General features: G+C 41.8%; 189 protein-coding genes, 19 tRNA genes, 9 rRNA genes, 2 pseudogenes and 1 riboswitch (2 of these 220 running past the window's edge). Of the genes and pseudogenes, 171 read left to right on the forward strand and 48 right to left on the reverse strand.

What is annotated here, in order from left to right; all coding sequences use genetic code 11:
• From I1A42_RS11510 to I1A42_RS11545, 8 genes are all read left to right on the forward strand, one after another.
• Positions 1 to 398, forward strand: partial view of a sugar transferase gene (locus I1A42_RS11510; protein ID WP_196123548.1) — the 3' portion only. The gene continues 151 nt to the left of window position 1, outside the view; the window shows 398 of its 549 coding nt (coding positions 152-549); the start codon falls outside the window, past its left edge; the stop codon is at positions 396 to 398.
• Positions 399 to 415: 17 nt separating this feature from the next.
• Positions 416 to 1,819, forward strand: coding sequence for an O-antigen polysaccharide polymerase Wzy (wzy, locus tag I1A42_RS11515; RefSeq protein ID WP_196123549.1), 1,404 nt, complete (start codon positions 416 to 418; stop codon positions 1,817 to 1,819).
• Between the two features lie 7 nt (positions 1,820 to 1,826).
• Positions 1,827 to 3,068 (forward strand): oligosaccharide flippase family protein, encoded by a 1,242-nt coding sequence (locus I1A42_RS11520; protein ID WP_196123550.1) that lies wholly within the window; start codon positions 1,827 to 1,829, stop codon positions 3,066 to 3,068.
• A 3-nt stretch (positions 3,069 to 3,071) separates the two neighbouring features.
• A complete protein-coding gene (locus I1A42_RS11525; protein WP_196123551.1) occupies positions 3,072 to 4,007 on the forward strand; it encodes a glycosyltransferase family 2 protein in 936 nt (311 codons plus the stop codon).
• A 10-nt stretch (positions 4,008 to 4,017) separates the two neighbouring features.
• Entirely contained in the window at positions 4,018 to 5,133 is a 1,116-nt protein-coding gene (locus tag I1A42_RS11530; RefSeq protein WP_196123552.1) for a glycosyltransferase, read from the forward strand.
• Positions 5,134 to 5,223: 90 nt separating this feature from the next.
• Positions 5,224 to 6,240, forward strand: a complete 1,017-nt coding sequence (locus tag I1A42_RS11535) for a glycosyltransferase (RefSeq protein ID WP_196123553.1) — start codon at positions 5,224 to 5,226, stop codon at positions 6,238 to 6,240.
• Between the two features lie 23 nt (positions 6,241 to 6,263).
• On the forward strand, positions 6,264 to 7,076 hold the full coding sequence (locus I1A42_RS11540; protein ID WP_196123554.1) for a glycosyltransferase family 2 protein: 813 nt from the start codon (positions 6,264 to 6,266) through the stop codon (positions 7,074 to 7,076).
• Positions 7,073 to 8,155, forward strand: a complete 1,083-nt coding sequence (locus I1A42_RS11545; protein ID WP_196123555.1) for a glycosyltransferase family 4 protein — start codon at positions 7,073 to 7,075, stop codon at positions 8,153 to 8,155. The genes I1A42_RS11540 and I1A42_RS11545 overlap by 4 nt, the downstream gene beginning before the upstream one ends.
• A gap of 1 nt (position 8,156) precedes the next feature.
• Here the strand turns inward: I1A42_RS11545 and wecA are convergent, their stop codons facing one another.
• Positions 8,157 to 9,224 carry a UDP-N-acetylglucosamine--undecaprenyl-phosphate N-acetylglucosaminephosphotransferase gene (gene wecA / locus I1A42_RS11550; protein ID WP_196123556.1) on the reverse strand — a complete coding sequence of 356 codons (1,068 nt, stop codon included), beginning with the start codon at positions 9,222 to 9,224 and terminating at the stop codon, positions 8,157 to 8,159.
• A gap of 900 nt (positions 9,225 to 10,124) precedes the next feature.
• Between wecA and I1A42_RS11555 the strand changes: the two genes are divergently transcribed.
• From I1A42_RS11555 to I1A42_RS25330, 42 genes and pseudogenes are all read left to right on the forward strand, one after another.
• The gene (locus I1A42_RS11555) at positions 10,125 to 11,273 is read left to right on the forward strand and encodes a polysaccharide export protein (protein ID WP_196123557.1); all 1,149 of its coding nucleotides are present in this window, start codon (positions 10,125 to 10,127) and stop codon (positions 11,271 to 11,273) included.
• A gap of 8 nt (positions 11,274 to 11,281) precedes the next feature.
• The gene (locus I1A42_RS11560) at positions 11,282 to 11,722 is read left to right on the forward strand and encodes an arsenate reductase/protein-tyrosine-phosphatase family protein (protein WP_196123558.1); all 441 of its coding nucleotides are present in this window, start codon (positions 11,282 to 11,284) and stop codon (positions 11,720 to 11,722) included.
• Positions 11,723 to 11,773: 51 nt separating this feature from the next.
• Positions 11,774 to 13,915 (forward strand): polysaccharide biosynthesis tyrosine autokinase, encoded by a 2,142-nt coding sequence (locus I1A42_RS11565; protein ID WP_196123559.1) that lies wholly within the window; start codon positions 11,774 to 11,776, stop codon positions 13,913 to 13,915.
• 73 nt (positions 13,916 to 13,988) lie between these two features.
• A complete protein-coding gene (locus tag I1A42_RS11570) occupies positions 13,989 to 15,248 on the forward strand; it encodes an oligosaccharide flippase family protein (protein ID WP_196123560.1) in 1,260 nt (419 codons plus the stop codon).
• Positions 15,249 to 15,265: 17 nt separating this feature from the next.
• The gene (locus tag I1A42_RS11575; RefSeq protein WP_196123561.1) at positions 15,266 to 16,138 is read left to right on the forward strand and encodes a glycosyltransferase family 2 protein; all 873 of its coding nucleotides are present in this window, start codon (positions 15,266 to 15,268) and stop codon (positions 16,136 to 16,138) included.
• A 218-nt stretch (positions 16,139 to 16,356) separates the two neighbouring features.
• On the forward strand, positions 16,357 to 17,250 hold the full coding sequence (locus tag I1A42_RS11580; RefSeq protein WP_196123562.1) for a hypothetical protein: 894 nt from the start codon (positions 16,357 to 16,359) through the stop codon (positions 17,248 to 17,250).
• Positions 17,238 to 18,413 (forward strand): capsular polysaccharide export protein, LipB/KpsS family, encoded by a 1,176-nt coding sequence (locus I1A42_RS11585; RefSeq protein WP_196123563.1) that lies wholly within the window; start codon positions 17,238 to 17,240, stop codon positions 18,411 to 18,413. Before I1A42_RS11580 ends, I1A42_RS11585 begins: the two co-directional genes overlap by 13 nt.
• Position 18,414: 1 nt before the next feature.
• The gene (locus I1A42_RS11590) at positions 18,415 to 19,191 is read left to right on the forward strand and encodes a glycosyltransferase (protein ID WP_196123564.1); all 777 of its coding nucleotides are present in this window, start codon (positions 18,415 to 18,417) and stop codon (positions 19,189 to 19,191) included.
• A 6-nt stretch (positions 19,192 to 19,197) separates the two neighbouring features.
• Complete coding sequence (locus tag I1A42_RS11595; protein ID WP_329604819.1) at positions 19,198 to 19,737, forward strand: acyltransferase; 540 nt, start codon at positions 19,198 to 19,200, stop codon at positions 19,735 to 19,737.
• 23 nt (positions 19,738 to 19,760) lie between these two features.
• The gene (locus tag I1A42_RS11600) at positions 19,761 to 20,807 is read left to right on the forward strand and encodes an acyltransferase family protein (RefSeq protein ID WP_196123565.1); all 1,047 of its coding nucleotides are present in this window, start codon (positions 19,761 to 19,763) and stop codon (positions 20,805 to 20,807) included.
• 8 nt (positions 20,808 to 20,815) lie between these two features.
• Positions 20,816 to 21,874, forward strand: coding sequence for a glycosyltransferase (locus tag I1A42_RS11605; RefSeq protein ID WP_161158444.1), 1,059 nt, complete (start codon positions 20,816 to 20,818; stop codon positions 21,872 to 21,874).
• 21 nt (positions 21,875 to 21,895) lie between these two features.
• The gene (kdsA, locus tag I1A42_RS11610; RefSeq protein WP_196123566.1) at positions 21,896 to 22,693 is read left to right on the forward strand and encodes a 3-deoxy-8-phosphooctulonate synthase; all 798 of its coding nucleotides are present in this window, start codon (positions 21,896 to 21,898) and stop codon (positions 22,691 to 22,693) included.
• 56 nt (positions 22,694 to 22,749) lie between these two features.
• The gene (gene kdsB, locus I1A42_RS11615) at positions 22,750 to 23,505 is read left to right on the forward strand and encodes a 3-deoxy-manno-octulosonate cytidylyltransferase (RefSeq protein WP_196123567.1); all 756 of its coding nucleotides are present in this window, start codon (positions 22,750 to 22,752) and stop codon (positions 23,503 to 23,505) included.
• Complete coding sequence (locus tag I1A42_RS11620) at positions 23,505 to 24,437, forward strand: KpsF/GutQ family sugar-phosphate isomerase (RefSeq protein WP_161158447.1); 933 nt, start codon at positions 23,505 to 23,507, stop codon at positions 24,435 to 24,437. Before kdsB ends, I1A42_RS11620 begins: the two co-directional genes overlap by 1 nt.
• A gap of 483 nt (positions 24,438 to 24,920) precedes the next feature.
• Entirely contained in the window at positions 24,921 to 26,387 is a 1,467-nt protein-coding gene (wbaP, locus tag I1A42_RS11625; RefSeq protein WP_161158448.1) for an undecaprenyl-phosphate galactose phosphotransferase WbaP, read from the forward strand.
• 79 nt (positions 26,388 to 26,466) lie between these two features.
• Positions 26,467 to 27,360 (forward strand): UTP--glucose-1-phosphate uridylyltransferase GalU, encoded by an 894-nt coding sequence (gene galU, locus I1A42_RS11630; RefSeq protein WP_196123568.1) that lies wholly within the window; start codon positions 26,467 to 26,469, stop codon positions 27,358 to 27,360.
• 901 nt (positions 27,361 to 28,261) lie between these two features.
• Positions 28,262 to 28,669, forward strand: coding sequence for a hypothetical protein (locus I1A42_RS11635; RefSeq protein WP_196123569.1), 408 nt, complete (start codon positions 28,262 to 28,264; stop codon positions 28,667 to 28,669).
• 7 nt (positions 28,670 to 28,676) lie between these two features.
• Positions 28,677 to 30,407 carry a polysaccharide biosynthesis/export family protein gene (locus I1A42_RS11640; RefSeq protein ID WP_196123570.1) on the forward strand — a complete coding sequence of 577 codons (1,731 nt, stop codon included), beginning with the start codon at positions 28,677 to 28,679 and terminating at the stop codon, positions 30,405 to 30,407.
• A 9-nt stretch (positions 30,408 to 30,416) separates the two neighbouring features.
• On the forward strand, positions 30,417 to 31,205 hold the full coding sequence (locus I1A42_RS11645) for an ABC transporter permease (protein WP_196123571.1): 789 nt from the start codon (positions 30,417 to 30,419) through the stop codon (positions 31,203 to 31,205).
• A 13-nt stretch (positions 31,206 to 31,218) separates the two neighbouring features.
• Positions 31,219 to 32,694 carry a lipopolysaccharide biosynthesis protein gene (locus tag I1A42_RS11650; protein WP_230389381.1) on the forward strand — a complete coding sequence of 492 codons (1,476 nt, stop codon included), beginning with the start codon at positions 31,219 to 31,221 and terminating at the stop codon, positions 32,692 to 32,694.
• A gap of 413 nt (positions 32,695 to 33,107) precedes the next feature.
• Positions 33,108 to 34,283, forward strand: coding sequence for a hypothetical protein (locus I1A42_RS11655; protein ID WP_196123572.1), 1,176 nt, complete (start codon positions 33,108 to 33,110; stop codon positions 34,281 to 34,283).
• Between the two features lie 83 nt (positions 34,284 to 34,366).
• Entirely contained in the window at positions 34,367 to 34,885 is a 519-nt protein-coding gene (locus I1A42_RS11660; RefSeq protein ID WP_196123573.1) for a hypothetical protein, read from the forward strand.
• 1 nt (position 34,886) lies between these two features.
• Entirely contained in the window at positions 34,887 to 35,843 is a 957-nt protein-coding gene (locus I1A42_RS11665) for a glycosyltransferase family 2 protein (protein ID WP_196123574.1), read from the forward strand.
• Between the two features lie 8 nt (positions 35,844 to 35,851).
• Positions 35,852 to 36,853, forward strand: coding sequence for a glycosyltransferase family 2 protein (locus tag I1A42_RS11670; protein WP_196123575.1), 1,002 nt, complete (start codon positions 35,852 to 35,854; stop codon positions 36,851 to 36,853).
• Positions 36,846 to 37,637 carry a hypothetical protein gene (locus I1A42_RS11675; protein ID WP_196123576.1) on the forward strand — a complete coding sequence of 264 codons (792 nt, stop codon included), beginning with the start codon at positions 36,846 to 36,848 and terminating at the stop codon, positions 37,635 to 37,637. The genes I1A42_RS11670 and I1A42_RS11675 overlap by 8 nt, the downstream gene beginning before the upstream one ends.
• Complete coding sequence (gene glf, locus I1A42_RS11680; RefSeq protein WP_196123577.1) at positions 37,637 to 38,782, forward strand: UDP-galactopyranose mutase; 1,146 nt, start codon at positions 37,637 to 37,639, stop codon at positions 38,780 to 38,782. Before I1A42_RS11675 ends, glf begins: the two co-directional genes overlap by 1 nt.
• 68 nt (positions 38,783 to 38,850) lie before the next feature.
• Positions 38,851 to 39,726 (forward strand): glycosyltransferase, encoded by an 876-nt coding sequence (locus I1A42_RS11685; protein WP_196123578.1) that lies wholly within the window; start codon positions 38,851 to 38,853, stop codon positions 39,724 to 39,726.
• 18 nt (positions 39,727 to 39,744) lie between these two features.
• Positions 39,745 to 41,085, forward strand: a complete 1,341-nt coding sequence (locus tag I1A42_RS11690; protein WP_196123579.1) for a sulfotransferase family 2 domain-containing protein — start codon at positions 39,745 to 39,747, stop codon at positions 41,083 to 41,085.
• 6 nt (positions 41,086 to 41,091) lie between these two features.
• Positions 41,092 to 42,135 carry a glycosyltransferase family 2 protein gene (locus tag I1A42_RS11695; protein WP_196123580.1) on the forward strand — a complete coding sequence of 348 codons (1,044 nt, stop codon included), beginning with the start codon at positions 41,092 to 41,094 and terminating at the stop codon, positions 42,133 to 42,135.
• A 59-nt stretch (positions 42,136 to 42,194) separates the two neighbouring features.
• On the forward strand, positions 42,195 to 43,334 hold the full coding sequence (locus I1A42_RS11700) for a glycosyltransferase family 4 protein (RefSeq protein ID WP_196123581.1): 1,140 nt from the start codon (positions 42,195 to 42,197) through the stop codon (positions 43,332 to 43,334).
• Complete coding sequence (locus tag I1A42_RS11705) at positions 43,331 to 43,981, forward strand: ABC transporter ATP-binding protein (RefSeq protein WP_196123582.1); 651 nt, start codon at positions 43,331 to 43,333, stop codon at positions 43,979 to 43,981. The genes I1A42_RS11700 and I1A42_RS11705 overlap by 4 nt, the downstream gene beginning before the upstream one ends.
• 17 nt (positions 43,982 to 43,998) lie before the next feature.
• Positions 43,999 to 45,733: pseudogene (locus I1A42_RS11710) on the forward strand (SLC13 family permease).
• 40 nt (positions 45,734 to 45,773) lie between these two features.
• Complete coding sequence (gene cysD, locus I1A42_RS11715) at positions 45,774 to 46,685, forward strand: sulfate adenylyltransferase subunit CysD (RefSeq protein WP_161158551.1); 912 nt, start codon at positions 45,774 to 45,776, stop codon at positions 46,683 to 46,685.
• Positions 46,686 to 47,324 carry an adenylyl-sulfate kinase gene (gene cysC, locus I1A42_RS11720; RefSeq protein WP_161158550.1) on the forward strand — a complete coding sequence of 213 codons (639 nt, stop codon included), beginning with the start codon at positions 46,686 to 46,688 and terminating at the stop codon, positions 47,322 to 47,324.
• Between the two features lie 2 nt (positions 47,325 to 47,326).
• On the forward strand, positions 47,327 to 48,295 hold the full coding sequence (locus tag I1A42_RS11725; RefSeq protein WP_161158549.1) for a DHH family phosphoesterase: 969 nt from the start codon (positions 47,327 to 47,329) through the stop codon (positions 48,293 to 48,295).
• 77 nt (positions 48,296 to 48,372) lie between these two features.
• On the forward strand, positions 48,373 to 49,782 hold the full coding sequence (gene cysN / locus I1A42_RS11730; RefSeq protein ID WP_196123583.1) for a sulfate adenylyltransferase subunit CysN: 1,410 nt from the start codon (positions 48,373 to 48,375) through the stop codon (positions 49,780 to 49,782).
• Between the two features lie 570 nt (positions 49,783 to 50,352).
• Complete coding sequence (locus tag I1A42_RS11735; RefSeq protein WP_196123584.1) at positions 50,353 to 50,721, forward strand: hypothetical protein; 369 nt, start codon at positions 50,353 to 50,355, stop codon at positions 50,719 to 50,721.
• Positions 50,722 to 50,796: 75 nt separating this feature from the next.
• On the forward strand, positions 50,797 to 51,486 hold the full coding sequence (locus tag I1A42_RS11740; protein WP_196123585.1) for a YjbF family lipoprotein: 690 nt from the start codon (positions 50,797 to 50,799) through the stop codon (positions 51,484 to 51,486).
• Complete coding sequence (locus I1A42_RS11745; protein ID WP_161158525.1) at positions 51,483 to 52,253, forward strand: capsule biosynthesis GfcC family protein; 771 nt, start codon at positions 51,483 to 51,485, stop codon at positions 52,251 to 52,253. The genes I1A42_RS11740 and I1A42_RS11745 overlap by 4 nt, the downstream gene beginning before the upstream one ends.
• Complete coding sequence (locus tag I1A42_RS11750) at positions 52,250 to 54,445, forward strand: YjbH domain-containing protein (protein ID WP_196123586.1); 2,196 nt, start codon at positions 52,250 to 52,252, stop codon at positions 54,443 to 54,445. The genes I1A42_RS11745 and I1A42_RS11750 overlap by 4 nt, the downstream gene beginning before the upstream one ends.
• A gap of 108 nt (positions 54,446 to 54,553) precedes the next feature.
• Positions 54,554 to 54,826 (forward strand): annotated as a pseudogene (locus tag I1A42_RS25325) (GDP-mannose 4,6-dehydratase); the annotation flags it as partial.
• Between the two features lie 75 nt (positions 54,827 to 54,901).
• On the forward strand, positions 54,902 to 55,111 hold the full coding sequence (locus tag I1A42_RS25330) for a dTDP-4-dehydrorhamnose 3,5-epimerase family protein (RefSeq protein ID WP_408063531.1): 210 nt from the start codon (positions 54,902 to 54,904) through the stop codon (positions 55,109 to 55,111).
• A 112-nt stretch (positions 55,112 to 55,223) separates the two neighbouring features.
• Here I1A42_RS25330 and I1A42_RS11765 read toward each other — a convergent pair whose 3' ends face one another.
• Positions 55,224 to 56,243: an acyltransferase family protein gene (locus I1A42_RS11765; protein ID WP_196123587.1), complete on the reverse strand. Its 1,020-nt coding sequence runs from the start codon at positions 56,241 to 56,243 to the stop codon at positions 55,224 to 55,226.
• 297 nt (positions 56,244 to 56,540) lie between these two features.
• Here I1A42_RS11765 and I1A42_RS11770 point away from each other — a divergent pair, with 297 nt between their 5' ends.
• From I1A42_RS11770 to I1A42_RS11785, 4 genes are all read left to right on the forward strand, one after another.
• Entirely contained in the window at positions 56,541 to 57,905 is a 1,365-nt protein-coding gene (locus tag I1A42_RS11770; RefSeq protein WP_196123588.1) for an MBL fold metallo-hydrolase RNA specificity domain-containing protein, read from the forward strand.
• Between the two features lie 614 nt (positions 57,906 to 58,519).
• Entirely contained in the window at positions 58,520 to 58,720 is a 201-nt protein-coding gene (locus tag I1A42_RS11775; RefSeq protein ID WP_161156484.1) for a DUF1656 domain-containing protein, read from the forward strand.
• A gap of 9 nt (positions 58,721 to 58,729) precedes the next feature.
• On the forward strand, positions 58,730 to 59,602 hold the full coding sequence (locus I1A42_RS11780; protein WP_161156483.1) for an efflux RND transporter periplasmic adaptor subunit: 873 nt from the start codon (positions 58,730 to 58,732) through the stop codon (positions 59,600 to 59,602).
• Position 59,603: 1 nt separating this feature from the next.
• Positions 59,604 to 61,676 carry an FUSC family protein gene (locus tag I1A42_RS11785; protein ID WP_196123589.1) on the forward strand — a complete coding sequence of 691 codons (2,073 nt, stop codon included), beginning with the start codon at positions 59,604 to 59,606 and terminating at the stop codon, positions 61,674 to 61,676.
• 51 nt (positions 61,677 to 61,727) lie between these two features.
• Here I1A42_RS11785 and I1A42_RS11790 read toward each other — a convergent pair whose 3' ends face one another.
• The 4 genes from I1A42_RS11790 to I1A42_RS11805 form a co-directional block, all read right to left on the reverse strand.
• Positions 61,728 to 62,768, reverse strand: coding sequence for a hypothetical protein (locus tag I1A42_RS11790; protein ID WP_196123590.1), 1,041 nt, complete (start codon positions 62,766 to 62,768; stop codon positions 61,728 to 61,730).
• Between the two features lie 175 nt (positions 62,769 to 62,943).
• Positions 62,944 to 63,129 carry a hypothetical protein gene (locus I1A42_RS11795; protein WP_196123591.1) on the reverse strand — a complete coding sequence of 62 codons (186 nt, stop codon included), beginning with the start codon at positions 63,127 to 63,129 and terminating at the stop codon, positions 62,944 to 62,946.
• 253 nt (positions 63,130 to 63,382) lie between these two features.
• Positions 63,383 to 63,928: a uracil-DNA glycosylase family protein gene (locus I1A42_RS11800; RefSeq protein WP_161156493.1), complete on the reverse strand. Its 546-nt coding sequence runs from the start codon at positions 63,926 to 63,928 to the stop codon at positions 63,383 to 63,385.
• A gap of 34 nt (positions 63,929 to 63,962) precedes the next feature.
• Positions 63,963 to 64,889, reverse strand: a complete 927-nt coding sequence (locus I1A42_RS11805; RefSeq protein ID WP_196123592.1) for a D-2-hydroxyacid dehydrogenase — start codon at positions 64,887 to 64,889, stop codon at positions 63,963 to 63,965.
• A 71-nt stretch (positions 64,890 to 64,960) separates the two neighbouring features.
• Between I1A42_RS11805 and I1A42_RS11810 the strand changes: the two genes are divergently transcribed.
• A complete protein-coding gene (locus tag I1A42_RS11810; protein WP_161156473.1) occupies positions 64,961 to 65,548 on the forward strand; it encodes a YjaG family protein in 588 nt (195 codons plus the stop codon).
• 69 nt (positions 65,549 to 65,617) lie between these two features.
• On the opposite strand, the gene I1A42_RS11815 is transcribed toward I1A42_RS11810, so the two are convergent.
• Together I1A42_RS11815 and licT are read right to left on the reverse strand one after the other, a co-directional pair.
• Positions 65,618 to 67,516, reverse strand: coding sequence for a beta-glucoside-specific PTS transporter subunit IIABC (locus tag I1A42_RS11815; protein ID WP_196123593.1), 1,899 nt, complete (start codon positions 67,514 to 67,516; stop codon positions 65,618 to 65,620).
• A 244-nt stretch (positions 67,517 to 67,760) separates the two neighbouring features.
• On the reverse strand, positions 67,761 to 68,603 hold the full coding sequence (gene licT / locus I1A42_RS11820) for a BglG family transcription antiterminator LicT (RefSeq protein WP_196123594.1): 843 nt from the start codon (positions 68,601 to 68,603) through the stop codon (positions 67,761 to 67,763).
• 618 nt (positions 68,604 to 69,221) lie between these two features.
• On the opposite strand from licT, the gene ascB reads away from it, so the two are divergent.
• From ascB to I1A42_RS11835, 3 genes are all read left to right on the forward strand, one after another.
• Positions 69,222 to 70,637, forward strand: coding sequence for a 6-phospho-beta-glucosidase (gene ascB, locus I1A42_RS11825; protein WP_196123595.1), 1,416 nt, complete (start codon positions 69,222 to 69,224; stop codon positions 70,635 to 70,637).
• 130 nt (positions 70,638 to 70,767) lie between these two features.
• A complete protein-coding gene (locus tag I1A42_RS11830; protein WP_196123596.1) occupies positions 70,768 to 70,998 on the forward strand; it encodes a hypothetical protein in 231 nt (76 codons plus the stop codon).
• An 82-nt stretch (positions 70,999 to 71,080) separates the two neighbouring features.
• Entirely contained in the window at positions 71,081 to 72,679 is a 1,599-nt protein-coding gene (locus I1A42_RS11835; RefSeq protein ID WP_230389382.1) for a carboxylesterase/lipase family protein, read from the forward strand.
• 183 nt (positions 72,680 to 72,862) lie between these two features.
• Here the strand turns inward: I1A42_RS11835 and I1A42_RS11840 are convergent, their stop codons facing one another.
• Positions 72,863 to 73,948, reverse strand: a complete 1,086-nt coding sequence (locus I1A42_RS11840; RefSeq protein WP_161156463.1) for a CNNM domain-containing protein — start codon at positions 73,946 to 73,948, stop codon at positions 72,863 to 72,865.
• A 339-nt stretch (positions 73,949 to 74,287) separates the two neighbouring features.
• Here I1A42_RS11840 and hupA point away from each other — a divergent pair, with 339 nt between their 5' ends.
• Both hupA and I1A42_RS11850 read left to right on the forward strand, forming a co-directional pair.
• Positions 74,288 to 74,560, forward strand: coding sequence for a nucleoid-associated protein HU-alpha (gene hupA, locus I1A42_RS11845; protein ID WP_161156461.1), 273 nt, complete (start codon positions 74,288 to 74,290; stop codon positions 74,558 to 74,560).
• Between the two features lie 71 nt (positions 74,561 to 74,631).
• Positions 74,632 to 75,330: a DUF1481 domain-containing protein gene (locus I1A42_RS11850; protein WP_196123597.1), complete on the forward strand. Its 699-nt coding sequence runs from the start codon at positions 74,632 to 74,634 to the stop codon at positions 75,328 to 75,330.
• 78 nt (positions 75,331 to 75,408) lie between these two features.
• On the opposite strand, the gene purD is transcribed toward I1A42_RS11850, so the two are convergent.
• Positions 75,409 to 76,698 (reverse strand): phosphoribosylamine--glycine ligase, encoded by a 1,290-nt coding sequence (purD, locus tag I1A42_RS11855; protein WP_196123598.1) that lies wholly within the window; start codon positions 76,696 to 76,698, stop codon positions 75,409 to 75,411.
• 121 nt (positions 76,699 to 76,819) lie between these two features.
• Positions 76,820 to 78,412: a bifunctional phosphoribosylaminoimidazolecarboxamide formyltransferase/IMP cyclohydrolase gene (gene purH / locus I1A42_RS11860; protein WP_196123599.1), complete on the reverse strand. Its 1,593-nt coding sequence runs from the start codon at positions 78,410 to 78,412 to the stop codon at positions 76,820 to 76,822.
• Between the two features lie 232 nt (positions 78,413 to 78,644).
• Between purH and zntR the strand changes: the two genes are divergently transcribed.
• The 3 genes from zntR (at position 78,645) to I1A42_RS11875 (ending at position 82,378) form a co-directional block, all read left to right on the forward strand.
• Positions 78,645 to 79,058: a Zn(2+)-responsive transcriptional regulator gene (gene zntR / locus I1A42_RS11865; protein WP_161156453.1), complete on the forward strand. Its 414-nt coding sequence runs from the start codon at positions 78,645 to 78,647 to the stop codon at positions 79,056 to 79,058.
• Between the two features lie 250 nt (positions 79,059 to 79,308).
• Positions 79,309 to 80,679: an ABC transporter substrate-binding protein gene (locus I1A42_RS11870; protein WP_196123832.1), complete on the forward strand. Its 1,371-nt coding sequence runs from the start codon at positions 79,309 to 79,311 to the stop codon at positions 80,677 to 80,679.
• Positions 80,680 to 80,959: 280 nt separating this feature from the next.
• Complete coding sequence (locus I1A42_RS11875) at positions 80,960 to 82,378, forward strand: sugar porter family MFS transporter (RefSeq protein ID WP_202436460.1); 1,419 nt, start codon at positions 80,960 to 80,962, stop codon at positions 82,376 to 82,378.
• A 145-nt stretch (positions 82,379 to 82,523) separates the two neighbouring features.
• On the opposite strand, the gene fis is transcribed toward I1A42_RS11875, so the two are convergent.
• The 11 genes from fis to I1A42_RS11930 all read right to left on the reverse strand — a co-directional run bounded on the left by fis (position 82,524) and on the right by I1A42_RS11930 (position 94,186).
• Positions 82,524 to 82,820, reverse strand: coding sequence for a DNA-binding transcriptional regulator Fis (gene fis / locus I1A42_RS11880; RefSeq protein WP_000462885.1), 297 nt, complete (start codon positions 82,818 to 82,820; stop codon positions 82,524 to 82,526).
• Positions 82,821 to 82,845: 25 nt separating this feature from the next.
• Positions 82,846 to 83,811 carry a tRNA dihydrouridine synthase DusB gene (gene dusB / locus I1A42_RS11885; RefSeq protein WP_196123600.1) on the reverse strand — a complete coding sequence of 322 codons (966 nt, stop codon included), beginning with the start codon at positions 83,809 to 83,811 and terminating at the stop codon, positions 82,846 to 82,848.
• Between the two features lie 139 nt (positions 83,812 to 83,950).
• The gene (gene prmA, locus I1A42_RS11890; protein ID WP_196123601.1) at positions 83,951 to 84,838 is read right to left on the reverse strand and encodes a 50S ribosomal protein L11 methyltransferase; all 888 of its coding nucleotides are present in this window, start codon (positions 84,836 to 84,838) and stop codon (positions 83,951 to 83,953) included.
• Positions 84,839 to 84,975: 137 nt separating this feature from the next.
• Entirely contained in the window at positions 84,976 to 86,433 is a 1,458-nt protein-coding gene (panF, locus tag I1A42_RS11895) for a sodium/pantothenate symporter (RefSeq protein WP_196123602.1), read from the reverse strand.
• Positions 86,426 to 86,710 (reverse strand): YhdT family protein, encoded by a 285-nt coding sequence (locus I1A42_RS11900; RefSeq protein ID WP_161156421.1) that lies wholly within the window; start codon positions 86,708 to 86,710, stop codon positions 86,426 to 86,428. The genes panF and I1A42_RS11900 overlap by 8 nt, the downstream gene beginning before the upstream one ends.
• A gap of 70 nt (positions 86,711 to 86,780) precedes the next feature.
• Positions 86,781 to 88,124 (reverse strand): acetyl-CoA carboxylase biotin carboxylase subunit, encoded by a 1,344-nt coding sequence (accC, locus tag I1A42_RS11905; protein ID WP_161156419.1) that lies wholly within the window; start codon positions 88,122 to 88,124, stop codon positions 86,781 to 86,783.
• Positions 88,125 to 88,138: 14 nt separating this feature from the next.
• Positions 88,139 to 88,597, reverse strand: a complete 459-nt coding sequence (accB, locus tag I1A42_RS11910) for an acetyl-CoA carboxylase biotin carboxyl carrier protein (RefSeq protein ID WP_161156417.1) — start codon at positions 88,595 to 88,597, stop codon at positions 88,139 to 88,141.
• A 62-nt stretch (positions 88,598 to 88,659) separates the two neighbouring features.
• A complete protein-coding gene (gene aroQ / locus I1A42_RS11915; protein WP_196123603.1) occupies positions 88,660 to 89,109 on the reverse strand; it encodes a type II 3-dehydroquinate dehydratase in 450 nt (149 codons plus the stop codon).
• Between the two features lie 499 nt (positions 89,110 to 89,608).
• Positions 89,609 to 91,564, reverse strand: coding sequence for an acetate--CoA ligase (gene acs, locus I1A42_RS11920; RefSeq protein WP_196123604.1), 1,956 nt, complete (start codon positions 91,562 to 91,564; stop codon positions 89,609 to 89,611).
• Positions 91,565 to 91,724: 160 nt separating this feature from the next.
• Positions 91,725 to 92,348, reverse strand: a complete 624-nt coding sequence (locus tag I1A42_RS11925; protein ID WP_196123605.1) for a 3'-5' exonuclease — start codon at positions 92,346 to 92,348, stop codon at positions 91,725 to 91,727.
• Positions 92,349 to 92,380: 32 nt separating this feature from the next.
• Positions 92,381 to 94,186, reverse strand: coding sequence for a DUF294 nucleotidyltransferase-like domain-containing protein (locus I1A42_RS11930; protein WP_196123606.1), 1,806 nt, complete (start codon positions 94,184 to 94,186; stop codon positions 92,381 to 92,383).
• A 308-nt stretch (positions 94,187 to 94,494) separates the two neighbouring features.
• Between I1A42_RS11930 and I1A42_RS11935 the strand changes: the two genes are divergently transcribed.
• Positions 94,495 to 95,658 (forward strand): 3-phenylpropionate MFS transporter, encoded by a 1,164-nt coding sequence (locus tag I1A42_RS11935; RefSeq protein WP_196123607.1) that lies wholly within the window; start codon positions 94,495 to 94,497, stop codon positions 95,656 to 95,658.
• A gap of 119 nt (positions 95,659 to 95,777) precedes the next feature.
• Positions 95,778 to 99,206, forward strand: coding sequence for a hybrid sensor histidine kinase/response regulator (locus tag I1A42_RS11940; protein ID WP_196123608.1), 3,429 nt, complete (start codon positions 95,778 to 95,780; stop codon positions 99,204 to 99,206).
• A gap of 43 nt (positions 99,207 to 99,249) precedes the next feature.
• Here the strand turns inward: I1A42_RS11940 and gppA are convergent, their stop codons facing one another.
• Together gppA and rhlB are read right to left on the reverse strand one after the other, a co-directional pair.
• The gene (gene gppA, locus I1A42_RS11945; protein ID WP_161156403.1) at positions 99,250 to 100,746 is read right to left on the reverse strand and encodes a guanosine-5'-triphosphate,3'-diphosphate diphosphatase; all 1,497 of its coding nucleotides are present in this window, start codon (positions 100,744 to 100,746) and stop codon (positions 99,250 to 99,252) included.
• A gap of 7 nt (positions 100,747 to 100,753) precedes the next feature.
• The gene (gene rhlB, locus I1A42_RS11950; protein ID WP_161156401.1) at positions 100,754 to 102,055 is read right to left on the reverse strand and encodes an ATP-dependent RNA helicase RhlB; all 1,302 of its coding nucleotides are present in this window, start codon (positions 102,053 to 102,055) and stop codon (positions 100,754 to 100,756) included.
• Between the two features lie 111 nt (positions 102,056 to 102,166).
• Between rhlB and trxA the strand changes: the two genes are divergently transcribed.
• The 15 genes from trxA to I1A42_RS12025 all read left to right on the forward strand — a co-directional run bounded on the left by trxA (position 102,167) and on the right by I1A42_RS12025 (position 120,355).
• On the forward strand, positions 102,167 to 102,493 hold the full coding sequence (trxA, locus tag I1A42_RS11955; protein ID WP_161156399.1) for a thioredoxin TrxA: 327 nt from the start codon (positions 102,167 to 102,169) through the stop codon (positions 102,491 to 102,493).
• Positions 102,494 to 102,694: 201 nt separating this feature from the next.
• Positions 102,695 to 103,954, forward strand: coding sequence for a transcription termination factor Rho (gene rho, locus I1A42_RS11960; RefSeq protein WP_161156487.1), 1,260 nt, complete (start codon positions 102,695 to 102,697; stop codon positions 103,952 to 103,954).
• 97 nt (positions 103,955 to 104,051) lie between these two features.
• Positions 104,052 to 105,038, forward strand: a complete 987-nt coding sequence (locus I1A42_RS11965) for a hypothetical protein (RefSeq protein WP_196123609.1) — start codon at positions 104,052 to 104,054, stop codon at positions 105,036 to 105,038.
• A gap of 101 nt (positions 105,039 to 105,139) precedes the next feature.
• A complete protein-coding gene (gene ubiD / locus I1A42_RS11970) occupies positions 105,140 to 106,993 on the forward strand; it encodes a 4-hydroxy-3-polyprenylbenzoate decarboxylase (RefSeq protein WP_196123610.1) in 1,854 nt (617 codons plus the stop codon).
• Positions 106,990 to 107,259, forward strand: coding sequence for a 2Fe-2S iron-sulfur cluster-binding protein (locus I1A42_RS11975; RefSeq protein ID WP_161156393.1), 270 nt, complete (start codon positions 106,990 to 106,992; stop codon positions 107,257 to 107,259). The genes ubiD and I1A42_RS11975 overlap by 4 nt, the downstream gene beginning before the upstream one ends.
• 14 nt (positions 107,260 to 107,273) lie before the next feature.
• Positions 107,274 to 107,984, forward strand: coding sequence for an NAD(P)H-flavin reductase (gene fre / locus I1A42_RS11980; protein WP_196123611.1), 711 nt, complete (start codon positions 107,274 to 107,276; stop codon positions 107,982 to 107,984).
• A 488-nt stretch (positions 107,985 to 108,472) separates the two neighbouring features.
• Positions 108,473 to 110,025: ribosomal RNA gene (locus tag I1A42_RS11985) — 16S ribosomal RNA — on the forward strand.
• A 110-nt stretch (positions 110,026 to 110,135) separates the two neighbouring features.
• Positions 110,136 to 110,211: transfer RNA gene (locus I1A42_RS11990), tRNA-Glu, on the forward strand.
• A 291-nt stretch (positions 110,212 to 110,502) separates the two neighbouring features.
• Positions 110,503 to 113,392: ribosomal RNA gene (locus I1A42_RS11995) — 23S ribosomal RNA — on the forward strand.
• 114 nt (positions 113,393 to 113,506) lie between these two features.
• Positions 113,507 to 113,622: ribosomal RNA gene (gene rrf / locus I1A42_RS12000) — 5S ribosomal RNA — on the forward strand.
• Between the two features lie 330 nt (positions 113,623 to 113,952).
• Positions 113,953 to 115,505, forward strand: a 16S ribosomal RNA gene (locus I1A42_RS12005).
• Positions 115,506 to 115,841: 336 nt separating this feature from the next.
• Positions 115,842 to 118,731, forward strand: a 23S ribosomal RNA gene (locus I1A42_RS12010).
• A gap of 113 nt (positions 118,732 to 118,844) precedes the next feature.
• Positions 118,845 to 118,960 (forward strand): 5S ribosomal RNA (gene rrf / locus I1A42_RS12015).
• The 16S, 23S and 5S rRNA genes sit together here with 2 tRNA genes alongside, the layout of an rRNA operon.
• Before the next feature lie 52 nt (positions 118,961 to 119,012).
• A tRNA-Asp gene (locus I1A42_RS12020) sits at positions 119,013 to 119,089 on the forward strand.
• 239 nt (positions 119,090 to 119,328) lie between these two features.
• Positions 119,329 to 120,355 (forward strand): IS630 family transposase gene (locus I1A42_RS12025; protein ID WP_196122387.1). Its coding sequence is split into 2 segments (ribosomal slippage): positions 119,329 to 119,778 and positions 119,780 to 120,355, totalling 1,026 coding nucleotides; the frame shifts between segments, so codons are not numbered across the junction.
• A 132-nt stretch (positions 120,356 to 120,487) separates the two neighbouring features.
• Here the strand turns inward: I1A42_RS12025 and pssA are convergent.
• Both pssA and I1A42_RS12035 read right to left on the reverse strand, forming a co-directional pair.
• Positions 120,488 to 121,828 carry a CDP-diacylglycerol--serine O-phosphatidyltransferase gene (gene pssA / locus I1A42_RS12030; RefSeq protein ID WP_196123612.1) on the reverse strand — a complete coding sequence of 447 codons (1,341 nt, stop codon included), beginning with the start codon at positions 121,826 to 121,828 and terminating at the stop codon, positions 120,488 to 120,490.
• Between the two features lie 90 nt (positions 121,829 to 121,918).
• Positions 121,919 to 122,350, reverse strand: coding sequence for a GNAT family N-acetyltransferase (locus I1A42_RS12035; RefSeq protein ID WP_196123833.1), 432 nt, complete (start codon positions 122,348 to 122,350; stop codon positions 121,919 to 121,921).
• A 65-nt stretch (positions 122,351 to 122,415) separates the two neighbouring features.
• On the opposite strand from I1A42_RS12035, the gene murB reads away from it, so the two are divergent.
• On the forward strand, positions 122,416 to 123,456 hold the full coding sequence (murB, locus tag I1A42_RS12040; protein ID WP_196123613.1) for a UDP-N-acetylmuramate dehydrogenase: 1,041 nt from the start codon (positions 122,416 to 122,418) through the stop codon (positions 123,454 to 123,456).
• 1 nt (position 123,457) lies between these two features.
• On the forward strand, positions 123,458 to 124,420 hold the full coding sequence (gene birA, locus I1A42_RS12045; RefSeq protein WP_161157170.1) for a bifunctional biotin--[acetyl-CoA-carboxylase] ligase/biotin operon repressor BirA: 963 nt from the start codon (positions 123,458 to 123,460) through the stop codon (positions 124,418 to 124,420).
• 63 nt (positions 124,421 to 124,483) lie between these two features.
• Here birA and coaA read toward each other — a convergent pair whose 3' ends face one another.
• The gene (gene coaA / locus I1A42_RS12050) at positions 124,484 to 125,407 is read right to left on the reverse strand and encodes a type I pantothenate kinase (RefSeq protein ID WP_161157169.1); all 924 of its coding nucleotides are present in this window, start codon (positions 125,405 to 125,407) and stop codon (positions 124,484 to 124,486) included.
• A 208-nt stretch (positions 125,408 to 125,615) separates the two neighbouring features.
• On the opposite strand from coaA, the gene I1A42_RS12055 reads away from it, so the two are divergent.
• The 13 genes from I1A42_RS12055 (at position 125,616) to rpoC (ending at position 139,519) form a co-directional block, all read left to right on the forward strand.
• Positions 125,616 to 125,691 (forward strand) — tRNA-Thr (locus I1A42_RS12055).
• A gap of 38 nt (positions 125,692 to 125,729) precedes the next feature.
• Positions 125,730 to 125,814, forward strand: a tRNA-Tyr gene (locus I1A42_RS12060).
• 35 nt (positions 125,815 to 125,849) lie between these two features.
• Positions 125,850 to 125,924: transfer RNA gene (locus I1A42_RS12065), tRNA-Gly, on the forward strand.
• Between the two features lie 13 nt (positions 125,925 to 125,937).
• Positions 125,938 to 126,013 (forward strand) — tRNA-Thr (locus tag I1A42_RS12070).
• Between the two features lie 105 nt (positions 126,014 to 126,118).
• Positions 126,119 to 127,303, forward strand: coding sequence for an elongation factor Tu (gene tuf / locus I1A42_RS12075; RefSeq protein WP_196123614.1), 1,185 nt, complete (start codon positions 126,119 to 126,121; stop codon positions 127,301 to 127,303).
• Between the two features lie 231 nt (positions 127,304 to 127,534).
• Complete coding sequence (secE, locus tag I1A42_RS12080) at positions 127,535 to 127,915, forward strand: preprotein translocase subunit SecE (protein ID WP_161157177.1); 381 nt, start codon at positions 127,535 to 127,537, stop codon at positions 127,913 to 127,915.
• Between the two features lie 19 nt (positions 127,916 to 127,934).
• Positions 127,935 to 128,483, forward strand: a complete 549-nt coding sequence (nusG, locus tag I1A42_RS12085) for a transcription termination/antitermination protein NusG (RefSeq protein WP_161157167.1) — start codon at positions 127,935 to 127,937, stop codon at positions 128,481 to 128,483.
• A 130-nt stretch (positions 128,484 to 128,613) separates the two neighbouring features.
• Complete coding sequence (gene rplK / locus I1A42_RS12090; protein WP_161157166.1) at positions 128,614 to 129,042, forward strand: 50S ribosomal protein L11; 429 nt, start codon at positions 128,614 to 128,616, stop codon at positions 129,040 to 129,042.
• A 4-nt stretch (positions 129,043 to 129,046) separates the two neighbouring features.
• The gene (gene rplA, locus I1A42_RS12095) at positions 129,047 to 129,748 is read left to right on the forward strand and encodes a 50S ribosomal protein L1 (protein WP_161157165.1); all 702 of its coding nucleotides are present in this window, start codon (positions 129,047 to 129,049) and stop codon (positions 129,746 to 129,748) included.
• 270 nt (positions 129,749 to 130,018) lie between these two features.
• A complete protein-coding gene (rplJ, locus tag I1A42_RS12100) occupies positions 130,019 to 130,510 on the forward strand; it encodes a 50S ribosomal protein L10 (RefSeq protein ID WP_161157164.1) in 492 nt (163 codons plus the stop codon).
• A gap of 63 nt (positions 130,511 to 130,573) precedes the next feature.
• The gene (gene rplL / locus I1A42_RS12105) at positions 130,574 to 130,942 is read left to right on the forward strand and encodes a 50S ribosomal protein L7/L12 (RefSeq protein ID WP_161157163.1); all 369 of its coding nucleotides are present in this window, start codon (positions 130,574 to 130,576) and stop codon (positions 130,940 to 130,942) included.
• 247 nt (positions 130,943 to 131,189) lie between these two features.
• Complete coding sequence (rpoB, locus tag I1A42_RS12110; protein WP_161157162.1) at positions 131,190 to 135,218, forward strand: DNA-directed RNA polymerase subunit beta; 4,029 nt, start codon at positions 131,190 to 131,192, stop codon at positions 135,216 to 135,218.
• A gap of 98 nt (positions 135,219 to 135,316) precedes the next feature.
• Positions 135,317 to 139,519, forward strand: coding sequence for a DNA-directed RNA polymerase subunit beta' (rpoC, locus tag I1A42_RS12115; RefSeq protein WP_161157161.1), 4,203 nt, complete (start codon positions 135,317 to 135,319; stop codon positions 139,517 to 139,519).
• A 136-nt stretch (positions 139,520 to 139,655) separates the two neighbouring features.
• Here the strand turns inward: rpoC and rsd are convergent, their stop codons facing one another.
• Positions 139,656 to 140,144: a sigma D regulator gene (gene rsd, locus I1A42_RS12120; RefSeq protein ID WP_161157176.1), complete on the reverse strand. Its 489-nt coding sequence runs from the start codon at positions 140,142 to 140,144 to the stop codon at positions 139,656 to 139,658.
• Between the two features lie 179 nt (positions 140,145 to 140,323).
• Here rsd and nudC point away from each other — a divergent pair, with 179 nt between their 5' ends.
• The 4 genes from nudC (at position 140,324) to I1A42_RS12140 (ending at position 144,262) form a co-directional block, all read left to right on the forward strand.
• Positions 140,324 to 141,103 (forward strand): NAD(+) diphosphatase, encoded by a 780-nt coding sequence (gene nudC, locus I1A42_RS12125; RefSeq protein ID WP_161157160.1) that lies wholly within the window; start codon positions 140,324 to 140,326, stop codon positions 141,101 to 141,103.
• Between the two features lie 237 nt (positions 141,104 to 141,340).
• A complete protein-coding gene (gene hemE / locus I1A42_RS12130; protein WP_161157159.1) occupies positions 141,341 to 142,414 on the forward strand; it encodes a uroporphyrinogen decarboxylase in 1,074 nt (357 codons plus the stop codon).
• Positions 142,415 to 142,532: 118 nt separating this feature from the next.
• Complete coding sequence (locus I1A42_RS12135; RefSeq protein WP_161157158.1) at positions 142,533 to 143,168, forward strand: TetR/AcrR family transcriptional regulator; 636 nt, start codon at positions 142,533 to 142,535, stop codon at positions 143,166 to 143,168.
• Between the two features lie 131 nt (positions 143,169 to 143,299).
• Complete coding sequence (locus I1A42_RS12140) at positions 143,300 to 144,262, forward strand: DHH family phosphoesterase (protein WP_196123615.1); 963 nt, start codon at positions 143,300 to 143,302, stop codon at positions 144,260 to 144,262.
• Here the strand turns inward: I1A42_RS12140 and I1A42_RS12145 are convergent.
• The 5 genes from I1A42_RS12145 to rsgA form a co-directional block, all read right to left on the reverse strand.
• Positions 144,259 to 145,395: a murein hydrolase activator EnvC family protein gene (locus I1A42_RS12145; protein WP_196123834.1), complete on the reverse strand. Its 1,137-nt coding sequence runs from the start codon at positions 145,393 to 145,395 to the stop codon at positions 144,259 to 144,261. The two genes, I1A42_RS12140 and I1A42_RS12145, sit on opposite strands and share 4 nt — an antisense overlap.
• Positions 145,396 to 145,600: 205 nt before the next feature.
• A complete protein-coding gene (gene gpmM / locus I1A42_RS12150; protein ID WP_196123616.1) occupies positions 145,601 to 147,133 on the reverse strand; it encodes a 2,3-bisphosphoglycerate-independent phosphoglycerate mutase in 1,533 nt (510 codons plus the stop codon).
• 173 nt (positions 147,134 to 147,306) lie between these two features.
• A complete protein-coding gene (locus I1A42_RS12155) occupies positions 147,307 to 148,185 on the reverse strand; it encodes a DMT family transporter (RefSeq protein WP_161157155.1) in 879 nt (292 codons plus the stop codon).
• Positions 148,186 to 148,463: 278 nt separating this feature from the next.
• Positions 148,464 to 149,324: an archaetidylserine decarboxylase gene (asd, locus tag I1A42_RS12160; RefSeq protein ID WP_196123617.1), complete on the reverse strand. Its 861-nt coding sequence runs from the start codon at positions 149,322 to 149,324 to the stop codon at positions 148,464 to 148,466.
• A 133-nt stretch (positions 149,325 to 149,457) separates the two neighbouring features.
• A complete protein-coding gene (gene rsgA, locus I1A42_RS12165; protein WP_161157153.1) occupies positions 149,458 to 150,519 on the reverse strand; it encodes a small ribosomal subunit biogenesis GTPase RsgA in 1,062 nt (353 codons plus the stop codon).
• Positions 150,520 to 150,666: 147 nt separating this feature from the next.
• Here rsgA and orn point away from each other — a divergent pair, with 147 nt between their 5' ends.
• The 11 genes from orn (at position 150,667) to I1A42_RS12220 (ending at position 152,592) form a co-directional block, all read left to right on the forward strand.
• Positions 150,667 to 151,212 (forward strand): oligoribonuclease, encoded by a 546-nt coding sequence (gene orn, locus I1A42_RS12170; RefSeq protein ID WP_161157152.1) that lies wholly within the window; start codon positions 150,667 to 150,669, stop codon positions 151,210 to 151,212.
• Positions 151,213 to 151,397: 185 nt separating this feature from the next.
• Positions 151,398 to 151,473, forward strand: a tRNA-Gly gene (locus I1A42_RS12175).
• Positions 151,474 to 151,528: 55 nt separating this feature from the next.
• A tRNA-Met gene (locus I1A42_RS12180) sits at positions 151,529 to 151,605 on the forward strand.
• Positions 151,606 to 151,640: 35 nt separating this feature from the next.
• Positions 151,641 to 151,716, forward strand: a tRNA-Gly gene (locus tag I1A42_RS12185).
• A 55-nt stretch (positions 151,717 to 151,771) separates the two neighbouring features.
• A tRNA-Met gene (locus I1A42_RS12190) sits at positions 151,772 to 151,848 on the forward strand.
• Positions 151,849 to 151,883: 35 nt separating this feature from the next.
• Positions 151,884 to 151,959: transfer RNA gene (locus I1A42_RS12195), tRNA-Gly, on the forward strand.
• A 60-nt stretch (positions 151,960 to 152,019) separates the two neighbouring features.
• Positions 152,020 to 152,096: transfer RNA gene (locus I1A42_RS12200), tRNA-Met, on the forward strand.
• Positions 152,097 to 152,131: 35 nt separating this feature from the next.
• A tRNA-Gly gene (locus I1A42_RS12205) sits at positions 152,132 to 152,207 on the forward strand.
• 60 nt (positions 152,208 to 152,267) lie between these two features.
• A tRNA-Met gene (locus I1A42_RS12210) sits at positions 152,268 to 152,344 on the forward strand.
• Between the two features lie 35 nt (positions 152,345 to 152,379).
• A tRNA-Gly gene (locus tag I1A42_RS12215) sits at positions 152,380 to 152,455 on the forward strand.
• Positions 152,456 to 152,515: 60 nt separating this feature from the next.
• Positions 152,516 to 152,592, forward strand: a tRNA-Met gene (locus I1A42_RS12220).
• Positions 152,593 to 153,142: 550 nt separating this feature from the next.
• Here I1A42_RS12220 and queG read toward each other — a convergent pair.
• Positions 153,143 to 154,255 carry a tRNA epoxyqueuosine(34) reductase QueG gene (queG, locus tag I1A42_RS12225; protein WP_196123618.1) on the reverse strand — a complete coding sequence of 371 codons (1,113 nt, stop codon included), beginning with the start codon at positions 154,253 to 154,255 and terminating at the stop codon, positions 153,143 to 153,145.
• Positions 154,256 to 154,471: 216 nt separating this feature from the next.
• Between queG and tsaE the strand changes: the two genes are divergently transcribed.
• The 9 genes from tsaE (at position 154,472) to I1A42_RS12270 (ending at position 163,923) form a co-directional block, all read left to right on the forward strand.
• Complete coding sequence (gene tsaE / locus I1A42_RS12230; RefSeq protein WP_161157150.1) at positions 154,472 to 154,936, forward strand: tRNA (adenosine(37)-N6)-threonylcarbamoyltransferase complex ATPase subunit type 1 TsaE; 465 nt, start codon at positions 154,472 to 154,474, stop codon at positions 154,934 to 154,936.
• The gene (locus I1A42_RS12235; RefSeq protein ID WP_196123619.1) at positions 154,930 to 156,651 is read left to right on the forward strand and encodes an N-acetylmuramoyl-L-alanine amidase; all 1,722 of its coding nucleotides are present in this window, start codon (positions 154,930 to 154,932) and stop codon (positions 156,649 to 156,651) included. Before tsaE ends, I1A42_RS12235 begins: the two co-directional genes overlap by 7 nt.
• Before the next feature lie 43 nt (positions 156,652 to 156,694).
• On the forward strand, positions 156,695 to 158,698 hold the full coding sequence (mutL, locus tag I1A42_RS12240; protein ID WP_196123620.1) for a DNA mismatch repair endonuclease MutL: 2,004 nt from the start codon (positions 156,695 to 156,697) through the stop codon (positions 158,696 to 158,698).
• Positions 158,695 to 159,627, forward strand: a complete 933-nt coding sequence (gene miaA, locus I1A42_RS12245; RefSeq protein ID WP_161157147.1) for a tRNA (adenosine(37)-N6)-dimethylallyltransferase MiaA — start codon at positions 158,695 to 158,697, stop codon at positions 159,625 to 159,627. Before mutL ends, miaA begins: the two co-directional genes overlap by 4 nt.
• 194 nt (positions 159,628 to 159,821) lie before the next feature.
• Positions 159,822 to 160,085, forward strand: coding sequence for an RNA chaperone Hfq (gene hfq, locus I1A42_RS12250; RefSeq protein WP_161157146.1), 264 nt, complete (start codon positions 159,822 to 159,824; stop codon positions 160,083 to 160,085).
• Positions 160,086 to 160,124: 39 nt separating this feature from the next.
• Positions 160,125 to 161,414, forward strand: coding sequence for a ribosome rescue GTPase HflX (gene hflX, locus I1A42_RS12255; protein ID WP_196123621.1), 1,290 nt, complete (start codon positions 160,125 to 160,127; stop codon positions 161,412 to 161,414).
• A gap of 45 nt (positions 161,415 to 161,459) precedes the next feature.
• The gene (hflK, locus tag I1A42_RS12260) at positions 161,460 to 162,671 is read left to right on the forward strand and encodes an FtsH protease activity modulator HflK (protein ID WP_196123622.1); all 1,212 of its coding nucleotides are present in this window, start codon (positions 161,460 to 161,462) and stop codon (positions 162,669 to 162,671) included.
• 2 nt (positions 162,672 to 162,673) lie between these two features.
• Positions 162,674 to 163,657 carry a protease modulator HflC gene (hflC, locus tag I1A42_RS12265; RefSeq protein WP_161157143.1) on the forward strand — a complete coding sequence of 328 codons (984 nt, stop codon included), beginning with the start codon at positions 162,674 to 162,676 and terminating at the stop codon, positions 163,655 to 163,657.
• An 80-nt stretch (positions 163,658 to 163,737) separates the two neighbouring features.
• On the forward strand, positions 163,738 to 163,923 hold the full coding sequence (locus I1A42_RS12270; protein WP_161157142.1) for a DUF2065 domain-containing protein: 186 nt from the start codon (positions 163,738 to 163,740) through the stop codon (positions 163,921 to 163,923).
• A 15-nt stretch (positions 163,924 to 163,938) separates the two neighbouring features.
• Here the strand turns inward: I1A42_RS12270 and I1A42_RS12275 are convergent, their stop codons facing one another.
• Together I1A42_RS12275 and I1A42_RS12280 are read right to left on the reverse strand one after the other, a co-directional pair.
• Positions 163,939 to 164,166 (reverse strand): SlyX family protein, encoded by a 228-nt coding sequence (locus I1A42_RS12275; RefSeq protein ID WP_161157141.1) that lies wholly within the window; start codon positions 164,164 to 164,166, stop codon positions 163,939 to 163,941.
• A 2-nt stretch (positions 164,167 to 164,168) separates the two neighbouring features.
• The gene (locus I1A42_RS12280; protein WP_161157140.1) at positions 164,169 to 165,152 is read right to left on the reverse strand and encodes a WD40 repeat domain-containing protein; all 984 of its coding nucleotides are present in this window, start codon (positions 165,150 to 165,152) and stop codon (positions 164,169 to 164,171) included.
• 134 nt (positions 165,153 to 165,286) lie between these two features.
• Between I1A42_RS12280 and fkpA the strand changes: the two genes are divergently transcribed.
• The 15 genes from fkpA to rplI all read left to right on the forward strand — a co-directional run bounded on the left by fkpA (position 165,287) and on the right by rplI (position 175,248).
• The gene (gene fkpA / locus I1A42_RS12285; protein WP_161157139.1) at positions 165,287 to 166,084 is read left to right on the forward strand and encodes an FKBP-type peptidyl-prolyl cis-trans isomerase; all 798 of its coding nucleotides are present in this window, start codon (positions 165,287 to 165,289) and stop codon (positions 166,082 to 166,084) included.
• 180 nt (positions 166,085 to 166,264) lie between these two features.
• Complete coding sequence (locus tag I1A42_RS12290; protein ID WP_161157138.1) at positions 166,265 to 166,987, forward strand: helix-turn-helix transcriptional regulator; 723 nt, start codon at positions 166,265 to 166,267, stop codon at positions 166,985 to 166,987.
• The gene (gene tusD, locus I1A42_RS12295) at positions 166,984 to 167,394 is read left to right on the forward strand and encodes a sulfurtransferase complex subunit TusD (protein ID WP_196123623.1); all 411 of its coding nucleotides are present in this window, start codon (positions 166,984 to 166,986) and stop codon (positions 167,392 to 167,394) included. Before I1A42_RS12290 ends, tusD begins: the two co-directional genes overlap by 4 nt.
• Positions 167,391 to 167,747 (forward strand): sulfurtransferase complex subunit TusC, encoded by a 357-nt coding sequence (tusC, locus tag I1A42_RS12300; RefSeq protein ID WP_161157137.1) that lies wholly within the window; start codon positions 167,391 to 167,393, stop codon positions 167,745 to 167,747. Before tusD ends, tusC begins: the two co-directional genes overlap by 4 nt.
• Before the next feature lie 9 nt (positions 167,748 to 167,756).
• Positions 167,757 to 168,032: a sulfurtransferase complex subunit TusB gene (gene tusB, locus I1A42_RS12305; RefSeq protein WP_161157136.1), complete on the forward strand. Its 276-nt coding sequence runs from the start codon at positions 167,757 to 167,759 to the stop codon at positions 168,030 to 168,032.
• 170 nt (positions 168,033 to 168,202) lie between these two features.
• Positions 168,203 to 168,577: a 30S ribosomal protein S12 gene (gene rpsL / locus I1A42_RS12310; protein ID WP_004399892.1), complete on the forward strand. Its 375-nt coding sequence runs from the start codon at positions 168,203 to 168,205 to the stop codon at positions 168,575 to 168,577.
• 98 nt (positions 168,578 to 168,675) lie between these two features.
• Positions 168,676 to 169,146 carry a 30S ribosomal protein S7 gene (gene rpsG, locus I1A42_RS12315; protein WP_161157135.1) on the forward strand — a complete coding sequence of 157 codons (471 nt, stop codon included), beginning with the start codon at positions 168,676 to 168,678 and terminating at the stop codon, positions 169,144 to 169,146.
• Between the two features lie 78 nt (positions 169,147 to 169,224).
• Positions 169,225 to 171,321, forward strand: coding sequence for an elongation factor G (fusA, locus tag I1A42_RS12320; RefSeq protein ID WP_196123624.1), 2,097 nt, complete (start codon positions 169,225 to 169,227; stop codon positions 171,319 to 171,321).
• A gap of 107 nt (positions 171,322 to 171,428) precedes the next feature.
• Complete coding sequence (gene tuf / locus I1A42_RS12325; RefSeq protein ID WP_196123614.1) at positions 171,429 to 172,613, forward strand: elongation factor Tu; 1,185 nt, start codon at positions 171,429 to 171,431, stop codon at positions 172,611 to 172,613.
• A gap of 198 nt (positions 172,614 to 172,811) precedes the next feature.
• Positions 172,812 to 173,000, forward strand: a complete 189-nt coding sequence (locus I1A42_RS12330) for a (2Fe-2S)-binding protein (protein ID WP_196123625.1) — start codon at positions 172,812 to 172,814, stop codon at positions 172,998 to 173,000.
• A 75-nt stretch (positions 173,001 to 173,075) separates the two neighbouring features.
• Positions 173,076 to 173,555, forward strand: a complete 480-nt coding sequence (gene bfr, locus I1A42_RS12335) for a bacterioferritin (protein ID WP_161158432.1) — start codon at positions 173,076 to 173,078, stop codon at positions 173,553 to 173,555.
• A gap of 286 nt (positions 173,556 to 173,841) precedes the next feature.
• Positions 173,842 to 174,210: a 30S ribosomal protein S6 gene (rpsF, locus tag I1A42_RS12340; RefSeq protein ID WP_161158431.1), complete on the forward strand. Its 369-nt coding sequence runs from the start codon at positions 173,842 to 173,844 to the stop codon at positions 174,208 to 174,210.
• 9 nt (positions 174,211 to 174,219) lie between these two features.
• Positions 174,220 to 174,522: a primosomal replication protein N gene (priB, locus tag I1A42_RS12345; protein WP_161158430.1), complete on the forward strand. Its 303-nt coding sequence runs from the start codon at positions 174,220 to 174,222 to the stop codon at positions 174,520 to 174,522.
• Between the two features lie 15 nt (positions 174,523 to 174,537).
• Positions 174,538 to 174,765 (forward strand): 30S ribosomal protein S18, encoded by a 228-nt coding sequence (gene rpsR, locus I1A42_RS12350; protein WP_000090472.1) that lies wholly within the window; start codon positions 174,538 to 174,540, stop codon positions 174,763 to 174,765.
• Between the two features lie 33 nt (positions 174,766 to 174,798).
• Positions 174,799 to 175,248 (forward strand): 50S ribosomal protein L9, encoded by a 450-nt coding sequence (gene rplI, locus I1A42_RS12355; RefSeq protein WP_161158429.1) that lies wholly within the window; start codon positions 174,799 to 174,801, stop codon positions 175,246 to 175,248.
• Positions 175,249 to 175,338: 90 nt separating this feature from the next.
• Here rplI and I1A42_RS12360 read toward each other — a convergent pair whose 3' ends face one another.
• Positions 175,339 to 176,124 (reverse strand): DUF481 domain-containing protein, encoded by a 786-nt coding sequence (locus tag I1A42_RS12360; RefSeq protein ID WP_196123626.1) that lies wholly within the window; start codon positions 176,122 to 176,124, stop codon positions 175,339 to 175,341.
• A gap of 172 nt (positions 176,125 to 176,296) precedes the next feature.
• Between I1A42_RS12360 and I1A42_RS12365 the strand changes: the two genes are divergently transcribed.
• Positions 176,297 to 177,706, forward strand: a complete 1,410-nt coding sequence (locus tag I1A42_RS12365; RefSeq protein WP_161158427.1) for a replicative DNA helicase — start codon at positions 176,297 to 176,299, stop codon at positions 177,704 to 177,706.
• Positions 177,678 to 178,793, forward strand: coding sequence for an alanine racemase (gene alr, locus I1A42_RS12370; protein WP_196123627.1), 1,116 nt, complete (start codon positions 177,678 to 177,680; stop codon positions 178,791 to 178,793). The genes I1A42_RS12365 and alr overlap by 29 nt, the downstream gene beginning before the upstream one ends.
• A 30-nt stretch (positions 178,794 to 178,823) precedes the next feature.
• On the opposite strand, the gene I1A42_RS12375 is transcribed toward alr, so the two are convergent.
• Entirely contained in the window at positions 178,824 to 179,243 is a 420-nt protein-coding gene (locus tag I1A42_RS12375; protein ID WP_161158425.1) for a secondary thiamine-phosphate synthase enzyme YjbQ, read from the reverse strand.
• Between the two features lie 301 nt (positions 179,244 to 179,544).
• On the opposite strand from I1A42_RS12375, the gene pgi reads away from it, so the two are divergent.
• On the forward strand, positions 179,545 to 181,197 hold the full coding sequence (pgi, locus tag I1A42_RS12380; protein ID WP_196123628.1) for a glucose-6-phosphate isomerase: 1,653 nt from the start codon (positions 179,545 to 179,547) through the stop codon (positions 181,195 to 181,197).
• A gap of 78 nt (positions 181,198 to 181,275) precedes the next feature.
• Here the strand turns inward: pgi and I1A42_RS12385 are convergent, their stop codons facing one another.
• Positions 181,276 to 181,737, reverse strand: a complete 462-nt coding sequence (locus I1A42_RS12385) for a chemotaxis protein CheX (RefSeq protein WP_161158423.1) — start codon at positions 181,735 to 181,737, stop codon at positions 181,276 to 181,278.
• 25 nt (positions 181,738 to 181,762) lie between these two features.
• Entirely contained in the window at positions 181,763 to 182,212 is a 450-nt protein-coding gene (zur, locus tag I1A42_RS12390; RefSeq protein WP_161158422.1) for a zinc uptake transcriptional repressor Zur, read from the reverse strand.
• Positions 182,213 to 182,646: 434 nt separating this feature from the next.
• On the opposite strand from zur, the gene dusA reads away from it, so the two are divergent.
• From dusA to I1A42_RS12460, 14 genes are all read left to right on the forward strand, one after another.
• Positions 182,647 to 183,621 carry a tRNA dihydrouridine(20/20a) synthase DusA gene (gene dusA / locus I1A42_RS12395; RefSeq protein ID WP_161158434.1) on the forward strand — a complete coding sequence of 325 codons (975 nt, stop codon included), beginning with the start codon at positions 182,647 to 182,649 and terminating at the stop codon, positions 183,619 to 183,621.
• A gap of 149 nt (positions 183,622 to 183,770) precedes the next feature.
• Entirely contained in the window at positions 183,771 to 183,974 is a 204-nt protein-coding gene (locus tag I1A42_RS12400) for an envelope stress response protein PspG (RefSeq protein WP_161158421.1), read from the forward strand.
• Between the two features lie 124 nt (positions 183,975 to 184,098).
• Positions 184,099 to 184,770, forward strand: a complete 672-nt coding sequence (locus I1A42_RS12405) for a TIGR04219 family outer membrane beta-barrel protein (protein ID WP_196123629.1) — start codon at positions 184,099 to 184,101, stop codon at positions 184,768 to 184,770.
• Positions 184,771 to 184,921: 151 nt separating this feature from the next.
• The gene (locus I1A42_RS12410; RefSeq protein ID WP_161158419.1) at positions 184,922 to 185,158 is read left to right on the forward strand and encodes a hypothetical protein; all 237 of its coding nucleotides are present in this window, start codon (positions 184,922 to 184,924) and stop codon (positions 185,156 to 185,158) included.
• Positions 185,159 to 185,247: 89 nt separating this feature from the next.
• A complete protein-coding gene (locus I1A42_RS12415; RefSeq protein WP_196123630.1) occupies positions 185,248 to 187,083 on the forward strand; it encodes an assimilatory sulfite reductase (NADPH) flavoprotein subunit in 1,836 nt (611 codons plus the stop codon).
• A complete protein-coding gene (gene cysI / locus I1A42_RS12420; protein WP_196123631.1) occupies positions 187,083 to 188,816 on the forward strand; it encodes an assimilatory sulfite reductase (NADPH) hemoprotein subunit in 1,734 nt (577 codons plus the stop codon). Before I1A42_RS12415 ends, cysI begins: the two co-directional genes overlap by 1 nt.
• The gene (locus I1A42_RS12425) at positions 188,809 to 189,585 is read left to right on the forward strand and encodes a phosphoadenylyl-sulfate reductase (RefSeq protein ID WP_196123632.1); all 777 of its coding nucleotides are present in this window, start codon (positions 188,809 to 188,811) and stop codon (positions 189,583 to 189,585) included. The genes cysI and I1A42_RS12425 overlap by 8 nt, the downstream gene beginning before the upstream one ends.
• A gap of 585 nt (positions 189,586 to 190,170) precedes the next feature.
• Positions 190,171 to 191,723: ribosomal RNA gene (locus I1A42_RS12430) — 16S ribosomal RNA — on the forward strand.
• 62 nt (positions 191,724 to 191,785) lie between these two features.
• Positions 191,786 to 191,862: transfer RNA gene (locus I1A42_RS12435), tRNA-Ile, on the forward strand.
• Positions 191,863 to 191,952: 90 nt separating this feature from the next.
• A tRNA-Ala gene (locus I1A42_RS12440) sits at positions 191,953 to 192,028 on the forward strand.
• A 296-nt stretch (positions 192,029 to 192,324) separates the two neighbouring features.
• Positions 192,325 to 195,214 (forward strand): 23S ribosomal RNA (locus I1A42_RS12445).
• Positions 195,215 to 195,327: 113 nt separating this feature from the next.
• Positions 195,328 to 195,443, forward strand: a 5S ribosomal RNA gene (gene rrf, locus I1A42_RS12450).
• Between the two features lie 52 nt (positions 195,444 to 195,495).
• A tRNA-Asp gene (locus tag I1A42_RS12455) sits at positions 195,496 to 195,572 on the forward strand.
• A gap of 321 nt (positions 195,573 to 195,893) precedes the next feature.
• Positions 195,894 to 196,793, forward strand: a complete 900-nt coding sequence (locus tag I1A42_RS12460; RefSeq protein ID WP_161158395.1) for a phospholipase A — start codon at positions 195,894 to 195,896, stop codon at positions 196,791 to 196,793.
• A 45-nt stretch (positions 196,794 to 196,838) separates the two neighbouring features.
• Here the strand turns inward: I1A42_RS12460 and I1A42_RS12465 are convergent, their stop codons facing one another.
• On the reverse strand, positions 196,839 to 198,155 hold the full coding sequence (locus tag I1A42_RS12465; protein ID WP_196123633.1) for a cation:proton antiporter: 1,317 nt from the start codon (positions 198,153 to 198,155) through the stop codon (positions 196,839 to 196,841).
• A 180-nt stretch (positions 198,156 to 198,335) separates the two neighbouring features.
• On the opposite strand from I1A42_RS12465, the gene metH reads away from it, so the two are divergent.
• Positions 198,336 to 202,016, forward strand: coding sequence for a methionine synthase (gene metH / locus I1A42_RS12470; RefSeq protein ID WP_196123835.1), 3,681 nt, complete (start codon positions 198,336 to 198,338; stop codon positions 202,014 to 202,016).
• Positions 202,017 to 202,111: 95 nt separating this feature from the next.
• On the opposite strand, the gene lysC is transcribed toward metH, so the two are convergent.
• Positions 202,112 to 203,458 carry a lysine-sensitive aspartokinase 3 gene (gene lysC, locus I1A42_RS12475; RefSeq protein WP_196123634.1) on the reverse strand — a complete coding sequence of 449 codons (1,347 nt, stop codon included), beginning with the start codon at positions 203,456 to 203,458 and terminating at the stop codon, positions 202,112 to 202,114.
• Positions 203,459 to 203,708: 250 nt separating this feature from the next.
• Positions 203,709 to 203,884, reverse strand: a riboswitch (Lysine riboswitch).
• Positions 203,885 to 204,072: 188 nt separating this feature from the next.
• Between lysC and I1A42_RS12480 the strand changes: the two genes are divergently transcribed.
• Positions 204,073 to 205,197: a pyridoxal-phosphate-dependent aminotransferase family protein gene (locus I1A42_RS12480; RefSeq protein WP_196123635.1), complete on the forward strand. Its 1,125-nt coding sequence runs from the start codon at positions 204,073 to 204,075 to the stop codon at positions 205,195 to 205,197.
• 51 nt (positions 205,198 to 205,248) lie between these two features.
• On the opposite strand, the gene I1A42_RS12485 is transcribed toward I1A42_RS12480, so the two are convergent.
• The 4 genes from I1A42_RS12485 to I1A42_RS25030 form a co-directional block, all read right to left on the reverse strand.
• Positions 205,249 to 207,027 (reverse strand): PglL family O-oligosaccharyltransferase, encoded by a 1,779-nt coding sequence (locus I1A42_RS12485; protein ID WP_196123636.1) that lies wholly within the window; start codon positions 207,025 to 207,027, stop codon positions 205,249 to 205,251.
• Positions 207,028 to 207,172: 145 nt separating this feature from the next.
• Complete coding sequence (gene uvrA / locus I1A42_RS12490; RefSeq protein ID WP_196123637.1) at positions 207,173 to 209,995, reverse strand: excinuclease ABC subunit UvrA; 2,823 nt, start codon at positions 209,993 to 209,995, stop codon at positions 207,173 to 207,175.
• A gap of 120 nt (positions 209,996 to 210,115) precedes the next feature.
• On the reverse strand, positions 210,116 to 210,985 hold the full coding sequence (galU, locus tag I1A42_RS12495) for a UTP--glucose-1-phosphate uridylyltransferase GalU (protein WP_196123638.1): 870 nt from the start codon (positions 210,983 to 210,985) through the stop codon (positions 210,116 to 210,118).
• Positions 210,986 to 211,091: 106 nt separating this feature from the next.
• Positions 211,092 to 211,736, reverse strand: a complete 645-nt coding sequence (locus I1A42_RS25030) for a helix-turn-helix transcriptional regulator (protein ID WP_329604820.1) — start codon at positions 211,734 to 211,736, stop codon at positions 211,092 to 211,094.
• A 315-nt stretch (positions 211,737 to 212,051) separates the two neighbouring features.
• Here I1A42_RS25030 and I1A42_RS12505 point away from each other — a divergent pair, with 315 nt between their 5' ends.
• Positions 212,052 to 212,591 (forward strand): single-stranded DNA-binding protein, encoded by a 540-nt coding sequence (locus I1A42_RS12505; RefSeq protein WP_161158388.1) that lies wholly within the window; start codon positions 212,052 to 212,054, stop codon positions 212,589 to 212,591.
• A 98-nt stretch (positions 212,592 to 212,689) separates the two neighbouring features.
• Here the strand turns inward: I1A42_RS12505 and I1A42_RS12510 are convergent, their stop codons facing one another.
• Together I1A42_RS12510 and I1A42_RS12515 are read right to left on the reverse strand one after the other, a co-directional pair.
• Positions 212,690 to 213,445, reverse strand: a complete 756-nt coding sequence (locus I1A42_RS12510; RefSeq protein ID WP_161158387.1) for a replication initiation protein — start codon at positions 213,443 to 213,445, stop codon at positions 212,690 to 212,692.
• Positions 213,446 to 213,723: 278 nt separating this feature from the next.
• Positions 213,724 to 214,194, reverse strand: a complete 471-nt coding sequence (locus tag I1A42_RS12515; RefSeq protein ID WP_161158386.1) for a YbaK/EbsC family protein — start codon at positions 214,192 to 214,194, stop codon at positions 213,724 to 213,726.
• Between the two features lie 525 nt (positions 214,195 to 214,719).
• Here I1A42_RS12515 and I1A42_RS12520 point away from each other — a divergent pair.
• The 17 genes from I1A42_RS12520 to I1A42_RS12600 form a co-directional block, all read left to right on the forward strand.
• On the forward strand, positions 214,720 to 215,955 hold the full coding sequence (locus I1A42_RS12520; RefSeq protein WP_196123639.1) for a DUF2075 domain-containing protein: 1,236 nt from the start codon (positions 214,720 to 214,722) through the stop codon (positions 215,953 to 215,955).
• 198 nt (positions 215,956 to 216,153) lie between these two features.
• Positions 216,154 to 218,154 (forward strand): RNase E specificity factor CsrD, encoded by a 2,001-nt coding sequence (csrD, locus tag I1A42_RS12525; RefSeq protein WP_161154034.1) that lies wholly within the window; start codon positions 216,154 to 216,156, stop codon positions 218,152 to 218,154.
• A complete protein-coding gene (locus I1A42_RS12530; RefSeq protein WP_329604821.1) occupies positions 218,139 to 219,608 on the forward strand; it encodes a PilN domain-containing protein in 1,470 nt (489 codons plus the stop codon). The genes csrD and I1A42_RS12530 overlap by 16 nt, the downstream gene beginning before the upstream one ends.
• A complete protein-coding gene (gene pilO, locus I1A42_RS12535) occupies positions 219,608 to 220,249 on the forward strand; it encodes a type 4a pilus biogenesis protein PilO (protein WP_196123838.1) in 642 nt (213 codons plus the stop codon). Before I1A42_RS12530 ends, pilO begins: the two co-directional genes overlap by 1 nt.
• Positions 220,242 to 220,559 (forward strand): MSHA biogenesis protein MshK, encoded by a 318-nt coding sequence (locus I1A42_RS12540; RefSeq protein ID WP_329604822.1) that lies wholly within the window; start codon positions 220,242 to 220,244, stop codon positions 220,557 to 220,559. Before pilO ends, I1A42_RS12540 begins: the two co-directional genes overlap by 8 nt.
• A 14-nt stretch (positions 220,560 to 220,573) precedes the next feature.
• Entirely contained in the window at positions 220,574 to 222,235 is a 1,662-nt protein-coding gene (mshL, locus tag I1A42_RS12545; protein WP_196123640.1) for a pilus (MSHA type) biogenesis protein MshL, read from the forward strand.
• A 5-nt stretch (positions 222,236 to 222,240) separates the two neighbouring features.
• Positions 222,241 to 223,083: an ExeA family protein gene (locus tag I1A42_RS12550; RefSeq protein WP_196123641.1), complete on the forward strand. Its 843-nt coding sequence runs from the start codon at positions 222,241 to 222,243 to the stop codon at positions 223,081 to 223,083.
• Entirely contained in the window at positions 223,083 to 224,153 is a 1,071-nt protein-coding gene (locus I1A42_RS12555) for a tetratricopeptide repeat protein (RefSeq protein WP_196123642.1), read from the forward strand. The genes I1A42_RS12550 and I1A42_RS12555 overlap by 1 nt, the downstream gene beginning before the upstream one ends.
• Positions 224,143 to 225,870, forward strand: a complete 1,728-nt coding sequence (locus tag I1A42_RS12560) for a GspE/PulE family protein (RefSeq protein ID WP_196123643.1) — start codon at positions 224,143 to 224,145, stop codon at positions 225,868 to 225,870. The genes I1A42_RS12555 and I1A42_RS12560 overlap by 11 nt, the downstream gene beginning before the upstream one ends.
• Before the next feature lie 9 nt (positions 225,871 to 225,879).
• Positions 225,880 to 227,112 carry a type II secretion system F family protein gene (locus I1A42_RS12565; protein WP_196123644.1) on the forward strand — a complete coding sequence of 411 codons (1,233 nt, stop codon included), beginning with the start codon at positions 225,880 to 225,882 and terminating at the stop codon, positions 227,110 to 227,112.
• A gap of 1 nt (position 227,113) precedes the next feature.
• Positions 227,114 to 227,557, forward strand: a complete 444-nt coding sequence (locus tag I1A42_RS12570) for a hypothetical protein (RefSeq protein ID WP_196123645.1) — start codon at positions 227,114 to 227,116, stop codon at positions 227,555 to 227,557.
• 64 nt (positions 227,558 to 227,621) lie between these two features.
• A complete protein-coding gene (locus I1A42_RS12575; protein WP_196123646.1) occupies positions 227,622 to 228,200 on the forward strand; it encodes a prepilin-type N-terminal cleavage/methylation domain-containing protein in 579 nt (192 codons plus the stop codon).
• 38 nt (positions 228,201 to 228,238) lie between these two features.
• Entirely contained in the window at positions 228,239 to 228,703 is a 465-nt protein-coding gene (locus I1A42_RS12580; RefSeq protein WP_196123647.1) for a type II secretion system protein, read from the forward strand.
• Positions 228,704 to 228,724: 21 nt separating this feature from the next.
• The gene (locus I1A42_RS12585) at positions 228,725 to 229,198 is read left to right on the forward strand and encodes a type II secretion system protein (protein ID WP_196123648.1); all 474 of its coding nucleotides are present in this window, start codon (positions 228,725 to 228,727) and stop codon (positions 229,196 to 229,198) included.
• Between the two features lies 1 nt (position 229,199).
• Positions 229,200 to 229,778 carry a type IV pilus modification PilV family protein gene (locus I1A42_RS12590; RefSeq protein WP_196123649.1) on the forward strand — a complete coding sequence of 193 codons (579 nt, stop codon included), beginning with the start codon at positions 229,200 to 229,202 and terminating at the stop codon, positions 229,776 to 229,778.
• Positions 229,778 to 230,470, forward strand: a complete 693-nt coding sequence (locus I1A42_RS12595; protein WP_196123650.1) for a PilW family protein — start codon at positions 229,778 to 229,780, stop codon at positions 230,468 to 230,470. The genes I1A42_RS12590 and I1A42_RS12595 overlap by 1 nt, the downstream gene beginning before the upstream one ends.
• Positions 230,460 to 230,686: the 5' portion of an MSHA biogenesis protein MshP gene (locus tag I1A42_RS12600; RefSeq protein WP_196123651.1), read on the forward strand. 205 nt of this gene lie beyond the right edge of the window; 227 of the gene's 432 nt are visible here — the first part of the coding sequence; it begins with the start codon at positions 230,460 to 230,462; its stop codon lies off the right edge, out of view. Before I1A42_RS12595 ends, I1A42_RS12600 begins: the two co-directional genes overlap by 11 nt.

The following is a 230,686-nucleotide window of genomic DNA, read 5'->3' on the forward strand; positions in this document are numbered from 1 at the left end:
TGATTAAGTTCCGTACTATGCCTTTGCATACTAAATCTGTAGCTACGCATTTAGTCGGATCTGGTTCGGTCACTAAGATTGGCCATATATTACGTCGAACTAAACTTGATGAGCTTCCTCAACTGATCAACGTAATAAAGGGAGACATGAGTTTAGTTGGCCCCCGTCCTTGTTTATATAACCAGGAAGATGTTATAAAAGAGAGGGAAGAGCGGTGTGTTTTCTCGGTTAGGCCCGGTATTACCGGTTTTGCACAAATAAAATCGATAGACATGTCTAATCCAAAGTTACTTGCTGAATTGGATAGTAAAATGATAGAAAGTCTGAATGTAAATAAATATTTCTATTATATTTTAAAAACCATTTTTGGAAATGGTCTGGGCGATAGGATTAATTAGTTTTCATGGTGATAGTTATGGGGTTAGGTTCTAGAGTAGCTTACATTAATAAGTTTCAAATTTTAATTAACCTGCTTATAATTTTATTTGCTTTAATTAATTATAATTATGATTTTGTTTCAAATATAGGTCTTATGCCCTACTTGATAGTTTTGTTGATTTTTTCGTTGTTTTTTTCAAATTATAAATCAGATATTAATATTACATCTGCGTACTCTTTCTTTATTTTTTCTGTTAGTATCTTTATTCTAGGACGTTTTTTTTCATACGTTTTTAGTCCTGATGAAAAATTGTACGAAATGTCATTTTTTGTTAAGTATAAATTGAATGACGAAGGAGCCTTAAAATTAACGACATATGTGGTTACAGCTATAGCTTTTTTAGATATTGGTTATCGGTTGGGTAAATTAAAAAATTATAATTTTAGAAAAATTGAAATTGATCATCTATGGATGAAAAAGCTATGTAAATTATGTTTAATTTCTTCACCAATTATTTTATATGACGTTATATCAAATGTATTTTTGGCATGTGAAAGTGATTATCTATCTACTAAATTGTGGCAGGTAGGGGATTATAGTATCCATATTGATAGTTTGATAAAAACTATTTTTTATATTTGTTTTTCTTACTCGGTCACCTTTGGGTATAAAAGAAAAACATTTATAGTAATTTTTATATTTATGACTTTTTCATCTTTATACATTGGTGCAAGAGGTCCAATAGCAACTGCTGCACTGTTTTTAATATGGATGCTTTTCGACTGCGGTAAATCAAAAATAAATTGTAAGAAATTATTTTTCACATCAGTGTTTTTTGTATTTATACTAATTTTCATAATTTTATTTATTAAGTATTTCTCAGCAAGAGCGATTTATAGTGATTCAACACAAAGTTTATTGACATTAGCATCAGGTTTTTTTTATCAACAAGGCTTATCTTTAATGGTATTTGATTTGTCGATGAAGATAGAACATTATCCAATCCTAGCATATATTCAATCTTTCATCCCCGGATCTAGTGCTATAATGTCATTATTTCATCCTGTGGAATATTATGAGACTAGTTTTTCTCATGCGCTTGCTCATCAATTAAACCCACAATTATTTAACTCGGGTTTTGGTACTGATTGGACACTATTCAGCGATTTTTATGTTTTTGGTGGAATGAATCTTGTTGGTTTTTGTGTAGTAGCATTAGGTTTTGGAGCTTTGTTTTCAATTTTACAAAACAGCTCTGAAAAATCATCTTTCTGGTACTTACTATTAGTTGCACTGTTTATGAGATTAATATTTTTACCTAGGTCAACTTTAACTAGTATTATTCCTTTTTCAATATATTTATATTTATTTGTTATAGTCTTTCCTAAGATATATTATTTTTTTAAACATAATATTGCGAATATTACTAACACGAAGTAGCTATATAATGAATTTATTAAGAAAAAATATATTTAGCCTGTTAATATTTCAAGGAGGGAACTATATAATCCCTCTTATGACTCTTCCTTATTTAACGAGAGTGCTAGATATTAATGGGTTTGGATTGTATTCAACTATTTTTTCTCTTTCTCAATATTTTATAATATTTATTGATTATGGTTTTAACTTATCAGCGACTAAATCTATAGCAAAGGCTAAAGATAACTCATCCATAAACAAGATATTCTGGAAAGTTATCCACACAAAAATTGTGTTATTTTTAGTTTCTGGTTTCGTGCTGACGTTTTTATGCATTTTAAATATCTTCAGTTTTGAAGTGCTAATACTTCTCATAATGTTTCTTGGCTCGGTATTCACTCCGCTCTGGTTTTTTCAAGGAATAGAGAACTTATCATCATTCACTAAAGTTATTTTATTGGCAAAGTTTCTTACACTTCCTCTTTATTTCTTGTTGGTTCATAATTCTGATGATGTTTGGTTAGCAATTGGTGTTATGTCAAGCGTTAACTTTTTATCTGCAATATTTTCTTTAATTATTATAAAAAGGAATTATCCATATATTCGTTATGAACATGTAAGTGTTATTGATATTACTTCTCAGCTGAAAAACTCAGCCCCTATATTTTGGGCAACACTTACAATTAGTCTCTATACGTCGAGTACTACATTAATCATGAGTAGTGTAAGCACTATAGAGCAAGTAAGCTTATTTTCTGCTGGAGATAGAATAAGAGGAGCTATTTTAGGTGTGTTTCTTGTTTTAGGTAATGCAATTTATCCTAGAGTGAATAAATTATTTTCTCAATCTGAAAAAGAAGCGTTTAATTTAGTTCGTATTGTATTGAGTATACAAACAGTTCTTTGTGGATTTATGCTGCTATTTTTCTTACTATTTTCCGGGGAATTGGCTAATGTTTTTTATGGAAAAAGTTTTTCTCAAGTAGGATCTATACTGATTATATTTGTACCTGCTTATTTCTTTATTCTTCAATCTACCGTTTTAGGTAATTATATATTACTACCGCTAGGTCATAATAAAGCATATGCGGTGTTACCAACGTTATGCGCAATTATACATATTCCGTTGTGCGCTGCTCTATCTCACTATTTTGGTGCAATTGGTGGAGCTGCGTCTATTACGATAGTGGAAGCAATTAGCTTTTTATTTCTTGTATTATATATGTACAGGAAGTCGCTATTAAAAAAATGTTTAGTTAATGGTGAGTAACTCATGTTGTTATCTGTCATAGTCGCAGCCTACAATGCAGAAAAGTATATTCAAGAATGCATGGAATCCATTCTCACTCAAATAGATACTAATGTTGAAGTAATTGTTATCAATGATGGTTCAAAAGACAGTACTTTAGATGTTTTAGAACAAATGAATAGAGAATATTCATTTGTTCTACTTAATCAAGAAAACCGCGGGGTTGCTTATACTCGTAATCGAGGTCTTAAAGTCGCAAGAGGAGATTATATTACTTTTTTGGACTCTGATGATGTGTGGGAAGATAATTCATATGCCCTTATAAAACAAGCAGCTAAAAACAATAGTGATTGTTTAGTGTTTAATTATAAAGAGTGGACTCAAAACGATCTAAAGATAAAGATAGCAACGCTACCAAATAATTTGAGTATAGAACAAAGTAAAATCACGTTGGCTGAACAATCTCTGTGGTATTTATGGCGCATGGTGTTCAAGCGGGAGATATATCAAGGTAGTTTTTTTGAAGAGGGAAGACGGTTTGAAGATCAGCTTATATTGCCTAAACTTATTAATAGGTGCCAAACTGTTTTAATATCTAACGATTCTTTGGTTAAATATAGATTTAATACTGATAGTATTACTAATTCTTTGAACAGTGATGACGTTATAGACAGCTTTTATTGCCTGGATAAGTATGTAGAAGAATACAGACATAAAACAAACAATTTGTATTATTCTAAAGTCATATCAAATATTTATATTTCACATATTTCAAAATGTGCGAGGGTTTATCATCAAGATAAAAAAATAGCGCTTAAATTTTTTAGAGATGGAAATAAGATATTTAGGTTTAAAGTCGCATATTATGCTGGGAACAAAAAAGCATTAGCATATTATATGTTTAGGTATCTTTTATTTTACAGATTAGTTGAATCTGTAAAAAAGGAAGTAAATTTTTAGGTGTATTAGTTTGAAAATATTATATGTTATTACTGGCTTAGATTATGGTGGTGCTGAAACTCAGCTGCTTTATTTAGCAACGGAAATTAGTAAGAATCATGAATGCTTGATTGTCTCTCTCACCGAGCCTAAAAATATTCATACCAAGTTTGAGGCTGCGGGCATTCCTATTGTTAGTTTGGGAATGTGCGCCGGAAAACCTAGCATACAAGCGATTTGGCGCTTGAAAAAGGTTATCTCTTCATTTGGTCCAGATGTCGTTCATAGCCATATGATCCACGCTAACTTGTTATGTCGCATGGTACGTGTATTCCACAAATTTAAATTAATCAACACGGCACATAATGTATATGAAGGTGGGCGGTTTCTAGAATTGTTGTTTTCTAAAACTGACTTTCTCTGTGATTTGGTTACTCAAGTTAGTCCGGAAGGTTTGAGTCGTTATAGGGAAAAGGGACTCGTGAAACCCCACAAGTCACTGTTTGTAAGAAATGCTGTAGAGTTAAACCAGCATTTAGAAAACAAAGCCCAAATCAGAAGTGATGTTCGTCAGGAATTGGGGATCGCTGATGATATTTTCGTATTTTCTATAGTGGGGCGGTTAGAACCAGTTAAGGACCACTTAAACTTGTTTCAGGCGATAAATAGCATAAAAGAAAAGACATTCATCGTTCTAGTGATAGGTAAAGGGTACTTGGAGGATGAACTTAAAAAAGCGGTTCAAAAATTTGGTATTGATACTCATGTCAAATTTCTCGGGTTAAGAACCGATGTAGATAAGGTCATCTTATCCAGCGATTGCTTCGTTTTAAGTTCTAAATATGAAGGGTTACCTATCGCTATTCTTGAAGCTATGGCTGCCGGTTTACCTATAGTATCCACCGAAGTAGGTGCAGTACCTGAGGTGGTTGAAAATAAACGCAATGGAATACTTGTTTCTAAAGAGAATAGTGAACGTCTTGGTCAAGCGCTATCTGATATGATGTGTTTTGATGATAAAACTCGTGCTGTGATGGGAGAATGTTCTAAAGAGAGAATAAAAGATCACTTTGCATCGGCAGTGATATCTAATGAGTGGATGTCGGTTTATCTTTCTGTTTGTACTCATTCTGATCTATTAATTTAATAAGAGGCGGTTGTGTCTAAGCGATTCACCATAGTTCAAAATTCATTGAAAACAGTATACTTGTTTCGTTATTCGTACATTAAAGAGCTAGTGAAGTTAGGGAAAGTAACGGTCGTTGCTCCAATAGATGATGTACATGCAAAGGATGAGTTGTTATCCCTTGGAGTGAATATTGCTCCTATCCCTCATTTTGAGGTATTAATTGGTAGGCTTATTTGTTACTTTTTAATGAATGTTTTTGTGTTAAAAGAGCGGTTTTTTGGGGCAGTAATAGTGTGCCACTTTATTGTAACGTTACTGATGTGCTTTTGCTCACTGGTACCTTTCAATAATAAGTTGCTTGTTTCTATTGAAGGCTTGGGGTCGTTATTTTCTCACCATTCAAAAATCCGCCGCGCTCTTGCTTTTCTATTGAGACAATCTTCTGCCCAAGTAATTTTTTGCAATCATGATGAAAGGAATGCGATTGGCAAAGAAAGTGATGTCGTGACCGGTGGGATAGGAGTGGATTTAGAACTCTTTCCAGCTAAAGAGAGTGTTGAGCTGAAAAAGGATAAATATCATCTCCTTTATGTGGGACGTCTTATCAAAGATAAAGGTGTGTTTGATGCCATTGAAGTTTTACGAAGATTGAAACAAGACAATGTACCAGTGGTATTAGATTTAGTGGGCGATATTTATCCTAACAACCCAACCTCTCTTTCAGATAGTGATATTAAACAGCTTGAAACTGAGTTTGGCAACGCTATCAACTTTGTGGGTTTTACACATAGTGTTCAACGTTGGTACACCGATGACCATATTTTGCTTCTTCCATCAAAACGCGAGGGTTTCCCTGTATGCGTAATGGAAGCATCTGCTTCGGGAATTCCTGTTGTCGGCTATTCCGTACCAGGAATGAGTGATGCAATTTCCCCTAAAGTGAATGGTTTGCTTGCTGAATATGGGGATGTTGATGAGTTAACCGAGTTAACTAAGAGCCTATTATCGTTAGATACCTTAGAGCAATATCGCGTATCCAGCTCTTTATACGCTCATCGTCATTTTTCGCGACAATGTAAATCAGAAAATATGATAGAGCTGATCAAAAAGCTTTGTAATGAATGATGTCTTCTTATTTAGGAACCTAAATGTTAACTATTTTTACGCCAACTTATAATCGTGGCTCCTACCTAAGGAAGTGTTACGATAGTTTGAAAAAACAGTCATTCACCGATTTTGAATGGTTGATTATTGATGATGGTTCTACAGATGATACCCAAAGTATCATTCAATCTTTTATTGAAGAAGGTAGAGTCAATATCAGATACATATATCAAAATAATTCAGGGAAGCAGGCTGCTTGGAATAATGCTGTTCTAAACGCAAAAGGTCAGTATTTTATTGGTGTCGACTCTGATGATGCATTAGTTGATGATTCATTAGCATTGTTTTTTAATCAGTATATACCTATATTGGAAGCTAATAATGACTGTGTTGGAATTAGAGCTCTATCAAAGAGTTCTAGCCAAGCAGAATCTTATGATAAAGGTTTTTTGAGCGATGAAAATTATGCCATATGTTCATGGTTTGATGAGTTTTCTAGCCGTATTGTTCAAGAGCGAATCGATATTTTAAAAACTGAATTATTAAAAGAATTTTTATATCCTGTTTCTAAACATATCAAATTTATTCCAGAAGTATGGTTTTATGTTCGTTTATCACAGCAATATAAATTTTTATATGTTAGTGAATGCTTGCGAGTCTTTTATGATGACCATAACCAAAATAGATTGAGCCGATCCAGTATTAAAAAAAATGTACATGGTCACTTCATTTCGAGGCTCGCCATGTTACGAGGTATACCTCTTTATTGTTATGCAAAAAACCCTATGGCTTTTATAAAAACCTTGGTAAGACTGGTCCAAAGTAAGATATATATACTATTAGAGAAAGATAAATGAAAAATATTGTATTTTTTTCTGGTTCAATGAATAACTCTGGTGGCACTGAAAGAGTCGCATCTCTGATAGCAAATGAACTAGACAAGTTAGGATATAATGTTAGTTTTTTAAGTCTATACAATGGAAATACTCCATTCTTCCCTCTGTCAGACAGCATTGCTATACACTCGTTGTATCCAAATAAGGTGAACTTTAAAAAACACTTTCCACAAGTTTGTTTTAAATTAAGACGTTTTATTCTAAAAAATAATACGGATGTTTTAATCAATATAGAATCCATGTTGGCGATTTATTCAATTCCAGCATTATTGAAAACAAATGTGAAAAATATATGTTGGGAACATTTTAACTTTAACGTTGATTTAGGTAATAAACTCAGACGTCTTGCGAGACGGTTAGCGGCTCGTTATTGCACTCAGGTCATTACGTTAACGGAGCGCGACAAGCAATTGTGGTTAGATCACCTTACTGTTAAAACTCGCATTGATGCAATTCCTAATCCTTCTCCCTTTGAGCCTATAATGCCGCTAAAAAAAATAAACAATAAAGTGGTGCTTGCTGCGGGAAGATTAACTTCTCAAAAAGGGTTTGATTTACTTATTGATAGTTGGCAATACGTCATTTTAAAAAGACAAGATTGGACATTACGTATTGTTGGTAGTGGAGAAGACAAAGCATGGCTTCATGATAAAGCAGAAGCTCTGGGCTTAACGGATTCTATTGAATGGGTCGAGAATGTGACTAATATGGCAGAGCAGTATTCACAAGCTGATATGTACGTAATGAGTTCTCGTTATGAAGGTCTGCCTATGGTTTTAATCGAAGCATTGTCCTTTGGTTTGCCTATTGTTAGCTTTGACTGTGAGACTGGCCCAAGTGAAATAGTAAACACAGAGTGTGGTTGGTTAACTCAAGATGGTGATACGCTTGAGCTTGGAAAATCTATACTATTAGCTCTAGAGCAACTTGAGGATCCTAACACATACAACGCGTATAGCACAGCTGCTATAGAGCAGTGCCGCGCTAAATTTTCGTTAACCCCAATTGTAAAAGAGTGGCTCAAAGTTTTAGAGTACTAAATTAGTTTGATTTTTTGAGTCGCAATTTTCTTATGAACGATGTGATTTGCCAAACATAGGTTACGACCAAAAAGTATATAGCGAAGCAGAGGATAAAACTATAAAACATCCATGCTTCACTCACATCAAACATCTCTCCAACAATTCCATATGCAGCAAGTGCTGCAGCTAACAAAGTAATTATTATAACGGTATGTGTTGATGAAAATCCAATTCGTTGGAAAATATGATGTAAGTGTTCTCTATCAGGTTTAAATGGGGAATGACCTTTACGCACACGACGAATCATCAATGAAACCATGTCCATTAGAGGAATTGCGATTAACCAAAGAGCGGTGACTGGTCTCAGTGGTGGGTTTGTACCATTTTGACTTGATAAAAGTAACAGCCAAATTAAACTAAACCCTATTAGCATACTCCCAGCGTCACCCATGAATACTTTGCGCTTACGACCAAAGACTCCTAGGTTTAGGAATAAGTATGGAAGAATGATGACAACCATGACTAGACATAAATAGGAGTAGTTGATTTGTCCATCATGAAACAACATAAAGCCTAAGCCACCAAAAGCAACTATCGATATTGCGCCTAAAAGGCCATCTATCCCATCAATCATATTAAAAGCATTAATTGCTCCAATAACCGCAAATATTGTTACTATATAACCTAAAGGTCCAAGTGTTACTTGTCCTAAGCCTGTCAAATTACCCAAGCCAAGCAACTCTATATGAGCATGTATCATCATAATTAAAGACAGAATGGCTTGGATTAGAAACCTTACTTTGTAGCTAATATCATATTTATCATCCAATGCTCCTACCAATACCAGTAAGACAATACATGAGATGAATATGTATGAGTTGGGGAGTATCGAGCCGTTACTCAGTAAAAAATACACGAGGGTAGAGCATATAGAAATTCCGCCGACCAGAGGAATATTACCCTTGTGACATTTTCTATCATTTGGCTTATCTACTAGGCCTATTTTTTTTGCAATTTTCCTTAGAACAAATAGTGAACTCAAGGAAATGAAAAACAACACAACGAGTTCTAATAGATGAAAGGCCACACAGCTACCTATGTTAAAGAGTTTGTTAGCAAGAGAAGAAGCGTTTCTAGTTCATCTGCACAATTGTGAGGATGTCTTCTTTTACACATGGATAATGAGCGAGCATTTTAAACTAGCTGTGATGATTTTTATAGTGAGAATTTCGATGTGATGTAAGGGTTTTTACCATATGTATATCGTTTTGATTCTAAGGAACATGTTCGATGTAGCCTATGGTTGTATCTGGAAACTGAGTTGTGAATCTACATTCAGTTTCGAAGCTGAGGCTTCAGTATGCCATACACATGGTTAACTTGAGACTATCGAACCCAAATGAGCATTGGTTATCATTAAAACTCTAACAGGATCTTATCGATAAAGTGATTCACCCATTGTCAATATATTATATGGACATAATTCTATTAATATTAAAAATCAAGTGATTTATTTTAATAGGTTTTATACATAAGAGCGTACAGTATAAACATAAAAACCGCTAAAAGTGTTCTTTTAGCGGTTTTTTTTACTTAAGCCCAACTACAGTTAAAAATATTATTCGATTGATTTTTATCATTACCGTTTATTTATGAAATTGCATTGTTTTTTAAATTAGTGACATTGGCTCAAATATAAGAATAACGATGATTGTACTTAGATTAAAATGGAATCGATCTCAAATCATAACTAATATAAAAATATTATTATATCCGATTAATAAATAATGACTTTTTAAAAAGTGATCTTGCCCCAATAAAATTGCTAACTGTTTGAAAGTTAATTTTTCGTCAGGATTATGATTATTGAGTGAAATTTTCATTTGATACTTGTTTTAATAAGAAAAAAAGAGTTAATTAAAAAAGTTATCAATATTTTTAATGACCCTCCCTTTCGCAGGGAATCGTAAAGTTCAGGAGAGAGCACTTGATAAACAAAGTTGTGCCGTTAGCTTTCCTGTCATTCTCTTTGGTTGGTTGTACCATTATTCCCGGTGGTGGACTGTCCACATACGACAAACATGTTGTTGAGGAGACTGACGGAGGCGGGCCGATTTCATCACGCGTAAGCGTCTACCGCTTAACCCCTAAACTGGTTAATCAACTTAAATACAGCCAAGTAGTCCCTGCTGGGAAGTCGAATGCTGAATTGGCAAACATGATATCTCAGTATCAGTATCGTATTGGTCCTGGCGATGTCCTCAATGTTACGATTTGGGATCACCCAGAGCTGACTATTCCTGCCGGTTCTTACCGCAGTTCTGCTGAAGCTGGTAACTGGGTTCATGCGGACGGAACTATCTTTTATCCGTATATCGGTAAGTTAAAAGTGGTAGGTAAAACGGTGAGTGAAGTTAGAGAGCTCATCACGCAGCGTATCAAAAAATATATTGAAGACCCGCAAGTCGATGTAAACATAGCAGCCTTTCGTTCTCAGCGGTGCTACATCACTGGTGAAGTCAATAGTCCTAGTGAACAATCCATTTCCAATATCCCTTTAACCTTGATTGATGCAATCAATAAAGCAGGTGGTATTACTGAGAATGCGGACTGGAAACACATCACATTAACACGTAACGGTGTGGAGCAACGGATTTCGCTTTATGCCTTAATGCAAAAAGGGGATTTAACCCAAAACCGGCTTTTACAGAACGGAGACATTGTCCATATTCCGCGTAACGATTCGCAGAAAGTCTTCATCATGGGTGAAGTTGGTGAATCCCAAGTTCTTAAGATTGATCGTACTGGCATGAGTTTAACGGAAGCGTTAGCTAAAGCGGGTGGTATCGATGAGAAAGAAGCGGATGCAACGGGTATTTTCGTTATTCGTAGTACCGGTATCCCTAAAGACTCCAAAGATAAGAACGCTCCTGTCGCGAACGTCTATCAGTTAAATATGCAAGATGCGACTGCATTGGTCATGGGCACTGAGTTTGAATTGAAGCCTTATGATGTTGTGTATGTGACAGCTGCACCAGTCGCGAAATGGAATCGTTTGATCGATCAATTAACACCTAGTATCACGAACTTCAACGACCTAACAGAAGGCACATTGCGCGTACGTAATTGGCCATAAGGATAGCTATGTTCGAGTCAATATTAGTTGTTTGTGTTGGCAATATATGTCGCTCCCCATTTGGGGAGCGGTATCTGCAACAGTTACTCCCTAACAAACATGTGTCATCTGCTGGGTTAGGGGTAAAAACAAGTCGACTAGAGAGTAAACCAGCGGATGCAACAGCAGTGAAGGTGGCAGATAGTTATCATGTTGATTTATCAAAGCATGAAGCCAGACAAGTTACCCCTGAAATATGCAAAGAAGTTGATTTGATTTTAGTGATGGAAAAAAAGCATATTTCCAAATTGTGTGAAATTGCACCAGAAGCAAGGGGGAAAGCAATGTTATTCAGTCATTGGATTGGCGGAAAGGATATTCCTGACCCTTATAAAAAAAGTGAAGAATTTTTTAATCTTTCATTTTCCATGATTGAACAATCATCTCAAGAATGGGCGAAAAAAATATAGTTTTTGCTAATTCAAAATAGTAATTCAAACTTAATGGCATGTGCGAAAGATATGGTTAGCAAACAGGAAAATTTAAATAACTCCTCTAGTGATGAAATCAATTTAAGTAAAATAATTGGTTTATTGCTTGATGAGAAGTGGCTGATTGTTATGGTCACTTCAGTATTCGTTGTCTTAGGCGTCGCTTATGCAATTTTGGCTACTCCAATTTATAAAGCCGATGCATTAATTCAAGTCGAAGAGAAAACCGATGGTGGCTTTTCTTCTCTTGTGGGGGATATGGGGGATATGTTTGCCTCTGAATCAACTGCCATGACTGAAATTGAGTTAATCACTTCTCGAATGATCCTCGGTCAAACTGTGGATAAGTTCCATTTAACCACTGTGGTTAAGCCAGATTACTTTCCTGTGGTAGGAAAGGGCTTAGCTCGTTTGATGGATGAAGAAGAGCATTTAGATGTTAGCCAGTTCGATATTCCCAAATATGCGAAAGATATGGCGCATCAAGTAGTGATTACTGATCCTGCTAAGCAAACGTACAAACTAGTGCGAGATGATGGGAAAGTCATTCTAGAAGGTAAAGTTGGTGAACGAGAAGAATCACAAGATGGGTATCAGATTCTTGTCTCTTCTATGGAAGCGACTAAAGGCTTTAAATTTGATATCTCCAAACGAACTGAACTAGACGCAATTAACTGGGTTAACCAGAACCTAAATGCTGCCGAAAAGGGCAAGCAAACAGGTGTTATCAAAATTACTTATCTCGATTCTGATCCCGATAAAGCGAAAGCTATTCTCAATGATATTGCGCAGAATTATTTCTTACAGAATGTAGAACGTGATTCAGCGGAAGCAGAACAAAGTATTAAGTTTTTGCAAAAGCAGTTGCCGCAAGTGAAAGGCAAACTGAATAAATCTGAAGATAAATTAAATGATTATCGTCAGAAGAAAGAATCGGTTGATCTAAGTCTTGAAGCGCAATCAGCCTTAAAAACAATGGTAGATATCGAGTCTCAACTGAACGAGCTGACGTTTAAAGAAGCCGATATCAGTAAGAAATATACCAAAGATCACCCAGCCTATAAGGCTTTGTTGGATAAACGTCAAACCTTGCTTGAAGAGAAAGCCAAGGTAAATAAAAAGGTTCAAAACTTACCAGAGACACAGCGTGAAGTTCTAAGAATGAAACGTGATGTTGAAGTTGACCAACAAATCTATATACAGCTTCTGAACAAGATTCAAGAGTTGAACATCGTTAAAGCCGGTACCGTAGGTAACGTGCGCATTATCGATAATGCAGAGACTTATCTCAGACCTGTTTCACCGAAGAAATTCATGATTGTCATCATCTTAACTCTGATGGGCGGCATGCTAAGTGTGGGGATAGTGTTACTTAAAGCCATCTTAAACAAAGGTGTTGAGAGTCCAGATGATATTGAGGCTATCGGTTTATCGGTATATGCCACTGTGCCTAAATCTAATCTACAAACAAGCTTATTAGATAGACGGTATGCCAAAGATAAGAAACTTAAGCTACTTAGTGAAATCGATCCAACAGACCTTTCAGTCGAAGCACTACGAGGCTTAAGAACCAGTTTGCACTTTGCCATGATGGAAGCTGAAAACAATATTGTGATGATTTCAGGTTCAACTCCAGGTATCGGTAAGTCATTTGTGTCTGCGAACTTCTCAGCTATCTGCGCTCATGCTGATAAGAGAGTGGTTTTGGTAGATGCTGATATGCGTAAAGGTACGGTTAACCGCTTCTTTGGTGTTCGAAATGGTGCTGGCCTATCAGATTACTTATCTGGTAAAGAACCCATGGACAACATCATTAATACGAGTGAAGTGGAAAATCTCGATGTGATTCATCATGGTCAAATCCCACCTAACCCATCGGAATTGCTCATGCATGCCCGATTTAAAGAGCTGATGGACCATTTATCGCAACAATACGATCTTGTGATTGTGGATACGCCTCCAGTTTTAGCTGTTACTGATGCAAGCATTGTCGGACGTCTTGCTGGCACCACACTCATGGTGACTCGATTCGGTGTGAATACGGTTAAAGATATCGACTTGGCATGGGGACGATTCAAACAAGCTGGTATTGATGTGAAAGGCGTGGTGTTTAATGGCGCCGAGAAGAAATCGGAGAACTATTACTACTACGAATATTCAAGTGATCACTAAGTATGTTAACGAATAATCATGGGCGACTTGGTGTTCATGTTGGTATTAATGGTTTGGAATGGTATGGCGATAAATGAATAAATTAACTTGGAACATTATTTGGTTAATTTTTGATAAGCTGATTACGCTTCTTGGGGGCTTTTTAATCACCGTATTAACGGCGCGTTATTTAGGCCCTGAAAAGATCGGTATTATCAACTATTTCCTCGCCATCTTAGCGTTTATCGTCCCTATTACCCAATTTGGGGGCGATATCCTAATTTTCTTAAAAAGTGCGAAGAATGAGCAATCAGGTAAGATGCTGATTAATCACACTAAGAACATGAGACGCTTGCTGTTCACCGTTTCATTTGCAGCCATCTATCTGTTTACTTATCAAGATTACAATCAGTATGACCGTTTAATTCTCGTGATATTAGGCGTTGCTTCTTTTTATCAATCGTATGATCTCTATAAGTTTTACTTTAATGGGGTGATGCGCTCGAAAGAAAACGTCATTTCTGGTCAGGCTGGTGTGCTTGCCAGTTTGTTATTACGGTCGATTTTCGTCTTTTTCAAACTGCCGTATTACTTTTTTGCTTTACCTTACGTTGCGTTGTACATCATCCCATTCTGGTACCGCAAATATCGTATAAAAGCGAAAGGAATTGAAACCGCAAAGTATGCGACTCAATTTAAGGGATATTTCTTAAAAAACGGCTTTCCTATTCTGATCAGCTCTCTATCTATTTTGGTCTACATCAAAGTGGGGCAGATCATGCTAGGGACGTTTTTAACTAATAAAGAAGTTGGGCTATACACTTCGGCGCTCACGTTGGCTCAGTGTTGGCAGTTTGTCCCACTGGCGTTGATCATGAGTTTTATCTCTAAATCAGTGTCGAGTACGACATTCAAAGATAAAGGCTTTCGTCTCTGCTTTTTAGCGTCGACGCTGTGCAGTGTGCCTTTCTTACTCGCCACTTATTTCCTTGCTCAACCGATCATCGAAGCAACATATGGTAAAGCGTTCTTAGAGGCGCAATCGCTGTTGTTCTTACTAACGCTCACAACGATGTTTTCCCTGTATGGCACCATTTCTTCTCGCATCATTATCGATGCAGGTGGTAACAAATACATGATGATGAAATCGCTGGTGGTTTCAATCATGAGTGTCGGGCTTAGCTATTGGTTTGTAAAAGAGTATGGGCTGATAGGAGCGGGTTATGCCGCGTTAATCTCTGAAGCAGTATCAGGGACGGTAGGTAACTACTTCTTTAAGAAATCCAATATTTTTAAACTGCAGTATTCGATGTTGATGTCGAAAAAAGACATTCTCTCTTTCGTGAAGGGTTAATGATTATGGAAAATACTATGGAAAAATATAAACAAGGTCTTGTCTCTGTCGTGATTCCAACATGTAACCGGGGAGAACTCTTCTATAAAGCGATAGAAAGCGTTTTAAATCAGACTTACCAAAATGTTGAAGTCATTATCATCGATGATAATTCTGACGGCCCATTACATTTAGAGCAGTACGACTCACATCCAATCAACATTATTTACCATAAAAATAGTGAAAACTTAGGTGGAGCGATTTCTAGGAATAAAGGTGCTTCTTTAGGAAGAGGCGAGTTCGTCTGTTTTCTCGATGACGACGACACTTATCTACCGAATAAGTTGTCACTTCTAGTCAGTGAATTAAACGCCGATAAAAGCCTTGATGCGATTTTTGGTCGAGTGATACGGGCAAGCAATCCCGAGCGTCCAACGGATATGAGTTTCACCGACGCAAATGGAATCATATCGGGTCGAAAAAGTATCAGCTATTTACACACGAATACTTCGCTTATTCGACATGAGTCTTTTGATCGAATCAAATTCGACGAAGAACTGGGTAAGTTTCAGGACACACAATTACATATCGAATTAGTGAATAAGTGTAAATGTAAATATATTGATGAAAATGTCGCTACTTGGTTTGATAATCATGGTAATGGACAAATTACTGATATGAAAGATATTGGCCAGTATTACCGTAGCATTGATAATTTTACCAAGCTGAAAAACAACCTAAGAAAACGTAACTCTATAAGCTATTTCGAATATAAAAAAATGGCCTTTGATCTTTCGAAAATGAAAGTGAAATGCTGCTTAAAATTTTACAACAACAATGTTGAACTCAACTTATTTGAGAAAAATGTTCTTTCTGTTCTGAAGCTTAGAAGGAGCTTATTTTGCAAATAATTATAAGCTTATCGCTTGTTTTATATTCTTTAGCAACATTCAACCCGATCATGATGCCTGTGGCATTGTTGCTCTTGGGTTTGTGCAGCGTAAGTAAATTAAACAAGGTAAGTTTGGTTCGTTTGCTTTTCTTCGTTATCGCACTAGCGTTTCCGATAATATTTAACTCATTTTATTCGATAGAGCATATATATATTAACTCTGTAGCTAAATATATTATGTTTTTGTTTTATATCTTCTTGCTGGTGCAATGGTCGAAAAGTGAGGATAAAGGAAAAATAGAGACAGCATTTAAACATTTGCTGTTTATCCATTTAGTGTTCTTCTATATCCAAGTTGTTGCTTATTTTGCGACAGGTGAATTCATTGAGTTCAGTAAATACGTTCGAGCAAAAGATGCCGTCGTTCTTTATGAATCAAAAGCGTTAATGAATAGTTTTATTTCAGCTCGATTTACGGGGCTATTCACTGAGCCTTCATACTACAGCATGATTGTGTTGCCTATCTCATCTATCTTCTTGATTTTAAACAAACACAAATTGATCTCTGTGTTTGGCATCATCAGTGTGGGATTGAGCCTATCGATTGCGGCAATCATTATCATGGCCCTGATGATCGGTATTTATATCTTTCTGAGTAAAGGCAACAAATTCCTCAAAATCTTATGTATTTCGGCCGCAATCTTTTTGGCTCCCGTGTTCTATGGGTTTTATGATGCGAGGATTAACGCAGATGCTGACTATGATGCGATCGCCAGTCGCTCGTTCGTTTTTACCGAACTACAAATCCGTAATACCTACCTCAACATGGTGGGAGAAGGCGTCTTTATAGATGAATCTAAGCCGTTGGGAATAGTAGGGTTAACCGGGGCAGAAATTCGTGATAGCTCATTCTACATTTACCTACTTTATTCCGTTGGCTTGTTTGGTTTCCTGACCTTTTTCGCCTTGATGTTTTACCTATTTGGTTTCAAAAGCATGGTGTATCTGATGCCACTTTTACTGTTCAAATATCACCTGCTGACGACCATGTTTTTCATGACTTTATTCCTGTTTTATTTCTACAAGGAAGAAGTTTCTCATTTCTCGGAGGTTAGAGAATGCGAAATATAGCGCTTGTCTGTGATTGCATTGAACGTTTTTGGTTCTTTAAGCGGTTTTATTCATCACAGCCAGAATACTCAATGACCCTAATTACTAATGATCTAGTGGTTCGTCTATTGTGCGCTTGGAATAAGATTCCGTGTATCCAATTATCGCAAACCTCGCCGATGCCTGAGTATGCGCAATATGCTGATAAGGTGGCAAATTCTTCTGAAATAACCGTAGGGGGATATCAGCAAGACTTTGCTTGTAAGGTGTACAGTTCTTATCTAAGCCAAGTGCCAGCTAAATTGGCCCATTTTGATACGTTTCTTATTTGGAATGGTCAGCAACTGCTGGATAAAAGCATCATTGATGTGTTCCCTGAGCAGTGTGTTTATATGGAACTGTCTAACCTACCTAGCAAAATTTTTGTTGATAAGCTCGGTGTGAACGCCATGTCATCGCTCTTTTTCCATCCTGAAGTTCTAGATAAAGAAGAGCCGGTATCCGATGAATTTCATCAACAGTGGGTAGTGGAATATGAGCAATATAAAATGGCGCCTCCTCCGCAGTCTAAAGTGACAAAATTTCAGCTCTACTGCAGAGCGATTAATATGTTGGTGACGTCTTGCTCAAGCATTGCTGGGATCAAAAACTTACGGCATCGAATGAAGAAAATTACGCCGGAACCGGTCGATTTTTCTCAGTTTCATCTAAAAAATGCAGATTTAGAACAACCATTTATTTTCTGCCCACTGCAGGTTTCCTCAGATACGCAGTTATTAATTCACTCAGATTTTAATAACAAAGACATTATTCGTGAGGCGATCAAAATTGCAGATGAGAAAGGATTATCTCTTTATGTGAAATTTCATCCTGCAGAGCGTAATTTGACCGAGGTAAAAGAGATTGTCGAAATGAGCCAGACTCAAGGGTTCACTTTGGTTGCCAACAACACTAACGATTTATTACGCCAATGTAATGAAGTTGTCGTGAACAACTCAACGGTTGGATTGGAGTCCATGATATATGGCAAGCCAACTCATGTGTTTGGTCGAGCACTGTATAAATCGTTCGATAATGAGCGACTCAAGAAATACATCCATCGTTACTTGATTAATGATGTTGATTACTTTGCTGACCATCCTGTTGATGTTGTTGCAATTTTGAACAAAGTTGAGGGGAAATAATATGGTTTGCTATCTCATTCCTTATTTCAACTGCTATGACGATTTGATTTTGACCTTACGCTCACTAGAGGATGACTCAGCTGACGTAGTGATCGTCGATGATGGCAGTACAGTTTCCTTAGCGTCTCAACTTGATGTCACTCAATTTAAGTCGAATATTCAGGTGCTTGAATTAGAAAAAAACCAAGGTATTGAAGGGGCTCTAAATCGAGGGCTGGAATTTATTTATCAGCAAGGTTATCGCTATATTGCTCGCATTGATTGTGGAGACTTATCACTTCCTGGCCGTATAGAAGCTCAGGTTGCGGTTATGGAATCGGATGACGAGATCGTTTTATGCGGCGGTTGGGCAGATTACGTGAATGAAGAATATGAATTTCTGTTTACCAATAAAGTGCCAACAGACGATAGCAGCATCAGAAAACATATGTTTTTAAATAATATGTTTATCCATCCTGCAGTCATGATGCGTGCAGATGCCATCAAGCAGATTGACGGCTATCCGACGAATCGTAAAGCCGCAGAAGACTACGCTGTTTTCTTTAAGTTAATGCAACTGGGTAAAGTGAAAAATCTTCCGCAATCCTTGATTCGTTATGTAGTGTCATCGACCAGTATTTCTTCGCAAAAGAGAAATTTGCAGGTCAAAAACCGAATTCTGGTGATTTGGGATAATAAAGCCTGCTCTCTGCATTTTGCTTATGGGTTGGTACGCTCATGCCTATTACTGGCATTTCCTCGTACAGTGACGATGAAACTGCGCTCGTTATTAAGGTAGGTGATAGTGGATAAATTATTAGTTGGTCTCTCAGTATTAATCGCTAACGTCAAAGCGAACTTGGTGAAAGTGGCTTACTTAGGGCAGGTTAAATCTGATGCCATTGTGCGAACGCCTTATTTTCCATCAGTTCGAGTTCGACGCGGTGGTGTCATTGTTTGTACTGGAGTCAAATTCCGTCGTCGCTGCACCATTTTTGCTGATGGCGGCGAAGTCAAAATTGGTCGTGGCGCGTTTCTCAATAATGATTGCTCGATAAATAGCAACCAATCGATTGTGATTGGTGAAAATACGTTATTTGGGGAAGGGGTGAAAATTTATGACCACAACCATCGTGTTGTTGATGGGGTTGTGAGTCATAACGAATTTGATTCTGCGCCAGTTCATATTGGTCGTGACTGTTGGATCGGCTCAAATGTAGTGATTTTACCTGGGGTAACGATTTGTGACCGAACCATTATCGGTGCTGGTTCAGTCATTGCTAAAAGCATTACCGAACCAGGAACGTACGTAACAGAGAACATTCGCTTAAGGAAACTGAGCTAAAAATTCAATTCAATGAGGTGCTTATGGTTAGGGATCCTAGAATTGATATATTTCGTGGTTTTTTGATTTTGCTCGTTGTATTGGGACATGTAAAACATATCCCAATAGCCTTACATCACGCTATATATGCTTTTCATATGCCAGCGTTTTTTATTCTGGCAGGCTACTTATTTAATTTACATAAAGGTGGCAGTGCTTATGAGACTATTGCCAAGAAATTTAACCGCTTAATTATACCTGCTTGGGTGTTTGGTCTTATTTGTGGTTTACCGTTTGTTGCTATCACTTTGTTGCACTTTAATACCGATGCGGTCATTAATTTCTTAACAAGACTTTATGGCACATTAACGGGTTATCCTTCTTGGGATACAACATTTAACTGTACGCCATTATGGTTCCTGTATGCGCTATTTATTATCGAAGTGATAGCCATTTTATGTAAAAAACTTAATGAAAATACATTTATTATTACCTTAATGGTATTAGGTGTTATCGGTGTATTGGTCAGTTATCAAACGGACGTGGTTACGCCATTTAACCTACTTATAGGATTATCTTGTTTAATCTATTTCACACTTGGTTTTTTCATTAAAAGAATCAGTCATTCAATATCTAAATCATGGTTGTTTATTACTCCGGTGGTGTATTGCATCACTTATTATGTTTTTGTTATTCATGCAAAAGGTGATGTCATTAGCTTGGCTGAAAATAATTTTGGTCCAGCGAACGATTTTGTCTGGAATATAGTGTTGTCCTTGAGTGGAACTGGGTTCGCATTAGTCATTTCTACACTATTTGCCAAGAATGAAATGTTATCCAGAGGGTTTTCTTGGCTAGGTGTTAATACCATTCCAATTATTGCCTTTGATTATTATGTAAACGATGTTTTTGTGAAAACTTTCGCTATAACAGGCATATCAATTCCTAACGCGTGGTTATTTATATTCCCGCTTAAATTGGCCATTTTGGTCGGCATTGTATGGGCTGTAACGCGTATTACTTGGTTAAACGATATTCAAAGTGGGAAAGTACAGATTTTTAATAAAAAGACTATGTCGGAGCAATTGTAGATAACGTTATGAAAATAGTACATGTCATTGAATCATCGGCGACTGGCACCTTATCTATAGTGACAATGGCCGCGCAATATCAAGCGGACAAACATGATGTCACGGTGATTTTTTCACGCCGTCCGGATACGCCGCCGAATATCGAAACGTTATTTCCAAGTAATGTCACTTTGGTTGAAGTGGGGATGAGTCCCAAACATTTCCCTTGGTCTCTTTTGGCGTTGCGTAGTGAGCTTAAAAAAATTCAGCCTGATGTCATCCACTGTCACTCTTCTTTCGGTGGGTTTGTGGGGCGTCTAAGCTCGGTGTTTATGCGCAGCAGAGTCTTTTATAGCCCTCACTGTATTTCATTCATGCGTAAAGACATCAGCCCACTTAAAAACTTTTTATTTAAAGCATTTGAATCGGTTGCGTGTTTGAGGCCTGCAACCTATATCGCTTGCTCAGAGAGCGAACGCTCAGCCATTAAAAATGCATTGTCCTTTGTTGATGTGGCATTGCTAGAAAATGCAGTGGATTTATCAGAGTTTAAAGCGTTGCCAAATCCACATAATGCTCCAGGCAAAAAGACTGTATTGACGGTCGGAGGTATTCGTCCGCAAAAGGGCTTTATGGAATTTGCCAAGATTGCTCGTGAGTGCGCGGAGCTTGATTTGCACTTTGTTTGGATTGGCGATGGTGCTGTGCAAGATAGGGAGGTACTTGAACAGGCAGGTGTCGAAGTGACGGGGTGGAAAAGTCGCCAAGAAGTGATCGCGTTATTAAATGATGCCGATCTTTACCTCTCTACATCGCTTTGGGAAGGCATGCCAGTCTCTGTGATTGAAGCAAGTGCAGCAGGCCTTCCGTTATTACTTCGAGACTGCGCAGGCAATAGCGATATTGTTGTCGATAAGCGCGGCGGATGTCTATTTACTCAAACCTCAGAGGCAATCGAGTTGTTGTCTCAGTTTATTGCAGATCCAGATAAGTTTCGTCAAGCGACTCTCCCAGATAGAAAAGCCGTATTTCAGCGATTTTCTGTGGAGCGCTTTGCTCGTCATCTGGAAGAAATTTATCAAATTTAAACATTATTCATCGAGGCTTATATGTTTTTAATCGCAGGACCTTGTGTCATTGAATCAGAGCAACTTGTCATGGATGTCGCAGGCAAGATGAAAGAAATTACCTCAGAGTTGGGGATCGATTACATTTTTAAATCAAGCTTTGATAAAGCAAACCGCAGTTCGACAGGCAGTTACCGTGGCCCTGGTATTGAAAAAGGCCTGGAAATTTTAGCCAACGTGAAAAAAGAGTTGGGCTTAAGAGTGCTGACTGATGTTCATGAAGATACACCAATCGATGAAGTGGCATCGGTAGTGGATGTGCTGCAAACCCCAGCGTTTTTGGTACGTCAAACTAACTTCATTCAAAAAGTCGCGGCGGCAGGTAAACCTGTCAATATTAAAAAGGGCCAGTTTCAAGCCCCATGGGATATGGAGCAGGTGGTGAAAAAATGCCATGAAGTAGGCAACAAAGATATTTGGCTTTGTGACCGTGGTACTTCATTTGGCTATAACACGCTTATCTCTGATATGCGTGGGTTGTCTGTGATGCGTCAAACCGGTTGTAAAGTGGTATTTGATGCCACTCACTCAGTGCAGCAGCCGGGTGGGTTAGGTGCAACCTCTGGTGGCCAACGTGAAATGGTGCCGGTATTGGCTCGCTCAGCGGTAGCTGCTGGGGTTGATGGCTTGTTTATGGAAACTCACCCAAATCCGGAAGTCGCGTTGAGTGATGGTCCTAATATGCTGCCTTTAGCGGTAATGAAAGAGATGTTGGAAACCCTAGTAGAGCTAGATCAGGTGGTACACAAACGCCCATACCTTGAAAGCAAACTTTCATAAGTGGGTTGGGCAAAGGATTGTGCCAGTTTGTAACGACAGAAAATTAGGTAGATAAAATGGCATTTGAAAACATCAAAATCGTGATCCCATCTCGTTATGGGTCGTCCCGTTTACCCGGGAAACCTTTGATGCCGTTGTGTGAAAAACCCATGTTTTGGCATGTAGTCAATCAGGCTGTTACTGCGGGTTTTTCAATACAAGACATTGTTGTCGCCACCGATGACCAACGTATTATGGATGCTGCTCAGCAGTATATTATTCCTGCGGTATTAACCGATAAAAATCACGCCAGTGGTACTGATAGGCTATACGAAGTGTGTGAAAAATTGGGTTGGGGCGACGATACTCTGGTCATTAACGTGCAAGGGGATGAGCCTATGATTCCTCCCGCGCTGATCACCACCTTGGCCAATTTTGCGACTCAGTCTCCCCAGTTTGATATTTGCACGGTTATGAGTCCTATTTTGTCCGTTGCTGATTTACATAACCCGAATGTGGTTAAAGTGGCGGAAGGGGAAGGGCAGCGAGCGGTCTATTTTTCACGTTCACCGATCCCTTTTGATCGCGAATCGAAAGACTCGCTAGCCAGTGTTTGTCGTCATATTGGTATCTATGCATACCGAGTTGAGCGCTTACGTCAATTCTGTTCATTTCCTGAATCATCACTAGAAAAAATCGAGAAGCTAGAGCAGCTTCGCGCGTTGAGTCATGGGATGTCTATTGGGGTTGTACGTTATAACGAAGCGCCTCCTCACGGTATTGATACCCAAGAGGATTATGACGATGTTAAACACATAATGGAAAACAGCTAATGTCAATTTTACAGCACGCGAAAAAAGTCATTGATATTGAAATTGCTGGTTTAACGCAGATTTCTAATCAATTAGACGACCATTTCGAACAGGCGATTCAAGCCATTCTGAAAACGCAGGGGCGTACCATTATTTGTGGTATGGGGAAGTCGGGCATTATTGGTAAAAAAATAGCCGCCTCATTTGCTAGTACCGGAACACCAAGCTTTTTCATGCACCCAGGAGAAGCGTTTCATGGTGATCTCGGCATGGTACAGCCGGAAGATGTGTTTATTGCGATATCAAATTCAGGTGAAACCGAAGAGGTGTTGAAGCTGCTACCGTTTTTACGCGATAACGGCAATTATGTCATCGCGATAACTGGGAAACCAAAATCAACACTTGCAACTGCTGCGCACTGTCATCTTAATATTGCTGTTCCTCAAGAGGCTTGCCCTTACCAATTAGCGCCAACGAGTTCAACGACGGCAACCTTAGTCATGGGCGATGCTTTAACGATTACCTTGATGGAATTGCGAGACTTTCAACCAGAAAATTTTGCTCGTTTCCACCCTGGAGGCAGTTTAGGGAGAAGGTTGTTGAGCAAAGTACGTGATGATATGGCAACCGACTCTCAGCCAATTGTACGAATGAGCAGTGAACTGCCGGAAATTATTAACGTGATTTCGCATGGTTGCTTAGGTTTGGCTGTGGTGGTCGATGATGCCAATAAGGTGAAAGGGATTGTCACTGATGGGGATTTACGTCGTTCCATGCAAAAGTATGGTCAAGATGCTTTCAGTGTGTGTGCCAAATCTATCTACAGTGAGAATCCTGTTTGTATTTCACCAGACGCATCGGTCGGTAAGGCTTATGAGTTAATGGAATCCAAGCGTATCAGCGCATTATTGGTGCTAGAAGATGATGAATTAGTCGGTGTGCTGAAAAAGTAATTATATAGTTTTCAATCACTCATGAATAAACTAAATATAATTCACATCATTATTTAATGATGTATTTCAATATGTTTTAGAAATTGTATTAACAGTAAGCCGACAATTTCTGACATAGGTTTTATCTATCAATATTGACAAAGTTATGTATGCGAGGGTTGTTATATATTTCTCTCGCATTTTTTTTGTCTTTTTCATATTAAAAAGATATTTATTAAATTATTGAGAAATACAGGAAATGTAACTTTTATTATGGGGTCAGGATCAAATCTGATTAAAGAATTGGATAGAATTGACACAAAATTGATATTTAAATAGTGAGAGCTTTTAATCTTTATATCGTGTTCAAGATTTTTACCCTCTTTGGATTTTATTTTGTAAACACTCGTCCTCTGCACAGTAGTGTTGGCAAGGATAATAGGCCTTTATTTAATCTGAATAAAGATCTCAAAACGCAATTTGTGACAATTAATAGGTTGTGCTATGGAACATGTAAATATTGAGAGTGGTAGCAGTGGAGTTAAATATTCGAGGTTTATTCCAGTTTTTAACTCTATGATTTTAATCTTATTTGATTTGTTTGCTTTTATTGTTTCTGAAAATATTGCTTATGCTCTTTCTGATTCAGGATCGTGGTCTGGATTTAATTCAGAAGGCAGTAGTTACTGGCAAGGAACTGTATTCTTCATTATCGCTTTTATGTCCATTTTCTGGTTTGGCGTTAACCGTCTGCACTACACCCGAAGAAAACCTTTTTGGGATGAATTGAAAGACGTGCTGAAAAACCTGTTCATTCTTTCAATTTTAGCGCTTGCGATGAATTTGCTGTTGGTTCCTAATTATTCTGTTGAAGTTTGGGCTATCTCTTGGGGAGTGTTGTTTGTTCTACTTCCTCTATGTCGTAATAGTGCCAAAATCATATTGAATAAATTGGGATTGTGGAGTGTGCCGTGTGTCATTATTGGTGAACAGCAAAACGCGTTAGAGGCTTATAAAGCAATCGGTAGCGATCTCTCTACGGGCTACACTATCAAAGCATTTGTAAATCCGTATAAAAAATCTGATTATCATACTGATAAAGCAAACCCAACAGATGTGCCATATATTAGTAAAAAAGAGTTTATTAATAATTTAGATAAGTATTATCGAGTATTTATTGCTTTGGAAAAAGAAGATAACCAAACAAGAGATTACTGGGTAAGAAAGCTCGCCTATCTGAACGTATCTAATATTTCTGTTGTACCGGCAATGCGTGGCATTCCATTATATGGTGCTGATGTATCGAACTTTTTCAGCTATGAATTAATGATGCTAAGCGTTAAAAATAACCTTTCAAAAATATCGGCGCGTATGTTAAAACGCGGCTTTGACATTGTTGTTTCGGCTCTTTTATTAACGCTATTGTCTCCGTTCTTTTTATTTGTTGCTTTAATGGTGAAACGTGATGGCGGTTCTGCGACTTTTGGTCATGAGCGCATCGGTTATAACGGAAAGCCGTTTAAATGTCTCAAATTTAGGACAATGGTAATGAATTCACAGGAAGTATTAAAAGATTTACTGGAGAATGATCCTCAAGCCCGTTTAGAATGGGAACGTGAATTCAAACTTAAAAATGACCCACGTATAACGAAAATTGGTCATTTCTTGCGTAAAACTAGTCTTGATGAATTGCCACAGCTGTGGAACGTCTTGAAAGGCGAAATGAGTCTCGTCGGTCCTCGTCCTGTGATTGATGAAGAATTAAAACGCTATGGGGATGATGTTTTGTACTACAACTTGGTTAAACCAGGTATGTCTGGATTATGGCAAGTTACCGGTCGTAGTGATACGGATTATACAACTCGAGTATATTTAGATAGTTGGTATGTAAAAAACTGGTCTCTTTGGTATGATATTGTGATCTTATTTAAGACCGTTGGCGTTGTTGTCAGAGGTGATGGTGCATATTAATTAACTCTAAATAAAGGAACGATTATTTAGTAATTAATATTGAATTTAGCTCCCTTAAATAAAAAATTCAGGAATTATTATGATTAAAAAATGTCTCTTCCCAGCAGCGGGTTACGGTACACGTTTTCTTCCAGCAACGAAATCGATGCCAAAAGAAATGATGCCTGTGGTAAATAAGCCACTTATTGAATATGGTGTGGATGAAGCGATTCATGCTGGCATGACTGATATGTGTGTCGTAACGGGCCGTGGTAAGCACTCTATTATGGATCACTTTGATACTAACTATGAGTTAGAACATCAAATTAATGGTTCACCAAAAGAGAAGCTATTGGGTGATATTCGTAGCTTGATGGACTCTGCAAACTTTACTTATATTCGTCAGCGTGAAATGAAAGGCTTAGGTCACGCGATATTGACAGGTAAACCATTGGTTGGTGATAACCCATTTGCTGTGGTATTGGCGGATGACTTGTGTGTTAATGAAGAAAAAGGCGTGTTGGCTCAAATGTCTGAGCTATACAACCAGTTCCGTTGCACGATTGTCGCTGTTCAAGAAGTGCCAGAAACAGAAACACACAAATATGGTGTGATTTCTGGTGAAATGATTAAAGACAATATCTTCCGTGTCGATGACATGGTAGAGAAACCTGAACCAGGCACTGCACCAAGTAATCTAGCGATCATCGGTCGTTACATTATGACTCCTGATATCTTTGATTTAATTGAAGAGACAGAACCTGGTAAAGGCGGTGAAATCCAGATCACTGATGCCTTGCTAAAACAAGCTAAAACAGGCTGCGTCCTTGCTTATAAATTTAAAGGTCAGCGTTTTGACTGCGGTAGCGTTGAAGGGTATATCGAAGCAACTAACTACTGCTACGAAAACCTTTACAACAAGAAACCAGCAGCATCAACTCCTGTAGAAAAAGTGATTGAAGATGTGAAAGAAGCAGTTACAGCAGAAGCGTAATTCATTCACCACATAGAGTTTTGATAAGAAGCCTGATGGAAACATCAGGCTTTTTTATAAATAAAAAACAAGAACCACGAATGGACTATAACCGTTAGGGCTGGGGGAGAATCAGATAGAGTAATGGTGTGATTTTCGTATTTAAGTCAGTTGGTTGATTGAATGCTGTCTTATCAGCGAGTGTTGAACAAGCTCCCTCCCTTTGGGGAGGGTTGGGGAGGGGGATCACAGCGAGTCCGTGGGTTAGGACACCGTTGAACGTGCAGAATATGTAGAAATGCGAATAACGATATAAATGACAAATAACCTAAGAGATCGTTGGTGTAACTCTCTAACTTCCCTCCCTGAAATTAGAATTAAATCGATATATTCTGTGACTTTGATTCAATAATTTATTTTTCTTCCTTTGTGTTTATATTAATAATAAAGCTTATAAATACCCCATAAGATTAAAATCCGCTCTTATAAATATTATAACTATCAATTAATGTAGCGATAAGCATGGTTAAAAATTATCCATTTTTATTTAACCTAATAATTATTTAGCTATTATTCATTTAGTTGCACATTGGTTTTTTTTATTATTTTATGAACAATAACTTTCCCATATGAACTTATTAACTTACTGATAATAAAAGATTTTATCTCTTGTTTTTATTTGTTTGAATTTTATTTAATTAATATTGAGTCAGAAAAATGTCAAATTAAGGTTGATTTTAAGTGATGGCATAAGGTATCTTCGTGCGCTATTAAAATAAAACTTATTAGTTGGCAACCTTATATCTATTAGATTTACATTAATTAGAAAAATGTAATTGATGACGTCTTATATTTATAGTTGTAATGGATTACTTGCGCGTGTTATGGAAAACGCCTAAACCGTAGGGCGGTAGCGTATCAAATGAAGAATTATCGTAATAAATTAGTACTATCAATTTTCTTATCCTGTCTGTTTTTATCTGGCTGTTCATCCCCTCCAAGGCATATTGAAGCAACTGTTCCTTTAGTCGAATCTTCTTATTCTGACGTTGATTCTTTAGGACAAGAATTGCCACTAATCTTTTGGAAACATTTCTCAGTTGCAGGCACGGCCCGTATTAGTGAAGTCAATTACAATGTGTTTGCCACTAAATCCTATATTTCTGCGTTAGGTCTACTGTGTCGAAATTTAACGATTAAAAATATCAATTCAAGTACACACACTCAGCGCATTGCATGTACTCATGCCTCTCAAGATGAACTCACCGCACTCACGCCATGGTATCTAACGCGTGATATCAAAAAACCAACGTCAGATCTGAAACTTTAAGTGACTTATGATTTTTAAACAAAAGACGGCCATTGCACTCTTTTCTGGTCTACTGTTCATTAACAGTGCGTTTGCTGCGGACAGTAGTTTTCTCCTTCTTAATCAATCCTCTTCAGCAACGCCTTCCAAAGTGGATGCCTCTACTAGCGCCCCAAATCAAACATTAGAAAGTGGTAGCTATGAGAAAACCCAACGCAAAGGGTTACTGTTGCCAAGCGAGGCCAATATTCGTGATTTGCTGCCTTCATCTGGTGAAGATATGCCGCCTCCTTACGGAGCGAACCTATTCGCTGGTGGCTATGAGACAGAGAGAACAGATGGTACCCGAGATAATTACCCTATCGCCGCTGGCGATAAGTTAAATATTTGGATTTGGGGGGCAACAAACTATTCGAGTGTGGTAACTGTTGATAATCAGGGAAACATCTTTATTCCAGATATTGGCCCCATTTATGTTAAAGATGTGATGGCAGGCTCAATAAACAGTTATGTCTCTAAAAAAATAAAGCAAGTCTACACCCGCAATGTGAATGTTTACGTTAACCTGCTTACTGCTACCCCTGTAAGTGTATATTTATCTGGTGCGATTATTCGCCCTGGGCAATATGCAGGTATGGCATCTGATAGCCTGCTTTATTATCTGCAAAGAGCTGGCGGTGTTGATTCTGAGCGAGGAAGCTACCGTGATATTGAGGTGATTCGCCAGGGTAAAATCATAGCGACTGCGGATCTCTACGATTTTATGCGCTCGGGTAAACTACCTCACGTAAGTTTTAAAGATGGTGATATCATTTTAGTGACACCACAAAAGGCAGCCATCACAGTAACAGGCAGTGCTCGTAATCCTTTCCGCTTTGAACTGAATCAAGACAATACAACTGGTGAACAGTTAATTAAATATGCTCGACCATTAGCGAAAGTAAGCCATGTGGGTATTGTTGGTAATCGAGACTCTGGCCCTATTTCCCTTTACATGACTTACGATGATTTCAAATCATTTTCCTTAAAAGATGGTGACAAAGTCATCTTTAATGATGATTTACGTTCAAAGGTATTAGATATTCAAGTATCGGGTAGCTACCAAGGACCATCTTATTTCGCTGTCGACCAATCTACCCACCTGCACGACATCCTGAATTATATTCCTGTTGATCCCAAACTTGCAGATACCAATTCTATCTACGTATTACGCAAAAGTGTGGCTGAGCGACAGAAGAAAATGTTGGATGATTCGCTAGAACGATTAGAGCGTAGTGTGCTTACAGCGCCCGCTTCTTCAGATGGTGAAGCCGGAATTCGAGCAGAAGAAGCAAAAATGGTGATGCAGTTTACTGCTCAAGCTCGAAAGGTTAAGCCGGATGGGCGCGTGGTTGTCTCTGATAATGGCAATATCGCCGATATCCAACTGGAAGAGGGCGACCAAATTGTAATCCCATACCAAACTGACTTGATTCAGGTTGGTGGTGAAGTGCTGATGCCTCAAGCAGTAGTCTATAACTCACAAGCAACCTTAGATGATTATATTGCTTGGGCCGGAGGTTTTAGCGATCGAGCTGATGATGAGCATATTGCGATTGTGCACGCGAATGGGTTAGTCGAATTTGATCCAGAATCTAAAATTCGCAAAGGTGATCAGATATTAGTATTACCTAAAGTTGAAACGAAAGGCATGCAGCTAACAAAAGATATCACGCAAATTATTTATCAGATTGCAGTCGCGGCAAAAGTTGCTTTATAAGGTTATGTTATGGCAGCAGTGAAATCGCGTTCAAAATTGCAAGTATGGGGCGATGTTATCATTGCTATTTTCTTACGAGAAATTAAAAGCAAATTTAATGATAAAGTGGGGATTTCTTGGGCTGTGATTTCCCCGGTTAGTTTTATTTTTGCTTTATCCATGATGAGGAATACACTCAGTGGTGGAAGAGATGTACATGGTATGTCGACCTTTTTATTTATGATGATCGGTATGACATTGATACAGTTTTTTTTGATCACCATGAACTCAACAGCTAACGCAGTAACAAAAAATAAACAGCTGTTCTCTTTTCGACAAGTTCAACCAATCAGTGCCATATTAGCAATTGCTGGTTTAGAGTTTTTAATAAAATTATTTGTAGTAATTATTCTTGGAATAATAAGCTATCTATTTAGTTTAGATATAGCAATTAACGACCCATTAGAGGTGATAGTAAATCTAGTAAAGTTATGGTTAATAGCGGTAAGTCTAGGTACTATTTTAGCAATGGCATATTGTTTTGTTCCTGAATTAAAAAAAGTAACAGAAATAATCACAAAACCTTTATTTTTTATATCAGGAACATTCATGAGTTTACAAGATATTCCTGAGAAATATTGGCATTACCTTACATGGAACCCAATCTTACATATTATAGAGCTAACTCGTTACGCCGCTGTCACTCAGTATGGAAACTCTGGGGTTAGTGATTTTTATGTGAATGTAATCACATTAACATTATTTTCTTTTGCCATATCGTGCTATCACATTAGTTGGAAGCAGGCAATAAGCCATTAAAGTCGATAAATATATGAATAGAATTATTGAAAAGAAATTTGAAGAATTTCGGGATAGTATTACGAAAGAAGAATTTAATAATATCGATTTTTTAAAAATAAAAGTAGATGAATTAGAATTTTTAGATCCTGAACTATCTAAAAGAATTAATATTAGAGTAAAAAACTTAAAAAACCATAAAGAGTTTAATTTTTTTAAAAATAACCTTTCAGAAGAGCAGTGGAATAACTTAGATTATCTAAAGTTAAAAAAAAATAATCAAAAAAACGAATTTATAATAAAAAAAATTGATGAAAGAATAGAACTACTAACTACTTTGTTGCCATCTAATAAACAAGAAGAGGCAATAAATGAAAGAATAGATTCAACAGAAATAACAAATTATCGATTAGTTCTGAAAAATTGTTTTAAATATCCCTTTATTATTTTAGTTATTATTCCTACAATTATTTTTTCTTTGTATCAATTAATTATAGCTTCAGATAGATATCAGAGTGAAGCTAAAGTAATAGTGCAGCAGCCAGATACGACTACAACACTCGATACTTCTATGGCTTTATTGAGTGGCCTTGGTGTTGGATCTGCGTCTGGAACTGATCCTGAAATATTAAAAACATATATTTATTCAACGGATATGTTGGAGTTTTTGGATGAAAAAATTCATTTACGAGATCATTATACTAATCAAAGTATTGATATCTTTAGCCGTCTGATTAAAGATGATAAAGAATCATTTTTAACATATTATCAAAAGCATATTAGTGTAGATATTGACAGTAATTCTGGAATACTGAGTATTTATGCTCAGGGCTTTTCTTCGATATTTTCTAATTTATTAGTAAAAACAATAGTAAAACGTTCTGAATGGTATATTAATTCGATTGGACATCAGTTAGCTGAAGCCCAACTGGATTTTGTAAAACAAGAACAAAAAAACATTGAAGAGAAATTAAAATTAGCACAAAGCCATTTATTAAAGTTCCAGCAAAAATATAATTTGCTCGATCCAACAGTAGAGGGTGTGGCACTCCAGAAGATTGCGTATACTTTGGAAGGACAGATCACCGCGAAAGAAGCTGAGCTGAAAACAGCTCGACATATCATGTCAGACAATGCACCGAAGGTATTAACTTTAAAGCAAGAAATTTCAGGCTTAAAAATGCAACTTGAAAATGAGCGCAATAAGTTAGCAACCAGAGGTAAAGAAGATAAGTATTCAGTTGGCGATATATTAGCTAAATATGCCGACTTAAAAGTTGATAATGAGCTTGCACTTAAGGCCTACACGTCTTCACAAGTCTCTTTAGAAAAATCTCGTATAGAAACTTATCGGCAATTGAAGTACCTTGTGATTGTTGAAAACCCAACCTTACCAGACAATAATAAATATCCTGAAATTCCTTATAATATAGTTCTATTTTTTATTATCCTAGCTATGGGATATGGAGTAGGACGTATTATATTTCTAACTATTAAAGAAATTAAATAAACAAGTTTAAATTTTATTATGAAGAATTTATATACATTTATATTATTTCTAATTGATTAGTATTGAAAATAGATTTTAATTATCACTTTAGATAACTAATATATTTATTTTTAGTATCTTAACCTAATGCCAGCAAACGACTAAAATTGCTAATAAATTGTTTCATATTATTTTCCTCAAAGTTTATTGGGTTTTATCAGGGTAAGGTAAGCGGTTCTGTTACTTTTTATAAAAGGGAAAAAGTGGCAAGCGTCTTCCTGAGTAAAAGAATATGTTATGAAATTAATGAATATTACTCAAGTAAAGTGATCGTCAGTCTTATATGACAGAAATATTTATTCGATTTTCTTATTTAGAATTTTTATAAGTTAACAATATATTTTTATTTGGATATAATATAAACGAAGGTTGAGATGATATTTGAAAATAATAAACACATTGAGGTTAGTCGTGGTGTTATTAAAATAAAAGGCATAAATGCTTTATTTCTTAGGCAGAAAAATAGTGGTCAAAATCAATTTGAATATATTAATGGGAATAAAAATATAAGCAGGGAAAGTATTGATAATTTTATATTTAACATTAAAGAGAATAATGATTTCTGCATAAAAAATAAAATAATTTACCAACACATAATTTTTCCATGTAAAGCTATTGCATATAAACAAAGGTTTGAGTCTCTGGGTATCAAAATAAAAAATATTGTAACAGAAGAACATACCAGTCAACACAATGTTTATTATCCTAGTTTAAAAAATATATCGGAAGAGTGGTTCATAATAAATGATACTCATTGCTCATATAAAGGATATATCAAAATTATTAATGAAGCGCTATCAAGGGCAGGTATAAACATTCCTATTTTACCTTTTCATTTGAAAAAGTCATTTTATAAAGGTGACGTTGGAAAAATGTTAGGGGAGAAACCTATCGAAGTTGATATTATTGATAGGTTTGATGTAGGTTCTGATATTCATAGTTTTACCACCAATCATGTTCTTCCTGGAAATAATGGAGAAATGCATTTAAAAATTAATACACAAGCCCCTATAAAAAAAAGAGTGCTTCTTTTTGGTGATAGTTTTTTTGTTGGTTGCTTAAATTATCTTTCTCATTTGTTTAGTGAAGTTTTATATTTAAGAGAGCCATATATAATTAAAGATGTCGCAAACTGCTTAGCACCTGATATTATTCTTAGTGGTAATGCTGAAAGATATCTTGTGAACGTACCAAATAGCCAGACTAATCCTCCATATTTTACTAAATTTTTAAATAAAAATATAAAAATGGAAAAGTTAGGTGTTATAAATCAAATAGCATTCGAAAGTTTTTTTAAACCTAGAAATTCTATAGATTATAAAAATTGGATTAAAGATCTTGAATTAGTACATGATATTATAATGAATCAAGAAAGAGACTATGTGAGTATTTTAAATGATAGCCAAATTGATTTTATAAGAGATTATGCTGTAAATATAGAGAACGCTGATATCAAATATATGCTAATGAATGTTGCAGCTAATAACAGGCCTGAAGGGCCATATATAAAAACAAAATTAAATGATTATTTGTTGAAATTAAATAAATAATAATGGTTATTTATTAAGATTATAGCATGGAATAAATTAAACAATTTTAGGTCTATATTTTTATATGATTTTTGGTTATTAACATGAAAAAATTTTTGAGAAAAATAAAACGTCTATTAAATGGTACAATAATTACGTCGGTTAGTAAAAGTTTGGATAAGCTTACAACTCTCACTCTTGATTATAAACCTGATGCCTATCAATACGTGCTACCTAATATTACATTCGGTTATGATAGAACGAAAACTATTGAAATTAAATCAATATCTAAAGGAGAACTGGAAGTATATAATCCAGAAAACTCTTGGTTTTCTTTAGAGTTAGATATAAATAAATTTTTCAAGTACGAAAAAATACTACTTTCAATAGATATATCAACAAAAAAAACATTACCAGTTAGAATAGGTATTAGGAGTGATGGATATTCCGATGCAATGTATTCGAAAGTATTAATTTTTTCTGAGTTTAAAAATAAGATAGATATTCCACTTGATGTTCAAGATTACCAGTCAAAAAAAGGAACAATCATTTTATTTTTTGAAAGTAAGTCTTTTAGGTTTAAATTTAATAAAATTAACATAATGTCAGCTAGGTGTTTATAATATGATCTCTTTTATTATACCGTCATATAATGATTTGGATAATATAAAAAGACAAGTCAGTTTTTTTAATAATTATTCTGCAAGTGATTTAAAGTTTGAAGTTATATTTGTTGATGATCATTCAACAGATGGTACTTACGAGTATTTAAAAAGTACTCAAATTCTATTTGAATTTAAATGTCATTTCAATGAAGTTAATTCTGGACCTGGTATATCAAGAAATATAGGTATGGGCTTGGCAACATATGAGACATTGGCTTTCATTGATTCTGATGATTCTCTTATTGAAGCATGGCCATTTTATTTTTCTAGAATGTTAAGTTGTGATGCTGATTGCCGTATTTTTCCATATCAACTTATCGTTAAAAATAGTGAAAATATATATAAAATGCATCCTCAGGATGAGAAAATATTCAGTAAGTGGGGTTCTACATATTCGTCTGATGAATACTTATGGAATGCAAATTGGGTTTTGGAATTAGCTAATTTCCCCTGGAATAAATTATATAAAAAGTCAATCATTGAGAAGTTCGATATAAAATACCCTGATTTAAGAATGCAAGAAGATATTGTTTTCCATTGGATGTATATGATTCATTGTAAATCAGTTAAGTTATTTTCAAACCTACCTGGTTTATATAAGCATAATCGTTCTGAAAATAATGCTGGTCGTGCAACAGAATATAAAGGTAAATATCGGCTAGATTTGTTCTCTGCTCTTGATATTGTGGAGGATAAGTTATCAGAAGATTGGTTGAATGGTTATGTTCCTGTTTTCTATGAGTTCAAATGCGACATAATCAATTGGGGAAAATGTAATATTAGTGTCGATTTATTAGATGAATACAGAAAATTAGCAGTTAAATCTTTAAATAAATTGGATGAAACAAAAAAAGAAATATTAATTAAATATAATCATCAAAATATCATAGACAAAATTAAACACTTGGAAATATAGGATATACAATGAAACTTTCAATTATTGTCTGTGGGTATAATGTTGAAAAATATATTGATAAGACTCTTCAGTCCTTATTTGAGATAAAAATAAACGATGTCGAAATCATCGTTATAAACGATGGTTCAAATGATGGTACAGAGCAAATTTTAGATCAATATAAAACCCATTTTCCTACTCCTAAGAACTTTTCACTAGAAATTGTCAATTTTGAAAATAATACTCAAGGAGGAGTAGCTACTGCTGCTAACTATGGTCTTAATATGGCTAAGGGCGATTTAATCGCGTTTATTGACGGTGATGACTGGATTGCCCCTGATGCTTTTACACGCGCTGTTAACAGGCTAGCTAATAGTGATGCTGATTTTATCTTCTCGGAGAATATCGATTTTTGGATGTCAACAGGTGAATATCTTCCTCATCCAGATCATGAGCAAATTCAATCACTAGAAGAACATAAACCGTATGAAGAGTTAAAGAAAGATTTGTTAAAAGTGGCCGCGATGCCTTGGCGGAAAATCTATCGAAAAGAATTCTTAGATATTCATAATATACGCTTCCCTGAAGGTGATTATTTCTTTGAGGACAATCCTTTTCATTGGATGGTCGTCACTAAGTCAGAGAGATGCTTAATTAATAAAGAGGCCACTCATTATTATCGAATGGGAAATCCTAACCAAACAGTTATTGGTAAAGGTGAAAAATTTTTGAAGATGTTCGAGCATTTTTTAACTATTGAAGGTTTTTTAGAAGAAAATAATTTAAGCTCTAGCTACGAAATTGAATTGCTTCAATGGTTTATAAATCATGTTCTTTACGTTAGCGAACGTACACATATTTATAACCAATATCGTTTTTATTGCCTGATTAGACCTCTTTTATCTCGTTGGGGAGAAGAAGAAATATATTCTATTTTAGAAAAAAACAAGCATAATAAATATGTTTTTATGCTATTTTCATATATCATCAGTGATAACTTCGAAAAATATTTGGAATTATGTAATGAGTAAAAAAATCAGCAAACTGTGTATTATATCAATAAATAGAAGCGGAACTAATTATTTTTGTGATAGCCTAAATGGATTTGAACAAGTATATAGTGCAAAGGAGATATTTGGAGAGCAAGGTTCATACGGCATTGAAGGTTTTTTTCCAGATGTTATCAATGAGATGATGGCAGAGCTTAATATTAAAGATGATAATCCTTTTTCTCTTAGAAATAGTCGCCCATTAATATTTACTCATAAAGTTACAGAAAAAGTTATCAACAATGGATTTGAATTATTTTCATTTAAGATATTTCCTAATCAGCTCGATAATAATATCATAATAGAAAGGTTTGTAAAAAACAGCGATTACTTGAAGTTTTTAATTGTAAGGAGCCGAGTGGATGTCTACCTTTCACTCCAAAAGGCCTTATTATCAGGTGCTTGGTTAAAAAAGAATACAACGGATATAGAATTAAAGTTAAGTGTTGATGATTTTCTAAAATGGTGCCGTGTGAATGATGAATGGTATAATTCTGTTATAGATTGCTTAATTAAAAATAATCAAAAATTTAAGATTATATCGTACAACAACCATATCAATATTAGTCAAGAACATCTAAATAATTGTATCTATTACAGCTTAAGAGAAAGCGGATTAGATATAAAAAAGAGTACTACGTATACATCTAATTTGGTCAAACAGGAAAAAATGTCTAAAGATGAAAGAGAAGAAAAATATCATGATTTTTTCCAAGAATTACGTGAAATAGGTATGTATGATTACGCTTATGAGGAGTTTCTTTGATGAACCATACTAAGATTGTACTTGTTGGTGCTGGTCTTTCATGTGCGATAATAGGTAATAAACTCGCACAAGCTGGTTACAAAGTAACTGTTTTTGAAAGTCGCAACCATATTGCTGGTAACTGTTATACTGAACGTGACTCTCAAACTGATGTACTAGTTCATACCTATGGCCCACATATTTTTCATACTGATGATAAGGAAGTATGGGATTTTGTTAATGATTTAACAGAATTTAAACCCTATACAAATAGAGTAAAGACGACTTCTCAGGGAGCAGTTTATTCTCTACCCATAAACTTACACACCATTAATCAATTTTTCGGCAAGTCTTTTACTCCGAATGAAGCACAGGATTTTATCGAATCTGTCGCTGATTCTTCAATCAAAGAACCACAAACTTTTGAAGAACAAGCGATGCGCTTTATTGGCAAAGATTTATACGAAGCCTTTTTTAAAGGGTATACGTTGAAACAATGGGGTATTCATCCATCGAACCTTCCAGCTAGTATTCTTAAACGTCTTCCTGTTCGTTTCAATTACGATGATAATTATTTTGCCCATAAATATCAGGGGATGCCTGCTAATGGTTATAACGAAATTGTTGAAAAGTTACTAGATCATGAAAATATCGAGGTAATTCTTAACAAAGAGTTTAAACGAGATATGGCCGATAACTTCGATCATGTTTTCTTTAGTGGACCACTAGATAGTTATTTTGATTACGAGCTGGGGCGCTTACGTTATCGAACTTTGGACTTTGTTAAAGAAATCCATCAAGGAGATTACCAAGGTACGGCCGTAATGAATTACGGTGATGAAAATGTTCCTTATACTCGGATTACGGAACATAAACATTTTTCACCTTGGGAAGAGCATGATAACAGTGTTGTCTATAAAGAGTATAGCCGACAGTGTGAAGATGGAGATATCCCATATTACCCAGTTAAATTCAATTCTGGTAATGAACTTTTTGAGAAATATGTCCAATTAGCTAATGCCCAAAATAAAGTAAGTTTTGTTGGTCGACTTGGTACTTACCAGTATTTGGATATGGATGTGACTATCCGTAAGGCTTTAAATGCTGCAGAGCATGCTTTAAAAGCGTTAAGTGCTGGTCTACCTCTCCCTGCTTTTTTTGAATAAAAATAATTATTTTAGTCTCTAAAACTATCAATTTGGAGGCTATTACTTATTTTCAGTGAAGATAATACGTGAATATTGCTGCTATTGTTGTTACTCATAATCGACCAGAAAAATTACATACATGTCTAGATTCGTTGTTATCTGGTTCAGTTGTTCCTAATGATATTTATGTTATTAATAATGCTTCCAGTGTAAAGACGAAACAAGTTATAGACAATTTTTCCGATAGATACCCTGCAATTAAACCATTTCATTTAGATAAAAATATTGGAGGGGCAGGTGGGTTCGAGTTGGGAATGAAGTCTGCTTATCGAAATGAGGCTGACATGTTTTGGCTTATGGATGATGACTGTTATGTTGAGAGGGATGCGCTTGAACAGCTTCTATTGGCATATCATTCGTTGTGTGAAAAAGGCAAGAATATCGGATTTATTGGTTCTAAAGTGAATTGGAGAGATGGATCAGTTTGTGAAATGAACCAACCTTCCGTCGATTGGGATTATTTGCGGGTATTTAACTCTGAAAGTTCTATTTTAAAGGTGATTGGTTCCTCATTTGTTTCCTGTTTAGTCACTAGGCATGCTGTTGATAAAGTAGGTTTTCCGATAGGAAAATTCTTTATTTGGTTCGATGATGCTGAATATACGCGTCGCATTTCTTCCGAATTAGAATGTTATTGTGCTTTAAATAGCCAAGTTATTCACGATACACAAAATAATGAAGGTGTCTGGTTCGGAAATATAAATGAATATAATATCGGTAAATTCTGTTATGGTGCAAGAAATGAAAGTTGGTATCGTTTTTATAAACAAAGCTTTACTGATTGGCTATTTTTTTTTGCGTTAAGATATAAAGAAATGAAAAGTGGTAACGTTAGTTGGCGATATAGATTAAAGATATTTTGTCGTATTTTAAGTGGTTTACTAGGAAACTTTGTTAAATAAATTCAAAAATAAAAAATTATGAAAAAATCTATTACATTGGTCGCGTTACGTTTTATATCAAAAAATAAGCAACAAGTTCTGGTTAGTCGTGCTCTAAATTATTTACTAGAAGATGCTGATATTGGTAGTTATGTATCAACTGTTGTTCAAATCAAAATTAGAGATACTAAGCATACTTGGTCTCTTCAATGTAATGGAAAAAAATTTGAGCCTTCAAATAATATCTCAGATGTAATTGTGACAATCTCCCTAGATGATGTGATTAATTTCCCTTCTCAAACTCAACTTAAAACAAAATTGAAGAATAGAGAGATTGATGTTCAAGGTGCGAAAGTATATCAAAACCTTGTGTCAGATCTGTTAGAAAACGTAGACCAAGTCAAGATTACAGCTTGTATTCGCCGCCTCAGAAAAATGATGGGACTGACAGACAGGCATATTCAGGATAAAGAGCCTGACGCTCTCACCATTCGTGATATTGGAAGTGAAAAGGATGTGGATTATATTCGTGATCTTGCTCTTCGATTGGAAACTACGACTCCTGAATTGTCTTATAAATTGATGGTGCTTGCTCATGGAGCGAGACCAAAGGGCCCTTTCATTAAGAGAAAGCTAGATGAGTATCGACAACGTGGATATGATCGAATAGCTCTCGTATCGGGTAAGGAGCAGCTTCAAGCAATAGAAATTAACAATTCCATCGGGTATTTTCCTATACCTAAGACAGCTTGCTCCTCGGTCAAAATGGCTCTTTATAAACTTAAAAATGAATGTGAATATAATAAAGATGATCATGATGGTATTCACGTACATGATTATTGGACACGACGACTTGTTCCATTAAATCACTTTCCGCAGAAGATAATTATCATTCGAGACCCGATTGAACGATTTTTATCAGCTTTTGGAAGTCGCGTTTATGATCATGGTGAACTTAATCGCGGGGCAATTGAACGTGATTGTCCATGGTTGTTGAAAAAGCTGCCATTTTTTAGGCCTAATATCAGTCAGTTTATAGAACACCTAGATAAATATATGTTAGTGCCAGTAATTGAGCACCACTGTAAGCCATTAAGTTGGCACGTGAAAAATGATTTAACCAAATTTACTCATGTTTTCCCTATGAATCGGATCGATGATTTTGAGCGTTTTCTACATGAAGCTACAGGAGAATACGTATCTATACCAAAATCACATGTGGGGAAGAATAAAGTTCCATTGGCTAGTTTGTCACGATCTGAGCTGAATAAACTATTTGATTTTTTTGAAGATGATTATCGTTTGTTATCTTCTTGGTATAGCAAAGAGATGCTGTTAAATAAGTGGTCTAAAAATAATCAAGACAAGGTACTATACTGAGTTCTTATGACTGCCATTACCGTTATTCTCCCAGCTTTTAATGCACAGGCATATATTTGTAGAGCTATAGATAGCGTTCTTGATCAGACTTTTACGGATTTTGAACTCCTCGTAATTAATGATGGCTCTACAGATTTGACGCAGAGCCTTGTTGAGGATTATGAAGATTCGCGTATTCGATTAGTGAATATGCCACATAATGTCGGTTTAATTGCCGTACTTAACTATGGTCTTTCTATAGCAAAAGGTAAGTATGTTGCTCGGATGGATGCCGATGACATTTGTTTACCCACGAGATTTGAAAAACAGATTACTTTCTTAGAAGAAAATGAGGATTATATTGCTTGTGGTACGAGTATTATAAATTTCAATACTACTACTGAGAGTTATATGCAGTACCCGGAAACTGATGAGCAGATTCGTGCGGCATTGTACTTCTTCGAACGCAATATTTGTCATCCTACGGTTATGATTAAAAGATGTGTATTGGAAGAAAACAATATTCGCTATAGAACTGAGTACCTTTATGCTGAAGATTATATTTTATGGTTTGAAATTTCTAAACATGGCAAGCTATATAATTTAAGAGAAGGTTTATTGCGTTATAATCGTCATAGCGACCAAGTCTCTTGTAAATATTATCCTCAGCAGATGGAAATCTCTAGAATGATTGTTAGGAAAATGATTAGATCTGTTTGGCCAGAGCTTTCTTCTGCTCAATTAGATGATATTATTCTTCTATGTGTTCATGAGCAAGGAATATTTCCGGATACACATTTTTCCATTCGTCAAGTAAATAAAACAATTCAATGGATTTTGAATTGGAATAAAAATACTGGTTTTTTTAGTCAAAATGCATTAAGAAAATTACTACATTTTAAGAAATTTCGCTGCTCTTTTTATTATATATATCCATTTAATTACACAACTAAGTTGTGGTTTTTTATCGACTATTTGAGTATTGAGCCTAGTCGAGCTTTAACTGAGATTTATGCTATGACTCAAGTGCTAGTATTGAAAGAGATGAAAAAGGATAATTTATTAAATTAGTTTTTATTTTCAACTAAGAATTTTTAAATTTTAAAATGCGTCAGTATATTGGTCTTTAAATGAAAAGAATAGTTATCGTTGCAAATACATCATGGTTTATATATAACTTTTTCAGATCATCTATATTAGAGCTTATAAAAACTCATAGTGAAGTATATATTTTAGCCCCTTGGGATGATACATCAGATAAATTGATTGATTTGGGTTGTGTTTACAAAGATTTATATATGGATCGCAATGGGGCCAATTTCAGTTCTGAAATTAGAAGTATTAGAGAAATATACTTTTACTTCAGAGAAGTTAAACCAGATTGTATTCTTAATTTTACGCCAAAGATTAATATTTATTCTTGTGTATGTTCTAAAATTTTGGGAATTAAAGTTATTAATACTGTTTCAGGGTTGGGATCTATTTTTATTGATAAAGGGTGGAAGAGTTATATAGGGAAAATACTTCTTAAAGTAAGTCAACCCTTTGCAGATCATGTGATTTTTCAAAATATAGATGATATGAATATCTATTTAGATAATCGATTGATTAACTCTGAGCGTTGTTCAAGAGTTAATGGTATTGGTATTGATCTCAAAAGATTTAGGCCTGTTCAGTCAAGAAATGATGGTAATGTTAAATTTATACTGACTGGTAGAATGTTGGAATCTAAAGGAGTACGTGTATTTGCTAAGTCTGCAAAAATAGTTAAACAGAAGATACTTGATGATGTCGACTTTTGTGATACCAATGTGCAGTTTTCTTTGCTCGGATTTATAGATAATACACACGCTCACTCTATTTCTGAATCGGAATTGTTGCAATTTTCAAAGGAATATAATGTTGATTACCTAGGTTCTACTGATAATGTATTTGATATTGTAAAGGACTACGACTGTGTTGTATTACCCTCTTTCTATCGAGAAGGTGTACCTCAGTCTCTTATTGAAGCTTGTGCAATGGGGAAACCAATTATTACAACTGATAATGTAGGATGCCGTGATACTGTGATTGATAAGGAATCAGGCTATATTATTCCTATAAAAGATCCCCACGCATTAGCTGATGCGATGTTAAAAATAATAAAGTTGGGACATGAAGGTAGGTTGGCTTTTGGTGTAAAAGGGCGTCAAAAAGCAGTTAGAGATTTCAACCATCTAAAAATTTCCAAACACTACATTGATATAATTAATAGTTTAATTTTAGAATGATTCAAATCAAAAAGCTTAGTAAATATTATACATCGGCACACGGAAAGCAGCATGTTTTTCAGAATTTAAACTTTTCTTTTCCTTCTCAAGGAAATATTGCCTTATTGGGTAGAAATGGTTCCGGTAAATCCACACTTTTTCGTATCATCGGTGGGAGCGAGTACCCTAATTCGGGGCATGTTTATACAGATAAAGCTATTTCTTGGCCAGTCGCTTTAGCTACGGGCATTCACCCTCAAATGACTGGTAGAGAAAACACTCGTTTTATAGGTAGAGTAAACGGCGTAGATAATCTAGAACTATATGAGGCAAAAGTTAAAAAGTTTGCGGAACTTGGTGACAAATATGATTTACCCGTCAAAAACTATTCGAGTGGTATGCGTTCACGCTTGGCCTTCGGTTGCTGTATCGCTATCGATTTCGATATTTACCTCATAGATGAGGTTACATCGGTTGGTGATCAGAAATTTCGAAAAAAAGCCAAACAAGCGTTGTTGGATAAAAAAGAGACATCGAGCATGATTATGGTGAGCCATGATATCGAAGAGATCAAACAATTTTGCGATAGTGCGGTGATTCTTCACCAAGGCGCATTGACTTATTTCGCTGATTTGAATGAAGGTCTAAGTGTTTATAAGCAACTTTAGGATATAACTATACCGTTATGGAATGGTACTTCTCTAGCTCATCTGCAGTCTTACTGTTGTTTGCATGTACAATCATCGGCCTTGTCCGGTTTCAAAATTACCCTGAACGTGTATTCGGTGTGCTGCTGCTGATATTAGTGGCCAGTGGCATTGTGACGGGGCAGCAAGTTATTAAAAGTTTTTCTAATCAAGGTGTTCTCACTCTAATGCTGCTAATGGTGTGTTCATTAGCTTTAGAAAAAACCAAACTACTACGCGTTGCGGCTACATTTATTGTTCGACCTAGTTATGCCAGTAGTTGGTTTAGGCTGTTTAGTTTTAGTGCGCTGTCTTCTGCGTTACTCAACAACACTGCTGTTGTTTCGACGTTATTAGCTCCAATTCGTAATAATCCTTATCATTCAGGTAGTCGTTTATTACTCCCGCTCTCTTACGCGGCAATTTTTGGCGGCACTCTTACCTTGATTGGAACCTCGACCAACTTAATCGTTAATAGCATGGCAATTAATGCGCATTTACCAGCGCTTGGCTTTTTCGATTTTACTCCTATTGGCAGTATTGTTGTGTTGGTGTGTGGCATTGCCTTGGTCTTTTTCTCTCGTTGGCTTCCCCAGCATAAAAAACATCAAGTTGTTGCTGCCGATTATTTTATCGATGCTAAAGTTCAATCGGGGTCATCGCTTATTGGTAAAACGATTGAAGCGAATGGTTTGCGTAATTTGGAATCGTTATTCTTGGTCGAAATTTTAAGAGAGGGGCGGCTGATTTCTCCGGTCACGCCTTTTGAAATCATTGAAGAAAACGATCGGCTGATTTTTAGTGGCGATATAAAAAAAATCACGTTATTAGCGCAGTTCGATGGGTTAAACAGTTATGCCCATAAAAATGGATTGCCATTAAACAATTTGAAAGAAGTGATTATCCGCCCTGATAGCGTTTTAATCGGTAAAAAACTGAAACTTTCTGGCTTTCGAGCGTTGTTTGATTCTGCGGTGATTGGTATTCGGAGGGATGGGGAAAAACTCTCAGGTAAGCTCGGCGATATTGTTCTTAAAGCGGGTGATTACTTAATTATTGCGGTAGGGGATGATTTTAAATCTCGTCGTAATATTAATAAAAACTTTTATCGGGTAAGTGATGTAGAAGCTGATCAATGCCTGAACGGATGGCGAGAGCACCTTTCTGTTTATGGTTTTTTTGTGGCCATTTTACTTGCAGCAGTCGGTTGCGTGCCGCTATTCACTTCGTTGTTAATTTTTCTTGGTGCTCTGCTGTTGTGCGGCTGTTTATCCTCTAATGAAATTATGCACCGCTTACCAAAAAAATATTTGGCTCATCGTCTCTTCTGCACTGGTGCTCTCTGAGGCGTTAACCAATACTGGCGCGTTAAATGGCTTAAAACAATGGGTCTCCTATCATCAGGCAGGTTTTTCCCCATTGCTAGGCATTATCGTAATTTATGTATTAACGTGGATACTCACCGAGTTGGTGACTAACAATGCCGCCGCAGCACTTATTTTTCCGTTAAGTATCAGTATGGCAGAAAGCCTGCACACTAGCCCTAAAGCCTATTTATTGGCGTTAGCGTTTGGTGCCAGTGCTAGCTTTATTAGCCCTTACGGTTACCAGACCAATTTAATGGTATATAGCGCTGGTAATTATCGTTTAAAAGATTTTATGAAAATCGGATTACCGATTAGTATTATTTATGGAACAGTGGTGGTGGGGATGTTGGGATACTTCTATTTGTAATCTCACCACCAAATAAATGAAAGTTAAGCTAGGAATGACAATGACATTAACTCCTGCGCGTATGACGCACCTTAAACAGCTTGAAGCTGAATCGATACACATTATTCGTGAAGTGGCGGCGGAATTTGATAATCCGGTCATGCTTTACTCAGTGGGGAAAGACTCTTCTGTGATGCTGCATTTAGCCAAAAAAGCGTTTGCTCCTGGTGTACCGCCATTTCCATTGATGCATGTGGATACTACTTGGAAATTTAAAGAGATGATTCAGTTCCGCGATTATATGGCGGAAAAAGTGGGGATGAAGTTAATTGTTCATCAAAACCCTGAAGGGTTAGCGATGAATATTAGCCCATTTGAAAATGGCTCTAAGCATACCGATGTGATGAAAACGCAGGGGTTAAAACAAGCCCTAGATAAGTATCAGTTTGATGCTGCTTTTGGTGGCGCGCGTCGTGATGAAGAAAAATCTCGTGCTAAAGAGCGGGTGTATTCTTTCCGCGATGAACACCATCGTTGGGATCCTAAAAATCAGCGCCCTGAATTGTGGAATATTTACAATGGTCGGGTGAATAAAGGTGAAAGTATCCGCGTATTCCCTTTATCAAACTGGACTGAATTAGATATTTGGCAATACATCTATCTGGAAGGTATTGAAATCCCTGACTTGTATTTCTCTAAAAAACGCCCAGTGGTAGAACGTGATGGTATGTTGATCATGGTCGATGATGAACGCATGGAATTACGTGAAGGCGAAAAGATCGAAGAGAAGATGGTGCGTTTCCGCACCTTAGGTTGCTACCCTCTAACTGGTGCTGTTGAATCACAAGCAACCACGTTGCCTGAAATTATTCAGGAAATGCTTTTGACCACGACATCAGAGCGTCAAGGACGTGCGATTGATCATGACAGTTCAGCATCGATGGAGAAAAAGAAACGCGAAGGGTATTTCTAAATGTCTCCTTACGAAAAAAAACAGCATGATAGTGCTGGAGGGGATGTTGTTTGGCATCACTCGACAGTGACCCATCAAGCACGTGTAAAACAAAAAGGTCAAACGCCAGTCGTCTTGTGGTTTACGGGCTTAAGTGGTTCTGGCAAATCAACTATTGCGAATGCGGTGGAAAGCCTTTTGATGGAACAAGGTAAGCACAGTTATCTTCTTGATGGTGATAATGTGCGCCATGGCTTGAACAAAGACTTGGGATTTAGCGATAGCGATCGTGTGGAAAATATCCGCCGTATTGGTGAAGTTGCTAAATTGTTTGTTGATTCTGGTTCTATTGTGCTAACGGCTTTTATCTCTCCATTTATTGCTGATCGTCAGCAAGTTCGTGATCTACTTGAACCTGGTCAGTTTCTTGAAGTGTTTATTGATACGCCTTTAGATGTGTGCGAAGCACGCGATCCAAAAGGGTTGTATAAAAAAGCCCGCGCTGGAGAAATTAAACATTTCACTGGGATTGATTCTGCATATGAAGCACCAATCCAACCTGAGATTCATGTAAAAACGGCTCAAGTTTCTATTGAACAATGTGCTGCACAGATTGTGGCGCAATTGGATGCGTTGGGTTATTTGCAAGGAGATAAATAACGATGCATTACGATGTATTTAATGGTGATGCCGACGGGATTATTGCTCTGTTACAGTTGCGCCTGCATGAGCCGAAAGAGAGTGTGTTAGTTACTGGGGTTAAACGCGATATTAAGTTACTTTCTCAAGTTGTGGCAGCGGATGATGTTACATCGGTGACGACGCTGGATATTTCTATGGAGAAAAATCAAACTGCGTTACACGCTTTACTTGAGAAGCAAGTGCCGGTGTTTTATTGCGATCACCACCGTACTGGGGATGTGCCTCAATCTGACCTGTTAGAAGTGTTAGTGAACTTGGACGCGGAAGTGTGTACCAGTTTACTGATTAACCAAAAGTTAAAAGGAAAATACAGCGATTGGGCTATTGCTGCTGCATTTGGCGATAATCTTAACCAACGCGCACAAGCGATGGGAGAGCAACAAGGATTAAACCAAGTTGATATCGACTTTTTGTGTGAATTAGGCACGCTGATTAACTACAACGGTTACGGCGCGACATTAGATGATTTGCATATTCCTCCTGCAACGCTATTTCAACAACTTCTCAACTATACGTCACCATTTGATCTTAGAGATGACCTATCTTCCCCTTACTACCTATTGAAGCAAGGGTATGAACAGGATTATGCGCACGTGGCTCAAATTAAGCCGCTGCACAGCGATACAGTGAGCCGCGTGTTTGAGTTGCCGTGTGAGTGCTGGGCACGCCGTATTAGTGGCGTGTATGGCAACGAGTTGGCGAATCAATCTCCCGCTCTGGCACATGCAGTGCTGACTCTGAACAATACGGGTGAAGATTATACGGTTAGCGTTCGAGCACCGCTAAATAATCGTGTTGGAGCGGATGATGTCTGCTCCCAGTTTGCTACAGGTGGCGGACGTAAAGCGGCCGCTGGCGTGAATGCTTTACCTCTTGCAGAAAAAGCGAAATTTATCCAAACACTAAATGATTATTACAGGGTTAATTGAGGCAATAGCTTCCCTAGGGCGTGGGACCGAGGCTCCCCCTAAGTATTTAACTCTTAACCCTGACAAGGAAATTGATTATGTCGCACTCATCTGATTTGATTGCAAAAGATATTGAAGCCTATTTGAAGGTGCATGAAAATAAAGACCTACTACGTTTTCTGACTTGCGGTAACGTGGATGATGGTAAATCAACGCTAATTGGACGTTTGCTTTATGATAGTAAGCTGATTTACGAAGATCAGATGGCCGCGATTGAGAAAGATTCGCAAAAATTTAATACCACAGATCAGGAATTTGATTTGGCGTTATTGGTTGATGGCCTTCAATCTGAACGTGAACAAGGTATTACTATTGATGTGGCTTACCGTTACTTCTCAACAGATAAGCGTAAGTTTATTATTGCTGATACTCCAGGGCATGAACAATACACTCGTAATATGGCGACAGGGGCATCTACCTGTGAGCTGGCGATTGTCATGGTCGATGCTCGTCATGGTATTCAAACGCAGACTCGTCGTCACAGCTATATTTGTAGTTTGCTTGGCATTAAACACGTGATTGTGGCCATTAATAAAATGGATTTAATGGATTTTAGCCAAGACGTGTATCAGAAGATTAAAGCGGACTATCGGGAGATGGCGGAGCACCTCAACATTGACGATATTCGCTTTGTGCCAATTTCGGCTCTACTGGGTGATAACGTGGTGACACCAAGTGAGAATATGGATTGGTATCCGGGTTCGACACTCATGAAGTTGTTGGAAACCGTGAAAGTGGGTAAAGACACACACTCACAACAAATGCGCTTCCCTGTGCAGTACGTGAATCGTCCAAACCTCAACTTCCGTGGCTTCTGCGGCACCCTTGCTTCTGGAATGATTCAAGTTGGTGATGAGGTGACCGCACTGCCATCAGGTAAAACATCCCGTGTGAAATCCATCTACACATTCGATGGCGATCTTGAACTTGCACAGGCAGGGCAAGCCATCACTCTTACCCTAGAAGATGAAATCGATGTTTCACGTGGGGATATGCTGGTTCATACTGGACACGAGCCACAAACGAGTCGCAAGTTTGATGCTCATGTTGTTTGGATGAGTGAGGCGCCTCTGCGTACACATAAAGAATACCTGTTTAAGTTTGCTACTAAGTCTTGCACTGGTCGTGTGAGTGCCATTCCACATAAAGTGGATGTGAATACGTTAGAACAGCATGCTGAAAACAGTGAGTCTTTGGAATTGAATGAAATTGGTTTAACCAGTGTTTCACTCACCGATGAAGTGGCGATTGATGCGTATCAGGAACTACCAAAAACCGGGGCATTTATTATTATCGATCGTCATACTAATGTGACAGTAGGTGCTGGAATGGTAGATAGAATTGCAGACGCAAATTCTATTGATGTTCGTGAATATTCTGCTGCAGAAAAAGATCTTAATGCTTATATCCGGAAACATTACCCTGAATGGGGTTGTGCTGAAATCTAACGTTTAAGAGCATTCTAAGGCTTTATGTTAGGGGGGGAAGACGTTTCATGGTCTTCCCCTTATTTCGTAAAACTGGATTTCTTCCCAGATCATAATATGGATGTTATACCCAATTAGCCTCTCTTTTTGCTCGTTGATGAATCTCTGAATCCTGCATTTTGAGGTCATTTGGGTATATATTGCTCAGTTTAATTTTAGTGACATGATTTTATTTATCTGATAAAAATTCATAGATATTTCTCTTATTATTTTTGCCTTATATAAGGAAATAGAAATCTAATTTATTCGGATAGATTAAATAATCGCCATTTTTTGATTCTTTCAATATAAAACTGCATTCATTAGAGAATTAATAAAATATTTATCTTGTAATTATGCTTTATTGATTAAACTGTAAATTATTCTTTTGGTTAGTTTTATTATTACATAATTTATTGTTTTAAAAGTTAAAGTGGTAATGTTTTTTGTTTACAGCAAGGTGACTATTTTTCTAGAATCGTAGGGAAAGTTTAATAGACTTTCACATCGATGTTTAATATTAAACTTAGTATATTAATTAAGGGTTAAATTATGAAAAAAATCGCGTTAGCTCTAATCTTTGCATTAGGCGCGGTTGCTCCTTCTTATGCAGCTGTTGGAGTAACTGGTAGCGCTAGTGGTTCTGGCGGTTCTGGTGCAAGCGCCGGTGCGGGTGCAGGCACTGGCACTGGCACTGGCACTGGCACTGGTGTTGGCACTGGCACTGGTGTTGGTGCTGGTGGTGCTGCTGGTGCAGCAGGCGCTGCGGCAGCGGTTGGTAGTGTTTCTGTTGTTTCACTTAGTGTTGCTGGTGTTGTTGCTGCAGGCGCTATTGTTGCTGCTAGCGATAATAACGATGACAACAACAATGATGGTGCAGCTACATCAACGTCAACATCAACGTCTGTTACTGCTTTATAATCGACAAAAAGTAATCACAAGCAACCACGAAAGTGGTTGCTTTTTTATACCTATTATTATTCAAAGTTAATATTTATGCTGAAGACAGCTATTACAGTAAGCTCACTTGCATCGCTTCTTTTTCTTTCTGGATGTTCAGAAAACACACAAGGTCTTAATAAGACTCTTTATTCAGCGATTATTGGCCCGGAAGAAACAAATATTACGCAAGAAATGGTCGATAATATTCCCTATGCGAGTATGTATACCCGGTTAGGTGATAATCCTCAGGCGTTGTTGGTGCTGGGATGGGTTGAAAACAATACTTATCCAGCGAGGTTAAAATGGATTGCTGCTAGCAAAGAAATGATAGTGACTGAGGCGGGAAGAATAGTTAAAACGGTCAATTTATCAAACGGCGGTAATCTTCTCTCTCTTCAATCGACTCAACGCGATCCTTTAACGCTTGGTATATTGCACAGTTCGACTCCGAAGCATTGGCAATTTACGTTGAGCTGGATGCCTGGGTATCATATGAACTATCAAGCGCACTCCACATTTATTGTAGGTAACCTTGAACGCGTGTCGTTGCCGAATCGTACTGAAAATCTTATTCATGTTACTGAAACAGTGGCTATTGATAAGCTCTCAGTGACATACACCAATAATTATTGGGTGAGTCCAACATCAGGGCAAGTGGTTACCTCTCAACAGTATTTATATCCTGGTTCATACCAAATCGGACTTTCCATTGGTAAAGCATTCCATGGAGAGAAAAAGCAATGAGAAGATTCTTTAAATTCATTCAATCTTCCCTTTTGATAATGTCGATGACTACGAGTGCGGTTATATTTGCAGCGCCTACTGAGTTTATTGTTAATTATCATCAACAAAACAGTTATGTGAACTTTTCCGCGGTACCTAGGCTAAATCAAGCCGTTTTGAGTATTTTGCACAAGGAAAAGATCGATTCTAAAAAGGTTAACTGGTTATCATCAAGTTTGTTCGATTTATCTGCACCTTATGCATTTCGTCATCGTGTTCTCAGTATGGTAACGGATCAGGCTAATATCGCAGATAATCATGATGACCGAACATATTGGAATCATTTATTAACTCAGTTAGAGCATTGGCAATACTCTAAACGGATTTTTTTACCTGTTGATCCTGATATGACGGGGTTAAATAAAGATGATAACCCTACGTTAGCGGGTAAGTGGTTCCTCCGCTTAAATGAGAATCCAAATACTGTTTGGGTGTTAGGTCAAGTTGATCGGCCGGGCAAATATGAATGGCGCAATAGAACCAGTGCTAGACAATATATAAAGAGCGCTCATTGGGAGAGCTATACAGAGTTTGTCTATGTTATTCAGCCAGATGGTCGAGTTGAAAAACAATCTGTCGCGTATTGGAAAGATAACTTTTTAGAAGTCGCTCCTGGGGCCATTATTTTTGTGCCAATGCCTTTTATTCAATCATCGCTACATCCTGAATACACCATTAATAATCCGAACGATATGATCGTTGAATTATTGAGAAATCGCATTCAATGAAGAAATTATTTTTTAATGCTACAAAGCCATTGAGCTTATGTACAGCAGCCGTACTGTCCGTTTTTTCTCCACAGAGTCTGTCAGATGAATTCAGTGGCCCAGTATTACAACACTCTCAATCAGATTTTGGTGGTGTAGGGTTAATGCAGATGCCATCGGCACGGATGATGGATGATGGCGAGCTAAGTTTAAATATCACTCGCAATGATGAATACATTAATTATGCAATTTCATTGCAGCTTTTTCCGTGGTTAGAGTCAACCATACGTTATACCCAAGTGTATGATTTACTTTATAGCGATGATGAGTCTTTTAGTGGTTCAACAAAATATACAGACAAATCTATTGATTTGAAGTTAAACCTTATCAAAGAAGGCTACCTGTTACCTGATGTGTCAATTGGTTTACGAGATATCGGTGGTACAGGGCTGTTTGATGGGGAGTATGTTGCGGCCAGTAAACAGTTTGGTCCTTTTGATATTACTCTTGGGTTGGGGTGGGGCTATATTGGTAACCGTGGCAATCTAAGTAATAAAACAGCCGATACTACCGATTGTGGTCGCGATTCTGCTTTTACCTCTACTGGGGGAAGTCTTGAGGCCGGTCGTATGTTTACCGGCTGTAAAGCATTGTTTGGCGGTATTGAATATCAAACGCCTTTTGAGCCACTTGTGCTTAAACTCGAATATGATGGTAATGACTATCAAAGCGATTTCCCTGTCACTAGGGGAAGTATTTCAATGCCAGATGATACTCCGTGGAACGTTGGCCTTGTGTACTCTTTAGCAGACTGGGCGAAACTTCGCCTTAGTTATGAACGAGGGAATACTCTTTCGGCAGGCATTTCTGTAGCAACCAATCTTGCAAACTTACGTCCTACCTGGCTAGAAGATAATAAGAAACCTAGTTATGCACCGAAACCAACGACATCGGATCTGACGCCAAAACAATGGAAAAAGCTGACTGAGGATTTGGGTAATATAGCCGGTTATCGTGAAGCATCGGTCTATCAAAGTCGTCATACCATTACTGTTGAAGGTGAACAGAAAAAGTATCGAGATCGGAAAATTGCTGAAGAAAGAGCTGCTCTTCTTATTGCGAATACGGGGATTAATGCCAAATCGTATCGCATTATTGAAACGAAGCAGCATTTACCGGTAACCCAGACTGAAATTAACGCCTATTCGTTCAAACGAGTCGCAGATAATGATTATCCAGAGGCAAAGTTTGACGATGCAAGACAATCTCAAGAAACTACGCCTGTAGAGGGGCAGCTCAAAGCGAATTCTGTTAATGATTTGTCGTATGGTTTATCTCCGTCACTGAAACAGTCGTTTGGCGCCTCTGAAGGTTTTTATCTGTATGCCTTGGGTGTTAATGCGGGGATAACATACAATGCGGGCCGGCATTTTGTTTTTTCTGGCGGGTTATACGGAGATATCAATAACAACTACGATAAGTTTAAATATACAGTGCCACCAGATGGAACCAGCTTGAAACGGGTTAGAACTCTGGCAAGACAATATTTAGATCAGCGTGTTTTGGTGAGTAATCTGCAATTAACCTATTTTGATCGCTGGTCTGATAATTTGTATGCACAAGCTTATGCAGGCTATCTCGAGACCATGTTTGCTGGTTATGGTTCAGAGCTTTTGTATCGTCCGAGAGATACTAATTGGGCGATTGGTATTAATGGTAACTATGTTATCCAGCGTGATCCCAATAGTCTATTCGGTCTCTTTAAGCAGGAAAGACATTACGATACGCAAACTAATCGTTATTACTATGTGCAAACTGGCGGTTACACGGGCCATGCCACATTATATTGGGAACCTCAGTTTACTTCTCTCTTAGACAATACTCGTCTTAAAGTGAGTGTCGGACAATATCTTACTGGGGATAAAGGCGTAACGGTCGATTATTCTAAACAGTTTGATAGTGGTGTGATTGCTGGTGTGTTTGCCACCAAAACTAACCTATCTGCCGCAGAATATGGTGAAGGTAGCTTTACCAAGGGCTTTTATATTTCGATTCCATTCGATGTCATGACGGTGAAACCAAGCGTTAATAGAGCTAACTTGTCTTGGCAGCCTCTGACCCGTGATGGAGGGCAGATGTTGGGTCGGAAATACGGTTTATACGATTTAACTGATGCTCGTTCTCCTTGGTTTACGCGAGCAATCGCAGAATAATGTAGAAAACACATCTTACATATGTACATCCGTATGCTTCATAGTGTACGGATGTAATCAATATAGTTTTTAAACGTCAATTGTTGAATGTAACTGGTTGTTTATAATGTGAAAATTTTAATCACGGGCGGGGCTGGTTTTATCGGTTATGCTGTTGTTCGCCAGATCATCAATCACACACAAGATTCAGTGATTAATGTGGATAAACTTACCTAGGCAGGTAACTTAGAATCTCTTTACTCTGTCGATAAGAGTGAGCGCTATGCATTTGAACATGCTTATATTTGCGACCGAGCTGCTATGGATCGCATTTTTGCTCAACATCAGCAAGATGCCGTGATGCATTTAGCTGTGGAATCTCATGTCGACCGTTCGATTGATATGCGCAAAGATTCGGCAACATTTGGTCAATGGGTTGGTGTTTATTTATCCGCTGAGAATAAACGTTAGTTCTGGATCCCTGCTGGTTTTGCGCACGGTTTTTATGTGACGAGTGACGAAGCTGAGTTTGTTTACAAGTGTACTGATTATTACAATCCAAAATCTGAAGTGAGTTTACTTTGGAACGATAAAACGGTTGCTGTGGAATGGCCATTAGATGGTGAACCTTTACTCTCTGCGAAAGATGTTGAAGGACTGGAATTTAGCCAAGCACCACGACTGTAGTTTTCTTCTCAAGAACCTTGTTATACATGCGAAAGCCACCTACTTAGTTAGGTGGCTTTTTTACATCTAACATCGGTGAAACCAAGTTAGCGTTATGGTTGCTAGCTTATAATTACCCTGTAAACACCATTCGAATGTTTTTTTTCATATCATTTGGCAGTGACTCTTTATTGATGATCAGGCTGACTATGCGGGTTTGGAGATACGTAATTATTCCTGCGGAAATATACGTGAGTAAGTATTTTTCAAGATAATGATTATCAGGCAATAGCGTAATGAAGAGAATGTGCCATAGGTAAACCCAGATAGAGTTTTGTGCCACAAAAAATACTACCCCCGATAGTTTTATTGATTCTACAAACGAAACGATTTTGTCGCTGATAGACCATAATATGGCAAAGACAAAAATAGAGTAAGAAAAATAATAAAACGAAGGGGGGTACTTGTAGTCTTGTGTTGAGATTGAGCTGTCCGTATAGCTACCTAGATACCAACGTGTGATAACAAAGGTCGCGATTGCCACAAGAAACGTTGCGATAAGTTCTGGTTTTTTGAACTGATAAATGCGCAGACCAAGCGCAAAGATCAATGAGTAAGCAAGCACGTAGTGACTAACTAAAGAGATTAAACGCAGTTTACCGCCGTGAATGTAGGGCAATGAATAATAACGGAATACCTCATAAGCAATAGCGAGGATTGCTAATGTTAGCAGATAACGAGTGTTGCTCTTCTCTTTTTGATTCCAGTGGTAAAGAAGCGGTGATACTAACGCGACGAGTAGGAATACTCGAATAATCCACACATAACCAATGCCATCGGTAAGAAAATACGATTTGGCCATTATTTTGAGATTAAGGTCAATGGTATGAGGGAATACGTGCGTCATCAGCAAGAAGAATATCGATAAAAATGCCCATACAGGAAGTACCAAACGTTTAAATCTTTTCCATACGTAAAGCGAAAATGTTTCTTTATTTTTGAAGCTAATGGAAAAGGAAATACCAGAGATGATGACCATGATAGGAACATCGAAGTTACGAATTTGCATGATGAGATCTGGTGGTTCGACGTGGGCGAGTATAATCATGGATAGGCCGATGAACCTTAAAAGATCGATTCTTTTGTCTCTCATTTTTCTAACCTTATAAGTGTTAATAATCGATTTAAGGCTATCATTCGAAATTAAGAGGCTATCGAGCTTAAGTGAGGTTTTTGTTAATAATTTTAGTCTGGAAATGGGATCGCAAAAGAGTGTTGTGATTGCATATTTTTTACAACGATTTGGTACGGGTATGTTTCGTCGGTGGTGCTTATTTTTGAGTATTGAGTGATTTCTCGAGTCATACCGAATTTTTTATTCGCTAACTTAAAGAGATGCGCAGAGATTTTTCCTATGGTTATACAGGAATGAATGATCTAGGGGGGAAGTATGTTGCAGCATACTGTTGTGCATCATGGTGGTCATCATACGGTCACTGGTTCATGTCATGAGCTGAAATGGGGATCAAGCAGTCTACTTATTGATTGCGGATTATTTCAAGGAAATGAACGAGCAGAGCAAAATTTAGAGATTGATTTCTCACTTGATTCAGTTTGTGGGTTAGTGCTTACTCACTCCCATATAGACCATGTGGGCAGACTTCCTTGGCTGATTGCTGCTGGGTTTCGTCAACCGATTTACTGTACACCAGCGACGGCTGAATTGGTCCCTTTAATGCTTGAAGATAGCCTCAAACTGCAAACCTCTTTGACAGCTAAACAGAGCAGTAAAGTTATCGATGTGATTAAGCAATTGATGGTTCCAATGGAATATGGTCATTGGTATTCCATTGACTGGTTTAATCATAACTCTGCTGATATCGCCTATTTTAACGAGTGGTCGGTCGATCTTCGTTTTAATCCTGCAGGCCATATTCTTGGTTCTGCGTTTATTGAATGTCGGTTGCCAAACCAAGACATCGTGGTTTTCTCTGGCGACTTAGGCCCAACACATACGCCTTTACTCCCTGACCCGATTTCTCCACCTCATGCTGATTATCTCTATATCGAAACAACTTATGGAAATAAATGCCACGAAAGTGTTGAGCAGCGCAGTATGCGCTTGGCAACGATTATTGATCGATCATTAGCTGATGGTGGGGTGATATTAATACCTGCTTTTAGTGTTGGGCGCACTCAGGAGTTGTTATTTGATATTGAACGATTGATACATGAACATGATTTACAACCGGATATCCCCATTATTTTGGATTCTCCAATGGCAAGTAAAGTCACTGAGTCTTATCGTCACTTTAAGATGTTGTGGGGCAAAGAAGCTAAAAAACGTCTTTCTCAGCATCGTCATCCTCTAGCATTCGAGCAATGTATTACGATTCCGGATTATGCCTCCCACTTGAAGTTGGTGAATCGCTTGGCGTCAACGGGAGAGCCTGCGATTGTTGTTGCTGCATCCGGTATGTGCGAAGGGGGAAGAATTATTGACTATCTGAAAGCTTTATTACCTGATTCACGTACTGATGTTATTTTCGCTGGCTATCAAGCAGTTGGAACCTTGGGCCATGAGCTGCAAAGTGGTCAAGGCCACGTTGATATTGATGGGGTGCAAGTTGAAGTGAACGCTCACATTCACTCTATGTCCGGTTACTCTGCTCATGCTGACAAAGAGGATCTATTACGCTTTATTCAAGGTATTAAAGAGAAACCGAAATCCATCCGCCTGATTCATGGGGTTAAGACTGTCCAAGAAGATTTCGCCCAAGAGTTAAAGATGCTTGGATATGACGTGGAATCCTGATGGGAAGAAAAGGTCGCTTTGATTGTTCTCAAGCTCGATCACTGCGAGTCCGTGGGTGAGGAAGACGAGTATCTCGCTACGAAAGGGTTTTTAATTACTGATTAAAATCACGCCTGTGTCAGAGTTATTTAAGATATTATTTCCTATTAAGAAATAGTCTGCATCCGAATAATTTATTGAACTACATCACATTTAAGGATAAAAATAGGGGTGTGATTAATAGAGATGACGATGACCTAAAGACAGACATTACTAACCATTCGGTGTTCTATCACTGCCTGTGTGTCTAAGTTATCGAGCAGTATTCTCTATCCTGTCTTATACTCCTTGGGATTAGTGGTTTATTAACAAATGCCACAGTAACCGTAAGATTCGAAGGATAATTCCTCAGGCAGCAACCAAACGAACTAATGATCTTATCATGCAACCACTGCTTCAGGCTGAGGTTAGGCGTGACGTTTATTATGGCTTGAAGCCAATGCTGGGGGTTTTGATCATGGTTTCCTCTCAATGCGTGTTCATTGAGAAGGGTTGGATTATCATATTTTATTCATACATTGTTGGGGATGGCATGTATACGCTTAATAAAGTACTGATGAGGGATATGTTCCGATATGTTTGAAGAATTAGCGCTGGGCGGGCTGTTATTTAGCCCCTTGGTCTTATTTGCGCCATTGGCATTTATCCTATCTTGGATTACGCGGGTGATTCTTTATAAGACTGGTGTATATGCCAAAATTTGGAGAGCGGCTTGGTTTGAAGTCGGTCTTTACGTCTGTTATCTCGCATTAGTCGTATATTTACTTGGGAGCTAATAAAAAATTATGTCAAAAACAGTACGTATCTCACTGACTCTAGCCGTCGTGGTGATTGCATTATTAGCAGGCCAATGGATTTGGTCTCACTATATGTATTCACCTTGGACTCGTGATGGCCGAGTTCGCGCTGATGTGATTACTATCGCTCCTGATGTTTCTGGCTGGGTAACCGAGTTGGATGTTAAAGATAACCAACACGTCAACAAAGGCGACGTTATCTTTACGGTCGATTCAACGCGTTATAAAGCGACCATTGCACAACTTGAAGCTCAGGTGGAAAGTGATCGTTACTCATTAGAATTAGCCAAGCATCAATACGAACGTCGTAAGAAGTTGAGTACTAACGGCAAATTAGTGAGTGATGAAACGGCAGAAAGTGCCCGTATCAAAACAAAGTTAGCAGAAGCTGCCTTAAAGCTGAGCGAAGCAAAACTTCAAGCTGCACAAATTGATTTGGAGCGTTCGGTTATTCGAGCGCCTGCTGACGGGACCATTATTAACCTGACATTGCGCCAAGGTAACTATGTCAGCAAAGGTAAGTCGGTATTGTCGTTGGTGAAAGATGGATCGCTTTACGTGACTGGGTATTTCGAAGAAACAAAAGTCCCTATGATTCATGTCGGTCAGACTGCAACGATTACTTTGATGAGTGGCGGTAAGCCATTGACTGGCAAGGTAACGAGTATTGGTAAAGCGATAGCAGACACTAACACCAACGGGAACTCTCAATTATTACCTCAAGTTCAACAAACCTTTAACTGGGTGCGCTTAGCGCAACGTATTCCGGTTGATATTCAGTTGGATTCCGTGGATAAAAATGTGAATTTAAGTGCGGGGATGACCGTTTCCATTCATATGAACCAAGAGCAAGAACAGTAATATGCGGATACTGTTTAATGCCATTTTCTTTCCCGATATCAAAGCGGTTAAGTTTGCGATAAAAGGGGTGATAGCCATGGCGCTGTCACTCTATATCGCGATGTTTTTTAACTTGGATCGTCCTTATTGGGCAATGATCGGGGCGATCTTCCTACAGATTCGTCCTGAAAGTGGCCTTGTGATCGAAAAAGGCTTGTGTCAGATCGTTGGCACACTGGTCGGGGGCATCTTCGCTATCTTTGTGTTGCAGTTATTCTCTGCTTATCCAGAGCTAGCGATTGGTTCGCTAGCTCTATGGTTGGGAATTAACTCGGCACTATCGGCATTAGTTCGTCGGCAAAACCTGGTGTATGCCTTCGCTATGGCTGGTATGACAGCCTGCTTGGTTGTTTTGCTCGTTATGATTCAGCCGTCTAAAACAAACAGCGCCTATATTTTTGCAATCGCTCAAGCTCGTATGAGTGAAATCATCATTGGGGTTATTTGTGCCGCCTTAGTCAGTACGATGATTTGGCCAGTTCGAGTCCGTGATGCGTTGCAGGTTCATGCTCGCAGTGTCATTAACCAAACTCTGCAGTACTTTACGCTAGAGTTAGATCCGGCCGGTTCTCACGATGATCGTCACCAATCCATTGATGGTATTTTGGAATCACTGACAGCGTTAAATGATGATTCTAGTGCGGTGGCATATGAAGGCCCTGATGGCCCCGGGCAAAGTAGAGCTGCGACGTTATTGTCGAATAAAACCTTATCCTTATTGGCATTGATTCAGATATTCGGTCGTCTGCAACGTAAGCACGATGAATTGGTTTCAGATAACTTGAAAAACCTTTTGGATGAAATGCGTGAGACCTTCAACGCCATGGAGAAATCTCAGGATTACCATGAGTGTTATGAGATGGCGCAAAAGTTGCGGCGTCGACAAATTTATTATGCCAACAATTCAGTCGCGAAAACCGCTTTTGAAGCGCGTATTCATAAAATAGCGCTGGAGTTGAGTGCTGAGTTAATCATGGTTTTGAAGGGATATAACTCCATTACTACTTCCAAACCCATTTTGCTTAACGCGATTCGTATTATGTCGCACCGCGATCCGCTGGTGGGCTTAACGACCGGAGTTCGCAGTGCCATTATGTTTTTGGTTGGTGCTGGGCTTTGGATTGGTACCGGCGCAACGGCGGTGCTTATGATCATGATATTGCCAGTGGTGTTTTCGGTCATGATGGCGCGGTTACCTATGATGATCTTAACCATTGTGATGAAACGTATTTTGGTTGGGATATTAATTGCGTTACCCATGGCCTTGTTCTTCGCTTTGCCACTGTTGGCCGAAAGCTCTGGTGATTTTGAGATTCTGATTTTGGTACTCGCTGGCCCTTATTTTATTAGCCTATTACCTCTGGCAAATCGTCCAACTTTACCTTACGCATTGGGGATGAGTATTCCATTTACTATTTTTGTTATGCCAAGTACGAATATGACTCGCTCTTTTTCCATTGATTATACAGTGAGTTATGCGATGGCCATATTTGTTGGGGTAACGATATTGCTGTGGCTTTTCAAGTTAATCACAGGGCCAAGCTTGAATTTGATGATGAATCGGTTAATGCGAGATACTTATAACGATTTGGTTCAGGTTCCACACCATAAGCTAGGCGAAACTTGGTTTAATGCGCGAATGGGTGATCGCTTATTACGTATTTCTACCTATGAAAAAGGAATGAGTAAAAATCGTGATATGACTGACCTAGGTTTAACCGCGTTAAACTTGGGCCATGTGTCTTTGCGTTTGCGTCAAGTTATTAAAAGCAGTTGTGATAGTCGAATGGATGGGGAATTAGAGCATTGGCAACAGGCTTTAGCCGATGCCTTTATGAGTTGTTATCGCGGTCAAGGTACGTCGTCGTTTAGTGATGCGTGCCACCGAATACTCGAACGGCTCTCAAAGGAAAACCTTCCTCACGATAAATATGATTTGATTCGCGGTAGTTTTGAGCGAATGTCGCTCACCTTTGAACGGACCTCTGCAACCATTGCTGAGAACCGGGCACTTGCGGTAGAACAATCTGTTTAGTGATACAAAAGAAGCCTTCCATTGGAAGGTTTCTTGCATTTTATTGAGCGATTAAAGCGCTGTCTCTTCCATCTGAGTCAGGTTCGTATAGCTTTCGAACATACACTCGGGCGCTAAGTTATTGGTACAAATATCGTAGATTGGTGCCGCCATATCTCCACGCTGTATATGCTGTGCGAGCTCTTTTTTCACGGTGACCCAAGCATAGTTAGGCTGGATGGCATCTGGATTATTAATGATATAGCCCACACCTAATTTATAAGCTTTGCCTTGCTTTAGCCGTGAAAACTCGATTTCCATTTTCGCCTTTACATTGTTACTGGTTCCTAAGGCTATTTTTACGAGATAAGAGTCACCATTGTCCGTTTTTCTGAGCTGTAGCACTGGGCCAACGGGTTTGATGTAGTTAGCCACATCATTTTTATGATAAAGCACGGCTTTACGCGCGGCATTCACGATCATTGCTTGTTGGTGGGCTTGGCTCATAGGACATCGGTGTGTCGGCACTTTTGGGGTGATGGTCGCAGTTTGCTTACCGATCATATCAACCGCTGCTATTTCTTTGTCTGCCTTCACATCGTAGATATGGGCGGTAACTTTGACGGTTTGAGCATAAAAGCATGTAGTAGGAACCGACTGAAGTTCACCTTTTCGGCCCTTATATTGATATCCCTGTTCGAACCGACTGGTTAACGGCTCAACGTTAATACGAGGGTAAATCATGTAATCCGACGAAGGGATAAGAGCGGTAAGATTCGGTGATACCTGTAATATTTCGCTTCTTATCATTTGGTCGGTTTGTGCTATGCCTGTTCTATCCGTTAGTTGATTGCCTGTTTCTAATACTAATGATTCGATTTGTTGTTGAATTGTTTGGACAAGAGGGGCCTTAGGCACTCGGAGCTTAATTTGTTCAAAGTCTGGCGAGGTAATCGGAATAGCCTCGGGTAAGACAAAAATCTGTTTGCTCTGCGACTTTTTTATCGGCTCTGCTGCATTGGTAATATAGACAGGAGAACTACTGAGCTCGGGAAAAACACAGCCAGAGAGTTGACTCGTTAAAATGAGAAATAAACATCCTTTTTTTATCATAATCCACTCTTTGGCCGCTTCTGTTAATGGGTGATCAGTCGATATTCAGATTTGGTTAGAATCGTATTTAATGTGCTTTACCTTAAATACTTTAGGTGTATAGAGCTTAGTATTAAAGGTTGTGAGCCATTAAGAAAGCTCTTTATGTTGAATGATAATAGACAATAGATTGTATCTATTCGTTATTGATTTCATCTAATGTATTTTTCATTGTCTCTTTACCATGTTCAATTGTATCGTTTACATGCTCTTGAATGGATTCGACTCGATCTTGTCCCACTTTTCCAGTGATATCATCTTTATACGTCACTCCAAGATATATACCGATTACAACAAGAATGATTACAATATATTTCAGCATAATAAACGTTCCTTTCGGTTTTATGTCTTATCTCGCGACAACCTTTTAATCAGTTTATAGTACATATGTTGCAAAGCATACTAGTAATAATTATTACTATGTATTTTAAGTTCATAGGGTGATCTGGATTAAATCTGGAATTTTTCATTTTTATGGATATACCTAAATCACATTAAAATACTGTTGCAGCGAAACCCCATTTTCTCTTAGTCAAGACACTGATTTTAAAGTATAAGAATTCTATGATTGGAAATCAGGATACAATATTTTTTAAATAAGGAAGGAGTTCCTTATCAAACCATGAATTGCGTCTAAGCCAAATATTATTTCTTGGAGATGGGTGAGGGAGTGGGATTTTTTCTGGAGCCCAGTGTTGCCAGTTTTTTACTGTTTCAGTCAATGTTTTGGGTTTGTCTTGCAGGTAATAGTTTTGTGCGTACTGACCAATTAATAATGTGGTTTTGATGTTAGGTAATAAGGTTAATAGCTTTTCATGCCATAGGGGGGCGCACTCTTTACGTGGTGGTAAATCGCCGCTATTGCCTTTGCCCGGATAGCAAAACCCCATAGGAATGATGGCGACTTTGGTTGGATCGTAAAACGTTTCTTTGTCGAGGTTTAACCATTGGCGTAAGCGATCGCCGCTGGGATCATTCCATGGAATGGAGGTCGCGTGCACTTTCGTACCAGGAGCCTGACCGATGATCAGCAATTGTGCATTATGATGAGCTTGGATGACTGGATTGGCTCCTAGCGGTAAATGAGGCTCACAGGTGCGGCATTGGCGCACCTGCTGCATTAAAATGGTCAGGTCATCACTTGACCTGAGTTGCTTAGTAACCTTTGTCAAAGCTTACCTCGTTATCTAAGCGGAACCCTGTACACCACAAATCGTAGTTATGAATGAATTGTTCGAGTACTTGGCTTGGAAAACTTAATGCCGCAATGTGCGGAGTAACAGTAATTGCGTGATTTTTCCAATATGGATGCTGCTCAGGGAGCGGCTCTTGCTCAAATACGTCAAGGAAAGCGTGTTCCACATAGCCCTTATCGATGGCGTTAAGTAAGTCTGACTCAACCACGGTTTTCCCTCGTCCGACATTAAAGACTAATGTGCGAAAACAATGGGAGAGAACCTCCTCATTGATGAGGCCTCGGGTTTGTTCCGTATCGGGTAAGGTATTTACGATAATATTGGCTTGTGAAAGCGCCGCACTGAGTTCATTAGCATGATAGGTGCGACTAAATTTCCCTGCTTTAGGGGGGATACCACTGCTGTTTATCCCAATAACATCAATGCCTAATCCTGATGCGGCATGACTGAGATGAGAGCCAATCGAGCCGGTGCCGAGTATCGCCATCACCTTGCCCGAGAGCGATTCATAGAGATGCGGAGTCCATTGCTCTGCGCTTTGCTGTTGACGATATAAAGGAAAGTGGCGGTAATGACTAATGATATAGCCGATTACGTATTCAGAAATAAGCTGGCCAAAAATACCTTTAATATTGGTCAGTAGGTAATCGGTGCGTTTTGGGTGGAGTGTTAGGGCATCGACACCAGCATATACTGACTGGACCCATTCTACGTTAGGAAAATCGTTGATACACGATGCGGCCATTGGTGGTGCGGCTAACAAGATAGTCGCTTCTGCACGGTTATCTGTGATTGTTAGGCCATCAAGGTGAGTGTTTTCTATCGCTTGGCGGTAAATATCGTCGTGTTCAGTTAAAATATACAAGTGATGGTTAAAATTGTTCATATTGGTGGCTTTTTTCCCTGCTGGTTATCCAGTACACTGCCGCTGTCTTTTTCTGCAACGATTGAGTGATTATGCTACAGAATCCTTTACAGCTTCGACTCGAAAAGTTTGAGCCTTGGCAACAGATTACCTTTATGGTCAGTCTATGTGAACGTATGTATCCAAACTATGCGGTTTTTTGTGAACATACTGAATTTGCTCCAGCACGTGTTTACCGAGAAATTCTAGATAGCGTGTGGGAAATTCTTACGGTAAAAAATGCCAAAGTGAATTTTGAGCGCCAGCTAGAGAAATTGGAAGAACTGATTCCAACTTCACAAGATTATGATTTTTACGCAGTTTACCCTGCAATTGATGCTTGTGAGGCACTGGCTACATTGCTGCATGGCTTGCTTGATCGTGATAATTTATTGGAATTTGTTTTAGATGTTAGCCAAGTATCGGTGCGTACGGTTGCTCAATTAGAAGAAGCACAAGGTAGTGAAGAAATCACTAACGAAAACCAAAAGAGTAATGAAGCGGTATGCGCAGAATGGGATGTGCAGTGGGCAATTTTCCGACCTTTGAAAGAAGCACAAGAGCGTGACATTCAATTAATAAAAGACTTACGTTTAGAGCTGCGCGAAGAAAACATCAGTAATATTGGTATGAGTGTGTAAGCTAACGCTTATCAATGCCGATATACAAAAAGAAGCCACTCATTTGAGTGGCTTCTTGCTTTGGGGTCATTACACCAAAGATAAGATAGGTGAACGAGCGTCTATATGCGGTTGGTTGGAGGAAGGTAAAACGTCGAGATACTCTTCGGTGTTTGTGATGATGACTGGTGTTGTCACGTCATAACCCTTCGCACGAATAGCTTCTATATCAAATTTCAGCAGTACGTCACCTTGGCTAACCCGTTGACCCTCTTTGACTTGAGGCGTGAAAAATTCACCATTGAGTTGAACGGTATCAAGGCCTACGTGAATTAATACTTCAGCGCCGTGATCGCTTTTTAAGCCAAAGGCATGATTGGTTTTGAAGATGGATTCGACGATGCCATCAACGGGTGAATATAGGGTGCCGTCATCGGGAATAATCGCGATGCCTTTGCCCATGAGTTCACTGGCGAACGTTTCATCCTCTACACCTTTTAAATCAATTACTTCACCAAAAAATGGGCTGCTTAATGTTTCTTTTTCAGGTTTCGATAGTGTATGAGCTTGTGCGGCTGGTGGTGTTTGTGGCACTGGTTCTTCATTCGTTTCTTCATGGTAGAAGGTCACCACTAAAACAGCAGGTACAATAATGCCAACGATAGCGGCAATAATGGCACCGTAAACACTCATATCAATCCCGGTATCTGGGATATATTGTGCGATACTGAAGATGGCTGGAATCCCCATCGAAAAGACTTTAGTACCAAAGAAACCAATGATACCGCCCCCGATAGCGCCACCAATACAACCAAATATAAACGGTTGTTTACGGGGTAGGTTCAAACCGTAGACTGCGGGTTCAGTGATACCGAAGAATCCACTTATACCGACTGAGCCTGCTAAAGCGCGTGTTTGTTTGTTCTTAGCAATAATAAAGATACCTAATGCCGCCCCCACTTGACCGAATACGGCTGGGAGAGTCATTGGACCAAATACATCGAAGCCATTGACAGTTAAGTTATTGATAAACACGGGCGCTAAGCCCCAATGTAAGCCAAAAATTACCAAAACTTGCCATAGAGCGCCCATGATCATACCGGCGATGACCGGGCTGGCTGAGTATACAAACATAAATGCAGCTGATAGACCTTCACCAATCATGGTGGCAATAGGGCCGATCACTAAGAAGGTGAGAGGTACAGTAATTAGCAAACATAAGAAAGGCGTGAACAAGTTTTTAATTGAATCAGGCAACCATTGATTAAAGCGTTTCTCGAGTATGACGTTAAACCAACAAGCAAGAATAATAGGGATAACAGAGGAGGCATAGTTCATGTAGCTGATTGGGATACCGAGGAAATATTCACTTGGAATCGTCTTTCCTGATAATTCTGCAGCAAAGATAGCATTAAAGTGTCCCATTACATCTGGGTGAACCAGAGCAGCACCTATTGCCATTCCAATAAACGGCTTACCACCAAATTTTTTCGCTGCGGTATAACCAAGGAAAATAGGCAGGAAGTAGAACATACCATCCGCGGCCGCGTTCATGACGCGGTGAGTTCCTCCGGATGCATCCATCCAGCTCATTGCGACACAGAGTGCAATTAAGCCTTTTAAAATACCGGCTCCTGCCATAATGCCAAGAATAGGGGCAAAGATGCTGGAGATAATATCAATAACGCGATTAAGGATCGTTTGATCAGAGGCGGCTGAGTCCGCATCTTCAGAAGGAGCACCGATATAGGGTTGAATGGCGTCGAAAACACTGGATACATGATTACCAATCACAACTTGAAATTGGCCACCGCTTTTTACCACGGTAATAACACCTGGGTTTTGTTTGAGTGCTTCTGCTTGACCCAGAGAGATATCTTTCAGTTGAAAACGTAGCCGAGTGGCGCAGTGAATCAAGCTGGCAACATTGTCTGCACCACCCACTTTTTCCACAATCTCTTGGGCTAATTCATCGTATTTGTTACTCATTTATATTGTCCTCTATCACTGCGCAAACAGGTGAACATTCTTTTAGAGGACATTTCGTTATGTATGGCAGTCCCCAGATAAGAATGTGGTTATGAAAATGCGCTTTCATAATCGTTTCCTTTGGTTTGGGTCTTGCCTGCTTAACCAGTAACAATCCGAATCAACAACTCATTATTTTGCCAAGAATATTTCCTTGGTAGGATGCCCATGAGTAGGGGCATTGGTTATTACCTCATTATGAGGTTTAAATAGAACGTCTCAGCCGTTCAATATGAATGGTGAGAAACATCATCTCTTCTTGAGTCATCGCGTGACGAAACTTCTCTTCGACGAACAAGTAAATTTTTTGTGTACAAGCAAAAGACTGCGGGTATTGCAATCGTACCGATTGAAAGAGTGCGTCATCATCGCTAGTTACAGATGCACGATGCATCAAACGGTGAGCAAAAAACTTTAAGTGTGTCACTAAGCGTTGATAATTTAGACTTTCTTCATCTATTTCAATTCGTAATTGATACTTAATGAGTTGGATAATATCGCGAATGAGGTTAGTTATCCCAATCGTGTTATGCATGTCTTCACTCAGTTGCGCGTTGACTAAATGCAGAGCAATGAATCCAGCTTCATCTTCAGGAAAAGAGATATTTGAGATGTTTTTGATGATCTCAAGTGCCTCCATCCCCATGGCAAATTCTTGTGGGTAGAGCTTTTTAATTTCCCACTGCATCGCGTTTTTAATTTCTTTTCCTTGAATACACCGTTCTAATGCGAAAGAAAGGTGATCAGCTAACGAAATACGAATACTTGGGTGTAATTCACCCGGCAGTTTTTTCTGTGCGGTTTCAACAATGGTTTCTGTTGCTAGTAGCAGATCGACGGGTATCTCCGCCAACAGTTTGTGATAGCGAAAGTCGATACTGCCATCATCGGTTTGTTCTAAACGGAATATCTTCTCTACCTTATCGAGAGCAACATCCATCCCCGGCTTCATTTGGAAACCAAGGCCTTTCCCCATAATAACGATCTCTTTGTTATCGTTATCTTTTGAGATAATGACGTTGTTATTTAACACTTTTTCAATTTGCATGTTCACGCACTTTTCCGGCTTGGATTAATAGAAGCTGGATACAAAAAAACCTAGCCCGTAAAAGCTTCTATGGCTTTTATCGTGTCTAGGTTTCGCCTGCTAGGAGCAGTAACAATCCAATTAAGTTCATATATAACGGCAACCGTTCCCATTATTCAACCAGTAAGTTAATTAATTGTGAGTTTGCTCTCTTTCGTCTTTTTACTTTGTGAGCCAAAGTAAGCAAATTAATAGTTAATATATAAATATCAGTAACATAGATTATTTTAACGATAAAGTGGAGTCGTCTTGGTGATAGCTATCACAGGTTTCAATCTTTTCCATTGCCACGTAAGACGATGGTGTTTTAGAGTTTCGGACAGGCAATAATGGATTGTCACTGCATAAGCAGGCAAGACCTTGTATCTATCCAGCAAAATACTGTTTGTATTTTTAGCTGGGCGTAGATATAGGGTTTTTTTTTGGTCTTTTTTTGCCTAATTACTTTTTTAGGGTTTTTCGGATTGTTACCGCAGTGACTCTGCGGGCAAAACCTGAAAGCGCACTCCACGTGTGGGGAGTGGTCGTGCTTTCAGGTTTTTTTTGTCTCAACACACCCATACGAGGAGCGTATTTATCATGAGTTTTCAATTTCCCGAATCTTTTTTATGGGGTGGTGCGATTGCTGCCAACCAAGTTGAAGGTGCTTACCTATCTGATGGTAAAGGGTTATCCACGTCCGATGTGCAACCTAAAGGGGCACATGGTGAATTAGTTGACCGCAAAGCTGGGGATTACAACATTAAAGATACGGCGATCGATTTTTATCACCGTTATCCAGAAGATATAGCGCTGTTTGCTGAGATGGGATTTACCTGTCTACGACTGTCAATTGCTTGGAGTCGGATTTACCCGAATGGTGATGATCTAGAGCCAAATGAAGCAGGATTAGCCTATTACGATCGCATATTTAATGAGTTAGAAAAGCACGATATCACGCCATTGGTTACTCTTTCTCATTATGAAATGCCATTGAACTTGGCAAAACAGTATCAAGGCTGGGCCAGTCGTGATGTGATTGAGTGTTTTACTCGCTATGCTAAAACCGTTTTTGAGCGTTACGGTCACAGAGTAAAACGTTGGCTTACCTTTAATGAAATTAACGTCACTCTTCACGAACCTTTCACCGGTTCTGGCCTACCAAGAGATTGTACCGAGCAGACGCGTTTTCAGGCGATTCACCATCAATTAGTGGCGAGTGCGAAAGCGGTGAAGCTATGTCATGACATCATTCCTGATGCCAAAATCGGTAACATGATTTTGGGGGCAATGCTTTACCCATTAACTTGTCATCCAAGCGATATGGTAAAAACCTTAATGCAAAATCGCGAATGGTTGATGTTTGGTGATATTCAAGCGCGTGGTTATTACCCAAGTTATATGACGCGCAAATTCCGTGATATGGGCGTTGAACTTAATATCACACCAGAAGATGAAGAAGCGCTGAAAGAAACTATTGATTTCATCTCTTTTAGCTATTACATGACAGGTTGTGCTAGCGCAGATCCTAAGCAAGCGGATAACGCTGATGCCAACATGCTGCAGATGATTGCAAACCCATATTTAACGGCCTCTGAGTGGGGATGGCAGATCGATCCGGTTGGTCTGCGTTACCTATTGAATTTCTTATACGATCGTTATCAAAAACCACTCTTTATTGTTGAAAACGGTTTAGGCGAGAAGGACGTACCGAATGAAAGCGGTGAAATCATTGATGATTACCGTATTACCTATCTTAATGACCATCTTTATCAAGTTGGTGAAGCCATTCAAGATGGTGTTGAAGTGATGGGATATACCTCTTGGGGCCCAATCGATTTAGTCAGTGCTTCTACTGCGCAACTCTCTAAACGCTACGGGTTTATTTATGTTGATCGCGATGATAATGGCGAAGGCTCTCTATCACGCAGTCGTAAGAAAAGTTTCTATTGGTATCAAGATATTATTCAATCTCGTGGCGCGACGTTAGCGGCACCAGACCAAGGTCAGTCATGATGGTTGGATAAGATATTTAGGCGAAATAACAAAGACTAAAACGCCTTACCTCGCACCCTAACCGAGTATCTCCACTGAGTTTTCCTGAGCTCAGTGCGAGTTTACTCGTCCTTAATAAAGGATAATAACGATGAAACGAGCAAATATTCTTACCAGTGGTAACACCGTTAGACCCTTGTCTCTTGCTGTATTGATGGCATTAAGTACTAGTGTGTCTGCTGAAGATTTAACTGTTCAACAGCAGATCACTCAGTTACAACAACAAATACAGAAAGCTCAGGTATTACTTAAACAGCTCTCTGCTAAAAAAACCAGTGCTCCAGACCCTACAACTGAGCACATTGAAATCTGGTGGTTATAAGTGTTTACATGATAAACAGAGGGAGCTGGTGCTCCCTTTGATGTTTCTAAAGGTATCGTTAGCTATGGCGTAGGAGAAGCCTATGAAAATGAGACAAACGATAGCGGCTGGCGTTTTGAGCATGGCTTGTTCGCTAGTGGGAGGTATGGTGCAGGCGCAACCTACAAAGGTCGTCACGTTAGATGCTGGGAAAATTCAAGGGGTATCACAAGACAACATCGATGTTTATAAAGGCATCCCTTTTGCGGCAGCTCCTATTGGTGAGTTGCGTTGGCGCGCTCCTCAACCAGTACCTGCGTGGGATGGCATACGCCAAGTGACGCAGTATGGTCATGACTGTATGCAGAAGCCTTTTCCTAGTGATGCGGCGCCATTGGGTACGGCGCCATCTGAAGATTGTTTAGTGCTTAACGTATGGGCACCTAAGCAAGATAAAAAGTCACTTAAACCCGTGATGGTATGGATTTATGGTGGCGGATTCGTCAATGGTGGGGCTTCTCCTGCTGTTTACGATGCCAGCCAGTTTGCTGAACAGGGGATAGTCGCGGTTAGCTTCAATTATCGATTGGGAAGATTTGGTTTTTTTGCCCACCCAGCATTAACCAAGCAGCAGCGTAAATACCCAGAGGAAGCGTTAGGTAATTACGGTTTTATGGATCAAATAGCTGCGTTGAAATGGGTAAAAAATAATATCAGTAAGTTTGGTGGCGATCCCAAGCAGGTCACTCTGGTAGGAGAGTCTGCTGGTGGTTTTTCTGAGCATGTATTACTGACCTCGCCTAAGGCGAAAGGGTTATTTAATCAAGCCATCATCCAATCTGGTTTAGGACGACAATGGGAACATGCAAAACGGTTTGGTGTGCCCCTCTCTGATCCTGATTCAGCCGAAGCGACAGGTGTTGCTTTTGCCAAACAATGGGGGATTGAGGGTAATAACGAGCAGGCATTGAAAAAGCTGCGTTCACTCTCTGCAGATCAAGTTGTGGATGATATGAATATGATGAATATGAATACTCCAACGTATGCAGGGCCAATGCTCGATGGACGAATCATGGTGAAGCAACCGCAAGAATACTACATGTCAGGTAAAGGGCTTGCTATGCCTATTATGGTCGGAGCAAATAGCTTTGATATCGGTTTTGCACCATCGGTGACGTCAACGCAGCAAGCCTTAGCGATATTTGGCAACGCCAACTACCACCAAGCGTTAGCCGCTTATAAACAAAGCGGGGTCACTCAGCCACAGGAGATAGCTCAGGCATTAGCCAGTGATAGGTTAATGGTTGAGCCTGCTCGTTTTGTCGCACAGCAAGTAGATAAACAAGGTGGAGACGCCTATTTTTATCGGTTTGGATACGTGGCTGATAGCTTGAAGTCTCAATGGCCAGGTGCTTACCACGCGACTGATATTCCATATACATTTAATACAGTAAAAGCAAAATATGGTGACCAGTTAACACACAATGATTCTGCTATGGCAGCGTTAATTCATCAGTATTGGGTTAACTTTATCAAACGTGGTGATCCTAATGGTGAGGGTATACCTGCTTGGGATTTGTATCAGGATGATGGCCATGAAATGATGATGTTTTCCAATCGAGGTGTCGCATATTCACACACAGTATCAGACCCCTGGACGGCACGTTTGGATATGGTTGCTCACTTGTATGATAAGCCATAGAAGCGGGCATTAAGGAAAGGGATGTACAGCTTGTTGAGCTTTAGATACATGATGATCTAAAAGCTCTGTAAGTTGTACATTTACAATTAAATCAATTTGTTATGTTTTTACTCTCGCGTGTCTATATTATTTGTACAGGCTTTGGGGTAATTGGAACCCTATGATCCAAAAGCTTGTCTATACTCACTTATTCTGCTCTTCATTAGATGCTTTATCTTCTTCGTCACGGCTTTCAATCACACCATATTTCCTTTTCCAAGCTTCCCAGCGTTCAAACGCCAATTTTTGCATATTCATAATATGATCGGCTTCGTCAATGATTTCCTCACCGAGTAGAAATTCGAAAATATCTTCTAAAGTCACAATGCCTTGGACGGTTCCATATTCATCGACAATCATCGCGATTTGCTGGCGTTGCTCGATCATCTGTTCGAATGCTTTAGGCAGTGTTTGAGTTTTGATTAAAGCGTGCAACGGGCGCATTACCGCACCAAGCTGCTTTTCTCCAAACCCAGATTGTTGGAGGCGATAGAGTTCTAGTCGGTGTACAAAGCCAATGATGTTGTCTTTGGTGTCGCTGAACACTAGAGGGCGAGAAAAAGGAGTGTCTTTATGGCTGGCGAGAAACTCATTAATCGTCAATAGGGCACTGACTCGAAATAAAACAATACGAGGTGTCATGACTTGAGTAATCGGAATGCGCTGTAGTGCGAGTAAGTTATTAAGAATACGTGATTCTCCCTCTTCAAATTCGCCATTCTCGTTTGCCAATAACGCCATCGCTGAAATCTCATCACGATATTTGGGCATGGTGTGGTGTCTCTGTAGACGTTTGGTGATCTGTTGTGAAAACCATACGAAGGGAGCGAGAATGATCACCATCCATTTCAATAGTCGACCTGTGAGAGGGGCCAATTGACGCCAGTAGGCTGCACCAATAGTCTTGGGAATAATTTCTGAGAGCACCAAAATACCAAAGGTGAGAACTGCCGAAAAAACGCCTAACCACTCGCTACCAAATACGACAGCTGCTTGTGCGCCTGCACTCGCCGCTCCAATCGTATGAGCAATCGTATTTAAGGTAAGGATAGAAGCGAGAGGCCGATCTATGTCGGATTTAAGGGCCATTAATGTGGGTGCTATGGGGTGTTCTTGCTGACGCAGTTGGGCGAGGTAACTTGGAGTCAGGCTCAGTAACACCGCTTCCAAGACCGAACAGATAAATGAGATACCGATCGCCACGCTAATGTAGATGGAAAGCAAAAACATTGTCGATCCTTATCATACCTTTTTATGATTTTAGTGTATTACGTCACCAGCGCAGAAAATTTCTTGCTATGGTTTACTATTACTAGTTGCATATGAAATGCCCGTTAAACGCAGGCCAAATCAGGCTTTGACGTGTTTTTATACTTATTAAATAAGGTGATAAGTACGTCAAAACAAGTCGTATAAATTGGTCAATGAGTAACAAATTGTGAGCTCTTACTCATATTATGGTTAAAAGTGCGTCAGAGTCACCAAACTTGCGCGACAAACCTTTGCCATACGGGCTATTTATGCTTTAGAGTGAAGTCAATTCGATAACCTATAAAGAAGGGAAACCTAATGAACAAGACCCAATTAATCGACTTTATCGCAGAAAAAGCTGATCTATCTAAAGCACAAGCTAAATCTGCTCTTGAAGCTACACTTGGTGCTGTTGAAGGTGCACTTAAAGATGGTGACCAAGTTCAACTAATTGGTTTTGGTACATTCAAAGTAAACCACCGTGCAGCTCGCACTGGTCGTAATCCAAAAACTGGCGAAGAAATCCAAATCGCAGCAGCAAATGTTCCAGCATTCGTAGCTGGTAAAGCGCTAAAAGAATCTGTGAAATAATATTTGATTAACGCCGAGGAAATCCTCGGCGTTTTTCTTTCCTTCCTGAACATCTCTATTTAGCTTCAAATATGAAATATAGAATTGCTTCCATACTGTTGCTTAGCGTTTTGGCTGGATGCAGTTCGACATCCCCAACTTTAAAAAAACCGCAAACAGAGTTGTATAGTGGTGGTGAGCGAGTGGGTGATGAAGCTCGTTATTATTGGTTCACAGAAAAAAACAAAGCACCAGTCAGTGCTTCCGATTATGTTATTTCTGGCGCTTATAATTGGTATAAAACCAGTTATCGTTGGGACAATAACTTAGTACGAGAAGTGGCCCGCGTTGGCGCTCAGCGTAAAGATGGCAAAGTAGTTTCTTTCGAAACGTTACTGCGTTTTGATGTTCGTGGTGAGCCTATTTATCAACGTTATCGGATTGATGGTAAAGTGTATCCATTAACGACAGAACAAATCGATAAATATATTCAGCAAGCCCGTTACGTTTCTAAAGTAACTCAAGAGCAAGACAAGCAAGGATTAGAATTAATCCAAGGTGTATGGAACGGAGAGAAGTTTGTAACGTGTCGGGCAAGACAATATGCTCGAGTTCAGTTCAATGATTCATTGCCGGATTTTGTGATTAATCGACTCGCATCGATTGATAGTTACATTGCGTTTCTTGGAAAGATTCGTAATAACACCATCTATATCGAAAAGTTACTGACTTTGGATGATAGTGAGCATCAATGTGTGACTCGTCCAGAGCTACTTGATGAAAAGAATTAATGCCTTCTATTATTGCTTGTTCTAAATAACATAAAAAAAGCGCAGACTCAGTCTGCGCTTTGCGATCAATAACCGTGATTACTTATCAGAGTGTTCGCGTGCAATCGCACGATAGCCAATATCGTTACGATAGAACATACCATCCCAGCTTACTGTCTTAGCAAGCTCGTAAGCACGTTGTTGAGCTTCTGAAACTGTATTGCCCAGCGCAGTAGCACAAAGAACGCGGCCGCCGTTAGTGACAACTTGACCCTCTTTATCTGTGGTACCTGCGTGGAAAATTTTCTCGCCTTCAATTTCACCACTTGGCAGAGTGATAACATCGCCTTTATTGTAGCAACCAGGGTAACCACCGGCTGCAAGTACGACACCGATTGACGCGCGAGGATCCCATTTCGATTCCATTTGATCTAGCTTGCCTGCGATAGCAGCTTGGCAGAGTTCAACCATGTCTGATTGCATACGCATCATAATAGGTTGAGTTTCTGGGTCACCGAAACGACAGTTATATTCAATCACTTTTGGTGTGCCTGATTGATCAATCATCAAGCCAGCATAGAGGAAACCAGTGTATGGGTAGCCTTCAGCAGCCATACCACGTACTGTTGGATAAATAACTTCATCCATAATGCGGTCATAGATTTCAGAGGTTACAACTGGAGCCGGTGAGTAAGCACCCATACCGCCAGTGTTAGGACCTGTATCTTTATCGCCTACGCGTTTGTGATCTTGGCTTGTTGCCATTGGCAGAACGTTTTCACCATCCACCATCACGATAAAGCTTGCTTCTTCACCATCGAGAAATTCTTCGATAACCACTCGGCTGCCTGCATCACCAAAGGCATTGCCGGCGAGCATGTCTTTGATCGCATCTTCAGCTTCTTCAAGTGTCATCGCAACGATAACGCCTTTACCTGCCGCAAGACCATCGGCTTTAACGACGATTGGAGCGCCTTGTTCACGAACATAAGCAAGAGCCGGTTCGATTTCAGTAAAGTTTGCGTATGCTGCAGTTGGGATATTGTGGCGAGCAAGAAAATCTTTCGTAAAGGCTTTTGAACCTTCAAGTTGCGCTGCACCTTTGGTTGGACCAAAAATTGGCAGATTTGCTTCATTGAATGCATCAACCACACCGATAACAAGTGGTGCTTCAGGGCCGACAATAGTCAGTTCAATCGCGTTATCTTTTGCAAAAGCCACTAAACCATCGATATCTTCAACGCCAATATTAACGTTTTGAAGCTTTGGCTCAAGAGCGGTGCCTGCATTACCTGGTGCAACATAAACAGTCGTTACGTCTGGATTTTGAGCGACTTTCCAGCCTAGAGCGTGTTCACGACCGCCGGAACCGATTACCAATACATTCATCTTTGAATCCTTGTACTGTGAGGACTTACTGAGAGTTTATATAACACCTAAACTATTACATTTTGCAGCTTGAGGTGTAAAAAAATGAGGCTGCCTACACAAGGTTGGCAGCCTGGGTGTCTTAGTGACGGAAGTGGCGCATACCAGTGAAGATCATCGCCATGTCGTGTTCATCTGCCGCAGCGATAACTTCGTCATCACGAATAGAACCGCCAGGTTGAATAACACATTTGATACCTGCTTCTGCCGCAGCATCAATGCCATCACGGAATGGGAAGAAAGCGTCAGACGCCATTACACTGCCTGCAACTTCTAGGTTTTCATCAGCCGCTTTAATACCTGCAATTTTAGCAGAGTAAACGCGGCTCATTTGGCCTGCGCCAACACCGATAGTGCCGTTGCCTTTCGCGTATACAATCGCGTTAGATTTCACGAATTTCGCTACTTTCCAGCAGAATAGCGCATCTTTCATTTCTTCTTCAGTCGGTTGACGTTTAGTCACGACTTTTAGATCGTCAAGGGCTACCATGCCGTGGTCACGGTCTTGAACCAATAGGCCGCCGTTAACACGTTTTACGTCGAAACCAGTGGATTGTGCAGTCCATTCGCCACACTCAAGTAGGCGTAGGTTTTTCTTCGCTGCAATGACTTCAACCGCTTCTGCCGTTACTTTCGGTGCGATGATCACTTCAGCAAATTGACGGTCGATGATCGACTTTGCTGTTTTAGCATCTAGCTCGCGGTTGAACGCGATGATGCCACCGAAGGATGATGTTGGGTCAGTTTTGAATGCGCGATCGTAAGCGTCAAGGATGTTATCCGCAATTGCAACGCCACAAGGGTTGGCGTGTTTTACGATAACACAAGCGGGTTCGTCGAATTCTTTCACACACTCAAGTGCTGCGTCAGTATCAGCGATGTTGTTGTAAGAAAGCGCTTTACCTTGTAGCTGTTTAGCGGAAGAAACAGAACCATTTTGTGCATCGCTTTCAACGTAGAAAGCGGCGTCTTGGTGGCTGTTTTCACCGTAACGCATGTCTTGTTTTTTCTCGAACTGCATGTTGAACGTACGAGGGAATTTAGACTCTTCGTCGCCTTCTTTGTTTTCGCCGTAAGAAGGAACCATAGTACCGAAGTAGTTCGCGATCATACCGTCGTAAGCCGCAGTGTGTTCAAATGCAGCGATAGCTAGATCGAAACGAGTATCTAGAGTGAGAGACTTATCGTTTGCGTCCATTTCAGTGATTACACGGTCGTAATCTGAAGCTTTTACTACGATAGTGACATCTTTATGGTTTTTCGCTGCAGAGCGAACCATAGTTGGACCACCGATATCGATGTTTTCTACTGCATCAGCAAGAGTACAACCTTCTTTTGCTACTGTTTCAGCAAATGGATAAAGGTTAACAACAACCATATCGATAGGCTTGATGCCGTGCTCTTCCATGATGGCATCATCCTGACCGCGACGGCCTAGTACACCACCGTGAACTTTAGGGTGAAGCGTTTTTACGCGTCCATCCATCATCTCTGGAAAACCGGTGTAATCAGAAACTTCTGTTACAGCAATGCCTTTTTCTGCAAGTAGGCGGGCAGTGCCACCGGTAGACAAAATGTCGACACCACGTTGTGCGAGTGCCTGTGCAAACTCAACAATGCCAGTTTTATCTGATACGCTGATGAGTGCGCGACGAATTGGACGAGCGTTATTCATGCTTCCCTTTTCCTCAAATGCTTGGAGTTAGTGACGAAAGATACTTGCCAAAACTGAGTATTACGCGGCAATGTTAGGGACGCGCTGGCGAGTTTTGGTAAAGACCTTTAATCCCAAATTTGATGGCGCACATTCTAACTAATCTCTTAAGAAAAAGCTCGCGCAATCGTTTGGCATGCGCAAAATAATCGCAAAAAGAGTGTTTTTCAAGAAAAATTTAAAGAGGCTTCAGATGTTTCAAATCGGTGAGTTTGCCAAACGTAGTGGGGTTTCTACAGATACACTGCGTTTTTACGAGAAAAATGGCTTAATCGTGCCTGCTGGTCGAAGTGAATCGGGTTATCGACTTTATAATGAAACGAACTTACAGCAGATTCACTTTATTCTTAAATCCAAAGAAGTGGGGTTAAGTTTAGAAGACATCAAAGAGTTGATGGAAATTCGACTTGAAGCAACCGAACATAGCTGTGCTGAAGTAAAGGCGATTACCTCGGCAAAGTTACGTTTAGTGGATGAGAAACTTGCGGAGTTAAAACGCATTCGCAGCGCATTGGAAAAAATGAATAATGCCTGCTGTGGTGATGTGGATGATGATGCCAGCCATTGCTCTATTTTGGCTGCGTTGAATGAAACGGAAAATAATTAACTCACTACTTTTCTAGTAGTCGGTAGCAGGTCTACTTACCATGATAGCGTATTGTTTCAGGGCATGATGAGCCCTGATTTGCATTAAATCTGTGTTTTTCTACGATAAACTGCGAGTTGTTTTTGGGCTAATTTCTCCCTCTGCCTATACTGATCTTACTGTACCAACAAATATAAATATCATGGGTATCAATTGATGATGAGATGCCATGGGTTAAGTCTGAGAGATCATGAAAAGGAATCATTGAGTGATGAGACATTTCAGCGATTATGTGCGTAAGTTATCGTTAATTATTATTTCATCCACCTTTTTGCTGACAGCAAGTATTCCAGCAAACGCCGCATTTGATTGGACTTCTGCAAAAGGTGAATCAATCAACGTTCAACTGAACAAGCACCCCTACGCTGATGCCATCATTCTACAAATTCCCCAATTTGAAAAACTCACGGGTATTAGTGTCACGTATTCAGTGACAACAGAAGATACCTACTTCGAAAATTTGACGGCAGGTTTAAATTCCGATCATTCTCCCGATGTATTTATGACGGGCTCATATCAATTATGGGATTATGCCTCGAAAGGTCATGTGCAGTATTTAGATGCACTTATCAACGAGCCAGATAGAACAGAAAGTCAGTTTGATATTGAAGATTTCTTTGAAGGGGTATTAAACGGCGATCGCTGGGATTTGACACCTGGGCATCCTGTTGGCACTGGAAAACTATGGGCAATCCCACTTGGTTTTGAAGCGAATGTGTTGATTTATAATAAGCGAGCATTGGAGAAAAAAGGACTAACAGTGCCCCAAACCTTTGATGAACTGTTAGAAATATCGAAAGAACTGAATGGCTGGAATGGTATTGATTCCTACGGGACTGCCATACGTGGCAGCTTATCTTGGGCGACCATTCATCCAGGGTACATGAGTGCTTTTTCTAATGCTGGGGCGAAAGATTTTACCATTCGCAATGGTCGTTTGGTGTCGCTGCTAGATTCGCCTGAATCGATTAAAGTCACCCAGACTTATGCTCAACTCATTAAAGAAAGCGGGCCTAAACAGTGGTCATTCTACACTTGGTACAATGTGATGAATGATATTGGTAATGGGCGAGCTGCGATGGCTCTAGACGCCGATATCCTAGGTTTTTTCATGAATAAAGATCCAGATTCTAGGGAAGGGCGTAACCTTGCTTTTGCGCCAATGCCAGTATTTGATAATGGCGTGCAGGGGGCAAATGAATGGATATGGTCGCTGGCTATGAGCAACTCATCTGCACATAAACAAGCCGCTTGGTTGTTTATGCAATACATGACAGGTAAAAAACAGATGCTTTGGGGGGCGACACATAATTACCTTGTTAATCCTGTTCGAAAATCTATTTGGGATTCAAAAGAGTGGCAGCTGGTTATCAAAGGAATTACGGGCTACGAAGAAACCTTCATGAAGATTATCGATAATGTCGGTATTAAGTTCACACCGCAACCGATGTTTTTTGAAACAACAACCGATTGGGCCGGGGCGCTGCAAGATATTGTGTTAAACAATGCTCCTGTTGCTCAAAGAATGAAAGAGTTAGCGAATTCGGTCGACCGTAAAGTTTCTACTATCCCTATTCAGTGAATCAATATCAGGAACCGTTTTGAATAAGAGATCTCGTTCACAAAATCATATGTAGTAAAAAGCCAGACTGTTTTAGTCTGGCTTTTTTCATTCTTTTTCAAAAACATATAGTTATCGATCTGTGTTCATCATATCGGTTATATACCCATCATTTACATGTATTTTTTTGCTAAAAAAATACATAAAAGCGCTCAGTTTGTAAGCGTGAGATTTCCTCAAATGTTTCTAAATCGGGGTTCCATATTATAGAGACACCCTACCAATGAGGAATAATAATCAAATGTTTAACTATAATACTCTCGTTTCAGTAGCCGCCTCTCTTGCGGGGCTACTTTTCGGTTTAGATATCGGACTCATTTCTGGAGCGCTACCATTTATCACATCGGAATGGAGTATTTCAATCCACCAACAAGAATGGATTGTAAGTACCATGATGCTCGGTGCTACGTTAGGCTCAATTTCAAATAACTGGTTATCTGCACGTCTTGGACGTAAACGTAGCTTACTATGGGGCGGTATCATCTTCGCCATTGGTACGCTAGGCTGTACCTTTGCATCGAACATCAATGTCATGTTGTTCTTCCGTGTTGTTCAAGGCTTCTCTATCGGTATCGCGTCTTTCGCTGCGCCACTTTACCTATCTGAAATGTCAGATAAAGAAGTTCGTGGTCGTCGTATTGCAACTTACCAATTAATGGTAACCGTTGGGATTTTGGTCGCGTTCCTCTCTGACACTTGGTTTGCTCAAACTGGTAACTGGCGCATGATGTTTGCTGTGCTGCTTGTTCCAACGGTAATTCTTATTCTTTCTGTATATTTCATGCCTCGTTCGCCACGTTGGTTGGCATCGCGTGGTTATATGCAAGAAGCTCAAAAAGTGCTGTTGTCTCTACGTATTGATGAACGTGCTGCTAGCTCAGAATTTCAAGAGATTGTGGCAAGCTTGAAAGTAAAACAATCAGGTTTTGCTCTTTTTAAAGCAAACAAAAACTTCCGCCGCAGTGTAGGCCTAGGTTTGGTTCTACAGTTCATGCAACAATTTACGGGTATGAACATCTTGATGTATTACGCACCAAAAATTTTCGAAATGGCTGGCTTTACCAGTAACATGGAGCAAATGTTTGGTACGGTGCTTGTTGGTGTCGCTTTTGTTGCTGCAACCTTTATTGCCATCGGTATGGCTGATAGCTGGGGCCGTAAACCTGCATTGAAAATTGGTTTTACTGTAATGGGTGTCGGTATGTTCTGTTTAGGCCTATTACTTAAATTTGTATTGGCTGGTGAAGCGCCAGTGTACTTCTCTTACTTAGCCGTTCTAACTTCAATCGTTTGTATTTGTGGTTATGCTATGAGTGCTGCACCAATGGTGTGGGTACTATGTTCAGAAGTACAACCTCTTAAAGGTCGTGATTTTGGTATCGCATGTTCAACAACAATGAACTGGATTTCAAACATGGTGTTAGGGGCAACGTTCTTAACTCTTCTAAATGGTATCGGTACTGCACAAACATTCTGGTTATACGCAGTATGTAACATTTTATTTGTAGCGGTAACTATCTTCTTCGTTCCTGAAACCAAAGGCGTTACTTTGGAATCTATTGAAGCGAATTTGATGTCAGGTAAGAAACTAAGAGATATTGGTATCCCTCATGACAGTGAACAACCTGTCCCTCTTAAATCTCACCATGCACACTCATAGTTATTCAGTCTGTTAAGACACATATACTTAATCACAAAGCCAACCTAGTTCAGGTTGGCTTTGTTTTTTGTTGTTACAGCTAAGCAAAAAAAAGACTTACCATGAATGGTAAGTCTTTTTAAAACAATTATTTATAAAATAATTTTTAGTTCATGCCGTATTTTTTTAGCTTCTTACGAAGAGTACCACGGTTGATACCCATCATCGTTGCTGCGCGTGTTTGGTTACCGCGAGTGTACTGCATGATAGTGTCTAGTAATGGTTGTTCAACTTCAGCTAGAACTAATTCGTAAAGTTCTGTTACTTCTTGACCGTTTAATTGAGCAAGGTAATTTTTAAGAGATGCTTTAACGGAATCACGTAATGGTTTTTGCGTGATTTGATCTTGTGAAGTTACTGTTGTTACTGTTAAAGCTTCTGAAGTCAGATTTTGTTCGAACATATTCGGTCTAGCTCTTCTCTTAATTTTATGCAACGTTATCAAAATAACCTTCGAGCGCCTCTAGTTGCAGCGGCGCTGACTCGATGGCGTTAAAGGTCCGGCGAAACTCACTTGCTTGTTCATGTTCTTTTAAGTACCACCCGACGTGCTTACGCACGATACGAGGGCCAAGATACTCACCATAAAACTGGTGCAGAGCTTGTACATGACCAAGCATGATGTCTTTCACTTCCGAATTCGGTAGTTGAGGCATCGTGGTGCCGGTTTCCAAAAAATGTTGGATTTCCTGAAAAATCCACGGGCGTCCTTGGGCAGGACGTCCAATCATTAAAGCGTCTGCACAGGTGTACTCCAGTACGTGCTTGGCCTTCTCCGGGCTATCGATATCACCGTTAGCGATAACCGGAATGTTGATGGCTGCCTTGACCGCTTTAATGCTGTCGTATTCCGCCTCCCCTTTGTACATGCAGGCTTTAGTGCGTCCATGGAGCGCTAAGGCTTGTATGCCGCAGTCTTCGGCTAATTTAGCGATATAGACACAGTTTTTGTTTTCTGTGTCCCAGCCAGTTCGCGTTTTCAATGTGACAGGCACATTGACTGCATTCACTACCGTTTTCAAGATGTCTTCGATGACATCGGGATAACGCAGCAGTGCAGAGCCAGCTAGCTTTTTATTCACCTTTTTTGCTGGGCAACCCATGTTGATATCGATGACTTGAGCACCGTTCTCGACACTAAATTGGGCTGCCTCGGCCATAAGCTGTGGGTCACTTCCAGCAATTTGCACAGAACGAATGCCCGATTCGCCCTCATGCACCATGCGATTTTTTGACTTCGATGTTTTCCATAGAGCCGGATTCGCAGACATCATTTCACTGACGGCCATTCCTGCTCCATACCGTAGACACAACTCACGAAATGGTCTGTCTGTAACTCCTGCCATAGGGGCAACGATTAGATTGTTCTTGAGTTGATAGTTTCCGATTTTCAAAACGTCTTCACAGTTCTGTACCAGCAAGGGCGCGCATTTTACGCATTTTTTTACTGCGTGAAAAGCCTAATATTTGAGCATTTACAAATTGTTTTTGTAAATTGTCTATTTTTCAAACAATTAGCGTACAAACCTTTATCTAGCTGTGTTTGCGACCTGTGATGCGACACCATTCTTGCATCTCGATAATTGGTTCAATATCCAATTCATCGCGGTAGTAATTCGCCACATCTTCAGCTTGCGTATCTAATACACCGGACATAGCCAGTTGACCATTTGGTTTGATTAAGCGTTTAATCTCTGGTGAAAGTTCACGCAATGGGCCAGCAAGAATATTAGCCACTACAACGTCTGCAACCAGCCCCTCAGGCTGATCTTTAGGAAGGTAGACCTCTATTTGGTCTTTTACGCCATTGCGCTCTGCGTTGTCTTGAGACGCTTGTAGCGCTTGTGGGTCGATATCGATACCGATGACTTTAGCCGCACCAAGTTTGATGGCAGCAATGGCTAAAATGCCTGAGCCACAACCAAAGTCGATCACAGTTTTACCGCTAAGATCTAAGCTATCTAACCATTGTAGGCATAGCGCTGTGGTTGGGTGAGTACCTGTACCGAAAGCAAGACCTGGGTCGAGCATCACGTTTACAGCCTCTGGTTCTGGGATATCACGCCAGCTAGGACATACCCATAAGCGCTCACCGAATTTCATTGGGTGGAAGTTGTCCATCCATTCACGTTCCCAGTCTTTATCTTCAATCTGTTCGATTTTGTAAGCGAAGTCTTCTGCCAATAAGTGGCTACCCTGGATCTGAGTTAATACTAGGTTGGTATCAATTTCAGCATCATACAGTGCAAGGATATCGGTATCCCCCCAAAGGCGGGTTTCACCAGGCATAGGTTCGAAAACTGGAGTATCCTTTGCGTCAAGAAACGTCACAGACAAAGCGCCTGTCTCTTCCATTAACATATCGCCGATTTTTTCAGCGTTTTCGTTGGTAGCGTTTAGCTTGATTTGAATCCAAGGCATCTTACAAGACTCTCATTAGGAATTAGGGGGCGAAGTTTATCAGATCCCTTTACTGATGGCATCTTATCCACACGATGATGAGTAGAATAAAAAACGGAGCTCGAGGCTCCGTTTAATAGTATCAATGAGTTATGTTATTAGGCTGCTTCAATCGCGACCCGTGCTGGCGCCGGCTTGAGTAAGCTTCCGACAACAAAGACGATTAAACTCACCACTTGAGTTGGCACGATGGCATGCACGCCACCCATATCGGGTTTTAACCAGCTCAATAAAATGAACACGGTTAGACCGACCACCATTGAACTTAGAGCGCCGGTGGCTGAGGCTTTTTTCCAATATAGACCGAGTACGAGTGGCCATAAGAATGCGGCTTGTAATCCACCAAAGGCCATTAAGTTTATCCAGATGATCATATCTGGGGGATTCGTGGCGGCAAAGAACACCAGTAGGGCAAAAATACCTGTTACCCATAGCGATAAACGATTCAGTTTTCGTTCGCCATTAGCACCTTCGACAACCTTCGGATTGATATAGTTGATGTATAGATCCTTTAACAGGGTTGCTGACGCTTGAATCAACTGCGAGTCGATGGTCGACATAATCGCAGCCATTGGGCCCGCAAGAAAAATTCCAGCTACAACAGGTGGTAAGACGGTCATCATCAGTGTGGGCATGATCTGATCCGGGCTACCAACATCTGGAACAATAGCCCGTCCCAGTGCGCCCGCGAGGGAAGTTCCAAACATTAACAGAGCCACCACAACAGTACCGATGATCATGCCTTTATGGACCGATTTACTATCACGATAGGACATACAGCGAACTGCTGCATGAGGTAGACCAATCACACCGAAGCAGACTAAGACCCAAAAGCTTAAAATAAAGGGCTGGCTGAGAAAGTCATGAGGACCATATGGTGTGACTAAAGAAGGATCGATATCGTGCAGTTTTTTTACTAAATCACCCACGCTGCCACCAGCATGAATCACGCCATAAAGTAGGGCAACTGTACCGATGAGCATCATAATGCCTTGCACAGTATCGGTAAGTACCACCGCTCTAAAGCCACCAATCGTGGTGTAAAGTCCTACGGTAAAGGCGAAGATGAACAGCCCTTCTTGGTAGGGAAGGCCAGTTACGGTTTGCAACAAGCGTGCACCGCCGACAAATTGCACGACCATGATGCCAAAGAAAGCGAGCAAGAGTGAAGCCGAAGCAAGAATCACGACAGCACGGCTTTTAAAGCGAGCGTAGAGGATGTCGTTAACGGTTACTGCATTATGGCGACGCGCTTCGATGGCGAACTTTTTACCCAAGACGCCAAGCGTTAACCAGGCTACGGGTAATTGGATCATGGTCAGCAAAACCCAACCGAGCCCCATTTTGTATGCAGCTCCTGGTCCACCGATAAAGCTACTGGCACTCGCATATGTTGCAGCTAACGTCATAGCTAAAACAAAGCCACCCATGCTGCGGCCACCAACAAAGTATTCATTTAAAAAGTGATTTTTGCTTTTGAAACGACGAGTAAACGCTGCCAAAGCAAATACCGCTATCAGGTAAATGATCAATGGAATAATCAGTTCACTATTCATGGTCGTCCTCTTCAGGGGCAATATCTAGTGGAACATCTTTATAAAATACTTTCACCATTAAATAACACAATACAGTAAATAGAATCGGTCCAATCAAGCATGAGAAGAAAAACCATACTGGCATACCCCATATAAGGGCAGGCATGGATGTATCTCCTAAAGCTGGGGCCAAACCATAGGCTGTGGTGTACCACCAAACAAAATAAAGCACAGCAAGGCCTAAGGCCATGGCTGCTTCTTTATGTGCTTGGCGATAAATGTCAGAGAGCTTTGACATCTTATCTTCCTTTTAATAAACGAAAAGGCCACCCTAAGGTGACCTTTTTATCTAGAGTATTATGAACGGCTTATTGAAGGCCGAGCTTTTTCTCTAAATAGTGAATGTTGGTACCACCATGTTGGAAGTTTTCATCCAACATGATTGATTGTTGTAGTGGCACGTTAGTTTTAATGCCTTCAACAATCATTTCATTCAATGCGTTACGCATACGTGCGATAGCAACATCACGGTTTTCACCGAAAGTAATCAGTTTGCCGATCATTGAGTCGTAGTATGCAGGAACGGTATAACCTGAGTAAATATGCGATTCCCAACGAACGCCCATACCACCTGGTGAATGGAACATATCGATTGTACCTGGACAAGGTAGGAAACGCTCAGGATCTTCTGCGTTGATACGACATTCAACGGCATGGCCACGAATCTTAATATCATCTTGAGTAAATGACAAAGGTTGGCCAGCAGCAATGCGAAGTTGCTCTTTGATGATGTCGACGCCGGTAACCATTTCAGTTACTGGGTGTTCAACCTGAACACGAGTGTTCATTTCAATGAAGTAGAACTCACCGTTCTCGTATAGGAATTCGAAAGTACCTGCACCGCGGTAACCGATTTCTATACAAGCACGAGTACAACGTTCACCGATGTATTTGCGCATTTCTTCAGTGATGCCAGGTGCTGGTGCTTCTTCCACAACTTTTTGGTGGCGACGTTGCATTGAGCAGTCACGTTCACCTAGGTGGATAGCATTACCTTGACCATCAGCAAGCACTTGAACTTCAACGTGACGAGGGTTTTCTAGGTATTTCTCCATGTAAACCATATCGTTGTTGAACGCCGCTTTTGCTTCTGCACGAGTCATTGCGATAGCGTTAATCAGTTCACCTTCACTGCGAACAACACGCATACCACGACCGCCGCCGCCACCAGATGCTTTGATGATAACTGGGTAGCCAATGCGTTTTGCGTGAGCTTTGTTTTTCGCTTCATCGCCGTCTAGTGGACCATCTGAACCAGGTACACAAGGAACGCCTGCTTTTTTCATTGCAGTGATTGCTGATACTTTATCACCCATCATGCGAATAGTTTCCGCTTTAGGACCGATAAAGATAAAACCAGACTGTTCTACTTGTTCTGCAAAATCTGCGTTTTCAGATAGGAAACCGTAACCCGGGTGGATTGCAACGGCGCCAGTTACTTCTGCAGCAGAGATGATACGTGGAATGTTTAGGTAACTGTCGATACTGCGTGCAGGACCGATACAGATTGTTTCGTCTGCAAGTAGAACGTGTTTCAAATCACGGTCAGCTGTTGAGTGAACAGCGACGGTTTTGATACCCAGTTCTTTACAGGCGCGAAGAATACGAAGCGCGATTTCGCCTCGGTTCGCGATGACAATTTTGTCTAACATGATTTCAGCTCCACTTATTCGATGATAACAAGTGGTTGATCAAATTCTACAGGTTGACCGTCTTCAACTAGGATAGCTTTAACCACGCCTGCTTTATCAGCTTCGATTTGGTTCATCATTTTCATCGCTTCTACGATACATAGAGTATCGCCAACGTTAACGCTTTGGCCAACTTCCACGAAAGATTTAGCTTCTGGGCTTGGAGAGCTGTAGAAAGTACCAACCATTGGAGAAAGCACTTTGTGACCCGCAGGCTCTTGAGAAGCTGGCGCTGCTGCTGGTGCAGGAGCCGCCGCTGGTGCTGGAGCTGCTGCAGGAGCAACTGGTGCAGGTGCTGCGTACTGAATTGGAGCTGCAGGAGCAACGCCGTGGCGGCTGATGCGCACTGACTCTTCACCTTCAGCAATCTCTAGTTCAGCAATGCCTGACTCTTCAACTAGTTCGATAAGCTTCTTGATTTTACGAATATCCATTGTTTCTTTCTCTTTTATCTGTGAATAAGACAGCCCCGCTATTGGGACTGCAGAGTGATTGTTTACTTTGCCCGCAGTGATTGAATCGCTGCCGACAGAGCGAATTGATACCCTTGAGCGCCCAAACCACAAATGACACCCTGTGCTTTATCTGACAGGTAAGAATGGTGGCGAAACGCTTCTCTAGCATGAATATTTGACATATGTATTTCTATAAATGGGATGTCTACGCTAAGTAGAGCATCGCGCAGTGCTACACTGGTATGAGAAAACGCTGCCGGGTTAATAATAATAAAATCGACTTTACCGTGTGCCTGATGAATCGCTTCAAGCAGTTCATACTCACGGTTTGACTGAAGATGCTCTAACTCAATGCCTGCTTTTTTTGCTTGTTCACGTAATGTCGTGACAATCTGTTCTAACGTGTTTGAACCATAGTGTGCAGGTTCTCTTAAACCTAATAAATTTAGATTTGGTCCATTGAGAACAAGAATGCGTAATTTTGCAGTCATTGTGCTGTTATCTTCCTTTATAGTCGATGAAACTTAAATTATACCCTCATCATAGTGCATTTGACTTCAAATTATTGTCAAAATTCCCTAGATTTTAAAAATTGACCAAGATTATAGCTAATTCACAGCAAATGGCAGCAATTTACTGGTCTAATCTCCTAGTTTGTTAATTAGCTCGAAGATATTCGATACTTACTCTATGAGTGACATAACAACTCAGACCTCTTTGCTAGAGGCCACGGGTAAAGGTTTGGTCCAATAGAGAATGAACAAGCCAGAGCTAAAAAGAGTTTGGTCAATGAGTGGTCGCTGATATTAGTATAGGTAACTAATAAAACGCAATATTTTCTCTTTATTCTCCCCATTACGACAATACTCATAAAGAGGGATTTTGCACTTACAATGAGAGTATTGTTAATAATTATACGATGTAATGCCAATAAAAAACTCCGATGACAAAGCATTCGGAGTTTTTATGACATGGACGAGTTAAACGCTGTTATTTAGCGGAATAATGATCTTTTTCTGTAATGAGTTTTTGTACCACACTCGGATCTGCAAGTGTGGAGGTATCACCTAGGTTACCTGTATCACCGGTGGCTATTTTGCGTAAAATTCGCCGCATAATCTTACCTGAACGGGTTTTCGGTAGAGCATCTGTCCAGTGCAAAACATCTGGTGTTGCAATCGCTCCAATTTCTTTACGTACCCAGTCTTTGACTTCTTTATGGAGTTGAGCATCAGGGAAAACGCCATCATTAAGCGTAATATAAGCATAAATGGCTTGCCCTTTAATGTCGTGAGGTACACCTACCACGGCGGCTTCCGCAATTTTATCAAAAGAGACTAATGCCGATTCAACTTCAGCCGTGCCCATTCGGTGGCCAGATACGTTCAGTACATCATCGACACGCCCAGTAATCCAGTAGTACCCATCTTTATCGCGCCGTGCCCCATCACCAGTAAAGTACATCCCTTTAAAAGTAGAAAAATAGGTTTGTTCAAAGCGATCGTGGTCGCCGTAAACGCTGCGCATTTGTCCCGGCCATGAGTCAAGAATCACAAGGTTCCCCTCGTTGGCACCATCAACAAGGTTACCTGAGTTATCAACCAAGGCAGGTTGAACGCCAAAGAATGGACGAGTTGCCGAGCCTGGTTTTAATTCTGTCGCACCTGGTAGCGGGGTAATTAAAATGCCACCGGTTTCCGTTTGCCACCACGTATCAACAATGGGAGATTCACTGTTACCGATTGTACGGTAATACCATTCCCACGCTTCTGGATTGATGGGTTCACCAACGGATCCCATGATGCGTAGGCTAGAGCGAGTGGTGCCTTTGATGGCTTCGTCTCCTTTGGCCATTAACGCACGAATAGCGGTTGGGGCAGTATAGAGCAGAGAGACTTTATGTTTATCAATCACTTCACTCATACGGCTGGTTTGTGGGTAGTTTGGCACCCCTTCAAATAAAATGGTTTTTGCCCCGTTAGAAAGTGGGCCATAAATGAGATACGTGTGTCCTGTAATCCAACCAACGTCGGCGGTACACCAATAAACATCATTGGGTTGATAATCAAACACGTATTTGAACGTCATCGTGGCGTAAACCAGATAGCCGCCCGTCGTATGTAACACACCTTTGGGTTTACCTGTTGATCCAGAAGTGTAGAGAATAAAAAGGGGATCTTCGGCTTTCATTTCTTCTGGTGGGCAGTGATCGCTAACCGATGCTGTTGCTTCATGCCACCAGATATCTCGATGAGAGTGCCAGTCTACTGAGCCACCAGTTCTTTTCATCACAATGACTTTACTGATGGTTTTTACTTCTGGATTAGTGAGGGCTTCGTCGACATTCTTTTTCAACGGTACGGCGCGACCACCACGAACGCCTTCGTCGGCAGTGATGACTAATTTGGCATCAGAGTCGATGATTCTTCCTGCAAGAGCTTCAGGAGAAAATCCGCCAAATACCACTGTGTGAACAGCACCAATACGGGTGCAAGCGAGCATAGCAACTGCGGCTTCCGGCACCATTGGCATGTAAAGGCAAACCACATCACCTTTACGTACCCCTTGGGCCTTTAGTGCGTTAGCAAAGCGGCAGACTTGCTGATGAAGTTCGTTAAACGTGATCTTGGCATCTTGGGCTGGATCGTCACCTTCCCAAATGATCGCCACATCATCCCCATGATCTTTTAAATGGCGGTCAATGCAGTTAGCAGATACATTGAGCGTGCCATCTTCGAACCATCGTATATCCACATGCCCAGTATCAAATGACGTCTGTTTTACTTTAGAGAAGGGCTTTATCCAATCAACAATTTTCCCGTGTTCAGCCCAAAAGCTTTCAGGATTGTTAACCGATTGCTGGTACATTTTTAAATAGGTATCGTTATCCGCGTGAGTACAAGCCTTAATATTTGGCTTAACGGGATAAATTTGAGCATCACTCATGGCCTTCTCCTTGTGAAATCAGCAAATTCCTAATGTTTTGAATCGAATTATGGATGGTGAAATAGGAATTTTTCTTGCTTATAAACATTGGCTAATCGGTGCAATTGCTCAATTAGACTTTAGGAGTATGAAAAGCCAGATCACATTGTGATTGTTGAATTTATTGTGAACGCAGTGGCGGAAGGTCGCCATTCATGAGACGGATAAAAATGAGTCCGGCAGAAATGGCATCTTGGAGGGCATCGTGCTTATCTTGGATCGGTAGCTCTAAATGTTTACATATCGAATCCAGACTCAAATCGATATACGTATTGGGCAGTTGTTTGGCGAGTTTGTCTTGGTATAACTGGCTGACTTCAACGTGTTTGTAAGGGAGAGGAAAGCCTAAATGTTTACGGCAAGCGATATCAAGAATCTTCTTATCATAACGGATATGATAGCCGACTAAAGTACGGTGACCAATAAAAGCCAGTAACTGTTGTAGTGCTTCTTTCTCGGTTATTCCATCATGCAAATCTTGATGGCGTATTTGATGAATTTTTATTGAGTCTTCATTCAGAGACGTTGGCGGCCTCAAATGCACTTCAAAGGGCTGGCTGAGAATAATGCGGTTATTTAATATTTTTGTTGCGGCTATGGTGACGAGCTCAGCCTGATTGGGATCTAAGCTTGTGGTTTCACAATCCAGTGAAACATATTCATTAGGTGTCGTTTTTTCAAATAGGTAGCGATAAGGCGAGCCTTCTAAATGATGTAACCAGTATTGCCGCATTAACCAATTCATATGCACTTCCAGACATCAGTATGTTAGATGATTTATTCCCGAACTTGATAGTGATAAGCGAGCCATTGCTTAAACTTTTTCACTACATGTAAGCTATGTCGAAGTAAGTCTCGTTCGGCCCGAGCCAGTGGTTCAAGTGATAGTAGATGGGTTTGATGATCGTGTTGTAACTGTTGGGTTAACCTGAGCTTAATGAAAAATTTTAAAGCTTCACTGAGGTTATCTGCGGTGTTTTTTTCCAAAATATGCTGAGCCTGCAGAGTTTCGATGCGCTCAAAGGTATTTGTCACTTCAACCCCATGTTCTAACGATAGAGTACGAACGCCATGGACAATAGGAAAAATACCCCCTTGCTTGATGTCTAATCCTTTTTTCCCTTGTTTTACTTGACCAAAAAAAGTGAGAGGAGAGGCAAAGGCAAGTGCTGGTTTTACCATGTCAGCGAGTAGAGCATCTTGCTGTTGGGTGCATTGTTTGATGGTTGTTTTGAGCGGTGTAATTAATTCGTGATTACCAGCCACTACATGGGCGTCTGCTAATATCGCCAAGTGCATGAGATCATGTGCTGAACGTTGGGAGCACCATGACATTATTTGTTCTTTCCAACCGTTTTGAGAATGAATCCATTCTGGGTTGTTCACCATCACTTTGCCCGGACAAGGAGGGTAACCAAGTTGAATCATGGCTGTGGAGAGTGAAGCCATACACTGTTCTACCTCTGGCCAGTCGATGTCTTGCGCTAAAATTAATGCGTTGTCTTGATCGGTTTTCAATATTTGCTCTTTACGTCCTTCTGAGCCTAATACGATAAAGCAGCATTGGGCCTGTCTTTCTTGCGGCACAATCAGTTGGAAGGCTTTCTCCATAATTTGTTCATTGACCGCGGCGAGCAGTTCCATAATAAAACGGGTTCGAACTCCTCTTTGAAACAGGCTTTCTACAAGTAGGCGCTGCTTTTGTGATGCTTCGATTAACGACTCTAAATCATTAGCTCTGGCAATAGCTAATGTTAATACGTGAGAATGTGTGGAAAAGGTACTCAATATCTGAGTCATATCGAGTAGACCGACGGCTTGGCCTTGGCGTTTCACCATAAGTCGTTTTACTTTACAGCGCGTCATTTGCACCATGGCGTCAAACAGATAATCGCCTTCTTCAACCGAGATAACAGGCTGAGATGCGATAGGAAGAATGGGGCTATATAGCGAATGTTTTTCGCTCACTAAAGCGTGCAATAAGTTTGTTTGCGTGATAATCGCATAAGATGGAAATGGCTCTTGCTCGTTTAAAGGAATTAAGGCTGCGTCTACTTCGTGCTGCTTCATCGCTAAGGTTGTGTCTCGAATGGATGTTGAGCCCGCAATGAGTAAAGGTGGGTGATAAATGGAAGCATCTACTTTGGTTAGAATGAACTCAGCAATATTTTTTTGACGTTGGGCTTTCTCTAATAATGCTCGTCTAGCAACAAGGCTGGTGTCAAAGTAATTCGCAAAATCGGCGTTATTCCCATAAATATCGGCAAAAACAGATTTAGGTAGAAGATAGACTAACGTGTCTTCTAAAGCTACGTATCTGTGTTTGGTTAACGTGGAAAATAATCCTCGCACATCAAATAGATCATCATGGGTATAGTGGGCGTATACTTCTCCGGTTTCAGCAGACTGTTCTTCAACTGTCCCCTTTATCACGATATGGAGATATTGCGCGGGTTGTTGTGCTTCTATAATTATCTGCCCTGTTCGATAGTAAGCAATATCCAGTGCTGCGCGAAAACGCTTCTGTTGCACCCCTGTTAAATGATCAAAAGGGGGTGTTTGCATGTCGAATTTAGTTGGCATGGAGGGGGGCCTCCTTTTGAACATTGGATCTTAAGTGTGGCGTGTTTCTTTACTCTCTCCAGACGACTTTGGTCTAAGCCGGATGTTTCATAGGTGGATTAATAGTGTTCTGCATGACTGGAAATGATGTAAGTTTCTTATTTGGAAACAGCATGTTGCTAAAGTATCCCTTTGAAATTAACCCTATCCATTGCATAATTTGTCGTCATCGCAACCACCCTTGCTTTGGCGCCTGAACATATTTCATTAGCGTAATCAGCCTTTTTACTTTTGGCAGCGATGTAACCTCATTTAGACAGGACGTTGTTATGAAAAATACATCCCCTTACGGGTGGATTTCGCAGTATCTATTCGGTTTCTTTTTTTCTTATGGTGTGTACCTGCCATTTTGGGCGCTGTGGTTTTCTTCCCAAGGTGTGTCGGCGACAGATATTGGTACGTTAGTTGGTTTAGGTTTTGCTACCCGCTGTGCCTCGAACCTTTTAATCACTCCTCGAATTCATAAACTTTCTTACATATTGCCTGCTCTGCGCTGGTTGTCATTTTTAGGCACTGTTGCGGCTTCACTGTATTTTGTGGCGGGTGGTAACTTTTGGATCATGGCGATAGTAACCGTGCTGTTTAATCTTTGCATGGGGCCAATGATGCCGTTGCCTGATGCGATGGCGAATTATTATGCCAAATTGAATATTCTCGATTATGGTTCAACGCGCGTGTGGGGCTCCATTTCGTTTATTGTTGGTTCTACCTTGGTAGGGTATCTGGTCACAGGGTGGGGGAGTGGTTGGATTTTATATACTGCTATCTTCGGTTTTGCTGCCACATGGATGATGAGCTTAAGAACACCAGATCCTAAACCGTTGGATACTGAACCCGCTAATGCAGCAGAAAGACCTAAATTGCTTCACTTATTACGCGAGTGGCCCGTTGTTAAGTTTCTTGTTTTAGTCGCGTTAATTCAGGGAAGTCATGCCGCCTATTACAGTGTGAGTTCTTTGTATTGGAAACAATCAGGTTATTCCGAAGATGTGATTGGTTATCTCTGGAGTCTGGGGGTTGTTGCTGAAGTGATGCTCTTTGCCCTAAGTAAACGTATCTTTGCTGGCTGGGGAGTACGCACTTTATTTTTGATCTCATCGGTTGCTGTTATTGTTCGCTGGGGGATTACTGCCAGCACAACGGCTTTGATTCCTTTAGTGATCGTTCAGTTGCTGCATAGTCTGACTTATGCACTTGCTCATTTAGCGGCGATTCGTTACATACAGCAATCGGCACAAAGCCGTATGGTGGCGTTGCAGTCTTTGTATAATGCTTTGGCCCAAGGTTTGTGCATTGCCATCATGACGTCATTTAGTGGGTGGGGATTCCAGCACTTTGGCGCGAATGTATTTTGGGTGATGTCGGCAATGGGGGTTCTTTCTTTGTTGGTTCGCTTAGAGTTACCTCGGTCTCAAATTCAAACCTCCAGTTAAGCAAAAGCTTATTCAACCCCGCAGAAATCAATTTCTTAGATTGTTCATCCGGTTGTTACTCGTTTAAATCAAAGCCTCTTCTATAGTTAGAAGAGGCTTTTTTATTAGTAAGGAGAGCGATGCAAGGATGGTTAGTCGTTCCAGTGTCTTTGGTTTATCTGGGCGCATTATTTCTTATAGCTTGGTATGGCGATCGTCAGCGGCGATGGTTAGAAGGTTGGCGTCCGTGGATTTATAGTCTATCTATTGCTGTCTATTGCACCTCTTGGACTTTTTTTGGCACGGTTGGGCAAGCAAGCGCTAATCCGTGGTCATTTATTCCTATCTATCTTGCTCCGATATTGGTGTTTGTTTTTGGCTGGCGCATCATTGCTCGGCTGATTTTAACGGCCAAGCGAGAGCACATTACTTCAATTGCTGATTTTATCTCTGCTCGATACGGCAAAGCTCAGGGATTGGCGGTGGTCGTTACCGTGATTGCCGTTGTGGGCGTGTTGCCTTATATCGCGTTGCAATTACGCGCAATTACTACTGGACTTAATGTGGTCGCCCCAGAGCTATTTTCTGATTTGGGGTACGATGATCAAAGTGTGTCGTGGTTTGTTGTATTCGCGCTGGCTTTATTCAGCATGCTATTTGGTACGAGGCAGGTGGATAACACCGAGCATCACCGTGGCATGATGATCGCTGTAGCGTTTGAATCGATCATTAAGTTAGCGGCATTCATTATTGTTGGGATATTTATATGCTATGTATCCTGGAATACTCCCGACTTTTCAATGGGGCAGCTTGCTCAAATCAGCTATCAGCCTCCCAACTGGCCTACTCTGACGATTCATCTTGTTTTGACTGTTGTTGCCATCATTTGTTTACCGCGCCAATTTCACACCATCGTGGTTGAGAATGAGCAGGGGCAAGATTTACATACCGCGCGTTGGTTATTTCCTATGTACTTATTTCTCATGAGTCTGTTTGTATTGCCTATCTCATGGGTCGGGCAAGGGCTTTTACTGGGAAATCCTGATACGTTTGTCGTAAGTATTCCCAAAGCTGTTGAAGCAGATGGTATTGCTCTTTTAGCCTTTTTAGGAGGGGCTTCGGCGGCGTCGAGTATGGTGATTGTTTCGACGATGGCACTGGCAATAATGATGTCGAATGATTTAGTCATGCCTTTGTTATTACGCCGTATGCGCTTAACCCAGAGAAACCACATTCATATCTCTCGGATTTTGGTCATCGTTCGGCGCCTACTTATTTTGCTGATTATGTTAGGAGCTTGGGGCTTCTATCAGGTTCTTGATTCTATTCCGTCACTATCGGCGATAGGTTTCCTTTCTTTTGCTGCCATTACTCAATTTGCTCCTGCGTTACTCGGGGGAATGTATTGGCGAGAAGGCAATCGTAAAGGTGCTTATGCGGGGCTTGGTGTGGGATTTTTTATTTGGCTGATTACGTTGATGAATGCAACGGGCTTACTGGCTGGTAGTGCTAATAATAATGTATTGCTGTGGATTTCGACGCCTCCGCTAACGCTCAAACATTGGGGGCTTGCCTCACCTGAGTGGGGAATGTTTCTTAGTGTTGTACTTAATGCACTTTGCTATGTAGTGGTGTCATTGGTTACTCGTGCTAGTTTGAGTGAGCGTCTGCAAGCCGCATCCTTTGTTGGTACGCCAATGCCCAATAATGACAACATTACGATTTATCAAAGTCGAGTTACCGTGGGTGAGTTAGAAATGTTGGCAGCGCGATTTGTTGGTCGAGCGCGGGTTAGACACGCCTTTGAACAGTATTGGTCGGCTCAACCTGAAAGGTTGATGCAGGGTCAGCAAGCAACGGCTTCACTAATTCGTCATACAGAAAGAGTATTAGCTGGAGTTTTTGGTGTTTCGTCTGCCAAATTGGTTCTTACTTCAGCATTGCAAGGTCGCAATATGCATTTAGAAGATGTGGCGACCATTGTTGATGAAGCGTCAGAAATTTATGACTTTAGCCGTGGTTTACTTCAAGGGGCAATTGAACATATTAGCCAGGGCTTGGCTGTTGTTGATAAACATTTACGGCTGGTGGCATGGAATCAACGTTACCTTGAACTATTTAATTTTCCGGCCGGTTTAGTTCAAGTAGGGCGGCCGATAGAAGATATTATTCGCCATAATGCTAAGCAGGGATTATGTGGCCCTGGTGATGTAGAAGAGCATGTCGAAAAGCGCCTACGACATTTAGAAAAAGGGACAGCGCATACTTCAGCTCGTGAAAGGCCTGATGGTAAAGTGATTGAGGTGCAAGGGAATCCGATGCCCGGAGGAGGTTTCGTGATGAGCTTTAATGATATCACCGCATTTCGCGCGGTAGAACAGAGTTTAAAAGAAGCCAACGAAAACCTTGAAGAGCGAGTTCATCAACGTACCCATGAATTAGAAACTCTGAATAAACAGTTAGTCCTCGCCACTCAACGTTCAGAACATGAATCTCAATCGAAATCGCGTTTTCTCGCTGCAGTTAGCCATGATCTGATGCAACCTTTGAATGCAGCCCGCCTGTTTTCTTCATCGCTAGGAGAAATAGCTCAAGATAAAGAAGTCAAACAGTTGTCTCAGCATATTGAAAGTTCACTCGGCGCCGCGGAAGATTTGATCGGTGATTTATTAGATATCTCTCGCTTGGAATCCGGAAAGTTGGAAGTGTATCCGCAAGCTTTTGCTGTAAGGAATATTTTGGATAATTTAGCCGCTGAATTTCGTGTGATAGCTTCCAAGCAAGGTGTTGAGTTTTCAATGGTGCCTTCTTCTCAATACATTATTTCTGACCAAAAACTGTTGCGGCGTGTGGTTCAAAATTTCCTGACTAATGCTTTCCGGTACTGTTCTCATGGCAAGGTTCTACTGGGGGTAAGGCACAAAGCAGAAAAAGTGGTAATCGAGGTTTGGGATAATGGTGTGGGAATAGAGCAAGAGAAACAACAAGAAATTTTTGAAGAGTTTAATCGCGGTTCTCAAGTTCGTTCTGATCAGGGGTTAGGGCTCGGTCTTGCTATTTCAAAAGGAATTGCTCAAGTATTACATCATGATATCGCGATGCGTTCATGGGTTGGAAAAGGGAGCGTTTTTTCTGTCACCATGGATAAAGCTCAAGCACCTGAACCTATTGCTTTCACCCCAGAAACAAACGAATCGGTACATAATGTTGAGTATTTAAGAGTGTTATGTGTCGATAATGAAAGCGCTATTTTAGATGGGATGCGTGAATTGTTAGAGCGTTGGGGGTGTGAAGTTAAAACCGCCTTAAATCTTGTTGATAGCTTGCAAGTGCTTGAAGAACAATGGCGACCCAATGTCATCTTATCTGATTACCGCCTTGATGATGGCCGAACCGGGTTAGAGGTATTGCAGCAATTTCGTTTGAGGTTAGGCGATGACTTTTCCGGCGTAATCATTAGTGCTGATAGAACGACTGAGATACTTGAAGCTGTAAAAACTCACGGTTTCCGGTTTATTGCTAAGCCTGTTAAGCCACTTAAATTGCGCGCTTTGTTATTAGCAAAGTAAAAACGCCCTCGAAAGAGGGCGAATGAATGTAGTTTTGATAAATCTAGAGTGATTCTTCAATTTGTAGCGGCCAGCCAATATCGGTCTGACGATTAGCTTCTAGCTCTAATTCCGCTTTAGTGAGCGGGTTTGCCTCTAGCCAAGTTTTATCCAAAGTTAGAGTGAGTTGATCACCGCTGGCTTCCAATGTAAATGCAGGTTCTAAATCAGCATTACGTCGGTGGCTAAGTAGCACTGCTAATCGGAGTAAGCGCAAGACACGTTTTGCGCTGGTACCAGAAAGAGCATGTTGTTCTGGCAATGATGTTAGTTGCTCTCTATAGCGGCGAGCTAATTCACCAATATAGAACTTCTGTGCGCGGGTAAATCCGGGTAAATCTAAATGTTGTAATAGGTAAGCACTGTGTTCGCCCCCTTTTTTGTAGTCGATGCTAAGCCCAATCTCATGTAATTGGGCCGCACTACATAACAACATTTCAGCTTGTGATTCTTCAACCCATTCACTGCCACCACACTGGTTGAACATATTGCTGGCTAAGGTCGCAACTTGCTTAGCGTAATTTTGGTCGATTTGATAACGGCGTTGCACACTATCAATCGTGCGGCTACGAATATCATTTTGACGTAGCCCATCCACCATTTCATAAACTAAACCTTCACGTAACGCACCGCCGGCAAGTGTCATCTCTTCTATCTTAAAAGATTCAAAAATGGCAATTAAGATAGATAACCCACTAGGGAATACTAAAGCACGCTCTAGCGTCAGCCCTTCAATCTCCAACTCTTCAAGATGATCAGACATCATCGCCTGTTTTTGTAAGCGCTTCAGTTTGGGCAGGGTAATGATTTCATCCATTCCCTGTGCCAGCATAATTTCTTGCAATGCTTGCACCGTACCACTGGCACCAACACAGATATCCCAACCAATTTGACAATAAGATTCTAAAATTGGCGATACCGTTTGTTTGGCTGCTTCAATTGCACTTTGGAAGTTAGTGTTGTTGAGCTGACGGTCTTTAAAATGTCGTTCGAGCCAAGTGACACAGCCCATTTTTAGGCTGTTGAGTGCTTTGGCTTCAAAACCTTCACCGATGATGAACTCTGTACTTGCACCGCCAATATCAACCACCAATCGACGGCCTATACCCCCGGAAGTATGAGCCACACCTTTATAGATGGTGCTTGCTTCTTCTTCCCCAGAAATAATTTCTATTGGGTGACCTAGGATTTGATTTGCTTTGATAAGAAACTCATTAACGTTTATCGCAGTACGCAAAGTTGCGGTTCCCACGATGCGGATATTCTCTTTAGGAATATCTTGTAGACGTTCAGCAAATAGGCTTAAACAATCCCAACCACGCTGCATCGCTTCTAAACTCAATGCATTGTTTTCATCAAGGCCTGCGGCTAGGCGAACTTTACGTTTAATTTTCGCCATGGTTTGAACGCTACCATCAATATGACGGACAACGAGCATATGAAAGCTGTTCGACCCCAAATCAATCGCGGCATATAGCGGTGAAGATACATCTCGGCTCATAGGTTAATTACGAATCCTTTTTCTGACGAGGACGTGAACGACGTTGATTATTATTACGTTTATTACCAGAACGCGAGCCACCAGTATTGGTGCGACGTTGGTTATTTCTACGTAGGGTAATGGGTTTTGGTAAATCTGTCAGCAGCGCTGTAGGATCATACTCAGAAACCGGGATTGAGTGTTCAATATATTCTTCAATTGGCGGAAGGTTAATCGCGTATTCTTCACAAGCAAAACTAATAGAAAAACCGCTAGCGCCAGCACGACCGGTACGGCCAATACGGTGAACATAGTCTTCACAATCATCAGGTAGATCGTAGTTAAATACGTGAGTAACTTGGGGAATGTGTAAGCCACGCGCAGCTACGTCAGTGGCTACTAGAATATCCAATTCACCTTTAGTGAATTGTTCTAGAATCCGTTCACGTTTTTTCTGTGGTACATCGCCAGTTAACAGGCCGACACGATGTTTATCTGCAGCGAGATGACCCCAAATTTTTTCACACTGATGTTTTGTGTTTGCAAAAATGATGGCGCGGTCTGGCCATTCTTCTTCGATAAGCGTTTGTAGTAGAGCCATTTTGTCATCATTTGATGGGTAGAAAAGCTCTTCTTTAATGCGTGCGCCTGTTTTACGCTCAGGTTCAACAACAACGTGTTCAGGGCTATTCATATGCTCAAATGCGAGTTCTTGAACACGGTAAGACAGCGTTGCTGAGAACAGCATGTTGAGGCGGTCTTTAGGCTCTGGCATACGACGGAAAAGAAAACGGATATCTTTGATAAAGCCCAAATCAAACATTCGGTCCGCTTCATCGAGTACGACCGCTTGGATGTCGTTAAGATTAAACGCTTTTTGGTGGATGAAATCTTTAATACGGCCTGTAGTACCGATAAGGATGTCCACACCTGCATTGATTTGCTCTAATTGCTTGTCATAGCTTTCGCCACCATAAGCTAAAGCGGCTTTTAGTCCTGTACTTTCAACAAGACACTCGGCGTCATGATAAATTTGAATCGCTAATTCACGAGTCGGTGCCATAATAATAGCACGAGGCTGATTTTGTTTACGGCGCTCATGAGCCGGTGTTGTCAGCAAATGGTTGAAGGTTGCAGTAAGAAACGCAAGCGTTTTACCCGTGCCCGTTTGGGCTTGGCCTGCAATGTCTCGGCCGGCGAGCAGGACCGGCATCGCCATGGCTTGGATAGGGGTGCAATATTCGAACCCTTTTTTTTCCAATCCATCAATGACTTGCGGCTCTAAACCGAAGTCGGCGAACTTATGCTCTGTGATATGCGTCTTTTTCATAGCTATAGAATATCAGCCTAGGCTTGCAATATGGAAGTAAATACATTCCAATAGAGCATCTATTTACTGGTTAGTATGCAACCAGTTCAGAAAAACACAGTGGAGTGGAAGATGAGTGATAAATTTTTGCAGCTAACTGATGATAGTTTTGAGGCTGACGTAATTAATGCTGCAGGCCCTGTTCTTGTTGACTTTTGGGCAGAATGGTGTGGTCCTTGTAAAATGATTGCTCCTATTCTTGACGAAGTCGCAGAAGAATATGAAGGCAAGCTCACAATCGGCAAACTTAACATCGACCAAAACGCAGGAACACCACCAAAATTTGGTATTCGTGGTATTCCAACGCTTCTTTTATTCAAAGATGGTAACGTCGCGGCAACTAAAGTAGGCGCACTTTCTAAGACTCAGCTTAAAGAATTCTTAGACGCGAACCTTTAATCGCATTTACATAAACCGTACATAGAAATATGTGCGGTTTGTTTTATGGTTAAACATTTTCTAGACTACACTGACATTTAGTGATAGTTTATCGACCGTTAATTAAACAAGTGTTCACTTCTTGGTCAATCCTGCGACCAAATCCATCTTACTTAACTTAAAAAACAGATCCTAATTTTGACTAAACAAGTATCCACCACAATGAACCTAACAGAATTGAAGAACAGACCCGTGTCTGATCTTGTGAAACTTGGTGAAAGCCTAGGCTTAGAAAATCTAGCACGCCTAAGAAAGCAAGACATAATCTTCTCCATACTTAAAGCTCACGCGAAAAGTGGTGAAGATATATTTGGCGATGGGGTTCTGGAAATTCTACAAGACGGTTTTGGTTTCTTACGAAGCTCAGACAGCTCCTACCTTGCTGGCCCAGACGATATCTACGTATCACCAAGCCAAATTCGTCGCTTTAACTTACGTACCGGTGATTCAATCGCCGGGAAAATCCGTCCGCCAAAAGAAGGTGAGCGTTACTTTGCACTGTTAAAAGTGAACACTGTTAACGACGATAAGCCTGATAATGCACGTAATAAAATCCTGTTTGAAAACTTAACCCCCCTACATGCGAATGAACGCATGGTTATGGAGCGTGGTAATGGCTCAACAGAAGATATCACTGCACGTGTACTGGATTTGGCCTCTCCGATCGGTAAAGGTCAACGTGGTTTGATTGTTGCTCCGCCTAAAGCGGGTAAAACCATGTTGCTGCAAAATATTGCTCAGAGTATTGCTTACAACCATCCAGAATGTGAATTGATGGTACTTCTTATTGACGAACGTCCGGAAGAAGTAACTGAAATGCAACGTTTGGTGAAAGGTGAAGTGATTGCTTCCACATTCGATGAACCTGCTAACCGCCACGTGCAAGTAGCTGAAATGGTTATCGAGAAAGCAAAACGCCTAGTTGAGCATAAGAAAGATGTGGTTATCCTTCTTGACTCTATTACTCGTCTAGCTCGCGCTTACAACACTGTCGTGCCTTCATCAGGTAAAGTTCTGACCGGTGGTGTTGATGCTAACGCTTTACACCGTCCGAAGCGTTTCTTTGGTGCGGCTCGTAATGTAGAAGAAGGTGGTAGCTTAACTATTATCGCGACTGCTCTAGTTGATACTGGTTCGAAGATGGATGAAGTTATTTACGAAGAGTTTAAAGGTACAGGTAACATGGAATTGCACCTGAACCGTAAGATTGCTGAAAAACGCGTCTTCCCTGCGATTGACTTTAACCGCAGTGGTACTCGTCGTGAAGAGTTACTAACTAAATCTGATGAGTTACAAAAAATGTGGATTCTACGCAAGATTGTTCATCCTATGGGTGAAATCGATGCAATGGAATTCCTCATTGATAAGTTAGCGATGACGAAGACCAACAATGAGTTTTTTGACGCAATGCGCCGTCAATAAGCCAAAAAAAGTGAAGCACCACCGATACGGTGGTGTTTTTATTTGCATTCCCCATAAAGTCAGGCAAGACTGATAGGGAATGTAAAAAGGAGTTTTTATGCAACAAGGATTGTTGTGCTCGCTTCTTCTATTATCGTTAGCCTTGTATAGCGGAATTGCTGGTGCTGTAGAAATGTCTGTGGCGGAACAACAGGAAGTTCTGCATGACAAAACACTTGAGCATAAAGTGGATCAGTTATACGACTATGCAATAAAAGATGATATTGACGCGCTAAAGTTTGCCTTCCAGCGGCTTGCTCTTCCTCAGCAGGAAGCTGCTCGCTACCTACTATTTAAACGTCTCGATAAAAATAACATCTCTCTATCTGCGCCTTTATATGGTTTTGTCCAGCGACAAAATGGATTGTTGCCTGTATACCAAATTACTGTAAAGGGCGACGGCTATGAATTCTCTTCCCCAGCATTTAATTATACTGCAGTCGGTTCTCGGCTAATGAAGCGGTGGAAGCAGGATCAAAAGGTAGTTGATTTTGTTCTTAAAGCTGAACTTCATGAGTTGAAATTAAAAGCTTGGTTATCTGGACCTGACAAGTTAACCCATGAAAAGCTCTTAATTAAAGAGCTTGATCACTTGTCGATCCCAGCTATTCAATCGTTAGTTGATCAGCTAATTACTGTGAAAGTCACAAGTTGGCTACCTTCATCGGCTGTCATGGTTCGTATAGCCCAAGTTAGTCATAGCCCAGAAGTTTATAAGTTACTGTGGTTGATGAGAGCTGACGGAGATATAGAAGGTGAATTGGACCGACTATCTAAGCGCAATGACCACTTTGCGATTAAGCAGATGATGCTGGCTGCTCAAAACCCGCGTTTAAAGGATGAAGCTATCAAAGATTTAGCTCGTCTTAACCCGATGAATGATGATGTTAAAGCATTTTTAGTCAACCGTTTATCCGATGATGATGAGGTATTCCAGGTTGCTAAGACGTTGGTAGAGCAGGGGCACAGAAGTTGGTTACAAGAGTTGTTAAGCTCAAACCGACAGGTTAAAGCAAGTGTCATATCTCAAGTCCTTGAACAATAACCAGCGAATCGTAGAGAGCTGCTCAGGATGCAAAAAAGAAGAAACGAGAAACCTGAGTTTTTGTTATACTCTTGCTATCCCAATCAGCGCCAAATATACCTATGACTTTTAAGGATTTACCCAGTTTTTTAGCTCATTTAGAACAGCGTGGGCAGTTAAAACGTATTTCGCATCCTATCGACCCGCACTATGAAATGACGGAAATTAGTGATCGCACGTTGCGAGCACAAGGGCCTGCGTTGTTATTTGAAAACCCAGTAGGGTATGACATCCCTGTTCTGACTAACTTATTTGGTACTCCCGAGCGGGTGGCGCTGGGCATGGGAAGAGAAAATGTTCAAGGGTTAAGAGAAGTTGGTCAGTGGCTATCATATTTAAAAGAGCCGGAACCGCCACGTGGTTTTAAAGAAGCCATTGATAAACTGCCGGTATTTAAACAAGTCCTTAATATGCCAGCTAAGCGTCGCCGCCATGCTCCATGTCAAGAAGTGGTTTGGCAAGGTGACCAAGTTGATCTAGACAAAATTCCAGTAATGAGTTGCTGGGCCGAAGATGTAGCCCCCTTAATGACCTGGGGATTAACGGTGACAAAAGGTCCAGCGAAGAAGCGTCAAAATATCGGGATTTATCGCCAGCAGAAGTTAAGTAAAAACAAAATTATTATGCGCTGGTTAGCTCATCGAGGCGGTGCTCTAGACTTTCAGGATTGGAATGACGTCAATCCAGACAAACCTTTCCCTGTGTCAGTTGCTTTTGGTGCTGATCCTGCGACGATTCTTGCTGCAGTAACCCCTATTCCGGATACCTTATCTGAATACGCTTTTGCAGGACTACTTCGAGGCAGTCGCTCAGAGGTGGTTAAATCAATCAGTAATGATCTCGATATCCCGGCGTGTTCTGAAATTGTTCTAGAAGGTTACATCGACCCTAACGAATACGCAGAAGAAGGTCCTTATGGTGATCATACCGGTTACTATAATGAGGTAGAAACACATCGGGTTTTCACTGTTACTCATATAACTATGCGTAATAAACCTATTTATCACAGTACTTACACTGGGCGTCCACCGGATGAGCCCGCAGTGTTAGGTGTCGCTTTAAACGAAGTGTTTGTCCCTATCTTGCAAAAACAATTTCCTGAAATTGCAGATTTTTATCTACCGCCAGAAGGATGCTCTTACCGTTTAGCTATTGTAACCATGAAAAAACAATATCCTGGACATGCTAAGCGAGTCATGATGGGCGTTTGGTCTTTCTTACGTCAATTTATGTATACCAAATACGTAATCGTGTGTGATGAAAGTGTTGATGCTCGCAATTGGGATGATGTTGTTAAAGCAATGGCTGATAACATGGCTCCTATAGCCGATGCCTTATTTATTGATAATACGCCGATTGATTCACTAGATTTTGCTTCTCCAGTTGTGGGGCTTGGTTCCAAAATGGGAGTTGATGCCACTATTAAGTGGGATGCTGAGTTAGCCATGACTGGATTAAATGACGTTCCTGAGTGTAAAGATTTTGATGTGACCATGTTGCAGGATTGGAAGAACCAATACAGCAATGTAGTCGATATTCATTTACCTCCTTCTACCGGACATCGATTTATTCTTGTCAGTTTAAATAAGGAAGCGTCAGATCAAGCTAAGGCGTTCATTAATCACATGTTGAAAAATCTTCAACATGTAAGTGATATAAAGTTTATTGCTTTATTTGATGAAGATGTAAATATTCGTGATTGGAAAGATGTTATTTGGGCGATTACGACCAGAATCGATCCCACTCGAGATATCCGTAAAGTAGAAGGGTTGAATAACAAAAGCAGTTTGCTAGCCTTTGATGCTACCAATAAATGGCCCGATGAAGTTCAACGCGAATGGGGTAAACCTATTAATAAAGATCCCAAAGTATTAGCTAAGATTGATGCAATTTGGGACGAGTTAGATATTCTATGAGTCATACTGTCTTATTATTACCCAATAAGATTCAGTTTACGGTTTCGTCGGGACAGACGATATTAGAGGCTGCGCTCAACCAGCAGATCTCTTTCCCTAACCGTTGCCAAGTTGGCGCGTGTGCGGCCTGTCTGTGTAAAAAAGTCGCAGGCAAAGTAAGCTATCAGTTAGAACCAATGCTCACTGATAAAGAGCGTGAATCTGGCTGGGTGTTTGCCTGCCAAGCTATCCCAGAAAGTGATTTAGTACTTACTTTTGAAGAGTAAGTTAGAGGAAACACATGATTGTGAAATGTAAAGTTAAGTCGATTGCTCCGCTAGCAAGCAATACCTATAAAATATTGTTGCAACCAGAAGAGAAGATCGAATTTAAAGCTGGCCAATACCTTATGGTTGTTATGGGCCTAAAAGATAAACGCCCTTTTTCTATTGCTAACTCGCCAACTCGCGAAAATGGCGAATTAGAACTTCATATCGGTGCGGCAGAGCAGAACGCATACGCAGGTGAAGTTGTCGAGTTGATACGCGACTCTCTTACAACAGACAAGGCGATTGAAATAGATGTTCCCCATGGTGATGCTTGGGTCAAAGATAGTGAACGCCCTCTATTACTTATAGCTGGTGGTACAGGATTTAGTTACGTACGTTCAATCTTAGATGATTGCGTAGCTAATAAAGTGAATAAACCTGTTTATCTATATTGGGGAGCGAAAGATGCGACTCAACTTTATGCTAAAGAAGAGCTAGTTGCTATTGCAGAACAAAATGAACATGTTCACTTTGTTCCAGTTGTTGAGCAACAAGAAGATAACTGGCAAGGTAAAGTGGGTAATGTGCTTCAGGCAATAAATGAAGATTTTGCATCCTTGTCTGAATACGACATTTATTTAGCTGGGCGCTTTGAAATGGCTGGAGCTGCACGTGAACAGTTTGTGGCAAATAAACAAGCGCTTGCAGAAAGAATGTTTGCCGACGCATACGCGTTCATCTAAAAGTTATACAGTAAAATATTCTGAAAGAGGGCGAAATCGCCCTCTTTTTCATCTATTTGCACAATTACTATCCTAACGAACCGATTTTTGCATTTTTTTCTAAAAAGTTCTTGCTTAATAATCCGCGAGGTCTATACTGCGCAACCACTGACACGGCAGACGCCATAAGGCTTCAGCGGTTCAGTAAGAGGATAAGACGCTCGAATGAGAAAGTTGAAAAAAGTGTTTGACACTGACAACGATATCGCTAGAATGCACCTCCACTTTGAAGAACAAAGTTCTGCAAAGAAAGCTCTTTAACAATTTAAACCTATCAATCTGTGTGGGCACTCGTTGATGATAATCAAAATGGAAACTTCGGTTTCGAATTGGTTTCAATGAACTGAGTGACCAATCAAGATGTCTTTTGGAAACATTAGAGGTCTTGGCACAGTCAATTCAACATTACTTAGTAATGTATTCAGTATTCATTGAGCCACAAAAAACTTTAATTGAAGAGTTTGATCATGGCTCAGATTGAACGCTGGCGGCAGGCCTAACACATGCAAGTCGAGCGGCAGCGACATAAACAAACCTTCGGGGGCGTCTATGGGCGGCGAGCGGCGGACGGGTGAGTAATGCCTGGGAAATTGCCCTGATGTGGGGGATAACCATTGGAAACGATGGCTAATACCGCATAATAGCTTCGGCTCAAAGAGGGGGACCTTCGGGCCTCTCGCGTTAGGATATGCCCAGGTGAGATTAGCTAGTTGGTGAGGTAAGAGCTCACCAAGGCGACGATCTCTAGCTGGTCTGAGAGGATGATCAGCCACACTGGAACTGAGACACGGTCCAGACTCCTACGGGAGGCAGCAGTGGGGAATATTGCACAATGGGCGCAAGCCTGATGCAGCCATGCCGCGTGTATGAAGAAGGCCTTCGGGTTGTAAAGTACTTTCAGCAGTGAGGAAGGTGGTGAGATTAATAGTCTCATCATTTGACGTTAGCTGCAGAAGAAGCACCGGCTAACTCCGTGCCAGCAGCCGCGGTAATACGGAGGGTGCGAGCGTTAATCGGAATTACTGGGCGTAAAGCGCATGCAGGTGGTCTGTTAAGTCAGATGTGAAAGCCCGGGGCTTAACCTCGGAATAGCATTTGAAACTGGCAGGCTAGAGTACTGTAGAGGGGGGTAGAATTTCAGGTGTAGCGGTGAAATGCGTAGAGATCTGAAGGAATACCAGTGGCGAAGGCGGCCCCCTGGACAGATACTGACACTCAGATGCGAAAGCGTGGGGAGCAAACAGGATTAGATACCCTGGTAGTCCACGCCGTAAACGATGTCTACTTGGAGGTTGTGGCCTTGAGCCGTGGCTTTCGGAGCTAACGCGTTAAGTAGACCGCCTGGGGAGTACGGTCGCAAGATTAAAACTCAAATGAATTGACGGGGGCCCGCACAAGCGGTGGAGCATGTGGTTTAATTCGATGCAACGCGAAGAACCTTACCTACTCTTGACATCCAGAGAACTTAGCAGAGATGCTTTGGTGCCTTCGGGAGCTCTGAGACAGGTGCTGCATGGCTGTCGTCAGCTCGTGTTGTGAAATGTTGGGTTAAGTCCCGCAACGAGCGCAACCCTTATCCTTGTTTGCCAGCGAGTAATGTCGGGAACTCCAGGGAGACTGCCGGTGATAAACCGGAGGAAGGTGGGGACGACGTCAAGTCATCATGGCCCTTACGAGTAGGGCTACACACGTGCTACAATGGCGCATACAGAGGGCGGCCAACTTGCGAAAGTGAGCGAATCCCAAAAAGTGCGTCGTAGTCCGGATTGGAGTCTGCAACTCGACTCCATGAAGTCGGAATCGCTAGTAATCGTAGATCAGAATGCTACGGTGAATACGTTCCCGGGCCTTGTACACACCGCCCGTCACACCATGGGAGTGGGCTGCAAAAGAAGCAGGTAGTTTAACCTTCGGGGGGACGCTTGCCACTTTGTGGTTCATGACTGGGGTGAAGTCGTAACAAGGTAGCGCTAGGGGAACCTGGCGCTGGATCACCTCCTTAACGATAAGATTATTGCGATGAGTGTTCACACAGATTGATACGGTTTAGTTATAGAGAGCACCGCGTTAACCCCTCTGCCCTCAGCCAATGGCGGCGCAGAGAATATTTGTGTCCCGTTCGTCTAGAGGCCTAGGACACCGCCCTTTCACGGCGGTAACAGGGGTTCGACTCCCCTACGGGATACCACTTTTAAGCGTATTTGCTTAAGTGCTCTTAAAAATGGTGATTTTCGCAAGAAAACACATTGCTCTTTAACAATTTGGAAAGCTGACAAAACATTCTTTTAGAATGTTTGTAAAAGTTCTCAATTATCTATCAATGATAGATAACCAACACACATTCAAGTGTTCTTGGGAATCTTACTTTTTAAGTAAGTATTCAAAATTGAGTCCGGCAATATCGAGTCTGCAACATGTATAAAAATGCAGACAAACCTTGGTGACTTGTTCATCAACGCAAAACTTTTTTGGGTTGTATGGTTAAGTGACTAAGCGTACACGGTGGATGCCTTGGCAGTCAGAGGCGATGAAGGACGTACTAACTTGCGATAAGCGTAGATGAGGCAGTAAGAGCCACTTGAGTCTACGATGTCCGAATGGGGAAACCCAACTGCATAAGCAGTTATCTTTAACTGAATACATAGGTTAAAGAGGCGAACCGGGAGAACTGAAACATCTAAGTACCCCGAGGAAAAGAAATCAACCGAGATTCTGGTAGTAGCGGCGAGCGAAACCGGATTAGCCCTTAAGCCATTTATGCGTCAGGTGAAGTGTCTGGAAAGGCACGCGATACCGGGTGATAGCCCCGTAACCGTTAACGTATTTATGGTGAAATCGAGTAAGGCGGGACACGTGATATCCTGTCTGAATATGGGGGGACCATCCTCCAAGGCTAAATACTCCTGACTGACCGATAGTGAACCAGTACCGTGAGGGAAAGGCGAAAAGAACCCCTGTGAGGGGAGTGAAATAGAACCTGAAACCGTGTACGTACAAGCAGTAGGAGCCTCTTTGTGGGGTGACTGCGTACCTTTTGTATAATGGGTCAGCGACTTATATTCAGTGGCAAGGTTAACCGTTTAGGGGAGCCGTAGCGAAAGCGAGTCTTAACTGGGCGCCCAGTCTCTGGATATAGACCCGAAACCGAGTGATCTAGCCATGGGCAGGTTGAAGGTTGAGTAACATCAACTGGAGGACCGAACCGACTAATGTTGAAAAATTAGCGGATGACCTGTGGCTAGGGGTGAAAGGCCAATCAAACTCGGAGATAGCTGGTTCTCCCCGAAAGCTATTTAGGTAGCGCCTCGGACGAATACTACTGGGGGTAGAGCACTGTTAAGGCTAGGGGGTCATCCCGACTTACCAACCCTTTGCAAACTCCGAATACCAGTAAGTACTATCCGGGAGACACACGGCGGGTGCTAACGTCCGTCGTGGAGAGGGAAACAACCCAGACCGCCAGCTAAGGTCCCAAATTACAGCTAAGTGGGAAACGATGTGGGAAGGCTTAGACAGCTAGGATGTTGGCTTAGAAGCAGCCATCATTTAAAGAAAGCGTAATAGCTCACTAGTCGAGTCGGCCTGCGCGGAAGATGTAACGGGGCTAAGTTGTAAACCGAAGCTGCGGCAATGCCTTTTTAGGTATTGGGTAGGGGAGCGTTCTGTAAGCCGTTGAAGGTGGATTGTAAAGTCTGCTGGAGGTATCAGAAGTGCGAATGCTGACATGAGTAACGATAATGGGGGTGAAAAACCTCCACGCCGGAAGACCAAGGGTTCCTGTCCAACGTTAATCGGGGCAGGGTAAGTCGACCCCTAAGGCGAGGCTGAAAAGCGTAGTCGATGGGAAACGGGTTAATATTCCCGTACTTCTTACAATTGCGATGGGGGGACGGAGAAGGCTAGGTGGGCCTGGCGACGGTCGTCCAGGTTCAAGTGCGTAGGCTTGGAAATTAGGTAAATCCGGTTTCCTCTAAGGCCGAGACACGATGTCGAGTCACTAAGGTGATGAAGTCATTGATGCCATGCTTCCAGGAAAAGCCTCTAAGCTTCAGATTGTAAGGAATCGTACCCCAAACCGACACAGGTGGTCGGGTAGAGAATACCAAGGCGCTTGAGAGAACTCGGGTGAAGGAACTAGGCAAAATGGTACCGTAACTTCGGGAGAAGGTACGCTCTTGACGGTGAAGAGATTTACTCTTGGAGCTATTGAGAGTCGCAGATACCAGGTGGCTGCAACTGTTTATTAAAAACACAGCACTGTGCAAAATCGTAAGATGACGTATACGGTGTGACGCCTGCCCGGTGCCGGAAGGTTAATTGATGCTGTTAGAGGTAACTCGAAGCGGTTGATCGAAGCCCCGGTAAACGGCGGCCGTAACTATAACGGTCCTAAGGTAGCGAAATTCCTTGTCGGGTAAGTTCCGACCTGCACGAATGGCGTAATGATGGCCACGCTGTCTCCACCCGAGACTCAGTGAAATTGAAATCGCTGTGAAGATGCAGTGTACCCGCGGCTAGACGGAAAGACCCCGTGAACCTTTACTACAGCTTGGCACTGAACATTGAGCCTACATGTGTAGGATAGGTGGGAGGCTATGAAGCAGTCACGCTAGTGATTGTGGAGCCGACCTTGAAATACCACCCTTGTATGTTTGATGTTCTAACTTGGCCCCCTTATCGGGGGTGAGGACAGTGCCTGGTGGGTAGTTTGACTGGGGCGGTCTCCTCCCAAAGAGTAACGGAGGAGCACGAAGGTGGGCTAATCACGGTTGGACATCGTGAGGTTAGTGCAATGGCATAAGCCCGCTTGACTGCGAGAATGACAATTCGAGCAGGTGCGAAAGCAGGTCATAGTGATCCGGTGGTTCTGAATGGAAGGGCCATCGCTCAACGGATAAAAGGTACTCCGGGGATAACAGGCTGATACCGCCCAAGAGTTCATATCGACGGCGGTGTTTGGCACCTCGATGTCGGCTCATCACATCCTGGGGCTGAAGTCGGTCCCAAGGGTATGGCTGTTCGCCATTTAAAGTGGTACGCGAGCTGGGTTTAGAACGTCGTGAGACAGTTCGGTCCCTATCTGCCGTGGGCGTTGGAAGATTGAAGGGGGCTGCTCCTAGTACGAGAGGACCGGAGTGGACGAACCTCTGGTGTTCGGGTTGTGTCGCCAGACGCATTGCCCGGTAGCTAAGTTCGGAATCGATAACCGCTGAAAGCATCTAAGCGGGAAGCGAGCCCTGAGATGAGTCTTCCCTGGCGCTATAAGCGTCCTAAAGGGTTGTTCGAGACTAGAACGTTGATAGGCAGGGTGTGTAAGCGTTGTGAGGCGTTGAGCTAACCTGTACTAATGGCCCGTGAGACTTAACCATACAACACCAAAAAGGTTTTGTATCGGACTCGATATAAGAGACACACTTGATTGTGTGAGAACGACAGCTTTCTGAATTAATTGTTGCTGCGTAGCGGTAACAACAAAGAATTTGCTTGGCGACCATAGCATTTTGGACCCACCTGATCCCATGCCGAACTCAGAAGTGAAACGAAATCGCGCCGATGGTAGTGTGGGGCTTCCCCATGTGAGAGTAGGTCATCGCCAGGCTTTAAATTCCACTTGCTTACAAAGTAAGCAAGTCACCATAAAGCTTTAAAAAAGATTAAAGTTTTATGTTGACTTTCAAAGTGGGTAGCGTAATATACGCGTCCTGCCTAAGTGCTAACGCACTGAAAGCAAAGCTCTTTAACAATTTAAACCTATCAATCTGTGTGGGCACTCGTTGATGATAATCAAATGAGAAACTTCGGTTTCCAATTGGTTTCAATGAACTGAGTGACCAATCAAGATGTCTTTTGGAAACATTAGAGGTCTTGGCACAGTCAATTCAACATTACTTAGTAATGTATTCAGTATTCATTGAGCCACAAAAAACTTTAATTGAAGAGTTTGATCATGGCTCAGATTGAACGCTGGCGGCAGGCCTAACACATGCAAGTCGAGCGGAAACGAGTTAACTGAACCTTCGGGGAACGTTAACGGCGTCGAGCGGCGGACGGGTGAGTAATGCCTGGGAAATTGCCCTGATGTGGGGGATAACCATTGGAAACGATGGCTAATACCGCATAATAGCTTCGGCTCAAAGAGGGGGACCTTCGGGCCTCTCGCGTCAGGATATGCCCAGGTGAGATTAGCTAGTTGGTGAGGTAAGAGCTCACCAAGGCGACGATCTCTAGCTGGTCTGAGAGGATGATCAGCCACACTGGAACTGAGACACGGTCCAGACTCCTACGGGAGGCAGCAGTGGGGAATATTGCACAATGGGCGCAAGCCTGATGCAGCCATGCCGCGTGTATGAAGAAGGCCTTCGGGTTGTAAAGTACTTTCAGCAGTGAGGAAGGTGGTGAGATTAATAGTCTCATCATTTGACGTTAGCTGCAGAAGAAGCACCGGCTAACTCCGTGCCAGCAGCCGCGGTAATACGGAGGGTGCGAGCGTTAATCGGAATTACTGGGCGTAAAGCGCATGCAGGTGGTCTGTTAAGTCAGATGTGAAAGCCCGGGGCTTAACCTCGGAATAGCATTTGAAACTGGCAGGCTAGAGTACTGTAGAGGGGGGTAGAATTTCAGGTGTAGCGGTGAAATGCGTAGAGATCTGAAGGAATACCAGTGGCGAAGGCGGCCCCCTGGACAGATACTGACACTCAGATGCGAAAGCGTGGGGAGCAAACAGGATTAGATACCCTGGTAGTCCACGCCGTAAACGATGTCTACTTGGAGGTTGTGGCCTTGAGCCGTGGCTTTCGGAGCTAACGCGTTAAGTAGACCGCCTGGGGAGTACGGTCGCAAGATTAAAACTCAAATGAATTGACGGGGGCCCGCACAAGCGGTGGAGCATGTGGTTTAATTCGATGCAACGCGAAGAACCTTACCTACTCTTGACATCCAGAGAACTTAGCAGAGATGCTTTGGTGCCTTCGGGAACTCTGAGACAGGTGCTGCATGGCTGTCGTCAGCTCGTGTTGTGAAATGTTGGGTTAAGTCCCGCAACGAGCGCAACCCTTATCCTTGTTTGCCAGCGAGTCATGTCGGGAACTCCAGGGAGACTGCCGGTGATAAGCCGGAGGAAGGTGGGGACGACGTCAAGTCATCATGGCCCTTACGAGTAGGGCTACACACGTGCTACAATGGCGCATACAGAGGGCGGCCAACTTGCGAAAGTGAGCGAATCCCAAAAAGTGCGTCGTAGTCCGGATTGGAGTCTGCAACTCGACTCCATGAAGTCGGAATCGCTAGTAATCGTAGATCAGAATGCTACGGTGAATACGTTCCCGGGCCTTGTACACACCGCCCGTCACACCATGGGAGTGGGCTGCAAAAGAAGCAGGTAGTTTAACCTTCGGGGGGACGCTTGCCACTTTGTGGTTCATGACTGGGGTGAAGTCGTAACAAGGTAGCGCTAGGGGAACCTGGCGCTGGATCACCTCCTTAACGATAAGATTATTGCGATGAGTGTTCACACAGATTGATGGTTTTGAAGCGTAAGCTTCGAGCTATTATTGCTCTTTAACAATTTGGAAAGCTGACAAAACATTCTTTTAGAATGTTTGTAAAAGTTCTCAATTATCTATCATTGATAGATAACCAACACACATTCAAGTGTTCTTGGAAATCTTGCTTTAATAGTAAGATTATTTTGCTTCTGCTTTTTTTAAAGCGGAGACAAAAGAAAAATTGAGTCCGGCAATATCGAGTCTGCAACATGTATAAAAATGCAGACAAACCTTGGTGACTTGTTCATCAACTCAAAACTTTTTTGGGTTGTATGGTTAAGTGACTAAGCGTACACGGTGGATGCCTTGGCAGTCAGAGGCGATGAAGGACGTACTAACTTGCGATAAGCGTAGATGAGGCAGTAAGAGCCACTTGAGTCTACGATGTCCGAATGGGGAAACCCAACTGCATAAGCAGTTATCTTTAACTGAATACATAGGTTAAAGAGGCGAACCGGGAGAACTGAAACATCTAAGTACCCCGAGGAAAAGAAATCAACCGAGATTCTGGTAGTAGCGGCGAGCGAAACCGGATTAGCCCTTAAGCCATTTATGCGTCAGGTGAAGTGTCTGGAAAGGCACGCGATACCGGGTGATAGCCCCGTAACCGTTAACGTATTTATGGTGAAATCGAGTAAGGCGGGACACGTGATATCCTGTCTGAATATGGGGGGACCATCCTCCAAGGCTAAATACTCCTGACTGACCGATAGTGAACCAGTACCGTGAGGGAAAGGCGAAAAGAACCCCTGTGAGGGGAGTGAAATAGAACCTGAAACCGTGTACGTACAAGCAGTAGGAGCCTCTTTGTGGGGTGACTGCGTACCTTTTGTATAATGGGTCAGCGACTTATATTCAGTGGCAAGGTTAACCGTTTAGGGGAGCCGTAGCGAAAGCGAGTCTTAACTGGGCGCCCAGTCTCTGGATATAGACCCGAAACCGAGTGATCTAGCCATGGGCAGGTTGAAGGTTGAGTAACATCAACTGGAGGACCGAACCGACTAATGTTGAAAAATTAGCGGATGACCTGTGGCTAGGGGTGAAAGGCCAATCAAACTCGGAGATAGCTGGTTCTCCCCGAAAGCTATTTAGGTAGCGCCTCGGACGAATACTACTGGGGGTAGAGCACTGTTAAGGCTAGGGGGTCATCCCGACTTACCAACCCTTTGCAAACTCCGAATACCAGTAAGTACTATCCGGGAGACACACGGCGGGTGCTAACGTCCGTCGTGGAGAGGGAAACAACCCAGACCGCCAGCTAAGGTCCCAAATTACAGCTAAGTGGGAAACGATGTGGGAAGGCTTAGACAGCTAGGATGTTGGCTTAGAAGCAGCCATCATTTAAAGAAAGCGTAATAGCTCACTAGTCGAGTCGGCCTGCGCGGAAGATGTAACGGGGCTAAGTTGTAAACCGAAGCTGCGGCAATGCCTTTTTAGGTATTGGGTAGGGGAGCGTTCTGTAAGCCGTTGAAGGTGGATTGTAAAGTCTGCTGGAGGTATCAGAAGTGCGAATGCTGACATGAGTAACGATAATGGGGGTGAAAAACCTCCACGCCGGAAGACCAAGGGTTCCTGTCCAACGTTAATCGGGGCAGGGTAAGTCGACCCCTAAGGCGAGGCTGAAAAGCGTAGTCGATGGGAAACGGGTTAATATTCCCGTACTTCTTACAATTGCGATGGGGGGACGGAGAAGGCTAGGTGGGCCTGGCGACGGTCGTCCAGGTTCAAGTGCGTAGGCTTGGAAATTAGGTAAATCCGGTTTCCTCTAAGGCCGAGACACGATGTCGAGTCACTAAGGTGATGAAGTCATTGATGCCATGCTTCCAGGAAAAGCCTCTAAGCTTCAGATTGTAAGGAATCGTACCCCAAACCGACACAGGTGGTCGGGTAGAGAATACCAAGGCGCTTGAGAGAACTCGGGTGAAGGAACTAGGCAAAATGGTACCGTAACTTCGGGAGAAGGTACGCTCTTGACGGTGAAGAGATTTACTCTTGGAGCTATTGAGAGTCGCAGATACCAGGTGGCTGCAACTGTTTATTAAAAACACAGCACTGTGCAAAATCGTAAGATGACGTATACGGTGTGACGCCTGCCCGGTGCCGGAAGGTTAATTGATGCTGTTAGAGGTAACTCGAAGCGGTTGATCGAAGCCCCGGTAAACGGCGGCCGTAACTATAACGGTCCTAAGGTAGCGAAATTCCTTGTCGGGTAAGTTCCGACCTGCACGAATGGCGTAATGATGGCCACGCTGTCTCCACCCGAGACTCAGTGAAATTGAAATCGCTGTGAAGATGCAGTGTACCCGCGGCTAGACGGAAAGACCCCGTGAACCTTTACTACAGCTTGGCACTGAACATTGAGCCTACATGTGTAGGATAGGTGGGAGGCTATGAAGCAGTCACGCTAGTGATTGTGGAGCCGACCTTGAAATACCACCCTTGTATGTTTGATGTTCTAACTTGGCCCCATTATCTGGGGTGAGGACAGTGCTTGGTGGGTAGTTTGACTGGGGCGGTCTCCTCCCAAAGAGTAACGGAGGAGCACGAAGGTGGGCTAATCACGGTTGGACATCGTGAGGTTAGTGCAATGGCATAAGCCCGCTTGACTGCGAGAATGACAATTCGAGCAGGTGCGAAAGCAGGTCATAGTGATCCGGTGGTTCTGAATGGAAGGGCCATCGCTCAACGGATAAAAGGTACTCCGGGGATAACAGGCTGATACCGCCCAAGAGTTCATATCGACGGCGGTGTTTGGCACCTCGATGTCGGCTCATCACATCCTGGGGCTGAAGTCGGTCCCAAGGGTATGGCTGTTCGCCATTTAAAGTGGTACGCGAGCTGGGTTTAGAACGTCGTGAGACAGTTCGGTCCCTATCTGCCGTGGGCGTTGGAAGATTGAAGGGGGCTGCTCCTAGTACGAGAGGACCGGAGTGGACGAACCTCTGGTGTTCGGGTTGTGTCGCCAGACGCATTGCCCGGTAGCTAAGTTCGGAATCGATAACCGCTGAAAGCATCTAAGCGGGAAGCGAGCCCTGAGATGAGTCTTCCCTGGCGCTATAAGCGTCCTAAAGGGTTGTTCGAGACTAGAACGTTGATAGGCAGGGTGTGTAAGCGTTGTGAGGCGTTGAGCTAACCTGTACTAATGGCCCGTGAGACTTAACCATACAACACCAAAGAGGTTTTGTATCGGACTCGATATAGAGACACACTTGATTGTGTGAGAACGACAGCTTTCTGAATTAATTGTTGCTGCGTAGCGGTAACAACAAAGAATTTGCTTGGCGACCATAGCATTTTGGACCCACCTGATCCCATGCCGAACTCAGAAGTGAAACGAAATCGCGCCGATGGTAGTGTGGGGCTTCCCCATGTGAGAGTAGGTCATCGCCAGGCTTTAATTTAAACGGTAGAGTGTTAGACACTTTACGGTAAAAACCAGTTTCGCGGAGCGGTAGTTCAGCTGGTTAGAATACCGGCCTGTCACGCCGGGGGTCGCGGGTTCGAATCCCGTCCGTTCCGCCACTTAGTTTTGAAGCCCTGAACGAAAGTTCAGGGCTTTTTTATTTTGGCTATTTGGGACTGAGCGTGTTGCTGGTTAGCATTGCCGTGGGACGAATCCCGGTTGCCCGCAACCCCGGCCGGTCCGCACTGAGTTTTGAAGCCTCAATCGAAAGATTGGGGCTTTTTTGAGCCCGATATTTTTGTATTGATACCAATCGCACTAATTTTATGATCTAATATCAGCTTCGATAGGAGCTGATATGAACCCCCCTGACTTCCCAAAACTTATTCGTGAAACATCCGATGCGAGGATGCGTACGAGACTTCTTGCTATATCTCATTTCGTGGATGGAAAAAGCCGCACTGAGATCGCCAAATATTTAAAAGTCAGCCGTACCAGTGTCAATAACTGGGTTGCGACTTATTTAAAGAATGGTGTTGAAGGTTTAGTAGAAAAGCAGCATACAGGCCGTCCTCCACGACTGACTGAAGATCAGCTATCTCTGTTAAAGCTGTACATCACTTCCAATGCGATTAAACCTGAAGGTGGAAGACTACAAGGGACTGATATTATTGAATTCATCCATGAGGAATTTGGCCTATCTTACAGCTTATCAGGCATCTATAAGATATTGAGAAAGCTTAATTTAGTTTGGATAACCACTCGTTCAAAGCACCCAAAGCAATCTGTAGAAGCGCAAGAAGCTTTTAAAAAAATTCCCAATAGAAACGATCCTTAAGATCCCTGGGCATGTTGCTTTAAAAGATGTTCAAATCTGGTTTCAAGATGAAGCCAGATTTGGCCAGCGCAACACAACAACCCGAATCTGGGCAAAAAAAGGGACTCGTCCTAGGGCGGTACAACAACAGCAATTTGAGTATGCGTACTTATTTGGAGCGGTGTGCGTTAATACCGGAGAAACTGAAGCTATTGTTGTTCCTATGAGCAACATGGAAGCAATGAAGGAACAACTCAGACTCATTTCTCAATCAACCCCCACAGGCAAACATGCTGTCGTCATCATGGATCAAGCCAGTTGGCATCAAAGCTATCTAGCGGATTCATTCAAGAACTTGACTGTCATTCATCTACCTCCTTATTCACCCGAACTCAACTCAATAGAGCAGGTATGGAGTTGGTTGCGTCAGAAAGAAATAGCCAATAGGTGTTTTGAATGTTACGACGATATTGTCGACAAGCTGTGTAGTGCTTGGAATCGTTTTTGTGCAGACAAAAGCAGAGTCATTTCGCTCTGCTTTAGAGATTGGACCATATTGACCAGTTAATTAGTGTGATTGGTATGAGAAGTTGATAGTTGGTATCGCGGCGGGATGACTCTCATGCAATATCTATCTCCGTTGGCTTGAGATAGATAAAGAAAAAGCCGCTAACGCGGCTTTATTTTATTGAAACTGTCGCTAGAGTATTTGTTTAAGTACGCGATCAGCTTTTACTCTCGTAATCTTTCTTACTAGACGTTGAACCGGTGCAGGATAATGCTCTAGCTTTTCTACTTGCTTATAAGTACAAATAAGTTGAGTGTGCTGCAATATGTTCGCTTTCTCTTTTTCAAACTGCTCTAGGAGGTGCTGGTTCTCATCTCTAATGAAAAGTCCATTTTCTAAATCTAGTTTCCATGCTCTAGGATTAATATTGTTACCTGTTAGCAGCATATAACGTTTATCAACCCACACACCTTTCAGGTGGAAACTATTGTCATCGTGTTTCCATAGATGTACAGAAAGTTTACGACTAGCGATATTAGCTTCATTAATTTTGGCAAAGCGACGTAAATTGATCTCGTATAGATAAGGGAGACCACCTATAGTTTTAAATTCTTGCTCAGGTGATATATAGAAATCATTAGCCGTTTTGTCACCAACAACAATATCCACCTTAACCCCACGACGAATCGCTTTTTTAATTTCCTTAGAAACACTTTTAGGAAAGTTAAAGTAAGGTGTACAGATGAATATTTCTTCTTTCGCTTGAGCAATCATCTGAATGATGGATTGATTAAGAAAATTACGTCGTCTGCCAACGCCGACTAAAGGTGTGACAGCTACTTGTGATTCATTGATTTCTTGTGGGGTAAACTCGTAATAAGATTGACTTAAGGACGCTCGGAATTGACGGATATCTATTTTGATATCTTTTGTCTTTGGCTTATCTTCTTTTGCAAGATCGTAAACAGCGGGATGAGCAATCATTTCTTGGCGGATAAAATTCACCATTGAATCTGCTAGGTGAGTGTTCTCAAGAACATGATAGCGATCAAATCGATAACGATCTCCATAGTGGAGGTACACATTATTTAAACTAGCACCACTGTATATAACACTATCATCGATAATAAAGCCTTTAAGGTGCAGAACACCAAAAACCTCACGTCCCCGAACAGGGATACCATAAACAGGAATTGAGTGTTCGTATTTTTCAGCGAATTCAGCGTACATCGCTGCATTGCCTTTTGTTTCACCTTTGCCGATCAAACCACGTTGGGCGCGGTGCCAATCAACGCAGATATTAATATCAAGTCCAGGATTACGCTGTTTTGCCTCATATATTTCCGTTAGGATTTCTCTGCCAGCTTCATCGTTCTCCAGATATAACGTGACGATATAGATACGCTTAGTTGCATTGCGTATAGATTCGATCAGTTGTGCGCGAAATTCTTTCGCAGAGAGAAGGACATTAACGTTCTCTGGAGATAGCGCAATCGCTGGAAGCTTTTTGACGGGATGTCTACGAGCAATCATAGGGATGCTTTACCTTTATATGTGCAAAATTGCGGACTGGGCATTCTACCAAATTCAAAACATAAATAGCTAGAAAAGGACAACATTCTACTAACGATCGTAACGAAAGTGCATAGGAATGAGATCCTTACCGTGTTGAGTATAGCGCTGATAAAGCGTTTTGAGGTCAGCCGGTAGTTGTTCTGGTGATATTTTTTCGAAACCACCATTTTGATAAAAGTCTTTAAGGTGACTGTAAGCGAAACAGTAATCGTCATTTTGCAAGATATGCTCAACACAATAAGCCAGTAGTTGTTGACCAATGCCTTGTCCTCTTTTCGAACTAGAAATCGCCATACCCGTTAACAACCTCAATTGACCGACATGACGAAAGCGAACGACGCCAACAAGTACGGAGTCATCATAAGCGACAATTGTGAGTTCATCACTCTTAGGTTTAGTCCCTGGATAATGTTCTTTATAGAAACGTTTAATTAACGGAATCTTGATAGGGTCGAGAGTTTCAAATAGTAGAGTGGACATTTGCTTCTGTTCTAATGCATTAACTGTTGTAGAATGCGTAAAGTTTAATAGTTTAAAAGAATGCCATGCAATTTCACTATAATACATCGCTCAAACCTTATCATACCTTCGGGATTGACCAAAAATGTCAGCAGTTGGTGATCATAGAGTCGCTTGAGGATCTCAAATCAGTATATGCTGACCACCAATACCATAATGTTGAAAAACTTATGTTAGGTAAAGGCAGTAATATGCTGTTCACCGAACCTTATAAGGGTTTAGTGCTAATCAACCGTATTAAAGGTATCTCTCATAGCCAAGATAATTGTTATCACTATCTACATGTTGCTGCTGGAGAAGATTGGCCACAATTAGTCGAATGGTCAGTCAAACAGTCAATTGCAGGTTTAGAAAACTTAGCAATGATACCAGGATGCGCAGGAAGCGCACCCATTCAAAACATAGGCGCTTATGGCGTTGAGTTGAAAGATGTATGTGAATATGTGGATTACTTATGCTTAGAATCCCTGACAGTAAAACGAATTAATAATCCAGAGTGTTTGTTTGGCTATAGAGACTCTATCTTTAAGCATCATTTATATCAAAAGGCGGTTATTGTTGCTTTAGGGTTAAAACTGAGCAAGCAATGGCACCCCAAAATACAATACGGACCTTTAAAAGAACTTGGGGATAAATGTACTCCAGAGCAAGTCTATCAGCAGGTTTGCCATATTCGTGGCTCAAAATTACCTGATCCCAACCAGCAAGGAAATGCCGGAAGTTTTTTTAAAAATCCAGTAATTAGCCAAGAGCAGTATCAGTATCTTAAACAAAAGCACCCTGATATGGTGGCTTATACAACTGATGGAGGTGTCAAACTTGCAGCAGGATGGTTAATTGATCAAGCAGGATTAAAAGGGGAAAGTATTGGCGGTGCTCAAGTTCATCCCAATCAAGCGTTGGTTATTATTAATCGTTCAGGGCAAGCAACTGCAAGTGATGTAATCAATTTGGCAGCAAAAATTCGTAATACAGTGCATCAGCTTTATGGTGTAGAGCTGGAACATGAAGTCCGGTTTATGGCCGCAGAAAAAGAAACATATCTCAATCAATTAGTGGAGAAATAGAGTGAAAGACCATAGCGTCAAATTGAAATTGTTAAAAACCCTATCTGATGGGGCCTTTCACTCAGGAGAATCACTAGGAGCACAGGCTGGTATTTCACGAGCAGCGATCAGTAAGCACATTAAAGGCATCCAAGAGTGGGGCGTTGATGTCTTTCGCGTACAAGGCAAAGGATATCAATTAGCTCAGCCATTTATATTGCTTGATCAAACAACGATTCAGCAACAGGTAGACAATCATGTCGAAGTGCATCCAGTTATTGACTCAACGAATCAGTACCTAATTGAGAAGACTGCCACAATCGAAAAAGGCAGTGTTTGTATCGCTGAGTATCAATCAGCAGGGAGAGGGCGTCGTGGCCGTCAATGGTTATCACCATTCGGTACGAACTTATATTTTTCGATTTATTGGCGGTTAGAAGCGGGCATTGCTGCTGCAATGGGGCTTAGCCTTGTCGTGGGGGTTGCTATTGTTGAAGCAATACAAAACTTGGGTATAGAGGGCGTTAAATTAAAGTGGCCAAATGATCTTTATTTTGAAGACAAAAAGTTAGCGGGAATTTTGGTGGAAATGTCAGGCCAAACCGGAGGCGCTGCTCACCTAGTCATCGGGATGGGAATGAACCTGCTGATGCAAGATAAAGACAAAAACATTGATCAGCCATGGACTAGTCTCTCTGAAGTGATCGGTAATGATCAAATTGATCGCAATCAATTGGTGGTTTCCTTTATTAAATGTCTTAACCAATCTTTAAAAGACTATGAACTAAATGGTATGGATGGCTTTGTTGAACGTTGGAACAAGGTAGATAATTTTCTTGATCGTCCCGTAAGACTCATTATGGGAGATAAAGAGGTTGAAGGCATTGAACGAGGTATAGATAGTCACGGAGGAGTGTTACTGGAAACTGCCGATGGTATTAAAAGCTATATCGGTGGAGAAATTTCACTACGTAGAAATGACTAGAGCCCGGTTAATTTTCGAAAAATAGAAAAGAGGCATGTCTGCCTCTTTTTGAGTAATAGGATGTTATTTACGGAGCAATATTTCTTCGACCATATGATTTTTTCCTTTCCTTAAAATCAAATGAGCTCGGTATTTCGTCGGAAGAATATTTTGTTGTAGGTTTTTGCCATTGATGGTATCCCAAATTGTCTGGGCTTTTTCTATTGCAGCAATTTCCGACAATTGGGTGTAGTGGCTGAAATAAGAGCCAGGCTTTTTGAATGCACTGTGGCGGAACTTCATGAAACGATCAACATACCATTCTTCTATTTGTTGGCTGTTTGCATCCACATAAATAGAAAAATCTAAAAAGTCTGAAATAAATACAGTATGAGGCGCGTGAGGGTAATCCATACCGCTTTGTAATACGTTTAAACCTTCTATTATCAACACATCTGGACGATCAACGACTTTTTGTTCGTCTGTAATATCATAGGTTACGTGTGAGTATACCGGAGCGACCACATGAGGTTCTCCTGCTTTGACATCAGATACAAATTGCACCAATTTGCGAATATCATAAGATTCAGGGAAACCTTTCTTATGCATGATATTTTTCTGCTGGAGTACGTGATTAGGATAAAGAAATCCATCTGTAGTGATCAATTCTACTTTGGGGTGGTTACCCCAGCGCGAAAGCAAAGCACGTAATAAGCGAGCTGTGGTACTTTTCCCAACCGCAACACTACCAGCGATACCAATAATAAAAGGTGGCGCTTTCTCCTTGTTGCCAAGAAACTGCTCTAAGACCGTATTGCGGCTTTGTCTGGCTGCCACATACAAATTCAATAAACGTGCAAGAGGAAGGTAGATTTCTACGGCTTCTTCCATCGTCATTTTTTCATTGATACCTTGCAGTTCTTTTAAATCGCTTTCAGATAGCGTCATTGGAACCGAATTACGTAAATTGGCCCACTGGTTACGATCAAAAGATAAATACGGACTCATAGCATTCTCAACATTTCATTTTCATGCGAAAAGGCAACATACAATACAGGGAGAAGATTGCAAACGACATTCGCGGCATATTTCATAATTGAATAAAAAACTGGATAAAAAACCGTCTAATAAGTAAAAATAGCTAAATTTTAGGGATTTTTTTTATATTTAGGGGTTGCAAGGACTTAGATCATTCAATAGAATGCGCCCCACTTATGCCGACTTAGCTCAGTAGGTAGAGCAACTGACTTGTAATCAGTAGGTCACCAGTTCGATTCCGGTAGTCGGCACCATTTTCTCCTATAGTAGTGAAAGTGGACGAAAAAATTTTGGAGGGGTTCCCGAGTGGCCAAAGGGAGCAGACTGTAAATCTGCCGGCTCCGCCTTCGATGGTTCGAATCCGTCCCCCTCCACCATATTAAATAGGAAATAGCAAAAAGAGTTACGTGTTGCGGGCATCGTATAATGGCTATTACCTCAGCCTTCCAAGCTGATGATGCGGGTTCGATTCCCGCTGCCCGCTCCACTCATTATTGTGTGCTGATATAGCTCAGTCGGTAGAGCGCATCCTTGGTAAGGATGAGGTCGGCAGTTCGATTCTGCCTATCAGCACCAGCTCTAAGCAAACTTTTCCTTTTAATATATACTTTCTACCGATAATTATTGGTTGCGTGGTCATATTAATATAGCCACCTAAATCCGTACCTAGAGGGACAACTCATGTCTAAAGAAAAATTTGAACGTACGAAACCGCACGTAAACGTTGGTACTATCGGCCACGTTGACCACGGTAAAACAACTCTAACTGCAGCTATCTGTACTGTACTGTCTAAAGTATACGGCGGTTCAGCACGTGACTTTGCGTCAATCGATAACGCTCCAGAAGAACGTGAACGCGGTATCACAATCGCAACTTCACACGTAGAATACGATACTCCAACTCGTCACTACGCGCACGTAGACTGTCCAGGACACGCTGACTATGTTAAAAACATGATCACAGGTGCTGCACAGATGGACGGCGGTATCCTAGTTGTTGCTGCAACAGATGGCCCAATGCCACAAACTCGTGAGCACATCCTACTAGGCCGTCAGGTTGGTATCCCTTACATCATCGTATTCATGAACAAATGTGACATGGTTGATGATGAAGAGCTACTAGAACTAGTAGAAATGGAAGTTCGTGAACTTCTAACAGAATACGATTTCCCAGGCGACGACCTACCAGTAATCCAAGGTTCAGCACTTGGCGCACTACAAGGTGAAGCACAATGGGAAGAGAAGATTGTAGAACTAGCTGAAGCGCTAGACTCTTACATTCCAGAACCACAACGTGCAATCGATCAGCCATTCCTAATGCCAATCGAAGACGTATTCTCAATCCAAGGTCGTGGTACAGTAGTAACTGGTCGTATCGAGCGCGGTATCCTAAAAGTAGGTGATGAAGTTCAAATCGTGGGTATTCACGACACAACTGCAACTACTTGTACAGGTGTTGAGATGTTCCGTAAACTTCTAGACGAAGGTCGTGCGGGTGAAAACGTTGGTGCACTACTACGTGGTACTAAACGTGACGAAGTTGAACGCGGTCAAGTACTAGCGGCACCAGGTTCAATCACTCCACACACTAAGTTTGAATCAGAAGTATACGTACTGTCTAAAGATGAAGGTGGTCGTCACACACCATTCTTCAAAGGCTACCGTCCACAATTCTACTTCCGTACAACTGACGTAACTGGTGACATCCAGCTACCAGAAGGCGTAGAAATGGTAATGCCAGGCGACAACGTTAAAATGACTGTAGAACTAATCGCCCCAATCGCGATGGACGAAGGTCTACGTTTCGCGATCCGTGAAGGCGGTCGTACAGTAGGTGCAGGTGTTGTAGCTAAAATTGATGCTTAATTTGCATTAATTATTTGACGAAACACTACTATAAAGGGCATCATTTGATGCCCTTTTTAAGTGCTATTGTTTGATTTGAGTGAAAATTAAGCAATCACGAGCAGAATTCTAAAGGCTAAGAGCAATTCTTGGCCCAAAGTGTTATATTCAACGCTCAAAGTGTTGAAAAAGGATTTGCCCTGCAACAGCGGGGTTGTTGTCGTCTAAAGTAGACTTGTGACAGGTTGGTTTATGAAAGCAAAAAATGCTGAAACTCCTGATAGCTCAAGTGCGGCAGAGATTTTCAAGTGGGTTGTCACTTTTGCTCTGTTAGCCGCCGCTGTTGTGGGTAATCACCTATATAGTGATATGTCTGTAGTCATCAGAGCTGCGGGCGTTATCGTCCTTATCGCTGCGGCACTTGGTGTAGCCGCACTTACCGTAAAAGGTAAAGCTGCGATCAGTTTTGCACAGGAATCTCGTATGGAGATCCGGAAAGTTGTTTGGCCTTCGCGTCAAGAAACAATGCAAACTACATTAATTGTTTTAGCAGTAAGTGTTGTAATGGCACTTGTGCTTTGGGGCATCGACGGCATTATGGTTCGTTTGGTAGCCTTTGCGACTGGAATTTAAAGAAGAGAGGGTTAGAAACATGAGTGAAGCACCAAAAAAACGTTGGTATGTAGTTCAAGCCTTCTCAGGATTCGAAGGTCGTGTTGCTCAGTCACTACGTGAGCATATTAAAATGCATGAAATGGAAGAGTTTTTCGGTGAGGTTCTTGTACCTACTGAAGAAGTTGTCGAAATGCGCGCTGGTCAGCGTCGTAAAAGCGAACGTAAATTCTTCCCTGGTTATGTATTAGTGCAAATGGTCATGAATGATGAATCATGGCACTTAGTACGTAGTGTACCGCGAGTAATGGGATTCATCGGTGGTACGTCTGATCGTCCAGCACCAATTACTGATAAAGAAGCTGACGCCATTCTTAACCGTCTTGAAAAAGCTAACGAAGCTCCTCGTCCTAAAACTATGTTTGAAGCGGGTGAAGTGGTACGTGTTAACGATGGTCCATTTGCTGACTTTAACGGTACTGTTGAAGAAGTGGATTACGAGAAGAGTCGCTTGAAAGTGTCTGTATCGATCTTTGGTCGTGCAACACCAGTTGAACTTGAATTTGGTCAAGTTGAAAAACTTGATTAAAAAAACAGCTTTTAGGCTTGTTTAAGGCGCGAAATCTGATTATAATTTCGCGCCTTTTTACAGGTCTTTATTGTAAAACGGGGAGCTGTTCAGTCGAACTAGCGTTAGAACCCAAAATGTAGGAAATATCATGGCTAAGAAAGTTGAAGCTTATATCAAGTTGCAAGTTGCAGCTGGTATGGCAAACCCAAGTCCACCAGTTGGTCCTGCTCTAGGTCAACGTGGTGTGAACATCATGGAATTCTGTAAAGCGTTCAACGCGAAAACAGAATCTGTAGAGAAAGGTCTACCAATTCCAACAGTTATCACTGTTTACAATGACCGTTCTTTCACGTTCATCACTAAGACTCCACCAGCAGCTGTTCTTCTTAAGAAAGCAGCAGGCATTAAGTCTGGTTCTGGTCGTCCAAACACTGATAAAGTGGGCACAATCACTGACGCTCAAATCCAAGAAATCGCAGAAACTAAAGCTGCTGATATGACTGGTGCTGATATCGAAGCAATGAAACGTTCTATTGCGGGTACTGCTCGTTCAATGGGCCTAGTGGTTGAGGGTTAATACGATGGCAAAACTAACTAAGCGCATGCGTACTATCCGCGAAAAAGTGGATGTAACTAAAGAGTACGAAATCAACGAAGCTGTTGCACTTCTTAAAGAACTAGCAACTGCAAAATTCGTAGAGTCTGTTGACGTTGCTGTTAACCTAGGTATCGACGCTCGTAAATCTGACCAAAACGTACGTGGTGCAACTGTACTACCACACGGTACTGGTCGCGAAATCCGCGTTGCTGTATTCACTCAAGGTGCAAATGCTGAAGCTGCTAAAGAAGCTGGCGCAGACCTAGTGGGTATGGAAGACCTAGCTGAACAAGTTAAGAAAGGCGAAATGAACTTTGACGTAGTTGTTGCATCTCCAGATGCAATGCGCGTTGTAGGTCAACTTGGTACTATCTTAGGTCCACGTGGCCTTATGCCAAACCCTAAAGTTGGTACTGTAACTCCTAACGTTGCTGAAGCAGTTAAAAATGCTAAAGCTGGTCAGGTTCGTTACCGTAACGACAAGAACGGCATCGTTCATACCACTATTGGTAAAGCGTCTTTCGAAACTGCGCAACTTAAAGAGAACCTAGAAGCTCTTCTAATTGCACTTAAGAAAGCAAAACCATCAGCAGCTAAAGGTGTTTACTTGAAGAAAGTTAGCATCTCTACAACTATGGGTGCTGGTGTATCAGTAGATCAAGGTAGCTTGAATACTGTAGCTTAATAAGCTTAATACATTTGCTTAGGCGCAAAATTGATGTATAATTCTGCGCCTAAATATTTGTGGTTGGGGCTGATTCGGTTCTCGAAATTGAAGCAGTCTCCGTCCAAGACCGTAGGCGTTATCGAATAGATGACTTAATCGTACCTACGTAGATGGTGCCCGAACTGACGAAAGCTCTATATTTATATCTTTCTTCTGGGAATGCACCTAATTAGCTCTCACTGTTGTGATAATAGTGAGTGGTGTAACGACAACCAGGAGTTAATCCAAATGGCTTTAAATCTTCAAGACAAAAAAGCAATTGTTGCTGAAGTCAACGAAGCGGCCAGTGGTGCACTTTCTGCAGTTGTTGCTGACTCTCGTGGTGTTCAAGTTGCTGCTATGACTTCTCTACGTAAACAAGCTCGTGAAGCTGGTGTTTACGTAAAAGTTGTTCGTAATACGCTTGCACGTCGCGCAGTAGAAGGCACAGACTACGAATGTCTTACAGACCAATTCGTAGGTCCAACTTTGATCGCTTTCTCTAACGAGCACCCAGGTGCTGCAGCGCGTCTTTTCAAAGACTTCGCTAAAGAGAATGACAAATTTGAGATCAAAGCTGCTGCATTTGAAGGTGCTTTAGCTGACGTAGAAGTACTAGCGAAACTACCAACTTACGACGAAGCAATCGCACGCCTAATGATGTGCATGAAAGAAGCTTCTGCTGGCAAATTGGTACGTACTATTGCTGCTGTTCGCGATCAAAAAGAAGCTGCTGCTTAATAATAAAGCTTGCTTTTTACTGGTTGCAAAATAAACTTATTGTTGACTTAAAAGAGAATTGTTATGTCTATTACTAACGAGCAAATCCTAGACGCAGTTGCAGAAATGTCTGTAATGCAAGTTGTTGAACTAATCGAAGCGATGGAAGAAAAATTCGGCGTTTCTGCTGCTGCTGCTGTTGTAGCTGGCGGCGCTGCTGCAGGCGAAGCTGCTGCTGAGCAAACTGAATTTGACGTTATCCTAACTGCTGCTGGCGGTAACAAAGTTGCTGTAATCAAAGCAGTACGTGGTGCTACTGGCCTAGGTCTTAAAGAAGCTAAAGGTCTTGTAGACGGTGCTCCTGCTCCTCTTAAAGAAGGTGTTGCTAAAGAAGAAGCTGAAGCACTAAAAGCACAACTTGAAGAAGCTGGTGCGACTGTTGAAGTTAAGTAATTACTTGATTTCATAGCCGTAAAGGCTATTGGCTGGTGGTTTAATAACCACCGGCCTTTTTGCGCTGTAGGGCATCGATGAGTTTTCCCGCTGTTTAGGCGTCGATATCCGAGCAAAAAACGACTTATTCTTTCGCAATAACTCGTCACTACAGTAAACAGCCATTAGTCACTGTCCCAACCCTTTGCTACAGAATAACTGCCAAGGCGGACAGTTTGGGTCACTTATCAGCGAGCTGAGGAACCCCATGGTTTACTCTTATACCGAGAAAAAGCGCATCCGTAAGGACTTTGGTACTCGTCCACAAGTTTTGGACATTCCATACCTGCTATCGATCCAGCTCGATTCGTTCGACAAATTTATCGAACAGGATCCTGAAGGACAATACGGTCTTGAAGCCGCTTTTCGTTCTGTATTTCCTATTCAGAGCTACAACGGCAATTCAGAGCTGCAATACGTTAGCTACCGTCTTGGTGAGCCAGTATTTGACGTTAAAGAATGTCAAATTCGCGGCGTAACTTATTCAAAACCACTGCGCGTTAAATTGCGTTTAGTGATCTTTGATAAAGACGCGCCTGCAGGTACTGTCAAGGATATTAAAGAACAAGAAGTCTACATGGGTGAAATTCCACTCATGACTGAAAATGGTACCTTCGTAATCAATGGTACCGAGAGGGTTATCGTATCCCAGCTGCACCGAAGCCCCGGCGTGTTCTTCGACAGCGATAAGGGTAAGACTCACTCATCAGGTAAAGTTCTTTATAACGCACGTGTTATCCCTTACCGTGGTTCATGGTTAGATTTCGAGTTTGATCCGAAAGATAACTTATACGTACGTATTGACCGTCGTCGTAAATTACCTGCATCTATCATTCTTCGTGCCTTAGGTAAATCGACAGAAGAAATCCTTGATCTCTTCTTCGAGAAAATTAACTTTGAAGTTAAAGACCAGACTCTATACATGGAGTTGGTACCTGAGCGTCTACGTGGCGAAACTGCAACGTTTGACATCGAAGCTGAAGGTAAAGTCTACGTAGAAAAAGGCCGTCGCGTAACTGCACGTCATATCCGTCAATTAGAAAAAGACGGCGTGAAGTTCATCGATGTACCTGTTGAGTACATCGTAGGCAAAGTTTCGTCTAAAGATTACATTGACGAAGCGACAGGCGAAGTTATCGTAGCGGCTAACCAAGAAATCAGCCTAGAAGCGCTAGCTAACCTATCTCAAGCAGGTTACAAGAAACTAGAAGTTCTATTTACGAACGATCTAGACCACGGTCCGTTTATGTCTGATACGCTTCGTACAGACAGCACAACTGACCGCATTTCTGCATTAGTAGAAATCTACCGCATGATGCGCCCTGGCGAGCCGCCAACAAAAGAAGCGGCTGAAGCCCTATTTGAGAGCTTGTTCTTCTCTGAAGAGCGTTACGATCTATCTACCGTTGGTCGTATGAAGTTCAATAGCTCAATCGGTCGTGAAGACGCCGGTGAGCAAGGCACACTCGATGAAACTGATATCATCGAAGTTATGCGTAAACTTATTGCTATTCGTAACGGCAAAGGCGAAGTGGACGATATCGACCACCTTGGCAACCGTCGTATCCGTAGCGTAGGTGAAATGGCAGAAAACCAATTCCGTGTTGGTCTTGTACGTGTAGAACGCGCTGTTAAAGAACGTCTAAGCCTAGGCGATCTAGACAACGTGATGCCACAAGATCTGATCAATGCGAAACCAATTTCTGCAGCCGTTAAAGAATTCTTTGGTTCTTCACAGCTATCTCAGTTCATGGACCAAAACAACCCGTTATCAGAAGTAACGCACAAACGTCGTATTTCTGCGTTAGGTCCTGGCGGTTTGACTCGTGAACGTGCTGGTTTCGAAGTACGTGACGTACACGTAACTCACTACGGTCGTCTATGTCCTATCGAAACACCTGAAGGTCCAAACATCGGTTTGATCAACTCGCTATCAGCGTTTGCACGTTGTAATGAGTACGGTTTCTTAGAAACTCCGTACCGCCGAGTTGTAGACGGTGTTGTTACTGATGAAGTCGATTACCTATCTGCTATCGAAGAAGGTCAATTCGTTATCGCACAGGCGAACGCGAAACTGACTGAAGAAAGCACATTTGCTGATGAGCTAATCACTGCTCGTCAGAAAGGTGAATCTGGTCTTCACCCACGTGAACATGTTAACTACATGGACGTTGCAACAAACCAAGTAGTATCTATCGCTGCTTCGCTTATCCCGTTCCTAGAACATGATGATGCGAACCGTGCATTGATGGGTGCGAACATGCAACGTCAGGCAGTTCCTACACTGAAATCGGACAAACCTCTTGTAGGTACCGGTATTGAACGTAACGTAGCAGTTGACTCAGGTGTTACTGCAGTTGCGAAACGCGGTGGTATGGTTCAGTCAGTTGACGCTTCACGTATCGTAGTAAAAGTAAATGAAGATGAATTGATTCCTGGTGAAGCAGGTATCGACATTTACACATTAACTAAATACACACGTTCTAACCAGAACACTTGTATCAACCAGCGTCCATGTGTGATGCCAGGTGAACCAGTGTCTCGTGGTGATGTTCTGGCTGATGGTCCATCAACCGACTTGGGTGAACTTGCGCTTGGTCAAAACATGCGTATCGCGTTCATGCCTTGGAACGGTTACAACTTCGAAGACTCAATCTTAGTGTCTGAAAAAGTTGTTCAAGACGACCGCTTTACCACTATCCACATTCAAGAACTTTCTTGTGTGGCTCGTGATACTAAGCTAGGTGCAGAAGAGATTACTGCGGACATTCCAAACGTAGGTGAAGCTGCTCTGTCTAAACTAGACGAGTCAGGTATCGTTTACATTGGTGCTGAAGTTAAGGGTGGTGACATCCTAGTTGGTAAAGTGACGCCAAAAGGTGAAACTCAGCTAACGCCTGAAGAAAAACTGCTACGTGCAATCTTCGGTGAAAAAGCATCTGATGTTAAAGATACATCTCTACGTGTTCCTGGTTCTGTAACAGGTACGGTTATTGACGTACAAGTCTTCACTCGCGATGGCGTAGAGAAAGACAAACGTGCGCTTGAAATCGAACAAATGCAGTTGAAAGAAGCGAAGAAAGACCTAACAGAAGAATTCCAAATCTTGGAAGGCGGTGTGTTAGCTCGTGTTCGTACACTTCTTCTTGCAGGCGGTTACAGCGAAGCTCAACTAGACAGCATTGATCGTAAGAAATGGTTAGAGCAAACACTAGAAAGTGATGAACTGCAAAACCAACTAGAACAGTTGGCAGAGCAGTACGACGAACTACGTGCGGAATTCGATAAGAAGTTCGAAGTTAAACGTCGTAAGATCACTCAAGGTGATGATCTTGCTCCTGGTGTACTGAAGATCGTTAAAGTTTACCTAGCTGTGAAACGTCGTATCCAGCCTGGTGATAAAATGGCGGGTCGTCACGGTAACAAAGGTGTAATTTCTAAGATTAACCCAATCGAAGATATGCCTTACGATGAAACTGGTCGCCCAGTTGATATCGTACTGAACCCACTGGGTGTACCGTCTCGTATGAACATCGGTCAGATCCTTGAAGTTCACTTAGGTGCTGCTGCGAAAGGTATCGGTGACAAGATCAATGCGATGGTTAAAGAGCAGCAAGAACTGGCTAAACAACGTGAGTTCCTGCAAAAAGTTTACGACCTTGGCAACACTCGCCAGCAAGTAGACATTGCTAGCCTATCTGATGATGAAGTTCGTACATTGGCTGAGAACCTACGTAATGGTCTGCCTATCGCGACTCCAGTATTCGATGGTGCATCTGAGCCAAACATTAAGGCACTGCTTAAACTTGCAGATTTGCCTGAATCTGGTCAGTTGACTCTGTTTGATGGTCGTACTGGTGATGCGTTTGAGCGTCAAGTAACTGTTGGTTACATGTACATGCTTAAACTGAACCACCTTGTTGATGACAAGATGCACGCTCGTTCAACCGGTTCTTACAGCCTAGTAACTCAGCAACCACTTGGTGGTAAAGCTCAGTTCGGTGGCCAGCGTTTCGGTGAGATGGAAGTATGGGCACTAGAAGCATACGGTGCTGCTTACACTCTACAAGAAATGTTGACAGTTAAGTCCGATGACGTGAATGGCCGTACTAAGATGTATAAGAACATCGTAGATGGTACTCACTCTATGGAACCTGGTATGCCAGAATCGTTCAACGTATTGTTGAAAGAGATTCGCTCACTAGGTATCAACATCGAGCTAGAAGACGAAGAGTAAACCTGAAAAGTAGCCCCTTGAGGGCTGCTTAGTAGGTTTTCGGTAGAAAGGCGCTTGCTTAGCGGCAAGCTCCTTTTAACTCCTTACAGGAGCTGATTGTGAAAGACTTATTAAACTTTCTAAAAGCACAGCACAAGACTGAAGAATTTGACGCGATCAAAATCGGTCTTTCTTCACCAGATATGATCCGTTCATGGTCTTTTGGTGAAGTTAAAAAACCTGAGACTATCAACTATCGTACGTTCAAACCTGAACGTGATGGTCTGTTCTGTGCGCGTATTTTTGGTCCAGTGAAAGACTACGAATGTCTTTGTGGCAAATATAAGCGTCTGAAACACCGTGGTGTTATCTGTGAGAAGTGTGGCGTAGAAGTTACACAAACTAAAGTTCGTCGTGAGCGTATGGGCCACATCGAACTTGCTTCTCCTGTTGCTCACATCTGGTTCCTTAAATCACTACCATCTCGTATCGGTCTATTAATGGATATGCCGCTACGTGACATCGAACGTGTACTTTACTTCGAAATGTACGTAGTGACAGAACCTGGTATGACTGATCTTGAAAAAGGTCAGATGCTTACCGAAGAAGAGTATCTGGATCGCCTAGAAGAATGGGGTGATGAGTTCACAGCTAAGATGGGTGCAGAAGCGATCAAAGATCTTCTGCAAGACATGGACTTAGTTGCTGAAGCTGAACAGATGCGTGAAGAGTTACAAACCACTAACTCTGAAACTAAGCGTAAGAAAATCACTAAACGTTTGAAATTGGTAGAAGCGTTCGTTACTTCTGGTAACAAACCAGAATGGATGATCTTGACCGTTCTTCCAGTTCTTCCGCCAGATCTACGTCCTCTAGTTCCACTAGATGGCGGTCGTTTTGCGACGTCTGATCTGAACGATCTATACCGTCGTGTGATCAACCGTAACAACCGTTTGAAACGCCTTCTAGAGCTAGCTGCTCCGGACATTATCGTACGTAACGAAAAACGTATGCTGCAAGAGTCTGTTGATGCGCTTCTTGATAACGGTCGTCGTGGTCGTGCGATCACAGGTTCGAACAAGCGTCCTCTGAAATCTCTTGCTGATATGATCAAGGGTAAACAAGGTCGTTTCCGTCAGAACCTTCTTGGTAAACGTGTAGACTACTCTGGTCGTTCTGTAATCACAGTTGGTCCATACCTACACCTACACCAATGTGGTCTGCCTAAGAAGATGGCACTTGAGCTGTTCAAACCATTTATCTACAGCAAGTTAGAGACTCGTGGTCTTGCGACTACAATCAAAGCTGCTAAGAAAATGGTAGAGCGTGAAGAAGCGGTAGTATGGGATATTCTGGATGAAGTTATCCGTGAACACCCAGTAATGCTTAACCGTGCACCAACACTTCACCGTCTTGGTATCCAAGCGTTTGAACCAGTTCTAATCGAAGGCAAAGCGATGCAGCTACACCCATTGGTGTGTGCGGCGTATAACGCGGACTTCGATGGTGACCAAATGGCGGTTCACGTACCTCTAACTCTAGAGGCACAGCTTGAAGCTCGTACTCTGATGATGTCGACAAACAACATTCTGTCGCCAGCGTCAGGTGATCCTATCATCGTACCTTCTCAGGACGTTGTATTGGGTCTGTACTACATGACTCGTTCTAAAATCAACGACAAAGGCGAAGGCATGTACTTCTCCGGTCCGGCTGATGCAGAAAAAGCGTACCGCACTAAGACTGCGACACTACACGCTCGAGTTAAAGTACGTATCACTGAGACAGTGATTGATGATGATGGCAACAGCACTACAAACACTTCAATGGTAGACACTACTGTTGGTCGTGCGATGTTGTGGCAAATCGTACCGAAAGGTCTGCCTTTCTCAGTCATCAACCAAAAACTTGGTAAGAAACAAATTTCTAACCTGTTGAACGTGGCTTACCGTAAGCTAGGTCTGAAAGATACTGTTATCTTCGCTGACCAAATCATGTACACAGGTTTTGCTTACGCAGCACTTTCTGGTGTTTCTGTTGGTATCGACGATATGGTTGTACCACCTGCTAAATACACTGAAATCGCTGAAGCAGAAGAAGAAGTTCGCGAAATCCAAGAACAGTTCCAGTCTGGTCTGGTAACTGCGGGTGAACGTTACAACAAAGTGATCGATATCTGGGCTTCAACCAACGATCGCGTAGCGAAAGCGATGATGGCTAACCTTTCTACTGAAACGGTAATCAACCGTGACGGTGAAGAAGAAGAGCAAGAATCATTCAACAGCATCTACATGATGGCCGACTCTGGTGCACGTGGTTCTGCCGCGCAGATTCGTCAGCTTGCTGGTATGCGTGGTCTGATGGCTCGTCCAGATGGTTCAATCATCGAAACGCCAATCACAGCGAACTTTAAAGAAGGTCTAAACGTACTTCAGTACTTTATCTCAACGCACGGTGCTCGTAAGGGTCTTGCGGATACAGCATTGAAGACAGCAAACTCAGGTTACTTGACTCGTCGTCTAGTTGACGTGGCACAAGACGTGGTTGTTACTGAACACGATTGTGGTACTCATGAAGGCGTTATCATGACTCCTCACATCGAGGGTGGTGATGTTAAAGTTGCATTGACTGAACTAGCACTAGGTCGTGTTGTTGCAGAAGACGTATTGAAACCAGGTACTGAAGATGTATTGGTTCCTCGTAATACGCTTCTTGACGAAAAATGGTGTCAAATTCTTGATGAAAACACCGTCGACATGGTTAAAGTACGTTCAGTAGTTACCTGTGATTCTGACTTCGGTTGTTGTTCACTATGTTACGGTCGTGACCTAGCTCGTGGTCACTTGGTTAACCAAGGTGAGGCAGTAGGTGTTATTGCTGCTCAATCTATCGGTGAACCTGGTACACAGCTAACCATGCGTACGTTCCACATCGGTGGTGCGGCATCGACTGCAGCAGCAGAGAACAGCATCAAAGCTAAGAACAAAGGTACTATCAAACTTCACAATGCTAAGTTCGTAACGAACAAAGAAGGTAAGCTAGTAATCACATCTCGTGCTTCTGAGCTAACTATCATTGATGAATTTGGTCGTACTAAAGAGAAACACAAACTGGCTTACGGTTCTCACCTAAGCAAAGGCGATAACGCAGCAGTTGAAGTTGGTGACTTAGTTGCTAACTGGGAAGCACACACATTGCCAATCATCACTGAAGTGGCAGGTCGTATCCAATACGTTGATATGATTGATGGTGTAACTGTTTCTCGTCAAACTGATGACTTGACTGGTCTATCTTCAAGTGAAGTAACAGACCCAGCAGCTCGTCCATCTGCAGGTAAAGATATGCGTCCAGCTATCAAACTTGTTGATGAGAAAGGTAACGATGTATTGATTCCTGGTACTGATATGCCAGCACAATACTTCCTACCTGGTAAAGCGATCGTGAATATCGAAGATGGCGCAGAAGTAAGTGTGGGTGATACGCTAGCACGTATTCCACAAAAATCTGGCGGTAACAAAGATATCACCGGTGGTCTTCCACGCGTTGCTGACTTGTTCGAAGCTCGTAAGCCTAAAGAGCCTGCAATTCTTGCTGAACACACAGGTACTGTGTCATTCGGTAAAGAAACAAAAGGTAAACGTCGTCTAGTTATCACTCGTGATGGTGGTGACTCTTACGAAGAGATGATTCCTAAGCATCGTCAGTTGAACGTGTTCGAAGGTGAACGTGTTGAACGTGGTGACGTAATTGCTGATGGTCCAGAAGCTCCACATGACATTCTTCGTCTACGTGGCGTTCACGCTGTGACTCAGTACATCACTAACGAAGTGCAGGAAGTATACCGTCTACAAGGCGTTAAGATTAACGATAAGCACATTGAAACTATCGTTCGTCAAATGCTACGTAAGTGTACTATCACTCATGCTGGGGATTCTGAATTCCTACCGGGTGAACAGGTTGAATACACTCAAGTTAAGATTGCTAACCGTCAGCTAGAATCTGAAGGTAAAGAACCTGCACGTTTTGAACGTGAACTATTAGGTATCACTAAAGCATCTCTTGCAACTGAGTCATTCATCTCTGCTGCATCGTTCCAAGAAACAACTCGCGTTCTTACTGAAGCGGCTGTATCTGGTAAACGTGATGAACTACGCGGCTTGAAAGAGAACGTAATTGTTGGTCGTCTGATTCCAGCTGGTACTGGTTTCGCATACCACCAAGAGCGCCAAGCTAAGCGCGAAGCACAGAAAGAAGGTCCTTCTGTTGAACAAGCAACAGATAACCTAGCTGCACTGCTAAACGCTGGTTTCTCTTCTGACGAGTAATTAATAGCGATAAAAAAGGCACCTTCGGGTGCCTTTTTTGTTTTCTATGGTTTTGTTATTTTATCGCTGAAACTGTACTTTGAAGTTACTTGGGTATAAAGATACTTATCTATAAAGCCAATAGGGAATTCTGGGCTTATGCACCAGGAGGAACCGCTAAACTATCAGCGATAAGTTGAATTAAATAATCTTCAATATTGAAGCGCTGTTCTAGTACTTCACCTACTTCAGATAAATCATGATCTAAATCTTCTAGATCGTCGTCATCGGCGATGGCTGAGTATTTATCAGTGAAGCTCAGTAGTGGTTCGTTGGTTTCTATAATATCACCGTAGGTGGAATCCATTTCCTCTGTAGCGTGAAACCCTGTGGCATGCCATTTGTTCATGACCATATCGTAAATTTTGAAGTGACCTTCAGAGATATAATCAACCAGATCTTGGCAGAATACTTGGAGTTCTGTTGGGGATGGGAGCTCAGCGATAGAGACCTCTGCGGCACTTGGCTGAAGATAAGCAAGCTTACAGAAGGCGACGATTAATTCTTGTCTTTTGGCTAACCAATGGTCAATGACGTCACTGGAACCGCCCCACTGTTCTTGCGTTTTTTTCAGTTTTTTCAGCATGGCTATGCCCTCATGATTCATCATCACAGCGATGATCTTCCTTGGCTCATAGGTCTAAATTCGAAAAAAACCTATTTGTTATACAAGAATTTATAGAACATTAATTGAATAACTACAAATTCTGGCATGAATTCAGATTGCCAGTAAAATGAAGGAACTGCAACCAGCGAGGAGTTCATATGTTAAAAAATGGTGACGAGAAATCCGCTTATTGGTGTGTTGTTTCAGGATCTGACTTATGGAGTGTTGACGAAGGTATCCCTTTTGGTACAGCTCAAGCATTAAATTTGCCGGTTTCCAACGCTGTTGAGATCGGAGAGTATCAGCAACATCCTGTTTATTGGCTAAATGCAAGTGACCTGGAGTTTGATGTTGAACTTACGCCATTGAGAAGTTTACTGACCATAAATACGGAATTATTCCATCTCATTAGTAAAGCGGTTCAGTATGGTCACATGACTCAAACTCAGCGTTTCTGTCCGCATTGCGGTGGTAGAACCTATTTTAATCACAGTCAGAATGCGATGCAGTGCCAAGACTGTCGTACACTGCATTATCCTCGCATCTCAACTTGTATTATTGTTGCGGTGCGCAAGGATGACCAAATCCTACTTGCTCAGCACCCGCGACATAAAACCGGAATGTACACTGTGATTGCCGGTTTTGTCGAAGTTGGTGAGACTCTAGAAGAGTGTGTGGCTCGAGAAGTAAAAGAAGAAACGGGTCTTGAAGTCAAAAATATCCGTTATATGGCAAGTCAGCCTTGGGCATTCCCATCTAATTTAATGGCCGGATTTTTGGCAGAGTATGCTGGTGGTGATGTTAAGCCGGATTATACCGAACTGAGTGATGCTGATTGGTTTAGTCCCGCAAAACTACCAGAACTGGCTCCTAAGGGCACCATCGCTCGTGAACTGATTGAGCAGACCCTAAAAGACATCGATAAAGATCATCGGTAAGCAATTCTTATCCTGCTATCCTTAACCATAAATAACATATATTTGCCATTTGGACCTTGGAACACCAACATGGCATTTATTGTTCACATGGGTGAGTGATGGAACACTCGAATACCGCTGTTTGGACGCTCGTTATTTAGGGATAAACTGAATTAGCATTACGACTTTCGCGACCGAACAATGTTAGAATGTTCGGCAAAATTATCAGCCTTATTATTACAATCAATGGAAGACGGAATGACAGAATTAAAAAACGACCGCTATCTTCGCGCTTTGCTCAAGCAACCAGTAGATTGCACTCCAGTATGGATGATGCGCCAAGCAGGCCGCTATCTGCCAGAATATCGTGAAACTCGTGCTCAAGCGGGAGATTTCATGTCGCTTTGTCGTAATGCTGAGTTAGCTTCTGAAGTCACTCTTCAGCCATTACGTCGCTTTCCATTAGATGCCGCTATTTTATTTTCGGATATTTTAACTATTCCTGATGCCATGGGGTTAGGGTTACATTTTGAAGCGGGAGAGGGGCCTAAATTCTCTCGTCCTATTACCAGTAAATCTGATGTAGATAAAATTGGTATTCCTGATCCAGAAGGTGAATTGCAATATGTGATGAATGCGGTACGTCAAATCCGCAAAGATTTACAAGGTGAAGTGCCCCTTATCGGTTTTTCCGGCAGCCCATGGACGTTAGCAACCTATATGATTGAAGGTGGAAGCTCGAAGGCTTTCACGAAAATCAAAAAAATGATGTATAGCGATCCTCAAACACTGCATCTGCTTTTGGATAAGTTAGCGGATAGCGTCATTGAATACTTAAATGCGCAGATCAAAGCCGGAGCTCAATCTGTGATGGTATTTGATACTTGGGGTGGTGTGCTAACTCCGAGAGATTACAATGATTTCTCATTACAATATATGCACAAAATTGTGGATGGGTTAATGCGTGAAAATGAAGGTCGTCGTGTGCCTGTAACTTTATTTACGAAAAACGGCGGCATGTGGTTAGAGCAGATTGCAGCAACCGGCTGTGATGCTATTGGGTTGGATTGGACAATCAATATTGCTGATGCCAAGGCTCGTATTGGCGATAAAGTGGCTCTACAAGGAAATATGGACCCTTCCATGTTGTATGCATCCAAAGAGCGTATTCGTGAAGAAGTGTCTACTATTTTAGAAGGATTTGGTCATGCTGATACAGGGCATGTGTTTAATTTAGGCCACGGTATCCATCTTGATGTGCCACCTGAGAATGCGGGTGTGTTCGTTGATGCTGTCCATGAACTGTCTAAACCATTCCATCTGAGTAAATAATATTTATCAACGCTGTGCCACCATCGATGTGTGTGCAGCGTTTTTCTCTGTTTCCTATTAGTGAATTAACTAGTACGGATAACAAAGATACACGCTCATAATAAGGAAATCGTACTCTATGAAAACAAGAGATCGAATTGTTTATGCGGCATTAGAGTTATTCAATGAAAATGGCGAGCGCAATATGACAACCAATCATATCGCAGCGCATATTGATATTAGTCCGGGTAACTTGTATTACCATTTTCGTAATAAACAAGAAATTGTACGTGAAATCTTTAATCTGTATTCAGCTGAGTTGATCGAGCGCTTTACTCCTGTACAAGGACAGTATGAAAGTTTGACTTTGCTTAATCATTATTTGGAGTCCATGTTTGCTCTGATGTGGAAGTATCGTTTCTTTTACGCCAATCTTCCTGATATTTTGCAACGTGACGAGGAATTACATACGGATTATATTGCGGTTCAAGATACGCTCCAGAAGAACCTCGTAGATATTATCCGGGCGTTTGTTGATATCAATTTGCTTGATATCGCTGAAGCGGATTTGCAAAAAACGGCGACCACTCTGCATATTGTTGCTTCTTCTTGGTTAGCGTATCAATCAGCCATGTCTCATGAGACCAGAATTACTGAAGAAGTGATTCACCAAGGTGTATTGCAAATTATTTCTGTCGTGAAGCCTACTGCAACGAAAACGGGATATGAGCAGCTGCAATTGATGGAAGAGGGCGTTAAAGCCATGCATGCATAAAAGCAATGAGATATAACCTTTCCTCCTTGGGAAAAGTGAGTGATTATTGCTAACGTATAATGCGTAACAAATGACTGATAATTTAGTCAGATGAATATTTCTTTCCATTAGACGAAAGTGGATTCTGTTCTATGCATTATGATGTGTTTAACGGTGATGCTGATGGCATCATCGCTCTTCTCCAGTTGAGATTAGCTCAGCCTAAATCAGCAAAATTAGTCACTGGGATTAAGCGTGATATTGAGCTTTTAAAGCAAGTTCAACCACAATCACAAGATTCTATTACCGTATTAGATATATCAATGGCCAAGAATTCGGCGGCTTTGCAACACGTGTTGCAAATCGGAGCGTCTGTTTTTTATGCTGATCATCACCAGTCAGGGGAAATCCCATCACACCCTCAGCTTGAAGCTTATATCGACTTAGATGCGAATGTGTGCACCGCGCTAATCATCGATCGTTATCTCAATGGACAATTTCATGCGTGGGCCATTGCTGCGGCTTACGGTGATAATTTAATGTCGGTTGCAGATAAGCTAGCCTTGCAAGCAGGGTTTAATTCAGAGCAAGCAGGGCAGTTACAAGAAATAGGAACATTGATTAACTACAACGGTTATGGACGCCATGTTGATGATCTTCATTATCATCCAGATGAATTGTTCAAAGCACTTACCTGTTACCTTTCTCCATTTGACTTGTTTGCGGATCCTCAATCTCCTCTTTATCAATTGCGTACTGGATATCAAGCGGATATGGCGTTAGCTATGGGGCAGTCCGCTCTCGTTGATGAGCCGTTTGTCAGGGTATTTCAATTACCTGATGATCCAGCGTCTTATCGCATTAGCGGTGTTTACGGTAATACACTAGCCAATCAGTCAGAAAACCAAGCACATATTGTGCTGACCGAACTGGAGAATGGCACAGCGTTTACTGTTTCACTGCGAGCACCGTTGACGAATAAGCAAGGTGCTGGTGGGCTTTGTGCACAATTTGTAACAGGAGGAGGGCGCGAAGCAGCAGGTGGGATTAATCGACTTCCTCGCGAAGAAGTCGATCAATTTATCCAAGTGGTTCGTGATTATTATTCGAGTTAGCGCTTAAGCCAGTTTAAAGGGTTTTGAGCTTGGCTATTACGGCGAATTTCGAAATAGACTGACGGTTGGGTTTGTCCCCCAGTATCACCGGCTAGGGCGATGGTTTCTCCTGCGGAAACTTTATCGCCTTCTTTTTTCGTTAAGGTTTGATTGAAACCGTAGAGCGTCATATCACCTTTACCATGATCAATGAGTACCATTAATCCATAACCACGTAGGTAATCAGAAAATACAATCGTACCAGGATAGACGGCTTTCACTCGTTCGCCATATTTGGCCTTAATGACAATGCCTTTCCAGTTTATCTGGCCACTTTGATGTTCACCGTAGCGATGTAATAAAGATCCAGTAACGGGCCAAGGAAGTTTATGCCTTTCTCTTGATAACCCATCCATTGGTACCGAACTGCGTTTGGCTGCTTTGGCAATTTCTGCTTTAAGGCGAGTTTCATTACGTTGCAGTTCTGCTAAATACACCTTGTCACCAGATATATTGTGTTTAATTTTTCCCAGCGTATGACGACGTTTGTCTTGAGCTTGTGCAAGACGTTTATATTTCGCATTTTGTTGTTTCAGTAACGTAGTGATCTGGTCGCGCTCTAGCTTTAATTGATGTTCGGTATTATTTAATTCCTGATGCGTCCCCTCGAGTTTTTTGATCGCATCGGTGCGAGCTTTAGCTAAATGTTGGTAGTACTGACTAATACGGTCTTCTTCGATACCTGTATTGAGCAGATTACCGCTGGCAGTGGCGCGTTTGGTTATGTAGTAAGTCTTCATTAGTTTTGTCAGCAATTCTGTTTGTTCTTTACGCTGTTTTTCTAACTGCAGAATCTTCTTACTTAAATTGGATATATTTCGATTCGCTTTCGCTTGTTGTTGCTCAGTCTCTTGAATCTGTTTTTTCTGCGCTGCGATATCTAACTCTTGGTGTTTCAATTCATTCTGCAGCTCATCCAACATTTTTTGCTGTTTGGAAAGGGATAATTTTTGGCGCTGAATCTCATTGGTAACACCTGTTAACTCTTGCTGAGAGGCGGCGAAAGAGAGACTCGGAGTGAGTACACAAAAACTCAGTAGAAAACTGACTAGGTGTTTTCGATTTAATTGTGGTGCGCAGGGAGAAAGGAGCATCTTGAACATCATGGCTGAGCTTATGTTGATTTAAACGTATAGGAAAAACAGTATACCCAATGGATGAAGGGAGGCGAGCGATGCATGCAAAAAGTTTGTCATTATCTGCATATTGGAGAGGTAGTCGTGCGGTTGATAGGTGATATTTAGCAGTGAAAAAAGCCTCCAATTAGGAGGCTTCGAATCTGATTGATGATAGCGGTGCTTATTTGTAAAGAACGTTACCAGTCATTTCTGAAGGGATTTCTTGATCCGTTAGAGCCAACATTGTTGGTGCTAAATCAGAAAGTTTACCGCCTTCTTTAAATTCAATGTCTTTGTTACCTACGTAGATAAGAGGTACTGGTAAGTTAGTGTGTGCAGTATGGGTGCCGCCTGTTTCAGGGTTTACCATCATTTCTGCGTTACCGTGGTCGGCTGTAATTAGCAGTTGTCCATCCATTTCTTTGATGGCTTCAACGACACGGCCGATACAAGCATCAACAGCTTCACATGCTTGAACTGCCGCCTCATAAACACCAGTGTGACCCACCATGTCGCCGTTAGGGTAGTTACAGATGATGGCATCGTATTTACCTGATTTAATAGCAGCAACTAATTTATCAGTGAGTTCAGCAGAGCTCATCTCTGGTTGTAGGTCATAAGTAGCAACTTTTGGTGATGCGACGATTTGACGATCTTCGCCATCAAATTCATTTTCAACACCGCCATTGAAGAAGAAAGTCACGTGAGCATATTTTTCAGTTTCAGAAATACGTAATTGAGTTTTGCCTGCTTTCGCTAACCATTCACCGTAAGTGTTATGAAGTTCAGCTGGTGGGTAGGCACAAGCGAGAGGAATGTCTGCCGCGTATTGAGTCAGCATAACAAACTTCACTTCAGGGAACTTAGCACGTTCAAAGCCTTCAAATGCAGGTACAAAAGTACGAGTGATTTCACGCGCACGGTCAGCACGGTAGTTCATAAAGATTACCGCATCGCCATCTTCAATCGCAGATGATTCTTGGCCTTGTGCACAAACAACGGTTGCTTTAACAAACTCATCGTTTTCATCACGAGCGTAAGCAGCTTCAAGACCAGCAACGGCTGAATCAGCTGTGTATTCACCTTTCGCTTCAACCATAAGATCATAAGCGTGCTGAACACGATCCCAGTTGTTGTCACGGTCCATTGCGTAGTAACGACCGATAAGAGAAGCAACACGACCTTTGCCTAGTTTTGCGAAAAGTTCATCAAAACGTTTTAGTGATGCTTCTGCACTGCGTGGTGGAGTATCGCGTCCATCAAGGAAGCAGTGGAGGTAAATTTTTTCTGCACCTTGAGCTGCGGCGAGTTCAACGGCTGCGTAGATATGATCTTCGTGAGAGTGAACGCCACCAGGTGACATCAAGCCCATGATATGTACTGCTTTACCTGCACTTACTGCAGAGTCGATAGCATTGATAAGTGCTTCATTTTTTTGGAATTCGCCATCAGCAATTGCTTTGGTAATACGAGTCAAATCTTGATATACGACACGACCAGCACCAATATTTGTGTGACCAACTTCTGAGTTACCCATTTGGCCATCAGGTAGACCAACATCTAAGCCCGAAGCATTAATGAGAGTATTTGGGTTGTTTGCAGCTAGCCCATCAAGAACCGGGGTATTTGCATTATTAATTGCGTTACTTGCGTTGTCGTCGCGGTGACCCCATCCATCAAGGATGACTAGAGCCATAGGCTTTTTAGCAGACATAATATTGACCTCGTCAAATTCAAAAAGAATTGAAATTAGCGTAATTTTACTACACTTTTTACCCTTAGCTGTAGGTTAAGATCAATGATTCTATCTATCAATGCAATCAACCTGAGCTTACGGTCAAAAAAATGCGAAATAGTAACCATTGGTTTTGTAAGGATATTACGGATTTAATACACCAAAATACCGGTTCCTATAACAGCAACGGCTGCACCAACCCAAGCATATCGATTGGGACGTTGTTTGGTATAAAGCCAAATAATCGGTAATAACATAATTGGTGTGGTAGAGGACAATAAAGCGACCATACCGACATTGCCATCTTTTAGTGCATACATGATAAGAGTCATTCCCACAGCCATAGCAAGAAAACCATTAATTAAAGTAATACCAAAAATAGACTTAGTCATTGGGTTAGGGGCGCGAGATGCTCGATAACCGGTAAGTCGAAGGGCACTATGAGCAGCGAAGGCAGCAATCATCCGAATTGCAGAGGCGGCGATGGGGTCGATTGCCGTTACCATGACAGGTTTGGCAATAATACCTCCAAGAGCTTGGCAGATAGCAGAAGTAATACCGAGTGTGATGCCAATACCAATATGACCACTGACCGTATCAAGAGAATGCTTTTTACCACGAAAGAAAATAGCCATTAAGACACCAGAAAAAACCAATACTGAGCCGAGCAGTTCCAGTTTTGTCATACTTTCGCCAAATAAAAAATAACCGAGTGTGGCCGAAAAGACAGCATGGCAGGAAAACAGCAACCCTGATTGCCTCGGACCCATTCGATTTAAACAGGCAAATAAAGCGGTGTCACCAATAAAAATGCCAATGAAGCCAGATAATGCCATAGGAAAAACATCACTACTGGCTACGCTATTCCACCCTCCTGTGAATAGTGCAAATCCACCTAGCATCAGCGATGTACATCCCATACGCCAGCGGCTATAGGCAAATGAGCCAAGATGACGAGAAGGAACAACAGACATCAACCCCGCAATTGCCCATAGTAAGGCAGCGGCTAACGCAAGCCACTCATAACCCATAGAGAATCCTATAACAATGAATAGAGAAGAAATTGAGGCTAAATATGCCACTTATTAAGATAAAGTAGTAGGGGTTATTGATGAGTGCCCGAAGAGCGAGTTTTATTCGCTCCTAGGCTATGTTACTGACTTTCAACGTAGGATGACTATATCTTCAAATCAGTGCCTTACCTAAGAGCGAAACCATTCTCGCTAAAACAGCATTTTGAAGTTACTTGGGTATAAAAAAGGCCCGAGCAATACTCGAGCCTAATCGTTCTAGATTTGTTATTACTGCATTACTGTGCTTTATGGGAGTAAGCTGTTCCCATTAGAGTCGTGCTGCCTGTTCGCATGCTTTCATCGAAATGAACAGCATCACGGGCGAATAAGTTTATCACCGTTGATCCCAGTTTAAAGCGACCCATCTCTTGCCCTTTTTCTAGATGAATGGCTTTTTCGCCTTCATTTGGGTAATTCCAACGATAAACACTGTTACCGCGAGGTGGAGTGATGGTTCCTGCCCAAACAACTTCAATGCTACCAACGATAGTGGCACCTACCAATACTTGTGCCATCGGGCCAAATTCTGTATCAAAGATACAAACAACACGCTCATTGCGTGCGAATAGGTTTGGGACATTTTCAGCGGTCAGTGGGTTCACTGAAAATAGATCGCCAGGTACGTAAATCATTTGGCGTAATGTACCAGCACATGGCATGTGCACTCGGTGGTAGTCACTTGGAGATAAATAAATCGTTGCAAAGTCACCATCAATAAACTCTTTGGCTAATTCGGCATCACCGCCTAAAAGTTCTTGAGCAGAAAAATCATGACCTTTTGCTTGAATGAGCTTGCCATTGTTCATGTAACCAAATTGACTTACGCAGCCATCAGCTGGGTGAGTTAAGACGTCTTCATCTTCAATTACAGGTCGTACACCTGGTTTCAGCTCACGAACAAAAAATTCATTAAATGTGTTGAAGTGTTTTGGATCTGAATGTAATGCTTCATCCATATTCACTTTATATTGTTTGATAAACCAACGGATTACTGCGGTGGTTAGACGTCCTGCTTTTGCTGAAGCAAGCTTGCCGACTAAACGGGTTAAACCATGTTGTGGAATCCAATATTGGAGTCCAACTTTAATTTTATCCATTGCTTGTCATTCCAATGTCTTGTCATCTGGGCGCGAAATAGTACTGAAAAAACCAAAAAATGTCAGTCTTTGTCTATGTCGTGCCCTTCAAAATTAATCGTAATGTCGCTCAAATAAAGCTTAATCGCTCGACTTAAAGGTCAGCTTTTTTGCTTTTTGAGTACTGACGGTTGGCTTTATTTTCATCCATACTTTCGATAATACGATGGTAATTATCAAAACGAATCGCGCTGATCTCACCATCCTCAACGGCCTGACGAATTAAGCAGCCAGGGTCGTCGCCATGTTTACAATCGCGAAATTTACAGCCGCCTAAATAAGGACGAAACTCTTTATAAGCTTCGGTAATATCATCAGGCTCTAAGTGCCACAAACCAAATTCGCGCACTCCTGGAGAGTCGATTAAATCGCCACCTGAAGGAATATGATATAGACGAGCCGCCGTTGTTGTATGCTGGCCCAAGCCCGAGTTTTCCGAGATTTCACCTTCTTCGGCTATCCAATCAGTATTAGGCATCAGAGCATTCACCAAACTCGATTTACCAACGCCAGATTGGCCTACGAAGATGTTAATTTTGTCACGTAGCAGTGACTCTAATTCTTCAATGCCTTCACCGGTCTCTTTACTGACGTATAGGACTCGATAACCTATCGTTTTATAGATGCTTAGCCATTCTTGATACAGTTCAGCCAATTCATCGTTAAGTAAATCAATCTTATTCAATACGATAAGTGGTTCGATAGCCAGTGTCTCAGAGGCAATCAAGTATCGGTCTACAATATTGAGTGATAATTCTGGTAATACGGAGGAAATGATCACCATTTGATCAACGTTAGCGGCAACGGGTTTCAAACCGTCATAATAATCGGGGCGAGTTAATACCGAAGAACGAGGTTCTACTGCTTCTACTACACCAGAAATTCCAGCTAGGGTTTCAATACCCGGGCGCCAAATTACCTTGTCACCAGATACCAATGTTTCAATGCCACGTCGCATATTACAACGGTGTACTTCGCCAGTATCGAGATCTTCAATATCCGCATGTTGACCAAAACGGGTAATCACCAAACCGTTTTTGGCGTTCTCTAGCATGGATTCATCCCATTGAACGGTCTCTTCCTGTTTGAGTCGCTTATGTTGATTGCTTCTTACTCGCCGTACTTGGCCTTTAGTCAGCTTTTTTCTTTTTGCCACTATGCGTATCTTTATCTTGAGAATGTAATGTTGTCGGCTGCATGTATAACAGCTGACGCGGTGAAATCCAAGATAGCGCAGTATCTTGGTACTTCGAATTTATGTATAGTACCTTTTTTAATGATAATCCCATATAGGCACCTATCTATGTCATATAGCGAACAGAATCTTATCTGGATCGATTTGGAGATGACAGGCCTCGATCCTGAAACGCACAAAATAATTGAAATTGCGAGTATCGTGACTGATAGCGAGTTGAATATTCTTGCTGAAGGCCCCGTACTTGCTATTCACCAACCAGAATTAGAGTTGGCGAAGATGGATGAATGGTGTACCACAACTCATACAGCAAGTGGTTTAGTTGATCGCATTCGCGCAAGTTCTGTCACCGAAGAACAAGCCGTTGAGCAAACCATTGCCTTTTTAGAAAAATGGGTGCCAAAAGGTAAATCTCCTATTTGTGGCAATAGTATTGGCCAAGACCGTCGATTTTTATATAAACATATGCCACTACTCGAAGAGTATTTTCATTATCGATATGTTGATGTGAGTACGATTAAAGAGCTAACTCGTCGCTGGAAACCTGAAGTGTTAGATGGCTTTTCTAAACAAGGTAGTCACTTAGCTCTGGATGATATTAGAGAATCCATTGCAGAGTTAAAGTATTATCGTCAGCACGTGTTCGCTATTTAAAGATCACGTTAAGATCCAATCTTAGGGTGTTTCCTTGGGCTGCTAGGTTGGTATTGAATCTTTTTTGTATGCTTTTTCATCACTTATGAAAAAAAATCTCTTTTTTTGCATGTAAGGACTTGCATCACAAAAAAATGCTCTTATAATTCGCAGCCCTAACGACGGGGAATACTCGTTGTTACTTTGCGACACTAGCTCAGTTGGTAGAGCGCAACCTTGCCAAGGTTGAGGTCACGAGTTCGAACCTCGTGTGTCGCTCCAGTTTCCTTCTTGTAAAAGAAGAAAGTTTTCATCGTACTTTAACGATGACACCGGACGCGGGGTGGAGCAGCTTGGTAGCTCGTCGGGCTCATAACCCGAAGGTCGTTGGTTCAAATCCGGCCCCCGCAACCATATTCTAACGATTTGTTTAATGACAGATTGTTAATGCGACACTAGCTCAGTTGGTAGAGCGCAACCTTGCCAAGGTTGAGGTCACGAGTTCGAACCTCGTGTGTCGCTCCAGTTTCCTTCTTGTAAAAGAAGAAAGTTTTCATCGTACTTTAACGATGACACCGGACGCGGGGTGGAGCAGCTTGGTAGCTCGTCGGGCTCATAACCCGAAGGTCGTTGGTTCAAATCCGGCCCCCGCAACCACATTTTAACGATTTGTTTAATGACAGATTGTGAATGCGACACTAGCTCAGTTGGTAGAGCGCAACCTTGCCAAGGTTGAGGTCACGAGTTCGAACCTCGTGTGTCGCTCCAGTTTCCTTCTTGTAAAAGAAGAGAGTTTTCATCGTACTTTAACGATGCACAATATACGGACGCGGGGTGGAGCAGCTTGGTAGCTCGTCGGGCTCATAACCCGAAGGTCGTCAGTTCAAATCTGGCCCCCGCAACCACATTCCAACGATTTGTCGAGAGACAGGTTGTGAATGCGACACTAGCTCAGTTGGTAGAGCGCAACCTTGCCAAGGTTGAGGTCACGAGTTCGAACCTCGTGTGTCGCTCCAGTTTCCTTCTTGTAAAAGAAGAGAGTCTTCATCGTACTTCAACGATGCACAATATACGGACGCGGGGTGGAGCAGCTTGGTAGCTCGTCGGGCTCATAACCCGAAGGTCGTCAGTTCAAATCTGGCCCCCGCAACCACATTCCAACGATTTGTCGAGAGACAGGTTGTGAATGCGACACTAGCTCAGTTGGTAGAGCGCAACCTTGCCAAGGTTGAGGTCACGAGTTCGAACCTCGTGTGTCGCTCCAGTTTCCTTCTTGTAAAAGAAGAGAGTCTTCATCGTACTTCAACGATGCACAATATACGGACGCGGGGTGGAGCAGCTTGGTAGCTCGTCGGGCTCATAACCCGAAGGTCGTCAGTTCAAATCTGGCCCCCGCAACCAACTTCCCACATTGTTATGTGGATCACAAAGAGAATTTTTCCAGTCTATCTGGTTGTGCTAGATTTAAGTTCTCACCGTGAATGCTCTTTCTTAATGCTGTGAAGCATCATTCCCCTTGAGTCAGTTCTTCTACAGAGTTCTAAGAAATTAGTCCACTGCTAGAAGCGTTGTGCTTACAGAACTTCCATAACTTCTATACGTATAATCAACAGACTTATCCACAAAATATCCTTGTGGATAACTTGGTGTATAAAGTGTTTTTGTGTGTTGAAAAATGGTTGTATGTCTAGGATCTTTTTTGGTATATCAGTTTTTTTAATTGGAAGTATTCTAGCTTAACTTGTTGTTTTTTATTAAGTTATTTGTTTTTTTAATTGTCTCAAATCTGTAAGAAAACGATCATTAACTGAAAAACACTTGATCCTAATCATTTCCTGCTGTTGTGACTAACTTTTGGTGGGGTAGGAAAAACGTGCATCATAAAAACTTTTTCCACACTTTGATTTTGTTTTTGTTGTCAAGTTAAATAACGAGAAAATTATCGACTTTATTAAGCATCTCTCGGTAGTCCTTTTTCTACAATACGAATAAGGCGAGCTTTCTTTCGATCTTTAAATGGCAATTGTTCTTGTTGTTGGGTCAGTGCCCAATCAATATGTGGGTCTAATAGCTCTGAATGGCCTTTAGCTTGCTCCAATGTCTCAATAATTTGCTGACTGTACGGTGCGTTACCCATTGCAATAATAATATTGCGGCGCCATTGCTCATGCCCAATACGGCGAATGGCTGAACCTTCCATATTTTTTAAAAATGTTTTTTCATCCCAAGCAAATAATGCGAGTAAGTCAGGATCATGGAGAGCTTGGCGTCGATGGAAATCACTCTGTTCTGTTAGGTGCGCGAATCTATTCCACGGGCAGACTAATTGGCAATCGTCACAGCCATAAATACGGTTACCCATCAGTGATCGAAATTCTTCCGGAATAACACCGCTGTATTCTATGGTCAGATACGAGATGCAACGTCGTGCATCAACAATTCCTTCCTCGACGATAGCGTTCGTTGGGCAGGATGTCATACAAGCAGTACATTTACCGCATTGGTTTTCTGATGGGGTATCGATAGGTAGTGGTATATCAACGAGTAACTCGCCAAGAAAGAACCATGAGCCAGCACCTTCGTCTAAAATTAATGAGTGCTTGCCAGTCCATCCTAGTCCTGCTTTTTGAGCTAGGGGGCGTTCTAATATTGGAGCAGAGTCAACAAACGGTCGAAAACCCAGTTCTCCTGTTTCTGCTTTTATTTTTTCCCCCAGCTTTTTGAGCTGATTTCGTACCAGCTTATGGTAATCTCGTCCCAGAGCATATCGACTAATATAAGCTTCACTGGCATTATTGAGGTTTGAGGCGAAATGAGCATCTGGTGGAAGGTAATCCATACGAACGCTGATGACTCGCAATGTACCAGGTAATAATTCTGCTGGTCTTGCGCGCATCATGCCATGTCGTGCCATCCAATCCATTTCTCCGTGATAACCTTTATCAAGCCATTGCTGGAGAGGTGCTTCGTGCTCTGTAAGATCAACATCGCAGATCCCGGCCTTGGCGAACCCTAATTCGTGAGCCCAAAATTTTATTTTTTTGGCGAGCGCTTGATAGTCCATCAGGTATCTACTAGTTAATAGGGAAATGTAAAGGGCGTGGATTTTAACGGATCCTATATCAAGGATCTAGTAAGTTGATCATAGCGTTTTGACATGAAACTAGGGATGTTTTTCTGTTTGCTTACAGAAGATCTCTTGTTAATCAATTCCACTACAGTTTACTATTCTGGTTCTTTGGCATTTTCCGCCATTAGGCATTTTTTGAGAAAGTATTACATGAACACCAAGACCTTTACATTAAAGAATGAAAAAGACACAGTTGCATTGGGAACGGCGTTATCACGCTTATGTTCTCAACAAACCACTCTCTATCTCTATGGCGATCTTGGTGCTGGAAAAACAACATTTAGTCGTGGCTTTATTCAATCTTTAGGGCACAACGGCAATGTAAAAAGCCCGACCTACACTTTAGTGGAGCCATACCAATTAGAACAATGGAGTGTTTACCACTTTGATCTTTACCGCTTGGCCGATCCTGAAGAACTTGAGTTTATGGGGATTCGGGACTATTTCACTCCAGATGCTATTTGTCTGGTGGAATGGCCAGATAAAGGTCAGGGGATGTTACCGCAACCAGATATCACTATCGATATTCGTTATGATGGTGAGCAACGTCAGGCCGAACTTACGGCAAACAATGAATATGGATGTGCTTTATTAAGCCAGTTGGAGTTATGTTGATTGTTAATCGTTTCCGTACCATCGTTTTATTAATAACGTTTTTTATCACTGTTTTCACTTCTTCGGTGTATGCCAATGTATTAGAAGGTATTAGGGTTTGGCCCTCACCTGATGAGACTCGAGTAGTGATGGATGTTAAGTCCGAAGTAACATTTAGCTATTTTACTTTAAGCAGTCCAAGTCGTTTGGTGGTTGACTTACAAGATACGTCGTTAAAAGCCAAGTTGCCAATGAAGGTCACTGATAGCGCAATATTAACCAAAATACGGTCAAGTTCATCACCAAAGAAAGGGACCTATCGGCTGGTGTTGGAATTAAAAAAGCATATTTCAGCTAATATATTTAAGCTTCCTCCAACGCCTGGTGGTCAGTATGGGCACCGTTTGGTCATCGATTTACCAAACAAAACTAAAAAGCAGCAAGCGTTATCTAACAACAATCCGATTCAAAAGTTAAAGGTGAGTCGTGATGCTTCTCAGTTAGCGGGCAATGCGGATATTATCGTCGCGGTGGATCCTGGTCACGGCGGAGAAGATCCTGGTTCGATTGGTCCGGGACATAAATTTGAAAAGAATGTCACGCTGAGTATTGCCAAAAAGCTAGCCAACTTAATTGATCGTGTTCCCGGTATGAAAGCGATTCTAACGCGTAAAGGCGATTATTATGTCAGTTTGAATAAACGAACTGAGATTGCTCGCCAACATGGGGCGTATTTACTCGTTTCAATTCACGCGGATGCATTTAACTCCCCTAAACCACGTGGTGCATCAGTTTTCGTGTTAAATACTCGTCGTGCGAACACTGAAATAGCTCGTTGGGTAGAAAACCACGAAGAGCAATCTGAGTTATTAGGTGGGGCTGGGGCGGTGCTAGCGAAAAACAATCGCGATCGAAATGTGAGTCAAACCCTGCTGGATTTACAATTTAGCCATTCGCAAAAAGAAGGCTATAAATTGGCTTCTGATATCGTTCACAATTTAGCGCAAGTGACGCATTTACATCGAAGTAAACCAGTAAATGCTAGTCTTGCAGTTTTGAAATCTCCTGATATTCCATCAGTGTTGGTTGAAACAGGCTTTATTTCCAATCCTACTGAAGAGAGATTGCTGTTTCAACGGAGTCACCAAGATAAGCTTGCTCGTGCTGTTGCGACAGCGGTAGTGCAATATTTTAAAGATAATCCTCCAGTAGGGACGTTATTTGCTAATCGTAATAAAACACATAATTACCGGGTACAAAGTGGTGATTCACTGTCAGTGATTGCCCAGCGTTATGGTATGTCTGTATCGGCAATAAAAAATGAGAATAAACTAAAAAACAATACTTTATCAGTTGGGCAAATCTTAAAAATTCCTGGAGGAGAAACATCTTTAAAAGTGCCTCAGGTTGAGAACCCAGTTGAGACTGAAACCATTACTCATACTGTAAGTCGTGGCGAGTATTTAGGTCGAATCGCTCAAAAATACAAAGTATCCGTTGCTGATATCAAGCGGGAAAACCAGTTGCGCAGTAATTCTTTGAATGTGGGTCAAAAGCTTAAAATCACCGTGAGCTTGAAAGATAAGCCATTGCGTAAACATAAAGTCTCACGTGGTGACTTTTTAGGGAAAATTGCCAATGAATATAACGTGAGTGTGAACAGTATTCGAACTGCCAACCATTTGCGTTCAGACTCATTGGCTATCGGGCAGATATTAATTATTCCGAATAAGTAGAGTCGTTAGAGGCTTTGCAAATAACTTAAGTATAGAAACCATTATGGCTATTCAAATTTTACCCGCTCGTTTAGCAAACCAAATCGCTGCTGGAGAGGTGGTGGAAAGGCCAGCTTCCGTCGTTAAAGAGCTGGTGGAAAACAGTTTGGATTCAGGCGCTACTCGTATCGACATCGATATTGAAAAAGGAGGCGCTAAGCTTATTCGCATTCGCGATAATGGTTCGGGTATTCCTAAAGATGAGTTATCACTCGCGTTAAGTCGTCATGCGACATCGAAGATTCATAATCTTGATGATCTAGAAGCTATTATGAGTTTGGGATTTCGCGGGGAGGCGTTAGCGAGTATTAGCTCTGTTGCTCGTTTAACATTAACTTCTCGTACAACGACACAAGAAGAAGCGTGGTCTGCGTACAGTGAAGGGCGTGATATGGCTGTCAAGTTGCAACCTGCCGCCCATCCTGTTGGAACGTCAGTTGAAGTTCTCGATCTGTTTTTTAATACGCCAGCGCGGCGTAAATTTCTACGCACAGAAAAAACCGAATTTACTCATATTGATGAGCTAATTAAGCGTATTGCCCTTAGCCGGTTTGATGTTACCTTGAATCTACGTCATAACGGAAAAATGGTGCGCCAATATCGGGCAACGAAAACTCGATTACAGGAAGAAAAGCGGATTGGGGCGGTTTGTGGCAATGCATTTGTGCGCAATATGCTGCGGATTGATCTAGAGCATCAAGGTCTTAAACTCTCGGGTTGGATCACGACACCTGAAGGTGCTCGCCAGCAAAGCGATTTACAGTACTGCTATGTGAATGGCCGCATGATGAAAGATAAGCTGATCAACCACGCGATTAGACAAAGTTACGAAACCAGTCTGAAGCCTGATCAATACGCAACGTATGTGCTATTTATTGAGGTTGATCCGCATCAGGTCGACGTTAATGTCCATCCAGCTAAGCATGAAGTGCGTTTTCATCAAGCCCGCTTAGTTCATGATTTTATCTATCAAGCTTTGACTAGTGCCTTAGCTCAAGGTCAGCATATCGATGCGCCAGCACATAATGAAGCTGCGTTTTATCAGCCTCATGACTCTGATATGCCTGACTCGACCCGTGAACAAGGCGATCCTCGCCATTGGCAGGCTGATAAAACCCCAGCTTATCCTGGGCAAAAAGACTATCAGAAGCCTAAAGAGCAGCACTCTTCAATCCAAACGTCCAAGCCTCAGGTTCAGATGCAAGATGTAACCGATACATCTATTGCTGAGCCGCCGGCAAAGAGTTTTAGCGATGAGATGCCTTATCGTAGCTCTAAACAACCGAATGCGAGTGGGGCGAAAAAGGGGCGCGAAAAGTACAATTCGGATTCACCTTCAGCAAATGAAGTGCGTGTTTATCAACAGTTATTGCAGACTCCACAATTGAAAGAGTCGGCGTCTAATATTGTGAGTGATTATCAAGAACAATCGCTACCAATCGAAAAATTAGGCAAAGCTATAACGGTTGTCAAAGGGCAGTATTTGGTGATGGGAACGCCTCAAGGTTGTGTGCTTGTTTCATTGAATCACGCCAACTGGCTAAAAACACGTGGTCAATTGAATGTGGGACAAGGTGCGCTAAAAAGCCAACCGCTGCTTGTTCCGTTGGCGGTAAAAGTGTCTCCAAGTGAAGCGGCTGCCATTGAGATTTATCATGAGTTATTAATGACTTTCGGTATTGATCTTCAAATACGCTCCAAGCAAAGCATTATGGTAATGGGAGTCCCTCAACCATTAAGGCAGCAAAATCTACAAAATTTAGTACCAGATCTGTTATCTTACGCCTCTTCAACACTGGATCAGACGGAAAAGCGGTTAGATCGTGATAGTTTAGCCACTTGGTTGAGCAATTATGTGAAACTGGATAAAACTGACTACACTCTATCAGAAGGTATTCAGTTGATTTCAGAAATTGAGCAGTTGTGGCAAGGTGAATTACCTTTGCACGATAGCCATTTTGTCCGATCTGTAGATTTTTCAGCGACTATTGCAGCATTGAATTCATGACCAAACAACTACCTCTAGCATTATTTCTCATGGGACCGACCGCATCGGGGAAAACAGATCTTGCGATTCGGTTAAGACAACGATTTCCTGTTGAGATCATTAGTGTTGATTCTGCTTTGATCTATAAAACGATGGATATAGGTACGGCTAAACCGACGGCTGAAGAGTTAGAGCAAGCCCCGCATCGATTGATTGATATTCTCGATCCAAAAGATTCCTACTCTGCGGCAGACTTTCGGCAAGACGCATTGGATGAAATGGAAAAGATTGTAAACCAAGGAAAAATTCCGTTACTTGTGGGCGGAACCATGCTTTATTACAAAGCTCTGTTACAAGGTTTGTCTCCATTACCCGCAGCAGATCCCAAAATTCGTCAACAAATCGAGCAAGAAGCATTGACTAAGGGCTGGTCGATCTTGCACGATGAGCTGAAGGCGATCGATCCTGTATCAGCGGATAGAATTCATCCAAATGATCCACAAAGATTGTCACGGGCGTTGGAAGTTTATCGAATTTCAGGTAAAACTTTAACTGAACTGACTGAAACGAAAGGAGATGCTATACCTTATCGTGTTAAGCAGTTTGCAATTGCTCCCAAGGAAAGGGCTGAACTGCATCGTCGTATAGAACTACGTTTTGAAAAAATGATCGAAGCGGGATTTGAAGAAGAAGTTAGAGCGCTACATGAGCGACAAGATCTTCACCCAGACTTACCTTCGATTCGTTGTGTAGGCTATCGTCAGATGTGGGATTATTTAGACGGAAACGGTAGTTTAGACGAAGCGATCTTTCGTGGTGTCTGTGCTACCCGTCAATTGGCCAAGCGACAGATCACCTGGTTACGCAGCTGGGATGATTTAACTTGGTTAGATAGCGAAAACATTGATCAAGCTTTAGAAACTGTTTCAAATGCAATAGCATCTAGTTGATTAAGCTGTGTATAATGGGATCGCTTTTGCGTAATGTGCCCTGTAAAGGATCCGTTACTTGAAGTCGGCCTTATGTGCCCCAACAAACGGATTAGGGTGTTTTCATTCGTTTAGCTCAGATGTGAAGGCCGCACAGAACTTTAGTGCACCACTAGCTAAATAATTACTACAAAATACAAAATAAGGAAAAAAAAATGGCTAAGGGGCAATCTCTACAAGACCCATTCTTAAATGCACTACGTCGCGAGCGTATCCCTGTATCAATCTATTTAGTGAACGGTATCAAACTACAAGGTCAGATTGAGTCATTTGATCAATTTGTGATCTTGCTGAAAAACACTGTAAATCAAATGGTATACAAACACGCAATTTCAACTGTGGTACCTGCTCGTCCAGTTAGTCATCACAGTGCTGAGCGTCCTGCACAGGATCGTCCATCTGACAAAACAGAAGACTAATTAATATTAATACTTTTCAAACATTAAGGAGTTGATCGCTTGTTTGACCGTTATGAAGCCGGGGAGCGAGCCGTACTTGTTCATATCAACTTCACGCAAGAGGGTGAATGGGAAGATCTTAGCGAATGTGAAATGCTAGTTTCTTCTGCCGGAGTAGAAGTGATGCAGGTTGTTACCGGTAGTCGCCAATCTCCGCACCCTAAGTATTATGTTGGTGAAGGTAAAGCCCAAGAAATCGCAGATGCAGTGCACCGTACTGCATCTGATGTTGTTATCTTTAACCACGCACTATCTCCCGCTCAAGAACGTAACTTAGAAATGTTATGTCAATGTCGAGTGATTGACCGTACAGGTCTAATCCTTGATATTTTCGCCCAGCGCGCACGAACTCACGAAGGTAAATTACAAGTTGAATTGGCTCAATTACGCCATTTATCGACTCGCCTTGTCCGTGGTTGGACGCACTTGGAGCGTCAGAAAGGTGGTATTGGTTTGCGTGGTCCGGGTGAAACCCAGTTAGAAACTGACCGACGTTTACTGCGTGAACGTATAAAAGCTATCTTACGTCGTTTAGACAAGGTAGCAAAGCAACGAGAACAAGGGCGTCGAGCACGAAACCGAGCAGAGATCCCTACGCTTTCGTTAGTGGGATACACCAACGCCGGTAAATCGACTTTATTTAACCGTATCACAGAGGCTGGGGTATATGCAGCAGACCAACTGTTTGCCACATTGGACCCGACGCTACGTAAAATTGAGTTGGATGAAATAGGTCCAGCTATTTTGGCTGATACGGTAGGTTTTATTCGACATCTACCCCATGATCTTGTCGCGGCTTTTAAAGCTACGTTACAAGAAACGCAAGAAGCTGACATTTTGTTACATGTTGTTGATGCCAGTGATGACCGCTTTCGTGAGAACATAGAAGCGGTAAATGATGTACTAGTAGAGATTGAAGCGAATGAAGTTCCAACTTTATTAGTCATGAATAAAATTGATAGTTTAGATCACCAACAGCCACGTATTGAACGTGATGATGAAGGTGTGCCAAAAGCCGTGTACGTATCTGCCATGGCCGGTGATGGCATTGATTTGCTGTTCGATGCATTGAGCGAACGTTTAGCAAAACAAATGGTTCAATATGACTTGAAGATACCGCCGCAACATCAAGGGCGTATCCGTAGCACTTTCTTCGAAATGAACTCGATTAAAACAGAAGAATATGATCCAGAAGGCAATTTGTTAATTACAGTTCGTATGCAACAGGCAGATTGGTCTAGACTAGAGAAAAGAGAACAGGCAGTTTTATCTGACTTTATAGTTACTTAAATGACTGCTAGAGTATAACGTCATATCAAATGATGGAGCTTTCTAATGGCGTGGAATGAGCCTGGTAATAACAACGGCAACAATGGTGGCCGCGATAATGACCCATGGGGTAACAATAATCGTGGTAACAACGGTGGCCGTGAACAAGGTCCTCCAGATTTAGACGAAGTGTTCAATAAGCTAAGTCAAAAGCTCGGGGGCAAGTTTGGTAAGAAGGGGAGCGGTAAAGGACCTTCGTTTTCTAATGGCGGAGCAGTCGGTATCGGTGTCATCGCTCTTATCGCTGTCCTCATTTGGTTCTTTGCTGGCTTTTATACCATCGGTGAAGCTGAACGTGGGGTTGTCCTGCGGCTCGGTAAATACGATCGTATTGTCGATCCTGGTCTAAACTGGCGTCCGCGCTTTGTTGATCAAGTGACTCCAGTTAACGTTCAGGCAATTCGTTCTCTTCGTGCATCAGGACTGATGTTAACAAAAGATGAGAATGTTGTGACCGTTTCTATGGATGTTCAGTATCGAGTTTCGGATCCTTACAAATACTTATTTGTTGTGACCAATGCTGACGATAGTTTGCGTCAGGCAACTGATTCTGCGCTGCGTGCAGTGATTGGTGACTCATTGATGGATAGTATCTTGACGAGTGGACGTCAACAGATTCGTCAAACCACTCAAGAGACACTCAACGATATTATCGATACTTATGGTATGGGTATCACGATAGTTGATGTGAACTTCCAATCAGCACGTCCACCTGAGCAGGTGAAAGATGCGTTTGATGATGCTATTGCTGCTCGAGAAGATGAAGAACGCTTTATTCGTGAAGCTGAAGCATACAAAAATGAGATCTTACCTAAGGCAACCGGTCGTGCAGAACGTTTGAAGAAGGAAGCTCAGGGTTACAGCGAACGTGTTGTTAATGGCGCTATTGGTCAGGTTGCTCAGTTTGAACAATTGCTTCCTGAATATGAAGCTGCACCTAAAGTTACTCGCGAACGTCTATACCTAGACGCGATGGAAAAAGTGTACTCAAGTACTTCTAAAGTCATGGTCGACTCTAAATCGAGTGGTAACATGTTGTACTTACCAATTGATAAGATCATGGAAAATGCGGGCAAACCAACAACGAAGAAAACGGATAACACCGATTCAACGTCTGTTTATGACCAAATAAAAGCTGAGTCACAACACTCTGATAGTAAGAAGAATGCGTCAGATTCCGCATCTCGTAGTAACGATACACGTCAAGGGAGATACTAAGCATGCGTAAATTACTTATCCCTGCAGTTGTCGTTGTTTTAGCGTTGCTGTTAATGTCGATGTTCGTTATTCCAGAAGGTGAACGAGGCATTGTGATTCGATTCGGTAAAGTGCTTAAAGAAAATGAAAGTTCAGTCGCGCAAATTTATAATCCTGGACTTCATTTTAAATTACCTTTGTTCGATCGAGTGAAAACACTAGATGCTCGTATTCAAACAATGGATGGTAGAGCAGACCGCTTTGTTACGGCAGAGAAAAAAGATGTCATCATCGATTCTTACGTAAAATGGCGTATCCAAGACTTTGGTCGTTATTACCTAGCAACAGGCGGCGGTAATGCATTAACTGCAGAAGCGTTGCTTGAACGTAAGGTAACGGACGTATTACGTTCTGAAATTGGTGCTCGTGAAATTAAGCAGATTGTTTCAGGTCCTCGTAATGATGATGTGCTTCCTGCAAGTTCAGATGCTGACGTAGTGACAACTGAAGCAGCAAAAGAAGCATTAGAGGTTGATGGTCAGCGTGATCAAATCATGGCTGATGTACTGACTGACACTCGTAAGAGTGCTGCAAAAGATTTAGGTGTATATGTTGTTGATTTCCGTATGAAGAAAATCAACCTACCTGATGAAATCAGTGAATCAATCTATCGTCGTATGAGAGCTGAACGTGAATCCGTTGCACGTAAGCACCGTTCACAAGGCCGTGAAAAAGCGGAAGTGATACGTGCTCAAGCAGAACTTGAAGTATCGACGATCTTAGCTGAGGCGGATAAAACTGCTCGAGTTACTCGCGGTGAAGCAGATGCTAAAGCGGCAAAAATTTATGCCAAAGCTTACAATGAAGACCCAGAGTTCTTTACGTTCTTGCGTTCGCTTCAGGCGTACGAAAAATCGTTTAATGATAAGAATGATGTGTTAGTACTTGATCCAAGTAGTGATTTCTTCAAATACATGAAGGATCCGAAAGGCGCTACTGCGAAATAGTACCGTATTCATTGTTTTAAGTTGAAAAAGAGAGGCTCCTGTGGGAGCCTCTCTTTTTTGTTTGTGACAGGTAGAAAGTAATGGCAACAACCATCTTTGGGGTTTTAGGTGTCGTGTTAATTATTGAAGGGCTAGGACCATTAATTGCGCCCAACGGTTGGCGTCAAATGATTGCTCAAATTAGCCAACAATCCGATCATCAACTACGTCGTATGGGCGGGTGTTTAGTGGTTGCCGGTATCGTGATTGCCCACTTTTTCCTGTAACGAAGCAAGAACTATTTAGTAATGGGGTGGAGGAGTCTCTTCAGATGGATCCGCCAAGTTCGAGGTGCTCATCGACTTAATTTTACCAACCATGTACTTCATCTGATCTTGCATTTTGGTGATGAGTAACTGTTGTTGAGTCAAAGCATCGTTAAGATCGCTAATCGTTTGCTCTTGAAAGGCCATTTGGCATTCCAAATCATCGATACGTTGTTCTAGTTTAGTTATCTGTTCGTCTTTCATTGTTACTCTTCAAACTGCCAAGCTTCGGCTATACCTGCTGATGTTGCTGAGATAATGCGTTGCTGTTTATCAATAGCCGCATCATACACTACCGCCCTTGGTGGGCGCGCATCTTTTCTCGGTTTTGTGTCGAAACTATCGAGGCGTTTTCCTGTTTGCGTATTCCAAATTTCGACTCGACTTGACGGTGTACCAGTGATTAAGTAACGACCATCATCAGAAAAACGAGCTGAGCTGAAAATAAGTTGACGGGAAAAGCTTTTCAATTGAGCTTGTTTCTTTCCTGTTTTTAAATTCCAGATATAGGCATCTTTACCATCATCTGAGGTGAAGGCATATAAACCGTCACGCTGCAATGCGACTCTATTCACTCTGTGTTCATGTTCAAAGGTTAATATGATCTGGCCGGTGTGGGTATCCCATAAGAACGCATTATGGTCGTTACCACCGGTTAAGGCATAGTGACCGTTGGGAGATAGAGCGACAGTATTCACTTTTTCGCGGTGAGCAAGGAACTCTAAGCGGCGCCCGGTGACTAAGTCGACGTAGATTGCTTTTCCATTGGACAAACCGAGTAAGACTTGTTGACCATCACTTGAGATATCAACGTCACGAATTAGGCCATCTGAGATAGACCAAAGTCCTTTGGCTTGTGTCATTCCTAAGTCCCAAACAGCAAAGTTGATTTGGGAGGCTGTGATGGCATAGCGATCATTATCAGAAATGCGGATATTGGTTACAGTGGTTGCTTCTTGGTCTTGAGCACCTAAATCGGCTAGCTGTTTACGTTGGGTAAGATCCCACAGTAATAGCTGATGTTCTTTTGAATAAATAAGAGCAAAACGGCCATCACGACTTAGACCAAAAGCCGTCGAACCATTGGGTTCAAGATCCCACTCTTCGACAGAGTGGCTTGTGAAAAAGCATCCATTTAACGTCACTATGACAAACAGATACAGGATGAAATGAGAAATTAACTGTTTCAAGTTTAATAATCCGTTAAGTATCAAGACAATCGAATAACATCAAGTTATATTGGTACAACTGTGTGTTGTGCACCACTGCAAACCTCATTTTTGTGCACAATCCCAATAGGACTGCCGAAAAATTGGAGAATTTAATGAAATCATTATTTAAAGTGTCACTGCTTGCCGCTACCGTTATGTTAGCAGCTGGCTGCCAGCAAGATGAACAAAAAAAATCGGACACTAAACCAGCTGCTGAGCAATCGCAAGGTGCAGTTAACTTTAAATCAGACGATGATAAAGCGGCATACGCTATCGGTGTTTCTTTTGCTAACTACCTATCTTCTAGCTTAGAAAAACCAAAAGAGATTGGTGTTGAGCTTAACAAAGATATCGTTCTGCAAGGTATCGAAGATACATTCGCTGGTAAAGCGGGCATGAAAGATGATGAGACACGTAAAGTGCTTAAAGATCTGGATAAGCGCGTTGCTGAAAAAATGAAGAAAAAGCAAGCGGATGAAGCAGCAGCTAACCAGAAGAAAGGTGATGACTACCGTGCTAAGTTTGCAAAAGAAGACGGCGTGAAAACGACTAAATCTGGTTTGATGTATAAAGTTCTGACACCAGGTAAAGGCGCATCACCTAAAGCAACGGATACCGTTCAAGTTCAATACAAAGGTACTTTGATTGACGGAACGAAATTTGATAGCTCTTATGACCGTGGTGAGCCAGCTACTTTCCCGCTAAATCGCGTGATCCCTGGTTGGACTGAAGGTGTTCAACTAATGAAACCAGGCGCTAAATATGAGTTTGTGATTCCGCCAAAATTGGCTTATGGCAAACAAGCAACACCAAAAATTCCAGCAGATTCTACGTTGGTGTTTGAAGTGGAGTTACTTAAAGTCAACCCTAAGCCAGAGCACAAAGCAGCAGTACCAAGTACTAAAAAATAATTTAGAGACAAAATAGAGAAAAGGGCTTGTTTATCAAGCCCTTTTTTTATAGTTATCTATCTTGATAAGAACATTAAAATTGTTCTAGGTCACTAGTTGGTAATATAGCGCAGCAAAATATTAAAATTTTCTGATAAACTTACCCTAAATTGTTGAATTATTGTTCTAAGGTCAAAAACAGTGACAACCACAGAAACCATTAACTCTGAACTGCTTCTGGAGATGGAATCGGTGCATGTGAAGCCTTTTTCTGAACATGACAAAGTGATTCTTAAATCCTACGAAGCTGTGGTAGACGGTATCGCCAGTCTGATTGGTCCTTTTTGTGAAATCGTTTTGCATTCACTGGAAGATCTGAATACCTCTGCGGTAAAAATTGCGAACGGTGAAAATACCGGTCGTCAGGTGGGATCGCCAATCACTGATTTAGCATTAAAAATGCTAAAGGATATTGAAGGTTCGGAAAGAAACTTTTCGCGTTCTTATTTTACTCGGGCTAAAGGTGGCGTATTGATGAAGTCCATCACGGTAGCTATCCGTAATGGGGATAACCGTGTGATCGGCTTATTATGTGTCAACGTAAACCTAGATGCGCCATTCTCACAAATTCTGAATTCGTTTTTGCCAACACCTGAAGCACAAGAAGCTGCCTCTAACGTTAACTTTGCTAGTGATGTTGAAGAGCTGGTGGACCAAACCGTTGAGCGTACAATTGAAGAGATCAATGCGGATAAATCGGTATCGAATAACACCAAAAACCGCCAGATTGTGATGGAGTTATTTGATAAAGGCATTTTCGATATTAAAGATGCAATAAATCGGGTCGCTGATCGTTTGAACATCTCTAAACACACTGTCTATTTATATATTCGTCAGCGTAAAACTGAGGAAGATGAAAAGTGAGTGAAAGCCCATCGACATCACTGAACTATTGCTTAGTGGTAAATGGTCCGGTTTATGGAACCCAAACGTCACGTAGTGCTTACTTATTTGCCAACGCTTTGATTGAAAAAGGACACACCTTAAAGGGTGTGTTTTTCTATCAAGATGGAGTCAATAATGGTAGTGCGTTGACCGTACCCGCAAATGATGAGTTTGACCTTGTAGCAGCTTGGCAGTCGTTAGCGCAAAAACATAACGTAAAGCTCGAAACATGTGTGGCAGCGGCATTGCGTCGGGGAATTGTTAGTGAAGCTGAACAACAGTTACATCAATTGCCCAACAGTAATCTGGCTCAAGGTTTTGAACAAACAGGGCTAGGTAGTTTGGCGGAGTCGCTATTAACACAGGACAGAGTGGTGCAATTTTGAATAAAGTCGCGTTTATCTTTCATCAAGCACCACACCAAGTGACTTCGGGGCGAGAAGGGTTAGATGCCATCCTTGCTACATCCAACTATAGCGAAGATATTGCGTTATTTTTTGTTGGTGAAGGTGTCTTACAGTTGCTTAAGGACCAACAGCCAGAGCATATTTTGAGCCGTAATTATTCCAGTGCTTTTAAGCTGTTAGATTTATATGACCTTGAGCAACGTTATATTTGCAGTGAGAGTTTGCAGCAATGGGGCATTGCACAAAGTGAATTGATTATTGATGGTGAATGCCTTTCTCCTCAAGAGTTGGCTGATAAGTTAAGTCAATTCGACAATGTTTTAAGTTATTAAGGTAATCAGATGTTACATATCGTCAAAAGCATCGAAAAATTGCCTCTTGTTATTTCTCTGTTACGAGAAGAAGATGCTCTCTTATTAGTAGAAGGTGCCATCTATGCTGCACATGAGAAATCTCAAGCTTATGCGAGTATTAAATCTTGTGTCGGAGTTTATGTTTTACAAGAGGATCTAATGGCTAGAGGCTGGGAACATAAAGTAGCAAAAACGCTGGACATCGTTGATATGGCGGGCTTTGTAGACTTAACTGTAACCCATGTTAACTCAGCCACTTGGTAGTGTTTTTTTTAAGGTGTTGCGTTTAACTGACACTCAGCCTTAAAGAACACGCAAAAAAGATCTGTATATTTCTTGACACTCCCTCTGCTGCTGCATAGAATTTTGCGTCCCTATTTAGGTAGGGATAGATTTTTCACAAAGCTTACTTTAAGTAAATCAGGAGCTATTTAATGGCAACTATTAACCAGTTGGTACGTAAGCCACGTGCAAAGCAAGTTGTTAAAAGCAACGTGCCTGCACTAGAAGCGTGCCCACAAAAACGTGGTGTATGTACTCGTGTTTACACTACTACACCTAAAAAACCTAACTCAGCACTTCGTAAAGTTTGTCGTGTACGTCTGACTAACGGTTTCGAAGTAACTTCGTACATCGGCGGTGAAGGTCACAACCTTCAAGAGCACTCAGTTGTTCTAATCCGTGGTGGTCGTGTTAAAGACCTTCCAGGTGTGCGTTACCACACTGTACGTGGTGCACTTGACTGTGCAGGCGTAAATGACCGTAAACAAGGTCGTTCTAAATACGGTGTGAAACGTCCTAAGTCTTAATGGATTCCGTTAAGTAAGGCCAAACACTAATTTATTTATTAATTTTTGAAGAAACTGAAAAGTTTTGGATAACCTGAAGAAGACAACGGAGAATATCCATGCCACGTCGTCGCGTTATTGGTCAGCGTAAGATCCTTCCAGATCCAAAGTTCAAATCTGAACTGCTGGCAAAATTCGTTAACATCCTTATGGTTGACGGTAAAAAATCTACTGCAGAAAAAATTGTTTACACTGCACTAGACACTATGGCTGAGAAATCTGGTAAAGATCACTTAGCTGTATTCGAAGAAGCTCTTGAAAATGTACGCCCTGCGGTAGAAGTTAAATCTCGCCGTGTTGGTGGTTCAACTTACCAAGTGCCTGTAGAAGTACGTCCGGTTCGCCGTAACGCACTTGCTATGCGTTGGTTGGTTGAAGCTGCGCGCAAGCGTGGTGAAAAATCTATGGCTGCACGTCTATCAGCAGAAATGCTAGACGCGGCTGAAAACAAAGGTACTGCTGTTAAGAAACGTGAAGACGTTCACCGTATGGCAGATGCAAACAAAGCGTTTGCTCATTACCGTTGGTAATAATACCTTCTGTGCTGCGAGGTTCTCTCGCAGCACATTTCTAGATCCTAAGGTTAACCTTAGTAAGAGGATACAATCGTGGCTAGGAAAACTCCTATTGAGCGCTATCGTAACATCGGTATTTGTGCTCACGTAGACGCAGGAAAAACAACCACAACTGAGCGTATTCTGTTCTACACTGGCCTTTCTCATAAAATCGGTGAAGTTCACGATGGTGCAGCAACCATGGACTGGATGGAGCAGGAGCAAGAACGTGGTATCACAATTACCTCGGCTGCAACTACTACCTTCTGGAGTGGTATGGACCAACAGTTTGAACCACATCGCATCAACATCATTGATACCCCAGGACACGTTGACTTTACTATTGAAGTAGAGCGTTCTCTTCGCGTGCTTGATGGTGCAATGGTTGTTTTCTGCGGTGCATCGGGCGTTGAACCTCAATCCGAAACCGTATGGCGTCAGGCTGACAAATACCACGTTCCACGCATGGTGTTTGTTAACAAGATGGACCGTGCAGGTGCAGATTTCTTACGCGTTGTAGACCAAATTAAAAATCGTCTTGGTGCAAACCCAGTTCCAATCCAGTTAAATATTGGTGCGGAAGATGAGTTTAAAGGTGTCATCGACCTAATCAAGATGAAAGCCATTAACTGGAATGAAGCCGATCAGGGTATGACTTATACCCATGAAGATATTCCAGCAGATCTCGTTGAACTTGCTGAAGAATGGCGCACCCACATGGTGGAGTCTGCGGCAGAAGCAAACGACGAGTTAATGGATAAATACCTTGAAGAAGGTGAGCTAACGGAAGAGGAGATCAAACAAGGTCTTCGTCAACGTACGCTTAATAATGAAATTGTATTGGCAACTTGTGGTAGTGCATTTAAAAACAAAGGTGTTCAAGCTGCTCTTGATGCAGTGATTGAATTCTTGCCATCGCCAATCGATGTCCCTTCTATTAAAGGTGAAGATGAGTCAGGTAATGTGCTTGAGCGTCATGCTGATGACCAAGAACCATTCTCTGCACTAGCATTCAAAATCGCAACAGACCCGTTTGTTGGTACGTTGGCGTTTATGCGTGTTTATTCTGGTGTTGTAAAATCAGGCGATGCTGTGTACAACTCAGTGAAACAAAAACGTGAACGCTTTGGCCGTATTGTGCAAATGCACTCTAACAAACGTGAAGAAATCAAAGAAGTTTACGCAGGTGATATTGCTGCGGCAATCGGCCTAAAAGATGTGACTACGGGTGACACACTTTGTGATCCAAACCATCGAGTCATTCTAGAACGTATGGAATTCCCTACACCGGTTATTCAAATCGCTGTAGAGCCTCGTTCTAAGGCTGACCAAGAAAAAATGGGTATTGCGCTGGGTAAACTGGCTGCTGAAGACCCTTCTTTCCGCGTTGAAACGGATGAAGATACAGGCCAAACGTTGATTTCTGGTATGGGTGAACTTCACCTTGATATCATCGTTGATCGCCTAAAGCGTGAATTCAGTGTTGATTGTAACGTGGGTAAACCTCAGGTTGCTTACCGCGAGACTATTCGTGGATCCACCGAAGTAGAAGGCAAGTTTGTTCGTCAATCGGGCGGGCGAGGTCAGTATGGCCATGTTTGGCTTAAACTGGAACCGTCTGAACCAGACGAAGGGTTTGTTTTTGTTGACGAAATCGTTGGTGGTGTCGTTCCTAAGGAATACATCAGTTCGGTAGCGAAAGGTATCGAAGAACAAATGAACAATGGTGTTCTTGCTGGCTATCCTGTTATGGATGTTAAAGCGACCTTGTTCGATGGTTCATACCACGATGTTGACTCTAACGAGATGGCGTTTAAAATCGCTGGCTCGATGGCGTTTAAGAAAGGTGCGCTGCAAGCAAACCCAGTTATTCTTGAACCGCTAATGAAAGTTGAAGTAACCACTCCGGAAGATTGGATGGGTGATGTTGTTGGTGATCTTAACCGTCGCCGCGGCCTTATCGATGGTATGGATGAAGGGCCTGTCGGGCTGAAAATTATTCATGCTAAAGTCCCTCTTGCGGAAATGTTTGGTTACGCAACTGACCTTCGCTCTGCGACACAGGGCCGTGCAACATACTCTATGGAGTTTTGTGAGTACGGTGAAGTGCCTAAAAACGTTGCTGAAGCAATCGTTGCTGAGCGCGGTTAACAATGAATCTATTGCGCTAACGAGCGTTGGCGCATAAAATAGCAATTTCTGGCGCGCCTTGGGTGTACGTTACTCAAGGTGAATCATAACTAGGAAGGAACACGATCGTGTCTAAAGAAAAATTTGAACGTACGAAACCGCACGTAAACGTTGGTACTATCGGCCACGTTGACCACGGTAAAACAACTCTAACTGCAGCTATCTGTACTGTACTGTCTAAAGTATACGGCGGTTCAGCACGTGACTTTGCGTCAATCGATAACGCTCCAGAAGAACGTGAACGCGGTATCACAATCGCAACTTCACACGTAGAATACGATACTCCAACTCGTCACTACGCGCACGTAGACTGTCCAGGACACGCTGACTATGTTAAAAACATGATCACAGGTGCTGCACAGATGGACGGTGGTATCCTAGTTGTTGCTGCAACAGATGGCCCAATGCCACAAACTCGTGAGCACATCCTACTAGGCCGTCAGGTTGGTATCCCTTACATCATCGTATTCATGAACAAATGTGACATGGTTGATGATGAAGAGCTACTAGAACTAGTAGAAATGGAAGTTCGTGAACTTCTAACAGAATACGATTTCCCAGGCGACGACCTACCAGTAATCCAAGGTTCAGCACTTGGCGCACTACAAGGTGAAGCACAATGGGAAGAGAAGATTGTAGAACTAGCTGAAGCGCTAGACTCTTACATTCCAGAACCACAACGTGCAATCGATCAGCCATTCCTAATGCCAATCGAAGACGTATTCTCAATCCAAGGTCGTGGTACAGTAGTAACTGGCCGTATCGAGCGCGGTATCCTAAAAGTAGGTGATGAAGTTCAAATCGTGGGTATTCACGACACAACTGCAACTACTTGTACAGGTGTTGAGATGTTCCGTAAACTTCTAGACGAAGGTCGTGCGGGTGAAAACGTTGGTGCACTACTACGTGGTACTAAACGTGACGAAGTTGAACGCGGTCAAGTACTAGCGGCACCAGGTTCAATCACTCCACACACTAAGTTTGAATCAGAAGTATACGTACTGTCTAAAGATGAAGGTGGTCGTCACACACCATTCTTCAAAGGCTACCGTCCACAATTCTACTTCCGTACAACTGACGTAACTGGTGACATCCAGCTACCAGAAGGCGTAGAAATGGTAATGCCAGGCGACAACGTTAAAATGACTGTAGAACTAATCGCCCCAATCGCGATGGACGAAGGTCTACGTTTCGCGATCCGTGAAGGCGGTCGTACAGTAGGTGCAGGTGTTGTAGCTAAAATTGATGCTTAATTTGCATTAAATTTAGTGCGGACATCGCATTGAAAGAAAAGGGAAGCTTCGGCTTCCCTTTTTGCATGTTAGGAGCACGAAATAAACTGATGATAATTCTATTTATAACTAAATGTTATTAATTCTTATTTCACTAAAGGTGGTAATAAGAATAGTTATTGTTTATATTGTCTTTAGTTTTATTAAGAAGATGATGTTATGTACGTTTGTTTATGCCATGCCGTATCGGATAAAAAAATCAGACAACTTGCTGTTGAGCAGGGAGTGACAGATATTCGGGGAATAAAAAAATGTACTGCGCTTGGTACTCAGTGTGGACGATGTGTTCGCCAAGCAAAGGAGATTTTGGAGCAGGTAAAACCAATAGAACTACAGCAAGCCAGTTGATTATTTTTTGGTCTTTTTTTGACACTCTTGTATTTGGTTAATAAAGTTAATGTGACCAAACAGGAGGGTTTATCTATGAAAGGCGATCCAATCATCATTCAACATCTCAACAAAATCCTTGGCAACGAACTTATTGCCATTAACCAATACTTTCTTCATGCTCGTATGTATAAAGACTGGGGCCTTAAAAACCTAGCCGATAAGGAATATCACGAGTCTATCGATGAGATGAAACATGCGGACCATTTGATCGAGCGAATTCTTTTCCTTGAAGGGTTACCGAACTTACAAGATCTCGGTAAGTTGATGATCGGGGAAGACGTGAAGGAAATGTTAGAGTCTGATTTAAAGCTCGAAATGATCGCAATTCCAGACTTACGTGAAGCGATCGCTTATGCTGAAGATATCCGTGATTATGTCTCACGTGATTTATTTCAAGATATCTTAGAAGATGAAGAAGATCACGTAGACTGGTTAGAAACTCAGTTAGGCTTGATCGATATGACTGGCTTGCCTAATTACGTACAAGCCCAATTTGTGGATGAAGACGATTAGTTAACGCCGTTGTGATGTGCTCGGTTATATTCATTGCCGAGCATTGCCATTTTTCTTACTTTTCTACCTCTTATTCCCTCGATTTTTCAATCTGTTATATTTTTCGTTTACAACGAACCTTTTCTTATCAATTTCCTCTTCTCGGTACAGATAATTCGCTTGCTTAGTTTTTGGCGATTCTGTACAATTCGTGCTCCTTTATTCTCGGTCAACTATCATTCGTTCCTTGCTTCCTTTGGATGACCGGGCCAAATTGGGAAGCTGAATAATCCGTAAGGAGCAATAAATGCGTCATTACGAAATCGTATTCATGGTGCACCCAGATCAAAGCGAGCAAGTTGCTGGCATGATCGAGCGTTACACTGGTTCTATCACTGAAGCAGGCGGTACTGTACACCGTCTTGAAGACTGGGGTCGTCGTCAACTGGCTTACCCAATCAACAAGCTTCACAAAGCTCACTACGTTCTAATGAACGTTGAAGCTGACCAAGCTGTGATTGATGAACTAGAAACTGCTTTCCGTTTCAACGATGCAGTTCTACGTAACATGATTATGCGTACTAAACACGCTGTAACTGAACCTTCAATCATGCTTAAAGCTAAAGAAGAGCGTACTAAGCGTGACGAAGCTAAATCAGAAGCGAACGCTGAGTAATTTTTTATAATGACCAATCGAATGGAGCTTAGTGGCACTGTTGCTAAACCTCCGCTTCGAAGCAAAAGCCCTGCGGGCGTTGCTCACTGCCGATTTTGGCTTGAACATCGCTCCACGGTAATTGAAGCTGATTTACCCAGACAAGTGTATTGTCGCATGCCTGTGGTAGTCAGTGGCAAACGGTCAAATGAATTCACTCAAGATTTAGTACAAGGCAGTCACATCAAGGTAAGTGGTTTTGTCGCTTATCAGACCGGCCGAAATGGCGTGGGAAAATTGGTGTTACATGCCGACAACATTACTCAAATTTAGATCAGGAGATAGCCCATGGCTCGTTTCTTCCGTCGTCGTAAATTCTGCCGTTTCACTGCAGAAGGCGTACAAGAGATTGATTACAAAGACGTAGCAACTCTTAAGAACTACATCACTGAAGCTGGTAAAATCGTACCTAGCCGTATTACTGGTACAAGCGCTAAATATCAGCGTCAGCTAGCTCGTGCAATCAAACGTTCACGCTACCTAGCTCTATTGCCATACACTGACAAACATCAGTAATCGGCACCGTTTATTAAGAAAGAGGATTAAGCAATGCAAGTTATTCTACTTGATAAAATCGGTAACCTAGGTGGTCTTGGCGATACAGTTCACGTTAAATCTGGTTACGCTCGTAACTTCCTTATCCCAACAGGTAAGGCAGTAATGGCAACTAAAGCTAACGTTGAAATGTTCGAAACTCGTCGCGCTGAACTAGAAGCTAAAGTTGCTGAAGAACTTCAAGCTGCACAAGCTCGTGCTGACAAAGTTAGCGAATTAGAAGCAGTTGTTATCGCTTCTAAAGCTGGTGACGAAGGTAAACTATTTGGTTCTATCGGTACTCGTGATATCGCTGATGCGATCACTGCAGCGGGTGTTGAAGTAGCTAAGAGCGAAGTTCGTCTACCTGAAGGTGCTCTACGCACAACTGGTGAATTTGAAATCAACGTTCAACTTCACTCTGAAGTATTTGCTACTGTAAAACTTCAAGTTGTTGCTGAGTAATCTCGGTATACCGACTTAGAAAACACCAGCTTTGGCTGGTGTTTTTTTATATCAATAAAAAGGGAAACAATTGTTTGTTTCCCTTTCTTTTTAAAATGAGACTAAAACACTAACAGTGAAAATACCATCATGCTTCTTCAGTGAACTGTCTGGTACTTTATTGTAATACTGCAAGTTGTGGCTAAGTTTTAGAGCTATATTATCAGTGATGTTATTTGTTATGCCGACATCGCTGGTGAAGGTTGTGTTAGTTTCACCCGTTACGACAGTAAGATCGGCGTAGACATTGAGGTTTTTAAATATCGCCCATTCGTTACGCAAGTTTGCGCGAATGATGGGTTCTTTAATGGTTTCGTCGAATACAACATCGTTTGAATCGATTTCATCAAGGTTAGGGCGCTGATAGCGATAACCGGGACCCAATTCAAACTCAACAGTGACATCATCAGTATGGGTTAGCTGGAAACCGGGACCTGCTGAAAAAGTATAGTCTTTAAAATAGGCCGTATAGTTTGAGTCTGTACCGCTAAAACTACTGTATAAATAGCTTTTAGGGCCGAGTTTGTAGTCACTTTGTAGTGAATAATTGGATTTGCGTTTGTCCTTATAATACTCTCTGACAAGTTTGTAGACCTTCCACTCACCTGTTGTACGGTGTCGACCTTTGGTATATGTCCCTTGCACTAATGTGTTGAGTGCTTCCGTATTGGTGTTACCCGAATGTGCTTGATAACCCAGTTCAACTTGGCCTTCCCAAGGTGAGGGGATATCGACATTATCGTTCTGCTGGGAGTCAGTTGTCGAAGTGGTCGTGTCCTCCGCATAGGCAATGCCAGAAAGCAAAAGACTAGCGCTTAGAAGCCAAATTTTGGACACAAAGAACCTCTGATATTAATGTTGAATAGGGTAGATAATAGAGTTTGTGGGTTGTGAAATAGTCAACGCTAGGTTAATTCTGTCCGATTCAACACAAACTTATTATCAGCTAATTACAAATTATCTAATACCGTTATAATGTACGGTCATTAAAGCGTTACAGAGTGAAGTCATGGCTGATCCACGAACTGAAAATCGAAACCGTAAACCCTCTTCTGATGCACAAGTTGATGCTATCAAAGTACCACCTCATTCCATTGAAGCAGAGCAATCTGTTATTGGTGGTCTGCTGCTGGATAATGAACGTTGGGATACCGTATCAGAGCGAGTGGTGACAAAAGACTTTTATAGTCGTCCCCATAGACTCATTTTTGATGCAGTAAAAAGTATTCTTGAAGAAAGTAAACCCCTTGATTTAATTACTCTTTCAGAATTTTTGGAACTGAGAGAACAATTAGAAGATGTGGGTGGTTTTGCTTATCTTGCCGATTTGGCTAAGAACACCCCAAGTGCTGCCAACATTAACGCTTATGCAGAGATTGTCGCTGAACGGGCACTGGTTCGCAACCTAATTGGTGTCGCGAATGAAATTGCTGATGCTGGTTATGACCCTCAAGGTCGTTCATCGGAAGATTTGCTCGATCTTGCCGAGAGTAAAGTGTTCGCAATAGCAGAAGAACGCACCAGTGAAAATGAAGGGCCGCAGAATGTCGACAATATTCTGGAAAAAACCTTAGAGCGTATCGAAATCTTGTATAAAACCCCACAAGATGGTGTAACAGGTGTCGATACTGGTTTTACTGACCTCAATAAAAAAACGGCTGGCCTGCAAGGTTCTGATCTGGTGATTGTCGCGGCTCGTCCGTCGATGGGTAAAACGACTTTTGCGATGAACTTATGTGAAAACGCCGCGATGGAGCAAGAAAAACCTGTTCTTATCTTTTCTCTTGAGATGCCTGCTGAACAGTTAATGATGCGTATGCTAGCTTCGCTATCACGTGTTGACCAAACTAAAATTCGTACTGGTCAGCTCGATGATGAAGATTGGGCGCGAATATCTTCTACCATGGGGATCCTTATGGAGAAGAAAAATATGTTCATTGACGATAGCTCTGGTTTAACCCCGACAGAAGTTCGTTCTCGTGCAAGACGTATTGCTCGTGAGCATGGTGGTTTATCTATGATCATGGTCGACTACCTGCAGTTGATGCGTGTGCCAGCGTTGTCGGATAACCGTACATTAGAGATTGCAGAAATTTCTCGCTCTCTCAAAGCATTAGCAAAAGAGCTTAATGTCCCAGTCGTTGCTCTATCTCAGCTTAACCGTTCTTTGGAGCAACGAGCAGACAAGCGCCCTGTTAACTCGGATTTGCGTGAATCTGGATCTATCGAACAAGATGCCGACTTAATTATGTTTATCTATCGTGATGAGGTATATCACCCTGATAGTGCTCTAAAAGGGATTGCGGAAATTATTATTGGTAAACAACGTAATGGTCCGATTGGTTCAGTAAGACTAACCTTCCAAGGGCAATTCTCTCGTTTTGATAATTATGCTGGCCCTGCGTTTGATGATGAATAACAGTCAAGCCTATACACAAGCTGCAACAGCTCATGTTGATTTAGCCGCCTTACAATTTAATTTGGCAAAAGTCAGAGAGCTAGCACCAAGTAGCCAGATAATGGCTGTTGTGAAAGCGAATAGTTATGGACATGGTCTTCATGCAGTATCTAAGGCTGTGTCTGTTGAGGCTGATGCATTTGGTGTCGCTAGAATTGAAGAAGCTTTGCAGTTAAGGGCGAATGGGATAGTTAAACCGATTCTCTTATTAGAAGGCTTTTATTCCGCACAAGATTTACCGGTTATCACAACAAACCGGATACAAACCGTGGTGCATTGTATTGAGCAGCTTGAAGCACTCGAGCAAGTTCAACTAGATTCACCTATCTCGGTATGGCTTAAAGTCGATACCGGAATGCATCGCTTAGGTATTAGCCCTGAGCAATTTGCAGAATTTGTTACACGTTTAAAACGTTGTCCTAATGTTGCTGATGATCTGCGGTTTATTAGTCACTTTGCTTGTGCTGATGAACCTAATAATGATAGTGCGCCACGTCAGCTTGCCCTATTCAAGCAGTTAACTAAGCAGGAAATAGGCGAGTGTTCCATTGCCGCGTCCGCAGGACTCCTTGCTTTGCCTGACAGCCATCTCGATTGGGTTCGCCCTGGGATTATTATGTACGGTGTTTCCCCTTTTGCGGATAAAACGGCAGGACAAATGGGGCTTAAACCCGTAATGACTTTAACTTCTCGCTTAATTGCCATTAGAGACGTGAAGCAGGGTGAGCCGATTGGCTATGGTGGCACGTGGGCTAGCCCTTGTGATACCAAGATAGGAATTGTCGCTATTGGTTATGGCGATGGTTATCCACGAACCGCACCAAATGGTACACCGGTACTTGTTAATGGACGTCAGTTACCGCTCGTTGGACGTGTCTGTATGGATATGCTCAGTGTCGATCTTGGGTCTGAAGCTAAAGATTGTGTTGGTGATGAAGTGATTTTATGGGGGGCGTCGCTACCTGTTGAAACGGTTGCTCACCATATCGGAACATCTGGATATGAGTTGGTGACTAAGTTAACGTCTAGAATAGCGATGGTGTATTAAGCAGATCTAGCGATCTGCTCTGTTTGAAAATTACTCACCTTGAATGGTGGCAATAATGCGTCGTTCGCCACCATAGTCACGATGTTCTCCAAGATAAATTCCTTGCCACGTTCCTAATGCTAGCTTTCCCTGGCTAATTGGAATACTGATGCTATTACCCAATATGGATGCCTTGATATGAGCTGGCATATCATCATCACCTTCATATGTATGTTGATAATAGGGGGCTCGCTCTGGAACCATTTTATTAAAATGCTGCTCCATATCTGATCGTACGGTTGGATCTGCATTCTCATTGATGGTGAGGCTTGCAGAGGTATGCTGGATAAAAAGGTGCAGCAATCCGACAGAAATAGTGTCAATTTGTGGAAGCTGTCGTTCTATTTCTCGCGTAATAAGATGAAATCCTCGGCGATAGGCTTTAAGGTGGATGACCTGCTGTTGCCACATAATCCATTGCTCCAAAGGCTATTGTTTGTTCGTCAGTATAGCGTTATGGTTGGCGAGGATCGATGGTAACCGCTCTGAGTGTTCTAAATTGGCAGGAAGTATTTAAGTATAATGATTTTCCTGTGTTACTGACTTATCTCAATGTGGCGTTTGACGAGCTAGGTCATACTCAGTGCCTTAATTCGAATTACAACGTTATGCCCTATGAGGCATAGCGGGCTTTTTATTTTTTAATCGGGGATTCCACAGGCTGACCATTGCCGAATGGAATAAGACCAACTGTTATATCGGGATAGATACTATGCTTAAAAATATCAATCCAACGCAAACCGAGGCTTGGAAAGCGTTGACTGCGCATTTTGAAACTGCGCAAGATTTGGATCTAAAAACACTATTTGCGAACGACAAAGATCGTTTCGCTAAATATTCAGCTCGTTTTGGATCGGATCTATTGGTTGATTACTCAAAAAACCTCATCAACGACGACACCATGAAACACTTATTTGCATTGGCAAATGAGATTGATATCAAAAGTGCTATCCAATCAATGTTCAGCGGTGAAAAAATTAACCGTACTGAAGATCGTGCTGTTCTACATACTGCCTTACGTAACCGTAGCAACACACCTGTATTAGTTGATGGTAAAGATGTAATGCCAGCAGTCAATGCAGTCTTGGAACAAATGAAATCATTCTCTGATCGAGTGATTTCTGGTGATTGGAAAGGTTATACCGGCAAAGCTATTACAGATGTAGTGAATATTGGTATCGGTGGTTCAGATCTAGGCCCATACATGGTGACTGAAGCTCTTGTTCCATTCAAAAACCACTTAAATATGCATTTTGTCTCTAACGTTGATGGCACTCATATTGAAGAGACAGTAAAAGATCTTAGCCCAGAAACAACATTGTTCCTGATTGCCTCTAAGACTTTCACTACCCAAGAAACAATGACCAATGCTCATACTGCACGTGATTGGTTCTTAAAAACTGCTGGTGATGAAGCGCATGTGGCAAAACACTTTGCTGCACTATCAACTAACGCAAAAGCAGTGGCTGAATTTGGTATCGATACAGATAACATGTTCGAATTCTGGGATTGGGTTGGTGGTCGTTACTCACTTTGGTCTGCGATTGGTCTTTCAATTATTCTATCTATCGGCTTTGACAACTATGTTGAACTATTGACGGGTGCCCATGAAATAGACAAGCACTTTGTTGATACTCCGTTAGAAAATAACATTCCTGTTATCCTAGCCTTGATTGGGATCTGGTATAACAATTTCCATGGTGCTGAAACCGAAGCTATCTTGCCATATGACCAATATATGCACCGTTTCCCTGCTTATTTCCAGCAGGGTAATATGGAATCAAACGGTAAATATGTTGACCGTAATGGCAATCCAGTTACTTACCAAACAGGTCCTATTATCTGGGGTGAGCCTGGTACGAATGGTCAACACGCGTTCTACCAGTTGATCCACCAAGGCACTAAGATTGTTCCATGTGATTTTATTGCTCCGGCAAAAACTCACAATCCAACGGGTGATCACCATCAGAAATTGATGTCTAACTTCTTTGCTCAAACTGAAGCATTGGCGTTTGGTAAATCAGCTGAGACTGTACGTGCGGAACTAGAAAAAGCAGGCAAATCAGAAGCTGAAATTGCGGAATTGGTACCATTTAAAGTATTTGAAGGTAACCGTCCAACCAACTCTATTTTGGTGAAGGAAATTACTCCGCGTTCTTTGGGTCATTTGATTGCAATGTACGAACATAAAATCTTTGTACAAGGTGTGATTTGGAACATCTTTACTTTTGACCAATGGGGCGTTGAATTAGGTAAGCAATTAGCTAACCAAATTCTTCCTGAATTAGTGGCAAATGATGAAGTAGATTCACACGATAGCTCAACGAATGGGCTTATCAATGCGTTTAAAGCATTACGTGACTAATCACTAAGAGATTATTTTCTCTCATATAAAAAAGCGGATGACTTAGTCATCCGCTTTTTTAGTTATTTAGTGGTGAGGTTACTCAAAGCAGATTTCTATAAATGCATTACCCCAAGGGGAGGCAAATGGCATTAAAATAATTGAACCTTCACATTTATGGCGAATAGTATGGCCTTTACCTGATACGACAACAGGGGTTGCCATATCGAAATCGAATCCACTTTCAGCCAAAATACGCTTAGCTCCGCCTGTTACCATGTTGGTGATTTCACCAACCATATCAGTGACTTCTTCATTGATGCCATTAGGGCGTTCACCTAACATATTTTGCATAATTTCAAAGGCTAAGGCTTCGTCAAAAGTAATAGACATTGAGCCTCGGGTTTGTGGGCCAACCATACCAATAAGCCCGGAGATATCCCCTCGAGCAATCTCATCTTTCTTCAGACGAGGTTTTTGTGGCTTCAATTCCAAGGAAGCCATGGTCTTTAGCACATTCATTAAAGAAGCTAAAAACGGATTCACAAATTCAGCGCGCATAACCTTCTTCTATTCATTTAATCCATTAGTTAGAGGAGCAAGACTGGCAAACACCATGAGATTCAATGACATGGTTATGAATCTTAAAGCCGTGCTTCTCCGCATTTTCTTCCAGGAGAGTCACTAATTTATCATTCTGCAATTCAGTTACGTTACCACATTCATCACAGATAAGTAGGTGGGATGAATGTTTATGGGCGTTACATGAGCAGCATGAAATAAAACTGTTGGTTGACTCTACTCTATGGATAAAGCCTTGTTCCAGCAAAAAATCGAGTGCACGGTAAACTGTAGGCGGTTTAGCTTGTGGCTCACTTATTTTGAGCTCTTCAAGCAACTCGTAAGCACTGGATGCTTTTTTACTCGAACAAATCAACTCGAAGACACGCTTACGTTGTGATGTAAGCCTGACCCCTCTTGCTGTACATATTTCTTCAATCTGCTGGATTAGCTTATTGTCCAATATTTTCACCATTGCTGATGGACTTTAATAATCATATACCATTTCGCGATGAATATCGTTTCGCATAAGAGAAATATCTGTGCTTTATTCAATCACTAACATAGATAGTATCGTTGATAAGGTCCAATTATTTGTTTTTACCATCAAACAATATCATTTATCAGGACATTACGACATCTATTAACGTTATAAAGCAGTGTAGTTGTGATAAATAAAGCTTGAATAGAGAAATTGTTAGGGAGTTTTGGGTTATGTGATCCTCATTTAACCTGTATGTTTTAGGTGCTATGTGTATAATCCGCGAATCGTTTGAATGAGTGTTGTGCACCTTCTAGAGGTTTTGGGTTGCTATGATCCAAAAGGTCACAACGCTATTTGTTTCATTTTATAGAGTTACAAGTTGAGGTAGTTCAGTGTCGACACCTGATATTGCAAAAGATGTTGTTATGCAGCGCCTGTCCGTTGCGCCAATGCTCGATTGGACCGATCGCCATTGTCGTTATTTTCATCGCTTACTGACTGCCCAAACCTTACTTTACACAGAGATGGTAACAACTGGCGCCATTATTCACGGTAAAGCCGATTTTCTTGCTTATAATCAAGAGGAGCATCCGGTTGCTTTGCAGTTAGGCGGTTCTAACCCTGTGGATCTTGCCCATTGTGCAAAACTGGCTGAGCAGCGCGGTTATGATGAGGTGAACCTTAATGTTGGGTGCCCTTCAGATCGAGTTCAGAACGGCCGCTTTGGCGCTTGTTTAATGGCCGAAGCTGATTTAGTCGCTGAGTGTATTGCAGCGATGAAGGATGTGGTGGATATCCCTGTTACGGTAAAAACTCGAATTGGTATTGATGATCTCGATTCTTACGAGTTCCTTACTCATTTTATATCGACTGTAGCTGAAAAAGGTGGCTGTGAACAATTCACGATTCATGCTCGTAAAGCATGGCTTAGTGGTTTGAGTCCGAAAGAGAACCGAGAGATTCCACCGTTAGATTACTCACGTGCTTACCAAATCAAACAAGATTTTTCTAATTTGACCATTGCTGTTAACGGTGGTGTCAAAACGCTAGAAGAAGCGCAAGAACATCTACACCATCTTGATGGTGTTATGATTGGGCGAGAAGCATATCAAAATCCTTATATTTTGGCTGAAGTCGATCAAAAAATATTTGGCTTAGATACGCCAGTAAAAAAACGTTCTGATGTGGTGAAAGAAATGTATCCATACATTGAGAATGCTTTATCAAATGGGAGTTACCTAGGCCATATTACTCGTCATATGTTAGGACTATTTCAAAATATGCCGGGCGCTCGTCAATGGCGCCGATATATTAGTGAAAATGCCCATAAAAAAGGGGCGGGAATTGAAGTTCTTGAGCAAGCGCTGGCTAAAGTCCCTTATGAAGAACTTGATGTGTGATCTTTATCCATAAAACTAATTCTACTTATCAGCAACGGCATCAAATCTTGAGCGAGTTTGGTGCTGTGTCGTTTAGAATACCTCCACAATTATTAGATTCGAGAGCAGCATAGAACTGTTCCGTTAACACTTAACGTCAGGAAATTAGTATGTACGCAGTTATTTTTCTTTTCTCATTCTTTGCTGCCTTGTGGGGAATCGGATTAAGTAAGTTCAACGTAGTGATTGCTTTAGCTGTAGCATTAGCAGTCGTATTTTTAATCAGTATGTTAGGTACGGTATTTAAAATTTTACCGGTTCTAGTCGTAGTGTGTGCTGGTGTTTGGTTATACCGCCGCTATGGTCGGGCATAATCCTAAAACTGATACATAAATGGCTAAATAGACCCTAATCAGGGAGTCACAGCAGCATCTTAAAAACTTTCCACTATACTGATACTTAGATAAGTATGCCGTTAGGCGAGTAGTGGAGCTCTCGATGAACAAATTGAGTATTGGGTGCTGTTGTGTATTGATCAGTGCTTTTTCTGAGGCAAGCTTTGGTGCCGACTCTTTTTATAGAGGACAGGTTGGCACGGATATTTGGTTTGGTGCAACCAAAGCATCAGGAGAAAGAGGCCAACCATCAAATGTTCCCTCACTGATCATCTCGTTAGAGCATTCCTTTCCCGTCCTCCCTAATATTTCTTTTCGCTACACGAATCTGGTTGAAGATGATGCTGAATTCGACAAGTTTACCTACACCTTGTACTACCATATCTTCAATCAAGATTTATATACTTTTGATGTTGGAGCCAGTTTTTCCCGTTTTATGAGTGGAAAATACACCGCTAAGGATCAGCAGGAATATTCATTTAACGATGCGACCGTCAATTTGTATACCTATGGCGCGGTAGCTATTCCGTTTAGCCCCATTGATGTCTTCGCCCGTATTGATTTTGGCGATTATGGGAGCAGTGATGTGGGGAACCAAGATTATGCGTTGGGAATTCAATGGAAGGTACCTATTAATATCGGCACCTTGGCTTTGAATTCAGGTTATCGTAACAGTCATATAGATATCGATGAGTTAGATATTCCTGATTCGGTGGATGATCCCAAACATATTCATATTTCAGGATGGTTTATTGGCGCCATTATCAATTTTTAATGCCTACATTTATTCCTTTCAAATTCTAAGCGTTATTTAACGTTACTTTTGTATTCACATAGTACGCTGTTGCTTATGGTTGTAATAACAGTTGGCACTGTTGCCAATATTGACCATTCTTAATGAAGGTGAACCGTGGAAGTGATGAATTATGACTATTACGGAACTGCAAGACCTTTATAGAAATAATCAGCTAGTCGAAGCCATTATTGAACCTTCAACTCAAGAGGGGGCGTGGATAGTCGAATTTCGTCATCAAAGAGGGGGTTTTGTTTTACTCACTGATGAGATAGGAATAGAACAACACCACGATAATCTTGATTTAGCATCAGAATCGGCAATGGCTGTCGGGTTTTCACAAGTTCGGGTAGAAGCACGAGAGTTCTGATTTTTAGCTGCCTACTTCCAAAAAGTTATAAAACATGCTGATCTATTCTTTCTTGTTATTTAGAGGAGTGGTTAATCTATCGTCACGCAATGAATAAGGAAGTCGTGACAATGTCTTCAGCAAACACCACACCAAAAGAATTAGCTGGTTTAACGAGCCCTCTAAATGATGTGCAACTGAATCAGTTGCAACAGGCCGTTTCTCAACTTTCGCCAACACAATTAGCATGGGCGAGCGGTTACTTTTGGGGGTTGAGTCAGTCGTCAGAGGTGACGGTGGCTCCTAACGCTCAAATTACTGCAGTACCAGCTGGAAAACTCACAATAATTTTTGCTTCTCAGACAGGCAACGCTAAAGGCGTTGCTGAAGCGCTAGAAGCTCAAGCAAGTGCCGCAGGTATCCCAGTATCCCTAGTTGATGCTAGTGATTACAAAGGCAAGGACTTAGCTAAAGAAACGCACGTTATTTTTGTTGCCTCGACCAATGGTGAAGGCGAGCCGCCAGATAACGCATTAACACTACATGAGTTCCTACAATCGAAAAAAGCACCGAAGTTGCCTAATTTACAATATGGTGTGATTGGCTTAGGGGATTCAAGTTACGAATTTTTCTGCCAAACCGGTAAAGACTTTGATGCTTTCCTTGAAAAGCAAGGGGCTTCTCGTTTTATTGATCGTGTTGATTGTGATGTCGATTATGACGAAGCGGCGAAGGTTTGGAGTGAACAAGCGGTTGCTAAGGTAAAAGAAGCATTAGCTAGCGCAGCAGCACCCGTAGTGTCTAGCTCTATTGGTCAAGCGGTATCTCATGCTCAGTACACTAAGCTGAATCCATATCAAGCAAGCCTACTGACTAACCAAAAAATTACGGGGCGAGATTCCGGTAAAGATGTCCGTCATATCGAAATTGATTTGGCTGAATCTGGTATTACTTATCAACCTGGTGATGCACTTGGTGTCTGGTATGAAAACTCATCAGAATTAGCTAACGAAATTCTCGGTGCTGTTGGTCTATCAGGTGTTGAGAGTGTTGATGTGGATGGAGAAAGCCTATCTATTCACAGTGCTCTTGTCGCTAAGTATGAAATCACTGCTGCAAACCCTCAGTTTATTAATAAGTTAGCTGAATTTGCCGAGAGCGATGATTTAAACCATTTGATCGTAGATAAAAATGAGCTTCGTGAATATTCTGCGAAAACTCAAATTGTCGATGTTCTTAAACAATACCCAGTTAAATTAACCGCTGAACAGTTGGTGGCATCTCTTCGTCGTTTAACACCTCGTTTATATTCTATCGCTTCTAGTCAAAGTGAAGTAGAAGACGAAGTTCATCTTACTATTGGTGTTGTTGAGTACGATTTTGATGGGCATTTACGTCAAGGTGGTGCTTCTAGTTACTTAACTCGTCGGTTAGAAGAAGGCGACAGCGTTAATGTCTTTATCGAGCACAATAACAACTTTAAATTGCCAGAGGATGATAGTGTGCCGGTGATAATGATTGGCCCTGGTACTGGCATTGCACCATTCCGCAGTTTCATTCAAGAACGTGATAATCGTGATGCCACCGGTAAAAACTGGCTGTTTTTTGGCGATCGTACTTTTACACAAGATTTCTTGTATCAAGTGGAATGGCAGAAATACTTAAAAGATGGTGTCTTAACTCGTTTAGATGTGGCTTTCAGTCGTGATCAAAACGAAAAAGTTTACGTTCAGCAACGTATCTTAGAGCAAGCGGAAGATGTGTGGCAGTGGCTACAAGATGGCGCTTATCTTTATGTTTGCGGAGATGCAAACCGTATGGCTAAAGACGTGAATGATGCGCTGGTTACAGTAGCAAAACAAGCTGGTGGTTTAAGCCAAGAACAAGCAGAAGAATTCATTAATGATCTGCGCAAAGCAAAACGTTATCAAAGGGACGTGTACTAATGAGCATTAATCCAGAAACAAATGTACAAACAGTCTTAGGCGAAGTGCTTGGTCCACTTGCGGATAACGAGCGCTTTAAAGCTGAGAGTAATTTTTTACGTGGGACGATTGCAGAAGATCTGAAAGATCGTATCACAGGTGGTTTTACACCGGATAACTTTCAACTCATCCGCTTCCATGGGATGTATCAGCAGGATGACCGTGATATTCGCGCAGAGCGTACTAAGCAAAAATTAGAACCACTACATAATGTGATGCTTCGTGCTCGTATGCCTGGTGGGGTAATCAAGCCTGCTCAGTGGCTAGCGATCGATAAATTTGCGACTGAACATACCATGTACGGCAGTATTCGATTGACTACTCGTCAAACATTTCAGTTTCATGGTGTATTAAAGCCGAATATCAAAATGATGCATCGTATGCTTCATGAAATTGGTATTGATTCCATTGCAACTGCGGGTGATGTAAACCGTAACGTGTTGTGTACTTCAAACCCTATCGAATCTGAGTTACATCAAGAAGCTTATGAATGGGCAACAAAGATCAGTGAGCATTTACTGCCTAAAACACATGCTTATGCAGAGATTTGGTTAGACGGTGAAAAGATCGAAGGTACAGATGAGGAACCTATTTTAGGTAGTACTTATTTACCTCGTAAATTTAAAACCACGGTAGTGATTCCACCACAAAATGATGTGGATATTCACGCGAATGATTTGAACTTTATTGCTATTGCTGAAAATGGCAAATTGGTCGGATTCAATGTCTTAGTCGGTGGTGGCTTGGCTATGACGCATGGTGATACCTCTACTTATCCTCGCCGTGCCGATGAGTTTGGTTATATCTCACTAAAAGATACATTGACGATTGCTGAAGCTGTGGTAACAACGCAGCGTGATTGGGGTAACCGCTCAAATCGTAAGAATGCAAAAACGAAATACACGTTAGACCGTGTTGGTATTGATGTATTCAAAGCAGAAGTAGAACGCCGTGCTGGAGTGAAATTTGAAGCTATTCGACCATATGAATTTACTGGTCGTGGTGATCGTATTGGTTGGACAAAAGGCATTGACGGAAAAAACCATTTAGCACTGTTTATCGAAAATGGCCGTTTGCTTGATTATCCAAATCGTCCGCTAAAATCAGGTGTTGCTGAGATTGCCAAAATTCACCAAGGTGATTTCCGTATGACAGCAAACCAAAACCTGATCATTGCTGGCGTACCAGACGATCAAAAGGCAATTATTGATCAAATGGCTCGTAAGCATGGTTTGATTGATGATGGCGTGAGTGAACAACGTAAAAACTCAATGGCGTGTGTTTCGTTTCCTACCTGTCCATTAGCGATGGCAGAAGCAGAACGTTTTCTCCCTGAGTTTGTGACTCAAGTTGAAGAGATTCTGGAAAAACACGGCTTACCAAAAGAAGACAACATCATCTTACGTGTCACAGGCTGTCCAAACGGATGTGGTCGTGCGATGTTGGCCGAAATTGGTTTAGTTGGTAAAGCACCGGGTCGCTATAACCTTCACTTAGGCGGTAACCGCGCGGGTACTCGAGTACCTAAAATGTATAAAGAGAACATTACCGTAGAGCAAATCTTGATAGATATTGATGAGCTGGTGGCTCGCTGGGCGAAAGAACGTCTTGATGGTGAGTGTTTCGGTGATTTTACTATTCGCGCCGGTATTGTTCCTGAAGTCAAAGTATCTAAGAGGGATTTTCATGCCTGATAACAGCTTCTCTGTCCCAGAGTTGTCTGAACTATTGACTTTATCTAAGGCGGAGCAAACGCTCCGCCTTACTGAAATCAATCGATACCTGGAGACATTAAATGCATCCGAACGTGTTGTTTGGGCACTAGATAATTTACCCGGAGCACATGCTCTTACCTCTAGTTTTGGTATTCAAGCTGCTGTGATGCTTCATTTAGTATCTAATGAGAAACAAGATACGCCAGTTATTTTAACGGATACGGGCTATCTCTTCGCTGAAACTTATCGTTTTATTGATGAGTTAACGGAGAAATTAAAACTAAACCTACATATATATAGAGCAGAGTATTCTCCAGCATGGCAGGAAGCTCGTTACGGCAAATTGTGGGAGCAGGGAATTGAAGGAATAGAAAAATATAATCGTATCAATAAAGTTGAACCTATGCATCGAGCATTAGATGAACTTCAAGTTGGTACGTGGTTTTCTGGTCTTCGTCACGAGCAATCGCAGTCACGAGCAACACTTCCCGTACTGGCCATTCAAAATGGTGTGTTTAAATTCTTGCCAATTGTAGATTGGACGAATAAAGATGTTCACTACTATCTAAAGGAACATGGTCTTAGCTATCATCCTCTATGGGATCAAGGATACCTATCTGTTGGTGATACACACACAACGCGTAAATGGGAGCCAGGAATGTCCGAAGAGGAAACTCGCTTCTTTGGTTTGAAACGTGAATGTGGATTACATGAAGATGATGGTGAGCAACATGGTTCGGGGATTTAATGGCTAAGAATTTATTATTCAATAGAAAAGCTGCATGAGTAGGCAGCTTTTTTTATATCTAAACAAAAGCGAAAAGATGCGAGATCTGGATAACTCTGTGGATAAGTTGTTCTTATTCTATGACTAAAGTTGGATAAATAAGCCTTTGGATGAAAGTTCAGCGTTTAACCATTATTTTTGCAACTTTTTGCAAAAAGGGCTTGCAGCTGTGATTAAGATCTCTATAATGCCGCTCCATCGACAGGGCAAGGGCTGACAAGCTCTAGAAGGAAACTTCTCCGGTCGAGAGGCTAGAAAAAATAATTTAAAAAAGTGTTTGACACTAAGTTTTAAATCGATAGAATAGCCGCCTCTTTCGATGCGAAGTAACTCGCAAAGTTGAAAGAAAGCTCTTTAACAATTTAAACCTATCAATCTGTGTGGGCACTCGTTGATGATAATCAAATGAGAAACTTCGGTTTCCAATTGGTTTCAATGAACTGAGTGACCAATCAAGATATCTTTTGGAAACATTAGGGGTCTTGGCACAGTCAATTCAACATTACTTAGTAATGTATTCAGTATTCATTGAGCCACAAAAACTTTTAATTGAAGAGTTTGATCATGGCTCAGATTGAACGCTGGCGGCAGGCCTAACACATGCAAGTCGAGCGGCAGCGACATAAACAAACCTTCGGGGGCGCTTATGGGCGGCGAGCGGCGGACGGGTGAGTAATGCCTGGGAAATTGCCCTGATGTGGGGGATAACCATTGGAAACGATGGCTAATACCGCATAATAGCTTCGGCTCAAAGAGGGGGACCTTCGGGCCTCTCGCGTCAGGATATGCCCAGGTGAGATTAGCTAGTTGGTGAGGTAAGAGCTCACCAAGGCGACGATCTCTAGCTGGTCTGAGAGGATGATCAGCCACACTGGAACTGAGACACGGTCCAGACTCCTACGGGAGGCAGCAGTGGGGAATATTGCACAATGGGCGCAAGCCTGATGCAGCCATGCCGCGTGTATGAAGAAGGCCTTCGGGTTGTAAAGTACTTTCAGCAGTGAGGAAGGTGGTGAGATTAATAGTCTCATCATTTGACGTTAGCTGCAGAAGAAGCACCGGCTAACTCCGTGCCAGCAGCCGCGGTAATACGGAGGGTGCGAGCGTTAATCGGAATTACTGGGCGTAAAGCGCATGCAGGTGGTCTGTTAAGTCAGATGTGAAAGCCCGGGGCTTAACCTCGGAATAGCATTTGAAACTGGCAGGCTAGAGTACTGTAGAGGGGGGTAGAATTTCAGGTGTAGCGGTGAAATGCGTAGAGATCTGAAGGAATACCAGTGGCGAAGGCGGCCCCCTGGACAGATACTGACACTCAGATGCGAAAGCGTGGGGAGCAAACAGGATTAGATACCCTGGTAGTCCACGCCGTAAACGATGTCTACTTGGAGGTTGTGGCCTTGAGCCGTGGCTTTCGGAGCTAACGCGTTAAGTAGACCGCCTGGGGAGTACGGTCGCAAGATTAAAACTCAAATGAATTGACGGGGGCCCGCACAAGCGGTGGAGCATGTGGTTTAATTCGATGCAACGCGAAGAACCTTACCTACTCTTGACATCCAGAGAACTTAGCAGAGATGCTTTGGTGCCTTCGGGAGCTCTGAGACAGGTGCTGCATGGCTGTCGTCAGCTCGTGTTGTGAAATGTTGGGTTAAGTCCCGCAACGAGCGCAACCCTTATCCTTGTTTGCCAGCGAGTAATGTCGGGAACTCCAGGGAGACTGCTGGTGATAAACCGGAGGAAGGTGGGGACGACGTCAAGTCATCATGGCCCTTACGAGTAGGGCTACACACGTGCTACAATGGCGCATACAGAGGGCGGCCAACTTGCGAAAGTGAGCGAATCCCAAAAAGTGCGTCGTAGTCCGGATTGGAGTCTGCAACTCGACTCCATGAAGTCGGAATCGCTAGTAATCGTAGATCAGAATGCTACGGTGAATACGTTCCCGGGCCTTGTACACACCGCCCGTCACACCATGGGAGTGGGCTGCAAAAGAAGCAGGTAGTTTAACCTTCGGGGGGACGCTTGCCACTTTGTGGTTCATGACTGGGGTGAAGTCGTAACAAGGTAGCGCTAGGGGAACCTGGCGCTGGATCACCTCCTTAACGATATAGATTATTGCGATGAGTGTTCACACAGATTGATACGGTTTAATAGAGCACCTAGTGGGTCTGTAGCTCAGGTGGTTAGAGCGTTCGCCTGATAAGCGAGAGGTCGGTGGTTCGAGTCCACTCAGACCCACCAAAATTTCCAGTAACTGCGTTAGTTATTTCGTCGTGTAGCGAACTACACATCCTCAATAACGGCCTTGTTTCTGAAAATTTTAACCGAGATGGGGCTATAGCTCAGCTGGGAGAGCGCCTGCCTTGCACGCAGGAGGTCTGCGGTTCGATCCCGCATAGCTCCACCATCTTTAAGCGCATTTGCTTAAGTGTTCTTAAAAATGGTTTCTTTCTTTATAGAAAGCGAATCTTTGCTCTTTAATAATTTGGAAAGCTGACAAAACATTCTTTTAGAATGTTTGTAAAAGTTCTCAATTATCTATCATTGATAGATAACCAACACACATTCAAGTGTTCTTGGGAAGCTTACTTTTTAAGTAAGTATTCAAAATTGAGTCCGGCAATATCGAGTCTGCAACATGTATAAAAATGCAGACAAACCTTGGTGACTTGTTCATCAACTCAAAACTTTTTTGGGTTGTATGGTTAAGTGACTAAGCGTACACGGTGGATGCCTTGGCAGTCAGAGGCGATGAAGGACGTACTAACTTGCGATAAGCGTAGATGAGGCAGTAAGAGCCACTTGAGTCTACGATGTCCGAATGGGGAAACCCAACTGCATAAGCAGTTATCTTTAACTGAATACATAGGTTAAAGAGGCGAACCGGGAGAACTGAAACATCTAAGTACCCCGAGGAAAAGAAATCAACCGAGATTCTGGTAGTAGCGGCGAGCGAAACCGGATTAGCCCTTAAGCCATTTATGCGTCAGGTGAAGTGTCTGGAAAGGCACGCGATACCGGGTGATAGCCCCGTAACCGTTAACGTATTTATGGTGAAATCGAGTAAGGCGGGACACGTGATATCCTGTCTGAATATGGGGGGACCATCCTCCAAGGCTAAATACTCCTGACTGACCGATAGTGAACCAGTACCGTGAGGGAAAGGCGAAAAGAACCCCTGTGAGGGGAGTGAAATAGAACCTGAAACCGTGTACGTACAAGCAGTAGGAGCCTCTTTGTGGGGTGACTGCGTACCTTTTGTATAATGGGTCAGCGACTTATATTCAGTGGCAAGGTTAACCGTTTAGGGGAGCCGTAGCGAAAGCGAGTCTTAACTGGGCGCCCAGTCTCTGGATATAGACCCGAAACCGAGTGATCTAGCCATGGGCAGGTTGAAGGTTGAGTAACATCAACTGGAGGACCGAACCGACTAATGTTGAAAAATTAGCGGATGACCTGTGGCTAGGGGTGAAAGGCCAATCAAACTCGGAGATAGCTGGTTCTCCCCGAAAGCTATTTAGGTAGCGCCTCGGACGAATACTACTGGGGGTAGAGCACTGTTAAGGCTAGGGGGTCATCCCGACTTACCAACCCTTTGCAAACTCCGAATACCAGTAAGTACTATCCGGGAGACACACGGCGGGTGCTAACGTCCGTCGTGGAGAGGGAAACAACCCAGACCGCCAGCTAAGGTCCCAAATTACAGCTAAGTGGGAAACGATGTGGGAAGGCTTAGACAGCTAGGATGTTGGCTTAGAAGCAGCCATCATTTAAAGAAAGCGTAATAGCTCACTAGTCGAGTCGGCCTGCGCGGAAGATGTAACGGGGCTAAGTTGTAAACCGAAGCTGCGGCAATGCCTTTTAAGGTATTGGGTAGGGGAGCGTTCTGTAAGCCGTTGAAGGTGGATTGTAAAGTCTGCTGGAGGTATCAGAAGTGCGAATGCTGACATGAGTAACGATAATGGGGGTGAAAAACCTCCACGCCGGAAGACCAAGGGTTCCTGTCCAACGTTAATCGGGGCAGGGTAAGTCGACCCCTAAGGCGAGGCTGAAAAGCGTAGTCGATGGGAAACGGGTTAATATTCCCGTACTTCTTACAATTGCGATGGGGGGACGGAGAAGGCTAGGTGGGCCTGGCGACGGTCGTCCAGGTTCAAGTGCGTAGGCTTGGAAATTAGGTAAATCCGGTTTCCTCTAAGGCCGAGACACGATGTCGAGTCACTAAGGTGATGAAGTCATTGATGCCATGCTTCCAGGAAAAGCCTCTAAGCTTCAGATTGTAAGGAATCGTACCCCAAACCGACACAGGTGGTCGGGTAGAGAATACCAAGGCGCTTGAGAGAACTCGGGTGAAGGAACTAGGCAAAATGGTACCGTAACTTCGGGAGAAGGTACGCTCTTGACGGTGAAGAGATTTACTCTTGGAGCTATTGAGAGTCGCAGATACCAGGTGGCTGCAACTGTTTATTAAAAACACAGCACTGTGCAAAATCGTAAGATGACGTATACGGTGTGACGCCTGCCCGGTGCCGGAAGGTTAATTGATGCTGTTAGAGGTAACTCGAAGCGGTTGATCGAAGCCCCGGTAAACGGCGGCCGTAACTATAACGGTCCTAAGGTAGCGAAATTCCTTGTCGGGTAAGTTCCGACCTGCACGAATGGCGTAATGATGGCCACGCTGTCTCCACCCGAGACTCAGTGAAATTGAAATCGCTGTGAAGATGCAGTGTACCCGCGGCTAGACGGAAAGACCCCGTGAACCTTTACTACAGCTTGGCACTGAACATTGAGCCTACATGTGTAGGATAGGTGGGAGGCTATGAAGCAGTCACGCTAGTGATTGTGGAGCCGACCTTGAAATACCACCCTTGTATGTTTGATGTTCTAACTTGGCCCCCTTATCGGGGGTGAGGACAGTGCCTGGTGGGTAGTTTGACTGGGGCGGTCTCCTCCCAAAGAGTAACGGAGGAGCACGAAGGTGGGCTAATCACGGTTGGACATCGTGAGGTTAGTGCAATGGCATAAGCCCGCTTGACTGCGAGAATGACAATTCGAGCAGGTGCGAAAGCAGGTCATAGTGATCCGGTGGTTCTGAATGGAAGGGCCATCGCTCAACGGATAAAAGGTACTCCGGGGATAACAGGCTGATACCGCCCAAGAGTTCATATCGACGGCGGTGTTTGGCACCTCGATGTCGGCTCATCACATCCTGGGGCTGAAGTCGGTCCCAAGGGTATGGCTGTTCGCCATTTAAAGTGGTACGCGAGCTGGGTTTAGAACGTCGTGAGACAGTTCGGTCCCTATCTGCCGTGGGCGTTGGAAGATTGAAGGGGGCTGCTCCTAGTACGAGAGGACCGGAGTGGACGAACCTCTGGTGTTCGGGTTGTGTCGCCAGACGCATTGCCCGGTAGCTAAGTTCGGAATCGATAACCGCTGAAAGCATCTAAGCGGGAAGCGAGCCCTGAGATGAGTCTTCCCTGGCGCTTTAAGCGTCCTAAAGGGTTGTTCGAGACTAGAACGTTGATAGGCAGGGTGTGTAAGCGTTGTGAGGCGTTGAGCTAACCTGTACTAATGGCCCGTGAGACTTAACCATACAACACCAAAAAGGTTTTGTATCGGACTCGATATAGAGACACACTTGATTGTGTAGAGAACGACAGCTTTCTGAATTAATTGTTACTGCGTAGCGGTAACAAAAAGAATTTGCTTGGCGACCATAGCATTTTGGACCCACCTGATCCCATGCCGAACTCAGAAGTGAAACGAAATCGCGCCGATGGTAGTGTGGGGCTTCCCCATGTGAGAGTAGGTCATCGCCAGGCTTTAAATTAAACGGTAGAGTGTTAGACACTTTACGGTAAAAACCAGTTTCGCGGAGCGGTAGTTCAGCTGGTTAGAATACCGGCCTGTCACGCCGGGGGTCGCGGGTTCGAATCCCGTCCGTTCCGCCACTTAGTTTTGAAGCCTCAATCGAAAGATTGAGGCTTTTTTGTTTTGGCTATTTGGGACTGGGCGTGTTGCTGGTTAGCATTACCGTGGGACGAATCCCGGTTGCCCGTAACCCCGGCCGGTCCGCACTGAGTTTTGAAGCCCTGAACGAAAGTTCGGGGCTTTTTTGTGCCTGATATTTTTGTTTAAGTTCTTTTCTTATAAAGGTTCAGCTAATCTTATGTTAATTTGTTGTGATAAAAGATCTGGTATCTTTTAATAGTACAGAGCCGATGATAATTTAGTTGCTGAATGTTTAGCATCAATTCTATGGAGCATACTGAATGAAGGTATCTTTAACGATATTACTGCTGTCTTATATAGTCTCTAGTGCTGTGTATGCTGCTGATACAACGACAAATGATACTGATGATTCGTTAGTCGATGAGAGAACAAAAGAAGAACACAAAGTGATGGATAATCCTTTCGTGATTATGCCACACAAAGCTAACTACCTTTTACCTGTTACTTATAACCCTCACCCTAATAACAAGCCTTTTCGCGATGATGATGAATACGCTGATTCACTAGATAATTTTGAGGCCAAGTTTCAAATCTCTTTTAAAATGCCTCTTGCTATTGATCTTGTGGGTGATGGTGACTTGTACTTCGCCTATACCAACCAGTCATGGTGGCAGGTATACAATAAAGACAGTTCTGCGCCATTTCGTGAAACCGTCCATGAACCAGAACTATTTTTATTGTTTGATAATGATTGGGAAGTCGCTGGATTTAAAAATTCTTACTGGATGGTCGGTGCTGATCATCAGTCTAATGGGCGTTCTAGTACCCTATCTCGTAGCTGGAATAGACTTTATGGCTCTATGATATTTGATAAAGGCCCATTAGCTCTAAGTACAAAAGTATGGTGGCGTATACCTGAGAGTGAAAAAAGTAGCCCAACAGATGCGACTGGCGATGATAATCCTGATATTACGCATTATATGGGTAACTTTGAATTAACAGGCTTGTATGGTGTGGGTGAGCAACGCTATAGCTTTATGTTTCGTAATAACTTAGAGAAGCACAACCGTGCTGCTCTAGAGTTAACTTGGAGTTATCCAATTCATCGTAATTTACGTGCGTATGTTCAGTATTTTAATGGTTATGGTGAAAGTTTAATTGATTATAACGTTCATACTCAAAGAATTGGTGTGGGTATCGCATTAAATGATTTGCTGTAATTGGCATATAAAAAAGGAGCGCTAGTCGCTCCTTTTAATTTGGGGTTAGCGGGCGTTCTCTGGAGTTTCTTCCTCTGTATTCGAGGCCATGTTTTTTTCCTCCATTTTTGCCTTTTCAATCATAGGAGTAATGGTTGAACCCTGGATTAAAATGGAGAACACGACAACGGCATAGGTCATGACTAGAATTAATTCTTTCACGTCGATGAGTTTGTCTGGAATCACCATGATCCCTGAAGGGATGGAAAGTGCCATTGCTAACGCTAGCCCACCGCGTAAACCGCCCCAAGTTAGAATGCGAATCGACCATGGGTTATAGGTTCTATAGCGTTTAAAGCCGATGTATGGAACCGCAACACTGGTATAGCGACCCAAAAGAACTAATGGAATAGCAATTGCCATTACTATCCAATCTTCTTCATGAAATTTGAATAGCAACATTGACATACCGATTAACAAAAATAGCACACCATTTAGAAATTCATCCACCAATTCCCAAAAGTGATCTAGGTGTTCTTCACTCTCTTTAGAGAAACCGATAAATCTCGTCCAATTACCAATCATGATGCCTGACACGACCATTGCTAATGGTCCGGATACATGGATGATATCGGCAAATACGAAACCTGCAGTCGGAACGCCGATGGTTAAAAGCAGCTCCATTGAGTGGTCGTTAGTGGCACTGATTAGGTAGTGAAAAATTAAACCCAATACAAAACCATAGATAATGCCGCCTATCGCTTCATGAATGAATAGTCCTGCCACACTTCCGATAGTAGGAGCTTGTGATCCAAAAGCAATAGTGAAAATAGTCACAAAAATAACCAAGCCAAACCCATCATTAAATAGTGATTCCCCTTCAATTTGAGTAGAGATCCTTTTTGGGGCGTTAAGTTTTTTCACAATGGCTAGAACAGCTATCGGGTCTGTTGGTGAGATAAGTGCCCCGAATAACATACAATAAACCAATTGCAGGTTTATCCCTACGAGATGACAAAGCCAGTAAAGTCCAAAGCCAATAAAAAAGGTTGAAAAAAGAGTGGCTCCGAGTGCTAAAACGGCAATTTCCCATTTTTGATCCTTGAGATTAGGGAGTTTGATTCCTAATCCACCAGCAAATAAAAGAAAACCCAATATTCCTTTAAGTAAAAAATCCTCGAAGTTAATACTAGTCATAGTTTGTCTGGCGATTTGGGTGAGGTTAAACCAATTATTTTGACCAGCAACTAGAATGAGTAAGGAAAGCAGCATTGAACCCGCCGTGATGGCAATTGTTGTTTGCATTTTTCCGATCTTGCTATTGAAAAAAGCAATCAACATTGCAGCGGCAGAGAGAAAACAAAGTGTGTAATAGACTGACATTTTCTTCACTTATGTAACAAACAATGAACGGAAATTGTCGTTCGATGGTGAATAAATAGCAAACACTTTTTGTTGAATGTCTAATCACTATATTTCTTAAGGACTTTTGTATTTAGACGTCTAGATTTCCATATGAGTTATGGTAGGATGCAAATTAAGCGTAAGGAATGGGGCTGTATTGTGGGTAGTAAAATACGACATCAAATAGAACAACAATTAAAACAACGCATACTGCTAATTGATGGCGGTATGGGGACTATGATTCAAAGTTATAAGCTGGAAGAGGAAGATTACCGAGGAGATCGGTTTGCTGATTGGCATTGTGATCTGAAAGGTAATAATGATTTACTCGTACTCAGTCAGCCTCATTTGATCAAGGAAATCCATTGTGCCTACTTAGAAGCTGGCGCTGATATTCTTGAAACTAATACATTTAATGCCACGACGATTGCAATGGCTGACTATGACATGCAATCTTTAAGCGAAGAGATCAATTTTTCAGCAGCAAAACTGGCTCGCGAAGCCGCTGATGAGTGGACCCGAAAAACACCAGAAAAACCGCGTTATGTCGCGGGAGTTCTCGGTCCTACCAACCGAACATGCTCTATCTCTCCTGACGTGAATGACCCAGGATTTCGTAATGTTTCGTTTGATCAATTAGTTGAGGCGTATTCTGAATCGGCTACTGCCCTTATCAAAGGCGGAGCAGATCTCATCCTAATTGAAACCATATTCGATACCTTAAATGCAAAAGCGTGTGCTTATGCCGTTGAAGTGACGTTCGAACAGTTAGGCGTCGACCTTCCTATCATGATTTCCGGCACTATTACTGATGCCTCTGGCCGTACTTTATCGGGTCAAACTACAGAAGCGTTTTACAACTCTATGCGCCATGTCACGCCTCTATCCTTTGGTTTGAACTGCGCATTAGGACCGGACGAATTACGGCAGTATGTGGGGGAAATGTCGCGTATTTCTGAGACATTTGTTTCAGCACACCCTAACGCCGGACTACCTAACGCGTTTGGTGAATATGACTTATCTCCAGAAGATATGGCGAAGCATATTGGTGAATGGGCTAAAGCGGGTTTTCTTAACTTAGTGGGGGGCTGTTGTGGTACGACTCCAGAACATATTCGTCAGATAGCTCAAGTGGTTGAAGGTGTTCCTCCCCGCCCATTACCCGATATGGCTGTTGAATGTCGTTTATCTGGTTTAGAACCGCTCAATATAGCTAAAGAAACGCTCTTTCTTAACGTTGGCGAAAGAACCAATGTTACGGGGTCTGCTCGCTTTAAACGGTTAATCAAAGAAGAACTCTACGATGAGGCCCTAGATGTTGCGCGTCAACAGGTTGAAAATGGTGCACAAATCATTGATATCAACATGGATGAAGGGATGTTGGATGCTGAAGCCTGCATGGTGCGCTTCCTCAATCTTTGTGCGTCAGAGCCAGAAATATCCAAAGTGCCTATCATGGTGGACTCCTCTAAGTGGGAGGTTATTGAAGCGGGCCTGAAATGTATTCAAGGCAAAGGCATCGTTAACTCTATTTCTCTAAAAGAAGGGGAAGAAAAATTCATCGAGCATGCGAAAACGGTGCGCCGCTATGGTGCTGCTGTAATTGTGATGGCTTTTGATGAAGTAGGGCAAGCGGATACTCGTGAGCGTAAGTTACAAATTTGTACTCGGGCTTATCGTATTTTGGTTGATCAAATAGGATTCCCTCCAGAAGATATTATTTTTGACCCCAATATCTTTGCAGTTGCGACTGGTATTGATGAGCATAATAACTACGCGCTCGATTTTATTAATGCTGTCGCCGATATTAAACGAGATCTTCCATATGCCATGATTTCTGGTGGGGTATCAAACGTTTCGTTCTCTTTCCGCGGTAATAATTATGTGCGTGAAGCGATTCACGCGGTATTTCTCTACCATTGTTTTAAAAATGGTATGGATATGGGGATTGTTAATGCTGGCCAGTTAGAAGTCTATGACAATGTGCCTGATAAACTGCGAGAAGCTGTTGAAGATGTTATTTTAAACCGTCGTGATGATGGGACTGAGCGCTTGTTAGAAATCGCAGAAGAGTACCGCTCTAATGCTGTGGGGAAAGAAGAAGATGCTTCCACTCATGAATGGCGTACTTGGCCAGTAGCGAAACGCCTCGAACATGCATTGGTTAAAGGTATCACAGAGTTTATCGTTGCAGATACGGAAGAAGCTCGCATCAATGCAGCAAAACCGTTGGAAGTGATCGAAGGTCCGTTAATGGACGGCATGAATGTTGTTGGTGATCTCTTTGGTGAAGGAAAAATGTTCCTTCCTCAAGTCGTAAAATCAGCGCGTGTAATGAAGCAGGCTGTTGCTCATTTAGAGCCTTATATTAACGCGGAAAAACAGCAGGGTTCGAGTAACGGTAAAATTCTGTTAGCGACTGTGAAAGGTGATGTACACGATATCGGTAAAAATATCGTTGGTGTGGTGCTGCAATGTAATAACTTTGAAATTATCGACCTTGGTGTCATGGTCCCTTGTGAGAAAATTTTGAAAGTCGCTCAAGAAGAAAATGTCGACATTATCGGATTGTCAGGTCTTATCACACCATCTTTAGATGAAATGGTCCATGTTGCTAAAGAGATGGAGCGTTTGGGATATGAAGTGCCATTACTGATTGGTGGTGCTACAACGTCTAAAGCGCATACCGCAGTCAAAATTGAGCAAAATTACCATAACCCTGTAGTGTATGTGAATAATGCATCTCGAGCTGTTGGTGTTTGCGCTGCATTGCTTTCTGATGAGCAACGTCCTGCGTTTGTTGAAAGGTTGGATGCCGATTACGAACGCACCCGTGAGCAGCATGCTCGCAAAAAGCCCAAATCGCGACCAGTGACTTTAGAAGAGGCAAGAGCCAATAAGGTCGCTCTCGACTGGGATTCATATACTCCGCCTAAGCCTGCTAAACCTGGCATTCATGTCTTCGAAAATATGTCGGTGAATACCTTACGCCAATATATCGATTGGACACCATTTTTCATGACATGGTCATTAATGGGTAAATACCCAGCGATTTTTGAACATGAGGAAGTGGGAGAAGAAGCAAAACGTCTATTCCACGACGCAAATGAATGGTTAGATCGTATTGAAGCTGAAGGTTTACTGACTGCATCAGGAATTTGCGGTTTATTTCCAGCCGCTTGTATCGGTGATGATATCGAAGTGTATGCGGATGAAAATCGTAGCGATGTGAGCCATATTTTGCATCATCTACGGCAACAAACATTGAAACCTAAAGGTCCTAACTACTGCTTATCTGATTATGTAGCGCCAAAAGAAAGTGGTAAAGAAGATTGGATTGGCGCATTTGCGGTAACGGGAGGGATCAATGAGCGTGAACTTGCGGATGAATTTAAAGCACAAGGTGACGATTATAATGCCATCATGGTTCAAGCTGTAGCAGACCGTTTAGCGGAAGCATTTGCCGAGTATTTACATCAGGTGGTTCGTAAAGATCTTTGGGGTTATGCTCCTGATGAGGCGTTGTCTAATGATGACCTTATTCGGGAAAAATATCAGGGTATTCGCCCTGCTCCAGGCTACGCTGCCTGTCCGGAACATACCGAGAAAGGTCAGATATGGAAGTTACTGAATGTTGAAGAGGCGATTGGTATGCAATTGACCTCCAGTTATGCAATGTATCCTGGAGCTTCAGTCTCTGGTTGGTATTTCTCTCATCCTGACTCACGTTATTTTGCAGTGGCTCAAATTCAAGCCGATCAAGTTGCAAGTTACGCAGAACGCAAAGGTTGGGACCTACTTGAAGCAGAGAAGTGGTTAGGACCGAATATTAATGGTTAGTTAGTACTTTGCATAAAACAAAGGCCATCGTTATAGCGATGGCCTTTTTACACTCTCGTTGTTGTTTTATTTAATTTAGCTTTTTATTTAATTCTTTATTCAAATAGTTCAGCGTGTAGGTGCTGAATGACTTCTTTAGCTGAAGAAGAGTCGACTAAGAAGCAAAGGTTATGATCACTTGCGCCATAACAGATCATTCGTAGGTTGAAATTATCTAACACCCCAAAGACTTGTTTTGCATAGCCTCGGTTTTCCATTTGGTTACCGATTAGCGCTACTAGACTTAAATCATGCTCTACTTTTACAGTACATAAATCTTGTAATTCATCTTTAACCGCTTGAGGTAGTTCTGGTGAACCACCAGAAGTGTCGGTTTTATCGAGGGTTAATGAGACGCTGATTTCTGAAGTAGTAATCAAATCAACTGAAATTTTATGTTTAGCAAGAATTTCAAATACTTTGGCTAAGAAACCGTAGGTTTGGAACATGTTTGCACTGTGCAGTGTTACCATGGTTTGGTTTGAACGTAATGCTAATGCTCGGAATTGGGGAGCGCTTTCAACTTCTTGGCGAATCCAAGTACCGCCTTTTTCTGGCTCTTTTGACGATCCCACAAACACAGGGATACCGTCGCGGAGTGCGGGTAATAATGTTGATGGGTGCAGTATTTTTGCGCCAAAGTTAGCCATCTCAGATGCTTCACTAAAACTGATTTCTGGAATTGGTTTAGCATGAGGAGCAATACGAGGGTCAGTGCTGTAGATCCCTGGAACGTCAGTCCAGATTTCTAGACCAGAAGCTTGTACGGCTTCTGCAATTAGTGCCGCGGAATAGTCACTACCACCGCGTCCTAATGTAGTGGTTATGCCTTGTTCGTCAGAGCCGATAAAGCCTTGAGTAATTACGACATGTTGTTGGCAAAGTGGGGTGAGCTTCTCTTGAGCTAATGCGCTAATCTCATTTAACTGAGGCTCTGCCTTACCGTAATTATCATCAGTACGAAGTACATCACGAATATCAAAGCGTACAGCATTTACACCGCGTTCTCGCATCAATTGAGCCAGAATGTGAGTGGACATAAGTTCGCCACAAGCAACTAAATGGTCGGTCAATTTTTTGCTCGATTGGAAAGACGCGGCTTCAGCGCAGCTTTTTACTACATCTAAAATAGCATGAACGTCTTTTTCTACCTGAGTAGGTTCAGCTAATTGGTCAATAATCGCGTGGTGAATCTCTGCAATTTGCGTAATTATTTGCGCACGTTGTTCTGGTTCTGCAATGCCACTTGCTAGTTCGACAAGCAGGTTAGTGACTCCTGAACATGCACTGCTTACAACCAGTTTAGTTTGAGGGTTGTTTTCAATAATAGCTGAACAACGACTCATCGCAGCGAAGTCCGCTACACTGGTTCCGCCAAACTTAGCCACATTAAATGCGCTCACGATAGATTCTCCCAATACTTCCTAAATGATAATGTTAGGCTGATATACCCAGCCAGTGTCCTAAACCGTATCTAATGAGATATGAGCATTGAACATCTCTTACACCGATGAGTTATTATACTATTTTGTATATATGATCTTATATATCAATAACTTGTTTTTTACCGGTATTGCTCGATATCTGATGTAGATGGTTGTTTTAAGAGAGGATGCTAAGAGCAAAGTAGAGGTGTAACTTAAGGAAGGTTATTACCTCAGAAGCTCTTCGTTAGATAGAACTAACGACAGTTGAAGGGATTCAGCCCATTCACCCGACAAATCATGACCACATTATGATTCATCTCGGCACTACTCCCCCTCAATGTTTTGTCTTGGAGTTGTGGCTCCACAAAACAGCTACCTGGGTAGTGCTCCTCTTCTGCTTAATTGCCTTTTCATTGAACGTTTTTGAGCGTGGAATGTCAATCGTAAATTGCATGAATATTTTGATAATCGGCAAATCAATGCATTATTTTGGGTTTTATACCTTAGTGAGGCAGTGGAAAGGAATATTTGGCGGGATTTTAAATCACTGTCTAACCTTAATGAGCACTTAATCACTACAGGAAGGGAGCATGTCAATCGAGAGCTTTTATCCACCGAGAAGAATATTGATGGGACCTGGACCGTCAGATATTTCACCCAGAGTATTACAGGCACTAAGTCGACCTACCGTAGGACATTTGGATCCACTGTTTATCGGAATGATGGATGAACTGAAAGTTCTACTTCAATATGCCTTTCAAACAAAAAATGCATTTACCATTGCTGTCTCTGCTCCGGGAAGCGCGGGAATGGAGGCGTGTTTTGTTAATATGGTAGAACCTGGGGATAAGGTGATCATTTGTCGTAATGGTGTCTTTGGTGAGCGTATGCGCGAAAATGTCGTGCGGTGCGGTGGAAAGCCCATTGTTGTTGATGATGAATGGGGAGCTCCTGTCTCTATAGATAAAGTTGAACAAGCACTGAAAGAAAACCCAGATGCAAAAATTTTGGCATTTGTTCATGCTGAAACCTCAACGGGAGCCTTGAGTGATGCGCAAGAGCTTGGTGCATTGGCTAAACGATTTGGCATTCTGACTATTGTTGATGCTGTGACTTCTCTTGGTGGAGTACCTTTGCTGGTGGATGAGTGGCAGTTAGATGCCGTTTATTCTGGCAGTCAAAAATGTTTATCGTGTGTACCTGGTTTGTCTCCTCTCACCTTTTCTCCTGCTGCTATTGAAAAAATTCAGTCACGTTCAACGCCCATCCAGAGTTGGTTTTTAGATCAGAGTTTGGTGTTGGGGTATTGGAGTGGCGATGGTAAACGTAGTTATCACCATACTGCACCAGTCAATAGCTTGTATGCTTTGCATGAAGCGTTAATTTTATTGCAAAACGAAGGATTAGAGATGGCCTGGCGTCGTCATCAAAATATGCATGATGTGCTAAAACTAGGCTTAGAAATGATGGGATTTAAATTTGTGGTTGATGCTAGATACCGCTTACCTCAACTTAATGCGGTATATTTTCCTCAAGGGATTGATGAGGCAACCATCCGGCGACAATTACTGGACACTTATAATTTAGAAATTGGGGCAGGATTAGGGGAGCTAGCAGGAAAAGCTTGGCGTATTGGTCTGATGGGCTATGGCGCTCGTGAAGAAAATGTCGCTTTATGTTTACATGCATTAGATACCATACTTCATAAAGAGTAATCAGCTGACGAGATCAGAGTAGGGATACTGAGTATCCCTACGTTCATAAAGCTAAGGTTTTGATATGCTGACTGAACTACTGACTGACGATATGGTGTCAACTATCCTACCGTTTTCATAACGAATATGGCTGAAGTCTATATTTGGAAAGAGAAATTCTGCTTCAGCTCGAATTTGATCAGCTCGACTCTTTTCACCAATAAATTGATAAGCAAAGATCAAATTGCGGTAAAAAATAGGCCGTGGTTGACGTTTTATTATTTCAAGTGACCAATCTATATAAGGTTGAATATACGCTGATTTATTTTCATCAAGCCCGAGTTTGAGATAAGTCGTGTAGGTGTCCCAATCAAAGCGATCTTTCCATACGGTCAGATTCGTTACTTGCTCTAAAAGTGCAGGATCATGATCTTTGGTGCGTTCAAACTTAGCCAATACATAATTGGTTTGTAGCGAAGTAAGCATAAAAGCTGTTGTGAGTGCGGGCACCAATAAGGAGCTAATCCGCAGAATTCGTTTGATCGTTAATGAGAAAGTGAGTTGATGAAAGTGAATAGAGCGCTGATCTATCCAATAAAGGAGAATCAAAAAAGTAATCCAGTGGGCTGCAGAATGATAGAAGGGATACTCTAGCTGAGTGTGAAGCGCTATAGGTACCAACAGGGCAAATAGAGCGAGTCGAGTTCCTTTTTTTGTTTGAGATATACGCAGTAATACAAATGCCGCAGCAATAAAAATACCCGCAATAGGTACCAGTCCCCCTTCAACTGCCCAATACAGTAGCTCGTTATGAGGGTGATCCATACTTGGTAGACCCGGGTGATAGCTTGGGTTTAGTTGGTGTTGGCGCGCGGTGTACAGGGCGTACTTCTCTTCAAATTTCCCATAACCATAGCCTGTAAATGGTTTTTCTATAACCATATCAATCGTTTGGGGGAATGTGTAACGCCTTGGTGATTCCAAGTCGGCTTTGTTGCTAACTACACCACCGGTGGATTGAATAAATAGCGTAGAAATACCGATAGCAAGCCCAATAATCAGTAAGCTTACCCAGATATAGAAACGTTTCTTTGATGCATATTTGTATAGGTAAGGCAGTATAAGTGCAACACCCAAAATCGTACCGAGCCAAGCCGTTCGTGACGCAAGTACTACGAGTAAAGGTAGGGTGATAAGCGGAGTGAAAAAAAGGACGCCTAACTCTTTCACATTACGGCCGTATTTGGTGGCCTGTCTTGCCAGAAGATAGGCTGATAACATTAGCCCTGTAGCGAGAAAGCTTGCCATAACATTGGGTTGACGGAATGTACCATAAGGGCGAAGGTATTTTGCGCCTTCAGCAGCAGGTTGAAAGTTACCGAGAAACTGATAAATACCGATAAATGCTTCAATAAGAACACCCAGTAAAATTAACCATAGCAATGACTGTTTTTCTTTATTGCTAAATCGGAATTGTTGCAGCATCAAAAAGAAAATAAAACCACTCCAAAGGCCGATAAGTCTCATGTAGCTCTGTGAGAATGAAGCGTCATGATAAAAAACCGGTATGGTCATGAGTAGGCAGGCACAAAACAAGCTGATAGTCAGTTTGGTATAACGCAGTATTCTTTGATTAGCCAACTGGTAGAACCCTACTGCAACAGCAAAGCTTAGCACCATCCATGTTGTATTATTGAAAGGAAGGTGTAGTCCGGCACCTCCTATATTTGGCATGTAGAAATGCATCGCGTAGAGATAAATGATACCGATAAGATAGATAAACGGTTTGTTAAGCGGAACCTTGGGAGCATCCGGTTCCATTTTTGTTCCACTTAAAAGCACTAATGCCATATATCTCTCGCTTGTTGAACAAAGAGACCAGCGCATCAGCTGGTCTCTACTACCTAAATGATTGTAAGACGAGAGCCTGATGAAAACTTACTATCTTACTCTTGCTTTAATAATCCATTTGAAGGTGACAAAATTACGGAACTTTCTATTTTAACATAGGCTTAAGGAATCTGGCGGTATGAGAGCCTTTTACTTTTGCAACATCTTCCGGTGAGCCTTGGGCGATAATCTCACCACCGCCTTGACCACCTTCTGGTCCTAGATCGATAATCCAATCAGCAGTTTTGATAACATCTAAATTATGCTCAATGACGATGACAGTATTACCGCGATCACGTAATTGGTTTAAAACACTGAGCAATTGTTGAATATCATAAAAGTGTAGACCAGTTGTTGGCTCATCTAAAATATACAGAGTCTTACCTGTATCACGTTTCGACAGTTCTCTCGCAAGTTTTACCCTCTGTGCTTCTCCGCCTGATAATGTTGTCGCTGCTTGTCCTAAGCGAATATAAGATAGCCCCACATCCATTAATGTCTGCAGTTTACGAGCAATAGCTGGAACTGGATCGAAAAATGAACGAGCTTCTTCGATGGTCATATTCAGGACTTCATCGATGGTTTTGCCTTTGTAGCGAACTTCTAAGGTTTCGCGGTTATAGCGTTTGCCTTTACATACATCACAAGGAACGTAAACATCAGGCAAGAAGTGCATTTCAACTTTAATCACCCCATCGCCTTGACAGGCTTCACAGCGTCCTCCGCGAACATTAAAGCTAAAACGCCCGGGTTTATAACCGCGAGAACGTGATTCCTGAGTACCCGCAAACAGTTCACGGATAGGTGTGAATATACCTGTGTAAGTCGCTGGGTTAGAGCGAGGAGTACGACCAATTGGGCTTTGATCAATAGCAATGACTTTATCAAAATGCTCAAGACCTTTGATCGATTTGTAAGGCGCTGGTGTTGAGGTTGTAGCTCCATTTAATGCCGTTTGAGCAATTTTATAAAACGTGTCATTAATTAATGTTGATTTACCCGAACCTGATACTCCAGTAATGCATGTAAATAAGCCAACTGGAATCGACATATCGACATTTTTTAGGTTATTGCCAGAAGCCCCGAGTACTTGAACTGTTTTTTTCGGATCCGGTGCAACGCGCTTTTTAGGGATTTCAATACAACGTGTCCCGTTTAAGTATTGGCCAGTTATTGAGTCCGGATTAGCAATGATTTCATCCACAGTGCCTTCTGCAACCACTTGCCCGCCATGAACGCCTGCACCTGGGCCAATATCAATAACGTGATCGGCAGTACGAATCGCATCTTCATCGTGTTCAACAACGAGTACGGTATTACCGAGATCTCTCAGATGAGTAAGGGTGTTAAGCAAGCGTTCATTATCACGTTGATGAAGACCGATTGAGGGCTCATCAAGAACATACATTACCCCAACTAAGCCGGCACCAATTTGACTGGCTAATCGAATACGTTGGGCTTCGCCACCAGATAAAGTATCAGCACTACGTGATAAATTGAGATAGTTAAGTCCGACGTTGACCAAAAAGTGTAAACGGTCTTTGATCTCTTTCATCACTTTCTCTGCGATCTTAGCTTTTTGTCCCTCAAGTTTTAAGTGATCAAAAAACGCTAAAGAGTCGGCAATACTCAGTTCGACGATTTCAGGCAGAGTTGTATCATTAATAAATACATTACGAGCTTCTTCTCGTAGTCGAGTGCCATTACAGCTTGCACAAGACTTTGTCGAAATGTACTTGCTCAGCTCTTCTCGAACAGAGCTTGAATCTGTTTCTTTGTAGCGTCGATCTAAGGTATTAAGAATCCCTTCAAACGGATGGTGTTTTACTCGTAAATCACCGCGATCATTAACATATTTAAATTCAATGTCGGTATGACCTGAACCGTGTAAGATCACGTCACGGATCTTTTTCGGAAGTTTCTCAAATGGTGTTGTGAGCTTAAATTTATAATGATCTGCTAATGACGTTAGCATTTGGAAATAATAGAAGTTACGTTTATCCCAGCCACGAATAGCGCCATCCGCTAAGCTTAGGCTCGCGTCTTGGACTACGCGGTCTTCATCGAAATATTGTTGAACGCCTAATCCATCACAGGTTGGGCAGGCACCTGCAGGATTATTAAATGAGAAAAGGCGAGGTTCGAGTTCTTGCATGCTGTAGCCGCAATGGGGACAAGCAAAGTTGGCAGAGAAAACTTGTTCTTCACCTTCACCACTCATTGGCGCAGCAATAACGACACCACCAGAAAGTTCTAGTGCTGTTTCAAAAGATTCGGCCAAACGTTGCTGTAAATCTGAGCGAACTTTAAAGCGATCAACAACGACTTCGATGGTATGTTTTTTTTGTAGTTCTAGCGCTGGTGGATCTGAAAGATCGCAAGTTTCACCATCAATACGAGCTCGGATAAACCCTTGTGCTGCTAAATTTTGTAGTGTTTTAACATGTTCACCTTTACGCTCTTTAATGATAGGCGCAAGGAGCATCATTTTTTCACCTTCGGGCAGCTCCAGTACTTTATCAACCATTTGGCTGACCGTTTGTGCTTTTAAGGGAACGTGATGGACAGGACAACGAGGTTCACCAATACGCGCAAATAGTAGACGTAAGTAGTCGTATACTTCGGTAATGGTGCCGACCGTTGAGCGTGGGTTGTGTGATGTTGATTTCTGCTCTATTGAGATTGCAGGAGATAGGCCCTCAATATGGTCTACATCAGGTTTTTCCATTAAAGAGAGGAATTGTCGCGCGTAGGCTGAAAGAGATTCAACATATCGGCGTTGGCCTTCTGCATAAAGAGTATCGAATGCTAGCGATGATTTTCCTGAACCTGATAAACCAGTGATAACAACGAGTTTATCTCTCGGGATCGTTAGATTTATATTTTTTAGATTATGGGTTCGAGCACCACGTACTTCTATTTTATCCATCACTCTGCTCTACATGTTTTACCAAGATGAACAAGTATTACATAGAGTGAGTTTTGTGCAAAGAAATACTGGATAAAAAAACAGTTAGGACAAGCCTAACTATTTTTAAGAAAGAGTTTATTAGCTACGATGAGTGGATTTTTTATCGAGTTCTACTTTCTGTATATTTTTTTTATACAGATTTTCATAGCAGTAGTTCGTAGCCTCGATGTAACCTTCAACACTCCCACAATCGAAGCGATGACCTTTAAACTTATATGCTAATACGCAGCCTGTTTTCGCTTGCTGAAGTAGTGCGTCAGTGATTTGAATTTCTCCACCTTTACCTGGTTTTGTATTTTCTATAATTTTGAAAATATCTGGAGTCAAAATGTAACGGCCTATGATGGCTAGATTGCTCGGTGCTTTGCCCGGTTCTGGTTTTTCAACCATGTCATCAACGCGGAAAATATCATCTTTGATCATTTCGCCAGAGATAACACCGTACTTGTGCGTTTCATCCTCTGGCACTTCTTGTACTGCAACAATTGAACAGCGGAACTGTTTATACAAGTCAGCCATTTGAGCAAGGACGCCTTTATCCTGATTAACGCATAAGTCATCGGCGAGAACAACAGCAAAAGCTTCGTCACCAACGAGTTCTCGACCAGTTAAAATAGCGTGACCCAGCCCTTTCATTTCTCGTTGACGAATATAAGTAAAGTTTGCTTTTTCCATTGTTTCGCGAACATCAATAAGTAATTCTTCTTTGTTTGTACCACGAATTTGATTTTCTAATTCGTAGTTCATATCGAAGTGGTCCATGATGGAGTGTTTTCCACGCCCTGTAACTATACACATTCCATCCATACCTGCTTGAATAGCTTCTTCAACCCCATATTCGATCAGGGGTTTGTTCACCACAGGCATCATTTCTTTTGGCATAGACTTAGTTGCAGGAAGAAAGCGGGTGCCGTAGCCTGCCGCAGGGAAAAGGCACTTTTTAATCATGGTAATAACCTATTTTGCACGTTTCTTTAAGAATATACGTATAAATTATCATGACAAGGTGTTGGATTCACAGGTGTTGATGCGCGTAATGTGCTTGAATCCGCATTTAGCTCAGTAAATTTTGCTTTCCCCATTCGACGGCTTCAATTCGTTTTTTGACGTTGAGTTTTTTATATAGAGCATAGAGATGTGATTTGACGGTTGATTCCGCGATAAAAAGATCATCGGCAATTCTGGTATTTGAGAAGCCTTCTTTTAGCAGTTGTAAGATTTCAATTTCTCTTTGGCTGAGTTGTGGATAGGTTTTACGGTAATAGATATCTAAATTGCATTGGAGATAATTGACGAGCTGCTGATAACTCTCGGTGGGAAGACAATGAGAACCGTTAATGATCTCTATTAGTCCTGCTGTAATATGCTCGGTTTCTGCATGAGAATAAAAAAGTCCTTTTAAACGTCCAAAGGAAAGGTGTTCATCCGTATCTAAACGGCGTGGTACGTTGTAAAGAATTACCTCAAATAACCCCTCATGTAAGCGAATTGGCGCGAGTGCTTTTCTCACTGAGTAATGGTCTTGATAGTCTATGAGTAAAATCTGATAAGATTTATCATAATAGGTTAACATTACGTCTTCGATCGTCACAATTTGCAAAGGGATCGAATGTGCAGAACATTGCTTAAGAAGTTTGTTATCACAGACATTGTTACCTAAACGAATCCAGCGAATGTATCTTGTGTGTTTTGATTGCATAACGTAATCCTAACGATGAGATAAAGGATTACTGTCACTAATTACTGGGAAGATGACGATAAGCTATCCTCTATTTTGCGTCAGATTTCTTGCCTTTGGGTTTGCTCTGAGTAACCACTCATTCTAAAGATTGATATTTGCCGCAATTTAAAACCTAAATTGAACAAACAAGAGATAGATTTCTGCTAAGGTCAATTTAGAGGTAAAGTTCGGAGAGGAGCACCATCGCTTCTTGAGCAGAGATTGGTGTGATGGATAAAGCGTGTTATCCTTGCCGACTAATTTTTAGTAATTACAGTTTAGACGGAGCAGAACATGGCAAGCCGTGGTGTGAACAAAGTAATATTAGTAGGTAACCTAGGTACCGATCCTGAGGTTCGCTACATGCCAAATGGCGGAGCAGTGGCGAATATCACTGTTGCAACGTCAGATTCATGGCGTGATAAAGCAACAGGTGAACAGCGAGAAAAAACTGAATGGCACCGTGTTGCTCTGTTTGGCAAATTAGCTGAAGTAGCAGGTGAATACTTGCGTAAAGGCTCTCAAGTTTATATTGAAGGTCAACTACAAACTCGTAAATGGCAAGACCAAAGTGGTCAAGACCGCTACACAACCGAAGTCGTTGTTCAAGGTTTTAATGGCACCATGCAAATGCTTGGTGGTCGTCAAGGTGGCGGTCAAGGTATGGCTCCACAACAGCAGCAACAACAAGGCGGATGGGGTCAGCCTCAACAGCCAGCGGCTCAGCCTCAATATCAACAACAAAAACCTCAGCAAGCGCCTCAACAGGCTCCACAGCAGCAGCCTCAGTATAATGAGCCGCCAATGGATTTTGATGATGACATCCCATTCTAAATAATTGATTTAGAAATAAAAAAGTTCACACATTGTGTGAACTTTTTTTATGGGCTTGAGTTAGTAGTACGGCTAAAAAATCTGTTGGCGTTGCCGTATTAGTATTTACTGTCGATATATTTTTCAATATATTCTTTCACCTTCGCTCGTTCCTCACGAGTTTTAGAGGTGATGTGAAATTCAATCTGATTGACGGTTCGTAAACGGTTGATGTAGTGCATTTCAACATTAATATCTGTCAATTGATTAATCTCTTGTATCGGTTTTAACAAAGCTCGTTCTTTAAAGTGTTGCCAGCATTTTAGTGTATCTTCTACACCAAACTGTTTACGCAGTTTATCTACTTCAATCGTAAATGATTTTTTTACCTGCCAAGATTTACACATTTCATATAAACGAATGGAGTAATAGCTGGTTAAAAATGCAATATTAATAAATTTGTACTGGGTGTAAGGCGGTTCTACGTAGTGTACAAGAGGAGTGTACGCATCTGAAATTCTAATTTTTGCTTCATTCTTAGATGGAAATTCAACTGAATCGATGATCGCTTCATTTATTGATGTGACTTCGCCTTCAACTTTGAAAGGTGCGCCTTCCATAGTAGCAAGGGCTTCACGAATACCCGCAAAGTTATTAGATTGTAGGGTCAAACCAATCGCTTGGCAGTATTCTTTAATATTGATATCAACCACATGTTGCTGTTTATCCGCCAAGGTAGCAAAACAGTACTTGATCACTTTGTACTGATTGTAAGAAATCTTATATTCAGATGCTTGAATAAACTCATTACTTTTTACTACGACTTTATTACGCATTTTACTAATGTTGATCGATGGGGATTTTTTTATCGTCATAGTCTCACCATACTACTGCTACATTGACACGGTTTCATGAACGGTCTCTATTACAGTTTTCCTGTTGTCTCACTGTCTGTAAGGTTGATCCCGTTTATTCGGGAAGATAACCATCGATGCTTAATTCAATTAAGCTTAGTTGGTTGTAAAACCAAATGTTGTTATTGTTTAGTTTCTTTTTATGTAGAACATTAAGGTAAGTGTTTGTAAAATAATTAATTATTTTCCTGTGGTTCATAGCTACAACGATGCTAAACGTACAATAACGATAATGGTTACTAAATTGAAATATCTACAAACTTTGCACTTGTAATCTGAGCCAGATGTTGAGGGGCTATTTTTACCACAACGCCTCGCCCACCAGCATTGACGTACATAGATGTAATTTGCTCAAGCTCTTGAGCGATAAAAACAGGCATGAGCTTAAATACGCCTAGAGGACTCGTACCACCAGACTGAAAGCCTGTCATTTGGGTCGACTTTTCCGCATTCATCATGCGAGCTTTTTTACCGTCAATTAGCGCCGCTATTGCTTCCATATTCGTTTTTTTATGTGCGGGAAGTACAGCGCAGACCGGGTGTTTCTTGTCTACTTCAATAATGAGTGTTTTAGCCACATTGGTTTCCGCTTGCCCCATAGATTTAGCTGCTTGAACCCCGATAGCAGAGCCTTGGGGGTTATATTCATAAGTTTCTATAGAATAGGAGAATCCACTTTCGGATAAAATTTCACGAACTGTTTCTTGCATATAAATAAACCAAAAAAGTAAAAGGAATTACTAATAACAATGTGAAAGTCTGAGTCGTTTTTACTGTAGTAAATTTATTAATTTTAAATCTATCAAACACAAATTTTCTCAAAAATAGTACGAGTACATCACACCGTTTTGTAGTAAAAATATAAAGTAATAGATAGTTCTTAGTTTATCTAATTAAGCGAAAAGTAATATTTTCTCCTAAAAACTATCCAGCATTATAAAAATTGTTCAGACTTTAAACAAGATTATAAAGTGTTATAAAAGTGTGTTTTTTGATTTATTTTTTATTTATTTTCAATGTATTGCCAGTGTTTAAAACACAAAAATTATCGAATTAAACACAAAATTTAACACCTTGTTTTTGCCGTAAATACCAAAAGTCTTACTGAATCAGTAGTGCAATCTGTTTACATTAAGTATTTTTACCATCAATAGATATTAGTTTTCTACTTAGATAAATTATTAATAGTTTCTTATGTTATTTAAGTAAGTTAACTACTAGATAAAGTGATTTATATGTCATTTTCGATTAAAAACTCTTCCACATTTAAATTATCTCCTGATAAAGATTTATTAGATGAACAGAAGGAGTTAAAAACTGTTGTTGAAAAATTTTTAATTAATAATAAAGCGAAAAATCATGGCTGTTTTATTATTCACGGCGATGCAGGCACGGGGAAAAGTGTATTTCTTAATAGGTTATTTTTAGATTTACAAACCTATGCTCGTCAAAACAAGCAACATCCTTTGTTTGGTTCTGATAATTATCTTTTGGTGAACCATCCTGAAATGCTTAAAGCGTATAGAAATGCTACTGAGTCTGTTGCTCTGTTAAAAAAGAAAGATTATGAACGGCCAACGACATTCATTAATCGCATGCACAAAACAGGACAAAAAGCGGATATTGTGCTGGTGGATGAAGCTCATTTATTGCTGACAAGTCCTGATCGCTATAACCATTTTGCTCAGGATAACCATTTGGAAGAGATTTTAAATCTTGCTCGTTTGGTTGTGGTTATCTTTGATGAGAAGCAGGTTCTAAAAGCAAAGAGTTGGTGGGATATTAATGTATTAGAGAAGGTTGTTGGCAATGATTCATTTGATACTTATCGATTAACAAAACAGTTTCGCATGAATACGTCGATGGTTCATCAAACGTGGATTGAACAATTTTGCCAAAGGAACGTTTTACCGTTACCCAATGTTCAGGACGGTGGTTTTACACTCAAAATCTTCTCTGACGCTCAAGAAATGTATGAGCAAGTTAAGAATCATAATCAACATGATGGTTTGTCTAGGATGTTGGCGACCTATGATTACCCTTATCGACTAGATGGTAACGATTATTTTATAGAGGAAGGGCGCTTTAAATTACGTTGGGATCGAGCAAAGCCTCAAGCAAAAGATCCGTGGGCAGAGCGTCCAGATACGATTGAAGAAGTCGGCTCAGTCTATACAATTCAAGGGTTTGATCTCAATTATGTTGGGCTCATCTTAGGGCCTTCTGTTACATGGGATCCGATCGCGCAACGCCTGTTGATTGATCCTTTGAAGTATGAAGATAAAGCTGCGTTTAATGGATTAGGTCAACGTGATAATGCTGAGCAGATTAAACGACAAATCATGTTAAACAGTATTAATGTGCTGATGACTAGAGCGATCAATGGCTTATATATTTATGCGCATGATCCTTTATTAAGAGAGCATTTGCTTTTTCTTCAATCTTGTTCATTTAAAGCGATTATTGATTAATGCATTCTCGCAAGAACAGCATCTTGAGGTTGCTCGAGTATATAAATTGGTGAGTTTTTCATCATTTGTCACGGGGTGAAGACTTAAAATTATAAAAAAGCCGCTAAAATAGCGGTTTTTTTATATACTTACCTCATTCTTTCTTCAGCAGACTCAGTTCACCTCTTCACAAATGTACAGAAAAGGAATTCCATTTTCATGAGGTATACCCCAACGCTCAAGTTGAGTACACGTCTCGTTGCGTTTGTCACAATCATCGTGATCAGTGCCATGTTTATCTTATTTGTTGGTGGGACGTATTCTTTCCAGCGGTTAGGCCAAGAGTATCTTAATCATTATCTAGAAGGCATGGTCGATGTCCTTGATAAGGAGATGGATGATCCTGATGAAGTCTATTCGATGCAGCGTTGGATGCCACAAATGCTGCAAGCTAGTAATATCGTTGAAATGGAGCTTTCGTCAAAAGCGGGAGTGATTTATCGCTTTAAAGATACCTCTAATAAAGTGTCACCTGAACGTTTGTATCAGCAAACGTTGCCACTAAAACGGCACAATGGATATCACGTTAAGTTCAAAGTGGTGCCTCCCTATAATGGGTACAGTTATTCCATGGGGGCGATGTGGTCGATCACTCTTGCTGTTGCATTTATTGTATTTTGCTTAGTGCAAGGGGTGAAATGGCTCAAAGAACAGCTTATGGGGTCGGAGTTATTAGAAGAGCGCGGTCGGATGATCCTCGCGGGTCAGGTTGAACGATTTGCCAAAGGTGATGAGCGCGAATGGCCATATACGGCAAGTGAAGCTCTCGATTTGTTGATTGAAGAACTACAAGATGCTCGCCAAGAGCGTAGTCGTTTCGATACCTTTATTCGCAGTCAGACTTTTCTGGATCAGCTAACAGGAGCAGCGAATCGGGTTTTATTTGATAATAAGCTGGAAGCTACGTTGCAGGAAAGTGGTGCTCACGGTGGCGTGATAATGTTGCGCATCGATGAAATTGAAGCCGCGAAAGAAGAAAATGACAAACAAAGTGTGAATAACTTAATCGTTGATGTTGGGCAATGTTTATCAAATGTATTATCGCGCTATCCTGATGTCATACTGTCCCGTTATTACGAGTCTATTTTTGCTGTTTTTCTTCCCCACCAGGCATCCAAGGATGTGGCATATGCCGCATCGCAATGTCTCAAATTGGTTGAGCGTATTACACCGCCTTCTCCACTCGATAAAGATAATTGGTTTCATATTGGCGTCACTATGTATACCGAAGGTGAGCGTCGTGGCAGAATCATTAATGAAGTGGAAACGGCACTTAAAAATGCCCAATTACAAGGTATCAATTCTTGGAGTCGATTTAAGAAATTGTCTAAGCCGCAAGATGAGCGGGGCAGTGTGCGGTGGCGCACTTTATTTGATGAAGCATTGAAACCCAATAATATCTTGTTATATCAACAACCTTGTTATGTACTGACCGATAATGGGGACCTACATGTGGAACATCGTGAAGTTTTCTCTCGAATTGACGATCCGCAGCAAGGAGTGATCAAAGCTTCTCGTTTCAGTGCAGCATTAGAAATGGTTGGATATGAACCGTTTATGGATCGGTCAGTTTTTTCTCGGATATTAGAATTTTTACAACACAACTCATCAAAAGACCACTATTCTTTAAATTTACATGTACTTCCATTTGCTGATCGACGTTATGTTCGGTGGTTTAAATTTGAACTAATGCAACTTCCTCTTGATATGCGACGTAGATTATCGTTTGAGTTTTCGGAAGGGCACTTAGTTCAGCATTTAGATTATATGCGTCCTGTCTTGCGCATGATTTCTGGTCTCGGATACAAAGTAGTAGTAGGGCAGGCTGGCCGAACAATTGTGAGTACCCATTACTTAAAAGATATCAAAGTCGACTTTATCAAGTTGCACCGTAGTTTGATTAAGCGTATCGATCAACGTCACGAAAATCAGCTATTCGTTCGCAGTATGCTTGGCGTATGTAGCGGAAGTGAGACGAAAGTGATAGCGGTTGGGGTCGAAGAAGAATCAGAATGGAAAATGTTACAGACGCTCGGGGTAAATGGTGTTCAAGGACGTTTATTTGACGAAGAACGTCCGCTGATTCCAGGCAAACTGAAGAAACGGAAAATGGAATCATTAGTTAAACCTGGGCGAAGGAATAGGTGGCGAACGAAGTAATGATAAAATTTGAAGATTGGAAAAATAAATTTAAGTTCTCTTTCCGGACTGAAAAAAAACCGCCCATTTATGCGGTTGTTCAGCCTAGTGCTTTGTATTTTTCCAGTCATGCAAATGTTTCTCTACCAGAGCGTTACCCACTAGACGAAAAAGAAGTTGCTCCTACTTTAGTTAATGCACTGATGACGGCAGGAGTAAAAGGAGCAACTGTCGATGTTATCCTTCATTCTCGTTTGTATCAGAGCTATCAAATTGATAAACCAGCTATCCCCGCTAGTGAATGGCCCTCCGCATTACCCTTTCTTTTAAAAGATCTTATTCGCGACAAAGTGACCGAGGTTGTTGCTGATGCTCATGAATTGCCAGACAAAAGCAAAGTTCAGTCCTATGTAATGAGTAAAAAGTTAGTTCTGGAACTTAGTGCTCAGTTAGAAACTATTGATTGCGAGCTAGGACGAATTATTCCAGAGCAAGAAGTATGGGCGCTCAGTGGTGGTGAAACCGCTAACTTCCTGTTACTGCAAAAGAGTGCTGGTGGTGATTTCAAACTTGAAGCCTTTTTTAAACAGCAGTGTATTTTTCAGCGTACCTTGCGCGGTATCACCTCTCCTATTACTGGTCGCTCTGCATCTGTTTTGCAATTGGATGGCTTAGCTTTAGAGTTGCAACGATCTGTAGACTACCTTTCGTCACAAATGAAAGGAATGCCGCTTCATTTACTTAAAGTGTGTTGTGACGAAGAAGATAACGAAGAAGTGGTTAAGGCTTTAAATGAGAGATTAAGTGTTAAGTCGTCGTTATTAAATTCCGAAACTGAGTGGGCCGGGCAGGTACTGGCTTTGGCCGTCGATCGGCTCTCTGTTGATTCGATCAACCTTTATCAAGATCATCTTAAGCCAGAAAAAAACTATTTTACCTTAGCTAATGTGGGAATTGGGTGGGCGGCCATTGCGGCTGTATTCCTGTGCATATTTGCCTTTGAGTATTTCCATGGTGTTTCACTGGAGAAGGAATTAAAAATTACTCAGCAAACTGAAACCCAGTTAAAAAGTGAAAGGGATACGTTAAAGAAAGAAGCCGTCAGCCATCAACCATCTCCTGAAAAGCTGGCGGCAATCAGTCGGCTGAAGAAAGAGATTGAATCCAAAAAGGCGTCGATTGGTGCTGTTGATACGATTGAGAAATCTAAGCAAATAGGCTATTCCGGTGTTATGGCTGGTTTGGCAAAACTGTCTAATAAAAACATTTCGTTATCGGAAATTGAAATAGATAACAATCAACTAAATATCAAGGGTTTTGCTCGTAATGCGGAGGCGGTTCCCGCTTGGATTGCTGAGTTTAAGCAAGAGTTACATTTGGTGGGTAGAGCGTTTGAAAAAATGCAGATAGCACGTAATGAGAAAGGGATTGTCACGTTTGAGTTGAGGACCAAGCATAAGCAGGAGTCTAAATGATGAAAGAGCGCTGGCTAGTTCTCAGTGAGCATTTTGCTAATCGATCCATGCGAGAAAAAGTGCTGATTGTGCTCAGTGGTCTCGTGGTCATCTGCTTGTTGATTCAAACGGTTCTCATTGATCCTCTTTTCCAAAAAAACAAGTTGATAGAGCAAAGAATAGCCGAGGCGACTAGAGTTAATCGAGGGTTGGTGAGTGAGATAAATCTTCTGCAAAAACAGTTATCGGCTAATCCTGATATTGAAGTTGATAAACAATTTGATAGTTTGCAGCAGCAAAGTCAGCAATTATCAATGACGATTTCTCAAGTGATCGATGGCATGGTTTCGCCGTCACAGATGGCAAAGCTGTTAGAAAGTGTTTTAGCGAATGGCAAAAAACTTAATTTAGTGAGCCTAACATCATTGCCTGCCAAGCCAGTTGGAACGAATAAAGCGGATAACAATTACTACATTCATCCGGTAAGAATTGAACTGACGGGTCAATACTTCGCTATCCAAAGTTATTTATCTGCCCTGGAAAGCTTACCCGTTAAGTACTACTGGCATAGTTTGAAATATACAGTGGAAGACTATCCTCAAGCTAGATTAATACTCGTGGTATATACGATAGGTTCGCGAGAGGAGTTTATCGGTGGCTAAATTCAGCAGTATGGTCGGAATTTTTTTCTTAATACTTGTTACTCAGGCATGGGCGGAATCTGATCCAACCAAGCCACTGGCATGGATGCAGCCACAACAGCAGCAAAAAGTGGTCAAAAAGCCACTGCCCAAGCTGGATAGTATTATTTGTACGACACAATGCTCTGCGGTTATTGGCGGAGAAGTTGTGTCATCTGGAGATGATATTGATGGTTATCGAGTGAGACAAATCGAGTCGTCAAAAGTTGTTATCGCTCGGGGAAAGCAACAATGGACACTTGAATTATACTCTCAAGATATAAAGCAATAAGGTATGGGTAGCGCATGCGTAAATTGATTATCGGAGCCATGGTCTGTAGTTTACTTGGATGCTCAATGGGACATCGAGATCCGGTAGAGATAAAGCAGGCTCTCAATACAGCTGTCGCGGATAGTAAAGATCAGCGATTAGCTACCTTACCCGATTCTGTTGAAGCAGATTTAATGCCTGGACAATCTCAGCTCGAGGTTGCTGAACCTAAACAGCTCAAAAGATTTCGTATAAAAACAGATGGTGTTGAGGCTAAAGCCTTTTTTACCAGTCTGGTGAAGGGCACCGATTACAGTGTGGCGATACACCCTGATGTCTCTGGAAAAATTACGGTTAATCTCTCTGACGTGACCTTGGATGATGTTCTTAATGTGGTGCGTGATCTTTATGGTTATGAAATCGATAAAATTGGCAAGGTCATCCAGATCTATCCTGCGGGGTTGCGTACAGTCACTTTACCTGTTGATTATTTACAATTTAAGCGATCAGGACGGTCTTTAACCGCCATAAATACTGGGACGATTACAACCAATGGATCGAGTTCGAGTTCTAGCTCAAATTCTTCATCAAGCTCGTCATCCAGTTCAACAAGTTCATTGTTGAGTTCAGGAAACGATACCGACAATTCAGGCAGCAATAGTAGCTCCTCTTTAAGTGGTGGCACCGAAATAGAAACGACTAGCCAAAGCGATTTCTGGGGGCAATTACAAACAGCGATTACTCAGTTAATTGGTTCTGGTCGAGGTCAGAGTGTCGTGGTTTCCCCGCAAGCCGGTGTCATTACAGTTCGAGCTTATCCTGAACAGATTCGTGAAATTCGTCGTTTTCTCGGGGTTTCAGAAAAACGCCTTCATCGCCAAGTTATCTTGGAAGCAAAAGTGTTGGAAGTCACGCTCAATGACAGTTATCAACAAGGTATCAATTGGTCTAATTTGTCCTTTGGCAACAGTAAAGTGACTTACGGTGTCGATGGCGATACTTCTCTGCCAGGCATGGATACCATTGGTAATTTGCTCGGAGGGGCGACTAGCCTATCTATTTCTGATGGCAGTTTTTCTGGTGTCTTGAGTTTTATGGCGACTCAGGGGGATATTAATGTGCTATCCAGCCCTAGGATTACCGCTTCGAATAATCAGAAAGCAGTGATAAAAGTCGGTACAGATGAATATTACGTGACTGACCTTACCAGTGAAGTTGGTGATGGGGATGATTCTGAAGCTGCACCTGATATTGAACTGACACCTTTCTTCTCAGGTATCTCTCTCGATGTTACTCCGCAAATTGATGACAAAGGCAATGTAATGCTGCATGTTCATCCTGCCGTTATTGATGTAGAAGAAGATTCGAAAGTCATCACTTACCAAGATCAACAAATAGAATTACCATTGGCAAAAAGTTCTATTCGTGAGTCAGATTCAGTGATTCGGGCCAAAGATGGAGATGTAGTCGTCATTGGTGGACTCATGAAAACAAATACCACCAATAAAACCACCAAAGTGCCATTATTAGGTGATATTCCAGGATTAGGCCACTTATTTCGTAGCAAATCGAATGTTACGGAAAAAACAGAACTGGTTATTTTACTGAAACCAACCGTGGTTGGAGTGAATACTTGGCAGAAAGAACTAGAACGTTCACGAGATATGCTTCAACAATGGGTTCCTGATGCGAAGTAAGTGTTATGTATTTAAATCACTTTCACTTTAATCAGTACCCATTCCATTTAACCCCTAATACTGAACTTTTTTTAGGGCTCCCTCCTCATTATGAAGCAATACAAACTGTCGCTTCAGCTTTAAAAATGGGCGAGGGGGTGATCAAAGTAACAGGTGAGGTGGGCACGGGCAAAACCATGGTATGCCGGATGCTGCTTACGCACTTATCTCAAGATTTTGAACTGATTTACTTACCTAATCCTGCGTTATCGGGTGCAGAGTTACGCCGTGCTATTGGCTCTGAGCTACAGTTAGATGGCTTTACGGATGAATCGATAGTTTCGGACATTCAGCTGCGCCTCATACATTTACATCAACAACAAAAACAAGTGGTTGCCATTGTTGATGAAGCACAAGCTCTACCCGATGATGCGCTAGAGGTGCTACGCTTATTTGGTAACTTAGAAACAGAGCAGACTAAGTTGCTACAAATTGTTTTGCTTGGGCAGCCTGAGTTAGATCGGCGGTTAGAGCAGCATCATCTGCGGCAGTTCCGTCAACGCATTACTTTTACGGCCCAGCTTAGAGCACTTGATGTGTCTGAAACTGTGGCTTATATCGACAGCCGTTTAACGAAATCAGGTGGAGAATTATCTCTATTTAATTTCCAGCAAAAAAAAGCGGTATGGCGAGCCAGTAAAGGTATTCCAAGATTAATTAACCAGATCTGTCATAAAGCGTTATTACTGGCTTTTAATGCGCAGGAGAATGTGGTCTCTAATCAACATCTGTTTTTGGCTATTAACGACACATTTGATACTTGTAAACCGCGTTTCAGAGCCCCGTTTTTATGGGGATGGAGTCATTAATGAGTACTATCAATCAAGCGTTATCTCAGCTAGCGAAAGCACAAGACTCTGCCATTGAAGATATTGAGCAAGTCACGGTGACTCCAATAAAGTCACGTCCTGCTTGGGTATGGGTATTGGCCGGATTCTGCCTTAGCTTAGCATTAGGGGGCTGGGCGGTGTCTGCGCAAAATAAGAGTACACGTGAGGACATGACAGCGAGTTATGCACAATCATCTCCTGTCTTGGAAAAAGAGCAAGAATCGACCGTTTCTCCAGGTCCAACTCAGAAATCGGTTGTCACCACTACAGCTGTCTACGCACCGCATACTCATGCTGCTCAAACATCACCTGAGACAGAAGAGTTAACAACCTCTCCCTCATCGGATCCTGTGACTCATAAGTTAGTTTCTGATACACCTGCAACGCCTGTTATCACTAAGACAACGACCATAGAGCAATCTCCTCAAGTGACGATCGAACAAGTAGAGCTAACGCCAGAGCAGTTAGCTCAAGCCGCTGAAGCGAGAGCACAAAAGTCACTAGACAGTAATGATTTTGATGGGGCCGTTGCAGGATATGCCGAGGCGTTACGTTACACTCCAAAAGATGAGTTATTGCGGCAAAAACTTGCGGCATTGTATTACGGAAAAAATGATGTACGCCGGGCATTTGATTTACTGCAAACCGGGATTGAAATGGATCACGACGGAGAACGGTTGCGTATTGCCTTGTCTCGTATGTTGATCAAAGAGAAACAAATGCGAGCAGCTTTAACGCCGTTATCGCCAGTGAGCGAGGGGGCGTCGATTGAGTATCTTTCTTTGCGTGCAGCATTAGCACAAAAAAACCAGTTAAATACGATGGCGCTAGAAAGTTATCAAATGTTGGTGGCTAAAGATCCTAACAATGCGCGCTGGTGGCTCGGGTTAGCCATTCAGCAAGAGCGGTCAGCAAAGCTACAAGATGCCAAGCTGTCTTATCAGCAAGCTTTAAGCAAAGTGGGGGTTTCCTCTCGTTCTATGGCTTTTATTCAAGATAGGTTGAATATATTAGCTCAAAGTCAGGGAGGCGCATCTCATGCAAATTAAACTGAGAAAGCGGTTAGGGGATTTGTTGATCGAAGAGGGAATTGTCTCTGAACATCAAATAGAACAAGCACTGGTTGCGCAAAAAAATACGGGTCGCAAACTGGGTGATACTCTAATTGAACTCGGATTTTTAACTGAGAAACAAATGCTGAGTTTCCTCTCTCAGCAATTGAATATTCCCTTAATCGATCTAAATAGTGCCAATGTTGATGTTGATGCTGTGCAGTTATTACCTGAAGTTCATGCGCGCCGTTTACGTGCTTTGGTGATCGGACAAAATGGAACTCAGTTACGTATAGCGATGAGCGATCCTGCCGATTTATTTGCTCAAGAAGCGTTGTTAAATCAACTGCCACAGTACAGTTTTGAATTTGTTATCGCTCCGGAAAAACAACTCGTTTCTGGTTTTGATCGCTATTATCGCCGCACCAAAGATATTGCTAACTTTGCCGAGCAATTACAAGCTGAGCACCAAGTGGGCGATGTGTTTGATTTATCGGCGGATACATTAGCCGACTCCGACGATGTTACCGTCGTTAAGTTAATCAATTCTTTATTTGAAGATGCGATTCAAGTTGGTGCGTCGGATATACATATTGAACCTGATGCAAACGTACTACGGTTACGTCAGCGTGTTGATGGCATACTGCATGAAACCTTGTTAAATGAAGCTAATATTGCTCCTGCTCTGGTTTTACGTTTGAAGTTGATGGCTAACCTCGATATTTCAGAGAAACGGCTGCCACAAGATGGTCGATTTCACATCAATGTAAAAGGTCAGTCCGTTGATATTCGTATGTCCACAATGCCTGTGCAATATGGTGAATCTGTCGTTATGCGTTTGCTCAACCAAACGGCAGGTGTTCGAGCATTGGATGAATCGGGACTTCCTGATGATCTTTTGGAACGTTTAAGGCGCCAACTACATCGTCCACATGGCATGATTTTAGTAACGGGACCAACAGGCTCAGGGAAAACGACCACGCTTTACGGGGCATTAACGGAATTAAATGAAGCAGGAAAGAAGATCATTACCGCCGAAGATCCTGTTGAATACCGCATCTCTCGTATTAACCAAGTCCAGGTCAATCCTAAGATCAACTTGGATTTTTCGACCCTGCTCCGCACTTTTTTGCGCCAAGACCCAGACATCATATTGATTGGGGAAATGCGCGATCAAGAAACGGTAGAAATAGGTTTGCGTGCCGCTCTAACTGGGCACTTAGTTCTAAGTACCCTGCATACCAATGATGCGGTAGATAGTGCGTTACGCATGATTGATATGGGGGCTCCCGGCTATTTGGTGGCCAGTGCTGTGCGTGCGGTGGTGGCTCAGCGGTTGGTACGTAAAGTCTGCCCAGATTGTGGTAAACCTATCGTCTTAGATGACTATCAAAAGCAGTGGCTTGAACAACGCTTTCCCAATCAAGTTGATGCTCAGTTTATGCAAGGTAACGGTTGCCAAAACTGTAATATGACGGGTTACAGCGGGCGAGTTGGGGTGTTTGAAATGCTGGAGTTAGAAGAGCATATGATGGACGCTTTACGTGCGAATGACGCTGTCGGGTTTGGTAAATCAGCCAGAAAATCCACGACTTATAAACCGTTGCTGGTTTCGGCATTAGAACTTGCTTTACAGGGTGTTACGAGTTTAGACGAAGTAATGGCGCTCGGAGAAGGGGACGCATCGGGCTCGGTGCAACCTATCTACTTATAGGGAGGCGCAATGCCAACTTATCGATACCAAGGTCGACAATTAGATGGCAGTAAAACTTCTGGCAGTATTGACGCTCCGACTGAAGAATTAGCCGCTGATGGACTGATGAATCGAGGGATTATTCCCACCTCAATTACCCAAGGAAAAGGTGCGACCAAAGTGTCTTTTGGCGTCAGTGATTGGCGTGATTTATTGGTACCTAACGTTCCTCTAGAAGTGTTGGTGATATTTTGTCGGCAGCTTTACAGCTTAACTAAAGCGGGGGTTCCTCTTTTACGTTCTATGCGTGGTCTGACGCAGAATTGCCCCAATAAACAACTGAAACAGGCATTGGAAGATGTTGGGGGGGAACTCACGAATGGTCGTAGTCTTTCTGCATCAATGCAGATGCATCCTCATGTTTTCAGTTCACTGTTTATTTCAATGATTCATGTTGGAGAAAATACGGGTCGGCTAGACAAGGCTTTATTACAGTTAGCCCATTACTATGAACAAGAGGTAGAAACTCGTAAGCGAATCAAAACAGCAATGCGATACCCGATGTTTGTGATCAGTTTTATCATGATTGCTATGTTTGTTCTTAACGTCAAAGTTATTCCTCAATTTACCAAGATGTTTTCGCGTTTTGGCGTCGATTTACCTTTACCAACCCGCATATTAATCGCTATGTCCGACTTTTTTGTTAACTACTGGATGTTCATGTTAGGTACGTTAGTGGGTTTGATATTCGCTTTTCGAGCGTGGGTAAATACTGATGCCGGGCGAGAAACATGGGATAAGTATCGTCTACGTATTCCGATTGTCGGCGGTATTGTCAATCGAGCGCAATTATCGCGTTTTTCTCGGACCTTTTCATTGATGCTTCAAGCAGGCGTTCCACTCAATCAATCTTTAGCCCTCTCTGCTGAAGCGTTACAAAACAAGTTCCTCGAAAATCGCCTATTGGAAATGAAGGCGGCAATCGAGTCGGGCAGTAGCGTATCCCAGACAGCAAGTAATACAAAAATTTTTACTCCCCTTGTTCTACAAATGATTGTAGTGGGAGAAGAAACGGGCCGTATTGATGAATTATTAATGGAAGTGTCTGATTTTTATGATCGTGAAGTGGATTACGATTTAAAAACCTTAACGGCTCGTATCGAACCTATTTTGTTGGTTATTGTTGCAGGTATGGTATTGGTGTTGGCGTTAGGGATCTTTTTACCCATGTGGGGCATGTTGGACGCGATCAAAGGGGGCTAACATGGAGGCACGCTTACGTTTTGTGCTTTGGGCTGCTGTGATCGTGATACTGGTATCTGCATTTATTCACCACTTTCTTAAAGTGGAGGAAGCGGCTGATCACGCGGTATTTACACTGGCAACAAAAAATATGTTGGATCGTGCAAATCGTATCAAACAAATCTGGATACTTCGCCAACAACCTTCTACGCTTAAAATCGATAAGGAAATTATTGAGTTATCAAAAGACGGTTGGGTATACCCTAAAAAAGGCTCAAACGCAGATTGTGAACGAGTGCTTAGCACGGTATTTCCCAAGCGTAAGATTCTCAATATTGAACCAAATGTTGAAAGTGTGAGTAGCTCTGACGGCTATAATTGCATTTATCATTATACTTCTTTATATGAAGTAAAGGTCATACTGTCCGGGAAGCGGTTTTTGGTTCTTTTTGATTCCACACAATGATGTACTCAGTGTGTCTTCACCCAGTTATGGTCGCGCGGAAGCATTTTCAATAAGGGGTCTTGGGGTGGCTAAAAAAGAGTCAGAAACAGGATTTTCACTTATAGAGCTAGTAGTTGTCATCGTCGTTATCGGCTTGCTTGCTGTTGCCGCTTTACCCAAATTTTTAGATGTTACCGATGAAGCTAAAAAAGCGAGCATTGAAGGTGTCGCTGGGGGATATGCTACGGCGGTTCTTTCAGCCAGAGCACAGTGGGAAGCTGAGGCTAGGCCTCAAGTGACTATTGGTGGTCAGGGGTATAACTCAGTCAATTATGATGGTGTGGATTTCTGGCTAACTCGTGCAACGGATAGCTCGGGAAACAGTACCGGTTTTCGAGATGGGTACCCGCTGTCTGTTAATTCAGGTAATCGTTATCCTACCTCTTTAACGGATAGTGCTTGTATTTTATTAATGGAAAATTTGTTACAGAACCCACCCAAGGTTGGGACAACAACAGCGGCAGGCAATGACTCGGATGTACAGTATTCAGCTCAAGCAGACAATGCAGCCAATACATGCACATACGTTCAGCAAGAAGGCAGCACTGCACATCAATTCGTGTACGAATTGGCAACAGGACAAGTGACGGTCACATTGCAGTAGTTGGCGAATTTTAATCAATGGTACGTAGTGAGAAAGTTATGAAAAGACAAGGTGGTTTTACTTTAATCGAATTGGTGGTCGTCATTGTTATCCTCGGCATTTTGGCGGTAACAGCAGCACCTAAGTTTTTAAATCTGCAAGATGATGCGAAAAAATCAGCATTGCAAGGTCTGAAAGGGGCTATGGATGGAGCTGCTGGGATTGTTTATGGTAAGGCTGCGGTTGAAGGTAAAGATTCAAGTGGTACAGCTCAGAACTTAGATAGTGGTATCTCTGTTATTTGGGGATATCCAGCTGCAACGTCTGCTGGTATAGGTGCTGCTGTGAATGGTTTATCAACAGATTGGACTTTTGACTCAGATTCTACAGGTTTTTTTGCAACATTCTCAAACACAACGAATACGACTGTTACAACAATTTCTGGTACGAGTTGTTATGTTCAGTATGTTAACGCTACTAGTTCTGCAGCACCTACGACAACCGTAGTTGATTCAGGCTGTTAGTATTACTGTGTAGTAAAAACTATGATTAAAAGGGCTTTCCTGGGGTTTACTTTAGTAGAGCTCATTGTCGTAATGTTACTAGTTTCAATTATTTCGGTTGTTGCTTACAGCCGATTAATTGGTTCTAGTAGTTTTTCTGCTTATACCGCTCAAGAGCAAGCCATCTCAGTAATTCGCCAAGTCCAGATAAGTCGTATGCAATCGAATTTGGTCAATCCTGTCAGTAACTCTCATTACGTATTAACCATTACCAGTGATTGCGTCGGTTCGGTCACTGGATGCAGTGCGAGTAATGATGAATTACGCAGTGATCGTGTGCAAGAATCGGGAGTGAATTTTTATTCCTCTCCGGCAATGAATACTATCGCCTTCGATCTGTTAGGTAATCCGTTGGGCAGCGCCTCATCAGGTGTCACCATCACCATTCAATCCAATGGTAATACGACTCAAGTGTGCATTAATGAACAAGGATATGTTCATCAAGGAGGGTGCTAATATGCGGCGCCTTTTGGGTTTCACCTTGATAGAAAGCATTATTGCTATGGTACTGATTGGCTTTGCCATGCTAACTCTAACTAGCTTTCTTTATCCTAAAGTACAACGTTCCGCTATTCCTCATTATCAAATACGCGCTGCCAATCTAGAGCAGAGTTTGATGAACCGTATTCTGGCTCGTTCTTTTGATGAAAATAGTGACAATTCTGGCAGTGATTATCGCTGTGGTGAAAATGATTTAACAGGCAGTGCTACAACCTGTACCACTACTGCTAATTTGGGCTCGGATAGCGGTGAAACTGTCGCGGACTATGATGATGTGGATGATTACATCGGTTGCTGGTGGAGTGATAATGCCAGTGATTGCGGCACAACCCCTGTTTCAGGCCAACTGAGTACGTTACTTGATCTATCGAACAGCCAACTCTATGCCCACTTTACGGTAAAAATAGCGGTGAGCTACATTGATAGTTCTGGTTCAACCACGACTGCGATTACGGAGCTTAAACGGATCTCTTTGAGTATCGATACCGGTCAATATGGCCAATACTCCGTTATTGCTTTTCGGGGGAATTATTGATGCGTAGGCGTGGATTTACCCTGATCGAGATGATCATGACGATAATCATAGGATCCATACTCGTTCTTGGCATCGCGGGTTTTTTGGAGTTGGGGGCAAAGGGATATACAGACACAGTAGCTCGTCAGCGTATTCAAACTCAAGCCCAGTTTGTCTTAGAGAAAATAGCCAGAGAAATTCGCCATGCTGTGCCAAATAGTATCGCGGTAACAGATAATGCTAATGGGCAGTGTGTCTCTTTTTATCCCATTAAATATGCTGGCTTTTATGGCATCAATGAGCAGTCGCAAACACTGCAGTTTATCGTTGGTGATGCGCCCAGCAGTTATGATGGTTTGTCTCTGATTATTAATCCTAGTCGTCAGTCAGATTTTACTGATAATTCAATCTACTTTTCCTTATCGGGTTCTGGTACCACGCTGAGTTTAACCGCCAATCATGTTTTGCAGAGTACTTCTATTGCTGATCGTGCTTACCTTTACCAAAATTCAGTTGAATACTGCTTAAATCTCACTACCAATGCAATTACTCGTAATAACGTACAGGTTGGAGACAGTATTAGTAGTGGCAGGATGAGTTATGAAGCGCCAACCTTACATCGAGGCGGAGTCGTTAGAATCTCTCTGACATTTGCCCAAAACGGTGAACAGAGCCATTTTGAACAGGATGTGCAGGTGCTCAATGTCCCCTAAGATAAAGAAACAGAGTGGCAATCTTTATATCGTTGCTATATTTGTCATTATAGTGATGGGCTTACTTGCATCGGCATTAACCCGAATGGAGTGGTCAAATCAAGATTCTATTTCTCGAGAGTTGATTGGTAATAAAGCATGGTATGCCGCTCATTCTATCAATGAACGTGCACTAACCACGATGTATCCGCTTAATACGTCAAGCGATGTTGCCAG

Source organism: Vibrio nitrifigilis (assembly GCF_015686695.1).
GTDB classification, from domain to species: domain Bacteria; phylum Pseudomonadota; class Gammaproteobacteria; order Enterobacterales; family Vibrionaceae; genus Vibrio; species Vibrio nitrifigilis.

What these genes read in the sequence shown, in the direction of transcription:
- wzy (WP_196123549.1), top strand. Translation starts at nt 416, where the DNA reads ATGGGGTTAGGTTCTAGAGTAGCTTACATTAATAAGTTTCAAATTTTA.
- I1A42_RS11520 (WP_196123550.1), top strand. Translation starts at nt 1,827, where the DNA reads ATGAATTTATTAAGAAAAAATATATTTAGCCTGTTAATATTTCAAGGA.
- I1A42_RS11525 (WP_196123551.1), top strand. Translation starts at nt 3,072, where the DNA reads ATGTTGTTATCTGTCATAGTCGCAGCCTACAATGCAGAAAAGTATATT.
- I1A42_RS11540 (WP_196123554.1), top strand. Translation starts at nt 6,264, where the DNA reads ATGTTAACTATTTTTACGCCAACTTATAATCGTGGCTCCTACCTAAGG.
- I1A42_RS11545 (WP_196123555.1), top strand. Translation starts at nt 7,073, where the DNA reads ATGAAAAATATTGTATTTTTTTCTGGTTCAATGAATAACTCTGGTGGC.
- I1A42_RS11560 (WP_196123558.1), top strand. Translation starts at nt 11,282, where the DNA reads ATGTTCGAGTCAATATTAGTTGTTTGTGTTGGCAATATATGTCGCTCC.
- I1A42_RS11565 (WP_196123559.1), top strand. Translation starts at nt 11,774, where the DNA reads ATGGTTAGCAAACAGGAAAATTTAAATAACTCCTCTAGTGATGAAATC.
- I1A42_RS11570 (WP_196123560.1), top strand. Translation starts at nt 13,989, where the DNA reads ATGAATAAATTAACTTGGAACATTATTTGGTTAATTTTTGATAAGCTG.
- I1A42_RS11575 (WP_196123561.1), top strand. Translation starts at nt 15,266, where the DNA reads ATGGAAAAATATAAACAAGGTCTTGTCTCTGTCGTGATTCCAACATGT.
- I1A42_RS11580 (WP_196123562.1), top strand. Translation starts at nt 16,357, where the DNA reads ATGTTTTTGTTTTATATCTTCTTGCTGGTGCAATGGTCGAAAAGTGAG.
- I1A42_RS11585 (WP_196123563.1), top strand. Translation starts at nt 17,238, where the DNA reads ATGCGAAATATAGCGCTTGTCTGTGATTGCATTGAACGTTTTTGGTTC.
- I1A42_RS11590 (WP_196123564.1), top strand. Translation starts at nt 18,415, where the DNA reads ATGGTTTGCTATCTCATTCCTTATTTCAACTGCTATGACGATTTGATT.
- I1A42_RS11600 (WP_196123565.1), top strand. Translation starts at nt 19,761, where the DNA reads ATGGTTAGGGATCCTAGAATTGATATATTTCGTGGTTTTTTGATTTTG.
- I1A42_RS11605 (WP_161158444.1), top strand. Translation starts at nt 20,816, where the DNA reads ATGAAAATAGTACATGTCATTGAATCATCGGCGACTGGCACCTTATCT.
- kdsA (WP_196123566.1), top strand. Translation starts at nt 21,896, where the DNA reads ATGTTTTTAATCGCAGGACCTTGTGTCATTGAATCAGAGCAACTTGTC.
- kdsB (WP_196123567.1), top strand. Translation starts at nt 22,750, where the DNA reads ATGGCATTTGAAAACATCAAAATCGTGATCCCATCTCGTTATGGGTCG.
- I1A42_RS11620 (WP_161158447.1), top strand. Translation starts at nt 23,505, where the DNA reads ATGTCAATTTTACAGCACGCGAAAAAAGTCATTGATATTGAAATTGCT.
- wbaP (WP_161158448.1), top strand. Translation starts at nt 24,921, where the DNA reads ATGGAACATGTAAATATTGAGAGTGGTAGCAGTGGAGTTAAATATTCG.
- galU (WP_196123568.1), top strand. Translation starts at nt 26,467, where the DNA reads ATGATTAAAAAATGTCTCTTCCCAGCAGCGGGTTACGGTACACGTTTT.
- I1A42_RS11635 (WP_196123569.1), top strand. Translation starts at nt 28,262, where the DNA reads ATGAAGAATTATCGTAATAAATTAGTACTATCAATTTTCTTATCCTGT.
- I1A42_RS11640 (WP_196123570.1), top strand. Translation starts at nt 28,677, where the DNA reads ATGATTTTTAAACAAAAGACGGCCATTGCACTCTTTTCTGGTCTACTG.
- I1A42_RS11645 (WP_196123571.1), top strand. Translation starts at nt 30,417, where the DNA reads ATGGCAGCAGTGAAATCGCGTTCAAAATTGCAAGTATGGGGCGATGTT.
- I1A42_RS11650 (WP_230389381.1), top strand. Translation starts at nt 31,219, where the DNA reads ATGAATAGAATTATTGAAAAGAAATTTGAAGAATTTCGGGATAGTATT.
- I1A42_RS11655 (WP_196123572.1), top strand. Translation starts at nt 33,108, where the DNA reads ATGATATTTGAAAATAATAAACACATTGAGGTTAGTCGTGGTGTTATT.
- I1A42_RS11660 (WP_196123573.1), top strand. Translation starts at nt 34,367, where the DNA reads ATGAAAAAATTTTTGAGAAAAATAAAACGTCTATTAAATGGTACAATA.
- I1A42_RS11665 (WP_196123574.1), top strand. Translation starts at nt 34,887, where the DNA reads ATGATCTCTTTTATTATACCGTCATATAATGATTTGGATAATATAAAA.
- I1A42_RS11670 (WP_196123575.1), top strand. Translation starts at nt 35,852, where the DNA reads ATGAAACTTTCAATTATTGTCTGTGGGTATAATGTTGAAAAATATATT.
- I1A42_RS11675 (WP_196123576.1), top strand. Translation starts at nt 36,846, where the DNA reads ATGAGTAAAAAAATCAGCAAACTGTGTATTATATCAATAAATAGAAGC.
- glf (WP_196123577.1), top strand. Translation starts at nt 37,637, where the DNA reads ATGAACCATACTAAGATTGTACTTGTTGGTGCTGGTCTTTCATGTGCG.
- I1A42_RS11690 (WP_196123579.1), top strand. Translation starts at nt 39,745, where the DNA reads ATGAAAAAATCTATTACATTGGTCGCGTTACGTTTTATATCAAAAAAT.
- I1A42_RS11695 (WP_196123580.1), top strand. Translation starts at nt 41,092, where the DNA reads ATGACTGCCATTACCGTTATTCTCCCAGCTTTTAATGCACAGGCATAT.
- I1A42_RS11700 (WP_196123581.1), top strand. Translation starts at nt 42,195, where the DNA reads ATGAAAAGAATAGTTATCGTTGCAAATACATCATGGTTTATATATAAC.
- I1A42_RS11705 (WP_196123582.1), top strand. Translation starts at nt 43,331, where the DNA reads ATGATTCAAATCAAAAAGCTTAGTAAATATTATACATCGGCACACGGA.
- cysD (WP_161158551.1), top strand. Translation starts at nt 45,774, where the DNA reads ATGACATTAACTCCTGCGCGTATGACGCACCTTAAACAGCTTGAAGCT.
- cysC (WP_161158550.1), top strand. Translation starts at nt 46,686, where the DNA reads ATGTCTCCTTACGAAAAAAAACAGCATGATAGTGCTGGAGGGGATGTT.
- I1A42_RS11725 (WP_161158549.1), top strand. Translation starts at nt 47,327, where the DNA reads ATGCATTACGATGTATTTAATGGTGATGCCGACGGGATTATTGCTCTG.
- cysN (WP_196123583.1), top strand. Translation starts at nt 48,373, where the DNA reads ATGTCGCACTCATCTGATTTGATTGCAAAAGATATTGAAGCCTATTTG.
- I1A42_RS11735 (WP_196123584.1), top strand. Translation starts at nt 50,353, where the DNA reads ATGAAAAAAATCGCGTTAGCTCTAATCTTTGCATTAGGCGCGGTTGCT.
- I1A42_RS11740 (WP_196123585.1), top strand. Translation starts at nt 50,797, where the DNA reads ATGCTGAAGACAGCTATTACAGTAAGCTCACTTGCATCGCTTCTTTTT.
- I1A42_RS11745 (WP_161158525.1), top strand. Translation starts at nt 51,483, where the DNA reads ATGAGAAGATTCTTTAAATTCATTCAATCTTCCCTTTTGATAATGTCG.
- I1A42_RS11750 (WP_196123586.1), top strand. Translation starts at nt 52,250, where the DNA reads ATGAAGAAATTATTTTTTAATGCTACAAAGCCATTGAGCTTATGTACA.
- I1A42_RS11765 (WP_196123587.1), bottom strand. Translation starts at nt 56,243, where the DNA reads ATGAGAGACAAAAGAATCGATCTTTTAAGGTTCATCGGCCTATCCATG.
- I1A42_RS11770 (WP_196123588.1), top strand. Translation starts at nt 56,541, where the DNA reads ATGTTGCAGCATACTGTTGTGCATCATGGTGGTCATCATACGGTCACT.
- I1A42_RS11775 (WP_161156484.1), top strand. Translation starts at nt 58,520, where the DNA reads ATGTTTGAAGAATTAGCGCTGGGCGGGCTGTTATTTAGCCCCTTGGTC.
- I1A42_RS11780 (WP_161156483.1), top strand. Translation starts at nt 58,730, where the DNA reads ATGTCAAAAACAGTACGTATCTCACTGACTCTAGCCGTCGTGGTGATT.
- I1A42_RS11785 (WP_196123589.1), top strand. Translation starts at nt 59,604, where the DNA reads ATGCGGATACTGTTTAATGCCATTTTCTTTCCCGATATCAAAGCGGTT.
- I1A42_RS11790 (WP_196123590.1), bottom strand. Translation starts at nt 62,768, where the DNA reads ATGATAAAAAAAGGATGTTTATTTCTCATTTTAACGAGTCAACTCTCT.
- I1A42_RS11795 (WP_196123591.1), bottom strand. Translation starts at nt 63,129, where the DNA reads ATGCTGAAATATATTGTAATCATTCTTGTTGTAATCGGTATATATCTT.
- I1A42_RS11800 (WP_161156493.1), bottom strand. Translation starts at nt 63,928, where the DNA reads ATGCAGCAGGTGCGCCAATGCCGCACCTGTGAGCCTCATTTACCGCTA.
- I1A42_RS11805 (WP_196123592.1), bottom strand. Translation starts at nt 64,889, where the DNA reads ATGAACAATTTTAACCATCACTTGTATATTTTAACTGAACACGACGAT.
- I1A42_RS11810 (WP_161156473.1), top strand. Translation starts at nt 64,961, where the DNA reads ATGCTACAGAATCCTTTACAGCTTCGACTCGAAAAGTTTGAGCCTTGG.
- I1A42_RS11815 (WP_196123593.1), bottom strand. Translation starts at nt 67,516, where the DNA reads ATGAGTAACAAATACGATGAATTAGCCCAAGAGATTGTGGAAAAAGTG.
- licT (WP_196123594.1), bottom strand. Translation starts at nt 68,603, where the DNA reads ATGCAAATTGAAAAAGTGTTAAATAACAACGTCATTATCTCAAAAGAT.
- ascB (WP_196123595.1), top strand. Translation starts at nt 69,222, where the DNA reads ATGAGTTTTCAATTTCCCGAATCTTTTTTATGGGGTGGTGCGATTGCT.
- I1A42_RS11830 (WP_196123596.1), top strand. Translation starts at nt 70,768, where the DNA reads ATGAAACGAGCAAATATTCTTACCAGTGGTAACACCGTTAGACCCTTG.
- I1A42_RS11835 (WP_230389382.1), top strand. Translation starts at nt 71,081, where the DNA reads ATGAAAATGAGACAAACGATAGCGGCTGGCGTTTTGAGCATGGCTTGT.
- I1A42_RS11840 (WP_161156463.1), bottom strand. Translation starts at nt 73,948, where the DNA reads ATGTTTTTGCTTTCCATCTACATTAGCGTGGCGATCGGTATCTCATTT.
- hupA (WP_161156461.1), top strand. Translation starts at nt 74,288, where the DNA reads ATGAACAAGACCCAATTAATCGACTTTATCGCAGAAAAAGCTGATCTA.
- I1A42_RS11850 (WP_196123597.1), top strand. Translation starts at nt 74,632, where the DNA reads ATGAAATATAGAATTGCTTCCATACTGTTGCTTAGCGTTTTGGCTGGA.
- purD (WP_196123598.1), bottom strand. Translation starts at nt 76,698, where the DNA reads ATGAATGTATTGGTAATCGGTTCCGGCGGTCGTGAACACGCTCTAGGC.
- purH (WP_196123599.1), bottom strand. Translation starts at nt 78,412, where the DNA reads ATGAATAACGCTCGTCCAATTCGTCGCGCACTCATCAGCGTATCAGAT.
- zntR (WP_161156453.1), top strand. Translation starts at nt 78,645, where the DNA reads ATGTTTCAAATCGGTGAGTTTGCCAAACGTAGTGGGGTTTCTACAGAT.
- I1A42_RS11870 (WP_196123832.1), top strand. Translation starts at nt 79,309, where the DNA reads ATGAGACATTTCAGCGATTATGTGCGTAAGTTATCGTTAATTATTATT.
- I1A42_RS11875 (WP_202436460.1), top strand. Translation starts at nt 80,960, where the DNA reads ATGTTTAACTATAATACTCTCGTTTCAGTAGCCGCCTCTCTTGCGGGG.
- fis (WP_000462885.1), bottom strand. Translation starts at nt 82,820, where the DNA reads ATGTTCGAACAAAATCTGACTTCAGAAGCTTTAACAGTAACAACAGTA.
- prmA (WP_196123601.1), bottom strand. Translation starts at nt 84,838, where the DNA reads ATGCCTTGGATTCAAATCAAGCTAAACGCTACCAACGAAAACGCTGAA.
- panF (WP_196123602.1), bottom strand. Translation starts at nt 86,433, where the DNA reads ATGAATAGTGAACTGATTATTCCATTGATCATTTACCTGATAGCGGTA.
- I1A42_RS11900 (WP_161156421.1), bottom strand. Translation starts at nt 86,710, where the DNA reads ATGTCAAAGCTCTCTGACATTTATCGCCAAGCACATAAAGAAGCAGCC.
- accC (WP_161156419.1), bottom strand. Translation starts at nt 88,124, where the DNA reads ATGTTAGACAAAATTGTCATCGCGAACCGAGGCGAAATCGCGCTTCGT.
- accB (WP_161156417.1), bottom strand. Translation starts at nt 88,597, where the DNA reads ATGGATATTCGTAAAATCAAGAAGCTTATCGAACTAGTTGAAGAGTCA.
- aroQ (WP_196123603.1), bottom strand. Translation starts at nt 89,109, where the DNA reads ATGACTGCAAAATTACGCATTCTTGTTCTCAATGGACCAAATCTAAAT.
- acs (WP_196123604.1), bottom strand. Translation starts at nt 91,564, where the DNA reads ATGAGTGATGCTCAAATTTATCCCGTTAAGCCAAATATTAAGGCTTGT.
- I1A42_RS11925 (WP_196123605.1), bottom strand. Translation starts at nt 92,348, where the DNA reads ATGAATTGGTTAATGCGGCAATACTGGTTACATCATTTAGAAGGCTCG.
- I1A42_RS11930 (WP_196123606.1), bottom strand. Translation starts at nt 94,186, where the DNA reads ATGCCAACTAAATTCGACATGCAAACACCCCCTTTTGATCATTTAACA.
- I1A42_RS11935 (WP_196123607.1), top strand. Translation starts at nt 94,495, where the DNA reads ATGAAAAATACATCCCCTTACGGGTGGATTTCGCAGTATCTATTCGGT.
- I1A42_RS11940 (WP_196123608.1), top strand. Translation starts at nt 95,778, where the DNA reads ATGCAAGGATGGTTAGTCGTTCCAGTGTCTTTGGTTTATCTGGGCGCA.
- gppA (WP_161156403.1), bottom strand. Translation starts at nt 100,746, where the DNA reads ATGAGCCGAGATGTATCTTCACCGCTATATGCCGCGATTGATTTGGGG.
- rhlB (WP_161156401.1), bottom strand. Translation starts at nt 102,055, where the DNA reads ATGAAAAAGACGCATATCACAGAGCATAAGTTCGCCGACTTCGGTTTA.
- trxA (WP_161156399.1), top strand. Translation starts at nt 102,167, where the DNA reads ATGAGTGATAAATTTTTGCAGCTAACTGATGATAGTTTTGAGGCTGAC.
- rho (WP_161156487.1), top strand. Translation starts at nt 102,695, where the DNA reads ATGAACCTAACAGAATTGAAGAACAGACCCGTGTCTGATCTTGTGAAA.
- I1A42_RS11965 (WP_196123609.1), top strand. Translation starts at nt 104,052, where the DNA reads ATGCAACAAGGATTGTTGTGCTCGCTTCTTCTATTATCGTTAGCCTTG.
- ubiD (WP_196123610.1), top strand. Translation starts at nt 105,140, where the DNA reads ATGACTTTTAAGGATTTACCCAGTTTTTTAGCTCATTTAGAACAGCGT.
- I1A42_RS11975 (WP_161156393.1), top strand. Translation starts at nt 106,990, where the DNA reads ATGAGTCATACTGTCTTATTATTACCCAATAAGATTCAGTTTACGGTT.
- fre (WP_196123611.1), top strand. Translation starts at nt 107,274, where the DNA reads ATGATTGTGAAATGTAAAGTTAAGTCGATTGCTCCGCTAGCAAGCAAT.
- pssA (WP_196123612.1), bottom strand. Translation starts at nt 121,828, where the DNA reads ATGATTGCTCGTAGACATCCCGTCAAAAAGCTTCCAGCGATTGCGCTA.
- I1A42_RS12035 (WP_196123833.1), bottom strand. Translation starts at nt 122,350, where the DNA reads ATGTCCACTCTACTATTTGAAACTCTCGACCCTATCAAGATTCCGTTA.
- murB (WP_196123613.1), top strand. Translation starts at nt 122,416, where the DNA reads ATGCAATTTCACTATAATACATCGCTCAAACCTTATCATACCTTCGGG.
- coaA (WP_161157169.1), bottom strand. Translation starts at nt 125,407, where the DNA reads ATGAGTCCGTATTTATCTTTTGATCGTAACCAGTGGGCCAATTTACGT.
- tuf (WP_196123614.1), top strand. Translation starts at nt 126,119, where the DNA reads ATGTCTAAAGAAAAATTTGAACGTACGAAACCGCACGTAAACGTTGGT.
- secE (WP_161157177.1), top strand. Translation starts at nt 127,535, where the DNA reads ATGAAAGCAAAAAATGCTGAAACTCCTGATAGCTCAAGTGCGGCAGAG.
- nusG (WP_161157167.1), top strand. Translation starts at nt 127,935, where the DNA reads ATGAGTGAAGCACCAAAAAAACGTTGGTATGTAGTTCAAGCCTTCTCA.
- rplK (WP_161157166.1), top strand. Translation starts at nt 128,614, where the DNA reads ATGGCTAAGAAAGTTGAAGCTTATATCAAGTTGCAAGTTGCAGCTGGT.
- rplA (WP_161157165.1), top strand. Translation starts at nt 129,047, where the DNA reads ATGGCAAAACTAACTAAGCGCATGCGTACTATCCGCGAAAAAGTGGAT.
- rplJ (WP_161157164.1), top strand. Translation starts at nt 130,019, where the DNA reads ATGGCTTTAAATCTTCAAGACAAAAAAGCAATTGTTGCTGAAGTCAAC.
- rplL (WP_161157163.1), top strand. Translation starts at nt 130,574, where the DNA reads ATGTCTATTACTAACGAGCAAATCCTAGACGCAGTTGCAGAAATGTCT.
- rpoB (WP_161157162.1), top strand. Translation starts at nt 131,190, where the DNA reads ATGGTTTACTCTTATACCGAGAAAAAGCGCATCCGTAAGGACTTTGGT.
- rsd (WP_161157176.1), bottom strand. Translation starts at nt 140,144, where the DNA reads ATGCTGAAAAAACTGAAAAAAACGCAAGAACAGTGGGGCGGTTCCAGT.
- nudC (WP_161157160.1), top strand. Translation starts at nt 140,324, where the DNA reads ATGTTAAAAAATGGTGACGAGAAATCCGCTTATTGGTGTGTTGTTTCA.
- hemE (WP_161157159.1), top strand. Translation starts at nt 141,341, where the DNA reads ATGACAGAATTAAAAAACGACCGCTATCTTCGCGCTTTGCTCAAGCAA.
- I1A42_RS12135 (WP_161157158.1), top strand. Translation starts at nt 142,533, where the DNA reads ATGAAAACAAGAGATCGAATTGTTTATGCGGCATTAGAGTTATTCAAT.
- I1A42_RS12140 (WP_196123615.1), top strand. Translation starts at nt 143,300, where the DNA reads ATGCATTATGATGTGTTTAACGGTGATGCTGATGGCATCATCGCTCTT.
- I1A42_RS12145 (WP_196123834.1), bottom strand. Translation starts at nt 145,395, where the DNA reads ATGCTCCTTTCTCCCTGCGCACCACAATTAAATCGAAAACACCTAGTC.
- gpmM (WP_196123616.1), bottom strand. Translation starts at nt 147,133, where the DNA reads ATGTCTGCTAAAAAGCCTATGGCTCTAGTCATCCTTGATGGATGGGGT.
- I1A42_RS12155 (WP_161157155.1), bottom strand. Translation starts at nt 148,185, where the DNA reads ATGGGTTATGAGTGGCTTGCGTTAGCCGCTGCCTTACTATGGGCAATT.
- asd (WP_196123617.1), bottom strand. Translation starts at nt 149,324, where the DNA reads ATGGATAAAATTAAAGTTGGACTCCAATATTGGATTCCACAACATGGT.
- orn (WP_161157152.1), top strand. Translation starts at nt 150,667, where the DNA reads ATGTCATATAGCGAACAGAATCTTATCTGGATCGATTTGGAGATGACA.
- queG (WP_196123618.1), bottom strand. Translation starts at nt 154,255, where the DNA reads ATGGACTATCAAGCGCTCGCCAAAAAAATAAAATTTTGGGCTCACGAA.
- tsaE (WP_161157150.1), top strand. Translation starts at nt 154,472, where the DNA reads ATGAACACCAAGACCTTTACATTAAAGAATGAAAAAGACACAGTTGCA.
- I1A42_RS12235 (WP_196123619.1), top strand. Translation starts at nt 154,930, where the DNA reads ATGTTGATTGTTAATCGTTTCCGTACCATCGTTTTATTAATAACGTTT.
- mutL (WP_196123620.1), top strand. Translation starts at nt 156,695, where the DNA reads ATGGCTATTCAAATTTTACCCGCTCGTTTAGCAAACCAAATCGCTGCT.
- miaA (WP_161157147.1), top strand. Translation starts at nt 158,695, where the DNA reads ATGACCAAACAACTACCTCTAGCATTATTTCTCATGGGACCGACCGCA.
- hfq (WP_161157146.1), top strand. Translation starts at nt 159,822, where the DNA reads ATGGCTAAGGGGCAATCTCTACAAGACCCATTCTTAAATGCACTACGT.
- hflK (WP_196123622.1), top strand. Translation starts at nt 161,460, where the DNA reads ATGGCGTGGAATGAGCCTGGTAATAACAACGGCAACAATGGTGGCCGC.
- hflC (WP_161157143.1), top strand. Translation starts at nt 162,674, where the DNA reads ATGCGTAAATTACTTATCCCTGCAGTTGTCGTTGTTTTAGCGTTGCTG.
- I1A42_RS12270 (WP_161157142.1), top strand. Translation starts at nt 163,738, where the DNA reads ATGGCAACAACCATCTTTGGGGTTTTAGGTGTCGTGTTAATTATTGAA.
- I1A42_RS12275 (WP_161157141.1), bottom strand. Translation starts at nt 164,166, where the DNA reads ATGAAAGACGAACAGATAACTAAACTAGAACAACGTATCGATGATTTG.
- fkpA (WP_161157139.1), top strand. Translation starts at nt 165,287, where the DNA reads ATGAAATCATTATTTAAAGTGTCACTGCTTGCCGCTACCGTTATGTTA.
- tusB (WP_161157136.1), top strand. Translation starts at nt 167,757, where the DNA reads ATGTTACATATCGTCAAAAGCATCGAAAAATTGCCTCTTGTTATTTCT.
- rpsL (WP_004399892.1), top strand. Translation starts at nt 168,203, where the DNA reads ATGGCAACTATTAACCAGTTGGTACGTAAGCCACGTGCAAAGCAAGTT.
- rpsG (WP_161157135.1), top strand. Translation starts at nt 168,676, where the DNA reads ATGCCACGTCGTCGCGTTATTGGTCAGCGTAAGATCCTTCCAGATCCA.
- I1A42_RS12330 (WP_196123625.1), top strand. Translation starts at nt 172,812, where the DNA reads ATGTACGTTTGTTTATGCCATGCCGTATCGGATAAAAAAATCAGACAA.
- bfr (WP_161158432.1), top strand. Translation starts at nt 173,076, where the DNA reads ATGAAAGGCGATCCAATCATCATTCAACATCTCAACAAAATCCTTGGC.
- rpsF (WP_161158431.1), top strand. Translation starts at nt 173,842, where the DNA reads ATGCGTCATTACGAAATCGTATTCATGGTGCACCCAGATCAAAGCGAG.
- priB (WP_161158430.1), top strand. Translation starts at nt 174,220, where the DNA reads ATGACCAATCGAATGGAGCTTAGTGGCACTGTTGCTAAACCTCCGCTT.
- rpsR (WP_000090472.1), top strand. Translation starts at nt 174,538, where the DNA reads ATGGCTCGTTTCTTCCGTCGTCGTAAATTCTGCCGTTTCACTGCAGAA.
- rplI (WP_161158429.1), top strand. Translation starts at nt 174,799, where the DNA reads ATGCAAGTTATTCTACTTGATAAAATCGGTAACCTAGGTGGTCTTGGC.
- I1A42_RS12365 (WP_161158427.1), top strand. Translation starts at nt 176,297, where the DNA reads ATGGCTGATCCACGAACTGAAAATCGAAACCGTAAACCCTCTTCTGAT.
- alr (WP_196123627.1), top strand. Translation starts at nt 177,678, where the DNA reads ATGCTGGCCCTGCGTTTGATGATGAATAACAGTCAAGCCTATACACAA.
- I1A42_RS12375 (WP_161158425.1), bottom strand. Translation starts at nt 179,243, where the DNA reads ATGTGGCAACAGCAGGTCATCCACCTTAAAGCCTATCGCCGAGGATTT.
- pgi (WP_196123628.1), top strand. Translation starts at nt 179,545, where the DNA reads ATGCTTAAAAATATCAATCCAACGCAAACCGAGGCTTGGAAAGCGTTG.
- I1A42_RS12385 (WP_161158423.1), bottom strand. Translation starts at nt 181,737, where the DNA reads ATGCGCGCTGAATTTGTGAATCCGTTTTTAGCTTCTTTAATGAATGTG.
- zur (WP_161158422.1), bottom strand. Translation starts at nt 182,212, where the DNA reads ATGGTGAAAATATTGGACAATAAGCTAATCCAGCAGATTGAAGAAATA.
- dusA (WP_161158434.1), top strand. Translation starts at nt 182,647, where the DNA reads ATGCAGCGCCTGTCCGTTGCGCCAATGCTCGATTGGACCGATCGCCAT.
- I1A42_RS12400 (WP_161158421.1), top strand. Translation starts at nt 183,771, where the DNA reads ATGTACGCAGTTATTTTTCTTTTCTCATTCTTTGCTGCCTTGTGGGGA.
- I1A42_RS12405 (WP_196123629.1), top strand. Translation starts at nt 184,099, where the DNA reads ATGAACAAATTGAGTATTGGGTGCTGTTGTGTATTGATCAGTGCTTTT.
- I1A42_RS12410 (WP_161158419.1), top strand. Translation starts at nt 184,922, where the DNA reads ATGACTATTACGGAACTGCAAGACCTTTATAGAAATAATCAGCTAGTC.
- I1A42_RS12415 (WP_196123630.1), top strand. Translation starts at nt 185,248, where the DNA reads ATGAATAAGGAAGTCGTGACAATGTCTTCAGCAAACACCACACCAAAA.
- cysI (WP_196123631.1), top strand. Translation starts at nt 187,083, where the DNA reads ATGAGCATTAATCCAGAAACAAATGTACAAACAGTCTTAGGCGAAGTG.
- I1A42_RS12425 (WP_196123632.1), top strand. Translation starts at nt 188,809, where the DNA reads ATGCCTGATAACAGCTTCTCTGTCCCAGAGTTGTCTGAACTATTGACT.
- I1A42_RS12460 (WP_161158395.1), top strand. Translation starts at nt 195,894, where the DNA reads ATGAAGGTATCTTTAACGATATTACTGCTGTCTTATATAGTCTCTAGT.
- I1A42_RS12465 (WP_196123633.1), bottom strand. Translation starts at nt 198,155, where the DNA reads ATGTCAGTCTATTACACACTTTGTTTTCTCTCTGCCGCTGCAATGTTG.
- I1A42_RS12480 (WP_196123635.1), top strand. Translation starts at nt 204,073, where the DNA reads ATGTCAATCGAGAGCTTTTATCCACCGAGAAGAATATTGATGGGACCT.
- I1A42_RS12485 (WP_196123636.1), bottom strand. Translation starts at nt 207,027, where the DNA reads ATGGCATTAGTGCTTTTAAGTGGAACAAAAATGGAACCGGATGCTCCC.
- uvrA (WP_196123637.1), bottom strand. Translation starts at nt 209,995, where the DNA reads ATGGATAAAATAGAAGTACGTGGTGCTCGAACCCATAATCTAAAAAAT.
- galU (WP_196123638.1), bottom strand. Translation starts at nt 210,985, where the DNA reads ATGATTAAAAAGTGCCTTTTCCCTGCGGCAGGCTACGGCACCCGCTTT.
- I1A42_RS25030 (WP_329604820.1), bottom strand. Translation starts at nt 211,736, where the DNA reads ATGCAATCAAAACACACAAGATACATTCGCTGGATTCGTTTAGGTAAC.
- I1A42_RS12505 (WP_161158388.1), top strand. Translation starts at nt 212,052, where the DNA reads ATGGCAAGCCGTGGTGTGAACAAAGTAATATTAGTAGGTAACCTAGGT.
- I1A42_RS12510 (WP_161158387.1), bottom strand. Translation starts at nt 213,445, where the DNA reads ATGACGATAAAAAAATCCCCATCGATCAACATTAGTAAAATGCGTAAT.
- I1A42_RS12515 (WP_161158386.1), bottom strand. Translation starts at nt 214,194, where the DNA reads ATGCAAGAAACAGTTCGTGAAATTTTATCCGAAAGTGGATTCTCCTAT.
- I1A42_RS12520 (WP_196123639.1), top strand. Translation starts at nt 214,720, where the DNA reads ATGTCATTTTCGATTAAAAACTCTTCCACATTTAAATTATCTCCTGAT.
- csrD (WP_161154034.1), top strand. Translation starts at nt 216,154, where the DNA reads ATGAGGTATACCCCAACGCTCAAGTTGAGTACACGTCTCGTTGCGTTT.
- pilO (WP_196123838.1), top strand. Translation starts at nt 219,608, where the DNA reads ATGAAAGAGCGCTGGCTAGTTCTCAGTGAGCATTTTGCTAATCGATCC.
- mshL (WP_196123640.1), top strand. Translation starts at nt 220,574, where the DNA reads ATGCGTAAATTGATTATCGGAGCCATGGTCTGTAGTTTACTTGGATGC.
- I1A42_RS12550 (WP_196123641.1), top strand. Translation starts at nt 222,241, where the DNA reads ATGTATTTAAATCACTTTCACTTTAATCAGTACCCATTCCATTTAACC.
- I1A42_RS12555 (WP_196123642.1), top strand. Translation starts at nt 223,083, where the DNA reads ATGAGTACTATCAATCAAGCGTTATCTCAGCTAGCGAAAGCACAAGAC.
- I1A42_RS12560 (WP_196123643.1), top strand. Translation starts at nt 224,143, where the DNA reads ATGCAAATTAAACTGAGAAAGCGGTTAGGGGATTTGTTGATCGAAGAG.
- I1A42_RS12565 (WP_196123644.1), top strand. Translation starts at nt 225,880, where the DNA reads ATGCCAACTTATCGATACCAAGGTCGACAATTAGATGGCAGTAAAACT.
- I1A42_RS12570 (WP_196123645.1), top strand. Translation starts at nt 227,114, where the DNA reads ATGGAGGCACGCTTACGTTTTGTGCTTTGGGCTGCTGTGATCGTGATA.
- I1A42_RS12580 (WP_196123647.1), top strand. Translation starts at nt 228,239, where the DNA reads ATGAAAAGACAAGGTGGTTTTACTTTAATCGAATTGGTGGTCGTCATT.
- I1A42_RS12585 (WP_196123648.1), top strand. Translation starts at nt 228,725, where the DNA reads ATGATTAAAAGGGCTTTCCTGGGGTTTACTTTAGTAGAGCTCATTGTC.
- I1A42_RS12590 (WP_196123649.1), top strand. Translation starts at nt 229,200, where the DNA reads ATGCGGCGCCTTTTGGGTTTCACCTTGATAGAAAGCATTATTGCTATG.
- I1A42_RS12595 (WP_196123650.1), top strand. Translation starts at nt 229,778, where the DNA reads ATGCGTAGGCGTGGATTTACCCTGATCGAGATGATCATGACGATAATC.